This is a genomic window from Pseudomonas sp. LS44 (assembly GCF_024730785.1).
Taxonomy (GTDB): Bacteria; Pseudomonadota; Gammaproteobacteria; order Pseudomonadales; family Pseudomonadaceae; genus Aquipseudomonas.
The window spans coordinates 4,080,719-4,307,525 of record NZ_CP102830.1 but is presented as its reverse complement, the minus strand read 5'-3'; the positions used below and the strand labels follow the sequence as shown (position 1 = coordinate 4,307,525).

Annotated in this window: 208 protein-coding genes, 2 tRNA genes, 1 other RNA gene and 4 pseudogenes (2 of these 215 cut by a window edge); 128 read left to right on the top strand and 87 right to left on the bottom strand. The window is 64.1% G+C overall.

What is annotated here, in order from left to right; translation table 11 throughout:
• Positions 1–1,048, bottom strand: the 5' portion of a protein-coding gene (locus NVV93_RS19390) for an FAD-binding oxidoreductase (RefSeq protein ID WP_258252283.1). It extends 284 nt beyond the left edge of the window; the window shows 1,048 of its 1,332 coding nt (coding positions 1–1,048); it begins with the start codon at positions 1,046–1,048; the stop codon falls past the left edge of the window.
• Between the two features lie 169 nt (positions 1,049–1,217).
• Here NVV93_RS19390 and NVV93_RS19385 point away from each other — a divergent pair, with 169 nt between their 5' ends.
• Positions 1,218–1,571, top strand: coding sequence for a YkgJ family cysteine cluster protein (locus NVV93_RS19385; protein ID WP_258252282.1), 354 nt, complete (start codon positions 1,218–1,220; stop codon positions 1,569–1,571).
• A 136-nt stretch (positions 1,572–1,707) separates the two neighbouring features.
• Here NVV93_RS19385 and NVV93_RS19380 read toward each other — a convergent pair whose 3' ends face one another.
• The gene (locus tag NVV93_RS19380) at positions 1,708–2,196 is read right to left on the bottom strand and encodes an Lrp/AsnC ligand binding domain-containing protein (protein ID WP_258252281.1); all 489 of its coding nucleotides are present in this window, start codon (positions 2,194–2,196) and stop codon (positions 1,708–1,710) included.
• A gap of 156 nt (positions 2,197–2,352) precedes the next feature.
• Between NVV93_RS19380 and dadA the strand changes: the two genes are divergently transcribed.
• From dadA to NVV93_RS19345, 7 genes and pseudogenes are all read left to right on the top strand, one after another.
• Positions 2,353–3,651, top strand: a complete 1,299-nt coding sequence (gene dadA / locus NVV93_RS19375; RefSeq protein WP_258252280.1) for a D-amino acid dehydrogenase — start codon at positions 2,353–2,355, stop codon at positions 3,649–3,651.
• Positions 3,626–3,979 (top strand): RidA family protein, encoded by a 354-nt coding sequence (locus tag NVV93_RS19370; RefSeq protein ID WP_258252279.1) that lies wholly within the window; start codon positions 3,626–3,628, stop codon positions 3,977–3,979. Before dadA ends, NVV93_RS19370 begins: the two co-directional genes overlap by 26 nt.
• A gap of 103 nt (positions 3,980–4,082) precedes the next feature.
• The gene (alr, locus tag NVV93_RS19365; protein ID WP_258252278.1) at positions 4,083–5,171 is read left to right on the top strand and encodes an alanine racemase; all 1,089 of its coding nucleotides are present in this window, start codon (positions 4,083–4,085) and stop codon (positions 5,169–5,171) included.
• Between the two features lie 92 nt (positions 5,172–5,263).
• Positions 5,264–5,812 (top strand): cupin domain-containing protein, encoded by a 549-nt coding sequence (locus tag NVV93_RS19360; RefSeq protein ID WP_258252277.1) that lies wholly within the window; start codon positions 5,264–5,266, stop codon positions 5,810–5,812.
• 134 nt (positions 5,813–5,946) lie between these two features.
• On the top strand, positions 5,947–6,369 hold the full coding sequence (locus NVV93_RS19355) for a cytochrome c5 family protein (RefSeq protein ID WP_258252276.1): 423 nt from the start codon (positions 5,947–5,949) through the stop codon (positions 6,367–6,369).
• A gap of 163 nt (positions 6,370–6,532) precedes the next feature.
• A pseudogene (locus NVV93_RS19350) lies at positions 6,533–6,732 on the top strand (acetyl-CoA hydrolase); the annotation flags it as partial.
• 108 nt (positions 6,733–6,840) lie between these two features.
• Positions 6,841–6,996 (top strand): annotated as a pseudogene (locus NVV93_RS19345) (hypothetical protein); the annotation flags it as partial.
• Positions 6,997–7,160: 164 nt separating this feature from the next.
• On the opposite strand, the gene NVV93_RS19340 reads toward NVV93_RS19345, so the two are convergent.
• Both NVV93_RS19340 and rep read right to left on the bottom strand, forming a co-directional pair.
• Positions 7,161–7,733: a xanthine phosphoribosyltransferase gene (locus NVV93_RS19340; RefSeq protein WP_258252275.1), complete on the bottom strand. Its 573-nt coding sequence runs from the start codon at positions 7,731–7,733 to the stop codon at positions 7,161–7,163.
• 217 nt (positions 7,734–7,950) lie between these two features.
• Entirely contained in the window at positions 7,951–9,972 is a 2,022-nt protein-coding gene (rep, locus tag NVV93_RS19335) for a DNA helicase Rep (protein WP_258252274.1), read from the bottom strand.
• Positions 9,973–10,246: 274 nt separating this feature from the next.
• On the opposite strand from rep, the gene NVV93_RS19330 reads away from it, so the two are divergent.
• Positions 10,247–11,920 (top strand): bifunctional diguanylate cyclase/phosphodiesterase, encoded by a 1,674-nt coding sequence (locus NVV93_RS19330; RefSeq protein WP_258252273.1) that lies wholly within the window; start codon positions 10,247–10,249, stop codon positions 11,918–11,920.
• A gap of 163 nt (positions 11,921–12,083) precedes the next feature.
• Here the strand turns inward: NVV93_RS19330 and NVV93_RS19325 are convergent, their stop codons facing one another.
• Positions 12,084–13,490 (bottom strand): NorM family multidrug efflux MATE transporter, encoded by a 1,407-nt coding sequence (locus NVV93_RS19325; protein ID WP_375162941.1) that lies wholly within the window; start codon positions 13,488–13,490, stop codon positions 12,084–12,086.
• Positions 13,491–13,606: 116 nt separating this feature from the next.
• Here NVV93_RS19325 and NVV93_RS19320 point away from each other — a divergent pair, with 116 nt between their 5' ends.
• From NVV93_RS19320 to NVV93_RS19295, 6 genes are all read left to right on the top strand, one after another.
• Complete coding sequence (locus NVV93_RS19320; RefSeq protein WP_258254426.1) at positions 13,607–14,527, top strand: LysR substrate-binding domain-containing protein; 921 nt, start codon at positions 13,607–13,609, stop codon at positions 14,525–14,527.
• Between the two features lie 74 nt (positions 14,528–14,601).
• Positions 14,602–15,852, top strand: coding sequence for an RNA polymerase sigma factor (locus tag NVV93_RS19315; RefSeq protein WP_258252272.1), 1,251 nt, complete (start codon positions 14,602–14,604; stop codon positions 15,850–15,852).
• Positions 15,853–16,024: 172 nt separating this feature from the next.
• Positions 16,025–16,369, top strand: a complete 345-nt coding sequence (locus tag NVV93_RS19310) for a YciI family protein (RefSeq protein ID WP_258252271.1) — start codon at positions 16,025–16,027, stop codon at positions 16,367–16,369.
• Positions 16,370–16,513: 144 nt separating this feature from the next.
• Positions 16,514–17,305 (top strand): DUF899 domain-containing protein, encoded by a 792-nt coding sequence (locus tag NVV93_RS19305; protein WP_258252270.1) that lies wholly within the window; start codon positions 16,514–16,516, stop codon positions 17,303–17,305.
• Positions 17,306–17,333: 28 nt separating this feature from the next.
• Positions 17,334–17,780: a nuclear transport factor 2 family protein gene (locus NVV93_RS19300; protein ID WP_258252269.1), complete on the top strand. Its 447-nt coding sequence runs from the start codon at positions 17,334–17,336 to the stop codon at positions 17,778–17,780.
• Positions 17,781–17,813: 33 nt separating this feature from the next.
• Positions 17,814–18,347 (top strand): SRPBCC family protein, encoded by a 534-nt coding sequence (locus tag NVV93_RS19295; RefSeq protein ID WP_258252268.1) that lies wholly within the window; start codon positions 17,814–17,816, stop codon positions 18,345–18,347.
• A 115-nt stretch (positions 18,348–18,462) separates the two neighbouring features.
• Here NVV93_RS19295 and NVV93_RS19290 read toward each other — a convergent pair whose 3' ends face one another.
• Entirely contained in the window at positions 18,463–19,962 is a 1,500-nt protein-coding gene (locus tag NVV93_RS19290) for a YifB family Mg chelatase-like AAA ATPase (RefSeq protein ID WP_258252267.1), read from the bottom strand.
• Between the two features lie 131 nt (positions 19,963–20,093).
• Complete coding sequence (locus NVV93_RS19285; RefSeq protein WP_258252266.1) at positions 20,094–20,354, bottom strand: accessory factor UbiK family protein; 261 nt, start codon at positions 20,352–20,354, stop codon at positions 20,094–20,096.
• A 392-nt stretch (positions 20,355–20,746) separates the two neighbouring features.
• On the opposite strand from NVV93_RS19285, the gene glnK reads away from it, so the two are divergent.
• The 4 genes from glnK (at position 20,747) to sutA (ending at position 23,437) form a co-directional block, all read left to right on the top strand.
• Complete coding sequence (glnK, locus tag NVV93_RS19280) at positions 20,747–21,085, top strand: P-II family nitrogen regulator (protein ID WP_003457590.1); 339 nt, start codon at positions 20,747–20,749, stop codon at positions 21,083–21,085.
• Between the two features lie 36 nt (positions 21,086–21,121).
• A complete protein-coding gene (locus NVV93_RS19275) occupies positions 21,122–22,441 on the top strand; it encodes an ammonium transporter (RefSeq protein ID WP_258252265.1) in 1,320 nt (439 codons plus the stop codon).
• A 164-nt stretch (positions 22,442–22,605) separates the two neighbouring features.
• A complete protein-coding gene (locus tag NVV93_RS19270; protein ID WP_258252264.1) occupies positions 22,606–23,031 on the top strand; it encodes a secondary thiamine-phosphate synthase enzyme YjbQ in 426 nt (141 codons plus the stop codon).
• A gap of 76 nt (positions 23,032–23,107) precedes the next feature.
• On the top strand, positions 23,108–23,437 hold the full coding sequence (gene sutA / locus NVV93_RS19265) for a transcriptional regulator SutA (RefSeq protein ID WP_258252263.1): 330 nt from the start codon (positions 23,108–23,110) through the stop codon (positions 23,435–23,437).
• A 72-nt stretch (positions 23,438–23,509) separates the two neighbouring features.
• Here the strand turns inward: sutA and NVV93_RS19260 are convergent, their stop codons facing one another.
• The 6 genes from NVV93_RS19260 to NVV93_RS19235 form a co-directional block, all read right to left on the bottom strand.
• Positions 23,510–24,205 carry an HAD family hydrolase gene (locus NVV93_RS19260; protein WP_258252262.1) on the bottom strand — a complete coding sequence of 232 codons (696 nt, stop codon included), beginning with the start codon at positions 24,203–24,205 and terminating at the stop codon, positions 23,510–23,512.
• Complete coding sequence (gene xerC, locus NVV93_RS19255) at positions 24,202–25,098, bottom strand: tyrosine recombinase XerC (protein ID WP_258252261.1); 897 nt, start codon at positions 25,096–25,098, stop codon at positions 24,202–24,204. The genes NVV93_RS19260 and xerC overlap by 4 nt, the downstream gene beginning before the upstream one ends.
• Positions 25,099–25,178: 80 nt before the next feature.
• On the bottom strand, positions 25,179–25,880 hold the full coding sequence (locus NVV93_RS19250; protein WP_258252260.1) for a DUF484 family protein: 702 nt from the start codon (positions 25,878–25,880) through the stop codon (positions 25,179–25,181).
• Positions 25,877–26,707 (bottom strand): diaminopimelate epimerase, encoded by an 831-nt coding sequence (gene dapF, locus NVV93_RS19245; protein ID WP_258252259.1) that lies wholly within the window; start codon positions 26,705–26,707, stop codon positions 25,877–25,879. The genes NVV93_RS19250 and dapF overlap by 4 nt, the downstream gene beginning before the upstream one ends.
• Before the next feature lie 10 nt (positions 26,708–26,717).
• Positions 26,718–27,965: a diaminopimelate decarboxylase gene (gene lysA / locus NVV93_RS19240; protein ID WP_258252258.1), complete on the bottom strand. Its 1,248-nt coding sequence runs from the start codon at positions 27,963–27,965 to the stop codon at positions 26,718–26,720.
• 11 nt (positions 27,966–27,976) lie between these two features.
• Positions 27,977–28,117: a lipoprotein gene (locus NVV93_RS19235; RefSeq protein WP_258252257.1), complete on the bottom strand. Its 141-nt coding sequence runs from the start codon at positions 28,115–28,117 to the stop codon at positions 27,977–27,979.
• A gap of 223 nt (positions 28,118–28,340) precedes the next feature.
• Between NVV93_RS19235 and NVV93_RS19230 the strand changes: the two genes are divergently transcribed.
• The 4 genes from NVV93_RS19230 to rnk all read left to right on the top strand — a co-directional run bounded on the left by NVV93_RS19230 (position 28,341) and on the right by rnk (position 30,541).
• Entirely contained in the window at positions 28,341–29,390 is a 1,050-nt protein-coding gene (locus NVV93_RS19230) for an AraC family transcriptional regulator (protein ID WP_258252256.1), read from the top strand.
• Positions 29,391–29,427: 37 nt separating this feature from the next.
• Complete coding sequence (gene cyaY, locus NVV93_RS19225) at positions 29,428–29,760, top strand: iron donor protein CyaY (RefSeq protein ID WP_258252255.1); 333 nt, start codon at positions 29,428–29,430, stop codon at positions 29,758–29,760.
• Between the two features lie 10 nt (positions 29,761–29,770).
• Complete coding sequence (locus NVV93_RS19220) at positions 29,771–29,935, top strand: DUF1289 domain-containing protein (RefSeq protein WP_258254425.1); 165 nt, start codon at positions 29,771–29,773, stop codon at positions 29,933–29,935.
• 201 nt (positions 29,936–30,136) lie between these two features.
• Positions 30,137–30,541, top strand: a complete 405-nt coding sequence (gene rnk / locus NVV93_RS19215; RefSeq protein ID WP_258252254.1) for a nucleoside diphosphate kinase regulator — start codon at positions 30,137–30,139, stop codon at positions 30,539–30,541.
• A 32-nt stretch (positions 30,542–30,573) separates the two neighbouring features.
• On the opposite strand, the gene NVV93_RS19210 is transcribed toward rnk, so the two are convergent.
• The 6 genes from NVV93_RS19210 to argH all read right to left on the bottom strand — a co-directional run bounded on the left by NVV93_RS19210 (position 30,574) and on the right by argH (position 36,605).
• Complete coding sequence (locus NVV93_RS19210; RefSeq protein ID WP_258252253.1) at positions 30,574–33,423, bottom strand: class I adenylate cyclase; 2,850 nt, start codon at positions 33,421–33,423, stop codon at positions 30,574–30,576.
• A gap of 95 nt (positions 33,424–33,518) precedes the next feature.
• A complete protein-coding gene (locus tag NVV93_RS19205; protein ID WP_258252252.1) occupies positions 33,519–33,770 on the bottom strand; it encodes a TIGR02647 family protein in 252 nt (83 codons plus the stop codon).
• 196 nt (positions 33,771–33,966) lie between these two features.
• Entirely contained in the window at positions 33,967–34,242 is a 276-nt protein-coding gene (locus NVV93_RS19200) for a hypothetical protein (protein ID WP_258252251.1), read from the bottom strand.
• Between the two features lie 177 nt (positions 34,243–34,419).
• Positions 34,420–34,905 (bottom strand): GNAT family N-acetyltransferase, encoded by a 486-nt coding sequence (locus NVV93_RS19195; protein ID WP_258252250.1) that lies wholly within the window; start codon positions 34,903–34,905, stop codon positions 34,420–34,422.
• A gap of 22 nt (positions 34,906–34,927) precedes the next feature.
• Positions 34,928–35,182, bottom strand: coding sequence for a hypothetical protein (locus NVV93_RS19190; RefSeq protein WP_258252249.1), 255 nt, complete (start codon positions 35,180–35,182; stop codon positions 34,928–34,930).
• 31 nt (positions 35,183–35,213) lie between these two features.
• Positions 35,214–36,605, bottom strand: coding sequence for an argininosuccinate lyase (gene argH, locus NVV93_RS19185; RefSeq protein WP_258252248.1), 1,392 nt, complete (start codon positions 36,603–36,605; stop codon positions 35,214–35,216).
• 233 nt (positions 36,606–36,838) lie between these two features.
• On the opposite strand from argH, the gene NVV93_RS19180 reads away from it, so the two are divergent.
• The 8 genes from NVV93_RS19180 to rsd all read left to right on the top strand — a co-directional run bounded on the left by NVV93_RS19180 (position 36,839) and on the right by rsd (position 44,177).
• Positions 36,839–37,921, top strand: coding sequence for a sensor histidine kinase (locus tag NVV93_RS19180; RefSeq protein ID WP_258252247.1), 1,083 nt, complete (start codon positions 36,839–36,841; stop codon positions 37,919–37,921).
• Positions 37,918–38,664, top strand: coding sequence for a LytTR family DNA-binding domain-containing protein (locus tag NVV93_RS19175; RefSeq protein ID WP_258252246.1), 747 nt, complete (start codon positions 37,918–37,920; stop codon positions 38,662–38,664). Before NVV93_RS19180 ends, NVV93_RS19175 begins: the two co-directional genes overlap by 4 nt.
• Positions 38,665–38,740: 76 nt before the next feature.
• On the top strand, positions 38,741–39,682 hold the full coding sequence (hemC, locus tag NVV93_RS19170; protein ID WP_258254424.1) for a hydroxymethylbilane synthase: 942 nt from the start codon (positions 38,741–38,743) through the stop codon (positions 39,680–39,682).
• Positions 39,679–40,449: a uroporphyrinogen-III synthase gene (locus NVV93_RS19165; protein ID WP_258252245.1), complete on the top strand. Its 771-nt coding sequence runs from the start codon at positions 39,679–39,681 to the stop codon at positions 40,447–40,449. Before hemC ends, NVV93_RS19165 begins: the two co-directional genes overlap by 4 nt.
• Positions 40,450–40,465: 16 nt before the next feature.
• Positions 40,466–41,593, top strand: coding sequence for a uroporphyrinogen-III C-methyltransferase (locus NVV93_RS19160; RefSeq protein WP_375162898.1), 1,128 nt, complete (start codon positions 40,466–40,468; stop codon positions 41,591–41,593).
• Between the two features lie 5 nt (positions 41,594–41,598).
• Positions 41,599–42,846, top strand: a complete 1,248-nt coding sequence (locus NVV93_RS19155; protein WP_375162940.1) for a heme biosynthesis HemY N-terminal domain-containing protein — start codon at positions 41,599–41,601, stop codon at positions 42,844–42,846.
• A gap of 110 nt (positions 42,847–42,956) precedes the next feature.
• Positions 42,957–43,448, top strand: coding sequence for a disulfide bond formation protein B (locus tag NVV93_RS19150; protein WP_258252243.1), 492 nt, complete (start codon positions 42,957–42,959; stop codon positions 43,446–43,448).
• 255 nt (positions 43,449–43,703) lie between these two features.
• A complete protein-coding gene (gene rsd, locus NVV93_RS19145) occupies positions 43,704–44,177 on the top strand; it encodes a sigma D regulator (protein WP_258252242.1) in 474 nt (157 codons plus the stop codon).
• 10 nt (positions 44,178–44,187) lie between these two features.
• On the opposite strand, the gene NVV93_RS19140 is transcribed toward rsd, so the two are convergent.
• On the bottom strand, positions 44,188–44,826 hold the full coding sequence (locus NVV93_RS19140; RefSeq protein WP_258252241.1) for an FKBP-type peptidyl-prolyl cis-trans isomerase: 639 nt from the start codon (positions 44,824–44,826) through the stop codon (positions 44,188–44,190).
• A 125-nt stretch (positions 44,827–44,951) separates the two neighbouring features.
• Between NVV93_RS19140 and NVV93_RS19135 the strand changes: the two genes are divergently transcribed.
• On the top strand, positions 44,952–45,962 hold the full coding sequence (locus NVV93_RS19135) for an AlgP family protein (protein WP_258252240.1): 1,011 nt from the start codon (positions 44,952–44,954) through the stop codon (positions 45,960–45,962).
• 1 nt (position 45,963) lies between these two features.
• Here the strand turns inward: NVV93_RS19135 and NVV93_RS19130 are convergent, their stop codons facing one another.
• Positions 45,964–46,428: a TIGR02444 family protein gene (locus tag NVV93_RS19130; RefSeq protein ID WP_258252239.1), complete on the bottom strand. Its 465-nt coding sequence runs from the start codon at positions 46,426–46,428 to the stop codon at positions 45,964–45,966.
• A gap of 50 nt (positions 46,429–46,478) precedes the next feature.
• On the opposite strand from NVV93_RS19130, the gene NVV93_RS19125 reads away from it, so the two are divergent.
• From NVV93_RS19125 to NVV93_RS19100, 6 genes are all read left to right on the top strand, one after another.
• On the top strand, positions 46,479–48,389 hold the full coding sequence (locus tag NVV93_RS19125) for an ATP-binding cassette domain-containing protein (protein WP_258252238.1): 1,911 nt from the start codon (positions 46,479–46,481) through the stop codon (positions 48,387–48,389).
• Positions 48,390–48,409: 20 nt separating this feature from the next.
• On the top strand, positions 48,410–48,955 hold the full coding sequence (locus tag NVV93_RS19120) for a mechanosensitive ion channel family protein (RefSeq protein ID WP_258254422.1): 546 nt from the start codon (positions 48,410–48,412) through the stop codon (positions 48,953–48,955).
• A 19-nt stretch (positions 48,956–48,974) separates the two neighbouring features.
• On the top strand, positions 48,975–49,742 hold the full coding sequence (locus tag NVV93_RS19115; RefSeq protein ID WP_258252237.1) for a TerC family protein: 768 nt from the start codon (positions 48,975–48,977) through the stop codon (positions 49,740–49,742).
• Positions 49,743–49,820: 78 nt separating this feature from the next.
• Positions 49,821–50,447 (top strand): LysE family transporter, encoded by a 627-nt coding sequence (locus tag NVV93_RS19110; protein WP_258252236.1) that lies wholly within the window; start codon positions 49,821–49,823, stop codon positions 50,445–50,447.
• A 96-nt stretch (positions 50,448–50,543) separates the two neighbouring features.
• Positions 50,544–52,439 carry a cytochrome c/FTR1 family iron permease gene (locus tag NVV93_RS19105; RefSeq protein WP_258252235.1) on the top strand — a complete coding sequence of 632 codons (1,896 nt, stop codon included), beginning with the start codon at positions 50,544–50,546 and terminating at the stop codon, positions 52,437–52,439.
• A gap of 75 nt (positions 52,440–52,514) precedes the next feature.
• The gene (locus NVV93_RS19100; protein ID WP_258252234.1) at positions 52,515–52,967 is read left to right on the top strand and encodes a YaiI/YqxD family protein; all 453 of its coding nucleotides are present in this window, start codon (positions 52,515–52,517) and stop codon (positions 52,965–52,967) included.
• 84 nt (positions 52,968–53,051) lie between these two features.
• Here NVV93_RS19100 and NVV93_RS19095 read toward each other — a convergent pair whose 3' ends face one another.
• Both NVV93_RS19095 and elbB read right to left on the bottom strand, forming a co-directional pair.
• Positions 53,052–53,522, bottom strand: coding sequence for a thioesterase family protein (locus NVV93_RS19095; RefSeq protein WP_258252233.1), 471 nt, complete (start codon positions 53,520–53,522; stop codon positions 53,052–53,054).
• Between the two features lie 116 nt (positions 53,523–53,638).
• Complete coding sequence (gene elbB, locus NVV93_RS19090) at positions 53,639–54,301, bottom strand: isoprenoid biosynthesis glyoxalase ElbB (protein ID WP_258252232.1); 663 nt, start codon at positions 54,299–54,301, stop codon at positions 53,639–53,641.
• Between the two features lie 216 nt (positions 54,302–54,517).
• Between elbB and NVV93_RS19085 the strand changes: the two genes are divergently transcribed.
• Positions 54,518–55,756 (top strand): sterol desaturase family protein, encoded by a 1,239-nt coding sequence (locus NVV93_RS19085; RefSeq protein WP_258252231.1) that lies wholly within the window; start codon positions 54,518–54,520, stop codon positions 55,754–55,756.
• On the opposite strand, the gene NVV93_RS19080 is transcribed toward NVV93_RS19085, so the two are convergent.
• Positions 55,757–56,311 carry a DedA family protein gene (locus tag NVV93_RS19080; protein ID WP_258252230.1) on the bottom strand — a complete coding sequence of 185 codons (555 nt, stop codon included), beginning with the start codon at positions 56,309–56,311 and terminating at the stop codon, positions 55,757–55,759.
• A gap of 215 nt (positions 56,312–56,526) precedes the next feature.
• Between NVV93_RS19080 and hemB the strand changes: the two genes are divergently transcribed.
• Positions 56,527–57,540, top strand: a complete 1,014-nt coding sequence (gene hemB / locus NVV93_RS19075; protein WP_258252229.1) for a porphobilinogen synthase — start codon at positions 56,527–56,529, stop codon at positions 57,538–57,540.
• A 20-nt stretch (positions 57,541–57,560) separates the two neighbouring features.
• Positions 57,561–59,822: a polyphosphate kinase 1 gene (ppk1, locus tag NVV93_RS19070; RefSeq protein ID WP_258252228.1), complete on the top strand. Its 2,262-nt coding sequence runs from the start codon at positions 57,561–57,563 to the stop codon at positions 59,820–59,822.
• 52 nt (positions 59,823–59,874) lie between these two features.
• On the opposite strand, the gene ppx is transcribed toward ppk1, so the two are convergent.
• On the bottom strand, positions 59,875–61,377 hold the full coding sequence (ppx, locus tag NVV93_RS19065; protein ID WP_258254421.1) for an exopolyphosphatase: 1,503 nt from the start codon (positions 61,375–61,377) through the stop codon (positions 59,875–59,877).
• A gap of 354 nt (positions 61,378–61,731) precedes the next feature.
• Between ppx and trxA the strand changes: the two genes are divergently transcribed.
• The 5 genes from trxA to NVV93_RS19040 all read left to right on the top strand — a co-directional run bounded on the left by trxA (position 61,732) and on the right by NVV93_RS19040 (position 66,413).
• Positions 61,732–62,058, top strand: a complete 327-nt coding sequence (gene trxA, locus NVV93_RS19060; RefSeq protein ID WP_119895418.1) for a thioredoxin TrxA — start codon at positions 61,732–61,734, stop codon at positions 62,056–62,058.
• A 225-nt stretch (positions 62,059–62,283) separates the two neighbouring features.
• A complete protein-coding gene (gene rho, locus NVV93_RS19055) occupies positions 62,284–63,543 on the top strand; it encodes a transcription termination factor Rho (protein WP_258252227.1) in 1,260 nt (419 codons plus the stop codon).
• Between the two features lie 130 nt (positions 63,544–63,673).
• Positions 63,674–65,140 (top strand): 4-hydroxy-3-polyprenylbenzoate decarboxylase, encoded by a 1,467-nt coding sequence (gene ubiD / locus NVV93_RS19050; RefSeq protein WP_258252226.1) that lies wholly within the window; start codon positions 63,674–63,676, stop codon positions 65,138–65,140.
• Between the two features lie 76 nt (positions 65,141–65,216).
• Positions 65,217–66,185, top strand: a complete 969-nt coding sequence (locus NVV93_RS19045; RefSeq protein ID WP_258252225.1) for a CDP-6-deoxy-delta-3,4-glucoseen reductase — start codon at positions 65,217–65,219, stop codon at positions 66,183–66,185.
• Positions 66,186–66,191: 6 nt separating this feature from the next.
• The gene (locus NVV93_RS19040; RefSeq protein WP_258252224.1) at positions 66,192–66,413 is read left to right on the top strand and encodes a hypothetical protein; all 222 of its coding nucleotides are present in this window, start codon (positions 66,192–66,194) and stop codon (positions 66,411–66,413) included.
• 46 nt (positions 66,414–66,459) lie between these two features.
• Here NVV93_RS19040 and NVV93_RS19035 read toward each other — a convergent pair whose 3' ends face one another.
• Positions 66,460–67,443, bottom strand: a complete 984-nt coding sequence (locus NVV93_RS19035; protein WP_258252223.1) for an NADPH:quinone oxidoreductase family protein — start codon at positions 67,441–67,443, stop codon at positions 66,460–66,462.
• 156 nt (positions 67,444–67,599) lie between these two features.
• Here NVV93_RS19035 and NVV93_RS19030 point away from each other — a divergent pair, with 156 nt between their 5' ends.
• Entirely contained in the window at positions 67,600–68,010 is a 411-nt protein-coding gene (locus NVV93_RS19030; protein ID WP_258252222.1) for a flagellar basal body-associated protein FliL, read from the top strand.
• A 147-nt stretch (positions 68,011–68,157) separates the two neighbouring features.
• Here the strand turns inward: NVV93_RS19030 and NVV93_RS19025 are convergent, their stop codons facing one another.
• Together NVV93_RS19025 and NVV93_RS19020 are read right to left on the bottom strand one after the other, a co-directional pair.
• A complete protein-coding gene (locus NVV93_RS19025; RefSeq protein ID WP_258252221.1) occupies positions 68,158–70,014 on the bottom strand; it encodes a diguanylate cyclase in 1,857 nt (618 codons plus the stop codon).
• Positions 70,015–70,065: 51 nt separating this feature from the next.
• Positions 70,066–70,515 (bottom strand): EVE domain-containing protein, encoded by a 450-nt coding sequence (locus NVV93_RS19020; RefSeq protein ID WP_258252220.1) that lies wholly within the window; start codon positions 70,513–70,515, stop codon positions 70,066–70,068.
• 182 nt (positions 70,516–70,697) lie between these two features.
• Between NVV93_RS19020 and NVV93_RS19015 the strand changes: the two genes are divergently transcribed.
• Positions 70,698–70,829, top strand: a complete 132-nt coding sequence (locus tag NVV93_RS19015; RefSeq protein WP_258252219.1) for a hypothetical protein — start codon at positions 70,698–70,700, stop codon at positions 70,827–70,829.
• Positions 70,830–70,867: 38 nt separating this feature from the next.
• Here the strand turns inward: NVV93_RS19015 and NVV93_RS19010 are convergent, their stop codons facing one another.
• The 4 genes from NVV93_RS19010 to NVV93_RS18995 form a co-directional block, all read right to left on the bottom strand.
• Complete coding sequence (locus NVV93_RS19010) at positions 70,868–71,473, bottom strand: 5-formyltetrahydrofolate cyclo-ligase (RefSeq protein WP_258254420.1); 606 nt, start codon at positions 71,471–71,473, stop codon at positions 70,868–70,870.
• 58 nt (positions 71,474–71,531) lie between these two features.
• Positions 71,532–71,710, bottom strand: a non-coding RNA gene (gene ssrS / locus NVV93_RS19005) — 6S RNA.
• 33 nt (positions 71,711–71,743) lie between these two features.
• The gene (locus NVV93_RS19000; RefSeq protein ID WP_258252218.1) at positions 71,744–72,058 is read right to left on the bottom strand and encodes a cell division protein ZapA; all 315 of its coding nucleotides are present in this window, start codon (positions 72,056–72,058) and stop codon (positions 71,744–71,746) included.
• Positions 72,055–72,264, bottom strand: a complete 210-nt coding sequence (locus NVV93_RS18995; RefSeq protein ID WP_258252217.1) for a TIGR02449 family protein — start codon at positions 72,262–72,264, stop codon at positions 72,055–72,057. The genes NVV93_RS19000 and NVV93_RS18995 overlap by 4 nt, the downstream gene beginning before the upstream one ends.
• 157 nt (positions 72,265–72,421) lie before the next feature.
• Here NVV93_RS18995 and NVV93_RS18990 point away from each other — a divergent pair, with 157 nt between their 5' ends.
• The 10 genes and pseudogenes from NVV93_RS18990 (at position 72,422) to gcvP (ending at position 85,399) form a co-directional block, all read left to right on the top strand.
• Positions 72,422–72,976 (top strand): YecA family protein, encoded by a 555-nt coding sequence (locus NVV93_RS18990; protein ID WP_258254419.1) that lies wholly within the window; start codon positions 72,422–72,424, stop codon positions 72,974–72,976.
• Positions 72,977–72,993: 17 nt separating this feature from the next.
• Positions 72,994–74,328, top strand: a complete 1,335-nt coding sequence (gene pepP, locus NVV93_RS18985; RefSeq protein ID WP_258252216.1) for a Xaa-Pro aminopeptidase — start codon at positions 72,994–72,996, stop codon at positions 74,326–74,328.
• A gap of 97 nt (positions 74,329–74,425) precedes the next feature.
• The gene (gene ubiH, locus NVV93_RS18980; RefSeq protein ID WP_258252215.1) at positions 74,426–75,613 is read left to right on the top strand and encodes a 2-octaprenyl-6-methoxyphenyl hydroxylase; all 1,188 of its coding nucleotides are present in this window, start codon (positions 74,426–74,428) and stop codon (positions 75,611–75,613) included.
• A gap of 9 nt (positions 75,614–75,622) precedes the next feature.
• Positions 75,623–76,099 carry a DUF4442 domain-containing protein gene (locus tag NVV93_RS18975; protein ID WP_258252214.1) on the top strand — a complete coding sequence of 159 codons (477 nt, stop codon included), beginning with the start codon at positions 75,623–75,625 and terminating at the stop codon, positions 76,097–76,099.
• A gap of 7 nt (positions 76,100–76,106) precedes the next feature.
• A pseudogene (locus NVV93_RS18970) lies at positions 76,107–77,318 on the top strand (2-octaprenyl-3-methyl-6-methoxy-1,4-benzoquinol hydroxylase); the annotation flags it as partial.
• A 210-nt stretch (positions 77,319–77,528) separates the two neighbouring features.
• Positions 77,529–78,530: an extracellular solute-binding protein gene (locus NVV93_RS18965; RefSeq protein ID WP_258252213.1), complete on the top strand. Its 1,002-nt coding sequence runs from the start codon at positions 77,529–77,531 to the stop codon at positions 78,528–78,530.
• A gap of 256 nt (positions 78,531–78,786) precedes the next feature.
• Positions 78,787–80,406: an iron ABC transporter permease gene (locus tag NVV93_RS18960; RefSeq protein WP_258252212.1), complete on the top strand. Its 1,620-nt coding sequence runs from the start codon at positions 78,787–78,789 to the stop codon at positions 80,404–80,406.
• Positions 80,407–80,667: 261 nt separating this feature from the next.
• Complete coding sequence (gcvT, locus tag NVV93_RS18955; protein ID WP_258252211.1) at positions 80,668–81,747, top strand: glycine cleavage system aminomethyltransferase GcvT; 1,080 nt, start codon at positions 80,668–80,670, stop codon at positions 81,745–81,747.
• A 124-nt stretch (positions 81,748–81,871) separates the two neighbouring features.
• Positions 81,872–82,261 carry a glycine cleavage system protein GcvH gene (gene gcvH / locus NVV93_RS18950; RefSeq protein ID WP_258252210.1) on the top strand — a complete coding sequence of 130 codons (390 nt, stop codon included), beginning with the start codon at positions 81,872–81,874 and terminating at the stop codon, positions 82,259–82,261.
• Positions 82,262–82,525: 264 nt separating this feature from the next.
• Entirely contained in the window at positions 82,526–85,399 is a 2,874-nt protein-coding gene (gcvP, locus tag NVV93_RS18945; RefSeq protein WP_258252209.1) for an aminomethyl-transferring glycine dehydrogenase, read from the top strand.
• A 414-nt stretch (positions 85,400–85,813) separates the two neighbouring features.
• Here gcvP and NVV93_RS18940 read toward each other — a convergent pair whose 3' ends face one another.
• From NVV93_RS18940 to NVV93_RS18905, 8 genes are all read right to left on the bottom strand, one after another.
• Positions 85,814–86,851: a DUF2804 domain-containing protein gene (locus NVV93_RS18940; RefSeq protein ID WP_258252208.1), complete on the bottom strand. Its 1,038-nt coding sequence runs from the start codon at positions 86,849–86,851 to the stop codon at positions 85,814–85,816.
• 20 nt (positions 86,852–86,871) lie between these two features.
• Positions 86,872–87,084 carry a hypothetical protein gene (locus tag NVV93_RS18935; protein ID WP_258252207.1) on the bottom strand — a complete coding sequence of 71 codons (213 nt, stop codon included), beginning with the start codon at positions 87,082–87,084 and terminating at the stop codon, positions 86,872–86,874.
• 66 nt (positions 87,085–87,150) lie between these two features.
• Positions 87,151–87,456, bottom strand: a complete 306-nt coding sequence (locus NVV93_RS18930) for a DUF2388 domain-containing protein (RefSeq protein WP_258252206.1) — start codon at positions 87,454–87,456, stop codon at positions 87,151–87,153.
• 164 nt (positions 87,457–87,620) lie between these two features.
• Positions 87,621–88,067: an NfeD family protein gene (locus NVV93_RS18925; RefSeq protein WP_258252205.1), complete on the bottom strand. Its 447-nt coding sequence runs from the start codon at positions 88,065–88,067 to the stop codon at positions 87,621–87,623.
• Complete coding sequence (locus tag NVV93_RS18920; protein ID WP_258254418.1) at positions 88,064–88,993, bottom strand: SPFH domain-containing protein; 930 nt, start codon at positions 88,991–88,993, stop codon at positions 88,064–88,066. The genes NVV93_RS18925 and NVV93_RS18920 overlap by 4 nt, the downstream gene beginning before the upstream one ends.
• Before the next feature lie 95 nt (positions 88,994–89,088).
• The gene (locus tag NVV93_RS18915) at positions 89,089–90,690 is read right to left on the bottom strand and encodes a murein L,D-transpeptidase (RefSeq protein WP_258252204.1); all 1,602 of its coding nucleotides are present in this window, start codon (positions 90,688–90,690) and stop codon (positions 89,089–89,091) included.
• A gap of 355 nt (positions 90,691–91,045) precedes the next feature.
• Positions 91,046–92,830 (bottom strand): GspE/PulE family protein, encoded by a 1,785-nt coding sequence (locus NVV93_RS18910; protein WP_258252203.1) that lies wholly within the window; start codon positions 92,828–92,830, stop codon positions 91,046–91,048.
• A 166-nt stretch (positions 92,831–92,996) separates the two neighbouring features.
• Positions 92,997–94,361, bottom strand: coding sequence for an inorganic triphosphatase (locus NVV93_RS18905; protein ID WP_258252202.1), 1,365 nt, complete (start codon positions 94,359–94,361; stop codon positions 92,997–92,999).
• A 391-nt stretch (positions 94,362–94,752) separates the two neighbouring features.
• On the opposite strand from NVV93_RS18905, the gene argE reads away from it, so the two are divergent.
• Positions 94,753–95,904 carry an acetylornithine deacetylase gene (argE, locus tag NVV93_RS18900; protein WP_258252201.1) on the top strand — a complete coding sequence of 384 codons (1,152 nt, stop codon included), beginning with the start codon at positions 94,753–94,755 and terminating at the stop codon, positions 95,902–95,904.
• 152 nt (positions 95,905–96,056) lie between these two features.
• Entirely contained in the window at positions 96,057–97,355 is a 1,299-nt protein-coding gene (argA, locus tag NVV93_RS18895; RefSeq protein ID WP_258252200.1) for an amino-acid N-acetyltransferase, read from the top strand.
• A gap of 261 nt (positions 97,356–97,616) precedes the next feature.
• Here argA and rmf read toward each other — a convergent pair whose 3' ends face one another.
• The 4 genes from rmf to NVV93_RS18875 form a co-directional block, all read right to left on the bottom strand.
• Positions 97,617–97,835: a ribosome modulation factor gene (gene rmf / locus NVV93_RS18890; RefSeq protein WP_258252199.1), complete on the bottom strand. Its 219-nt coding sequence runs from the start codon at positions 97,833–97,835 to the stop codon at positions 97,617–97,619.
• 391 nt (positions 97,836–98,226) lie between these two features.
• Positions 98,227–99,810: a glutamate--cysteine ligase gene (gshA, locus tag NVV93_RS18885; RefSeq protein ID WP_258252198.1), complete on the bottom strand. Its 1,584-nt coding sequence runs from the start codon at positions 99,808–99,810 to the stop codon at positions 98,227–98,229.
• A gap of 320 nt (positions 99,811–100,130) precedes the next feature.
• A complete protein-coding gene (locus NVV93_RS18880; RefSeq protein WP_258252197.1) occupies positions 100,131–100,514 on the bottom strand; it encodes a PaaI family thioesterase in 384 nt (127 codons plus the stop codon).
• Positions 100,514–102,844 carry a Tex family protein gene (locus NVV93_RS18875; protein WP_258254417.1) on the bottom strand — a complete coding sequence of 777 codons (2,331 nt, stop codon included), beginning with the start codon at positions 102,842–102,844 and terminating at the stop codon, positions 100,514–100,516. The genes NVV93_RS18880 and NVV93_RS18875 overlap by 1 nt, the downstream gene beginning before the upstream one ends.
• Before the next feature lie 275 nt (positions 102,845–103,119).
• Here NVV93_RS18875 and ompR point away from each other — a divergent pair, with 275 nt between their 5' ends.
• On the top strand, positions 103,120–103,851 hold the full coding sequence (gene ompR / locus NVV93_RS18870) for a two-component system response regulator OmpR (RefSeq protein ID WP_258252196.1): 732 nt from the start codon (positions 103,120–103,122) through the stop codon (positions 103,849–103,851).
• Between the two features lie 126 nt (positions 103,852–103,977).
• Positions 103,978–105,291, top strand: coding sequence for an ATP-binding protein (locus NVV93_RS18865; RefSeq protein ID WP_258252195.1), 1,314 nt, complete (start codon positions 103,978–103,980; stop codon positions 105,289–105,291).
• 156 nt (positions 105,292–105,447) lie between these two features.
• Here NVV93_RS18865 and NVV93_RS18860 read toward each other — a convergent pair whose 3' ends face one another.
• Positions 105,448–106,440 carry an MBL fold metallo-hydrolase gene (locus NVV93_RS18860; RefSeq protein ID WP_258252194.1) on the bottom strand — a complete coding sequence of 331 codons (993 nt, stop codon included), beginning with the start codon at positions 106,438–106,440 and terminating at the stop codon, positions 105,448–105,450.
• A gap of 159 nt (positions 106,441–106,599) precedes the next feature.
• Between NVV93_RS18860 and NVV93_RS18855 the strand changes: the two genes are divergently transcribed.
• The 3 genes from NVV93_RS18855 to NVV93_RS18845 all read left to right on the top strand — a co-directional run bounded on the left by NVV93_RS18855 (position 106,600) and on the right by NVV93_RS18845 (position 111,395).
• Positions 106,600–110,385 (top strand): EAL domain-containing protein, encoded by a 3,786-nt coding sequence (locus NVV93_RS18855; protein WP_258252193.1) that lies wholly within the window; start codon positions 106,600–106,602, stop codon positions 110,383–110,385.
• A gap of 63 nt (positions 110,386–110,448) precedes the next feature.
• On the top strand, positions 110,449–110,613 hold the full coding sequence (locus NVV93_RS18850) for a hypothetical protein (protein WP_258252192.1): 165 nt from the start codon (positions 110,449–110,451) through the stop codon (positions 110,611–110,613).
• Positions 110,614–110,639: 26 nt separating this feature from the next.
• Positions 110,640–111,395, top strand: coding sequence for a SapC family protein (locus NVV93_RS18845; RefSeq protein ID WP_258252191.1), 756 nt, complete (start codon positions 110,640–110,642; stop codon positions 111,393–111,395).
• A gap of 183 nt (positions 111,396–111,578) precedes the next feature.
• On the opposite strand, the gene rimK is transcribed toward NVV93_RS18845, so the two are convergent.
• Together rimK and NVV93_RS18835 are read right to left on the bottom strand one after the other, a co-directional pair.
• Positions 111,579–112,484 carry a 30S ribosomal protein S6--L-glutamate ligase gene (rimK, locus tag NVV93_RS18840; protein ID WP_258252190.1) on the bottom strand — a complete coding sequence of 302 codons (906 nt, stop codon included), beginning with the start codon at positions 112,482–112,484 and terminating at the stop codon, positions 111,579–111,581.
• Positions 112,481–112,888: an ATP-dependent zinc protease gene (locus NVV93_RS18835; protein WP_258254416.1), complete on the bottom strand. Its 408-nt coding sequence runs from the start codon at positions 112,886–112,888 to the stop codon at positions 112,481–112,483. The genes rimK and NVV93_RS18835 overlap by 4 nt, the downstream gene beginning before the upstream one ends.
• A gap of 209 nt (positions 112,889–113,097) precedes the next feature.
• Between NVV93_RS18835 and NVV93_RS18830 the strand changes: the two genes are divergently transcribed.
• The 5 genes from NVV93_RS18830 (at position 113,098) to NVV93_RS18810 (ending at position 120,576) form a co-directional block, all read left to right on the top strand.
• Positions 113,098–113,496, top strand: coding sequence for an RNA-binding S4 domain-containing protein (locus NVV93_RS18830; RefSeq protein ID WP_258252189.1), 399 nt, complete (start codon positions 113,098–113,100; stop codon positions 113,494–113,496).
• A 342-nt stretch (positions 113,497–113,838) separates the two neighbouring features.
• Positions 113,839–114,726: an Hsp33 family molecular chaperone HslO gene (gene hslO, locus NVV93_RS18825; protein ID WP_258252188.1), complete on the top strand. Its 888-nt coding sequence runs from the start codon at positions 113,839–113,841 to the stop codon at positions 114,724–114,726.
• A 307-nt stretch (positions 114,727–115,033) separates the two neighbouring features.
• The gene (locus NVV93_RS18820; protein ID WP_258252187.1) at positions 115,034–116,575 is read left to right on the top strand and encodes a phosphoenolpyruvate carboxykinase; all 1,542 of its coding nucleotides are present in this window, start codon (positions 115,034–115,036) and stop codon (positions 116,573–116,575) included.
• Positions 116,576–116,894: 319 nt separating this feature from the next.
• On the top strand, positions 116,895–118,820 hold the full coding sequence (locus NVV93_RS18815) for an ATP-dependent DNA helicase RecQ (RefSeq protein ID WP_258252186.1): 1,926 nt from the start codon (positions 116,895–116,897) through the stop codon (positions 118,818–118,820).
• Between the two features lie 256 nt (positions 118,821–119,076).
• Positions 119,077–120,576, top strand: coding sequence for an NAD(P)/FAD-dependent oxidoreductase (locus NVV93_RS18810; RefSeq protein WP_258252185.1), 1,500 nt, complete (start codon positions 119,077–119,079; stop codon positions 120,574–120,576).
• A 96-nt stretch (positions 120,577–120,672) separates the two neighbouring features.
• On the opposite strand, the gene NVV93_RS18805 is transcribed toward NVV93_RS18810, so the two are convergent.
• Positions 120,673–121,572, bottom strand: a complete 900-nt coding sequence (locus tag NVV93_RS18805) for a LysR family transcriptional regulator (RefSeq protein ID WP_258252184.1) — start codon at positions 121,570–121,572, stop codon at positions 120,673–120,675.
• A gap of 145 nt (positions 121,573–121,717) precedes the next feature.
• On the opposite strand from NVV93_RS18805, the gene NVV93_RS18800 reads away from it, so the two are divergent.
• The 4 genes from NVV93_RS18800 (at position 121,718) to NVV93_RS18785 (ending at position 126,771) form a co-directional block, all read left to right on the top strand.
• A complete protein-coding gene (locus NVV93_RS18800) occupies positions 121,718–122,959 on the top strand; it encodes a 3-hydroxyacyl-CoA dehydrogenase (protein WP_258252183.1) in 1,242 nt (413 codons plus the stop codon).
• Positions 122,956–124,746: an acyl-CoA dehydrogenase C-terminal domain-containing protein gene (locus NVV93_RS18795; protein WP_258252182.1), complete on the top strand. Its 1,791-nt coding sequence runs from the start codon at positions 122,956–122,958 to the stop codon at positions 124,744–124,746. The genes NVV93_RS18800 and NVV93_RS18795 overlap by 4 nt, the downstream gene beginning before the upstream one ends.
• A 330-nt stretch (positions 124,747–125,076) precedes the next feature.
• Positions 125,077–126,240, top strand: coding sequence for an iron-containing alcohol dehydrogenase (locus tag NVV93_RS18790; RefSeq protein WP_258252181.1), 1,164 nt, complete (start codon positions 125,077–125,079; stop codon positions 126,238–126,240).
• A 96-nt stretch (positions 126,241–126,336) separates the two neighbouring features.
• Positions 126,337–126,771 (top strand): thioesterase family protein, encoded by a 435-nt coding sequence (locus NVV93_RS18785; RefSeq protein ID WP_258252180.1) that lies wholly within the window; start codon positions 126,337–126,339, stop codon positions 126,769–126,771.
• A gap of 59 nt (positions 126,772–126,830) precedes the next feature.
• On the opposite strand, the gene NVV93_RS18780 is transcribed toward NVV93_RS18785, so the two are convergent.
• A complete protein-coding gene (locus NVV93_RS18780; RefSeq protein ID WP_258252179.1) occupies positions 126,831–128,120 on the bottom strand; it encodes an MFS transporter in 1,290 nt (429 codons plus the stop codon).
• Positions 128,121–128,556: 436 nt separating this feature from the next.
• Between NVV93_RS18780 and NVV93_RS18775 the strand changes: the two genes are divergently transcribed.
• The gene (locus NVV93_RS18775) at positions 128,557–131,391 is read left to right on the top strand and encodes an AMP-binding protein (RefSeq protein ID WP_258252178.1); all 2,835 of its coding nucleotides are present in this window, start codon (positions 128,557–128,559) and stop codon (positions 131,389–131,391) included.
• Between the two features lie 14 nt (positions 131,392–131,405).
• Here NVV93_RS18775 and NVV93_RS18770 read toward each other — a convergent pair whose 3' ends face one another.
• The 4 genes from NVV93_RS18770 to NVV93_RS18755 form a co-directional block, all read right to left on the bottom strand.
• Entirely contained in the window at positions 131,406–131,603 is a 198-nt protein-coding gene (locus NVV93_RS18770) for a hypothetical protein (RefSeq protein ID WP_258252177.1), read from the bottom strand.
• A gap of 159 nt (positions 131,604–131,762) precedes the next feature.
• On the bottom strand, positions 131,763–132,170 hold the full coding sequence (locus NVV93_RS18765) for a YMGG-like glycine zipper-containing protein (RefSeq protein WP_258252176.1): 408 nt from the start codon (positions 132,168–132,170) through the stop codon (positions 131,763–131,765).
• Between the two features lie 145 nt (positions 132,171–132,315).
• Positions 132,316–132,810: a glycine zipper domain-containing protein gene (locus tag NVV93_RS18760; RefSeq protein WP_258252175.1), complete on the bottom strand. Its 495-nt coding sequence runs from the start codon at positions 132,808–132,810 to the stop codon at positions 132,316–132,318.
• 254 nt (positions 132,811–133,064) lie between these two features.
• A complete protein-coding gene (locus NVV93_RS18755; protein ID WP_258252174.1) occupies positions 133,065–133,568 on the bottom strand; it encodes a DUF1993 family protein in 504 nt (167 codons plus the stop codon).
• Positions 133,569–134,014: 446 nt separating this feature from the next.
• Here NVV93_RS18755 and lysM point away from each other — a divergent pair, with 446 nt between their 5' ends.
• On the top strand, positions 134,015–134,452 hold the full coding sequence (gene lysM, locus NVV93_RS18750) for a peptidoglycan-binding protein LysM (protein WP_258252173.1): 438 nt from the start codon (positions 134,015–134,017) through the stop codon (positions 134,450–134,452).
• A 159-nt stretch (positions 134,453–134,611) separates the two neighbouring features.
• Here the strand turns inward: lysM and yrfG are convergent, their stop codons facing one another.
• Positions 134,612–135,274 (bottom strand): GMP/IMP nucleotidase, encoded by a 663-nt coding sequence (yrfG, locus tag NVV93_RS18745; protein ID WP_258252172.1) that lies wholly within the window; start codon positions 135,272–135,274, stop codon positions 134,612–134,614.
• Positions 135,275–135,381: 107 nt separating this feature from the next.
• Here yrfG and nudE point away from each other — a divergent pair, with 107 nt between their 5' ends.
• Positions 135,382–135,948, top strand: coding sequence for an ADP compounds hydrolase NudE (gene nudE / locus NVV93_RS18740; protein WP_258252171.1), 567 nt, complete (start codon positions 135,382–135,384; stop codon positions 135,946–135,948).
• Positions 135,945–136,766, top strand: coding sequence for a 3'(2'),5'-bisphosphate nucleotidase CysQ (gene cysQ / locus NVV93_RS18735; protein WP_258252170.1), 822 nt, complete (start codon positions 135,945–135,947; stop codon positions 136,764–136,766). Before nudE ends, cysQ begins: the two co-directional genes overlap by 4 nt.
• A 98-nt stretch (positions 136,767–136,864) precedes the next feature.
• On the opposite strand, the gene NVV93_RS18730 is transcribed toward cysQ, so the two are convergent.
• From NVV93_RS18730 to NVV93_RS18665, 14 genes are all read right to left on the bottom strand, one after another.
• A complete protein-coding gene (locus NVV93_RS18730; protein ID WP_258252169.1) occupies positions 136,865–138,772 on the bottom strand; it encodes a beta-ketoacyl synthase in 1,908 nt (635 codons plus the stop codon).
• 267 nt (positions 138,773–139,039) lie between these two features.
• Positions 139,040–139,972: a carbamate kinase gene (gene arcC, locus NVV93_RS18725; protein WP_258252168.1), complete on the bottom strand. Its 933-nt coding sequence runs from the start codon at positions 139,970–139,972 to the stop codon at positions 139,040–139,042.
• Between the two features lie 74 nt (positions 139,973–140,046).
• The gene (locus NVV93_RS18720; RefSeq protein ID WP_258252167.1) at positions 140,047–141,057 is read right to left on the bottom strand and encodes an ornithine carbamoyltransferase; all 1,011 of its coding nucleotides are present in this window, start codon (positions 141,055–141,057) and stop codon (positions 140,047–140,049) included.
• 108 nt (positions 141,058–141,165) lie between these two features.
• Positions 141,166–142,422, bottom strand: a complete 1,257-nt coding sequence (gene arcA, locus NVV93_RS18715; RefSeq protein ID WP_258252166.1) for an arginine deiminase — start codon at positions 142,420–142,422, stop codon at positions 141,166–141,168.
• 19 nt (positions 142,423–142,441) lie between these two features.
• Entirely contained in the window at positions 142,442–143,869 is a 1,428-nt protein-coding gene (gene arcD, locus NVV93_RS18710; RefSeq protein ID WP_258252165.1) for an arginine-ornithine antiporter, read from the bottom strand.
• 629 nt (positions 143,870–144,498) lie between these two features.
• A tRNA-Thr gene (locus tag NVV93_RS18705) sits at positions 144,499–144,574 on the bottom strand.
• A gap of 267 nt (positions 144,575–144,841) precedes the next feature.
• Entirely contained in the window at positions 144,842–146,068 is a 1,227-nt protein-coding gene (locus NVV93_RS18700; protein WP_258252164.1) for an SAM-dependent methyltransferase, read from the bottom strand.
• Positions 146,069–146,104: 36 nt separating this feature from the next.
• Positions 146,105–146,794 carry an ABC transporter permease gene (locus tag NVV93_RS18695; RefSeq protein ID WP_258252163.1) on the bottom strand — a complete coding sequence of 230 codons (690 nt, stop codon included), beginning with the start codon at positions 146,792–146,794 and terminating at the stop codon, positions 146,105–146,107.
• Complete coding sequence (locus tag NVV93_RS18690) at positions 146,791–147,486, bottom strand: ABC transporter permease (protein WP_258252162.1); 696 nt, start codon at positions 147,484–147,486, stop codon at positions 146,791–146,793. Before NVV93_RS18690 ends, NVV93_RS18695 begins: the two co-directional genes overlap by 4 nt.
• Positions 147,487–147,541: 55 nt before the next feature.
• Complete coding sequence (locus tag NVV93_RS18685) at positions 147,542–148,294, bottom strand: ABC transporter substrate-binding protein (RefSeq protein WP_258252161.1); 753 nt, start codon at positions 148,292–148,294, stop codon at positions 147,542–147,544.
• 13 nt (positions 148,295–148,307) lie between these two features.
• The gene (locus tag NVV93_RS18680) at positions 148,308–149,081 is read right to left on the bottom strand and encodes an ABC transporter ATP-binding protein (protein WP_258252160.1); all 774 of its coding nucleotides are present in this window, start codon (positions 149,079–149,081) and stop codon (positions 148,308–148,310) included.
• A 227-nt stretch (positions 149,082–149,308) separates the two neighbouring features.
• Entirely contained in the window at positions 149,309–150,865 is a 1,557-nt protein-coding gene (ahpF, locus tag NVV93_RS18675) for an alkyl hydroperoxide reductase subunit F (RefSeq protein ID WP_258252159.1), read from the bottom strand.
• Positions 150,866–150,995: 130 nt separating this feature from the next.
• Positions 150,996–151,559, bottom strand: coding sequence for an alkyl hydroperoxide reductase subunit C (gene ahpC / locus NVV93_RS18670; RefSeq protein WP_258252158.1), 564 nt, complete (start codon positions 151,557–151,559; stop codon positions 150,996–150,998).
• Between the two features lie 379 nt (positions 151,560–151,938).
• Positions 151,939–154,116, bottom strand: a complete 2,178-nt coding sequence (locus tag NVV93_RS18665) for a malate synthase G (RefSeq protein WP_258252157.1) — start codon at positions 154,114–154,116, stop codon at positions 151,939–151,941.
• Positions 154,117–154,424: 308 nt separating this feature from the next.
• On the opposite strand from NVV93_RS18665, the gene NVV93_RS18660 reads away from it, so the two are divergent.
• Both NVV93_RS18660 and NVV93_RS18655 read left to right on the top strand, forming a co-directional pair.
• Complete coding sequence (locus NVV93_RS18660) at positions 154,425–154,877, top strand: GNAT family N-acetyltransferase (RefSeq protein ID WP_258252156.1); 453 nt, start codon at positions 154,425–154,427, stop codon at positions 154,875–154,877.
• A gap of 36 nt (positions 154,878–154,913) precedes the next feature.
• Positions 154,914–155,432: a glycine cleavage system protein R gene (locus NVV93_RS18655; protein ID WP_258252155.1), complete on the top strand. Its 519-nt coding sequence runs from the start codon at positions 154,914–154,916 to the stop codon at positions 155,430–155,432.
• Between the two features lie 57 nt (positions 155,433–155,489).
• Here NVV93_RS18655 and NVV93_RS18650 read toward each other — a convergent pair whose 3' ends face one another.
• Complete coding sequence (locus tag NVV93_RS18650; RefSeq protein ID WP_258252154.1) at positions 155,490–157,007, bottom strand: HDOD domain-containing protein; 1,518 nt, start codon at positions 157,005–157,007, stop codon at positions 155,490–155,492.
• Between the two features lie 118 nt (positions 157,008–157,125).
• Here NVV93_RS18650 and motA point away from each other — a divergent pair, with 118 nt between their 5' ends.
• Together motA and motB are read left to right on the top strand one after the other, a co-directional pair.
• On the top strand, positions 157,126–157,977 hold the full coding sequence (gene motA / locus NVV93_RS18645; RefSeq protein ID WP_258252153.1) for a flagellar motor stator protein MotA: 852 nt from the start codon (positions 157,126–157,128) through the stop codon (positions 157,975–157,977).
• Positions 157,978–157,987: 10 nt separating this feature from the next.
• Positions 157,988–159,022 (top strand): flagellar motor protein MotB, encoded by a 1,035-nt coding sequence (motB, locus tag NVV93_RS18640; RefSeq protein WP_258252152.1) that lies wholly within the window; start codon positions 157,988–157,990, stop codon positions 159,020–159,022.
• A gap of 60 nt (positions 159,023–159,082) precedes the next feature.
• Here the strand turns inward: motB and rsgA are convergent, their stop codons facing one another.
• Positions 159,083–160,114, bottom strand: coding sequence for a small ribosomal subunit biogenesis GTPase RsgA (gene rsgA, locus NVV93_RS18635; RefSeq protein WP_258252151.1), 1,032 nt, complete (start codon positions 160,112–160,114; stop codon positions 159,083–159,085).
• Positions 160,115–160,220: 106 nt separating this feature from the next.
• Here rsgA and orn point away from each other — a divergent pair, with 106 nt between their 5' ends.
• Positions 160,221–160,763, top strand: a complete 543-nt coding sequence (orn, locus tag NVV93_RS18630; protein ID WP_258252150.1) for an oligoribonuclease — start codon at positions 160,221–160,223, stop codon at positions 160,761–160,763.
• A gap of 127 nt (positions 160,764–160,890) precedes the next feature.
• Here orn and queG read toward each other — a convergent pair whose 3' ends face one another.
• Positions 160,891–161,961 carry a tRNA epoxyqueuosine(34) reductase QueG gene (queG, locus tag NVV93_RS18625; RefSeq protein WP_258252149.1) on the bottom strand — a complete coding sequence of 357 codons (1,071 nt, stop codon included), beginning with the start codon at positions 161,959–161,961 and terminating at the stop codon, positions 160,891–160,893.
• Positions 161,962–162,064: 103 nt separating this feature from the next.
• Between queG and NVV93_RS18620 the strand changes: the two genes are divergently transcribed.
• From NVV93_RS18620 to NVV93_RS18565, 12 genes are all read left to right on the top strand, one after another.
• On the top strand, positions 162,065–163,564 hold the full coding sequence (locus NVV93_RS18620; RefSeq protein ID WP_258252148.1) for an NAD(P)H-hydrate dehydratase: 1,500 nt from the start codon (positions 162,065–162,067) through the stop codon (positions 163,562–163,564).
• Positions 163,552–164,037 (top strand): tRNA (adenosine(37)-N6)-threonylcarbamoyltransferase complex ATPase subunit type 1 TsaE, encoded by a 486-nt coding sequence (gene tsaE, locus NVV93_RS18615; protein ID WP_258252147.1) that lies wholly within the window; start codon positions 163,552–163,554, stop codon positions 164,035–164,037. The genes NVV93_RS18620 and tsaE overlap by 13 nt, the downstream gene beginning before the upstream one ends.
• Positions 164,038–164,055: 18 nt before the next feature.
• Complete coding sequence (locus NVV93_RS18610; RefSeq protein ID WP_375162939.1) at positions 164,056–165,468, top strand: N-acetylmuramoyl-L-alanine amidase; 1,413 nt, start codon at positions 164,056–164,058, stop codon at positions 165,466–165,468.
• Positions 165,465–167,333 (top strand): DNA mismatch repair endonuclease MutL, encoded by a 1,869-nt coding sequence (gene mutL / locus NVV93_RS18605; RefSeq protein WP_258252145.1) that lies wholly within the window; start codon positions 165,465–165,467, stop codon positions 167,331–167,333. The genes NVV93_RS18610 and mutL overlap by 4 nt, the downstream gene beginning before the upstream one ends.
• Before the next feature lie 93 nt (positions 167,334–167,426).
• Positions 167,427–168,398, top strand: a complete 972-nt coding sequence (gene miaA / locus NVV93_RS18600; RefSeq protein ID WP_258252144.1) for a tRNA (adenosine(37)-N6)-dimethylallyltransferase MiaA — start codon at positions 167,427–167,429, stop codon at positions 168,396–168,398.
• 92 nt (positions 168,399–168,490) lie between these two features.
• Entirely contained in the window at positions 168,491–168,751 is a 261-nt protein-coding gene (hfq, locus tag NVV93_RS18595; protein ID WP_258252143.1) for an RNA chaperone Hfq, read from the top strand.
• A gap of 12 nt (positions 168,752–168,763) precedes the next feature.
• Positions 168,764–170,065: a ribosome rescue GTPase HflX gene (gene hflX, locus NVV93_RS18590; RefSeq protein WP_258252142.1), complete on the top strand. Its 1,302-nt coding sequence runs from the start codon at positions 168,764–168,766 to the stop codon at positions 170,063–170,065.
• Positions 170,066–170,161: 96 nt separating this feature from the next.
• The gene (gene hflK / locus NVV93_RS18585) at positions 170,162–171,328 is read left to right on the top strand and encodes an FtsH protease activity modulator HflK (protein ID WP_258252141.1); all 1,167 of its coding nucleotides are present in this window, start codon (positions 170,162–170,164) and stop codon (positions 171,326–171,328) included.
• The gene (hflC, locus tag NVV93_RS18580; protein ID WP_258252140.1) at positions 171,328–172,197 is read left to right on the top strand and encodes a protease modulator HflC; all 870 of its coding nucleotides are present in this window, start codon (positions 171,328–171,330) and stop codon (positions 172,195–172,197) included. Before hflK ends, hflC begins: the two co-directional genes overlap by 1 nt.
• 105 nt (positions 172,198–172,302) lie before the next feature.
• Positions 172,303–172,488 (top strand): DUF2065 domain-containing protein, encoded by a 186-nt coding sequence (locus NVV93_RS18575; RefSeq protein WP_258252139.1) that lies wholly within the window; start codon positions 172,303–172,305, stop codon positions 172,486–172,488.
• A 35-nt stretch (positions 172,489–172,523) separates the two neighbouring features.
• A complete protein-coding gene (locus NVV93_RS18570; RefSeq protein ID WP_258252138.1) occupies positions 172,524–173,711 on the top strand; it encodes an ATP phosphoribosyltransferase regulatory subunit in 1,188 nt (395 codons plus the stop codon).
• A gap of 53 nt (positions 173,712–173,764) precedes the next feature.
• Positions 173,765–175,057: an adenylosuccinate synthase gene (locus NVV93_RS18565; protein WP_258252137.1), complete on the top strand. Its 1,293-nt coding sequence runs from the start codon at positions 173,765–173,767 to the stop codon at positions 175,055–175,057.
• 127 nt (positions 175,058–175,184) lie between these two features.
• Here the strand turns inward: NVV93_RS18565 and NVV93_RS18560 are convergent.
• Positions 175,185–175,271: transfer RNA gene (locus tag NVV93_RS18560), tRNA-Leu, on the bottom strand.
• A gap of 208 nt (positions 175,272–175,479) precedes the next feature.
• On the opposite strand from NVV93_RS18560, the gene rnr reads away from it, so the two are divergent.
• From rnr to NVV93_RS18490, 14 genes are all read left to right on the top strand, one after another.
• Positions 175,480–178,038 carry a ribonuclease R gene (gene rnr, locus NVV93_RS18555; RefSeq protein WP_258252136.1) on the top strand — a complete coding sequence of 853 codons (2,559 nt, stop codon included), beginning with the start codon at positions 175,480–175,482 and terminating at the stop codon, positions 178,036–178,038.
• Positions 178,035–178,787, top strand: coding sequence for a 23S rRNA (guanosine(2251)-2'-O)-methyltransferase RlmB (gene rlmB, locus NVV93_RS18550; protein WP_258252135.1), 753 nt, complete (start codon positions 178,035–178,037; stop codon positions 178,785–178,787). Before rnr ends, rlmB begins: the two co-directional genes overlap by 4 nt.
• 189 nt (positions 178,788–178,976) lie before the next feature.
• Entirely contained in the window at positions 178,977–179,399 is a 423-nt protein-coding gene (gene rpsF / locus NVV93_RS18545; protein ID WP_258252134.1) for a 30S ribosomal protein S6, read from the top strand.
• 28 nt (positions 179,400–179,427) lie between these two features.
• Positions 179,428–179,658 carry a 30S ribosomal protein S18 gene (rpsR, locus tag NVV93_RS18540; protein ID WP_119891859.1) on the top strand — a complete coding sequence of 77 codons (231 nt, stop codon included), beginning with the start codon at positions 179,428–179,430 and terminating at the stop codon, positions 179,656–179,658.
• Positions 179,659–179,693: 35 nt separating this feature from the next.
• Positions 179,694–180,587: a hypothetical protein gene (locus NVV93_RS18535; RefSeq protein WP_258252133.1), complete on the top strand. Its 894-nt coding sequence runs from the start codon at positions 179,694–179,696 to the stop codon at positions 180,585–180,587.
• Positions 180,588–180,608: 21 nt separating this feature from the next.
• Entirely contained in the window at positions 180,609–181,055 is a 447-nt protein-coding gene (gene rplI / locus NVV93_RS18530) for a 50S ribosomal protein L9 (protein WP_258252132.1), read from the top strand.
• Positions 181,056–181,168: 113 nt separating this feature from the next.
• Positions 181,169–182,563, top strand: a complete 1,395-nt coding sequence (gene dnaB / locus NVV93_RS18525) for a replicative DNA helicase (RefSeq protein ID WP_258252131.1) — start codon at positions 181,169–181,171, stop codon at positions 182,561–182,563.
• A 137-nt stretch (positions 182,564–182,700) separates the two neighbouring features.
• On the top strand, positions 182,701–185,010 hold the full coding sequence (locus NVV93_RS18520; protein WP_258252130.1) for a YgiQ family radical SAM protein: 2,310 nt from the start codon (positions 182,701–182,703) through the stop codon (positions 185,008–185,010).
• Positions 185,011–185,295: 285 nt separating this feature from the next.
• Positions 185,296–186,546 carry a parallel beta-helix domain-containing protein gene (locus NVV93_RS18515; protein WP_258252129.1) on the top strand — a complete coding sequence of 417 codons (1,251 nt, stop codon included), beginning with the start codon at positions 185,296–185,298 and terminating at the stop codon, positions 186,544–186,546.
• A complete protein-coding gene (locus NVV93_RS18510) occupies positions 186,543–187,658 on the top strand; it encodes an SO2930 family diheme c-type cytochrome (protein ID WP_258252128.1) in 1,116 nt (371 codons plus the stop codon). Before NVV93_RS18515 ends, NVV93_RS18510 begins: the two co-directional genes overlap by 4 nt.
• Before the next feature lie 444 nt (positions 187,659–188,102).
• A complete protein-coding gene (locus NVV93_RS18505; RefSeq protein ID WP_258252127.1) occupies positions 188,103–191,405 on the top strand; it encodes a DUF2126 domain-containing protein in 3,303 nt (1,100 codons plus the stop codon).
• 231 nt (positions 191,406–191,636) lie between these two features.
• On the top strand, positions 191,637–194,135 hold the full coding sequence (locus tag NVV93_RS18500; RefSeq protein ID WP_258252126.1) for a circularly permuted type 2 ATP-grasp protein: 2,499 nt from the start codon (positions 191,637–191,639) through the stop codon (positions 194,133–194,135).
• Positions 194,135–195,058, top strand: a complete 924-nt coding sequence (locus NVV93_RS18495) for a transglutaminase family protein (protein WP_258252125.1) — start codon at positions 194,135–194,137, stop codon at positions 195,056–195,058. The genes NVV93_RS18500 and NVV93_RS18495 overlap by 1 nt, the downstream gene beginning before the upstream one ends.
• Before the next feature lie 95 nt (positions 195,059–195,153).
• Positions 195,154–196,002 carry a mechanosensitive ion channel family protein gene (locus tag NVV93_RS18490; protein ID WP_258252124.1) on the top strand — a complete coding sequence of 283 codons (849 nt, stop codon included), beginning with the start codon at positions 195,154–195,156 and terminating at the stop codon, positions 196,000–196,002.
• Between the two features lie 171 nt (positions 196,003–196,173).
• Here the strand turns inward: NVV93_RS18490 and NVV93_RS18485 are convergent, their stop codons facing one another.
• Together NVV93_RS18485 and NVV93_RS18480 are read right to left on the bottom strand one after the other, a co-directional pair.
• Entirely contained in the window at positions 196,174–196,416 is a 243-nt protein-coding gene (locus tag NVV93_RS18485; protein ID WP_258252123.1) for a DUF6868 family protein, read from the bottom strand.
• A gap of 68 nt (positions 196,417–196,484) precedes the next feature.
• Positions 196,485–197,072, bottom strand: coding sequence for a TIGR00730 family Rossman fold protein (locus NVV93_RS18480; RefSeq protein WP_258252122.1), 588 nt, complete (start codon positions 197,070–197,072; stop codon positions 196,485–196,487).
• Positions 197,073–197,287: 215 nt separating this feature from the next.
• Here NVV93_RS18480 and azu point away from each other — a divergent pair, with 215 nt between their 5' ends.
• From azu to NVV93_RS18445, 7 genes are all read left to right on the top strand, one after another.
• The gene (gene azu / locus NVV93_RS18475; protein ID WP_258252121.1) at positions 197,288–197,737 is read left to right on the top strand and encodes an azurin; all 450 of its coding nucleotides are present in this window, start codon (positions 197,288–197,290) and stop codon (positions 197,735–197,737) included.
• Between the two features lie 103 nt (positions 197,738–197,840).
• The gene (locus NVV93_RS18470) at positions 197,841–198,593 is read left to right on the top strand and encodes a class I SAM-dependent methyltransferase (RefSeq protein ID WP_258252120.1); all 753 of its coding nucleotides are present in this window, start codon (positions 197,841–197,843) and stop codon (positions 198,591–198,593) included.
• A gap of 447 nt (positions 198,594–199,040) precedes the next feature.
• The gene (locus NVV93_RS18465; RefSeq protein WP_258252119.1) at positions 199,041–200,162 is read left to right on the top strand and encodes a branched-chain amino acid ABC transporter substrate-binding protein; all 1,122 of its coding nucleotides are present in this window, start codon (positions 199,041–199,043) and stop codon (positions 200,160–200,162) included.
• Positions 200,163–200,578: 416 nt separating this feature from the next.
• Positions 200,579–201,493 (top strand): branched-chain amino acid ABC transporter permease LivH, encoded by a 915-nt coding sequence (locus tag NVV93_RS18460; RefSeq protein WP_258252118.1) that lies wholly within the window; start codon positions 200,579–200,581, stop codon positions 201,491–201,493.
• 10 nt (positions 201,494–201,503) lie between these two features.
• Positions 201,504–202,784, top strand: coding sequence for a high-affinity branched-chain amino acid ABC transporter permease LivM (livM, locus tag NVV93_RS18455; RefSeq protein WP_258252117.1), 1,281 nt, complete (start codon positions 201,504–201,506; stop codon positions 202,782–202,784).
• Positions 202,781–203,653: an ABC transporter ATP-binding protein gene (locus NVV93_RS18450; protein ID WP_258252116.1), complete on the top strand. Its 873-nt coding sequence runs from the start codon at positions 202,781–202,783 to the stop codon at positions 203,651–203,653. Before livM ends, NVV93_RS18450 begins: the two co-directional genes overlap by 4 nt.
• The gene (locus NVV93_RS18445) at positions 203,650–204,366 is read left to right on the top strand and encodes an ABC transporter ATP-binding protein (RefSeq protein ID WP_258252115.1); all 717 of its coding nucleotides are present in this window, start codon (positions 203,650–203,652) and stop codon (positions 204,364–204,366) included. The genes NVV93_RS18450 and NVV93_RS18445 overlap by 4 nt, the downstream gene beginning before the upstream one ends.
• 80 nt (positions 204,367–204,446) lie before the next feature.
• On the opposite strand, the gene NVV93_RS18440 is transcribed toward NVV93_RS18445, so the two are convergent.
• Entirely contained in the window at positions 204,447–205,574 is a 1,128-nt protein-coding gene (locus NVV93_RS18440) for a hypothetical protein (protein ID WP_258252114.1), read from the bottom strand.
• Positions 205,575–205,808: 234 nt separating this feature from the next.
• Between NVV93_RS18440 and NVV93_RS18435 the strand changes: the two are divergent.
• A pseudogene (locus NVV93_RS18435) lies at positions 205,809–206,166 on the top strand (ATP-binding cassette domain-containing protein); the annotation flags it as partial.
• A 710-nt stretch (positions 206,167–206,876) separates the two neighbouring features.
• Positions 206,877–207,641, top strand: coding sequence for an SDR family NAD(P)-dependent oxidoreductase (locus NVV93_RS18430; protein WP_258252113.1), 765 nt, complete (start codon positions 206,877–206,879; stop codon positions 207,639–207,641).
• Between the two features lie 120 nt (positions 207,642–207,761).
• On the opposite strand, the gene NVV93_RS18425 is transcribed toward NVV93_RS18430, so the two are convergent.
• The 6 genes from NVV93_RS18425 to NVV93_RS18400 all read right to left on the bottom strand — a co-directional run bounded on the left by NVV93_RS18425 (position 207,762) and on the right by NVV93_RS18400 (position 212,071).
• A complete protein-coding gene (locus tag NVV93_RS18425) occupies positions 207,762–208,676 on the bottom strand; it encodes a glycerophosphodiester phosphodiesterase (protein WP_258252112.1) in 915 nt (304 codons plus the stop codon).
• Between the two features lie 267 nt (positions 208,677–208,943).
• Positions 208,944–209,516 carry a HupE/UreJ family protein gene (locus NVV93_RS18420; RefSeq protein WP_258252111.1) on the bottom strand — a complete coding sequence of 191 codons (573 nt, stop codon included), beginning with the start codon at positions 209,514–209,516 and terminating at the stop codon, positions 208,944–208,946.
• A gap of 121 nt (positions 209,517–209,637) precedes the next feature.
• The gene (gene ureG, locus NVV93_RS18415; RefSeq protein WP_258252110.1) at positions 209,638–210,252 is read right to left on the bottom strand and encodes an urease accessory protein UreG; all 615 of its coding nucleotides are present in this window, start codon (positions 210,250–210,252) and stop codon (positions 209,638–209,640) included.
• 73 nt (positions 210,253–210,325) lie between these two features.
• Positions 210,326–211,021, bottom strand: coding sequence for an urease accessory protein UreF (locus NVV93_RS18410; protein WP_258252109.1), 696 nt, complete (start codon positions 211,019–211,021; stop codon positions 210,326–210,328).
• Complete coding sequence (gene ureE, locus NVV93_RS18405; RefSeq protein WP_258252108.1) at positions 211,018–211,518, bottom strand: urease accessory protein UreE; 501 nt, start codon at positions 211,516–211,518, stop codon at positions 211,018–211,020. The genes NVV93_RS18410 and ureE overlap by 4 nt, the downstream gene beginning before the upstream one ends.
• 265 nt (positions 211,519–211,783) lie before the next feature.
• The gene (locus NVV93_RS18400) at positions 211,784–212,071 is read right to left on the bottom strand and encodes a hypothetical protein (protein WP_258252107.1); all 288 of its coding nucleotides are present in this window, start codon (positions 212,069–212,071) and stop codon (positions 211,784–211,786) included.
• A gap of 213 nt (positions 212,072–212,284) precedes the next feature.
• Here NVV93_RS18400 and NVV93_RS18395 point away from each other — a divergent pair, with 213 nt between their 5' ends.
• Positions 212,285–214,354 carry an AsmA family protein gene (locus NVV93_RS18395; protein WP_258252106.1) on the top strand — a complete coding sequence of 690 codons (2,070 nt, stop codon included), beginning with the start codon at positions 212,285–212,287 and terminating at the stop codon, positions 214,352–214,354.
• A gap of 266 nt (positions 214,355–214,620) precedes the next feature.
• Here the strand turns inward: NVV93_RS18395 and osmE (NVV93_RS18390) are convergent, their stop codons facing one another.
• On the bottom strand, positions 214,621–214,968 hold the full coding sequence (osmE, locus tag NVV93_RS18390) for an osmotically-inducible lipoprotein OsmE (RefSeq protein WP_258252105.1): 348 nt from the start codon (positions 214,966–214,968) through the stop codon (positions 214,621–214,623).
• A gap of 229 nt (positions 214,969–215,197) precedes the next feature.
• Between osmE (NVV93_RS18390) and NVV93_RS18385 the strand changes: the two genes are divergently transcribed.
• Complete coding sequence (locus NVV93_RS18385) at positions 215,198–216,091, top strand: triacylglycerol lipase (RefSeq protein ID WP_258252104.1); 894 nt, start codon at positions 215,198–215,200, stop codon at positions 216,089–216,091.
• 249 nt (positions 216,092–216,340) lie between these two features.
• Positions 216,341–217,315 carry a cysteine synthase A gene (locus NVV93_RS18380; RefSeq protein ID WP_258252103.1) on the top strand — a complete coding sequence of 325 codons (975 nt, stop codon included), beginning with the start codon at positions 216,341–216,343 and terminating at the stop codon, positions 217,313–217,315.
• Here NVV93_RS18380 and NVV93_RS18375 read toward each other — a convergent pair.
• The 5 genes from NVV93_RS18375 to NVV93_RS18355 all read right to left on the bottom strand — a co-directional run bounded on the left by NVV93_RS18375 (position 217,312) and on the right by NVV93_RS18355 (position 221,128).
• Complete coding sequence (locus NVV93_RS18375) at positions 217,312–218,040, bottom strand: Mut7-C ubiquitin/RNAse domain-containing protein (RefSeq protein WP_258252102.1); 729 nt, start codon at positions 218,038–218,040, stop codon at positions 217,312–217,314. The two genes, NVV93_RS18380 and NVV93_RS18375, sit on opposite strands and share 4 nt — an antisense overlap.
• A 20-nt stretch (positions 218,041–218,060) precedes the next feature.
• Entirely contained in the window at positions 218,061–218,426 is a 366-nt protein-coding gene (gene osmE / locus NVV93_RS18370; RefSeq protein ID WP_258252101.1) for an osmotically-inducible lipoprotein OsmE, read from the bottom strand.
• Between the two features lie 66 nt (positions 218,427–218,492).
• The gene (locus NVV93_RS18365) at positions 218,493–219,467 is read right to left on the bottom strand and encodes a serine/threonine protein kinase (RefSeq protein ID WP_258252100.1); all 975 of its coding nucleotides are present in this window, start codon (positions 219,465–219,467) and stop codon (positions 218,493–218,495) included.
• Between the two features lie 86 nt (positions 219,468–219,553).
• Positions 219,554–220,318, bottom strand: a complete 765-nt coding sequence (locus NVV93_RS18360) for a TOBE domain-containing protein (protein ID WP_258252099.1) — start codon at positions 220,316–220,318, stop codon at positions 219,554–219,556.
• A 75-nt stretch (positions 220,319–220,393) separates the two neighbouring features.
• The gene (locus tag NVV93_RS18355) at positions 220,394–221,128 is read right to left on the bottom strand and encodes a ComF family protein (RefSeq protein ID WP_258252098.1); all 735 of its coding nucleotides are present in this window, start codon (positions 221,126–221,128) and stop codon (positions 220,394–220,396) included.
• Positions 221,129–221,213: 85 nt separating this feature from the next.
• Here NVV93_RS18355 and bioB point away from each other — a divergent pair, with 85 nt between their 5' ends.
• The 7 genes from bioB to NVV93_RS18320 form a co-directional block, all read left to right on the top strand.
• Positions 221,214–222,272, top strand: a complete 1,059-nt coding sequence (gene bioB, locus NVV93_RS18350) for a biotin synthase BioB (RefSeq protein WP_258252097.1) — start codon at positions 221,214–221,216, stop codon at positions 222,270–222,272.
• Positions 222,273–222,357: 85 nt separating this feature from the next.
• Positions 222,358–223,530: an 8-amino-7-oxononanoate synthase gene (bioF, locus tag NVV93_RS18345; protein ID WP_258252096.1), complete on the top strand. Its 1,173-nt coding sequence runs from the start codon at positions 222,358–222,360 to the stop codon at positions 223,528–223,530.
• Positions 223,523–224,254 (top strand): alpha/beta fold hydrolase, encoded by a 732-nt coding sequence (locus NVV93_RS18340; RefSeq protein WP_258252095.1) that lies wholly within the window; start codon positions 223,523–223,525, stop codon positions 224,252–224,254. The genes bioF and NVV93_RS18340 overlap by 8 nt, the downstream gene beginning before the upstream one ends.
• Complete coding sequence (gene bioC / locus NVV93_RS18335) at positions 224,247–225,059, top strand: malonyl-ACP O-methyltransferase BioC (protein ID WP_258252094.1); 813 nt, start codon at positions 224,247–224,249, stop codon at positions 225,057–225,059. Before NVV93_RS18340 ends, bioC begins: the two co-directional genes overlap by 8 nt.
• 167 nt (positions 225,060–225,226) lie before the next feature.
• Complete coding sequence (bioD, locus tag NVV93_RS18330) at positions 225,227–225,952, top strand: dethiobiotin synthase (RefSeq protein ID WP_258252093.1); 726 nt, start codon at positions 225,227–225,229, stop codon at positions 225,950–225,952.
• Positions 225,953–226,038: 86 nt separating this feature from the next.
• On the top strand, positions 226,039–226,281 hold the full coding sequence (locus NVV93_RS18325) for a hypothetical protein (protein ID WP_258252092.1): 243 nt from the start codon (positions 226,039–226,041) through the stop codon (positions 226,279–226,281).
• Between the two features lie 241 nt (positions 226,282–226,522).
• On the top strand, positions 226,523–226,807 hold the start of the coding sequence (locus NVV93_RS18320; RefSeq protein ID WP_258252091.1) for a phenylacyl-CoA dehydrogenase. 1,521 nt of this gene lie beyond the right edge of the window; 285 of the gene's 1,806 nt are visible here — the first part of the coding sequence; its start codon is at positions 226,523–226,525; its stop codon lies beyond the right edge, outside the window.

Here is a 226,807-nt window from a genome sequence, read left to right as displayed (position 1 = left end):
TCATCCCGCCCCATTGATAGTCGATCCGGATGTTGGCCAGCTGCGGGAACACCTCGAGCATTTTCGGTCGCATATAGGCGGCGATGTCCGCTGGATCGCGCCCGGAATAGTGGCAAGCGCCGCCGAACAGCAGACGCCGGTCGGCCGAAAGCCGGTAGTAGTCGAGGGCCACGCGCTGGTCGCAGAGCGCCATGTTCTGCGGGATCAGGGTGCGCGCCTGGGCCGCGCTGAGCGGTTCGGTGGCGATGATGTAGCTACCGGCCGGCAGCACCTTGCCGCCCAACTCCGGGTTCAGATCGTTGAGATAGGCATTGCAGGCGAGCACCAGATGCTTGGCGCGGACCAGGCCCTGGGCGCTGTGCACGCGCACTTCATTGCCGTAATCGATGCGCGTCACCGCCGATTGCTCGAATAACCGCACGCCCAGCGAGTGCGCGGCAGCCGCTTCGCCGAGGGCCAGATTGAGCGGGTGCAGGTGCCCGGAGCCCATGTCGATCAGGCCGCCGACGTAGCGGTCGGAGCCAACCACCTGATGCATGTCGCCGGCCTGCAGCACGCGCAGCTCGTGGCGGTAGCCGAGTTCGCGGAGTTCCTCGCGGTCCTCGAGAAAGCCTTCCAGGTCGCGCGGCTTGTTGGCCAGGTCGCAATAGCCCCAGGTCAGGTCGCAGTCGATGGCGAAGTGCTCGATGCGCCGGCGGACGATCTCCACCGCTTCCAGGCCGAGACGCTTGAGCTCCTGCACGCCGTCGCTGCCGATCACCCCGCTGAACTGCTCGAGCCCGTGACCGACGCCGCGGATCAACTGGCCGCCGTTGCGCCCACTGGCGCCCCAGGCGATTTTGCGAGCCTCCAACAGGACCACCGAAAAACCTCGCTCGGCCAGTTCGATGGCGGTGTTCAGTCCGGAATAACCGCCGCCGACGATGCACACATCGGCTACCTGCTCACCGGTCAGCGGTGGGTAAGCGAGTTGCCGGTTGGCGCTGGCGGCGTAATAGGACGGGGCGTGTTGGCTGCTGTGCACGGGCTGGTGAACGCGGGCGTTCATGTGCGGAATCCTGTGTATGGTGTTTGGAAAATTCAACGCAGGATAAGCGCGGCTTCTGCTTTGCGCCAAGTGGACAGGTGAAAAAATCGCGCTCCGCCTGGCGGTTCAGCGGCCGCTGCTGGCGCAGCGCGGGTAACATGCCGGCGATTTCTTCCAGGAATGCCGCCGCATGAGCTGCACCAGCCGCAAGATCGATCACCTGCGCCGGCAGATTCCGCGCTTCGACTGCGTGCCCGGCTGCCACGATTGCTGTGGCCCGGTGACTGCCTCGTCGGAGGAGCTGGCGCGCCTGCCGGTCAAGGGCGATGCCGAGCGTGAGGCGGCGCTGGCCGAGTGGAACTGCGTGCACCTCGGCCCGCAGGGCTGCCAGGTATACGACCAGCGCCCGCTGATCTGCCGGCTGTTCGGCACCACGCCGAGCCTGCCCTGCCCGAATGGCCGCGGCCCGGAAACGCCGACCGAGGCGCGGGTCGAGCGGCAGGTGCATCGGCTGATCGCCAGCACGCGGCAGGTGTTGGTCTAGGCAACGGGGCTGGCTGCCCATCTTTTGTAGGAGCGGATTTATCCGCGAACCGGGGCGAAACCTTCATTGCGTCCATCGCGAATAAATTCGCTCCTACGCGATGGTGGTGTCGGCCACGCCAGGGCAACGGCAGCGCTTACTCCGGCACCGGCAGGGTCAGCGATTCCTTCACTTCTTCCATGACGATGTAGCTCTTCGACTCGCGCACGTGCGGCAGCTTGAGGAGGATGTCGCCGAGCAGCTTGCGGTAGCTGGCCATCTCGTTGATGCGCGCTTTCACCAGGTAGTCGAAATCGCCGGACACCAGGTGGCATTCCAGTACATGCGGCAGCTTGAGCACGGCGCGGCGGAATTCCTCGAAGGTGTCGCCGGACTTGTAGTCCAGGCTGATCTCGACGAACACCAGCAGGCTGGCCTTGAGGTGCTGCGGATTGAGCCGCGCGTTGTAGCCCATGATGATGCCTTCGCGTTCCAGGCGGCGGACCCGCTCGGTGCACGGCGTGGTCGACAGGCCGACGCGCTCGCCCAGCTCGGTGAAGGACAGGCGGCCGTCATCCTGGAGGATGCGTAAAATATTCCGGTCGATCTTGTCCAGCTCGCGGCGGCTCTGATGCTGGGTTCTCATGGGGAATGCAACTCCGTAAATTGAATTATTGCCGGGAATTCTCTCCGAATATAGCCGCAACTATAGTGAAAAGCACTGCTCGTCGCTTTTTATACTGCACACATTCTGCGCTCAAGATAACAAACGTCAGCGTAAACTCGCGGCGAGGAGAAATAGATGCGTGTAATGGTGCTTGGCAGCGGCGTGATCGGGACCGCCAGTGCGTATTACCTGGCTCGGGCCGGTTTCGAAGTGGTCGTGGTCGATCGCCAGAACGCCCCGGCGATGGAGACCAGTTTCGGCAACGCCGGCCAGGTCTCGCCCGGCTATGCCTCGCCGTGGGCCGCGCCCGGCATTCCGCTGAAAGCCATGAAATGGCTGCTGCAAAAGCACGCCCCGCTGGCGATCAAGGCCACCGCTGATCTCGACCAATACCTGTGGATGGCGCAGATGCTGCGCAACTGCACGGCGGCGCGCTATGCGGTGAACAAGGAGCGCATGGTGCGCCTGTCCGAGTACAGCCGCGATTGTCTCGACGAGTTGCGCGCGGAGACCGGTATCGCCTACGAAGGCCGCAGCCTTGGCACCACCCAGCTGTTCCGTACCCAGGCGCAACTGGATGCCGCCGCCAAGGACATCACCGTGCTCGAGCGCTCCGGTGTGCCGTATGAGGTGCTCGATCGCGCCGGCATCGCCCGCGTCGAGCCGGCGCTGGCCAATGTCGCGCACAAACTCGCCGGCGCCCTGCGCCTGCCCAACGACCAGACCGGCGACTGCCAACTGTTCACCACGCAACTGGCCGAGATGGCCACCAAGCTGGGTGTGGAATTCCGTTTCGGGCAGAACATCGAACGTCTCGATTTCGCTGGCGACCGGATCAATGGCGTGTGGATCGACGGCCAGCTGGAAACGGCCGACCGTTACGTGCTGGCGCTCGGCAGCTTCACCCCGCAGCTGCTCAAGCCGCTGGGCATCAAGGCGCCGGTGTATCCACTGAAGGGCTATTCGCTGACCGTGCCGATCACCAACGCGGCGATGGCACCGACTTCGACGATCCTCGATGAGACCTACAAAGTCGCCATCACCCGCTTCGACAATCGCATTCGCGTCGGTGGCATGGCGGAGATCGCCGGCCACGACCTGAGCCTCAATCCGCGCCGGCGCGAGACCCTGGAAATGATCACCGGCGATCTGTATCCGCAAGGTGGCGATCTGGACCAGGCGAGTTTCTGGACCGGCCTGCGTCCGGCCACTCCAGATGGTACGCCGATCGTGGGGGCGACCCGCTTCAGCAATCTGTTCCTCAATACCGGCCACGGTACACTGGGCTGGACCATGGCCTGCGGCTCGGGACGTTTTCTCGCCGACCTGATGGCGCGTCGGCGTCCGCAGATCAGCGCCGAAGGCCTGGATATTTCCCGTTATGGCAGCAGCAAGGAGGGCAACGCCCATGGCAATCCAGCGCCTGCGCACTGAGTCACGCTACAGCGAAATCGTCATCCACCGGGGCACGGTGTATCTCGCCGGCCAGTTGGCGGACGACCTATCGGGCGACGTCCGCCAGCAGACCCGCGAGACCTTGGCCAGCATCGATAAACTGCTGGCCGAGGCCGGTAGCGACAAGTCGCGGATTCTCTCGGCGACTATCTACCTGAAGGACATCAGCGCCGACTACGCCGGCCTGAATGCCGAATGGGACGCCTGGCTGACCCCGGGCACGGCGCCCGCGCGCGCTTGCGTCGAAGCGAACATGTATGCCCCCGCGGTATTGGTGGAAATTTCCATCGTCGCTGCGCTCGACTGATCCTGCTTTGCCCGGCCGCTTGTGCCGGGTTTTTTATTCGTTTGGCGTCGTCCGCTGACGGCGCGATAGTGACCTACCCACCGACTGTCTAAGTGAACAAGCCATGCGTCCCGCCCGTGCCCTGATCGATCTCAATGCCCTGCGTGCCAACTACCGGCTGGCCCGCGAAGTGTCGGGTGCGCGCGCCTTGGCGGTGGTCAAGGCGGATGCCTACGGGCATGGCGCGGTGCGCTGCGCGCAGGCCCTGCACGACGAGGTCGACGGCTTTGCGGTGGCCTGCATCGAGGAAGCGATGGAGCTGCGCGCGGCGGCCATTGCGGCGCCAATCCTGCTTCTTGAAGGATTCTTCGAGACCGATGAGCTGGGCCTGATCGATCAGCTGGATCTGTGGTGCGTGGTGCATTCGCTGTGGCAGATCGAAGCCATCGAGCGCGCGGCGCTGCAGCGTCCGCTGACCGTCTGGTTGAAGATGGATTCGGGCATGCACCGGGTGGGCCTGCATCCGGCCGATTATCCGGCGGCCTACCGGCGCCTGCAGGCCACAGGTAAGGTCGGCAAGATCGTCCTGATGAGCCACTTCGCCCGTGCCGACGAGCTGGACAGTCCGCGCAGCAACGAGCAACTGGCCGCCTTCGAGCAGGCCCGGCAAGGCCTGAGCGCGGAAGTCAGCCTGCGTAATTCGCCGGCGATTCTCGGCTGGCCCGAGCTATTCCCTCAGCAGCAGTCCAGCGATTGGGTACGCCCGGGGATCATGCTCTACGGTGCCACGCCGTTCGAACAGCCGCAGGCCCTGGCGGCGCGGTTGCAGCCGGTGATGACCCTCGAGTCGAAGATCATCAGCGTGCGCGAATTGCCGGCTGGCGAGCCGGTCGGCTATGGCGCGCGTTTCATCAGCGAGCGGCCGACGCGGGTCGGCGTGGTCGCCATGGGCTATGCCGACGGTTACCCGCGGCATGCGCCGACTGGCACCCCGGTGTTGATCGATGGCCAGGCGAGCCGACTGATCGGCCGGGTGTCGATGGACATGCTTACCGTCGATCTCAGCGATTTGCCGCAGGCCGGCCTCGGCAGCCGCGTCGAGCTGTGGGGCAAGCACGTGCTGGCCAGTGACGTGGCGGCGCAGGCCGGGACGATTCCCTACCAGATCTTTTGCAATCTGCGCCGCGTGCCGCTGATTTACCCGCATGGCTAGGCGCGCAGGATTTGCGGGCGGGCTGTTGTAAATACTGAACGCTGTTGCCATGATACGGCCAACTTTCCGCATCTCCCCAGGGGGCACCAGCATTGGACGTCGGCGTTCGACTGCAATCCATTCGTAAACTCAAAGGCCTGTCCCAGCGCGAGTTGGCCAAGCGCGCGGGAGTCACCAACAGCACCATTTCGATGATCGAGAAGAACAGCGTCAGCCCCTCGATCAGCTCGCTAAAGAAGGTGCTATCCGGCATTCCCATGTCGTTGGTGGAATTCTTTTCCCTGGAAGTCGAGCAGGGCAACCTGCCCCAGGTGGTTTACAAAGCGGACGAACTGACCGCGCTGCCGAGTGGTTCGGTGACCATGAAACTGGTCGGTAAAGCCCATCCCAGCCGCGCCATCACCTTTCTCGACGAGACCTATCCACCGGGCGCCGATACCGGTGACGAGATGCTTGTCCACGAAGGCGAAGAGTCCGGGATGCTGGTTACCGGGCGCCTCGAGCTGACCGTCAGCGGCGAGATCTACATCCTCGAATGCGGTGACAGTTACTACTTCGAGAGCAGCAAGCCGCATCGCTTTCGCAATCCGTTCGATGCACCGGCGCGGCTGATCAGCGCCACCACGCCGGCGAATTTCTGATTCCTCGACCACCTGCGCAGGGCCATATCCCTGCGACAAGTTGGGTTGTTTCGACTTGGCGGGTGAACCGCTATACTGGCGCCCGCTCGCGAAACCGTGGCCGCGAGCGTACTAGCCACGATGAGGGTGTAAGCGTGAACCTAATTAAGAAAATGCTGGCGGCTCATGCTGCCGTCCTGGCTCTGTGGGCTGTGAGCGCTCAGGCCGCGACCAATGACGACATCGCTGCACGGATCAAGCCGGTCGGTGAAGTGTGCGTGCAAGGCCAAGAGTGCAAGGGTATCGAAACCGTCGCGGTCTCCGCCGGCGGTGGCGCGAAGACGCCAGACGACATCATCACCAAGCATTGTGGTGCCTGCCATACCGTTGGCGTGCTGGGTGCGCCGAAGATCGGTGACGGCGCGGCGTGGAAGGCCCGTGCCGACAAGGAAGGCGGCCTCGACGGCCTGTTGGCCAAGGCCATCAGCGGCGTCAACGCGATGCCGCCGAAAGGCACCTGCGCCGACTGTAGCGATGCTGACCTGAAGGCCACCATCCAGAAGATGTCCGGCTTGTAATCGCCGAACCGCGACGCGGTAACGCGTATCGCTGACAAAGCCGCCTCCGGGCGGCTTTGTCGTTTTCGGGCAAAGCTCTTACGGAGCAAAGCGCGGCGGGTTAGGGGCAACGGGAGATACTCCAGTGCCGTGTTGCTCACGTGAATCCGCTGTCGACCAGGTTCTGGAGCAGATTGACGGCCCGATCCGTCTCGGCTTGCCGCTCGGGCTGGGCAAGCCCAACCGCTTCGTCAACGCGCTGTACCAGCAGCGCATCAAGGGGTTGCCCGAGTGCTCTTGACCATCTTCACCGCGCTCAGTCTGGGCCGGTCACGGGCGGCCAGCGAGTTGGAACAGCGCTTCATGGGCCCATTCTTCGCCCGCGCGTCTAGATGAGCCGCGGCTACGCGAGTATTTGCGGCGGTGTACTGATCCATGGCGGTTTCTTTCTCGGCTCGCTCAGCGCCTGCGCGAGCTCGACGAAAACCAGCGCGCGCGCTGCTATGGCTCAAGCGCAAGCTGCGTCTGAGCGAGATTCTCGATCTGGGTAAGGCGGCGCTATTCGACCCGCCGGCGCCGGCCGATTACCCCACGCATTTGCGGCGCATGGGCCTGGAGGACCCTGAGGGGCTGCGCGAGCAGGTCTATTGGGCTGAAGGCCACCGCGCGCTTCGCTCCTGCAGTAGCCCGGATGTAATCCGGGTAGCTCGGCGCCTCTCGATTCCCGGATTGCATCCGGGCTACGGGATCTTGCTCACGGCGGTGAGCGGTGATTGTCGCGGCCATGGGCCGCGAACCAAGGGCGCTGCAATTCAGTCGAGAAAGGTCACGCGGCCGTCGGCCAGCGCCTGCACGCGGGCCAGCGACTCGACGCGATAGCCCTCGCTTTCCAGCAAGGTGCGGCCTTCCTGGAAGGACTTCTCGATGACGATGCCGATCCCGGCAATGCTCGCTCCGGCCTGGCTGATCAGGTCGATCAGCGCCTTGGCGGCATGCCCGTTGGCGAGGAAGTCGTCGATCACCAGCACATGATCCGCGGCGCTCAGGTGCTTGGCGGAGATGGCGATGGTGCTCTCGCTCTGCTTGGTGAAGGAGAACACCTTGGAGATGTACAGGTTGTCCTTCAGGGTCAGCGACTGGTACTTGCGGGCGAAGATCACCGGCACGCCCAGCTCCAGACCGGCCATCACCGCCGGGGCGATGCCCGAGGCCTCGATGGTGACGATCTTGGTGATGCCCTGATCGCGGAAGCGCTCGGCGAACGCATGGCCGACCTGCTGCATGAGGGCCGGATCGATCTGGTGATTGAGGAAGGCGTCGACCTTGAGCACTTGCTCGGAGATCACGATGCCTTCGGCGAGAATCTTCTGTTTCAGCGCTTCCACGCTCTTACCCTCGTTGTGTCTGTTGGGCCCGGACGCCGCCGGGATTAAGTCGGTTCGTGCACCGTAGCCCGGATTACATCCAGGCTACGGGATGTAATCCGTAGGATGGGTCGGGCCGCGCAGGTCGAGCGAAGCGATACCCATCGGCATGGGTTCGATGGGAATCGTCGCTACGCTCCTCAACCCATCCTACGGGAGCGTCATTCAGGATCTGCGTTCACTCCGCCGCCGGTCGTTTCAGCATGGCACGCATATTCGCCAGGGCATCATTGCCGCGCGCCGCCTTGACCTCCACCGGTGCGTCGTCCTGGCCGTGCCAGACTAGGTCTTCCGGCGGCAGTTCGTCGAGAAAACGGCTCGAGGAGCAGTCGATGATTTCGCCATATTGCTTGCGCTTGGCGGCGAAGGTCATGGTCAGGTTCTGGCGTGCGCGGGTGATGCCGACGTAGGCCAGGCGCCGCTCCTCCTCGATGGTGTCGGCCTCGATGCTGGAGCGGTGCGGGAGAATTTCCTCCTCGACGCCGATGATGAACACCGAAGGAAATTCCAGGCCCTTGGAGGCGTGCAGGGTCATCATCTGCACGCCCTCGGCGCCTTCTTGCTCTTCCTGCTGACGCTCGAGCATGTCGCGCAGGACCAGTTTGCCGATGGCTTCCTCGATGGTCATCTCGCCGTCTTCGTCGCGCTCCAGGGTGTTCTTCAGCGCCTCGATGAGGAACCACACGTTGCCCATGCGCGCCTCGGCGACCTTATCGCTGGAGGCGTTCTGGCGCAGCCAGTTCTCGTAGTCGATGTCCATCACCATGCTGCGCAGCACGGCAATCGGCTCGTTCTGCGCACATTGTTGGCGGATGGTGTCCATCCAGCGCTTGAAGCGTTGCAGACGCTCACCGTAGCGGTTGTCGAGGTGCGCACCGAGGCCGACTTCGTCGCAGGCGGCGTACATCGAGATCTTGCGCTCGGTGGCGTAGTTGCCGAGCTTTTCCAGGGTGGTCGAGCCGATTTCGCGGCGTGGCACGTTGATCACGCGCAGGAAGGCGTTGTCGTCGTCTGGATTGACCAGCAGGCGGAAGTAGGACATCAGGTCCTTCACTTCCTGGCGGGCGAAGAAGCTGGTGCCGCCACTCAACCGATAGGGAATCTGGTGGTGCTGCAGCTTCAGCTCCATCAGCTTGGCCTGGTAGTTGCCGCGGTAGAGGATGGCGAAGTCGCTGTACGGACGCTCGGTGCGCAGGTGTTCGGTGAGGATTTCCATCGCCACCCGTTCGCACTCGTTTTCTTCGTTCTTGCAGCGGATCACGCGGATCTCGTCGCCGTGGCCCATCTCGCTCCACAACTGCTTCTCGAAAGCGTGCGGGTTGTTGGCGATCAGTACGTTGGCGCATTTGAGGATGCGGCTGGTGGAACGGTAGTTCTGTTCGAGCATCACCACCTTCAGCGACGGGTAATCCTCTTTCAGCAGCATCAGGTTTTCCGGCCGCGCGCCGCGCCAGGCGTAGATCGACTGGTCATCGTCGCCGACCACGGTGAACTGGTTGCGCATGCCGACCAGCAACTTGACCAGCAAATACTGGCTGGCGTTGGTGTCCTGGTATTCGTCGACCAGCAGGTAGCGAATGCGGTTCTGCCACTTCTCGAGGATGTCCGGGTGGGCCTGGAACAGCTTGACCGGCAGCAGGATCAGGTCGTCGAAGTCCACCGCGTTGTACGCCTTGAGCGTGCGCTGGTAGTGCAGGTAGACGATGGCGGCGGTCTGTTCCTTGGGGTTGCGCGAGTTGGCCAGCGCCTCGTCGGGCATGATCAGCTCGTTCTTCCAGCCGCCGATGTAGTTCTTGATCTCGTCGGCGCCATCATCGCCGGAATATTCCTTCTGCATGATGTCGCTGAGCAGCGCCTTGATATCGCCCTCATCGAAAATCGAGAAACCCGGCTTGTAGCCGAGCGCCGCGTATTCCTTGCGGATGATGTTCATGCCCAGGTTGTGGAAGGTCGACACCGTCAGGCCGCGGCCCTCGGCGCCCTTGAGCAGGCTGCCGACGCGCTCCTTCATCTCGCGCGCCGCCTTGTTGGTAAAGGTCATGGCGACGATGTGGCGGGCCTGGATGCCGCAGTTCTGCACCAGGTGGGCGATCTTGCGCGTGATCACGCTGGTTTTGCCGGAGCCGGCGCCGGCGAGCACCAACAGAGGGCCGCCGACGTAGTTCACGGCTTCCTGCTGCCGGGGATTGAGACGGGACATCGCGTCGAGTCGAAGGAAAATGGGCGCGCATTCTAGCAGGCCGCAGCCGAGATGCCGTTACCGTCTGGAGCCTGATTGCGGTTTCGATGATGGCAAAGCGACAGGCTTGGCGAAATCGGGCAATCCCGTACGATCGTGCCGGCATTGGGCTTGCCGCTAATCCGGGTTTCCCGCAGGATGCGCAAAAACCTGCACAGGACGTGCGAGATAGACGCCTTTTAAGGGCGCGTCGTGGCAATGGATTGTACTTATTGTCATGGGGTGGGGAGGTTGCTTGTCCGCGTTCATCGAACCTGTGCGGATCGTCCTGCTGGCTGCAGAGCCGGATTGGGCGCTGTCGTTGCGCGAGCATCTCGCTGCGATGGGCAGTCACATCTCGTTGATCACCGCGCCGTCCTGGAACGCTGCCAGCAACCTCTTCGATGACCACGCCCATGCTCTGCTGCTGACCACTCCGGCGCTCCAACCGGCCCCCGGTCAATGTCCCTTGCCGATTGTCCAACTGCTCGACGCAGAGCCAGCCGAAGCGCCGCTCGGCGTCAGCGATTGGCTGGTGCGCGGCCAGTTCGGGGGCGAGGTGCTGCGCCGCTGTCTGCGCTATGTGCGCGCACAGGGCAATCTGCAGAGCACCCTGCAACGCCTCGCCGAGCAAGACCCGCTGACCGGCATCGCCAATCGTCAGGGTTTTCATACCTTGCTGGCGGCGCGCCTGGCCGAGTCCGATGGCCGCGGCCTGGTGCTTGGTCATCTCGATCTGGACAACTTCCGGCATGCCAACGACGCCCTCGGCCACCAGGCCGGCGACCGCCTGATTCTGCAGGTGGTGGCCCGTCTCAAGGCACAGTTGGCCGCCGGCGACCAGTTGGCGCGCCTCGGCGGCGACGAGTTCGCCTTGTTGCTGGATACCCGCCGGGATCGGGCGCGCGCCCGCCTGGTCGCCGAACGCATCACCGAAGCGCTGTCCGAACCCTACTGGATCGACGGCGAAAGCCTCTTGCTCGGCTGCAGCCTGGGGCTGGCGCACGCGCAGACCGGCGCCGGCGCCGACCCGCTGATGTGGCACGCGCATATCGCCATGCAGCAGGCCAAGAGCGAGCAGGGCTGCAGTTTTCATCTGTTCGACGAGCGCATCAACCGCAACGCGCGCAGCCTCGCCGACCTGGAAAGCGAATTGCGCCGGGCCCTGCGCCGCGACGAGCTGGAGCTGCATTATCAGCCGCGCCTGTGTTTGCGCAGCGGCACCATCGTCGGCCTCGAGGCGCTGGTGCGCTGGCGGCATCGCGAACGCGGCCTGCTGGCGCCCAACGAATTCGTGCCGCTAGCCGAGCAGAGCGGCTTGATCGTGCCGCTCGGCTACTGGGTGATGGCCCGCGCGCTGCGCGACATGCAATGGCTGCGCGGGCGCGGCCTGCCGCCGCTGCACATGGCGGTCAATCTGTCGTTCCGCCAGTTTCAGGACAGCCAGTTGCTGCCGACCCTACGGCGGCTGATCGAGGAGCGCGGCGTGGATGCGCGCTGGCTGGAGTTCGAGCTGACCGAAACCGCGGTGATGCGCCGCAGCGAGCATGTGCGGCAGACCATGGATGGCCTCGCCGAACTTGGCGTGCGCTTCTCGCTGGACGATTTCGGCACCGGCTATTCGTCCTTCGTGCACCTCAATAGCCTGCCGATCGGCCTGCTGAAGATCGACCGCAGCTTCGTCGGCGGCATGGGCGAGCGCGCGGAAAACCGCCAACTGGTGCGGGCGATGATCAACCTGGCGCACAACCTCAATCTCGAAGTGGTGGCCGAGGGCGTCGAAGATGCCGGGCAGCTGGCCTTGTTGCGTCAGTACGGCTGCGATCAGGTACAGGGCTATCTGGTCAGCAAGCCACTGCCGCTGGCCGATCTGGCCCGTTATCTGGTGTTTGGCAAAGCCCAGGCATTGCTGAGCGGCGTGCCTTCGTAACGCCTGGTCGATGCGCAAGAAAGCTCCGTAGGGCGGACTCAGAAGGGTAGCGAGCAGTCCGCCGTCCACTCTGCAGATCCCGCCGGCGTACTGCTATGCGAGTACGCCCTACCTCGTGTGCGGCCTGCCACGAGGTAGCAACGGCGCGGTTTTTCATTTGCAGCTAAGGCCAGTCCCGTAGGGCGGACTCAGGAGCGCCAGCGAACAGTCCGCCGCGCAGTAACTGCGCAGTTTTCCATTCGAAGCTCAAGGTCAGGCCGGCAGCCGCGCAGGCCAGGCCGCCGGCCAGCCCCCACCACACGCCGCTGGCGCCCCAGCCGAGCGGCATCGCCAGGGTCCAGGCGAGTGGCGCGCCGATGCCCCAGTAGCAGAGCAGGCCGACCAGAAAGGTCGTGCGCGCATCCTTGAGGCCGCGGATCGCGCCCATGGCGATGGTTTGCAGGCCGTCGAACAACTCGAACCAGGCGGCAATCGCCAACAGCTGGCCGGCCAGTTCGATCACCGCGAGGTGCTGGCTGTCGTGGCTATCCAAGAACAGGCCGACCACCGCCTGCGGCGCCAGCCAGAACAGCAGGGCAAAGCCGAGCATGCACAGCCCGCCGAGGCCGATCGCCAGGCGTCCGGTCTGCCGCGCGGCGTGGATGCGCCCGGCGCCGAAGTGCTGGCCGATGCGAAAGCTCGCCGCATAGGAAATCCCCACCGGCACCATGAACGCCACGTACACCGCCTGGATGGCGATCTGGTGGGCGGCCAGTTCGGTGCTGCCGAGCGCGCCCATGCATAGCGCGGCAATGAAGAACAAGCCGGACTCGACCACATAGGTGCCACCAATCGGCAGGCCCAGGCGCAGGTTCTCGCGCAGCGCGGCGACGTCCAGGCGCAGCAGCCCGGTGAGCAGCGGCCAGGGCCGGTAGAACGGCTGGCGGTGGATGTAGCCGGCCAGGAGCAGCGCCATCAGGCTGGAGACCACCGCGGTGACCAGGCCGATGCCAGTCAGGCCAATGCGCGGCAGACCGAACAGGCCGTGGATCAGCACGTAGTTGAGGAGGAAGTTCAGCGCCGCACCGCCCAGGCTGATCGCCAGCACCGGCCCCGGCCGGCCGAGCGCCCCGGTGAAGCCGCGCAAGGTCATGAACAGCAGGTAGCCGGGCAGGGCGAACACCAGGCTGTGCAGGAAGCTCATCGCCCCGGCGATGTTCGCCGGGTCCTGGCCGGCCAGGCGCAGCAACGGTTGCAGATTCCACAGCAGCACCCCGGCGAACAGCGCCAGACCGCTGGCCACCCACAGCCCGGCCTGGGTCATGGCGCGCACGCCGGCGGCATCGTTGGCGCCGTGGCGGATGGCGACCAGGTTGCCGACCGCGGCAACTACCCCGACGCAGAAGATCGACACGAAGCTGTAGCTGGCCGCACCGAGTGCACCAGCGGCCAGCGCGTCCGGGCCGAGCAGGCCCATCATCACCGTGTCGGTGAACACCATCAGCACGTGGGCGAGCTGCGCAGCCACCAGCGGGCCGGCCAGGCGCAGCAGCGCGACGAGTTCGCTACGCAGACTGTCAGAAATAATCAGGAATCATCGATCAGGCGGCGCCGAGAGTGTCTCGCGCCAGGCAATAGCCGCTATTCTGCGGAGCGTAGCCTTGGGCCACAAACCGATAAAAGCACTAGCAGGTATGAGTAAAAGTCATCATGAGTCGCTTGCCCCCGCTGTATGCGTTGCGCGCCTTCGAGGCGGCCGCGCGGCATTTGTCGTTCACCCGCGCTGCCGAGGAACTGGCCATCACCCAGAGTGCGGTGAGCCGGCATATCCGTACCCTCGAGGCCGATTTCGCCTGTCGGCTGTTCGAGCGCGCCGGCCGTGGGCTGCGCCTGACCGAGTCGGGACGCTTGCTGCTACCCGGTCTGCGCGATGGCTTCGCCGCCCTGGAACGGGCCTGCGCCAGCCTGCGCAGTGAGGAGGGCACGTTGCGCCTGAAAGCCCCCTCGACGCTCACCGTGCGTTGGCTACTGGCGCGCCTGTCGCGCTTTCGCCTGCGCAATCCGGACATCGAGGTGCAGCTCACCAGTGCCTGGATGGACGTCGATACCGTGGATTTCCAGCACGAACCCTACGATTGCGCGGTGCTGTTGAGTAGCGGCGAGTTTCCCGAGGAATGGGACAGCGCGCTGCTCTTCGAGGAGTGGCTGATTCCGGTCTGCGCGCCCGAGGCGGCGGCCGATGGCCCCTGGGATGTGGTGCGGCTGCAGGCCGCCGAGCAGTTGCACCCGACCCCCGATCGCCGCGACTGGCGCCAGTGGCTGGAGGCCATGCAGCTCAGCGAGCAGGTGCCGCTGAAAAGCGGACAAACTTTCGACATGCTCGAACTGGGCATCGTCGCCGCCGCGCGCGGTTACGGCGTGTCGATCGGTGATCTGCTGATGGTCGCCGAAGACGTCGCCGAAAAACGCCTCGGTCTGCCCTGGCTGACGGCGGTCGCCAGTGGCTGCCGCTATTACCTGGTATGGCCGAAGGCGCGCCGCGGCCAGGAACGCTTCCGCCGCCTGCGCGACTATCTGCAAGCCGAAGTGGCGGCGATGCAGTTGCCCGACGTGCAGCGCCTGGCGTGACCCGTTGGTCAGCTGCTTCGCCCTTTTGCCGACCTGGCGCTACCCTCGGGAGGCCCCTTCAGGACTGTCAGTCGATGCCCCAGCAACCGCCCGCCAATCACCTGGTCGCCACCGTGGAAGCCATTTACCGCGATGAGTCGCGGCGCGTGCTGGCCACCCTGATTCGGCTGCTCGGTGATTTCGACCTAGCGGAAGAGGCGCTGCACGAAGCCTTTCGCGCCGCCATGGAGCAATGGCCGCGCGATGGCGTTCCGGCCAATCCGCGCGCCTGGCTGGTTTCGGCGGGGCGCTTCAAGGCCATCGACGGCTTGCGCCGGCAGGCGCGTTTCCAGCCCTTGGACGATGTCGCCGAGCCGGCCGTTGCGGCAAATGAGACGGCGCTGGATGACGAGCATCTGGCCGATGACCGCTTGCGCCTGGTGTTTATCTGCTGCCACCCGGCATTGGCGCCGGATGCCCAGGTGGCGCTGACCCTGCGCGAAGTCTGCGACCTGACTACCGAGGAAATCGCTCGCGCCTTCCTCAGCCCGCCGAGCACCGTGGCGCAGCGCATCGTGCGCGCCAAGGCGAAGATCCGCGAGGCGCGGATTCCCTATGAAGTGCCGGGGCGCGGCGAACTGGCCGAGCGCCTCGAGACGGTGTTGCGGGTGGTCTATCTGGTCTTCAACGAGGGTTATTTCGCCAGCTCCGGGGACTCGCTGACCCGCAGTCAGCTGTCCGCCGAAGCGATTCGCCTTGGCCGGCTGCTCGTCGAGTTGCTCGCCGAACCCGAGGCTCAGGGTCTGCTGGCGCTGATGCTGCTGCACGAAGCGCGGCGCCCGGCGCGCTTGTCGGTAAACGGCGAGCCGGTGCTGCTGGAAGAGCAGGATCGTGGCTTGTGGGATCGCCAGTTGATCGCCGAGGGCGACGACCTGGTCCTCGCCGCGCTGCGCTCACGGCGTTTCGGGCCGTACAGCCTGCAGGCGGCCATCGCTGCGGTGCATGCCGAAGCGCCGAGCGTGGCGGCCACCGATTGGATGCAGATCGTCGGCCTCTACGACGCCTTGCTGAGCGTCTCGCCCTCTCCGGTGGTGGCGCTCAACCGCGCGGTGGCGGTGGCGATGCGCGATGGGCCGCAGGCCGGCCTGGCGCTGATCGATGCGCTGCTGGGCGGCGGCGAGTTGCACGACTATCACCTTGCGCATGCCGCACGCGCCGACCTGTGCCGGCGCCTGGGTCGCTCCGCCGAGGCGCGCGCCGCCTACCGGCGTGCTCTGGAACTCAGCCAGCAGGGCCCGGATCGGCAATTCCTCGAGCGCCGCCTGGCCGAACTGGACCACGGCTGAATCCAGTCTGGATCTGTGGGTGGCCTGGGCCGCGCAGGTCGAGCGCAGCGCGGGTCACTGGTGCATCCGCGCAACCAACTAAATTATTTTTCCAGCGCTTGTCGATTCGCCGTCGCAGCGCTCGACTACTGGATACCCAGGCGCGCCATTTCACCTCAAGGAGAGCTCCGCCATGAAATACCTGCTGCTGGTCTACGCCGACGAAACCACCCTGCACAGCGCGCCGGACAGCCCGCGCGATGCCGAATGCAACGACTACTGCGAATCGGTGCGCGTCAGCGGCCGGCTGGTCGCCGCCGAGGCACTGGAGCCGGTCAGCAGCGCCACCACTGTGCGCATCCGCGCCGGCAAGCAGCTGATCACCGACGGGCCGTTCGCCGAAACCAAGGAACAGCTCGCCGGGTTCTATCTGGTCGATGCCCGTGATCTCAACGAGGCGATCCAGCTGGCGGCGAAAATTCCCCCGGCGCGGGTCGGCAGCATCGAGGTGCGTCCGGTGCGCGAGCTGCAACTCTGAGTCGCCACCCCTGAGGAATTGTCCAGTCGGCCTGGCTTCCTGGCGCTCGTTACCGGTCTCGCGACCTGGGCGCCTGGGTTTTCAACACGTGTCACGCACGGCGTGCATCGCCCAGCAATCCACCCGCAACCGGAGGTACTCGTGATGGACCGTAGTGACTATCCGCCCGTGGCCAGCCGCGAAGCATGGCGCCAGGCGCGTCTGGCCCTGCTGACCAAGGAAAAAGCCTTTACCGCCGCACGCGACCGCCTGAACGCCGAGCGACGCAGTCTGCCGATGGTCGCGGTGCAGGAGGATTACCGTTTCCAGGGGCCGCAGGGCGAAGTCCGCCTGCTCGATCTGTTCGACGGCCGCCACCAGCTATTGATCTACCACTACATGTTCCACCGTGACCGGGGCGAAGGCTGCCCGGGCTGCTCGTACGTGGTCGACAACATGGGCAACCAGGCGCATCTGCATGCCCGCGGCACCACTCTGGTGATGGTCTCTCGCGCCCCGCTGGCTGAGCTGGAGGTCTTCAAGCGGCGCATGGGCTGGACGATTCCGTGGTACTCGTCGTTCGACAGCCGCTTCAACTACGACTTCCACGTGACCCTCGATGAGAGCGTGCTGCCGGTCGAATACAACTATCGTGATAAAGCCGAATTGCAGCGCCTCGGCCTGGACTACCACCTGGAAGGCGAACAGCCCGGCCTCAGCGTCTTCGTCCGCGATGGCGAGCAGGTGTTCCACAGCTATTCCACCTATGGGCGGGGTCTGGATCTGCTCGACGGCACCTCCAACTACCTCGACCTGACGCCCTTTGGCCGCCTGGAAGGGTGGGACGGCATGCCCGACTTGAATGGCGAGGGGAAATTCTGGGTCAAGCTGCACGACCAGTACGGCCAGGCACCTGTCGCCGCCCACGATTGCTGTGTGGCGCAGAGCACGTCCTGAATCATTCCAATCCAGCGGGAGAGCGAATATGAATAGCGCCAATCCACTTCACGGCGATCTTGCCCAGCTGCATGCGTTGCTCGATAGCTGGGCGCAGGGCTTCCAGGCCAAGGATGTCGACCAGGTGATGTCCACCTACAGCGAGGACATCGTCGCATTCGACGCCATCCAGCAGCTGCAATTCAAGGGCCGCGACGCGTACCGGGCGCACTGGCAGGCGTGCATGGCCATGTGCCCGGGCCTGCCCACCTATGCAGTCAGCGAGCAGAACATCAGCATCAGCGGCGAGCTGGCCATCGCCCATTATCTCGGGCATTGCGGCGGCACCGATGCCGAGGGCAATTGCCAAGGCGGTTGGTCGCGCGTTACCCAAGGATTTCGCAAGTTGAATGACCGCTGGCTGATTTTCCACGAGCACTTTTCCTTTCCCGTCGATATCGAAAGCGGTAAAGCGCTGTTTGACGCCACGCCCTGAGGCGCAGGAATCAGGACCCTGAGAGGACGCAACATGCTGACTGTGCTGATCGTTTTGTTGGTGCTGCTCGCTGGCCTCGCGGTAGTCGTGGCGCGTCGACCGGATACCTTTCATGTCGAGCGCAGTGCGCTGATCGAGGCGCCGCCGGTCGCGGTGTTCGCCCAGATCAACGATTTTCACGCCTGGCATCAGTGGTCGCCGTGGGCCCGCCGCGATCCGGCGATGCGCGTCGAGTATCTGGGACCGCCAACCGGGGAAGGGGCGAAATACCGTTGGGCTGGCAACAAGGAAGTCGGCGCAGGCAGTGCGACCATCGTACTCAGTCGTCCCGGTGAGCTGGTGCGTATGCAGTTGGAGTATCTCAAGCCGTTTCGCATGAGCAGCGTCGCCGAATTCCAGCTCCACCCCGCCGATGCCGGGACGCGCGTGGTGTGGACGTTGGACGGGCCGAGTAATTTCGTGTCCAAGGCCATGGGCCTGGTGTTCAACATGGACAAAATGGTCGGCGGCGATTTCGAGCTGGGTCTGCAGCAGCTGCGCGAGCGGGTCGCGACGACCCAGCATTGAGCACGCTGGTCTGTAGGAGCGAATTCATTCGCGATGAAGGAATGCCGATCGCGGATGAATCCGCTCCTACGCTGCGCATAACGTTTCAGGCGAGCGTCATACGCGTTCTTCGCGTTCAGGCCAGTGCGCTGCTCGGTCGGTATTGCAGCGCTTCGGCCAGGTGTGCTCGGGCGATGGCCTCGCGCTGGTCTAGATCGGCCAGGGTGCGGGCCACTTTGAGCAGCCGATGGGCCGCGCGCAGGGACAGATTAAGGCGCTCGCAGGCTTGCTCCAGCCAGCTCTGGTCCTCGACGCTGAGCAGGCAATGCCGGCGCAGGCCGGGCAAGTCGAGCAGCGCGTTGGCGCAGCCTTGGCGGCGCATCTGCAGTTGCCGCGCCGTTGCCACGCGGGCGGCCACGCTGGCGCTGTCCTGGCCGGGTTCGGGCGGCGCCTGCAGCGAGGTGGTCTCGCGGGCCACGGTCAGGTGCAGGTCGATGCGATCGAGCAGCGGCCCGGACAGCTTGCTGCGATAGCGCTGGATCTGTTCCGGGGTGCAACGGCAGCGTCCGCTGGGATCGTGCAGATAGCCACACGGACAGGGGTTCATCGCCGCGACCAATTGAAAGCGCGCCGGGAAGCGCACCTTGTCGCGCGCCCGGGCGATGACGATGTGGCCGGACTCCATGGGTTCGCGCAGGACCTCGAGCACCTTGCGATCGAATTCCGGCAATTCGTCGAGAAACAATACGCCTTGGTGCGCCAGGGTGATTTCCCCCGGCTGCGGCCGGCTGCCCCCGCCGACCAGGGCCGGGCCGGAGGCGCTGTGGTGCGGCTGACGAAACGGTCGCTGCGGCCAGGCTTCCAGCGGGGCATGGCTGGCCACCGAATGAATCGCCGCGACCTCCAGCGCTTCAGCTTCATCGAGGGGCGGCAGCAGCCCGGGCAGGCGACTGGCCAACAGGGTTTTGCCGGTGCCGGGCGGGCCGCTGAGCAGCAGGTTATGCCCGCCACTGGCGGCGACCAACAGGGCGCGCTTGGCCGAGTGCTGGCCCTGCACTTCGGCCAGGTCCGGATACGGCGGGGTGCGCCGCAGCAGGCCCTGGGCCTGATAGGGCATTAGCGGCTGGCTGCCATTGAGGTGTGCGGCGAGTTCCAACAGGTGGTCGACGGCCAGCACCTTGAGACCCGAGGCCAGGCTGGCTTCCTCGGCATTCGCCCGCGGCACGATCAGCGTGTGCCCCGCCGCGCGCGCGGCCAGCGCCGCCGGCAGCACGCCCTGGACTGCGCGTACCGCGCCGGACAGCGCCAGTTCGCCAAGACACTCGAGCTCGCCAAGCGCCTCGCCAGGCACCTGGCCGCTGGCGGCGAGAATCCCGAGGGCGATGGCCAAATCGAAACGTCCACCGTCTTTGGGCAGGTCGGCAGGAGCCAGGTTGAGGGTGATGCGGCGGGGCGGGAAATCGAAGCCGGAGTTGAGGATCGCGCTGCGCACGCGGTCCTTGCTTTCCTTCACGCTGGTTTCCGGCAGGCCGACCAGGGCCAGCGACGGCAAGCCGTTGGCCAAATGGGCTTCGACGCTGACGGCGGGCGCTTCGACGCCCACCAGGGCACGGCTGTGAACAATAGCCAGGGACATGATCACTCCTTGATCGGTCCCGCCGGCGGGCCGGCGGATAGGTAGCTACTGCGCGTCTACGCAGCATTGAATCGGTGTCGCTCAATACCTGTCGCGGTTACCCGAGCGCGGCTCCTGCGCCGAGCAAGCGATCAGCTGGCGGGCGGATTCTGCTTGGCTTCCAACTCGGCAACTTTCGCTTCCAAGGCTTCCAGGCGACTACGGGTGCGCGCCAGAACGGCCATTTGACTATCGAATTCGTCGCGGCTGACCAAATCCAGTTTGCTGAAGGCACTTTGCAGTAAGGCCTTGAACTGGCTTTCGATCTCGGTGTGGGGAAGTGGGCCTTCACTGCTGAACAGCCGGGCGGCTTGGCTAGCGAGGGCATCGAGAAAGGCTTTGGGTGGCAGCATGCGCGCGGCTCCGGTGGCGAGCGGCGCAGTGTAGCACGTGCCCTGATGCGGCTTTTTGCGCACGGTTAAGGAGCAACTAGAGGGGAGTGGTCGCACCATTGTTGTGCGGTAAACATAGCCGTATACCCGCGTCAAACCTATGAATCTGCGCTAAACAACTGAAAAGCTTCTTTTTTGTCGAGCTGGCAAGGTTTCTGCTTAGTCGCCTGTGACGCATGCACCGATGCAGATCGGGAAAGGTGAAACGGGGAGTTGTTTCGCCCATAACGATTGGTTGTTGTTGGAGTGGCCGAACTGGGCGCCCGACGCGTTACAAAGCCAGACACTGCGCTTAGACTTGAACCGGGTTCGTTTTTCCTGGGGCGAGTCCACCAAAAACGGGAGAAAGTTTCATGAAGCTAGTCACTGCCATCATCAAGCCGTTCAAGCTCGACGACGTGCGTGAGTCGTTGTCCGAGATCGGCGTGCAAGGCATCACTGTCACTGAAGTCAAAGGCTTCGGGCGTCAGAAGGGCCACACCGAGTTGTATCGCGGCGCCGAATACGTTGTTGATTTCCTGCCTAAGGTAAAGATCGATGTGGCGATTGCCGACGATCAACTCGATCGCGTGATCGAGGCCATCACCAAGGCGGCCAACACCGGCAAGATCGGTGACGGCAAGATCTTCGTGGTCAATCTGGAACAGGCCATTCGTATCCGTACCGGCGAAACCGGCACAGACGCAATCTAAAAAGCCGCCGAACCCAACGCCCCAGGAGAAAACAATATGACTCTGCGTAAATTCGCAGGGCTAGGAGCCCTGTTGTCCCTCGTTACCCCCGGCCTGGCCATGGCCGCCGACGAGGTTGTGCTAAATAGCGGTGATACCGCGTGGATGCTCACGGCCACCGCTCTTGTCCTGTTCATGACTATCCCCGGCCTGGCGCTGTTCTACGGCGGCATGGTGCGTTCCAAGAATATTCTGTCGGTAATGATGCAGTGCTTCGCCATCACCGGTCTGATCAGTGTCCTGTGGGTCATCTATGGCTACAGCATCGCGTTCGATACCACTGGCATGGAGCAGGGCGTCGTTAACTTCAACTCCTTCGTCGGCGGTTTCGGCAAGGCGTTCCTCGCCGGCCTGACTCCGGCCAGCCTGACCATGGCCTTCCCGGAAAGCGTGTTCATCGTCTTCCAGATGACCTTCGCCATCATCACCCCGGCGCTGATCGTCGGTGCCTTCGCCGAGCGCATGAAGTTCTCCGCCATGCTGATCTTCATGGCCGTGTGGTTCACCCTGGTCTATGCACCGATCGCGCACATGGTCTGGTCCGGCAACGGCGGCCTGATGTGGGACTGGGGCGTGCTGGACTTCGCCGGCGGCACCGTGGTGCACATCAACGCTGGTATCGCCGGTCTGGTGGCCTGCCTGGTGCTGGGCAAGCGTAAAGGCTACCCGACCACCCCGATGGCCCCGCACAACCTCGGTTTCACCCTGATCGGCGCCGCCATGCTGTGGATCGGCTGGTTCGGCTTCAATGCCGGCTCCGCGGTCGCTGCCAACGGCACCGCCGGCATGGCCATGCTGGTTACTCAGATCGCCACTGCTGCTGCCGCTTTGGGCTGGATGTTTGCCGAGTGGGTCACCCACGGTAAGCCGAGCGCCCTGGGCATCGCCTCCGGTGTGGTCGCCGGTCTGGTCGCCATCACCCCGGCGGCTGGTACTGTCGGCCCGATGGGCGCCCTGGTGATCGGTCTGGCTGCAGGCGTGATCTGCTACTTCTGCGCCACCAGCCTGAAGCGCAAGCTGGGCTACGACGACTCCCTGGATGCCTTCGGCGTCCACGGTATCGGTGGCATCATCGGCGCGCTGCTGACTGGCGTGTTCGCGGCACCGGCCCTGGGCGGCTTCGGCACCGTGACCGACATCGGCGCGCAAGTGTTCATCCAGTTCAAAGGCGTGGCCTTCACCGTGGTCTACACCGCCATCGTCACCTTCGTGATCCTCAAGGTGCTGGATCTGGTGATGGGGCTGCGGGTTAACGAAGAAGAAGAAACCGTCGGTCTCGACCTCGCTCAGCACAACGAGCGTGGCTACAACCTGTAAGGTTCGCGGCTCGTCCAAAGCGCCCGGCTCATGCCGGGCGTTTTGCATTTTATGGCAAGCGCTCAGGCAATGCCGAACTGAACTTGATCAAATCCAAAGCTCTGGTATGCGGCTCTTTGCTTTTTCCGGCGGCGCGCTAGAATGCGCGCGAAGTGGAGGACGGTATGTGGCAGCAGCGCTTGATCCACTTGCCGCCGCGCTCGCGCGGCTTTCATCTGATCACCGAAGAAATAACGGCGGCACTTTCGGAACTGCATGTCTGTCGAATCGGTCTGTTGCACCTGTGGTTGCGCCATACCTCGGCTTCGCTGACGGTCAACGAGAATGCTGATCCAGCGGTACGCCGTGATTTCGAGCGATTCTTCAATCGCCTGGCACCGCAACAGGCCAGCGATTACGAACATGATGACGAAGGTCCGGACGATTTGCCGGCGCACTTCAAAGCCAGCCTGTTGGGCTGCCAGTTGAGTCTGCCGATCAGCGGTGGGCGCCTGGCGCTAGGAACCTGGCAAGGAATCTATCTGGGCGAGCATCGCGATCACGCGAGCGGGCGCCAGATTCTTGCCACGCTACATGGCGAGGCAATTTGAATTTTTCCGGCGACGTTCTATAGCGTACGTAGCTGGTCTATAACTAACCTGCTTTTCGCAAGGGCTGAGGTTGAATATGAGCGATGAAGATCTGGAACAAGACGAACTGGACGGTGGCGCGGAAGACGACGGCGAGGAGCTGGCGGCTGCCGATGACGGTGATGCCGAGGCAGATGACGGTGATGATCGCGGTGAAGTAACGGCTAAACCAGGCAAGAAGGCCAAGGCTGCCGTAGAGATCGAAGAACTGCCCAGCATCGAGGCCAAGCAAAAGGAGCGCGACGCTCTGGAACGTGCCATGCAGGAGTTTCTTGCACGGGGCGGCAAGGTCCAGGAGGTCGAGCCCAATGTGGTCGCCGACCCACCCAAGAAGCCGGACAGCAAGTACGGTAGCCGGCCGATCTGAGCCACGAATGTTCGACAAAAAGCCCGCCTGAAAAGGCGGGCTTTTTCATTTGCGGACCATCCGCAGGGTCGTTCACTCCCAGCTGCGCAGCAGCGCCGGTAGTTCGCCGAGACTGGCAATTTCTGCGTCGGCCGGCTCGTCGCCATTCCACGCCTGGCCGGCGGGATTGAACCATACCGCACGCAGTCCGACGGAACGGGCGCCCTGGATATCGTCGCCGGAGTGGTCGCCAACATGCACCGCTTGCTCGGCCGCGACGCCCGCACGGCGCAGTGCTTCGCGAAACGGTTGGGGGGCGGGTTTGCCAATGCCGAGCTCTTCGGCGCTGAGGGCGAACTGAAAGTAGTCGGCCAGGCCCAGGCGGCGCACGTCGGCATTGCCGTTGGTGATCACACCGAGGTGATAACGGTTGGCGAGTAGCTCCAAAGTCGGCACGGTTTCCGGGAAGAAAGTGATGCGATGGCGCGCCTCGATCATCGCCTCAAAGGCGCCTTGGGCCAGTTGGCTCGCTTCGGCGTGGCTGTAATCGAGGCCTTCCAAGGCGTGCAACAAGGTACGTCGGCGCAGCTCGCTGAGGCGATGGCGCAGCGTCGGCTCGGCGGCCAGCAGTTGGCTGCGGATACCCCACAGATGTTCGACCGGCTCGGCAGCGAGGCGCGGCGCATGCACGGTCAGCCAGTCACGCATCGCCGCTTCTGCGCCGAGGATCACCGGGCGGTTATCCCACAGCGTGTCGTCGAGGTCGAAAGTGATCAGGCGAATGCTCATTCTGGCTCGCTGCGGCGCTTGGCCCGGGGATGGGCGCTGTCATAAACCTTGGACAGATGCTGGAAGTCCAGGTGCGTGTAAATCTGCGTGGTGGCGATGTCGGCATGGCCGAGCAGCTCCTGCACGGCCCGCAAGTCCTGCGAGGACTCGAGCATATGGCTGGCGAAGCTGTGACGCAGCATGTGCGGGTGCAGGTGCTGGCCCAGCTCGCGCACGCCGGCCTGGCGGACCCGTAGTTGCACGGCCCGGGGGCCGAGGCGGCGGCCCTTCTGGCTGACGAACACCGCGCCATCGAGCGGATTGCTCAGCGCGCGCAATGGCAGCCAGGTTTGCAGGGCGTCGAGTGCCTTGCTGCCGACGGGCAATACCCGCACTTTGTTGCCCTTGCCGCGCACTTCGACCAGGCCAGCCGCCAGGTCCAACTGCTCGATGTTCAGGCTGGTCAGCTCGGTCAGGCGCAGCCCGGAGGAATACAGCAATTCGAGCAGGGCCTGGTCGCGGCGGGCGATGAAATCGTCTTCGACGGCGCCGTCCAACAGTTGGCTGGCTCGGTCGACGTCCAGGGTGCGCGGCAAGCGCCGCTCGCCTTTTGGCGGGCTCAGGCCACTGGCCGGATCGTGGCTGCACAGGCCTTCGCGATTCAGGTATTTGTACAGCCCGCGCACCGCCGAGAGCAGGCGCGCCAGGCTGCGACTGGCCTGACCTTGCTGGTGCAATTTGGCGATCAGGCGGCGCAGGCTGCGCACATCCAGCGCGCTCCAGCTGCTCAGTTGTTCGCCTTCACAGAAGTCCCGGACCTTGTCCAGGTCGCGCCGATAGCCATCCAGGGTATGCGCCGACATCTGCCGCTCACTGCGCAGGTGTTCGAGATAGGCAGCCAGTTCAGCTTGCATAGAGTCCCGCATGGTTGCCGTGCAGTGCATAGGACCGATCGAGCGGAGCAATGCCCAGCCTAGTTGTCTGGCGTCGGGTATTAGCGCACCGAGCGCAGCGGTTGCGCATAGCGCGGTAATACGCGAGCCAGGACTTCGGCGATGTAGCCGAGGAACAGCGTGCCCAGCGAACTCTTGTAATGCTGGGGGTCGGCGCTACCGATCGCCAACACCCCATGCAGGCCCTGATGGGTGAGGGCGACGACTGCGGCCGAACCGACCTTTACCGCTTCTTCGCTACCGAACAGGAATTCCAGCTCCGGGCTACGCAACGCGCCGCAGGTGGTCTTACCGCCCGCCAGCAAGCCGCCGATGGTTTGGTGCGCCTCGGCGCTGCTGACCCAGCGGCCGACCGGCTGGGGCGTGTCGTTGAACAGGATCAGGCTGACATGGGCGACCTGAAAGTCGTGGCGCAGGCTGTCTTCCACGGCGCCGACCACTTCTTCCAGGCTGGTCGCATCCAGCAGTTCGAGCACCAGGCGACGGGTCTTGTCGAACAGCCGGTCGTTGTCGCGCGCCACATCCATCAGTTGCGACAGGCGATGGCGCATCTCGATGTTGCGTTCGCGCAGCAGCTTGACCTGACGTTCGACCAGGGACACCGCCTCGCCGGGCAGATGCGGAATGCGCAGCTCGGGGATCAACTCGTCGTGATCGACGAAGAATTCCGGGTGTTGCCGCAGATAGGCGGCGACGCTGGCGGAGTCGAGCGACTCGGGCGGATCCTGGCGCTGATCGGTCATAGACGAACCTGTCCTTCATACACGCGAACGGCGGGTCCGGTCATCATAACCGGCTGTCCCGGACCTGCCCACTCGATGGCCAGTTTGCCGCCGGGCAGTTCCAGCTGCACCGGCGAATCCATCCAGCCCTGGCGGATCGCCGCGACCGCCGCCGCGCAGGCGCCGGTGCCGCAGGCCTGGGTTTCCCCGGCGCCGCGCTCCCAGACGCGCAGCTTGGCCTGCTGGCGGCTGAGCACCTGCAGGAAGCCGACGTTGACCCGTTGCGGAAAGCGCGGATGGTGCTCCAGTTGCGGGCCTAATTGATGGACCGGCGCGCTGGCCACGTCATCGACGCGCAGCACCGCATGCGGGTTGCCCATCGACACGGCGGCCAGTTCGACGGTTTGCCCGTCGACGTCGACGCGGTAGCTGAGTGCTTCGGCTTCGGCCTGGAAGGGAATCTGCTGCGGCACCAGGCGCGGCGCGCCCATGTCGACGGTGATCTGCCCGTCGTTGCGCAGATTCAACTCGATGATACCGCCCTTGGTCTCGACGCGGATCAGCTTCTTCGCGGTCAGGCGTTTGTCCATCACGAAGCGGGCGAAGCAGCGCGCGCCGTTGCCGCACTGTTCCACTTCCGAGCCGTCGGCATTGAAGATGCGATAGCGGAAATCGACGTCCGGACTGCTCGGTGCCTCGACCAGCAGCAGCTGATCGAAGCCGACCCCGGTGTGGCGGTCGCCCCACTGTTTGGCGTGTTTACCCTGGATGTGCGCGTGCTGGCTGATCAGGTCGAGGACCATGAAGTCGTTGCCCAGGCCGTGCATTTTGGTGAAGCGCAATAACATGGCTTCGCCCTCAGAGCGGCAGCAGGCTTTCGCCGGCATAGAGTTCCGCGAGAGTTTCCCGGCGCCGCACCTCGAAGGCCTGCTCACCGTCCACCAGCACCTCGGCGGCGCGGCCGCGGGTGTTGTAGTTGGAGCTCATGACGAAGCCGTAGGCGCCGGCCGAGCACACGGCCAACAGGTCGCCTTCGGCCAAGGTCAGCTCGCGATTCTTGGCGAGAAAGTCGCCGGTCTCGCAGATCGGCCCGACCAGGTCATAGGTGCGCGCCGCGCCTTCACGCGGAGCGACCGGCACGACGTCCATCCAGGCTTGATACAGCGCCGGGCGAATCAGGTCGTTCATCGCCGCATCGACGATGGCGAAGTCCTTGTGCTCGGTGTGCTTGAGGTATTCGACGCGGGTCAGCAACGCGCCGGCATTGGCGACGATCGAGCGGCCCGGCTCGAACACCAGGGCCAGATCGCGGCCCTGGATGCGTTCGCGCACCGCGGCGATATAGTCGCCGGCCAGGGGCGGAGCCTCGTCCTTGTAACGCACGCCGAGGCCGCCACCGAGATCCAGATGGCGGATGCGGATGCCTTGTTCGGCGAGGGTGTCGATCAAGGCCAGCAGGCGATCCAGCGCGTCGAGGAACGGTGGCAGGCTGGTCAGCTGCGAACCGATGTGGCAGTCCACGCCGACTACCTGCAGATTCGCCAGCTCGGCGGCGCGGGCATACACGGCCGGCGCATCGGCGATGGCGATGCCGAACTTGTTTTCTTTGAGGCCGGTGGAGATATACGGATGGGTGCCGGCATCGACGTCCGGATTGACGCGCAGTGAGATCGCCGCGGCCTTGCCCATTTCGGCAGCAACTTGCTGCAGGCGTTCCAGCTCGTCGGTGGATTCGACGTTGAAGCAATGCACGCCGACTTCCAGCGCCCGGCGCATGTCGTCACGAGTTTTGCCAACGCCGGAGAAGACGATCTTGTCCGGCGCGCCGCCGGCGGCCAGTACGCGTTCCAGTTCGCCGCGCGAGACGATGTCGAAGCCACTGCCCAGACGCGCGAGGATATTCAGCACGCCGAGGTTGGAGTTGGCTTTGACCGCGAAGCACACCAGGTGCGGCATGCCGCTCAGGGCATCGGCATACGCGCGGTACTGCGCCTCGATATGGGCGCGCGAGTACACGTAGGTCGGCGTGCCGAAACGCTCGGCAATGCCGGACAACGCCACGCTCTCCGCGAACAGTTGACCGTCGCGGTAGTTGAAGGCCTCCATCAGATGCCTCCTTAAAGTTCGTAGACGTCTTTTTCGTGTTGTTTCGCGGCTTTTTCGTCGCCCGGATGGTACAGCGGGCCTTTCTGGCCGCAGCCAGCCAGCGCGCCGCAAAGGACGGCGAGGGCGAGGAAGGGAAGCAAGAGGCGCTTCATGGCGAAATCCTTGTAAAAGCGTGAATTGCGCCGGAGTATACCGACCCCCCGGGTTATTGCCTATGCGCCGCAGCGCCCGTCCAGCGGGGCCGGACCCGGCGTGGCGCGGCACTTGCGCGGGGCTCCGAGCGACCCCGGCAAGGCACCAAATAGGGGCTCAAACTCACCCGGCGGCACACGTACCCGCCGCGTTCTGCCAACTGCCAGCGTTCGAAGAGGATCAATGGACCATTCGCTCACCCTGGTCAGTTCGGTGTCCGTCGCCTACTTGCAGGGCTTACTCGACCATCTGCAGCGGCAAGGTATCGAGCCAGCGGCGCTGTTCGCTCGTGCGCAACTGAGCCCGGCACTGCTCGCCCAGCGCGAGCAGCGGATTGCCGCCAGCACCTATCTCAAACTGCTCGGCCTGGGCGTCGAGCTGAGTGGCGACGAGCAGCTCGGTCTGCATCTCGGCGAAGCGGTGCGACCGGGTTATTACGGGGTTCTCGGCTATCTACTGATGAGTTGCGCCACACTCGGCGATGCGCTGCATCGGCAGGCGCGCTACGCCGCGCTGGTGGGCAATCTGGGCTTGGTCGACCTGGCTGACGAGCCGCCGCGGGCCGGCTGCGAGCCACTGGTCGCGCATAGCTGGCAGCCATTGCTGGCCTTGCAGCAGCGGCAGACCAGCGAGGAAACCCTGGCCGGCTGGGTGACGTTCGGCCACTGGATCAGCGGTCTGGACGAGGCACCGACCGAGGTGCGTTTCCAGCATCCGGCGCCCGCCGATACCGCTGAGCATCAGCGGATTTTTCGCTGCCCGGTGCGGTTTGGCCAAGCCGACAACGCGCTGATCTTTCCCAAACGCCTGCTGGCTGCGCCGCTCGGCCAGGCCGACGCGTTGGTGCGTGCACCGCTTGATGCCTATGCCGAGCGTCAGCTGCGCGAACTGCGTCAAGGCCACACGGTGCTCGACCGCGCGCGACTGGTGCTGGCCGGGCAACTGACCGAACAGGGCGTCGATCTGGAACGCTTGGCCGAGCAGCTGCAACTGAGTCCGCGGACCTTGCAGCGGCGCCTGCGCGAGGCCGGATTATCCTTTAGTCACTTGGTCGACGAGACGCGCCAGCTGCTGGTGCTGCATTATCTACGCGACCCCGCGCTGGAACTGGTCGATATCGCCTGGCGTGTCGGCTTCAGCGAGCCCGGCTCGCTGGCCCGTGCGTTCCGCCGCTGGACAGGGCAAAGTCCGGCCGAATTTCGGCGCAGCCTGTCATCGCCCTCTGGCGAATGAGGCTCCGCCCCGTGCATTCCCTGTGAGGTAAGACCCGATGAGTTTGAGCGAAGCCCGTTTCCATGACCTGGTCGATGCCGCCCAGCAGGCCGTGGAAGATATTTACGATGACAGTGATCTGGACCTCGATCTGGAGAATTCCGCCGGGGTGCTGACCGTGCGCTTCCCGAATGGCAGCCAGGTGATCCTCAGCCGCCAAGCGCCGATCCGCCAGCTCTGGCTGGCGGCGCGCTCGGGTGGTTTCCACTTCGATTACGACGCCGAAAGCGAGCGCTGGGTGTGCGACAGCAGCGATGAATTGCTCGGCGAAATGCTCGCCCGCATCACCCTCGAACAAGCGGGCGAAGCGCTTGAGTTCGACGAGCTCTGATCTGCCGCCGGTGGCCTCGCCGTGCCGCCGGCAATGTTGTCTCGATTGGCAGGATATCTGCCTGGGCTGCGGTCGCTCGCTAGATGAAATCTGCGAATGGGGCGCGGCCAGCGAGAGGCGGCGCCGGCACATCTGCGCGCTGGCGCAGCGCCGGTTAGGTCCGACGCACGGTTAGGTCTTTGCCCCTGGGTCAGAACCGCCCGGCTTGTTTATTTGTCCGGCTGTGGTACGGTCAATCTTAATCCTCTCGTGCGAAATTCCCTGTCTCAGCAGGTCTGTGGAAACTCTGGTGCTTGGTTTTCCGGTGTTTCCTGCGGCCTTTGCGGACGGGTATTTTGCTTTGTTTCTGTCTGTCGCCAGGAGAATGGCCTTCATCATGAGCACACCGTCGATCACCATTACCCGTCTCGATCTGCAGCGCCTGGAGCGTCTGCTCGATGGTCTGGAAGAAACCGGCCCCGGCGCCTTGGCGCTGGAGCAGGAGCTGGCGCGTGCCCAGGTGGTCGGGATCGATGAGGTACCGGCGGGCGTGGTGACGATGAACTCGCGGGCGCATTGTCGCGATGACAACAGCGGCAAGGAATATCACCTGACCCTGGTGTATCCGCAGGATGCCGGTGCCGAAGGCACGGTGTCGATTCTGGCCCCGGTGGGCAGCGCGCTGCTGGGCCTGTCGGTCGGCCAGCACATCGACTGGCACGGCCCGTCCGGCAAGCCGATCAAGCTGACCCTGCTGGCGGTCGAGTATCAGCCCGAAGCAGCGGGCGAGTACCGTCGCTAAGTCTTTCGCGATGTACGTCTGAGGGCGAGGCGTCAGGCGTTCTGCAACGCCTGGTTCAGCGCCGCTTCCAGGCGGATCTTGTAGCGCAGGTAATGGATGCTCTGAATCGCGCCATCGCCGAATACCCGCGACAGGTCGATATCGGTCAGATAGCAGGGATAGCGCAAGTTGCCGCTGCGTTGGGCGAGGATGTGCCGGGCCACGGCGTGGTACAGATCGGCGCCATATTCCAGTTCAGAAAACTCTCGATGGTTGCAGTACAGGGTGACCTGCACGCGTTGCGCGGCGGCCGGCTCGACGATCGCCTGGACGTCGTAGAACGGATGGCTGATCGCCGCGTCCGGCTGCAGGCGCGGCTCCACGCGCTGAGCGCGTAGCGGTGGCGCCGGGAGGATCTGGTAATACAGCACCTCCAATGGCAACGGCGGCAGCGGATCATCGAGCGCCAGCGTGGCGTTGCGCCGGTACAGCAGCGATTGCAGGAAACGCTGCAGCGGCACCAGCAGGCTGGCCTCGTCATGAAACGGCACGCGTTGGCGCCATAGCGCGTTGTGCTCGTCGAGCACGCTCAGCTCGGCCTCGTCGCCGTGCACGCGATAGAACACCTGCAGGCAATCCGGCCGGCCCAGCGGCAACAGCAGCGCCAGGTCGTCGCCTTCCAAGGCATGGCGGTCAAGGTGCAGCGGGCTATAGCTGTCGCGCTCATTGCCGAGCTGCTCAAGCAGCGCCGGCAGGCTTTCCAGGGTCGCGTGCCGCACCCGGCCGGGGGTCAGGTCGAGCAGGTGGTAGCGCTGCTGCACTTGCAGGAGGAAGCGCTTATGCGGTGTGTGGGCGAAACTGCCGAGCACCTCGGCGAACAGTTCTTCGACCCGTTCGGCAATCGCCGTGGCGCGGTTACGGCAGAAGCAGCGGACTCGCAGACGCGGGCGCGGCGCATCCGGCGAGAGGCTGTTGAGGTAGTCGCGCAGGCAGTCGAGCAGCGCATACGGGCCGTCGTAGCGCTTGACCAGCAATTCGTTCCAACTGTTCAGGCTGACCTGGTCGAGGCTCAGCACCAGGTTCTCGCGTGCCCCGGAATAACCCAGCGAATCGGTGCGGCCGCTGGTCATGTGCACATTCATCTGACTGTGCTGCGGCAGCGGATCGAGGCCGACATTGATCAGCAGCAGCACCTCGCGCGGCGTGCTGGCCTGCAACAGGGCGCTTTCGTCGACGCTTGGCAGCGGCAGCGGAATGCTCTGGCGCAAGCTGGCGAGTAGGTTGCTCAGCTCGTACTCGCCCAGGTCGCTGGCGCCCGGATGCAGTGACAGCCGGGTGCTGCTGTCGATTACCCCGTTGCGGTGGCACCAGGCGAGTAGTTCGAGCAGTTCGCGCGTGCGCTTGAGCGGGGCGAAGTTCGGCCATTCCTGGACGGTGAGATTGCCGGGGTACAGCGCCCACTGGCTGTCGCCGGGATTGTCGGCCTGGCTGCAGTGGACCAGGGTCAGGCTGTCTTCGCCGAGGTCCGGGGCGATGCCCGGGTTGATGAATTCGATTTTCCCGGCTTTGCGTTCGAAGGCCGCGTACAGGCGCCGGCCGAGCACGCCGAGGTCGCGGCTGTTCAGCGAACTGGCGGCCTGCTGGCGGCGCGCGAATTGGGACAGGAAGCGGTAGCTGTAGATCAGCTCGTTGACCAGCAGCCGCCGCTCGACGCCGACCTGGCGGACTTTCCACTGGCTGCGGCTATCGAGCGTCGCCAATTGCCGCTGATCCCAGCGCCAATCGCCGGCCAGGCGTTCGAGCAGCAGGCGTTGCCAACTCTTGAGCCGGTTGCGCGGCGGGCTGCTGAGTTTTTTATTGACCTTCAGGTACAGACAGCGGCGGATCAGTTCGAGGCGTTCGGGCTCGCCGCGCTCGAGCAGGTACTCCTCCAGACGCCGATAGACCATCACGTAGGGATCGAGCTCGTCGAGGTCCAGGCGATTGGCGAACACCGCCTGCTTGAAGCGTAGCGCCAGGCATTCGACGCGCGGATGCTCACTGGCGTAGATCTCGGTGAGCAGCAATTTGAGCACCGACTTATAGGGCGACTCGATGCCTTTGAACAATTGCCACATGCCGGCGCCGATGAATTCGCCGGGCGGGATGTGCGCCAGATGGCCGAGGTCGAGCACCTCCTCGGCGCGCACGAAGCGCTTGGTCAATAGCGTGTGGCAGTACTCGGTGTAGCGCGCCTCCTCGTACACCGGCACCAGCCACCACAGCGGCGTGCGCCCGCCGAGCCAGATGGCGGTGCGGTAGAACTCGTCGAGGAGCAAATAGTGCTGGGTGGTGCCGCAGTCGTCGGAGCTCAGCTGTGCATCGCGGGCGCCGGCGGTGAAGCGTGCTGGATCGACCAGAAAGCAGTGCGTCTCGCTGCCCAGGCTGGCGGCCCAGGCTTCCAGCAGGTCGCATTTCTTGCGCAGTTCGGCGAGGGCCGGAGCGTCGAGGTCGGGGGCATGACAGACCCACAGATCCAAATCGCTGAGCTCGGCCTGCGCCAGAGTGCCCAGGCTGCCCATCAGGAACAGGCCATGAATCGGCAGCGGCGGCTTGCCGCGTCGCGGCTTGTAGGCGAACGAGCGGGTTAGACGCTGGACTTCGGCGAGGGTCTGCTCGTCCGGTTCATAGCCGGACAAGCCGGCCGGGGTGGTGGCCGAGACGTAACCGGGCAGCAGCGGATGATTGACGTGCAACAGCAGTGGCAACAGCTTGAGGACCAGTTGTTGGCGGGTCGACAGACCCTGCATGGCGCGGCTCAGGCGTCCGTCGTTGACACGGAGAAAGCGCGCGCGCAGCTGCGCCAGCATCTTGCGATCGATGCCGTCGTCGATATCCGGGCGGAGTTCCTCGCGCTGGGTCATGTACTGCTCGGGTGGCGGTTACAACAAGGCGCGGCCCCGCTACCGCCTGGCAGAGGCGGAGCGTGACCTTGTGCAGGTTATCGGCGCGGAAGGGTTTAGCTTGAGTGGGCAGGCTGGGGGGCGAGGATGGTCAGTAGCGCTTGCGCATGCTCGGCGGCTTCCAGCCCGAGGCTGGTCAGGTAACCGCCGTCCGCCTGGTTGACCAGGCCTTTGTCATGCAGACGCGCAATCGCGCCCTGTGCTCGGGGGTTGGCATTGTTATGGACTTTAAGGCCCTCCTGGTGGTTGGCCAGGTTGTACAGGGCGAGGATTTCCAGTTCGGCAATCAATTCGGGGGTGTAGGCCATAACGACTCCAGAGACTGCTTGTAGTTATGCGCTGCGACGCAAGCCGGCAGCGGGAGTAGGCGCGCGTGCGCCTTGCAGCAGTGTAGCGAGATGGGCCCCAGTCTGCCGCCTGATCCTGCTGCCGATGATCGACAATCTGTCGCCAGCGATCATCGGCGCGGCTGGTGCGCCCGCCGGGGCTGGTCTGCGTAGCCGCTCAGCTTGGCTCGGGCAGCTCCGGCAGGGCGCGTAGCGCCTGGTCATACCAGGCACTGTCGAAGGGACGATCGGCGGCGAGCATGGCGTTGATCTCATGGGCGAGCACCAGCGCCATCAGCTGCAGAATCTCCTCACGCTCATAGCCGACCAGGGTCAGCTTGTTGAGAGTCGCCTGCGCCGCCGGCGGCTCGCCGGACTCCAGCTGGTTCTCGATAGCCTGGATCAGGGTGGCTTCGGCGAAGGCTTCTTCGTCTTTTTCGTTCTGGTCGCTCATGGGCGCTCCTTAATCGTGGTTATGTCCCAGATTCGTAGGGTGGGTTAGCCGTAGGCGTAACCCACCGATCAGGCTGGACACTGATGTTCAAGTCGGCACCGCTGGTGGGTTACGCCGCTGCGCGGCTAACCCACCCTACAAAAGCGGTGCGCAACGCCTAACGGGTGCATAGCCTTCTTAATCGTGGCCGGCGGCGAAATCGCTGAGCGCTTCACCGGTCAGTCGGTAGGTGGTCCATTCATCCTGCGCACGGGCGCCGAAGGATTCGTAGAACTCGATGGCCGGGGTGTTCCAGTCCAGCACGGCCCACTCGAAACGACCGCAACCACGGGCCACGGCAATCCGCGCCAGGTGGCGCAGCAGAGCCTTGCCGGCGCCGACGCCACGCGCCTGCGGGTCGACATACAGGTCTTCCAGATACAGACCGTGTTTGCCCAGCCAGGTCGAATAGTTGAAGAAATACACGGCATAGCCGATCGGCTGGCCATCCTGCTCGCAGATCAGCGCATGGCTGGTCGACTCGGCGCCGAACAGGCTGGCCTGGATGCCGACGACGTCGGTCTTCACCTCGTGCTCGGCTTTCTCGTAAATCGCCAGGTCGGTGATCAGGCGCAGGATCAGCGCGGCATCGGCGACGGTAGCGGGGCGGATATGCAGGGCCATCAGCAAGGTCTCATGATTGGGCTCAGCTGAGGCTGAGGGTAAGGACGGTCAGCGGTACGGCGACCAGGCAGAAGAAGCCCAGCGCGCCGATCCAGCGACAACCTGGGCCGCTCGGGTCGGCTACCCGCAACGGTAGGCGCGGGTAGCGACCGAGGCTGAACAGGCGCAGCACCAGCCAGCCAGCGGCATAGAAGAAATGGCCGAAAAACACCTCGAACAGCATGTCGCCAAGGGCCTTCAGCGATAGCAACAGCCCGTTCAATAGCATTTCCAGCATGGGAAGTCCCTTTCCCGCAGTGTGGTAAGTCTCAGCGGCCAGCTAGCAGCGTCTTGCCCCGCGCCACGGCGGCGCGGACCTGATTCGGTGCGGTGCCGCCGATATGGTCGCGGGCATTCACCGAGCCTTCCAGGGTCAGCACGGCGAACACGTCGTCGTCGATCTGGTCGCTGAATTGGCGCAGCTCGGCGAGGCTCATCTCGGCCAGATCCTTGCCGCTGTCGACGCCGTATTTCACCGCGTGACCGACGATTTCGTGGCAGTCGCGGAACGGCAAACCTTTGCGCACCAGGTAGTCGGCCAGGTCGGTGGCGGTGGAGAAGCCGCGGCGCGCCGCTTCGCGCATGATCTCGCGCTTGGGCTTGATCGCCGGGACCATGTCGGCGAAGGCGCGCAGCGAGTCGCGCAGGGTGTCGGCGGCGTCGAACAGCGGCTCTTTGTCTTCCTGATTGTCCTTGTTGTAGGCCAGCGGTTGACCCTTCATCAGGGTCAGCAGGCCCATCAGTGCGCCGAACACCCGGCCGGACTTGCCACGTACCAGCTCCGGCACGTCGGGATTTTTCTTCTGCGGCATGATCGAGGAGCCGGTGCAGAAGCGGTCGGGCAGGTCGATGAACTGGAATTGCGCAGACGTCCACAGCACCAGCTCTTCGGAGAAGCGCGACAGGTGCATCATCGCCAGCGAAGCGGCGGCACAGAATTCGATGGCGAAGTCGCGATCCGATACACCGTCCAGCGAGTTGCCGCCGACCTGATCGAAACCGAGCAGTTGCGCGGTCAGCTCGCGCTGGATCGGGTAGGTGGTGCCGGCCAGCGCCGCCGAACCCAGCGGCAGGCGGTTCACCCGCTTGCGGCAGTCGACCAGGCGCTCGTAGTCGCGGCTGAGCATCTCGAACCAGGCCAGCAAGTGGTGGCCGAAGGTCACCGGCTGGGCGGTCTGCAGGTGAGTGAAACCGGGCATGATGGTGTCGGCTTCGGTTTCGGCGAGGCCGAGCAGGCCCTGCTGCAGGCGGGTGATTTCGGCGAGGATCAGGTCGATCTTATCGCGCAGCCACAGGCGGATGTCAGTGGCCACCTGGTCGTTGCGCGAACGGCCGGTGTGCAGCTTCTTGCCGGTGACGCCGATGCGGTCGGTCAGACGCGCCTCGATGTTCATGTGCACGTCTTCCAGATCGACGCGCCAATCGAACTGACCCGCTTCGATTTCCGTCTGGATCTGCTTGAGCCCAGCCTCGATGGCGTCACGCTCAGCCGCGGTCAGTACGCCGACCTGCGCGAGCATGCTCGCGTGGGCGATCGAGCCCATGATGTCGTGGCGGTACAGGCGCTTGTCGAAATCGACGGAGGCGGTGAAGCGGGCGACGAAGGCGTCGACGGGCTCGCTGAAGCGGCCGCCCCAGGACTGGTTGGTTTTTTCGCTCATGGGATTCGCTCGGCTAGTGCGCGGGAAACGGGCTGTCAAAAGTGTTAGCGATAATAACAGGCTCGATGGCAAAGGCGGCGCGCCACTCGGCCCAGCGGCGCCGGATTGGAATGTTACGCAATCGTTGCTTCGTTCATATTCTTCAGCAGTAATGGCTATTTAGGTGCTTCTATTGGCCGATTTCCGGGTCGGCAATCTTGCTGTCTCGCCACACCATGCGGAAAACTGCGCGAATGCGTACTGACTCAAATAATTTCCAGCGCCCCGGGGCGCCTCAGGATGATTTCTTCCTGCCCGAACTTTGCCTGCCCGAGGCACTGCTGGCCCTGGTCTTACTGGCCGAGCTGCTGGTGCTGGTGCTGGTGCTGGCTGAACCGATGCAGCCGACTTTCAACTGGGTGCGGCTGGCGCTGACCTCGCTGTTCGTGCAATGGAACGTGTTGCTCTCGGCCGCCGTGCTCTGCCGTTTGCGGCCGCTGCTGTCGCGTACCCGGGCCGCCTACGCCGGGATGCTGTGCTGCCTGATCGTGCTGCTGCTGGCGCTCGGCTGCACGGCGGTGGCCGATTTTTACGACCTCGGCGGACCGCTGCCGGGCAGCGGTGAGCTCAATCTGTATCTGCGCCACGGGATGATCAGCCTGATCATGTCGGCGCTGCTGCTACGCTACTTCTATCTGCAGAGCCAATGGCGGCGCCAGCAACAGGCCGAATTGCGCGCGCGGATTGAATCGTTGCAGGCGCGGATTCGCCCGCACTTTCTTTTTAACAGTTTGAACAGCATCGCCAGCCTGGTGGTCATCGACCCCCACAAGGCCGAGCAGGCGGTGCTGGATTTGTCCGATCTATTCCGTGCCAGTCTGGCCAAACCAGGCAGTCTGGTGCCGTGGAGCGAGGAATTGGCATTGAGCAAACGCTATCTGTCGATCGAGCAGTACCGCCTTGGCGAGCGGTTGCAAATGGAATGGCAAGTGGATGGGGTGCCGGACGATCTACCGATCCCCCAGCTGACTCTGCAACCGCTGCTGGAGAACGCCCTGATCTATGGCATCCAGCCGCGCATCGAGGGCGGTCTGGTGCGCGTCGAGGCGGACTATCGCGACGGGATCTTCAGCTTAACTGTCAGTAATCCCTACGACGAAGGCGCCAGTCGTTTGGCTTCGCGGGGGACCCAGCAAGGTCTGGTGAATATCGATGCGCGGCTTGCGGCACTTTTTGGTCCGCGCGCGAGTCTGAGCGTGGATCGCCGTGACGGGCGCCACTTCACCTGTCTACGCTATCCTTGTGCGAGACTCACGCAGGAAGCCAGAGCACTATGAATGTCCTGATTGCCGATGACGAACCCCTAGCCCGCGAGCGCCTCAGCCGCATGGTCGGCGAGCTTGAGGGTTATCGCGTCCTGGAGCCTGGCGCCAGCAATGGCGAAGAAGCGCTGACGCTGATCGATAGCCTCAAGCCAGATGTCGTACTTCTCGATATCCGCATGCCCGGCCTCGATGGCCTGCAGGTCGCAGCCAAGCTCTGCGAGCGGGAAACCCCTCCGGCGGTGATCTTCTGTACCGCCCATGACGAATTCGCCCTGGAAGCGTTCCAGGTCAGCGCGGTTGGCTATCTGGTCAAGCCGGTGCGTGCTGAGAATCTGGCCGAAGCGTTGAAGAAAGCCGAACGGCCCAATCGCGTGCAACTGGCCGCGCTGACCCGTCCGGCCGCCGAGTCCGGCCAGGGCCCGCGCAGCCACATTAGCGCTCGCACCCGCAAAGGCATCGAGCTGGTGCCGCTCGATCAGGTGCTGTTTTTCATCGCCGATCACAAGTACGTGACCCTGCGGCATGAGGGCGGCGAAGTGCTGTTGGATGAGCCACTGAAGGCACTGGAAGACGAATTCGGCGATCGTTTCGTGCGTATCCACCGCAACGCACTGGTTTCCCGCGATCGGATCGAGCGACTGCAGCGGACCCCGCTCGGGCACTTCCAGTTGTACCTCAAGGGTCTCAATGGCGACGCGCTGATCGTCAGTCGTCGGCATGTTGCCGGTGTGCGCAAGTTGATGCAGAACCTCTAGAACGTTCATCCGAACGACGCCGGCCGCTGGCCGGCTGGCCTGTTATCATTTCCGTTAGTTCTGTCCCCCGGAAATGATCATGTCCCGCGAAATCCGTATCGCCACCCGCAAAAGTGCCCTGGCCCTCTGGCAGGCCGAATTCGTCAAGGCGCGCCTCGAACAAGCGCATCCGGGGCTGCAGGTCAGCCTGGTGCCCATGGTCAGTCGCGGCGACAAGCTGCTCGACGCGCCCTTGGCGAAAATCGGCGGCAAGGGCCTGTTCGTCAAAGAGCTGGAAACCGCGCTGCTGGAGAACGAGGCGGACATCGCCGTGCATTCGATGAAGGATGTGCCGATGGACTTTCCAGCCGGGCTGGGTTTGTTCTGCATCTGCGAACGCGAAGATCCGCGCGATGCCTTCGTTTCCAATACCTATGCGAGTCTCGACGCGTTGCCCGCTGGCAGCGTGGTGGGGACCTCGAGCCTGCGCCGGCAGGCGCAACTTCTGGCGCGCCGGCCGGATCTGAAAATTCAATTCCTGCGCGGCAACGTCAATACCCGTCTGGCCAAGCTGGATGCCGGCGAGTACGACGCGATCATTCTCGCCGCCGCCGGTTTGATCCGCCTCGGCTTTGCCGCACGCATTCGCGACAGCATCAGCGTCGCCGATAGCCTGCCGGCTGGCGGGCAGGGCGCGGTAGGCATCGAATGCCGCAGCGTGGACGCGGAAATCCATGCCCTGTTGGCGCCCTTGCATCATCGCGGCACCGCTCTGCGAGTGACGGCCGAGCGGGCGCTGAACAAACATCTGAATGGTGGCTGCCAGGTGCCGATCGCCTGCTACGCCGAGCTGGATGGCGAGCAGCTCTGGCTGCGCGGCCTGGTCGGCCAGCCGGATGGCGGCCGTCTGCTGCGCGCCGAAGCGCACGCGCCGGCGAGCGAGGCCGAAGCGCTGGGGGTGCGCGTCGCCGAAGCGCTGCTGGCCCAGGGTGCCGCCGCTATTCTCGAGGGGGTCTACGGCGAGGTCGACCACCCGTGACGGCCTGGCGCCTGCTGCTGACGCGCCCTGCCGACGAGTGCGCGGCGCTGGCCGCCAGCCTGGCCGAGCAGGGCGTATTCAGCAGCAGCCTGCCGCTGCTCGACATCCAGCCGCTGGTGGAAAGCGCCGAGCAGCGCGCGCTGATTCTCGACCTCGACCGTTACTGCGCGGTGATTGTGGTCAGCAAGCCGGCTGCGCGTTTGGGTATCGAGCGGGTCGACCGCTACTGGCCGCAGCCACCCGCGCGGCAAGCCTGGTTCAGCGTCGGTGCGGCGACGGCGCAGATCCTCAGCGATTACGGGCTCGACGTCAGCTACCCGGCCGACGGCGACGACAGCGAAGCGCTGCTGGATTTGCCGCAATTGCACGCCGCACTGGCCAGGCCCGATCCGCGCGTGTTGATCTTGCGTGGTGAGGGTGGCCGAGAATTACTCGCGGAACGTTTGCGCGGCCAAGGCGTGGTGGTCGACTATCTGCCACTCTATCGACGTCTGCTGCCGGCCTACCCGGCTCACGCGCTGGCCCAGCGGATTGAGGCGGAACGCTTGAATGGCCTGGTGGTCAGCAGTGGGCAGGGCTTCGAGCACCTTCGCCAGCTGGCCGCAGATGCGTGGCCGCAGTTGGCGCGACTATCTTTATTCGTGCCCAGCCGGCGCGTCGCCGATCTGGCCCACGAGGCTGGAGCTCTGACTATTGTGGATTGCCGCGGTGCGAATGCCGTGGCCTTGCTGGCGGCGCTGCGGGAATGTCCCGCACCGGCCTTCTGATGCAAAGGATGGATACGTGAGCGATCAAACACTCTCCGCGCAAGATCAAACCTCCCCGCTGGAGCCCAGCCCGATCGCCGACTCAGTCGTGCCGCCGCGCCGCGGCAATGGCTTGGCGTTAGTCGCCTTGCTGCTCGCTGCCGCCGCCGCTGCCGCCGCTGGTTGGGGGCTCTGGCAGGCGCGACAGTTGCAGGTGCATGATCAGCAGCTGCTCGCGCAATTACAAGATACCGGCGCTCAGGCTCAGGCCCTGGCTCAGCGTGAGCAGGCGTTGGCGGCGCAGTTGGGACAGTTGCCATCGGCCGATGAGCTGGAAGAGCGACGCCGTTTGGTCGCCCAACTGCAGGGCGATCAACAGCAATTGAGCAAGCGCCTGGAAACCGTGCTGGGCGCCAGCCGGCAAGACTGGCGGCTGGCCGAGGCCGAGCATCTGCTGCGTCTGGCCAGTCTGCGTCTGTCTGCCTTGCAGGATGTCAACAGCGCCACGGTGCTGGTCCGGGGGGCTGACGACATTCTCCGCGACCAGGACGATCCAGCCGCCTTTGCCGCCCGCGAGCAGTTGGCGAAAACGCTACTCGCCCTGCGCAGTTTGGCGGCGCTGGACCGCACCGGCCTGTTCTTGCGGCTCGGCGCATTGCGCACCCAGGCGGCTCAGTTGAATGCCCTCGCGCCGGCGTTTGTCGGCCAGGGCGATGGGCAGTTCAGTCTGACCGCCGAGGGCGATGGCAGCAGCCGCTGGGCGCAGTGGTGGGAGGCGCTGTCGCATTACATCCGCATCGATTTCAATGCCGATCAGAACATCCGTCCGCTGCTCGCCGGGCAAAGCCTGACCCAGGTGCGGCTGGCGCTCACGCTCGCCTTGGAACAGGCGCAGTGGGCCGCCTTGAACGGCCAGACGGCGGTCTATCAGCAGGCCCTGAAGCAGGCGCGCGACGTGTTGGAGGGTAGCTTCAATGCCGATAATCCGGACAGCCAGGCCCTGCGCGTGCACATCGATGAGTTGATCGGCCAGCCGGTAGCGGTCGAGATGCCCGATCTCGCCCCGGCGTTGACCGCGGTGCAAGCCTACATCGTGCGCCGCCAGGCTGCCGAGCAGACCGCACCGACGCCAACGCCAGTGATGCAGGAGGGGGGCCAGCCATGACCCGCATGACTCGTGTGCGCATCGTGTTGATCGTGCTGCTGGTGATCGCCGCTGCCGTATTGATCGGCATGGCCGCCGCCGAGAATGCCGGTTATGTGCTGATTGCCTACAAGGGCTTTCGCTACGAATCGAGCCTGTGGGCGTTTCTCGCGCTGCTGGCATTCGTCTGGCTGGTGCTGTTTGGTCTGCGGTTGCTGTTCAATCTGATGTTTGTCTCCGGTGGGGTGGTCAATCCCTGGTCGCAACGTAACCGCCGCCGGCGCTCGCAGCAGGCTGCCGAGCAAGGCATGCTGGATCTGGTCGAAGGCCGCTGGGCGCGCGCCTTGCGCCATCTCAAGCGCGCTGCAGAAGGTCAAGCGCAGCCGCTGATTTACTACCTCGGCGCGGCCCGAGCGGCGCAGAAGCTCGATCAACCGGAAGAAAGCGACGCGATGCTCGAGCGCGCGCTTGAGCGTCAGCCGCAAGCTGAATTGGCCATCGCGCTGGCGCATGCGGAGCTGTTGCAGGGCCGCGGCCAGTTGGATACGGCGCTGGAAACCTTGTCGGTGATGCGTGAGCGTTACCCGAATCATCCGCAGGTATTGCGCCAATTGCAGCAAATCCAGCAACAGCGCGGCGATTGGTCGGCACTGCAGGCGCTGATGCCGGAGCTGCGCAAGCACAAGGTATTGGAAGACCGTGAGCTGACCGCACTCGAGCGGCAAGTCTGGAGCATCCGTCTGGCTGAGGCTGGCAACGCGGGCCTGAATGCCGGCGAAACGGCGCTGCAGCCGTTGACCCAGGCCTGGCAGCAATTGCCCAGCGCGCAGCGCCACGATGTACAGCTGGTTGCCACCTACGCGGAGCAATTACGGCAATTGGGTGCGCAGCCAGAGGCGGAAGAGTTGCTGCGCAAAACCCTCAAGCAGCAGTACGACGCGCAACTGGTGGCGCTCTACGGGTTGGTGCGTGGCAGCGATCCGATGCGCCAATTGCAGACCGCCGAAGGTTGGCTGCCAGCCCATTCCGAGGATGCCACGTTGCTTCTTGCCTTGGGTCGGCTGTCGCTGCAGAACCAGCTGTGGGGTAAGGCGCAGGAGTATTTCGAAAGCAGCCTGCGATTCGACCACAACCCGCAGACTTGCGCCGAATTGGCGCGCCTCCTGGCGCGTCTGGGCGAGCGCGAGCGCAGCAACCAGCTGCTCCAGGAAAGCCTAGCGTTGTTCGGTCAGCGCTTGCCGAACTTGCCGCTGCCCGAACCCGTTCGCGTCTAACCAGCGCTGCCTGCGCCGTTAGGCCGCGCCCTGGTGGTGCGGCCTTGGCTTGTAACGGCCAGGTGCTTTCCTCTACCGTAACCACCTTCGCAACCTCCCTTGGAGATGACATGTCGCTGGGTAGCCCACGCTCGCTGTTCTTTTTCGCCGCCCTCGGCTGTCTGGTCATGATGGGCGCCGCTTTGTACCTTGAGCATGTGGTCGGCCTGCAGCCTTGCCCGCTGTGTATCGTCCAGCGCATCTGCGTGATTCTGTTCGGCTTGATCTGCCTGATCGCCGCCGTGCATGCCCCGGCGCGTGGTGGTCAACGCGTCTATGCCTCGCTGGCGCTGCTCAGCGCCGCGGCCGGCGCCGCCACTGCCGGGCGCCAGGTTTGGCTACAAAGCGTACCGGCCGATCAACTGCCTGCCTGCCTGCCGAGCCTCGATTACATGATGGAGGCGCTGCCCTTCCAAGACATCGTGCGCTTGGTCCTACATGGCACTGCCGATTGTGCGGAAGTGAGCTGGACGCTGTTTGGCCTGAGCATTCCGGAATGGAGCCTACTGGGCTTTGCCGGCATGATTCTGTTCGCCCTCTACCAGCTGCTGCGGCGCGCCTAACAACCATGCAGGCGATCCGCTCCGCGCGATCACTCGCGTCGAGAGGGGTGCGTCATACGTGGGATGCGGGTCAAACGTACGTATGAATTTTTCCGTTTCGGCGCTTGCTGGCACTGTCCTGCGGGCATACTCTGGCCTTCCACGCCGGTGCGGATTTTTCATCTCCGATGGCGTTATCGTGACCCAGCACCGATTGACAATAAGCGTCTCGGAGCGGACGTAAACAGCACTATCGATAAGGAAAGTGAGGTCATCATGCTCGAGAGCTGTCAGAACGCCCAAGAACGTTGGGGTGGTGTGAACCTGCTGATCGATCGCTGGTTGCAGGAGCGCCATGACTTGGTAGCTGCCTTCGGAGTACTGCAGGATAATCCGCCACCGGCCGCCGCCAACCACGAAGCCGTGCAGCAGTTCTGCGAGATTCTCGTGGACTACGTGTCTGCCGGCCACTTCGAGGTTTATGAGCAATTGAATGGCGAGGCCAAGGCGTTTGGCGATCAGCGTGGTTTGGAACTGGCCAAGCAGATATACCCGCGCATCGAAGCCATCACCGAGGCGGCTCTGTCCTTCAACGATCGCTGCGACAACGGCGACTGCCGCGATACGGTCTCGCTCGGTACCGAATTGAAGCGTCTCGGCCAATTGCTCCACGAGCGTTTCGAACTCGAAGATTGCCTTATCGAAGTGCTGCACAATTCCCATCGGCAAAGCGCTTCTGCAGAGGCCTGAGGCGCTTCGCTCAGGGTTTGACGTCAAGCAGTTCCAGCTCAAAGATCAGCGGTGCGTACGGCGGAATCAGATCGCCGGCGCCGTCTGCGCCATAGGCCTGAGCCGCCGGAATCACTAATCGCCACTTCGCCCCGCTGGGCATTTCCTGCAATGCCGTACGCCAGCCGTTGATTACGCTGTCGAGGCGAAACCACTGCGGCGTTTGGTTCTCATCGAATACGCTGCCATCGGTCAAATATCCTGTGTATCGCACCTGCACCTGACCATGCGCGTCAGGCTTGCGGCCATTGCCGCTACGCAACTCCTGGCGCAGGATGCCACCGGCTAATTCATGGACCCCGGCTTTGGCTTTTTCCGTGGCGAGAAAGCGGTCCTCGGCGTCCCGCGCCTGTTGCAACGGCGCGCTGGCGACGTTCGCTTCATGCGCGGCGAGCAGTTGCTCGATACGTTCTCCGTCGAGCCGCAGCGCCTCGCCGCGGTAGGCCTGGCGCAGGCCTTCGAGCAGCGCTTCGAGCTGCAGGTCGGGGACTTCCTGATGCAGTCGTTCGCCCAGCCGTGCGCCCAGGCTGTAGGCCAAATCCTGTTGTTCTTGGTTGGCGTGGAGCAGGGGCGATAACAGCAGCAGGCAGAAAACCAGAGGGCGCGGCATAAGACATCTCAGCGATGGAGTGCCGCAATTATGCCAGCGCCGAATCATTCGCTGACATGGTGGTTGGCGACTAAGCGCGCTGTTGTCTAGTATGGGGCGCACTAACGTTCGCCAGGAGGCGTGCCATGTCGGTCAATAAGAAATCGGTTGCAACCCCACTTCACCTGCTGCAACAGCTTTCGAGCAGCCTGCTCGAGCATTTGGAAAGTGCTTGTTCCCAGGCGTTGGTCGATGCAGAAAAGCTGCTCGCCAAGCTGGAAAAACAGCGCGGTAAAGCTCAGGAAAAACTGCACAAGGCGCGCAGCAAAGTGCAGGACGCCGCCAAGGCCGGCAAAGCCAAGGCCCAAGGCAAAGCCAAAGAGGTCGCCGCAGAGCTCGAAGGTCTCCTGGATGAGTTGAAGAGCCGCCAAGCCGAAACACGCGCCTACATCGTGCAGCTCAAGCGTGATGCGCAAGAAAGCCTGAAGCTTGCCCAAGGGGTTGGCAAGGTCAAGGAAGCGGTGAGCAAGGCGCTGAGCAGCCGCCCGGACAGCGCCAAGCCTGCGGTTAAACCGGCAGCGCCAAAGTCGGCAGCCAAACCCGCAGTCAGCAAAGCGCCCGTCAAGACTGCGGCCAAGGTAGCCAGTAAACCTGCAGCGAAACCCGCAGCTAAACCAGCGGCCAGATCTGCTGCGAAGCCTGCGGTTAAACCGGCCGCCAAGCCTGCTGCCAAAGCAGCGCCCAAGCCGGTCGCGAAGAAGCCACTTACCGCTGCCGCGAAACCTGCTGTGGCCAAGCCGGCTGCCGCTAAGCCAGCGTCTAAAGCGGCGAGCAAACCGGCCGTCAAACCGCCCGTAAAAGCGGCCGCGAAACCGGCCAGCAAAGCTGTCGCCAAGCCAGCCGCCAAGCCTGCGGCAAAACCGGCCGGCAGTTCTGCGGCCAAGCCAGTGGCTAAAGCGGCGAGCAAACCGGCCGCCAAGCCGGTCACCAAGGTTGCCGCCAAGCCCGCGACCAGCAAGCCCGCGGCAAAACCTGTCGCGCAACCTGCCAGCAAGTCTGCGGCGGCGAGCAGTTCGGCAGCCAGTAAACCGGCTGCTCCGGTCACCCCTACCGTGCCGGCTGTTTCCGGAAACGGGGCGGCGAACAGCGCGTCCTGATCTAGGCTGGTCCAGCCGCGACGCACAGCATCTGCAGTGCGTCGCGGTTCTGCTCTGCGGCCGCTCCGGCCAGCTGCTCCAACCACTGCGCAGGGTCTGATTGCGCACCGCTTGCCCAGCCCAATGCGGCACTCTCCAGTTTCAGCAGTAGTTGTCGTTCGGCCGCCAACTCCAGCGCCTTGAGCTGTTCACGCAAGCCATGTAGACCTTGATCTTCAGTCGCCAATTCACGCCAGCCCTCGCGCAAATGCCGCACGGGCGTGATCACCCGGTTCTGCCACGGGGCGGCCAGCGTCCTCAACTGTTGCAGGCGCTCTGCCGTGCAGGCGACGCCGCGCTGGGCTAGCCAGGCTCCGGTCAGTAGCAAGCACACATCCGCGCCTGACGCCTGCAATTGCAAGCACGCCGTTTCCACTCCGGCGCGTTCGTAGAAATGAATAGCAAAACTCCACAGGTCAGAAGGCATAGCGCTCTCCGGGCGATGGGCCAGCGAAGCTGGTAGACTCCGCCGCCATTATGATCCGACTGCAAAATCTCACATTACAGCGTGGCCCGCAGCGTTTGCTGGAAGACGCCGAGCTGACTCTGCATGCCGGCCAGAAAGCCGGCCTGATTGGTGCCAATGGCGCCGGAAAATCCAGTTTGTTCGCCTTGCTGCGCGGCGAACTGGGGCCGGACGCTGGCGACTGCCAATTGCCCGCCGACTGGCGTATTGCCCACATGCGCCAAGAGGTCGACGATCTCGAGCGATTGGCGGTGGATTATGTACTCGACGGCGATCAACGCCTACGCCAGGTGCAGCGCGAGCTGCTGGTAGCCGAAGGCGCGCATGACGGCACGGCCATTGCCCGTCTGCATCACGAGCTGGATGCTGCCGACGGCTACAGCGCCGATGCGCGGGCGCGCAAATTACTGGCCGGCCTGGGTTTTTCCAACGAGCAGATGGGGCGCCGGGTCGGCGATTTCTCCGGCGGCTGGCGGATGCGTCTGAACCTTGCCCAAGCGTTGATGTGTCCTTCGGATTTGCTGCTGCTCGATGAGCCGACCAACCACCTCGATCTGGATGCCATTCTCTGGCTCGAGGACTGGCTGAAAAGCTATCCGGGCACCCTGCTGCTGATCTCCCACGACCGCGACTTCCTCGATGCGGTGGTCGATCACATCGGCCATCTTGAGCAGCGCAAGCTGACCCTCTACCGCGGCGGCTATTCGGCTTTCGAGCGCGCTCGTGCCGAGCGCCTGGCCCAGCAACAGCAGGCCTACGACAAGCAGCAGGCACAGCGCGCGCACATGGAAAAATTCATCGCGCGCTTCAAGGCCCAAGCCACCAAGGCGCGCCAGGCGCAGAGCCGAATCAAGGCGCTGGAGCGTCTCGAGGAGCTGGCGCCGGCACATGTCGATTCGCCGTTCGAGTTCGCCTTTCGCGAGGCGGACAAAATTTCCAGTCCGCTGCTCAGCCTCGCCGAGGGGCGTCTCGGCTACGCCGACAAAACCGTGCTCGACAAGGTCAAGCTGGGCCTCGTACCCGGCGCGCGGATCGGTCTGCTCGGGCCCAACGGCGCCGGCAAATCGACCCTGATCAAAACCCTCGCCGATGAACTGCAGCCGCTTGGCGGCCGTCTCGAGCGCGGCGAGAATCTGGTTATCGGCTACTTCGCCCAGCATCAGCTGGATGCCCTGGATGATCACGCCAGCCCGCTCCTGCATCTGCAGCGCATCGCTCCCGGTGAGCGCGAGCAGAGCCTGCGCGATTTCCTCGGCGGCTTCGACTTCCGCGGTCCGCGTTGCGACGAGCCAGTGGTGAATTTTTCCGGCGGTGAAAAGGCCCGTCTGGCCCTGGCGCTGATCGCCTGGGGCAAGCCCAACCTGTTGCTGCTCGACGAACCGACCAACCACCTCGACCTGGAGATGCGCCTGGCGTTGACTTTCGCCCTGCAGGATTTCGCCGGTGCGGTGCTGGTGGTTTCCCACGATCGGCATCTGCTGAAAAGCACCACCGACGAATTCCTCTTGGTTGCCGACGGCCAGGTGCAGCCGTTCGAGGGCGATCTGGAAGACTACGCGCGCTGGCTGGTCGATTTCCGCGCCCGCCAGCAGCCGGCCAGTACCGGCGCGGCGAGTCTGGACAAGACCGACAAGCGGGCCCAGCGCCAGGCTGCGGCGGCGCTGCGTCAGCAATTGGCGCCGCACAAGCGGGTGGCCGACAAACTCGAAAAAGATCTCGGCGACCTGCATGGCAAGCTCGCGGCCCTGGAAGTTCGCCTCGGCGATGCCGCGGTGTATGAGCTGGCGCGCAAGGATGAGTTGCGTGAGTTGCTCGCCGAGCAGGCGCGCTTGAAAGCCCGCGAGGCCGAGCTGGAAGAGGCCTGGATGGAAGCCCTGGAAACCCTCGAAGCGCTCCAACAACAGTTGGAGGCCGCCGAGTGACGAGTGAGCTGCAGCTGCTGATGCTGACCTGGAGCGAGCCGCTCCTGCGCACCGCTCAAGTGCTGTTGATCCTATTGTTGGCTTGGCTGGTGCAGCGGGTCGTGACCCGCGGTATCAGCCGGCTCGGCAGCCATTATCCGCAACTGCCGCAGGAGCTGCTGCTGCCGTTACGCGGCGGGTTGCGCTGGCTGATCATGGGCAGCGCGTTCATGTTGGTGCTCGAGCGCCTGGGCGTGTCTGCTGAAGTGCTGTGGACCGCTCTGACCGGCTTCGCCGCGGTCGCAGCGGTGGCGTTCTTCGCTATCTGGAGCGTGCTGTCCAACCTGTTTTGCGCGGTGCTGATCTTCGCCCTCGGGCCATTTCGCCTCGGTGATGTGGTCGAGGTGGTGGATAGCGGCGACAAGCCTGGGGTGAAAGGGCGGGTAGTCGGCATCAACCTGTTCTACACCACCCTCAGCGATGTCAGCGAAGGTGCGGCCGGCGCGCTGATCCAGATTCCCAACAGCCTGTTTTTCCAGCGTGCTGTCCGGCGCTGGCGCGGTCCTGATTTTCCCAACTCCCACTGAAACTAACGAGATCTAAACAATGGAATGGCTTGCCGACCCGCAAATCTGGGTCGCTTTTCTGACCCTAACCGCCCTGGAAATCGTCCTCGGCATCGACAACATCATCTTCATTTCGATTCTGGTCAGCCGCCTGCCGGTGGCCCAGCAACCGAAAGCGCGCTTCTTCGGCCTGGCCCTGGCGATGGGTACGCGGATCTTGTTGCTGCTGTCGATCACCTGGGTCATGCGTCTGACCAGCGATCTGTTCAGCGTCATGGGCGAGGGGATTTCCGGACGGGATCTGATCCTGTTCTTCGGCGGCCTGTTCCTGCTGTTCAAGAGCACCATGGAAATCTGGCATAGCCTCGAAGGCGCCGAAGAAGCCCAGCAGAGCGGCGGTCGTGCGGCAGGCTTCATGGGCATCATCGTGCAGATCGCGATCATCGACATCGTCTTCTCGCTGGACTCGGTGATCACCGCCGTCGGCCTGGTGCAGAACGTCCCGGTCATGGTCGCGGCGATTGTTATTTCGGTGGTGGTGATGATGATGTCGGCTGGCACCATCAGCGCGTTCATCGACAAGCATCCGTCGCTGAAAATGCTCGCCTTGTCGTTCCTCATCGTGGTCGGCACGGTGTTGATCGCCGAAGCCTTCGCGGTGCATGTGCCGAAGGGTTATGTGTACTTCGCCATGGCCTTCTCGCTGGCCGTCGAGGCGATCAATATCCGCCTGCGCGGCGCGATGGCCCGCAAACGCCAGGAAGCGGAAGTCGAGCCAGTCAAGCTGCGCAAGGGCTCGCCGGACTGACGACTGCCGCTGGGCAGTGTGGTGATGAGGGGGTAGGCTTTGCGGCCTACCCCCTTTTTGTTTCTGCCGAGGTGCTCCATGGCCCTGCATACATGGCTGGCTTTTTTCGTCGCCTGCTGGGTGATCAGCCTGTCGCCGGGCGCCGGCGCGATTGCCTCGATGTCCTGCGGCTTGCAGTACGGCTTCTGGCGCGGCTATTGGAACGCGCTCGGCCTGCAATTGGGGCTGGCGTTGCAGATCGCCATCGTCGCCGCCGGGGTCGGCGCGCTGCTCACCGCGTCGGCGATGGCTTTCAGCCTGATCAAATGGTTCGGCGTGGCCTACCTGGTATATCTCGCCGTGCAGCAATGGCGAGCGCTGCCCAGCGAACTGCGCTCCGACGCGCCGCGGCCGATCGGCCGGCCGCTGTCGTTGGTGCTGCGCGGTTTCCTGGTCAATATCAGCAACCCCAAGGCGATCGTCTTCATGCTCGCCGTGCTGCCGCAGTTCCTTGATCCCGGCGCGCCGTTGCTCGGTCAATATCTGCTGATGGGCGTGACCATGATCAGCGTCGATCTGATCGTCATGGCCGGTTACACCGGCTTGGCTGCGCGGCTGCTCACCGCGCTGCGTTCGCCGCGTCAGCAGCGCATGGTCAATCGCACCTTTGCCGGGATGTTTCTTGGCGCGGCGGCGCTGCTCGCGACAATCCGCCGGGCCGCTTGAGGCTGCGGCTGGCGCGACAGAATTGTTTCAATCTGTTGCATGAAAACGTTAGGAAGATAACAATTACCCGTCTTCCATTCTCATTTGCGTTTATTCATGCCCCTTCCTTCCCGCTTCATCGCCGGCTTGCTGCTGTCCTGGCTGGCGCTCTGCAGTGCCTCGCTGCGCGCCGAAACCCTCGACGGCGCCGTGCAGGCGCTGCATCTGCTCGATTACTTCAGTGCCGACTATTCGGCTAGCGCAGCGACCGCCCAAGTGCGCGATACGGAGCGCGATCGCCAACAGCTGCAATCGCTCAACCAAGTGCAAGAATTGCTCGGCGGCCTGCCCGCACGACCGCAACAGGCGGCGCTGGTACAAAGCGCCGCGGCGTTGCTGGCGGCGGCCCAGCAACCTGCAGAAGGGCTCAGCGTGGTGCGCCAGGCGCGGCATCTGGGCGCGCAACTCGCGGCGGCGTACGAGATCAGCCAGGCACCGTTGATCACCCCCGACCCGAGCCGGGGCGCGCCGTTGTATGCCCAGCATTGCGCGGTCTGCCATGGCGACGCGGGGGCCGGCGATGGTCCGGCAGGCGTGGGTCTGGAACCGCCGCCGGGCGACCTGCGCGATCCGGCGCGGTTCGATCAGCTGAGTCTCTACGCGTTGTTCAATACCCTCGGCCTGGGCATCGATGGCAGTGATATGCCGGCCTTCGCCGATCAGCTCGACGAGCGCCAGCGCTGGGACCTCGCTAGCTATATCGCCAGTTTCAGCGCCGCGCCGGCTAGTGCTGGCAGTCAGCGTTTCGATCTCGCCGAGCTGGCCCGCCAGACCCCGGCGGAAATCGCCGCCAGCCAGGGCGCCGAGGCGGTCGCCGCGTTCCGTGCCCAGCGCGCCCAGCCGCCAGTGGTCCAACGCGGGCCCAGGCAGCTGCTCGACTACACCGCCAGCACGCTCGACAAGAGCCTCGCGGCCTACCGCGCCGGCGACCACGAACAGGCCTATGACCTGTCGGTGGCGGCCTATCTGGAAGGCTTCGAGCTGGTCGAAAGTTCGCTCGACAACCTCGATGCCGCGCTGCGCATGGAGACCGAGAAGTCCCTGATGGCTTACCGGCAGGCGGTGCAGGACGCGCGTCCGGTCGACGAAGCGGCGCAACTGCTGGACGTCGCCCAGAGCAAGCTCAAGGCGTCCGCCGAAGCACTCGGCGGCGAAGGCCTGAGCCAGTCGCTGAGCTTCGTGTCCAGCTTGCTGATCCTGCTGCGCGAAGGGCTCGAGGCGATTCTGGTGCTGGCGGCGATCCTCGCCTTCCTGCGCAACACCGGCCAGCAGGCGGCGACCCGCAGCGTGCACATTGGCTGGGGCCTGGCGATGCTCGCCGGGCTCGCCACCTGGGCGGTGGCGGCGTACCTGATCGATGTCGGCGGTGCCCAGCGCGAGCTGATGGAAGGCTGCACGGCGCTGTTCGCCAGCGTCATGGTCCTGTGGCTCGGCGTGTGGATGCACGACCGCCGGCATGCCGCGGCCTGGCAGGACTACATCAAGAGCAGCCTGGTTGGCGGCGGCGGGCGCTTCGGCTTCGCCGCGCTGGCGTTCTTTTCGGTGTACCGCGAGCTGTTCGAAGTCATTCTGTTCTATGAAACGCTCTGGCTGCAGGCCGGTCCGGTTGGCCATGGCGCGGTGATCGCCGGCGCCGGGGTGGCTGTGGTGCTGTTGATCGGCCTGGCCTGGATCATCCTGCGCGGCTCGGCTCGCCTGCCGTTGGGCCTATTCTTCGGCATCAACGCAGCGCTGCTCTGTGCATTGTCGGTGGTCTTCGCCGGCCACGGGGTCAAGGCGCTGCAGGAAGCCGGGGTGTTTGGCACCCATCCGGTGGCCTTCTTCGACTTTGACTGGCTGGGCATCCACGCCGACGCCTACTCGCTGGCGGCTCAGGCGCTGGCCTTGCTGGCGGTGGTGGTGCTGTACGGGCGCAGCAAGCTCGCCGAGCGCAAGCGCGTGCCCGCCGTATAAACGCTTGCTTGGCTTGAGAACACGGGCGGCCGGTTGCAGACTGGCCGCCCGTTTTTGCTTCTGCGGAACTCAATCATGCGTGTGTGGATCGATGCCGATGCCTGTCCCAAGGCGGCCAAGGATCAGCTGGTCAAGTTCGCCCTCAAGCGTCGCTTCGAGGTGGTGCTGGTGGCCGGGCAGAGCCAGATCAAGCCGGCCTTCGCCTGCGTGCGGCTGATCGTCGTACCGAGCGGCCCGGATGCGGCGGACGATTATCTGGTCGAGCACGCCATGCCCGGCGAACTGGTGATCTGCAGCGATGTGCCATTGGCCGATCGCTTGATCAAGAAAGGCGTCGCGGCCCTCGACCCGCGGGGCCGCGAGTTCGATGAGCGGAACATGGGCGAGCGGCTGGCGGTGCGCAATCTGTTTACCGATCTGCGTGAGCAGGGCCAGGTCGGTGGCGGCCAGGCGGCCTATGGCGAACGCGAGAAGCAGGCGTTCGCCAACTCGCTGGATCGCATCCTCACCCGGCTGGCGAAGGGCTGAACGACAGGGAGACGGCGATATTCCCGGATTTCATCCGGGCTACCTGCTGGCTTCGCGGTTTTCCACCCTAGCCAGTCGCTCGTTTCAACCGCACAAATAGGTGCCGGTGCCCACCGCTACCAGCGTGCCATCGTCGCTGTGCAACTCCATGCGGACTACCGCGACCTTGTTGCCGGTGCGTAGCGGCAACGCGGTGGCGATGAAATGCTCGCCACGCCCAGGCCGCAGGTAGTCGATGCGCAGGTCGATGGTGCCCAGCTTGGACAGTTGCAGCAGGCGTTCCGGCCCGGGCAGGTGGCGGTGGTTGGCGAAGGCGCCGATCAGCGCCATGGCGCCGCCGCAGACATCCAGCAGTGATGAAATCACCCCGCCGTGGAGGATGCCGTGGACGAAATTACCGATCAGTTCGGGTTTCATCGGCAGGCGCATGACCACCTGCTCGTTGCTCAGCGATTCGATCTCGATGCCCAGCACTTGGTTGAACGGGATGCGCTTGAAGAATGTACTGACCGCCAGCTGTACGTCGGCGCTCAGTTCGAAATGCTCGTTGGCCATGGTCATCGTCGCTGCGAAAGATGAAGGGGCACTCTGCGTCAGTCGAGCCCCGTCGGCCAGAGGCGCGGCCGGAGGGGCCTGCGCTTTGGCGCGATCAGCCTGCTGGGTGCGGCCTGTTAGGCGGAAGTGGTCAATTCCAGCACGCGATCGACCAGCTTGTTGATGCCCGAAGCGGCTTCGCTGATCGACTGGGCGAGCATGTAGGCCGGGGTGGTGACCAGTTTGTGCTGGGCATCTTCGACGACTTCGCCGACCGTGCATTCCTCATGGCTGGCACCCATGGCTTCCAGCGCAGCGGCGGTGTCGGCGTCGCTGCCGATGGTGCAGATCACCCCTTCGCCGTAGATGCGCGCGGCCATCGACGGGGCGATGCAGATCAGGCCGACCGGTTTGCCGGCGGCGGCGAAGCCTTTGGCCAAGGCCAGGACTTCGGGCTGTACGGTGCAGTCGCTGCCGTTGATGGCGAAGTCGGAAAGATTCTTCGCCGCGCCGAAGCCGCCGGGCACGATCAGCGCATCGAAATCTTCGACCTTGGCGTCGCGCAGATCCTTGATGTTGCCGCGGGCAATCCGCGCCGACTCGACCAGCACGTTGCGGGTCTCGGGCATTTCCTCACCAGTCACATGGTTGATCACGTGCAATTGCGCGATGTTCGGCGCGAAGCACTGCACTTCGGCGCCGCGTTGGTCGAGACGCAGCAGGGTGATCACGCTTTCATGGATTTCCGCGCCGTCGTAAACGCCGCAGCCGGAGAGGATCACGGCAACTTTTTTATTCATGGGAGGCACTCCTGAGGGGGATATGACGCAAGTATTTCATGCCTCGCCGCGCGCGTGTGTGCTTGTCGCGACCCGGCGGGCGGGACGTTAGCGGCGCAGCGCTGTCGCCAAATGCAACTTGCCCTGGCGCTCCCTGCTCTGGAGTGGCGGGACGACAGGAGTAGCATCGCGGGTGATGATCCCGGACTGCTGCCGGGCCGAAGCCTGTGGTGAGCCATGAACTACGTCCTTTTCGCGGTACCGTTTTTTTTCCTGCTGATCGGCCTCGAGTTGCTCGCCGATCGCTGGCGTGGGGTCAGCACTTATCGCCTGGCCGACGCGGTCAACAGTCTCAGCGCCGGGGTGCTCTCGACCACCAGCGGCCTGTTGACCAAGGCCCTCGGCCTGCTCACCTATACCTTCGCCTGGCAGCATTGGGGGGTCTTCGGCCTGACGGCCGACAACCTCTGGGTCTGGCTGTTCGCGTTCGTCTTCTATGACTTTTGCTACTACTGGAACCATCGCCTCGGCCATGAGCGCAACGTGCTGTGGGCCGCGCATTCGGTGCATCACCAGAGCGAGGAGTACAACCTCTCCACCGCGCTGCGGCAGACCAGTACCGGGTTTATTTTTGGCTGGATCTTCTATCTGCCGATGGCCCTGGTCGGCGTGCCGCCGCTGGTGTTTCTGACCGTGGCGGCGCTCAACCTGCTCTATCAGTTCTGGGTGCATACCCGCCATGTGCCCAAGCTCGGCTGGTTCGAATGGCTGTTCATCACGCCGTCCAATCATCGCGTCCATCATGCGCAGAACCCTGTGTATATGGATCGCAACTACGGCGGCGTGTTCATTGTCTGGGATCGTCTGTTCGGTACCTTTCAGGAGGAGCTGGATGCCGAGCCGGTAGTCTTCGGAGTGACCACGCCACTGCGCAGCTGGAACCCGTTGTGGGCCAACCTGCAGTTCTATGCGGTGCTGTGGCACGACGCGGTACGCGCCGAGTCGCGTTGGGACAAGCTGCGCATCTGGTTCATGCGCACCGGCTGGCGTCCGGCGGACGTCGCCGCACGCTACCCGCAGGCCAAACCGGATCTGGCCAACTTCGTCAAATTCGAGGTGCCGCTGGGGCGCGCGGCGCAGCTCTATGCCACGCTGCAGTTCGCCCTCTACGTCGCCGGCGGCATCTATCTGCTGGGCTGGTCCGAGCCGTGGCCGCTGGCCGGCCAACTGCTCGGGTGGGGCTGGATGGCCTTCGGTCTGTATGCCCTCGGCACCTGGCTGGAGAGCCGTCCCTGGGCGCTGCCCCTGGAGTGGCTGCGCCTGCTGCTCAACCTGCCGCTGTTGTGGCTGGCGCAACTGGGCGGCTGGCTGCCGGAGGGGCCGGAGGCCTGGAGTCTGCTCGGCCTGTACAGCCTGCTCAGCGTGGCAGGGATCTATCTACCGCGGCTCGCCAAGCCCGCAGCGCAAGTGGCCTGATCAGATGCGTGGCGTGCGCAGGCGGCGCCACAGCCAGAGCGCGGCGCCGAGGGCGACCAGGCCGCCGAGCACCCACAGCTCGTACTTCTTGATGTTGCCGAGGATGCCTTCCAGCACGTTGCCGAAGTGGAAGGCGGCCAGGCCCAGGGCCACTGCCCAGATAATCGCGCCGATGCCATTGAGGATCAGGTAGCGCAGCGGCGGATAACCGGACAAGCCGATCGCCACCGGCATCACCGTACGCAGACCGTAGACGAAGCGAAAGCTCAGCACCCACAAGTCGGGATGGCGGCGCACATAGATCAGGGCTTTTTCGCCGAGGAGAGTCCAGCGCGGGCGGCGGGCGAGGATTTCCCGGCCCTTGTGACGGCCCAGGTAGTACCACAACTGGTCGCCGGCATAGCTGCCGAAGAACGCCGTGGCGATCACCGCGTTGATGTCCAGGTAGCCGCGAAACGCCAGAAAGCCGGCCAGCACCAGAATGGTCTCGCCCTCGAAGAAGGTGCCGAGAAACAGGGCGAAGTAGCCGAAGTCCTGCAGGAGATTTTGGAGCATCGTCAGCGCGGGCAGCGAAATGAACGCGCAGCCTAACCCGCGCCGGGCACAACGGCAAAGCATGCTGATATCGCGGGCGATCAATCAGCCGCTCGGCGCCGGCGACCTCGTTCCGTCGCCCGGATGGCTGCGGCCTCCGGTCGCACTTCAGCCGCGGGCGTCATAGTTTGGTCATAATGACGGCCTATAGTGTCAAACTCGCCCTGGAGTCTGCCGTGAGCTTTACCCCCGCCAATCGCCTGTTTCCCGCCACCCGCCTGCGCCGCAATCGTCGTGATGAGTTTTCCCGCCGTCTGGTGCGCGAGCACGTTTTGACCGTCGCCGACCTGATTTTGCCGGTGTTCGTGCTCGACGGCGAAAACCGCCGCGAGGCGGTGCCATCGATGCCGGGGGTTGAGCGCCTGTCGATTGACTTGCTGTTGCAGGCGGCCGAGCGTTGGGTCGAGCTGGGGATTCCGGCGCTGGCGCTGTTCCCAGTGACGCCGGTCGAGAAGAAGTCGCTGGACGGCAGCGAGGCCTGGAATCCAGAGGGCATCGCCCAGCGCGCGATTCGCGCCTTGCGTGAACGCTTCCCCGAGCTCGGGGTGATCGCCGACGTGGCCCTCGACCCGTTCACCACCCACGGCCAGGATGGCATCCTCGACGACAGCGGTTACGTGCAGAACGACATCACCGTCGACGCGCTGGTCAAACAGGCGCTCTCGCATGCCGATGCCGGCGCTCAGGTGGTCGCGCCATCGGACATGATGGACGGGCGCATCCAGGCGATCCGCGAAGCGCTGGAGCTGGCCGACCACACCAACGTGCGGATCATGGCCTACTCGGCCAAGTACGCTAGCGCCTACTACGGCCCGTTCCGCGATGCGGTCGGCTCGGCCGCCAACCTCGGCAAGGCCAACAAGGCTAGCTATCAGATGGACCCGGCCAACAGCGACGAAGCGCTACACGAGGTGGCCGCCGATCTGGCCGAAGGCGCCGACATGGTGATGGTCAAGCCGGGCATGCCATACCTCGACATCCTCTATCGGGTGAAACAGGAATTCCGCGTGCCGACCTTTGTCTATCAGGTCAGCGGTGAGTACGCCATGCACATGGCGGCGATCCAGAACGGCTGGCTCAGCGAGGCGGTGATTCTCGAATCGTTGACCGCTTTCAAACGCGCTGGCGCCGATGGCATCCTCACCTACTTCGCCGCGCGTGCGGCAGAACTGTTACAACAGGGGCAATAGATCGCCCCAGGAAGGATTCGATGAACACCGCTGGACTTACAGATAGTGCATTGCTCAAGGCTGAACCCCTGGACCCGGCGCTGACCGAGACACCGGTCGAAGCGCCGCTCGTCGAAGCTGGCGACGCCGTGGTCGAGGCGGCGCCACCCAGCGTCGTCGTGGAACACCTGCCGGCCGAGCCGATTGCCGCGCCGCTGGTCGTGCCCAGCCTGGATGACAGCAGCCTGTACATTCACCGCGAGCTGTCGCAGCTGAAATTCAATATCCGCGTGCTGGAGCAGGCGCTGGACGAGTCCTACCCGTTGCTCGAGCGGTTGAAGTTCCTGCTGATCTTCTCCAGCAACCTCGACGAATTCTTCGAGATTCGCGTCGCCGGGCTGAAAAAGCAGATCACCTTCGCCCGCGAACAGGCCGGCGCCGACGGCCTGCAGCCGCACCAGGCGCTGGCGCGGATCAGCGAGCTGGTGCACGAGCAGGTCGGCCGCCAGTACGCGATCCTCAACGACGTGCTGTTCCCGGCGCTGGCCAAGCACCAGATCAACTTCATCCGCCGGCGTTTCTGGACCGTCAAGCTCAAGGCCTGGGTGCGCCGCTACTTCCGCGACGAGATCGCGCCGATCATCACCCCGATCGGCCTCGACCCGACGCATCCCTTCCCCTTGTTAGTAAACAAGAGCCTGAACTTCATCGTCGAACTGGAGGGCATCGACGCCTTCGGCCGCGATTCCGGTTTGGCGATCATCCCGGCGCCGCGCCTGCTGCCGCGGATCATCAAGGTGCCGGAAGAGATCAGCGGCCCCGGCGACAACTACGTGTTCCTCTCCTCGATGATCCACGCCCACGCCGACGACCTGTTCCCCGGTATGAAGGTCAAGGGCTGCTACCAGTTCCGCCTGACCCGTAACGCCGACCTGTCGGTGGACACCGAGGATGTCGAGGACCTGGCCCGCGCGCTGCGCGGCGAACTGTTCTCGCGCCGCTATGGCGATGGCGTGCGCCTCGAGGTGGTCGATACCTGTCCGGCGCACCTGTCCGACTACCTGCTCAAGCAGTTCAACCTCAGCGACAGCGAGCTGTACCGGGTCAATGGTCCGGTTAACCTGACCCGCCTGTTCAGCATCACCGGCCTGGACAGCCATCCGGAGCTGCAGAACAAGCCGTTCACTCCGGTGATCCCCAAGCTGCTGCAGAACGCCGAGAACATCTTCAACGTGATCGGCAAGCAGGACGTGCTGCTGCTGCACCCGTTCGAGTCGTTTACTCCGGTGGTCGACCTGCTGCGCCAGGCCGCCAAGGATCCCAACGTGCTGGCGATCAAGCAGACCCTGTATCGCGCCGGGGCCAACTCGGAGATCGTCGACGCGCTGGTCGAGGCGGCGCGTAACGGCAAGGAGGTCACCGCGGTGATCGAACTGCGTGCGCGTTTCGACGAGGAATCCAACCTGCAGCTGGCCAGCCGTCTGCAGGCCGCCGGTGCGGTGGTGATCTACGGCGTGGTCGGCTTCAAGACCCACGCCAAGATGATCCTCATCCTGCGCCGCGAGAACGGCGAACTGCGCCGTTACGCGCACCTTGGCACCGGCAACTACCACGCCGGCAACGCCCGTCTGTACACCGACTACAGCCTGCTGACCGCCGACGTGGCGCTCGGCGAGGACGTCTCCAAACTGTTCAGCCAACTGATCGGCATGGGCAAGACGCTGCGCATGAAGAAGCTGCTGCACGCTCCGTTCACCTTGAAGAAGGGCATGCTCGATCTGATCGCCCGCGAGACCCAGCACGCCAGCGAGGGCAAGTCGGCGCACATCATGGCCAAGTTCAATTCGCTGACCGATCCGAAGATCATCCGCGCGCTGTACAAGGCCAGCCAGGCTGGGGTGAAGATCGATTTGGTGGTGCGCGGCATGTGCTGTCTGCGCCCGGGCGTGCCGGGGGTGTCACACAATATCCAGGTACGCTCGATCATCGGCCGCTTCCTCGAGCACACGCGGATCTACTACTTCCACAACAACGGCGACGAACAGCTGTACCTGTCCAGCGCCGACTGGATGGAGCGCAACCTCGATAAACGGGTCGAAACCTGCTTCCCGGTGGAAGGTCGCAAGTTGATTCTGCGGGTGAAAAAAGAGCTTGAGACTTATCTCAGCGACAATACCCACAGCTGGCAATTGCAGCCGGATGGTCGCTATCTGCGCAATAGCCCGACCGGTAACCAGAACGCCCGCAGCGCGCAGCAGATCCTGTTCGACAAGCTGACCACGCCGGTAGTCAGCGTGCGCTGAGGAGCACTTTGCGGATGGTTCGAGAAACGCCTGTCGCGGGGTCGCGCAGGCGTTAACGGACGTTGAGGGTGAAATCGATCCGTTTGAGCCACTCGGCTTCTTGCTCGAAATCCGCCTGGGTCAGCGGGTTGGCTTCCAGCCACCCAGCCGGAAACACCACATCGAGACTGCGGGCGCCGGCCTGCAGCTGCACCGTGGGCATTTCCTGGGTACCACGGATGTGATGGAAGAGAATCGCGAAGCGCAGCAGCACGCAGAGGCGAATCAGCTGCACGCCTTCATCGCCAAACTCGGCGAAGCGCTCCTGCGGAATGTTGCGCCTATGGCCGCGAACCAACAGGGCAAGCATCAACTGGTCCTGGCGTGAAAAGCCGGCCAGGTCGGAGTGTTCGATCAGATAGGCGCCGTGCTTGTGATAGTGGTAATGCGCGATGTCCTGGCCGAGTTCATGGACGCGCGCCGCCCAGCTGAGCAGTTCGTGGTGCCAGTCATCATCCAGTTGCCAGGCGTCGGCGACGCTTTCCAGGGCCTTCAAGGCCTTGGCTTCGACGCGGGCTGCCTGATCCACATCGACGCGATAGCGCTCCATCAGCGCACTGAGGGTGCGCTCGCGGACGTCCTCATGGTGATGGCGGCCGAGCAGGTCATACAGTACGCCTTCGCGCAGGGCGCCATCGGAGTGGGCCATGCTTTTCAGTTCGAGCGCGTCGAAGATTGCCTCGCAGATCGCCAGGCCGGCTGGAAAAATCGCCCGTCGATCCGGCTTGATCCCATCGAGGTCGAGTTTGTCCGCATCGCCCAGCTTCAACAGTTTGCGCTTCAGCCAGGCGATGCCCTCCGGATTGACCTCGCCATTGCCGTGGCCTGCGGCCTTGCTGGCCAGTCCCACGGCGCGCAGGGTGCCGGACGCGCCGACCGCTTCCTGCCAGCCGAGCCGGCGCAGACTCTGCTCGATGCCCATCAGCTCCAGACGCGCTGCGGTGTAGGCCTGGGCGTAGCGGGCCGGAGTGATCTTGCCGTCCTTGAAATAACGTTGGGTGAAACTCACGCAGCCCATCTGCAGGCTTTCCCGCAGCAGCGGCTCGAAGCGCTGGCCGATGATGAATTCGGTGCTGCCTCCGCCAATGTCGGCGATCAGGCGTTTGCCCGGCGTATCGGCAAGGGTGTGCGAGACCCCCAAGTGAATCAGACGCGCTTCTTCGCGGCCGGAAATCACTTCCACCGGATGGCCGAGCACGGCTTCGGCGCGGCGGATGAATTCGCTGCGATTCCGTGCTTCGCGCAGTGCGTTGGTGCCGACGATACGTACGGCACCTTGCGGCAGGCCGTTGGTCAGCTGGGCAAAGCGGCGCAAGCAATCGACCCCGCGCTGCATCGCTTCTTCGCTGAGCAGGCGCTGCTCATCAATTCCTGCTGCGAGCTGAACTTTCTCCCCGAGCCGCTCAAGAATGCGGATCTCGCCATGGTCAGCCTTGGCTAGAACGATATGGAAGCTGTTCGAGCCGAGGTCAATGGCGGCGATATGGGAGAAATTCTTCGCTGGGCTTTGCGGCATGATTCGGTTCTCGAGGCGTATCCGCGACATCGTGCCATGATAGGCCAACAACGCCAACGCGAAGCGCGGAACGGTGCACTCGAACGGCACGGTCAGTCGATTCATGCGGCGGCTCTGGGGTTGTCGGCAGGCGGGCTGGCGAGCACTATCGGCTCATCCTCGATTCTGCTTCCAGGCTGTGACAGCGATGTTGCGGCAGCGCTAGCGTGGCGTTTGTGCGGTTCCTTGCAAGCCTGCCACGATCAGCTTTCATGCACTGAGCCATAGCAAAGCTCAATCGGCTGCGGCTTTCGGCCACCGCCGAGCCGGGCTATGATGGCGGCCACTTTTTGCTTCCGACCACGGAGACTTTCCATGAGCGAATTCATCACCAACGTCAGCGACGCCAGCTTCGATCAAGATGTACTCCAGGCTGATGGCCCGGTGCTGGTCGACTACTGGGCGGAGTGGTGCGGCCCGTGCAAAATGATTGCCCCGGTGCTCGACGAAATCGCCCAGACCTATCAAGGCAAACTGAAGGTCTGCAAATTGAACATCGACGAAAACCAGGACACCCCGCCGAAATACGGCGTGCGTGGCATCCCGACCCTGATGCTGTTCAAGAACGGCAACGTCGAGGCCACCAAGGTCGGTGCACTGTCCAAGTCGCAGTTGGCGGCATTCCTCGACAGCAACATCTAAGTCGTGAAAAAAAGCCCTGCCTCGAGCAGGGTTTTTTATGTCGTGCTACTAGACGTTTCCGCCAGGGCGATGGTAAATTCGCCCACGCAGCGGTTTCTCCGCTGCCCTCCAGCCGCCGTCGACGCTCTCCTAATCCAATAAGTACGCGACCTGTCGCATTCTTTCGCGACGCGGCCTCTTAAGCCCAGAGCTTATTTTCCCCTTCCTTACGATTACGTCATTCCTATGAATCTGACCGAACTCAAGCAAAAGCCGATTACCGACCTGTTGGAAATGGCCGAACAAATGGGCATCGAGAACATGGCCCGTTCGCGCAAGCAGGACGTGATTTTCTCCCTGCTCAAAAAACACTCGAAAAGTGGCGAGGAAATCTCCGGTGATGGCGTGCTGGAGATCCTCCAGGACGGCTTCGGCTTCCTGCGCTCCGCGGACTCTTCCTATCTCGCTGGGCCGGACGACATTTACGTCTCGCCCAGCCAGATCCGCCGTTTCAACCTGCGTACCGGTGACACCATCGTCGGCAAGATCCGTCCGCCGAAAGAGGGCGAGCGTTACTTCGCCCTGCTCAAGGTCGACACGATCAACTACGACCGCCCGGAAAACGCCAAGAACAAGATTCTGTTCGAAAACCTTACCCCGCTGTTCCCCAACAAGCGTCTGAAGATGGAGGCCGGCAACGGTTCCACCGAAGACCTGACCGGCCGGGTCATCGACCTCTGCGCGCCGATCGGCAAGGGTCAGCGCGGGTTGATCGTGGCACCGCCGAAAGCCGGTAAAACGATCATGCTGCAGAACATCGCGGCCAACATCACCCGCAACAACCCCGAATGCCACCTGATCGTCCTGCTGATCGACGAGCGCCCGGAAGAAGTGACCGAAATGCAGCGCACCGTGCGCGGCGAAGTGGTCGCCTCGACCTTCGACGAACCGCCGACCCGCCACGTGCAGGTCGCCGAAATGGTGATCGAGAAGGCCAAGCGCCTGGTCGAACACAAGAAGGACGTGGTTATCCTGCTCGACTCGATCACCCGTCTGGCGCGTGCCTACAACACCGTGATCCCGAGCTCCGGCAAGGTCCTCACCGGTGGTGTCGACGCCCACGCCCTGGAGAAGCCGAAACGTTTCTTCGGCGCGGCGCGCAACATCGAAGAAGGCGGTTCGCTGACCATCATCGCCACCGCGCTGGTAGAAACTGGCTCGAAGATGGACGAGGTGATCTACGAAGAATTCAAGGGCACCGGCAACATGGAACTGCCCCTGGATCGCCGTATCGCCGAGAAGCGCGTGTTCCCGGCGATCAATATCAACCGCTCCGGCACTCGCCGCGAAGAGTTGCTGACCGCCGAAGACGAGTTGCAACGCATGTGGATCCTGCGCAAGCTGCTGCACCCGATGGACGAAATCGCCGCCATTGAGTTCATGCTCGATAAGCTCAAAGACACCAAGACCAACGACGAATTCTTCATGTCGATGAAGCGCAAATAAGTCGTGGCTAGGCCGCCGAAGCCGGGGAAACCCGGCTTTTGCACATCTGGCTTCTGGTCCGCCTTCTGAATACCCGGGTTCGGCGCTAAACTTTGCGCCCCGACCTGCGCGCCCCACACGAGGCTCAAGCATGCAGTATCGCGACTTGCGCGACTTTATCCGCGGCCTGGAACAGCGTGGCGAACTCAAGCGCATCCACACGCCGGTTTCGCCGGTGCTCGAGATGACCGAAATCTGTGACCGCACCTTGCGCAAGGGTGGCCCGGCGCTGCTGTTCGAGAATCCCACGGGCTTCGACATGCCGGTACTCGGCAACCTGTTCGGCACGCCCAAGCGCGTGGCCCTGGGCATGGGCGCGGCGGAGGTCTCCGAGCTGCGCGAAATTGGCAAGCTGCTGGCCTTCCTCAAGGAGCCGGAGCCGCCGAAGGGGTTGAAAGACGCCTGGGCGAAACTGCCGGTTTTTCGCAAAGTCCTGGCTATGGCGCCCAAGGTGCTCAAGGACGCGCCGTGCCAGGAAGTGATCGAGGAAGGCGAGGCTGTCGACCTGACCAAGCTGCCGGTGCAAACCTGCTGGCCCGGCGACGTGGCGCCGCTGATCACCTGGGGCCTGACCATCACCAAGGGCCCGAACAAGGAGCGGCAGAACCTCGGTATCTACCGTCAGCAGGTAATCGGCCGCAATAAAGTCATCATGCGCTGGCTCAGTCATCGCGGTGGCGCGCTGGATTTCCGTGACTGGTGTGAGAAATTTCCCGGCCAGCCTTATCCGGTAGCCGTGGCCCTAGGCGCCGACCCGGCGACGATTCTCGGCGCGGTCACCCCGGTGCCTGACAGCCTTTCCGAATACGCCTTCGCCGGCCTGTTGCGTGGTCACCGCACCGAGCTGGTCAAGGCGCGCGGCAGCGACCTGCAGGTGCCGGCCAGCGCGGAAATCGTCCTCGAAGGGGTGATCCATCCCGGCGAGATGGCCGACGAAGGCCCGTACGGCGATCACACCGGCTACTACAACGAAGTCGACCGTTTCCCGGTGTTCACCGTCGAGCGCATCACCCGCCGCCAGAAGCCGATCTACCACAGCACCTACACCGGGCGGCCGCCGGATGAGCCAGCGGTGCTTGGCGTGGCGCTCAACGAAGTGTTCGTGCCGATCCTGCAGAAGCAGTTCCCGGAGATCACCGACTTCTACCTGCCGCCGGAAGGCTGCTCCTATCGCCTGGCGGTGGTAACCATCAAGAAGCAGTACCCCGGCCACGCCAAGCGCGTGATGCTCGGCGTGTGGAGCTTCCTGCGCCAGTTCATGTACACCAAGTTCGTCATCGTCACCGATGACGACGTCAATGCGCGCGACTGGAACGACGTGATCTGGGCGATCACCACGCGCATGGACCCCAAGCGCGACACCGTGCTGATCGACAACACGCCGATCGACTACCTCGACTTCGCCTCGCCGATCTCCGGTCTCGGCTCGAAGATGGGCCTCGACGCCACCCACAAGTGGCCGGGCGAGACCAGCCGCGAATGGGGTCGGGCGATCGTCCAGGACGAGGCGGTCAAGCAACGAGTCGACGCGTTGTGGGCCGAGTTGGGGATCGATTGATGCGTAGGAGCGAATCTATTCGCGATCCACACCGCGCCCGTTTCGCGAATGAATTCGCTCCCACAGAGCGTGCATCGTGAAAGTTACTCTGCAACCCTCTGGCGCGGTGCTCGATGTGCACTCCGGCGAGCGCATCCTCGATGCCGCGCGGCGCCTCGGCTACGACTGTCCGCAGGCCTGTCGCAACGGCAACTGCCATATCTGCGCGGCGCTGCTGGTCGAAGGCCGGGTTTGCCAGGCCGGTGCCGAGATCGCCCAAGGCGAGCTGTTCACCTGCCTGGCCGAGCCGCTGCAAGACTGCGTGCTGCACTGGGACGGCGTGCTGGCGCCCGGCGAACTGCCGGTGCGCACCCTGAGCTGCCAGTTGATCGAGTGTATCGAGCTGGGTGGCGATGTCTGGCGCGTGCGCCTGCGCGCCCCGGCCGGCAAGCCGCCGCGCTATCACGCCGGGCAGTACCTGCTGCTCGAGCGCGACGACGGCGAGTGGTCGGCGTTCTCGCTGGCCTCGGCGCCGCATCAGGGCCGCGAGCTGGAGCTGCATGTCCTCAATCGCGAGGTCAGCACTCAGGCGATTCTCGCCCAGCTGCAGCGCACGCGCCTGGCGCGGGTGCAGCTGCCGTTCGGCGATACCCACCTGGCCGAACTGCCGGACGGCCCGCTGGTGCTGATCGCCGCCGGCACCGGCATGGCGCAGATGCACAGCCTGATCGAGCATTGCCGCTCGACCGGCTTCAAGCATCCGGTGCACCTGTACTGGGGCGTGCGCCAGCCGGACGACTTCTACGCGCTCGAGCACTGGGACGACTGGCGGCGTCTGGACAACCTGCACCTGCACCGCGTGGTCAGCGAGCTGTGCAGCTGGGGCGGGCGCTGCGGCATGCTGCACGAGGCAGTCTGCGAGGACTTTGCCGACCTTTCAGCGCTGCACGTGTACGCCAGCGGCTCGCCGGCGATGGTCTACGGCACCCTCGACGCGCTGGTCGCGGCGGGCATGGATGCGCACCAGATGCGCGCCGACGTGTTCGCCTACGCGCCGCGCGAGTGAAGGGCGATGAATGAGGGCTGGCTGCGGCTGTTTCAGACTCTGGTGAGTATTGTTTGCCTGATCGTGCTAATCGAGAGTCTCCGCACCGGGAGTACGATTGCGCTCGGTCGTGGGCATTTTCACTGGGTGAGCAAGGATGAAGTGCCTGTGCGCTTCTGGGTGGCCAACCTGATTTTGTTGGCATTGGCCATTCTGGGTTTCGTCAGTAAGCCAGGGCGCAAGATTTAGCGCTGACTATTTGAAGGAGCCCCGCATTGCGCGGGGCTTTTTCAAATCAACCCCGGACTTCCACCACCACCTTGCCGACTGCCCTGCGCTGGCCGAGATGATCGATCGCCTCGGCGGCGTTGGCCAGCGGGAAGACTTTCGACACCAGCGGCTTGAGCTTGCCTTCGGCGTGCCACTTGAACAGCTGCTGGAAGTTCGCCGCGTTGTCCTGCGGCTGGCGTGCGGCAAACGCGCCCCAGAACACGCCGACCAGCGAGGCGCCCTTGAGCAGCGGCAGGTTGGCCGGCAGCGCCGGGATGCCGCCGCCGCTGGCGAAGCCGACCACCAGGAAGCGACCGTTCCAGGCGATGCTGCGGAACGCCTGCTCGAGCAGTTCACCGCCGACCGGGTCATAGATCACGTCGACGCCGTGCTCGCCGGTGATCTCCTTGATCCGCTCGCGCAGATTCTCTTCGCTGTAGTTGATCAGCTCGTCGGCGCCGGCGGCCTTGGCCACCGCCAGCTTCTCCGCGCTGCTCGCTGCGGCGATGACCCGCGCGCCCATCGCCTTGCCGATCTCCACCGCGGCCAGACCGACGCCGCCGGAGGCGCCGAGTACCAGCAGGGTTTCGCCCGGCTGCAGGTTGGCGCGCTGTTTCAGGGCATGCAGCGAGGTGCCGTAGGTCATGCCGAACGCGGCGGCCGAGTTGAAGTCGAGGCTGGCCGGGATCGGCATCACCTTGTCCGCGCCGACCGCGACCTGCTCGGCGAACGCGCCCCAGCCGGTCAGCGCCATGACCCGGTCACCGGGTTTGACGTGGGTGACCTTCTCGCCGACCGCGGCGACCACGCCGGACGCCTCGCCACCCGGCGAGAACGGGAACGGTGGCTTGAACTGGTACTTGCCCTCGATGATCAGGGTGTCGGGAAAGTTGACCCCGGCGGCATGTACATCGAGGAGCACTTCGAATTTTTTCGGTACCGGGCTGGGGGTTTCTTCCAGCACCAGGGTTTCGGCGGGACCGAAGGCTTTGCACAGCACGGCTTTCATGGGGAGTTCCTCTGCTTATTCTGGGGCCTGAGTGTAGAGAGGGTGGCGGGGCGGTCAACGAGCATGGCCTGCTCTGATAGCGCTGCATAAGCGTCGGGCTTGGGTGCCGGCGGCGCGCTCGCTATGCTAGGCGCCTCATTCGTCGAGGATCGCCCTGTGAAAGCCTGGATCGCTCTGCTGTTGGTTATAGCTCTACCGTTCGCTGTGCAGGTTAATGCAAAGGAAGAAGACAAGGAGGGTGCGGCGCCGAAGGTCGCTTACGTCAATCTGGTGCCGGCCATCGTCGGCAATTTTGGCTCCGGCACGCATCTGAAATTCTTCAAGGCCGACATTGCCCTGCGGGTGACGGGCAGCGAGGCTGAGGACAAGGTCGAGCATCACGAACCGTTGATCCGCAATCAGTTGGTCATGCTGTTTTCCCAGCAGACTGAAGCCAGCCTGGGCGACCTCGAAGCCAAGGAAAAGCTCCGCCAGGAGGCACTCAAGCAAGTCCAGCAGGTGCTGAGCCAGGAAGAGGGCAAGCCGCTGGTGGACGATCTGCTGTTTAACAACCTGATCATCCAGTAACGCTTAGCAGGCCGTTGAAAAACGTAGCGAGCGAAGGCTAGGCAAGGCGAAATCAGGCGAAAAAGCGCAGTTTACGAGTGGTAAATGAGCATTTTGAGCCTGATTTCAACGCGGTATAGCCGAGCGCAGTAGTTTTTCAACGACCTGCTAGTCGTCTGGCGCATCCGTGGTGCGCCACACGCACGTGCGGTTGCGGCCCGCGTGCTTGGCTTGATAGAGCGCTTCGTCGCTGTGCTGGACCAGCTCTTCGGGGTCCTGATCGCTGGTCGGTTCCGAGGTGGCCAGACCGATGCTGATGCTCAAGCGGCCCAAGGGACTGCCCGGATGCGGCAGCTGCAATTCGGCGATCAGCTCGTGAACGCGCTGAGCAATGTGTTCGGCGCCCTGCTGATCGGTATCGATGAGGATCAGGGTGAACTCTTCCCCGCCATAGCGGCACGCCGCATCGCCTTCGCGCTGCATGCAGCTCTGCAACACGGCGCTGACTCGGCGCAGCGCGTCATCGCCGGCGAGATGGCCGAGCGCATCGTTGTAGGCTTTGAAGTGGTCGATATCCAGCATCAGCAAGGTCAGTGGCGCCCCGACCCGGCGCAGGCGGCGCCATTCGCTGTGCAGCTGGCGGTCGAAGAAGCGCCGGTTGTATAGCCCGGTCAGGCCGTCCTGCTGGGACAGGCGCTGCAGGCGGGCTTCGAGTTGCAGGCGTTCGCTGTTATCGCGCGAGACGCCGATCAGATAGGCATGGCCATTCACTTCCACCCACTGCGCGCTGATTTCCGCAGCTTGCATGCTGCCGTCGCTGCGGCGCATTTGGTGCTGGAATAGTGGGCCTTGTTGGTCATCCGGGGGGGTTGCCCGCGATTGCTCGAGCAGGGCATTGAAGCCGGGCAGCAGCTGTTCCGGATCATCTTTCAGCAGTTGCGCGAATTCCGCTGCGCTGTAACCCAGGCTGGCATAGGCGGCCTGGTTCATATGCAGGATGTCGCGGTTGTGCGGATTGATGATGAACAGGCCGTCGCGGCTGGAATCGGTGAGGTCGACCACCAATTGCAGGCGTTCGCGGCTGTCGCGGAGAGTCTGTTCGATGGTCTCGCGCTGGCGAATTTCCTCGTTCAGGCGCCGATTGCTCTGTTGCACGGCGGCCGTTCGCCGGGAGTTTTCCAGGGCCAGGGCCAGCGCAGCGACCAACAGCATGCTGATCGCCAGACTGGCGCCAAGCACCAACCTGGGGAGCGGCGAGCTGAGCTCATCGAGGAGCTTCTCGCTGGGGCTGAGCTGCAGGGCGAAGTGCTGATTGTTCAGCAGATGCAGTGGCTCTTGTTGCTGCTGCTGGGGCAGCCAGGTGCTCACCTCGCGGCTGTAGATCGGTCGGCCATTTTCCAGCAGGCGGACATTGAAGGCGTGGCTGTCGAGGCGATCGAGCAACTCGTCCATCAGTCCTTCGACACGGAACACGCCCTGCAGGAAACCGTCGAACTGCGCCGGCTGATTGGTGCGGTGCAGATACAGCGGGGTGTAGACGATCAGTCCACGCCCACCCTGGAGCAGCGCAAAGCTGTCGGAAAAGCGGGGCAGGCCAGTGGTCTTGGCTTCCATCGCCAGCGGGTAATTGGGATGCTCCGGGCCGAGCTGGAAGTTGGCCGCGGCCTCGTTGCCGGCCTGCGGCAATATCCACTGCATGCGCAGATCGGCGTCGAGCCACTGGATCGCCTGGTAGCCATGGAAATTCTGCAGCGAGAAGCGCACGTAGCGTTCCCACTCGTCACGTGGCAGGCGGCCGTGCTGGCTCCACAGCGCAGCGAGCAGACTCAGCTGTTGCAGTTGCCCGGCCAGGCTGTTGTCCAGTTGCTGGGCCAGGCTGCCAGCCTGATAGGCGACGCGCTCGCTAATTCGCTGGGCCTGGCTACGTTCCAGCTGTAGCCAGATCGATACGCTGGTGGCGCAGAGCAGAATCAGCAATACCGCTAGTGCGGCGCGAGCCGGCCAGACGGAACGAACGGACGACATTGACGCTCCCGACAACGACCTAAAAGTGTGATGGCAACTGGCCATGCAAGTTTATCGCAGCACTAGTATCGCCGCCCAGTGCTGTTCGCTGACTGGCATCACCGACAGGCGGCTGCCGCGTTGCACCAAGGGCAGCTCGCTTAACGCGCTATCCGCCTTTAAACGGGGCAGGGTGAGTACCGCGGCAAAGGCCTCGACAAACTCGACATCCACCGCGCTCCAAGGATTTTTATCGGTACTCGCCTTGCTGTCGAAATATGCACTGTCGGGGTCGAGCGCGGTGGGATCGGGGTAGGCGGCGTTGGCGATCCGGCCAATCCCGGCAATGCCCGGTTGCGCACAGCTGGAGTGATAAAAGAAAAACAAATCGCCTGGTTGCATGCTGCGCAAGAAGTTGCGCGCTTGATAATTGCGCACCCCATCCCAGCGCGCCTGACCGAGACGGTTAAGATCGTGAATGGACAGTTCGTCGGGTTCCGATTTCATGAGCCAATAGGGCATGAATATTGCTCCACGATGCCGGTCAGCAGTTGGCGGCAATTTGTCGACAGCCGGCTGGTGTCAGAAATTGCATGAAGTTTCACCTTACCGGAGAATGCCGCGCTAGCTGAAGCTGCCGTTCGGCCCAATAACAATAACCGTCGCCGGTCAGCACGAGATTGCCTTGAAGGGGGAGGCAATACATGAAACGTAAACCAGATTTGCTGTGGGTTTTAGTAATTCTATTCAGCCTGGGCATGGTTACCACGGGTTACACCCAGAGCTTATGGGACCGCCAGAACGAAGCGCCGATCGAGCTTAAGCAACAACCTTAAGCTGGACAGGCCAGCGCCGCATGGAAGCGGTGCACCATTTACTGCCGTCCGTACCACGCCTCATCCGTCACCGTCGCCTGCAAGGGCACATCCCAACTGGCCAGCGCCAGCTTCTCGACCTTCTGACATTCATGGGCCAGTCCCAGTAGCGTCGGCTTGTGCCAATTTTTGCGCATGCTGCGATAGGCCAGGCTGCGGTCGTAGAATCCGCCGCCCATGCCCAGACGACCACCCTGATCATCGAAACCGACCAACGGCAGCAGCAGCAGATCCAGAGTCCAGACCTTGCGTTGGCGCTGGGGCGCGAAGCGGGGCTCAAGTATGCCAAAACGATTGGCCCGCAGGCCTTCGTGTGGCAGTACGCGCTGAAACACCATACGCGTCGCCGGCCACGGATTGAGAGCCGGTAGGTAAGTGTGTTTGCCGCGTCGTTGGGCGGCGCGCAACAGGGGGCGTGGGTCGATCTCGCCATCATTGGGCAAGTACAGGGCGATATGCCGGGCGCGGCGAAACCGCGGGTGCTGAGCGAGTTGGCGATAGAGCTTACGGGCGGCGCAGCGCTGCTCATGGGCGCTGAGCGCACGCCGCGCCTGGCGCAGCAAGCGGCGCAACTGCGGGCGTGAGAGCGCGCAGGCGTCGATCATGGTCATGGGTGACGTTTACGGTTTGAACTCGCGCCGAACGGCGCAAGTTGTAGGAGAAAGACCCCCCGACGTGCCGCTGTCGGTTTAGCCCTTGAACCCGAAAGTTCAAGGTGGAGGTTGCAGGAGGCGTTAAGGCTTTCCGTCAGGCGGACATGCACACCTGCCCCGACTTGCAACCCCCGGGTTTGTGCGTATCGGCTCAGGGACATCCCCAACTGGCGCACACCCCAGGGAGTGGCGGGAAGTATACCCCAATCCGTCGCACGGCAATCAGTCTCGCCCGCCATCCTGATCGGTGGCCAGGGCGTGATCGACGCGGTCGAGCAGGGTGCGGACCTGCTCGCGGCTCGAGCTAGCCTGTTGGTCGAGGTTCTGCTGTTTGTGCAGCAGGTCGTGGGTGATATTCAGGGCAGCCATCACCGCGACCCGGTCGGCGCCAATCACTTTGCCGCTCATGCGGATCTCACGCATTTTGCCGTCCAAGTAGCGCGCGGCGCTTTCCAGATTGGCGCGATCGTCCGGAGGGCAGGCGATGCAATATTCTTTGTCCAGAATCTGGACGCTTACGGTATTCGACTGGGTCATGAGTCCTGCTCCAAGGCTTTCAGGCGCGAAATCATCGATTCGACCTTGAGTCGGGCCATTTCGTTCTTTTCAATCAGATGAGCGCGTTCTTCGCGCCAGGCCTGTTCACCGGCTCGCAAGAGCTGGTTGTCGACCTTGAGTTGCTCGATGCGGCGGATCAGGAGGTCCAACTTGGCGGTCAGCGCACGCAGATCGGCGTCTTCCATAGGCTCTCACAAGGGGCTGGGGATCAACGCCACTATATAGGAGCGCGGCGTGCATGGGGCAAACCCGGCGGGCCGTTCGATGGTCTTGGCGCGCTTGCGGGTGCTAGGATACAAGGCCTCCATTCTAGTCATTGCGCCCTGTTGCGCCTAGCTGACCATACCCATGCAAAATTCCCCTTATAGTGCTTTCGCCGCCCTGCTCGCCAGCAGCGGCAACCCCGTTTCCCCGGCCGAGCTGCACGGTCTGTTGCTCGGGCGCAGCTGCGCCGGCGCCGGCTTCGATATTGATGCCTGGCTGGCGGACGCCGCCGAGCTGTTTGGCAGCGACCCACAGGACAACGTGCGCCAGGCGCTGATCGGCCTGCAGGAAATGGTCAAGGGCGAGCTGACCGGCGAGGACATGACCATCATCCTGCTGCTGCCCGGCGACGATGCGCCGCTGCCGGAGCGGGCGACCGCGTTGGGCCAATGGTGCCAAGGCTTTCTCGGCGGTTTCGGATTGACCGCGCGGGACACCGCGTTGAGCAGTGAAGCCATGGAAGTGCTCCAGGATCTGGCTGCCATCGCCCAGGTGCAGAGCGCCCTGGAAGAGTCCGAAGACGGCGAAAGCGACTATATGGAAGTCATGGAATACCTCCGGGTCGCGCCGTTGCTGCTATATACCGAGTGTGCCAAGCCACTGGCCGCCGCGCCGAAACCTTCCCTGCACTGAGTGAAGTAGCCCTGCCCATGACCAGCATCCCCAAGGCGGAATACGCCCGTAGGCGCAAGGCGCTGATGGCCCAGATGGAACCCAACAGCATCGCCATCCTACCGGCTGCGCCGGTGTACATCCGCAATCGCGATGTCGAGCATGTGTACCGTCAGGACAGCGATTTCCAGTACCTCAGCGGCTTTCCCGAGCCGGACGCGGTGCTGGTGCTGATTCCCGGTCGTGCGCATGGCGAATATCTGCTGTTCTGCCGTGAACGCGATCCCGAGCGCGAGCTGTGGGACGGTCTGCGTGCCGGTCAGGACGGGGCGATCAAGACCTACGGTGCCGACGATGCCTTCCCGATCGGCGATATCGACGACATCCTGCCCGGCCTGATCGAAGGGCGTGAGCGGGTCTACTACGCGATTGGCACCAACCAGGAGTTCGATCAGCACTTGATGGAGTGGGTCAACGTGATCCGCTCCAAGGCGCGCCAGGGTGCGCAGCCGCCAAACGAATTCGTTGCCCTAGACCACCTGCTGCACGACATGCGCCTGTACAAGAGCGCGGCCGAAGTGAAAGTGATGCGCGAAGCGGCTGAAATTTCCGCGCGCGCGCACATTCGCGCCATGCAGGTGAGCCGTGCCGGGCTCAGCGAATATCACCTGGAAGCCGAGCTGGACTACGAGTTCCGCAAGGGTGGGGCGAAGATGCCGGCCTACGGGTCGATCGTCGCGACCGGGCGTAACGCCTGCATCCTGCATTACCGCGAGAACGATGCGCCGCTCAAGGATGGCGATCTGGTATTGATCGACGCCGGCTGCGAAATCGACTGCTACGCCAGCGACATCACCCGCACCTTCCCGGCCAACGGCACCTTCAGCCCCGAGCAGAAGGCCATCTACCAGCTGGTGCTCGATGCCAACATGGCCGCCTTCGAGCAGATCGCCCCGGGCAAACATTGGAACGAAGCCCACGAGGCCACGGTACGAGTGATCACTGCCGGGCTGATCGAGCTCGGCCTGCTGCAGGGCGAGCTGGAAGAGCTGATCGCCAGCGAAGCCTACAAACCGTTCTATATGCACCGCGCCGGCCACTGGCTGGGCATGGACGTGCACGATGTCGGCGACTACAAGGTCGGCGGCGAGTGGCGCGTGCTCGAGCCGGGCATGGCGATGACCGTCGAGCCGGGCATCTATATCGCTCCGGATAACCAGAATGTCGCCAAGAAATGGCGCGGGATCGGCGTGCGCATCGAAGACGATGTGGTAGTTACCAAGACCGGCTGCGAAGTGCTGACCAACGGCGTGCCCAAGACCGTCGCCGAGATCGAGGCGCTGATGGCCGCCGCCCGCACTCAGGCGGCCTGATGGCACGTTTCGACCTGGCAATCATCGGCGGCGGGGGCGGGGCCATTGGTGCTCGGCTCGGCGCCAGCCTGGCCCTGGGCTTGGGAGGCGCGAGGCAATGACCCGTTGCGAACTGGCCATCATTGGCGGCGGTCTGGTCGGCGCCAGCCTGGCGCTGGCCTTGCAGGGCGAGGCCAAGGCCCGCGGTTGGCGGATCGTGCTGATCGAGCCGTTCGCCCCCGGCGAAGGCTATCAACCGAGCTACGACGCGCGCTCCACCGCACTGTCGTTCGGTAGCCGGCAGATCTTCGAGCGCCTCGGCGTGTGGCCACAGATCGCCGAGCGGGCCGAAGCGATTCGCGAAATTCTCGTCTCCGACCGTGGCCGTTTCGGCGCCACGCGCCTGCGCGCCGCGGACGAAGGCGTACCGGCGCTGGGCTATGTGGCGGAAAACGCCTGGCTCGGTCACTGCCTGTGGCAGGCCATGGATCAGCAGGTGGTGCAATGGCGCTGCCCGGCGGAAGTGGTGCGCATGCAGCCGCTCGACGACGGCTATCGGCTGTTGCTCAACGATGACAGCAGCCTCGATTGCAGCCTGGCGGTGCTCGCCGATGGCGGGCGCTCCGGGTTGCGCGAACAGCTGGGCATCACCGTCAATCAGACCGCGTATCCGCAGAGCGCGCTGATCGCCAATATCACTCCGGCTCAGCCGCACAGCGGTCAGGCGTTCGAACGCTTCACCGCCGATGGTCCGCTGGCGCTGCTGCCCTTGGCGGACAATCGCTGCGCGCTGGTCTGGAGTCGCGCGCATGCCGACGCCAAGCGTCTGCATGCGCTGGATGAGCGCAGTTTTCTCGCGGAATTGCAGACGGCGTTTGGCTATCGCCTCGGCGCCTTGCGCCAGGTCGGCGCACGGCATCTCTATCCGCTGGCGCTGGTCGAGGCGCAGGAACAGATCCGCCGACACCTGGTGGTGCTCGGCAATGCCGCGCACAGCCTGCATCCGATCGCCGGGCAGGGTTTCAATCTGTCGTTGCGCGATACCTGGGCGCTGGCCGAAGCGCTGCTGGAAACTCAGGCGCCGCTCGGCGACTTCGCCACGCTGCAGCGCTACTGCCAGCGGCAGCGTCTCGATCAGCAACTCACCGTGGGTTTTTCCGATCGCGTGACCCGTCTGTTTTCCAATGCCACACCACTGATCGCGGCCGGCCGCAACCTCGGCCTGCTCGGCCTCGATCTGCTGCCGCCAGCCAAGCGCTGGTTTGCCCGGCAGGCCATGGGCCTGGGCACTCGTTTACACCGTTAAGGACACCGCATGGATTCGCGTCGAATCGCTCGCAAGGCCCGTCTGTTGCGCTGGGCGTTGAATTTCTACCCGCCCTATATCGGTGCTGGTGTGCGGGTGCGCAAGATCAGCGCGGACTTCCGCTCTATCCGAGTGCGCATGGGCCTGGGCCTGTTCAATCGCAACTACGTCGGTACTCAGTTCGGCGGATCGCTGTACAGCATGACCGACCCGTTCTTCATGCTCATGCTGATGGAGAATCTTGGCAGCGATTACATCGTCTGGGACAAGGCGGCGAGCATCGACTTTGTCAGCCCCGGCAAGGGCGCGGTGTATGCCGACTTCCGCATCGACGACGCACTGCTGAGCACGATTCGCACGCAGACCGCCGACGGCGACAAGTACTTGCCGAATCTGCACGTGGAAGTGCGCGACCGCGCCGGCACGCTGGTGGCGCGCGTGCACAAGACTCTTTATGTGCGGCTCAAGCCGCGGCTACGAGGCTGATATGGAACTGCAAGCGGATCTGCTCATCGTCGGTGCCGGGATGGTCGGCAGCGCGCTGGCGTTGGCTCTGGAAGGCAGCGGCCTGGATATTCTGTTGGTGGATGGCGGGCCGCTGACGGTCAAGCCGTTCGACTCGCAGGCCGCGTTCGAGCCGCGGGTCAGTGCCCTGTCCGGGGCCAGTCAGCGGATTCTCGAGAATCTCGGCGTGTGGCCAGGGATTTGTGCGCGGCGCGTCAGTCCGTACGGCGAAATGCAGGTGTGGGACGGTTCCGGCACCGGGCAGATTCACTTTTCGGCGGCCAGCGTGCACGCCGAGGTGCTTGGGCATATTGTCGAAAACCGCGTGGTCCAGGACGCCCTGCTCGAGCGTCTGCATGCCAGCGACATTGGCTTGCTGGCCGGTGTTCGTCTGGAACAGCTGCGCCACTCCGGCGACGACTGGCTAGTGACGCTCAGCGACGGCCGCGAGGTACGGGCGCCGCTGCTGATCGCCGCCGACGGCGCCAACTCGGCGGTGCGCCGCCTGGCCGGCTGCGCCACCCGCGAGTGGGATTATCTGCATCACGCCATCGTCACCAGCGTGCGCTGCAGCGAGCCGCATCGGCGTACCGCGCGCCAGCGCTTCACTGACGACGGCCCGCTGGCCTTCCTGCCGCTGGAGCGCGATGGCGATCAGCAGTGGTGCTCGATCGTCTGGTCGGTCACCCCGCTGGAAGCCGAGCGACTGATGGCGCTGGATGAGCAGGCATTCTGCGCCGCCTTGGGGCGCGCCTTCGAGCATCGCCTCGGGAGCATCGAAAGCGCCGATCCGCGCCTGTGCATTCCGCTGCGCCAACGGCATGCCAAGCGTTACATCGAGCCAGGGCTGGCCTTGATCGGTGATGCCGCGCACAGCATTCATCCGCTGGCCGGGCAGGGCGTCAACCTGGGCTTCCTGGATGCCGCGGTGCTCGCCGAAGTGCTGTTGCATGCGCAGGCGCGCGGTGAGCGGCTGGCCGAACCGCAGGTGTTGAGCCGCTACGAGCGTCGGCGCATGCCGCACAACCTGGCGATGATGGCGGCGATGGAAGGGTTCGAGCGGCTGTTTCAGGCCAATCCGCTGCCGCTGCGCTGGCTGCGTAACCGCGGCTTGAACTGGGTCGACAGCCTGCCGGAGGCCAAGGCGCTGTTCGTCCGTCAGGCGCTCGGGTTGAGTGGCGATCTGCCGGAACTGGCGCGCGCGTCGGTTGGCGCTGAGCGCAGCGAAGCCCAACGTGCGGGTCATCCGGCAGTAGCGATGCCTGATCCGTCGCCTGTTGGGCTTCGTCACTGCGCTCCTCAACCCAACCTACGCTTTCACTCCTGAAACACTCTGACATAAACGACGGGTCAATTCGCAACTGAGGTTTACTATCATTTGCGCCTTTTCTGCCGCCACTGGGGACGCATGATGCGCATCGCTCAACCGCTTTTCGCCGCGCTGGCGCTCAGCCTCGCCGCCACTTCCGCCCAGGCCGTCGACGCCGTGGTGGTGTATTCCTCGCGGATCGACGAGCTGATCAAGCCAGTCTTCGATACCTACACGGCGAAGACCGGCGTGCCGATCAAGTTCATCACCGACAAGGAAGCGCCGCTGATGCAGCGCATCAAGGCCGAGGGCGAAAATGCCACCGCCGACCTGCTGCTCACCGTGGATGCCGGCAACCTCTGGCAGGCCGAGCAGATGGGCATCCTGCAGCCGTTTACCTCGAAGACCATCGAGGCCAACATCCCACCACAGTACCGCTCCAGCAGCGATGCCTGGACTGGCCTGTCGCTGCGCGCGCGGACCATCGTCTACTCCACCGAGCGGGTTCAGCCGCAGGAGCTGTCGACCTACGAGGCGCTGGCCGGCAAAGAATGGGAAGGCCGTCTGTGCCTGCGCACCAGCAAGAAGGTCTACAACCAGTCGCTCACCGCCACGCTGATCGAAACCCATGGCGCGGCCAAGACCGAGGAAATCCTCCAGGGCTGGGTCAACAACCTGGCCACCGACGTGTTCGCCGACGACAACGCAGTGATCCAGGCGGTGGATGCCGGCCAGTGCGACGTCGGCATCGTCAACACCTACTACTACGGTCGCCTGCACCAGCAGAACCCCGAGCTGCGGGTGAAGATCTTCTGGCCCAATCAGGCCGACCGCGGCGTGCACGTCAACCTCTCGGGCATCGGCCTGACCAAGCATGCGCCGCATGCGGAAGCAGCCAAGCAGTTGGTCGAATGGATGACCACCGCCGAGGCGCAGAGCCTGTTCGCTGGGATCAACCAAGAGTTCCCGGCCAATCCGCAGGTCAAGCCGTCGGCGGAGGTCGCCGCCTGGGGCAGCTTCAAGGCCGACAGCATCCCGGTGGAAGTGGCCGGCAAGCGCCAGGCCGAAGCGATCAAGCTGATGGACCGCGCTGGCTGGAATTGAGGTGGGGCCGCCTAGATCGAGCGTAGCGATGCCCATCGAACCGGCTGCGATGAGGCGCAGGGCGTACTCGCGCAGCAGTACGCCAAGGCTGCAGAAATGTGCGGCGGACTGTTCGCTGCGCTCCTGAGTCCGCCCTACAGCGGAGCCTGGAAGACGGGATGCGGCGCGGCGCGTCTCAACCCATCCTACGAAGCGCTTATACTTCGACGCCCCAGCCAGCCCGGGGCGTTGTCATTCTGGATTGTCGAGGACTCGCGTGGCCCATCCCGCCCAGCGCCGCTGGTATCCCATCTCTTTCGCCGTCGCCGCCCTGGTGCTGTTGCCGCTGACGGTACTGCTGTTCAGCTGGGGCAGCATCGACCAGGAGATCTGGGCGCACCTGTGGCAAACCCAAATGCCGCGCCTGCTCGGCAACACCCTGAGCCTGGTGCTCGGCGTCGGCGTCGGCGTGACGCTGCTCGGCGTCAGCCTGGCCTGGCTCACCAGCCTCTGCGAATTTCCCGGCCGGCGCTGGCTAGATTGGGCATTGATGCTGCCATTCGCGATTCCCGCCTACGTGCTGGCGTTCGTGTTCATCGGCCTGCTGGATTTCTCCGGCCCGCTGCAAAGCCTGTGGCGCGACTGGTTCGGCAGCGGCTGGCGGTTCCCGCGGGTACGCTCCACCGGCGGGGTGATCATCGTGCTGGTGCTGGTCTTCTATCCCTACGTCTACCTGCTCGCGCGCAGCGCCTTCCTGGCCCAGGGCAAGGGCTTGATGGAAGCTGCACGGGTGCTCGGCCTGTCGCCCTGGCAGGCATTCTGGCGGGTCGCCTTGCCGATGGCGCGGCCGGCCATCGGTGCCGGCCTGGCGCTGGCGATCATGGAGACTCTGGCGGATTTCGGCGCGGTCGCGGTGTTCAACTTCGACACTTTCACCACCGCCATCTACAAGACTTGGTATGGCTTCTACAGCCTGTCCAGCGCCACTCAGCTGGCTAGCCTGCTGCTGCTCGCGGTGATGCTGGTGCTGTATGGCGAGCGCCGCGCGCGGGGCGTTAGCCGGCCGAGCAGCGAGCGTCCCCGCGGCCGCGCGTTGTATCACCTGCGCGGCTGGCGGGCGTGGGCGGCGAGCAGCTGGTGCGGGCTGGTTTTCGCCTGCGCGTTTGTCGTTCCCGTGCTGCAACTGCTGGTGTGGTTCTGGCGGCGCGGCCGTTTCGATCTCGACGAACGCTACTTCGCGCTGATCCTGCACACCCTCTACCTCGGCGCCCTGGCCGCCCTGCTGGTTGTCGCTGTGGCGCTGCTGCTGGCCTTCTCGCGACGCCTGGCGCCGACCCGGGCGGTGCGTTCGGCGGTCGCGCTGGCCAACCTCGGCTACGCGCTGCCCGGCTCGGTGTTGGCAGTGGCGATCATGCTGGCGTTCAGTTACCTCGATAAACAATTGGTCATTCCACTGTCGGCATGGCTCGGCGGCGCCGGCAAGCCGTTGCTGCTCGGTAGTTTGGCGGCGTTGCTGCTGGCCTATCTGGTGCGTTTCATGGCGGTCGCCTACGGGCCGCTGGAAAGCAGCCTGGCGCGCATCCGCCCGTCGTTGCCGGAAGCCTCGCGCAGCCTGGGCATTGGCGGGCCCCGCTTGTTCTTCGCGGTGTACCTGCCGCTGCTGATGCCCGGCGCGTTGTCCGCGGCGCTGCTGGTGTTCGTCGATGTGCTCAAGGAAATGCCTGCCACCCTGCTGATGCGTCCGTTCGGCTGGGACACCCTGGCCGTGCGCATCTTCGAGATGACCAGCGAAGGCGAGTGGGCGCGCGCCGCGCTGCCGGCGTTGACCCTGGTGTTGGTCGGCCTGCTGCCAGTGGTCGGTTTGATCCGGCGTTCGGCGCGCCGCGTCGGCCATTAGCTAAGTTCAATAGGGCTAGGCGGGACGCGTTTAATGGCTCGCGGTGCCGGAAAAAGCGCCGTCCCCCGGCCGCTACCGAACCTCGCTCCATCGATCTGCACTCGGGTGTCCAGCCACCGAGCTTGCGGCTACAATGCGCGCCATTCGATGCGGCCCGTCAGTTGACCGGGCTTGTTTCGCGCGCGCCAGTGCCTTGCTGTGCAAGCTCAGCCACGCGATTAAGTCCGCCCGCATCCTCGGCACGCCCGGAAGGAGAAACCCTTGGGACAGCGCACCCCCCTCTACGATCAGCATGTCGCCCTGGGCGCCAAAATGGTCGACTTCGGCGGCTGGGATATGCCGTTGCATTACGGCTCGCAAGTCGAGGAGCACCATCAGGTGCGGCGCGACTGCGGCGTCTTCGATGTCTCCCACATGACTGTGGTGGACGTCGCGGGCAGCCAGGCCAAAGCCTATTTGCAGCACCTTCTAGCCAATGACGTCGAGCGGCTGAAAACGCCGGGCAAGGCGTTGTACAGCGGCATGCTCAACGAGCGTGGCGGGGTCATCGACGACCTGATCGTGTACCTCACCGACTGGGGTTATCGCTTGGTGGTCAACGCTGCCACCCGCGACAAGGATCTGGCCTGGATGCAGGCGCAGGCCGCCGGGTTCGACGTGCAACTGACTGAGCGGGACGAACTGGCCATGCTCGCCATCCAGGGCCCGCAGGCCCGCGAGAAGACTGCCGAACTGGTGAGCAGCGAGCGCGCCGCGCTGATCCACGAGCTCAAGCCGTTCCAGGGCATCGCCGAAGGCGACTGGTTCATCGCCCGCACCGGTTACACCGGCGAAGACGGTCTGGAAATCGTCCTGCCGGCCGCCGAAGTGCCGACCTTCTTCAACGATCTGGTCGGTGCCGGCATCGCCCCGATCGGCCTCGGCGCCCGCGACACGCTGCGCTTGGAGGCCGGGATGAACCTGTACGGCCAGGACATGGACGAAGACACTTCGCCGCTGGCTAGCAACATGGCCTGGACCATCGCCTGGGAGCCGGCGGCGCGCAATTTCATCGGTCGTCAGGCGCTGGAAGCCCAGCGCAGCGGCGCGACGCAGAAGCTGGTCGGGCTGGTGCTGGAAGAGCGTGGTGTATTGCGCGCCCATCAAGTGGTGCGCATCGAAGGCATCGGCGAAGGTGAAATCACCAGCGGCAGCTTCTCGCCGACGCTCGGCAAATCCATCGCCCTGGCCCGTTTGCCGGCGGCCACCGGCGAGCGCGCCGAGGTGGAAATCCGTGGCAAGTGGTACCCGGTGCGCGTGGTGCAAGCGAGCTTCGTGCGCAACGGCAAAGCATTGATCTAATCGGCCGCGGCCCGCTTACCGCGACCGCCGGCGCGAAATGCCCGGCGCGACGCGGTGCCGGGGCCACGGCCTGCTAAATTTTCAGGCGGGTCATCCGCCTTCCTAAATCTCCGAGGACATCGACATGAGCACCACCCCCGCCGATTTGCGTTATGCCGCCAGCCACGAGTGGGCGCGCCTGGAAGCCGATGGCACTGTGACCGTAGGGATCTCCGATCATGCCCAGGAAGCTCTGGGCGATGTGGTGTTCGTCGAGCTGCCGGAAGTCGGCAAGCAACTGGCCGCCGGTCAGGAAGCCGGGGTCGTGGAGTCGGTCAAGGCCGCCTCGGACATCTACGCACCGGTTTCCGGGGAAGTGATCGCGATCAACGAAGCGCTCACCGATGCGCCGGAAAACGTCAACAGCGATCCGTACGGTAGCTGGTTCTTCAAGCTCAAGCCGAGCGCTGTCGCCGAGCTGGACAAGTTGCTCGATGCTGCGGCCTACAAGGCCGCTGCCGACGCCGACGCCTGATAACTAGCTATCCTTTGCAAAAGCCCTGTTCAGGCTGGGTGAAAACGTAGTGAGTGAAGGTTAGACAAGGCGCAACGACCAACGGGAGTAACAGCCGCAGGCTGGCCCGAAGGGTAAGCGCCAGCGAATAAATCAGGCGGAAAAGCGCAGTTTACAAAGTGTAAATGAGCATTTTGAGCCTGATTTCAACGCGGTATAACCGAGCGCAGTAGTTTTCACCCAGCCTGAATCGTCAGGGCTTTGTCTTTTTCTGAGAGCCCGACCATGTCCCAGACGCCCAGCCTGTCCCAACTGCAGTCCGACGCCTTCCTCAGTCGCCACCTCGGCCCCGATGCCGCCGAGCAACAGGCCATGCTCGAGGCCCTCGGCCTGGCCAGCCGTGACGAGCTGATCGAGCAGACCGTGCCGCCGGCGATTCGCTTCACCGGCCAGCTGGCGTTGCCCGAGGCGCTCGACGAACGTGCTGCATTGGCCAAGTTGCGTGGCTACGCCGAGCAGAACCAGGTGTGGACCAGTCTGATCGGCATGGGCTACCACGGCACGCTGACGCCGACGGTGATTCTGCGCAACGTGCTGGAAAACCCGGGTTGGTACACCGCGTATACGCCCTACCAGCCGGAAATCGCCCAGGGGCGCCTGGAGGCGCTGCTGAACTTCCAGCAGTTGACCATCGACCTTACTGGCCTCGATCTGGCCAGCGCCTCGCTACTCGACGAAGCCACCGCCGCGGCCGAAGCCATGGCCCTGGCCAAGCGCGTGGCGAAGAGCAAGAGCAATCTGTTCTTCGTCGACGAAAATTGCCATCCGCAGACCATCTCGGTGGTGCAGACCCGTGCCGAAGCGTTTGGCTTCGACGTGGTCATCGGCGCCGTCGAGACTCTCGGTGAACACCGGGTGTTCGGCGCGTTGCTGCAATACCCGGACACCCGTGGCGAGATCCGTGACCTCAAACCGTTGATCGAGCGACTGCACGCCCAGCAGGCGCTGGCCTGCGTCGGTGCCGATCTGCTCAGCCTGCTGCTGCTCACCCCGCCCGGCGAGCTGGGCGCCGACGTGGTGTTCGGCTCGGCGCAGCGTTTCGGCGTGCCCATGGGTTACGGCGGCCCGCATGCCGCCTATTTCGCCACCCGCGACGAATTCAAGCGGGCCATGCCGGGGCGCATTATCGGTGTGTCCAAGGACGCGCGCGGCAACGTCGCCCTGCGCATGGCGCTGCAGACCCGCGAGCAGCACATCCGCCGCGAGAAGGCCAACTCGAACATCTGCACCGCGCAGGTCCTGCTGGCCAACATCGCCAGTTTCTATGCGGTCTACCACGGCCCGCAGGGCCTCAAGCGCATCGCCCAGCGCGTCCAGCGGCTCACCGCGATCCTCGCCGCCGGCCTCGAGCAGAAAGGCATTGCCCGTCTCAACCAGCACTTCTTCGACACCCTGACCCTCGACGTCGGCGGTAGCCAGACGGCGATCATCGAGTCGGCCCTGGCCGCGCGCATCAACTTGCGCATCCTCGGTCGCGGCCACCTGGCGCTCAGCCTGGATGAAACCTGCACGGCGGAAACCGTCGAGCAGCTGTTCGCCATCTTCCTCGGCGCCGACCACGGTCTGTCGGTCGCCGAGCTGGATGCCGCTGCGGCGAGCGCCGGGATTCCCGCCGGCCTGCAGCGCCGCTCGGCGTACCTGAGCCATCCGGTGTTCAACACCCACCACAGCGAAACCGAGATGCTGCGTTACCTCAAGCAGCTGGAGAACAAGGATCTGGCCCTCAACCAGTCGATGATCCCGCTCGGTTCCTGCACCATGAAGCTCAATGCGACCAGTGAGATGATCCCGATCACCTGGCCGGAATTCGCCAACCTGCACCCGTTCGCGCCACGCGAGCAGGCCCAGGGTTACAAGTTGATGATCGACGAGCTGGAGGAATGGCTGCGCGCCATCACCGGTTTCGACGCCATCTGCATGCAGCCAAACTCCGGCGCCCAGGGCGAGTACGCCGGCCTGCTGGCGATCCGCAAATACCACGAGAGCCGCGGCGATGCGCATCGCAATATCTGCCTGATCCCGGCGTCGGCGCACGGCACCAACCCGGCCTCGGCGCAGATGGCGAGCATGCGCGTGGTGATTGTCGAGTGCGACGGTGAGGGCAACGTCGACCTTGACGACCTCAAGCGCAAGGCCAGTGAGGCCGGCGCGCAGCTGTCCTGCCTGATGGCCACCTACCCGTCGACTCACGGCGTGTACGAGGAAGGCATCCGCGAAATCTGCGAAGTGATCCACGCCCACGGCGGCCAGGTGTACATGGACGGCGCCAACCTCAACGCCCAGGTCGGCCTGGCCCGTCCGGCCGACATCGGCGCCGACGTGTCGCACATGAACCTGCACAAGACCTTCTGCATCCCGCATGGCGGCGGCGGCCCGGGCATGGGCCCGATCGGCGTGCGCGCGCACCTCGCGCCGTTCGTCGCCAACCACCCGGTGGTGCCGCTGGACGGGCCGAATCCGGAGAACGGCGCGGTCAGCGCCGCGCCGTGGGGCAGCGCGAGCATCCTGCCGATCAGCTGGATGTACATCGCCATGATGGGCCCGCAACTGGCCGACGCCACCGAAGTGGCGATCCTCAACGCCAACTACCTGGCCAGCCAGCTCGGCGGTGCCTTCCCGGTGCTGTTCAGCGGTCGTAACGGCCGGGTGGCGCATGAGTGCATCTTGGACTTGCGTCCGCTGAAGACGGAAACCGGGATCAGCGAGGAAGACGTCGCCAAGCGCCTGATGGACTACGGCTTCCACGCGCCGACCATGTCCTTCCCGGTGCCTGGCACGCTGATGATCGAGCCGACCGAGAGCGAGTCCAAACACGAGCTGGATCGCTTCATCGAGGCGATGCTGAGCATCCGCGCGGAGATTGCCAAGGTGCAGAACGGCGACTGGCCGGCCGAGGACAACCCGCTCAAGCGCGCCCCGCACAGCCTGGCCGACGTGATCGGCATCTGGGAGCGGCCGTACAGCATCGAGGAAGCGGTGACGCCGAGCGCGCATACCCGTGCGCACAAGTACTGGCCGACGGTGAACCGCGTCGACAACGTCTACGGCGACCGCAACCTGTTCTGCGCCTGCGTGCCGCTGGACGACTACCGCGAGTAAGCGCGGCGCTCCAAACGACAGGCCGCCCTCGGGCGTAATGTCGTTCATTTAGGCCGGGCAGGCCACGCGGGCAGAACCCTCTCCCGCTGGGGAGAGGGCAGGGTGAGGGGGCGCAGTCAATGCAGGCGAAAATGTTGCGTTGCTACGAGGCTTCCTCCCCTCACCCCGGCCCTCTCCCCAGCGGGAGAGGGAGAAGCGGTGCAGGCCGGGAGATTGCGGCAGATCCGTAGGGTCTGACGTAGATTTCTTTGTAGGAGCGGATTTATCCGCGATAGCCGGCGCCGCGGATCGCGAATGAACTCGCTCCTACCAAGGCGCTGAAACCAGCGGCATCGCCCGGAACACGGGTGTCCAGCCTGATCGGTGGGTTACGCCTACGGTTAACCCACCCTGTGGATCTGTTCTGTGCCTGCGCTACCAGCGGTTGAACACGTCTTCGGCGAAGCCAAGGAAGTCGTTGAGCTGCAGCGGCGTGCCGTCGTCGAGCACCACGCGGCCGGAAAAGTGGCCGAACACCTGGTGCTGCACGGTCTTCATCAGCAGCAGGTCGATCTTTGAATGGCGATTGAGCAGCGGCTGGAAGGCCAGGTCGAGGCGCCCGGCGTCGTCGCTGAGGTGCCAGGGCTTGAGGTAGTCGGCGGGATCGTAGGTGAAGTGCACCTCGCCCAGCTTGTGCAGGCGGTCGCCATGGATAAGCGCATTCTCGCTGGCCGGGCTGCGGTCGCTGAAGCCATAACCGAGGTTGAAACCGAACGGCACGCCGTCGAGGAAGCCGGACGCCGAGCTCCAGTACCAGCGGTTCTGGTAAGTCCACACGCCGCGTCCCCAGTCGAGCACCCCGGCGTCGCGGCGCGGGTCGAGCGTCAGGGTGCGGCCGCCGAAGTTGACGCTGCCGCTGGCTGGCAGACAGTTGAGCTTGCGGTTGTAGTAGAAGGCGTGGCGGTTCTCCGCCCAGGAAGTGGCGATGTTCATCGACTCCAGCGCGGCCGGCTGCTGCAGGACGATCTCTCCGCTCAGTCCGCGCGTGCCGTCTGCCGCACGCATGCCGGGCGCGGCGAAGCGCAGCCGGCGCTGGCCGTCTTCGACCTCGATGTCCACCTGCAGCGTGCGGCTGTGATGGCTCAGTCGGCCGTTCTGGCTGTCCGCCGTCAGGCCGAGGCGGCCCAGTGGCAGCGGCGTCAGGCTATCGACCTGCTGAAAGCTGCCGCGCTCGAAATCCAGATAACAGAGCGCGACCATGCCGACGTAGCCGAGGTCGGCGACGGTCAGGGCGATGCCGAAGCGCTGATCGGCGGACAGCACCGCGTAGTAGTCCCACTCCTTGATCCGCCAGCCGGCGGTGTGGATCGCCGCGCGCTGGTACTGCCAGAGCGGCTGGCGCGCCCAGCCAGGCTGGGCCAGTAGGCCTTCGGCGGTGAGGAGTGGGCCGGGACTGAGGATTTCTTGCTGCATGGGGAGATTGGCTCCACGGGTCATGGGCGGCAGCCGCGCGCGGGCAGACTGCCCAAGGCGCGGCTGATGGGTTCCTGGCTGCGCGCGCTGCGCAGGATGCTGGTGTGGCTTTCGTGCAGCAGGTAGAGGCGCTCGGCTTCGTCCTGGGCAGCTGGGCGCAGTTTGCTGGCCAACGGCGCCACGGCGTAGCTGACCCGCTGCAACGCACTCAGCGCCGCGCGTACTGCTCTCATCCCTGAGCTCCGATGGTTGATGTACGTTCGTACCAGTTAGTCTAACCGGAACGCGAGGTGAGCGGCTCAGGGTCGGGCGAGAATCGCCGTGGCCAGCTGCTCATCGCTGATCTGCAGGCCAGGATGCTCGGCGCGGGCCTGGCGTAGCGCGGCTTCCAGGTAGGGGCCGCGGATCTGCCCAGCGCTGGCGACGAAGACGCTGGCATCGTCGCGGGCGGCGAGCACCTGTTTGTCGTCCTTGAAGGTCAGATAGGTGGAAGCGGTGGTGGCCCCGGAAGACAGGACGTCTTTCCAGAAATCCGAATCGGCCATGGCAGGGCCGGTGGATAAGCCAATCAGGGCGAAACTGGCGCAAGTCAGATAGCGGCGCATGGGGTTGCTCCATGGGTGGGCCTGAACAGTGGAACGGACCAACGGCGCAGAGGTTCCGCAGACCCGACCAAATGCCATCACCGTGCCTTATCTTTGCTGGAAGCGGCTCCTGGCCGCGCCTGGAGGTCAGGCGCGGGTGCAGTTTGTCGGTAGCGTAGCCGTACTCAGACGGCCTCGACCTGCAGCAATACGCCTTGCTGGCCGATCACCCGCACCGGCGTGCCGGCAGGCAGATCCGGGCCGCTGACCAGCCACAGTGAGTCGCCGGCCTTGATCTTGCCGCGCCCGCCATCGATGGGCTCATGCAGCACGAACTGGCGACCGAGCAGCTCCTGGCCGCGCTGGTTCAACCCCGGCTGGTCGGATGGCTTGGCCGCGCTGCGCTGACGGCGCCACCAGAGCACCGCGCTGAGCACCGAGAACACCCCGAACAGGAGGAACTCCCAGGTCCACGGCATGCTGGGGAACACGAAGGTCAGCACCCCGACCGTGGCCGCGGCCACGCCCAACCAGAGCAGATAACCGCCGGCCCCAAACACTTCGAGAATCAGCAGCAGCGTGCCGAACGCCAGCCAGTCCCAGTAAGTGAGGTGTTGCAGGTAGCTGATCATGCTTTGCGGTCGCTGGCGCCACCGAAGGTGGCTTTGACGATCTCGCCGATCCCGCCGACCGCGCCGATCACCTGGCTGGCTTCCAGCGGCATGAGGATCACCTTGCTGTTGTTGGCGCCGGCCAGCTGGCCGAGCGCGTCGATGTACTTCTGCGCGACGAAGTAGTTGACCGCCTGCACGTTACCGGCGGCGATCGCCTCGGAGACCATGCGCGTCGCCTCGGCTTCGGCCTGGGCCGCCCGCTCACGCGCTTCGGCTTCGAGGAAGGCGGCCTGGCGCTGACCCTCGGCCTTGAGGATGTCGCCCTGCTTCTGCCCTTCGGCGGTGAGGATCGCGGCGGCGCGCAGGCCTTCGGCTTCGAGGATTTGCGCACGCTTGATGCGTTCGGCTTTCATCTGCCCGGACATCGCGGCCATCAGGTCGGCGGGCGGGCTGATGTCCTTGATCTCGATGCGGGTGATCTTGATGCCCCACGGTGCGGTGGCTTCGTCGACAGTTTTCAGTAGACGCTCGTTGATCGCGTCGCGCTGGCCGAGCATCGCGTCCAGCTCCATCGAGCCGAGCACGGTGCGGATGTTGGTCATCACCAGGTTGCGGATCGCGTGCTCGAGGTTGTTGACCTCGTAGGCCGCCTGCGCCGCGTTGATGATCTGGAAGAAGCAGATCGCGTCGATCTGCACCGTGGCGTTGTCGGCGGTGATCACTTCCTGCGGTGGGATGTCCAGCACGCTTTCCATGACGTTGAGCTTGCGGCCGATGCGGTCCATCACCGGCACGATGATGTTCAGGCCCGGGCGCAGGGTGTTGGTGTAGCGGCCGAAGCGCTCCACGGTCCATTCGAAACCTTGCGGCACGACCTTGAAGCCCATGAACACGACGGCAATCGCCAGTGCAACGAAGAGCAGCAGTACGCCACCAATTTCCATGACAAAAATCTCCATTTTTAGTCTGTGGCCGAACGGCCGACGCCCATCTAAGCACAGCCGCGCGGCCGGTGCAGCCTCCGCCAGGCCGCGAGTGGTTACGGCCGCGAGCGCAGCAGGCCGCGCAACAGTTTGGCGTCCTGGCCGTAGATATCCGGCGCATAGTGCGGCCGGCCATCGGCGCCGACTTCGACGGTCCAGTAGGCGATCAGCAGGGGCGCTTTCTGGCGCAGGCGATATTCCTGGGTGCGGCCGCTGGCCAGGCGTTCCTGCACGGTCAGCAACTCGTCCGGGCCGAGCAGGAAATCCAGCAGGTTGGTCACCGCTTCGACGCGCACGCAGCCGGAGCTGAAGAAGCGCGGCGATTTGTCGAACAGCAGCTGGCTGGGCGTGTCGTGCAGGTACACGGCAAACGGATTGGCGAAGCGTAGGGCCAGGCGACCGAGCGGATTGCTTTCGCCGGCGGCCTGGCTGAGGCGGATCTGGCCGGGGTTGTCCCAGTCGATCTGCGCCGGATCGAGGCGATTGCCATAGCGATCGGCGACGCTCATCTGATGACGCTCGAGGTAGCCGGGGTCGCGGCGAATTTCCGGCAGTTTGTCCTCGCGGAAGATGGTCGGCGGCACGATCCAACGCGGGTTGAGGGTCAGACGCTCGATGCGCGAGGCGAGCAGCGGGGTCTGGCGCGTCGGCCGGCCGACCTGGGTGCGCGTGCGCCAGAGCTCCTGGCCGTTGTCGATGACCCGCAGTTCGGCGGCGGCCACATTGATTTGCACCTGCGCGCCGGCCAGATCATCGGCCAGCCAGCGCAGGCGTTCCAGATTGACCTTGAGCTGATCGCGGCGGGTCAACGCATCGACATTCAGCTCGCCGAGGCTGGCCGGACCGAGCAGGCCGTCGGGCTTGAGGCTGTGCTCCTGCTGAAAAGCCTGCAGCGCGGCGACCACTTCGCGGTCATGGCGCAGGTCCAGGCGGGCGGCTGGTTCGCCGTGCAGATAGTCCTCGGCGGCCAGGCGCGCGCGCAGCGCGGGAACCCGCGGATCACTCTCGCCGGGGCGCAGCAGCGGGCCAGCGGGCAGCGGCGCCCAGCGGGCCAGCGGTTGCAGGCGCACCTGAGCGTACAGACTGCGCAGGGCCTGGTATTGCGGCAGGCTGGGGCGCGCGGCGGCGAAGGCCTGGGCCGGCTGATCGACATCGCGCAGGGCAATCGACAGCGCCGCCAGATACGGATCGGCGCGCGCGGCTTCCGGTGGGCGCCACAAGGGTTCGAAGCGGCGTTGCTCCAGGCGCCCGCTGCGCAGATGGCGAATGGCGCGCAAAAAGGTGTGGCTGGCGAGCAACTCGGCGCAGCCGGCCGTGGCGTCGAGGCTACTCGGCAGCGGGTAATCGGCAGGGTCGAGGCCGTCATCGACGAGCAGGTCGAGCTGCTCGCGCAGGGCGCCGAGCTGAGCCATATCGCGCCAGACCGGCTGATCGTCGCGTTGTTGGTAGAAGGCATCGAGTTGCGCCTGGGCCGCGGCGTTGAGGCTGGCCGGCAGCGGTGCGCAGGGTAGCGGAAACTCATCGAGCAGTTGGCGCAGCGGCGTTGGCACCAGCGGCGCCTGGGGCAGCGGCGGCAGGAGCACTGCGCCTGCGCTGGCGCCCAACAGGGTCAGGCTGAGCAGGACGCTAGTCAGGAAGGTTCGACGAATGGCGTACATCGGGAGGCCCATACACCGTGACCCAAAGGGCGCGTATGGACACTATAGGCAGGTCCGGACCGGCGGGAAGGCTGGGGAGCCAGGCGGTCGGTCGCTTGGCAAGCCTCGGCGAGAAGCAGGTAGGGTGGATGTCACTTTTTATATCCACCCTCGGGAATGGCAGAACCGTACGGGTGCCCGCGACGCGACACTGGTGGTGCGGGTTGCACCCGCCCTACCTGTTGCACAACCGTGTAGGAGCGAATTCATTCGCGATCAAGGCAATCCCCTATCGCGAATGAATTCGCTCCTACAGGGCCACGCCCTGGCGACAATGCGGTGTTCCAAGCAGCCCAGGATTACCCGCGCACAGGCGCTACTTCTGCTCGCTCTGCGGGGTGACGCGCAGGACTTCCTCGATGGTGCTCAGGCCGGCGGCGACCTTTTGCGCGCCGGACAGGCGCAGGCTGCGCATGCCGTCCTTGAACGCCGCGCGGCGCAGGGCGATGAGGTCGGTGTCGGCAGTGATCAGCGGCTTGATGTGGTCGTTCAGCAGCATGATTTCATACACCCCGGCGCGCCCGCGGTAGCCGGTGTCGCGGCATTCCAGGCAGCCCACGGCGCGCATCGCCTGAGTCGGCGGCGGGGCGCTCCAGGGTTTGGTCAGGCTCTGCCAGTCGGCCTCGTCGAGCTCGACCGGCGCCTTGCAGTGCGGGCACAGGGTGCGCACCAGACGCTGGGCCATGACGCCGAGCAGGGTGGCTTTCAACAGGTAGTAGGGCACGCCGAGTTCGAGCAGGCGGGTGATCGCGCTGGGGGCGTCGTTGGTGTGCAGGGTCGAGAGCACCAGGTGGCCGGTGAGCGCCGCCTGGATCGCCATCTCGGCGGTTTCCAGGTCGCGGATCTCGCCGATCATGATGATGTCCGGGTCCTGGCGCATCAGTGCGCGCACGCCGCTGGCGAAGGTCAGGTCGATGTTGGCCTGCACCTGCATCTGGTTGAACGCCGACTCGATCATCTCGATCGGGTCTTCGATGGTGCAGACGTTCACTTCGCTGGTCGCCAGCTGCTTGAGGGTGGTGTACAGCGTGGTGGTCTTGCCCGAGCCGGTCGGTCCGGTGACCAGAATGATGCCGTTGGGCTGGCCGGTCATGCTCTGCCAGCGCTTGAGGTCGTCGGCGGAGAAGCCGAGCTGGTCGAAGTTCTTCAGCAGCACTTCGGGGTCGAAGATCCGCATCACCATCTTCTCGCCGAAGGCGGTGGGCAGGGTCGACAGGCGCAGCTCGACCTCGCCGCCGTCCGGGGTCTTGGTCTTGATCCGGCCGTCCTGCGGCTTGCGCTTCTCGGCGACGTTCATCCGCCCGAGGCTTTTCAGGCGGCTGACGATGGCCATGGTCACTTGCGGTGGGAATTGATAGACGTTGTGCAGCACCCCGTCGATGCGAAAGCGCACGGTGCCCATGTCGCGGCGCGGCTCGATATGGATGTCGCTGGCGCGCTGCTGGTAGGCGTACTGGAACAGCCAGTCGACGATGTTGACGATGTGCGCGTCGTTGGCGTCCGGCTCCTGGTCCTGCGCGCCGAGGCTGAGCAGTTGCTCGAAGTTGCCGACCCCGCTGATCTTCTGATCGGCCGAGGTGGCGCCGCTGACCGATTTGGCCAGGCGGTAGAACTCCACGGTGAAGCGCTGGATATCCAGCGGGCTGGCGACCACGCGCTTGATCGGGCGTTTCAGCACGTGGGTCAGGTTGCCTTCCCAGCCGTGCACGAACGGCTGCGCGCTGGCGATGGTCACCGCTTCCTTGTCCACCGCCACGGCGAGGATTTTGTGCCGTTGGGCGAAGGCGTAAGACATTAGCGGGGTGATCGCCGCGACATCGATCTTCAATGGGTCGATGCGCAGGTAGGCTTGTCCGGACCAGTCGGCGAGCCAGCGGGTCAGGTTGTCGAGGTCGAGCTTTTTGCCTGGGCGGCGCAGGTCGTCGAGCTGCTGGCTGGCGAGAAACTCCAGCGGGTGCTGCTGGTTGTTCACCGCGCTACGGCGGATCGCCAGGCATTGCTCGGCGGTTTCCTGTTCGACGGCGCCCTGGGCGACCAACTCGCGCAGCAAGTCGGCAAGGTCGAGTACGCGGTCGGCAGTGGGCGAGGCGATGACGGACATGAGACTTCCTTATTCCTGCACAAGGCGTTACGGCTTCGTAGGGTGGATGTCGCTTTTTACATCCACCGGCTGTTGCTGGGCGACCATCCTCGCGGATGGCCCCGGTGGATCGCCACCCGGTGGAAAACGCTTCGCGGTTTTCCACCCTACGCTAGTCGTCGTGAGCTTATGCCACCAGCGCTTTCCAGGCCTTGAGCGACGCCACAGTATGGGCCTGGGCGGTGCGAGCATCTAGCAACTCGGCGGACAGCGGCTGGCTGGCGAGGTCGGCGAGTTTGTTCAGTTCGCCATACAGGCGGTCGACTTCGACGACCTCCAACACATTGCGCGCCAGGCGCAGCCACACCAGCAGACGCTCCAGGCGCGGCAGTTGCTCGCCGAGATCTTCCGGCTGACGCTGATAGCGCTTGAGTTGCAACGCGGCGCCTTCTTCGCCGAATAGGTGCGCCAGCCAATTGCTCAGTGGCGCCGCGCCTTGGCGGTTGCCACGATTGCTGCGCTGGGCGGTCCAGCGTTGCTGCAGCAACCATTGCGAGGCCTGCAGGGAGAACAGGCCCCAGCGCGTGCCGTTCAGCTCGTTGGCGAACTGTAGCGGCGCGGCGTGGCGCACCTGTTCATCCTCCTGGCCGGCGAGGATGCGCGGTCGCCAGTCTTCCAGCAGCGCGTCGAGACTCACGCGCAAGTCGTGGCTGGCGACCCGTGGCGCGGCTTGGCCGAGGCTGGCGAGCAGGGCGCGCAGGTCGACGAGCTGCCCGACCCAATCGACCAGCAGGCGCCAGTGACCATTGAAGCGGTACTGCTCGGCGAGCCGCTGGCTGCTGCCCAGCAGGTGCCAGGCGAGCGCGGCGAACGCCTCATCCAGCGGTTGTTCGGCGTGCAGCGCCGGTGCCGGCAGGTTCACGCTGTAGCTGTCGGCATCGAACAGCCGATAGCCACGCTCGGCCTTGCTGATGTCGCACGGCATCAACGGCAGATCGGCGGCCAGTTCGGCGGCCAGCTCCAGCAGCGCCTCGGGCTCGCCCTGGCGCAGCTCCAGTTCCAGCTCGCAGATTTCTTCTTCCTGACCGCCGGCGAGTACCTTGCCGAGATCCAGCGCCGCTTCGATGACGACCTTGGTCTTGCCGCGACCCCAGGCGATTTCGGCGAATTCACGCAGGAAATCGGTACTGAAGGCCGGCTGGATCAGGCTTTTGTCCAGCTCGGCGAGGCTCGCCGGCCAGCAGGTGTCGTCGAGTTTCGAGAGGTCCAGCTCGGGGCTGTCCAGATACCATTCCCACTCGTTGCGCTCGGACAGTCCGGCGACGCTCTGCCCGCGGCTTTTCAGGGTCTGGATATAGGTGTCGCCGTCACGTCGCACGCGCAGCGCGACTTTGGCGTGGGCCAGATCGCGCGCGGCGGTGTCGTAATACTGGTTGGTCAGCTCGCGCTGCTGCCAGCCCGCCTTGTTACGCTTTTTCAGCAGTGGATGCTCGCGCAGTGCGGCGAGGGTGGCGCGGCTGGCACGCAGTTTGATCTCGGTTTCTTTGTTCATGGGCGGGACAATTCGGACGCAGCGCGGAACGGCTGCCAAGACCGGAAAGTCTACAGGACAAGCCCGCCGCTTGCCGGGCCATGCTTTTGTGGTGGGTTAGCCGCAGGCGTAACCCACCCAAAGCTGGTTTCAGCGTCTTGGTAGAAGCGAATTCATTCGCGATCTGCGGCGCCGGCTATCGCGGATAAATCCGCTCCTACAAAAAATCTACGTCAGACCCGTAGGCCGTACTCGCGCAGCAGTACGCCTCCAATCGCTGGGCCATGCCGCGATGCCGGCGGCGCTCTGTTCGCTACGCTCCTGAGTCCACCCTACGGTTTACGAATCTACGTTCGCCGCTGCCGTCGGCCCGCTTTGTCTCTATGATGGGTCCATTCGCTGGAGACCGCCGATGCCCTTGCCGTCCTTGAAAGAACAATTCGCCGCGCTGATCGCCGCGCCCTCGGTGAGCTGCACCCAGCCTGCGCTGGACCAGTCCAACCGCGCGGTGATCGAGTTGCTGGCCGGCTGGTTGGGCGACCTCGGCCTGCGTTGCGAGTTGCAGGAAATCTCGCCCGGCAAGTTCAATCTGCTCGCCAGTTACGGCAGCGGCCCCGGCGGCCTGGTGCTGGCGGGGCACAGCGATACCGTGCCGTACGACGAGGCGTTGTGGCGCAGCGATCCGCTCAAGTTGACCGAAACCGACGGCCGCTGGGTCGGCCTCGGCGTCTGCGACATGAAGGGCTTTTTCCCGCTGATTATCGAGGCGCTGCTGCCCTTGCTCAATCAGCCGTTCAAGCAGCCGCTGCTGATTCTCGCCACCTGCGACGAAGAAAGCTCGATGGCTGGGGCGCGCGCCCTGGCCGCCGCTGGCCGGCCACTCGGGCGGGTCGCGGTGATCGGCGAGCCGACCGGATTACGGCCGATTCGCCTGCACAAAGGCGTGATGATGGAGCGCATCGACATTCTCGGACAGAGCGGTCACTCCTCCGATCCGAGCCTCGGCCACAGCGCCCTGGAAGCCATGCACGATGCCATCGGCGCCTTGCAGCAATTGCGTGGCCAGTGGCAGCAGGAATTCCACAACCCGCAGTTCAGCGTGCCGCAGCCGACCCTCAACCTCGGCTGCATCCACGGCGGCGACAATCCCAACCGCATCTGTGGCAAGTGCTCGCTGGAGTTCGACCTGCGTCCGCTGCCGGGCATGCAGCCGGAACAGCTGCGTGCGGCGATCCGCGCCAAATTGCAGCCGCTCGCCGAGCAGCATCAGGTGCGCATCGACTACGCACCGCTGTTCCCGGCGGTGCCGCCGTTCGAGCAGCCGGCCGCCAGTGAGTTGGTGCGGGTCGCCGAAGGGCTGACCGGGCACACCGCCGAGTCGGTGGCATTCGGCACCGAAGCGCCTTATCTTCAGCAGCTTGGCTGCGAGACCATTGTGCTCGGCCCGGGCGATATCGCCTGCGCCCACCAGCCGGACGAATACCTGGAACTGGCGCGCCTGCAACCGACCGTGACACTGTTGCGCCAGCTGATCCAGCATTACTGCCTGAGCCCCCACAATTGAGCGGAGAGCCACCTGTGCTGCGACGATGAATACGAATTGGCCCCTCTGCCGCGTGCGGTAGACGGGTAGGGAGCGCGCCCTGCCGGCTCCCTCGGCCCCTTGGCGACGACTCGCCCAGGGGAGCACTCGAGTTCCGCCCCACAGGTTTTTTCATGACCGAATCAGTCAATTGGCTTCGCCACGCTTCGCCCTACATCAACGCTCACCGGGAGCGGACCTTCGTGGTCATGCTGCCCGGCGAGGGCATTGCCCACCCGAATTTCGGCAACATCGTCCATGACCTGGTGCTGCTGCACAGCCTCGGTGTGCGCCTGGTGCTGGTCCACGGCTCGCGCCCGCAGATCGAGGCGCGCCTGGCCGCGCAAGGGCTGACGCCGCATTTCCATCGTGATCTGCGGGTTACCGACAGCGCCACCCTGGACTGTGTGATCGACGCGGTCGGGCATTTGCGCATCGCCATCGAAGCGCGCCTGTCGATGGACATGGCCGCCTCGCCGATGCAGGGCGCACGGTTGCGCGTGAGCAGCGGTAACTTCGTCACCGCGCGGCCGATCGGCGTGGTCGAGGGTATCGACTACCACCACACCGGCGAAGTGCGCCGGGTCGACCGCAAGGGCATCGGCCGGCTGCTCGACGAGCGCGCCATCGTGCTGCTCTCGCCGCTCGGTTATTCGCCCACCGGGGAAATCTTCAACCTCGCCTGCGAAGACGTGGCGACCCGCGCCGCCATCGAGCTGGGTGCCGAAAAGCTACTGCTGTTCGGCGCCGAACAAGGCGTGCTGGACGACAGTGGCAAGCTGCTCCGTGAACTGCGTCCGCAACAGGCCTCCGCGCATCTGCAGCGGCTCGGCAACAGCTATCAGGCGGAATTGCTCGACGCCGCGGCCGAGGCCTGTCGCGGTGGTGTGCCGCGCAGTCATATCGTCAGCTTTGTCGAGGATGGTGCGTTGCTCACCGAGCTGTTCACCCGCGACGGTGGCGGCACGCTGGTGACCCAGGAGCAGTTCGAGTCGCTGCGTGAAGCGAGCATCGAGGACGTCGGTGGGCTGATTGATCTGATCACCCCGCTGGAAGAGCAGGGCATCCTGGTGCGCCGCTCGCGGGAAGTGCTGGAGCGCGAAATCGAGCAGTTCAGCATTGTCGAGCGCGATGGGTTGATCATCGCCTGTGCGGCGCTGTATCCGATCGCCGATTCCGATTGCGGCGAGCTGGCCTGCCTGGCGGTGAGTCCAGAGTATCGGCACGGCAAGCGCGGCGACGAACTGCTCGAGCGCATTGAAGAACGCGCTCGGGCGCAAGGCTTGAAGAAACTCTTCGTGCTCACCACGCGCACCGCCCACTGGTTCCGCGAGCGCGGCTTCGTGCCCAGCAGCGTGGAACACCTGCCGACGGCCCGCGCCTCGCTGTACAACTATCAGCGCAATTCGAAGATTTTCGATAAGGCGCTGTAGGCAGCAGGAGACGTGCGGTTGGGATGTGAAAGGAGCCGGCGTATCGCGCGCCGGTTCCCGGATTGCATCCGGGCTACTGAGGATTCGGGTGGGTTGGCTGTAGGGCGGACTCAGGAGCGTAGCGAACAGTCCGCCGCACATTTCTGCCGCCTTGGCGTACTGCTGCGCGAGTACGCCCTACGACCTGGCGCAGTCGGTTCGATGGGCATCGCTGCTGCGCTCGACCCATCCCGATCAGGGAGAAACCCCCAAGGTGTGGCTTCAGGCGCTTTTCAGCAGGCGCTGGTATTGCTCTTCGCCGTCATCCCAACCGGCTTCCCAGGCGGCGGCGAGCACTTCGGCGCCGTAGGACTGTTGCTTGGGCGGATGGCCGGTGAGACCGGCCATGTAGCCTTGCTGATAAGCCTTGTTGAGGCTTTCCAGGCTCCACTTGCGATCGGTGGGCAGGTCGTTATCGGGGAGGGCCTCGGTAGGCTCCATGGCGCGGGCTCGCGTTGTTCACTCAGAACTTATCGTAGCGGGAGCATGCATTGCTGACTGTGCCGCTAATCCCGCCCCGGCCTGCGCGTGCTCTGTTTGTGACGGGGTCGACTTTTTTGCTGAGCTAGGGCCTGTTAACGCTACTGACGCGAGCCGCGTTGCAGCGAGAAATGGCCCCCGGTTAGGCGCAGGACGCAGGCAATGGTCATTCCCTTGGCAAGTCCTGGAACGACAGCGGGGGCCATTTCCCGCGCAACCCTGCGGGACGGGCCAGTTTTTGCGCGATGCTGCGTTTCTCGATGCTCATTTGGAATGCCAAACCTTGCATCTCGTGCCTTGCCTCGCGCAAAAACAGGCTCCGGCGCGGCCGTGTCAGTAGCGTTAACAGACCCTAAACCGCCAGACCGAGGATGCTGGCCTGATAACTGGCGACGAACGCATCGAAATCGCCAACCTGCTCCACCTCCAGTGCCGCTTGCTCGGCCAGCGACTGGCGCGCCAGTGCTTCGAATTCGGCTTGCTGGGCGGCATCCAGCGGTGTGCCGCGGAAGTATTCGGCGTGCGCGCGGCTCTGCCGCAAGGCGAAGGCGCTGAAGCTTTCACCGTTCCGCTGCAAGTTGGCGAGGACCTGGGCCGAGGGCGTCAGGTCCGGATCGGCGAGCTTGGCGTGTTGCGCGGCCAGTGACTCGACATGCGCGCTGCCGCCGTGACTACGATCGAGCAGCTCGGCGAACGGGCGAATCTGCTCGAGCAGTTCCATCCCCCAGTCCTGCAGGCTGACCGGCGCGCCGCGGCGTTGCAGGTGCAGGCCTGGACGACGGCCTTCCTTGACCACCTTGAGGAAGTTGTCGGTGCTCGCGTGGCATTCGCCGTTGGCCAGTAGCGGGCTGTCCTGCAAGGCGCAGAACAGCAGGAAGGCGTCGAGGAACCGCGCTTCCTCCAGGTCGATGCCCAGCGGCAGGAACGGGTTGATGTCCAGGCAGCGTACTTCGATGTACTGCACGCCGCGCGCCATCAGCGCCTCGATCGGCCGTTCGCCGGTGTAGGTCACGCGCTTGGGACGGATGCTCGAGTAGTACTCGTTTTCGATCTGGATCACGTTGGTGTTCAGTTGCAGCCATTCGCCGTCGCGCTTGGTGCCGATCCGCGCGTATTCCGGGTACGGCGTGGACACCGCCTTGCGCAGGCTGTCGGTATAGCTGGCCAGGTCGTTGTAGCACGGCGTCAGGCCGCTCTGGGCGCTGCTCTGGTAGCCCAGGTCGCTCATCCGCAGGCTGGTCGCGTAGGGCAGATACAGGGTGTCGGCGTCGAGCTGTTTGAGCTGGTGTGGGCGGCCGCGCATGAAGCCGGCATCCAGCGCCGGCGAGGCGCCGAACAGGTACATCAGCAGCCAGCTGTAGCGGCGGAAATTGCGGATCAGCGCGATGTAGCTTTCCGACTGGTAGTCGCGGACGCTGTCGCGGTTGCCTTCGCTGGCTTGCAGCAGTGGCCACAACGTTTCGGGCAGCGAGAAGTTGTAGTGGATGCCGGCGATGCATTGCATGGTCTTGCCATAACGCAGGGCCAGGCCCTTGCGGTACACGTACTTGAGGCGGCCGATGTGCGAGCTGCCGTAGCGGGCGATGGGAATGTCCTCCTCGCTGGGCAGCGGACAGGGCATCGAGGCGCTCCACACGTATTCGTCGCCGAGCTTGCTGTAGGCGAAGCGGTGCACGCGCTCGAGATCGGCGAGGGTATCCGCCGGGTCGGTTTCGGTTGGGGTGATGAACTCCAGCAGCGATTCCGAGTAATCGGTGGTGATCTGCGCATGGGTCAGCGCCGAGCCCAGCGCCGGCGAATGCGGGGTCAGCGCCAGTTGGCCATTGGCGTCGACGCGCAGGCATTCGCGCTCGATACCGTGCAGGCACTGGTTGAGCAGATCGAGATTGGGGCGCTCGCCCAGCAGGGTCAGACGGCGGTTGAGAAGCTCGCTCAAGATGGTATTCCTTCACACGGCAGTCGCCCCAATATGGGGGTGGATTTCGTGTTCTACAAGGTTGAGACGCTGGCGTGGTCGCCTGAGCGGGTGAGGCTGGTGAACCGCTCGGTTATCCGAGCACTGTAGATCGAGTTGAGCGTGGCGGCGCCTGAGTGCTGGCCATTGGCGTACTGCTTCGCGAGTACGCCCTGCCTGTTTGAGCATATGCCACGTGACTGCCTAGCCACCGCCACGCAGGATGCAGGGCGGGTCGGAGCGCCGGCCGCTCAGGAGCGTAGCGAACAGCCCGCCGTTGGCCGCCAGTACGCCGATCGAATTCAGATCCGCGAAAAAGTTGCCTGTGCCTTGGCGACCAGTTTTTCGCCCTGATAGGTATCCGCCTCGACCACCAGAGTGCGCTTGCCGGCATGCAGTACCCAGGCGCGGCAGACCAGTTCGCCGGCACTCACCGGGCGGATGTAGTTGATCTTGCTTTCCAGGGTGACGCTGACCGCTTCACCGCCGCTCAGGCTGTGGCAGGCCTGGCCCATGGCGGTGTCGATCAGTGAGAACAGCGCGCCACCATGCATTTTGCCGTGCACGTTGCCGAGGCCGTCGTGCATCTTCATGTGCACTTCGGCGCGGCCTTCTGCGGCGGAAACGATTTCCAGCCCGAGCAGGCGACTGAAGGCGCTGCCGGCGTTGGATTCTGGCGTATCCATCAGTTCTTCCTCATTTGCTTGGCGTTGGCGAACAACGAGGCCATGGCCGCGTTGGCGGGTGCCGGCTTGTCGGCCGGGGCATGCCGTTCGCTGCGCGGCGCGTTACCACGATTGCCACCACGCGGCCCTTCGACTTTCTCGCCGGGGGTGTCGCTCATGCGCATCGACAGGCCGATGCGCTGGCGGGCGATGTCGACTTCCATGACCTTGACCTTGACCACATCGCCGGCCTTGACCGCCTCGCGCGGGTCCTTGATGAACTTCTCCGACAGCGCCGAGATGTGCACCAGGCCGTCCTGGTGCACGCCGATGTCGACGAACGCGCCGAAGTTGGCGACGTTGGTCACCACACCTTCCAGCACCATGCCCGGCTTGAGGTCCTTGAGGGTCTCGACGCCATCCTGGAAGGCGGCGGTCTTGAACTCCGGACGCGGATCGCGGCTGGGTTTGTCGAGTTCGGTGAGGATGTCGGTGACGGTCGGCAGGCCGAAGCGCTCGTCGGTGAACTGCTTGGGATCGAGGCGCTTGAGGAAGCCCGAGTCGCCGAGCAGCGAGCGGATATCGCGGCTGGTATCGGCGGCGATGCGCTGCACCAGCGGATAGGTTTCCGGGTGCACTGCCGAGGCGTCCAGCGGGTTGTCGCCGTTCATCACGCGCAGGAAGCCGGCGGCCAGCTCGAAGGTCTTGTCGCCGAGGCGCGGGACTTTCTTCAGGGCGTCGCGGCTCTTGAACGCGCCGTGCTGATCGCGATGGGCGACGATGTTCTGCGCCAGCGTGCTGTTCAGGCCGGAGATGCGTGCCAGCAGCGCCGCCGAGGCAGTATTCACATCGACACCGACGGCGTTCACGCAGTCTTCGACCACCGCGTCCAGGCTGCGCGCCAGTTTCAGCTGGGAGACGTCATGCTGGTACTGGCCGACGCCGATGGCTTTCGGCTCGATCTTCACCAGTTCGGCCAGCGGGTCCTGCAGGCGGCGGGCGATGGAAACGGCGCCACGGATCGACACGTCGAGGTCGGGGAATTCCTTGGCGGCCAGCTCGGAGGCCGAATACACCGAGGCGCCGGCCTCGCTGACCATGATCTTGGTCATGTTCAGGCCCGGCAGTTTCTTGACCAGCTCGGCGGCCAGCTTGTCGGTTTCGCGGCTGGCGGTGCCGTTGCCGATGGCGATCAGGTCGACCGCATGCTTGGTGCACAGCTTGGCCAGAGTCGCGAGAGTGCCGTCCCAGTCGTTGCGCGGCGCGTGCGGGTAGACGGTGGCGGTGTCCAGTACTTTGCCGGTGGCGTCGACCACGGCGACCTTGCAGCCGGTGCGCAGGCCGGGGTCGAGGCCGAGGGTGGCGCGCGGGCCAGCCGGAGCGGCGAGCAGCAGGTCATGCAGGTTGCGGGCGAACACGCTGATCGCCTCGTCTTCGGCCTTCTCGCGCAATTCGCCGAACAGGTCGGTTTCCAGATGGCTGTAGAGCTTGACCTTCCAGGTCCAGCGCACCACTTCGCCGAGCCATTTGTCTGCGGCGCGAGCTTGGTCCTTGATGCCGAAGCGTTCGCCGATCATGCCTTCGCACGGATGCAGGGTGCCGGCGGTTTCCTCGCCGACCTTCAGCCCAGCGCTCAGCACGCCTTCGTTGCGGCCGCGGAAAATCGCCAGGGCGCGGTGCGACGGCACGTTCTTCAGCGGCTCGTCGTGCTCGAAGTAGTCGCTGAACTTTGCCCCTTCGGCTTCTTTACCCGCCACCAGGCGGGCGCTGAGGGTGGCGTAATCCTTGAGGAAGCCGCGCAGCTTGGCGAGCAGGCTGGCGTCTTCGGCGAAGCGCTCCATGAGAATGTACTTGGCGCCTTCGAGCACGGCCTTGATGTCGGCGAAGCCCTTTTCGGCATCGACGAAACGCGCCGCTTCGTTCTCGGGGCTCAGGTTCGGGTCGTTGAACAAACCATCGGCCAGTTCACCGAGGCCGGCTTCCAGGGCAATCTGGCCCTTGGTGCGGCGCTTCTGTTTATAGGGCAGGTACAGGTCTTCGAGGCGCGTCTTGGTGTCGGCGAGGTTGATTTCGCGGGTCAGTTCCGGGGTCAGCTTGCCCTGTTCCTCGATGCTGGTGAGGATCGCGGCGCGGCGCTCTTCCAGCTCGCGCAGGTAGCGCAGGCGCTCTTCGAGCAGGCGCAACTGGGTGTCGTCGAGGCTGCCGGTGACTTCTTTGCGGTAACGGGCGATGAAAGGTACGGTCGAACCCTCATCGAGCAGTGCCACGGCGGCGGCCACCTGTTGCGGCAGAACGCGGCCAGTGGGCAGCCCGGACAGTTCTTCGGCAATACGTTGGTTGATGCTGGCCATGACATTCGCTGACATATGACTACCTTGACACTGACAAAAGAAAGACAAGCCGCGCTTGCCACGATCAGGCTATTGATAACCATGATGCTCGGTTATCTGGGGTTACCCAGCCTGCAAAAGGGCCGGCATTATAACCAGCCCTTCCGCTGTCGCTCGCAAATGCGCCGGGCTGATGACCGGCGGCCGGGTATGGTGGGACAAATCTGCTAACGAATGCGCCGCCCGCGCCGTTTGGCGCCTGGGCCATAATGGCGAGTGATTTCCAAGGAGCCTGTATGAGCAGCATTGCCCCAGTTGAAGGCGAAAAAATTCTTATCGTGGATGACGATCCGGGCCTGCGTCGCCTGCTCGAGCGCTTCCTCGACGAACAGGGTTATCGGGTCCGCTCGGTGGAAAACGTCGAGCAGATGGACCGTCTGCTAGCTCGCGAGCTGTTCCAGTTGGTGGTCCTCGACCTGATGCTGCCGGGCGAGGATGGCCTGTCGGCATGCCGGCGGCTGCGCTCGACGAACAACCAGGTGCCGATCATCATGCTCACCGCCAAGGGCGACGAGAGCAGTCGTATCCAGGGCCTGGAACTCGGTGCCGACGATTACCTGGCCAAGCCCTTCAACCCGCGCGAGCTGTTGGCGCGGATCAAGGCCGTGCTGCGCCGCCAGGCCACCCCGGTACCCGGCGCGCCGGACAGCGAGGACGCGATGGTCAGCTTTGGCGACTATCAGCTGTACCTCGCCACCCGCGAGCTGAAGAAGGGCGAAGAAACGCACATGCTCACCACTGGCGAATTCGCCGTGCTCAAGGCCCTGGTCCAGCACGCCCGTGAGCCGCTGACCCGCGACAAGTTGATGAATCTCGCCCGCGGTCGCGAGTGGGATGCCCTGGAGCGCTCCATCGATGTGCAGATCTCACGCCTGCGCCGGCTGATCGAACCCGATCCGTCGAAGCCGCGCTATATCCAGACGGTCTGGGGCGTCGGTTATGTGTTCGTGCCCGATGGCAGCAAATAAGTCGTAGGGTGGGTTAGCCGAAGGCGTAACCCACCAAAGGTGTTCAAGTCTGGCGTCCCTCCGGGCCGTACGGTGGGTTACGCCGCTGCGCGGCTAACCCACCCTGCATTCACCTGTGATCGCGTTATGAAAACCCCAGTCTGGTTCCCGCAAAGCTTCTTCGCCCGCACCCTCTGGCTGGTGCTGATCGTCGTGCTGTTTTCCAAGGCGCTGACCCTGGTTTATCTGCTGATGAACGAAGACGTGTTGGTCGACCGCCAGTACAGCCACGGCGCGGCGCTGACCCTGCGCGCCTACTGGGCGACCCACGCCGAATCGCGCGAGGAAGTGGCCAAGGCCGCTGGCCTGCGCTGGCGCGCCGATAACGAGGCGCCGGCGGGCGAGTACCACTGGCCATACACCGACGTGTTCCAACGACAGATGCGCATGGAGCTGGGCCCGGACACCGAGGTGCGCCTGCGCGTCCACCAGCCGTCGGCGTTGTGGGTGCGCGCGCCGAGCCTTGGCGCAGGCTGGGTCGAGGTGCCGCTGTACCCGCACCCGCTGCGCGGGCAGAAAATCTGGAGCGTGCTCGGCTGGTTCCTGGCCATCGGCGTGCTGTCCACCGCAGCGGCGTGGATTTTCGTACGCCAACTCAGCGCGCCGCTCAAACGCCTGGTGTTCGCCGCCCGCGGCCTCGGCCAGGGCCGCAGCGTGCGCCTGCCGATCAGCGACACGCCGAGCGAGATGACCGAGGTCTACCGCGCCTTCAACCAGATGGCCGAAGACGTCGAACAGGCCGCCCGCGAGCGCGAACTGATGCTCGCCGGGGTCTCCCATGACTTGCGCACGCCGCTGACTCGCCTGCGCCTGTCGCTCGAGCTGCTCGACAATGATTCCGAACTGACCGACGACATGGTCCGCGACATCGAAGACATGGACTCGATTCTCGACCAGTTCCTCGCCTTTATTCGTGATGGCCGCGACGAGCGGGTCGAGGAGGCCGACCTGACCGATCTGGTCTGCGAGGTGGTGGCGCCGTTCAACCAGGGCGAATCCCGCGTGCGCCTGTGCGTGGAGCCGATGCCGGCCATGCCGCTGCGCCGCGTGTCGATCAAGCGGATGCTCAACAATCTGATCGAAAACGCCCTCAACCATGGTGGTTCATCGGTGGAGGTGGCTGCTTCGGTGGCCGCCGACAGCAGCGCGCCCTACGTGGTGCTCAGCGTCCTGGATCGCGGCGCGGGTCTCGATCCGGCCGAGCTGGAGAACATCTTCAATCCGTTTATCCGCGGTGATAAGGCGCGTGGCGGACGCGGTACCGGGTTGGGGCTGGCGATCGTCAAGCGCATCGCCGCCCAGCATGGCGGCAGCGTCGAGTTGCGCAACCGCGCCGGCGGCGGACTGGAAGCGCGGGTGTGCCTGCCGCTGGGCTTGCTGCTGCCGCGCGACGCTGCCTAGCAGGCCGCTGAAAAACTACCTGCGTTGCCGATACGGCGTTAAAAACGGCCTCGCGTGCGAGCCCAGTCAAAATGCTCATTTACAACACGTAAACTGCGCTTTTTCGGCCGTTTTTGCCTTGTCTCGGCTGCCTCGCCTACATTTTTCAACAGCCTGCTAGCGTGGCGGCGCGGGGAGCGGCACTTCGGCGAACGGTACGGGCATCACTGCTCGGCCGTCGGCCGGCAGGTGGCTGCGGGTAGCGGCGACGATGCCCTGTTCGTCGAGCAAGCGCAGTGCCTGCGGTTGCTGCGGATCACTGCCGAAGAAGTCCTCCCAGTGGCCGAGCACCGCCAGGCGCGGTCGCAGCAAACGCAGCAGCGCGTTCGGATAGCCAGGCACCTGATTCCACGAGCCGACGCAGAGGATTGCCACGTCGACCCGTTTGGCGTCCGGCAGCAGCGGTGGGAAGCCCAGCGGCGGGGTACTGGCGGCGTCCTGGTAGTGCAAGCGGTAGACCGGCCGGCCCTGTGTGTCGAGCAGGTCCACCAGGAAGGCCAGCGTCTGGCCTTCCTTCCAGCCCCAGATACTGGCGGGCAGTGCCTTGAGGTCGTGCGTGTAGCTGCCGCCGAGGAACTTGAGGCCGGCGATGTGCGGCGCGTGCTCGCTCTCGATGGCCATGACGCGGAAGCGCTTGTGGGGCGAATCGAACCATCGGCCGGGCGTCAGGCCCCGGGCCATGTCGGTCTCGGCGTCGACGATGCGTGAGCGTGGGATCACCGCAGCGAGGATGTGGCCCATGGTCTTCGAGCCGTAGACCTTCGCTTGCGGCGCGTGCTTGAGCAGCACGCGTGGCACGTCGAGCAGGTGATCGTAGTGGGCATGGCCGACCAGCAGCATGCCGGCGTCGGCTGCCGGCGGCATCAGCGCATCGATCCGTGCGTCGTCGGCGACCACCCGTAGCGGCGGCAGGCCGAGCGTCGCCGGGTTGCTGAACGATGGCGCGAACAGCAGGGCTTCGCCGCGCCAGCGCAGCAGGTAGCCGCCGACGCCGAGGTATTGCAGCTTCGGCGCTGCGACCGCGGTCTCGCGCCACAGCGGCAGGCCGCCGGGGTCGCGAGCGCAGCCGGCGAGCAAGAGCAGGCTCAGGACGATGTGCAGGCGCAGCATGGCGGCGCTCCTGGAGAGTGGTCGTCGACCCTACGGCAAGCCTGCCGGACAGTCGCCAAACCTAAGACGGGTGGCTCCGCGTCAGTCCGTCGCGAGCGCTCAAGGATGTTCGCGCGGATCATGTCCTATGCTGATCCGGCAGAATGACAAGAGGTCAGCATGCTCGCCGTTCACGACCGACGACCCAAATGGACTTGGTGGCTGCCCCTGCCGTTGCTCCATCTCGCTTCCTGGCTCTCCTATCTCACCCAGCAGATCGATGGGATCGCCCTCTGGTATCTGCCGTTCGCCCTCGGCTTGGTGTTCGTGCTCTGGTGGGGGCCGCGGGTGCTTCCGGCGGTCTATCTGAACGCCCTGGTGTGCGTGCCGCTGTGGAATCTGCCGTGGGCCTGGGCGCCGCTTTACGCACTGCCGGAAACCTTGGCTATCGGTGTCGCCTGGCTGTTGCTGCGGCGCGACGACTTCGATGTCGCCTTGCCGAATATCAACCAACTGCTGCGCTTCATCCTGCTCGGCGGGCTGGTCCCGGTGACCCTGCTGGCGCTGGGCTTGCAAGCCACCCTGCTGCTCAGTGGCCATCTGCAGGTCGACAACTGGGCGCCGGTCAGTCTCAGCCAGTGGCTGCTCGATAGTCTGATTATTCTGGTGGTGGCGCCGCCACTGCTTACCTACGGCACCCTGTGGTTGCGCCAGCCCGGCTGGGTGGCGACCCCGCCGGGCGGCAGCCGGCTACCGCTGGCCGAGCCGTTGCGCTGCCTGCCGCCCTGGCCGCTGCTGCTGGTACTGTTGGTGGGCCTGCCGGGGCTGCTCAACGTGCTGCCGCTGCCGTTCGCGCTGCCGCTGATGGGCCTGGTGCTGCTCGGCCTGGCTTTGCGCTGGGGCTTGCCGGGCGCGTTCTGTGGAGCCGCGTTGAGCGGCTTGGCCCTGTCCACCTTGACCCTGGTGCCGTCGGCAATGCATGAGCTGATCGGCCTCGCCCCGCAAATCAGTGCGCTGCATGTCAGCGTGCTGCTGTTGCTGTTCGCCGCCCTGCTGGTCGGCCGCAGCCTCAGCGATCTGCGCATGGCCTTAGGTCGCGGCGTCGATGTCCAGCAGCAACTGGCGCTGGCCAATGTGGCGCTGGAGGCCAGCCCAACCGGCGTGAGCATCGCCGATGCGCGGCAGGCGGATCTGCCGTTGATCTACTGCAACGCGGCGTTCGAGCGCATCAGCGGTTACACCCGCGAGGAAATTCTCGGCCAGAACTGCCGCTTCCTGCAGGGCCGGGACCGCAATCAGAGCGAGCTGCAGCGTCTGCGCAGCGCCTTGCAGCAGGGCGAGTCGTGTCAGGTGGTGCTGCGCAACTATCGCAAGAACGGCAGCCTGTTCTGGAACGAGATCATCCTCGCGCCGATGCGTGACGGACAGGGCATCAGTCATTTCGTCGCCCTGCAGCATGATGTCAGCGCGCGGGAAACCCAGGGCGTGGAACTGGCCAAGCGCCGCGAGGAGCTGCTGCGCCAGACCCATCTGCTGGCGCAGACCGAAGCGATCGCCGACATCGGCGGCTGGGTTCTGAATCTGCGCGATTCCAGCATGTTCTGGAGCGAGGGCTGCTTCCGTATTTTTGAGCTCGACCCCTCCGGGGTGACGCCGAGCCTGGAGCAGACCTTGCGCTATTTCGACGACGAAAACCGCCGGCAATTCGAGCAGGCGTTGGCGCGCACCCTGGAGCACGATGCGCCGTTCGACCTCGAACTGCGCCTGCTCAGCGCCCGTGGCAACAGTCGCTACGTGCGCATCAAGGGTCTAGCCGAGCGTGATGGTGACCAGGCGATTCGCCTCTACGGCGCGTTGCAGGATCTCAGCATGCGCAAGCGCGCCGAGGAGCAATTGCGCGAGCGTGACGAATGGTTGCGGCTGTTCTTCGAGGCGCCGCTGATCGGCATGGCGATGATCGACCCGCAGCGCCTGTGGCTGGAGGTCAACACCAAGCTCTGCCAGGTGTTGGGTCGTAGCCGCGACGAATTGTGCGGTTCGACCTGGTCGGCGATCACTCACGCTGACGACCTGGCGCTTGAAGAGCCGCTGTTCGAAGCGGTGAAAGCCGGCACGCGCGAAGATTACGAAGTGGAAAAACGCTTTCTGCGTGCCGACGCCAGCGTGGTCTACACCCGCCTGAGTCTGCGCGCGGTGCGCGATGCGCAGGGCTGCCTGGAAGCCTGTCTGGTGTTGGTCGAGGACATCACCGCGCGGCGCGATGCCGAAGCGCGCTATCGCACCCTGGTCGAGCACGCCCCGGAAGCGATCCTGATGTTCGACACCCAGCGCGGCATCGTCGAGGCCAACGAGAACGCCGTGCGCCTGCTCGGCCTGCCGCGCGGGCAGCTGATCGGTCGCATGCCGACCAGCTTCAGCCCGCTGTTGCAGCCCGACGGGCGCCCCTCGCTGGAAGTCGCGCGCGCCTATGCGCGCGCCGCCCTGGAGGGCGAGACGCCGGTGTTCGAGTGGCTGATGCGCGACGCCGCCGGCCGCCAGCGTCCCTGCGAGGTGCGTCTGGTACGTCTGCCCGGCGGCGAGCGGCCGCTGGTGCGCCTCAGCGTCACCGACATTTCCGAGCGCCAGCGCTACCAGCGCGAAATCGAGCGCCTGGCCTTCAGCGATGAGCTCACCGGCTTGCCCAACCGCCGCCTGCTGCTTGATCGTCTGCAACAGGCCATGGCTCGCGAGCATCGCGAAAGCAGTTTTGGCGCGCTGCTGTTCATCGACCTCGACCACTTCAAGACCGTCAACGACAGCCTCGGCCATCCGGTCGGCGATGCGCTGCTACGCGAGGTGACCGCGCGCCTGGCCGGCTGTCTGCGCGCCGAGGACACCCTGGCGCGGCTCGGTGGCGACGAGTTCGTGGTGCTTCTCGAGGCCCTCGGCGACAGCCCGGCGGCCGCCGGCGAGCATGCCGCGGAAGTCGGCGAGAAGCTGCTCGCCAGCCTGCTCGGCAGCTACCAGATCGACCAGCACGAACTGTCGGTCAGCGCCAGCATCGGCATCGCCCTGCACCCGCTCGGCACCCAGGGCGCCGCTGACGTGCTCAAGCAGGCCGACACCGCGATGTACCGCGCCAAGCACGGCGGACGCAACGCGCTGCACTTCTTCGCCCCGGAGATGCAGGCAGTGATCGACCAGCGCCTACTGCTGCAGAGCGAATTGCGCCAGGCTATGGCGCGCGGCCAGCTGCACCTGGTGTTCCAGCCGCAACTGGCGCTGGCCAGCGGCGAAGTGGCCGGCGCCGAAGTACTGCTGCGCTGGCGGCACCCGGAACGCGGCGAGATTCCGCCCAGCCAGTTCATTCCGCTGGCCGAGGACACCGGGCTGATCCAGGAACTCGGCGCCTGGGTGCTGGAGAATGCCTGCACGGTACTGGCGCGCTGGCACGCGCAGTGGCCGCAGCTGGTCCTGGCGGTCAACCTCAGCCCGCGCGAGCTGCGCCAGACGGGGCTGGTGGCGCGCGTCAGCGACTGCCTGCAGCGCCATCGCCTGCCGGCCAGCGTGCTGGAACTGGAGATCACCGAAGGCGTGCTGCTTGAGGACGTCGACCAGTGCATCGCCGCGATGCACGCGCTCAAGGCCCTCGGCGTGCGCTTCGCCATCGACGATTTCGGTACCGGCTATTCCTCGCTGACTTACCTCAAGCGCCTGCCGCTGGACCGCCTGAAGATCGACCGCAGCTTCATCAGCGACCTGGAGAATGAAGGCAGCGGCCGCATGTTGGTGGAGACCATCCTGGTGATCGCCCGCAACCTCGGTCTCGAGTGCATCGCCGAAGGCGTGGAGAACCACGCCCAGGCCGAACACCTGCGCCTGCATGACTGCGCCCTGGGGCAGGGCTACTACTTCGGCGAGCCGATGGATGAGGCGACGTTCGCCGGTTGGCTGGGTGCCTACCAGCGCACCTCGACGCACGTCTGAGGCAGGCGTGCGGATGGCAACGAACACTGGCAACCCTTCATCTTTTTCGATTACGGTCGGGCCATGGAGTTGGGCACCGCCGACGTCGATCTGCAAAGCGTTGGCGTCGGCCTCAACTTCGACTGGGGCCGGCATGTGAGCCTCAGCCTGATTGCCGCGAACACACTTAAAGATGTGGTGCCGGACCAGGACAGCGGCCAGGTTCTGGCGCAATTGATCATTCGTTAAAAAAACAAAACTCCGGGGAGACGGGAATGACCACGATGTTGTTGTACAAGGAAATCAAGGCGCTCAATCGTGACGAGCACAAGAACCTCAAGCTCAAAGCCGCCGAGAACTGCGCTTTCGCCGCGCAGACGCATCTGGTGCCGCTGGCCGGGCTGGAGTTCTTCCAGGCCGCGCGGCATTACCCAATCGTGTTCATCGGCCAGGGCGAACAGCTGATGCCGATCGCCTTGCTCGGTCTGAAGGAAGGCCACAACGCCTACCTCGACGCTGCTCAGCAATGGCAAGCGAATACCTACGTGCCGGCGTTCGTGCGGCGCTATCCGTTCGTGCTCGCCCAGGATGCCAGCCAGAATTTCACCGTCTGCTTCGACGCCGCCTACAGCGGCTGGAACGAGGAAGCCGGTCGCCAACTGTTCACCGACGAAGGCGAGAACAGCGCCTACCTCAACGAGATGATCCAGTTCCTGCAGAATTTCACCCACGAGATGGAGCGTACCCGTCTGCTGGTGTCGACTCTCAACGAGCTGGGACTGCTCACCCCGCGCAACCTGCAACTGACCCATGCGAATGGCGAAAGCTTCGTGCTGCGTGATTTCCAGGCGATCGACGAGGCCAAGTTCGCCGCACTGTCCGACGAGCAGGTGCTGAGCCTGCACAAGAGCGGCTTCCTCGGCTGGATCTATGCGCACCTGATGTCGCTGGGCAACGCCAACCAGCTGTTCGAGCGCTTCATCAACAATAAGCCGGCGGATGCGCAAGTGGCGGACGAAACCCGCCACTGAGCACGCCGCCAATAAAAAGCCCCGCACCTGCGGGGCTTTTTATTGGCTATGACCAGTGAAGTGTTGCACCTCGTTTTTGTAGGGCGGGTTAGCCGCGTAGCGGCGTAACCCGCCAGGCGGCAGCACCCCGAACACCCGCATCCAGCCTGGGCGGTGGGTTACACCCACCCTACGAATCAAGGTTTAGCCCTTGCCCTTGGTGCGGGTCAGGCCGTGCTCGGCGTTCTTCTCCAGGTATTCGATGATGATGCTGGCGACGTCCTTGCCGGTGGTCACCTCGATGCCTTCCAGGCCTGGTGAGGAATTCACCTCCATCACCAGCGGGCCGTGATTGGAACGCAGGATATCCACCCCCGCCACCGACAGGCCCATCACCCGCGCGGCGCGGAGCGCGGTCATGCGTTCTTCCGGGGTGATCTTGATCAGGCTGGCGGTGCCGCCGCGGTGCAGGTTGGAGCGGAACTCGCCGGGTTTGGCCTGGCGCTTCATCGAGGCGATCACCTTGTCGCCGACCACGAAGCAGCGGATATCGGCACCGCCGGCTTCCTTGATGTACTCCTGGACCATGATGTCCTGCTTGAGACCCATGAACGCCTCGATCACCGATTCGGCGGCTTTCTCGGTCTCGCACAACACCACGCCGATGCCCTGGGTGCCCTCCAGCACCTTGATCACCAGCGGCGCGCCGTTGACCATCTGGATCAGGTCGGGCACATCGTCTGGCGAGTGGGCGAAGCCGGTCACCGGCAGGCCAATGCCCTTGCGCGATAGCAGCTGCAGCGAGCGCAGCTTGTCGCGCGAGCGGCTGATCGCCACCGACTCGTTGAGCGGGAATACGCCCTGCATCTCGAACTGGCGCAGCACCGCGCAGCCATAGAAGGTCACCGAGGCGCCGATCCGTGGGATCACCGCGTCGAAGCCCTCCAGCGGGCGGCCGCGGTAATGGATCTGCGGCTTGTGGCTGGCGATGTTCATGTAGGCGCGCAGGGTGTCGATCACCACCATCTCGTGACCGCGTTGCTCGCCGGCTTCGACCAGACGGCGGGTGGAGTACAGACGCGGGTTGCGCGACAGCACAGCAATCTTCATGCAGCACCTGTGATGGGGGAAGAGGGGAGAAGCGGTTTGTCTTGGACGTAGGTCAACGCCGGGTTGACCACCAGTTGGCCATGCACCAGCGCCTTGGAACCGAGCAGTACGCGATAACGCATGGTCTTGCGACAGGCCAGGGTGAACTCCACTTGCCAGCTACGATCGCCCAGGGTCAACAAAGTGCGAATCACATAGCGGCTCTGCGCCTGGCCGTTGGAGCTGCGGATGTTTTTCTGCGTGACCAGCGGCGCCTCGCAGCGATGCCGGCGCTGCACCAGCGTGCCGAGGTGGGCGGTGAAGCGCACCCATTCTCCGCCATCGCGCTGAAAGGTCTGGATTTCGCTGGCATGCAGGGTCGAGGTGCTGGCGCCGGTGTCGATCTTGGCGCGCAGACCGACCATGCCGAGGTCCGGCAGGTTGATCCATTCACGCAAACCGATTACCGAAAGGTGGTCGAAGGTCTTCAAAATAAGTGTACCGAGCCAGCCACCGTGAAAGAGATGTCGGCATTCTAGTCGGGCTGCATGACAACTGCATCCGCGCGCGCCAGCGGTTTACCGCGGTGGCATTTCATTGTGCGATTGAGCTCTGGCCGAGGGTGGAATCTGCGATGAGCGACAAACACGACGACAAGGTGCGCCTGGACAAATGGCTGTGGGCGGCGCGTTTCTACAAGACCCGAGGCCTCGCCAAAGCGGCCATTGAGGGTGGCAAGGTGCACTGCCGGGGCGAACGCTGCAAGCCGAGCAAGGAGCCGAAAGTGGGTGACGAGCTGTTGATCCGTACTGGTTTCGACGAACGCACGGTGATCGTCCAGGCGCTCTCGGTGGTTCGCCGCGGTGCGCCCGAGGCCCAAATGCTGTACAGCGAGACCGCCGACAGCATCGCCCGTCGCGAGCAGGCCGCCGCGCAGCGCAAGGCTGGCGCCTTGGGCGTGAGTACCGAGGGTCGGCCGAGCAAGAAGCAGCGCCGCGATCTGTCGACCTTTCGTGATCGGCAGGATCAGTGAGCGAGAACATGAACTGATGGGGCTCTAGCAGATAGCCACCGAAGGCGCTGCTGTGCCTCCCCCCTCTTACATGTATCGCCGCCGTGCTCCCCTCTCCCATTTATGGGAGAGGGGCTGGGGGAGAGGGCAGTCAGGCGGACACATGTGGGCTTGAGCGCACACCCCTCTCCCTAACCCTCTCCCCAGAGGGGCGAGGGGATAAAAAGCCACAGCCCACCGCGCATCAAGACTTCGCACCAGCACCGGAAAAGCCCCACCACATGTCGCTGGACAAGAGGCCCTTGGTCGCTCCCGGCTTTGCGCCTAAAATCGCCGGCCCTGGCTTCTCGCGGCGACTCCGGCATGTCTGACTTTTCCCAACGCTTTCTTTTCGATGATTCCGACGTGCGCGGCGAGCTGGTTGCGCTCGACGCCAGCTATCGCCATGTGCTGGCCAAGCATGAGTACCCCGAGCCGGTCGCCCAGTTGCTCGGCGAAATGCTCGCTGCTGCGGCGCTGCTGGTCGGCACCCTGAAGTTCGATGGCCTGCTGGTCCTGCAGGCGCGCTCGGCCGGCGCCGTGCCGCTGCTGATGGTCGAATGCTCCAGCGCCCGCGAGCTGCGCGGCATCGCGCGTTTCCATGCCGAGCAAGTCAGCGCCGGCAGCGGTCTGGCCGAGCTGATGCCCGAAGGCAGCCTGACCATCACCGTCGAGCCACGCCGTGGCCAGCGCTACCAAGGCATCGTGGCGCTCGATGGGCATAACCTTGCCGAATGTCTGTCGCAGTATTTCGCCTCCTCCGAACAGTTGCCCACGCGCTTCTGGTTGCACGCCGATGGCAGCCGCGCGCGCGGGCTGTTGCTCCAGCAATTGCCTGCCGATCGCCTGAAAGAGGCTGAAGAGCGCGCCGCCAGCTGGCAGCACGTGACCACCCTGGCCGACACCCTGAGCGCCGAGGAACTGCTCGGTCTGGACAACCAGACGGTGCTGCACCGCCTCTATCACCAGGACGCGGTGCGTCTTTTCGATCCACTCGCTTTGGAGTTTCGCTGCAGCTGCTCGCGCGACCGTTCGGCGCGGGCGCTGATCAGCCTGGGCCAGGCTGATGTCGAGCAATTGCTGGCCGAGAAGGGCGGCGAAGTGGTGATCGACTGTCAGTTCTGCAATCAGCGCTATGCCTTCGATGCGACCGATATCGCCCAGCTGTTCGCCGGCGGCGGCGTCCAGCCGGCCTCCGATACCCGTCACTGATCGGGCCGGGCGGCCGCCAGGCGCGTCAGTCGTGGCCGGTGCTGCTCCGCACCCCGCCGTGCGGCAGGCGCGCGGAACCATTCTCGATGCGGCGGTCCAAACCGGGCGGGGTGGCACGCCAGAACGGCCCGGTTGCGCGCGGTAGCGCCACGTTTTGCAGGGGTTTTCAGTGCCGCCGACGCCACGACCAGATGCCTCGCACAGGCGTAGCATCCTCTGGCATAATCCGCGCACTTTTTTTCTGTAGTAGTGCTTTAGGTTTACTACATTTTTCGCAAGCCCGGCCCTGGAGCCGATGGGGAATCACATGACGCAAGCCAATACCGCCGTGTACACCGACATCAGCGCGGCCCAATTGATCGAAGAAGCCATCCGTCGCGGCGAAGGCGAGCTCGCCAGCAATGGCTCTCTGGTGGTCCGCACCGGCCACCGCACCGGGCGTTCGCCGGTCGACCGTTTCATCGTCGACGAGCCGAGCACCAGCGCCGCCATCGCCTGGGGTCCGATCAACCGCAAGTTCCCGGCCGACAAGTTCGATGCCCTGTGGGACCGCGTCGAGGCGTTCAACAACGCCCAGGACCATTTCGTCTCCCACGTTCATGTAGGTTCGGCCGCCGATCACTACCTGGCCGTGAAGATGACTACCCAGACCGCCTGGCAGAACCTGTTCGGCCGTTGCTTGTTCATCAATCCGGAGCAGTACAACCCGGCCGCTCGCGTCGAGTGGCAAGTACTCAACGTCGCCAACTTCGAGTGCGTACCGGAGCGTGACGGCACCAACTCCGACGGCTGCGTGATCCTCAACTTCGCGCAGAAGAAAGTCCTGATTGCCGGCATGCGTTACGCCGGGGAAATGAAGAAAGCCATGTTCAGCGTGCAGAACTTCCTGCTGCCGACCGCCGACGTACTGCCGATGCACTGCGCCGCCAACATCGGTGAAGAAGGTGACGTGACCCTGTTCTTCGGCCTGTCCGGCACCGGCAAGACCACCCTGTCCGCCGACCCGAGCCGCTACCTGATCGGCGACGACGAACACGGCTGGGGCGAAGGCGTGGTGTTCAACATCGAGGGCGGTTGCTATGCCAAGTGCATCGACCTGTCCGAGAAGAACGAGCCGGTGATCTGGAAAGCCATCCAGTTCGGCGCGGTGCTGGAAAACGTGGTGCTCGACGAGAACCGCGTGCCGGATTACGCCGACGACAGCCTGACCCAGAACTCCCGCGCCGCCTACCCGCTGGAGCTGGTCGAGAAGCGCAGCGAGCAGAACCTCGGCGGCGAGCCGAACGCGGTGATCTTCCTGACCTGCGACCTGACTGGCGTGCTGCCGCCGGTGTCGATCCTCAACGAAGAGCAAGCGGCTTATCACTTCCTCTCCGGTTACACCGCGCTGGTCGGCTCCACCGAAATGGGCTCGGGCGGCGGCATCAAGTCGACCTTCTCCACCTGCTTCGGCGCGCCGTTCTTCCCGCGTCCGGCCGGCGAGTACGCCGAACTGCTGATCAAGCGCATCCGCGGCTTCGGCTCCAAGGTCTACCTGGTCAATACCGGCTGGACCGGCGGCGGCTACGGTGTCGGCAAGCGCTTCAACATCCCCACCACGCGTGGCGTGATCGCGGCGATCCAGAGCGGTGCGCTGATCGGCGCCGAGACCGAGCAACTGCCGATCATCAACCTCAGCGTGCCGAAGGAAGTGCAGGGCGTCGAAACCAACCTGCTCAACCCGCGCAACACCTGGGCTGACCAGAACGCCTACGACGAAGCCGCCAAAGGCCTGGCCAAGCAGTTCGTCGACAACTTCCAGAAGTTCGACGTCAGCGACGCCATCAAGAACGCCGGCCCGCAGCTCTAAGCTGCACCGCGCGTGATGTGACAAAGCCGCCTCCGGGCGGCTTTGTCGTTTCTGCCGCTGCTGATGGTTCCCACGCTCCGCGCGGGAACCCCGCCGAGGACGCTCCGCGTCGCGGGCTGCATGCCCACCCAGAGCGTGGGCACGATCAGACTCGCAGTGCGTGGCCTGTGTGGCGTGCGCGGGGCATGTGTAGGAGCGAGTTCATTCGCGATAATCCCCGTCGGATCACCACGGATCGCGAATGAAATCGCTCCTACCCAAAGCATGTTCAGCGCGTTACGGTCAGCGACCGCTACAGCCGGCAACGGAGTGACAGCCTATGTACCCCACCCTCGAACGCGTGTTCGGCTACCGCAGTTTCCGCCCCGGCCAGGAGGCGGCGATCGGCGCCGTGCTGGCTGGGCGCTCGGCGGCGGCGATCTTTCCCACCGGCTCGGGCAAGTCGCTGTGTTATCAGCTGCCGGCCCTGCATCTGCCGCATCTGACCTTGGTGGTCTCGCCGCTGTTGGCGCTGATGCAGGACCAACTGGCCTTTCTCGCCCGCCACGGTATCGCCGCGGCCAGCGTCGATTCGGCGCAGAGCCGCGAGCAGACCGCCGAGACCATGCGCAGGGCCAAGGCCGGTGAGCTGAAGATCCTGATGATCTCGGTCGAACGCCTGAAGAACGAGCGCTTCCGTCATTTCATCGGCCAGGTACCGATTTCCCTGCTGGTGATCGACGAGGCGCACTGCATCTCCGAGTGGGGCCACAATTTCCGCCCCGACTACCTCAAGCTGCCCGATTATCAGCGTCAATTCGGCATTCCCCAGGTGTTGCTGCTGACCGCCACGGCGACGCCGAAGGTGATCGCCGATATGCGCAGCAAGTTCGCCATCAACGAGGCGGACGTGATCACCACCGGCTTCTATCGGCCCAACCTCAACCTGCTGGTCGAACCGGTCAGCGGCGCGGATAAACGCCGTCGCCTGGTCGACTGGCTGAACGCCAAACCCGGTCAGCCAAGCATCGTCTACGTCACCCAGCAGAAGACCGCCGAGCAGATCGCCGAGCATCTCAGCCAGCGCGGCATTCCCGCCAGCGCCTACCACGCAGGCATGGCTCACGAGCAGCGCGAGGCCATTCAGCGCCAGTTCATGAGCGGGCAGCTGAACTGCATCGTCGCCACCATCGCCTTCGGCATGGGCATCGACAAGAGCGACATCCGCAACGTGGTGCATTTCGATTTGCCGAAATCCATCGAGAACTACAGCCAGGAGATCGGCCGTGCCGGGCGCGACGGCCAGCCGTCCGACTGCCTGGTGCTGGCTAACCGCGACAGCCTTAACGTGCTGGAAAACTTCGTCTACGGCGATACGCCGGAGCTCGGCGGCATCCGCTGCGTGCTCGATGAACTGTTGGCAGCCGGGCAGGACGGCCAGTGGGAGCTGTTGCTCAATGCCTTGAGCGAGCAGAGCAATATCCGCCAACTGCCGCTGAAGACCCTGCTGGTGCAGTTGGAGCTGCGCGGCATCATCGCTCCGCGCTATGCCTATTTCGCCGAATACCGCTTCAAGTACCTGCTTGAACCCGACGCGCTACTTGAGCGGTTCAGTGGCGAACGGCGCCAATTCGTTGCCGCCATCGTCGCCAGCTCGCAACGCGCGCGGACCTGGTGCACGGTGGATTTCGACGCGCTCTATCAACAGCATCAGGCCGAGCGCGGCCGGGTGGTCAAGGCGCTGGACTGGTTCCAGGAGCAGGGCTGGATCGAGCTGGAAAGCAAGCAGATGACCGAGGTCTACGCGCTGCTCGATCCTGATTTCGACCCGCAGGCCTTGAGCGCCGATCTGCACCGCTACTTCCAGCAGCATGAAGCCAGCGAGATCGTCCGCATCCACGCGATGCTGGCGCTGTTCGCCAGCGAGCAGTGCCTGAGCCAGCGGCTCGCCGCGTATTTCGGTGATGGACAGGCGCCGCAGCGTTGCGGCCATTGTTCGGTGTGTCATGGCCAGATCGCCCGGTTGCCGGAGCCGCCGCCGCTGCCGACCGTGGACCAGCAAAAGCTGCACGGCCTGTGCGCCAGCTTCAGCCAGCGCTATGAAGAGTTGAAAGAGGCTGAGCCGAGCGTCGAATGCCTGACCCGTTTCCTCTGCGGCATCAGCGTGCCGCTGTTCACCAAGCTCAAGGCACGCAGCATTCCCGGTTTCGCCGCGCTGGAAAACTATCCCTATGCCGCGGTCAGGCAGCTGCTCGAAACCCGCTAGGTTGGCGTTGAGCGCCGGCCCCGTCCTCCAGGCGCCGGCCGCTCAGGAGCGTAGCGAACAGTCCGCCGCTCATTTCTGCCGCCTTGGCGTACTGCTGCGCGAGTACGCCCTACGAGCTGCCCGTTGGGTTTCGTCGCAGACTCCTCAACCCAACCTACGGTCGGGGACAAGCTCGCATCGGGCGGCGAATCTGGCAGACATCGCGCTGGCGGTCTTGAATCCATGGACTGCGCCAGGCCCATTTCGAGGAGTCGCCATGCCTGCTGAACACTTTGACGTACTGATCGTTGGCGCCGGTCTGTCCGGTGTCGGTGCCGCCTACCATCTGCAGCAGCAGTGCCCGGGCAAGACCTTTGCGATTCTCGAGGGGCGCGAGGCGCTGGGCGGGACCTGGGATCTGTTCCGCTATCCGGGCATCCGTTCCGACTCGGACATGTACACCCTCGGCTACAACTTCAAGCCGTGGAGCGATCCGCAGGCGATTGCCGATGGTCCGTCGATCCGCAACTACATCGAGGAAACCGCGCGGGAGAACGGCATCGACCGCAAGATCCGTTACCAGCACAAAGTACTCAAGGCCGACTGGTGCAGTAGCAGCGCCACCTGGACCCTGGACGTGCAGCGCGGCGACGAGCCCGAGCCGATTCGCCTGAGCTGTCAGTACCTGTTCATGTGCACCGGCTACTACCGCTACGAAGGCGGCTATACCCCAGAGTTTGCCGGGCGCGAACAGTTCAAGGGCGAGGTCATCCATCCGCAGTTGTGGCCGGAAAATCTCGATTACGCCGGCAAGAAAGTCGTGGTGATCGGCAGTGGCGCCACCGCGGTGACCTTGGTGCCGTCGATGACCGACAAGGCCGCGCACGTCACCATGCTGCAGCGCTCGCCGTCCTACGTGATCAACCTGCCGAAGAAGGACGTGATTTCCAACATCCTGCGGCGTTTCCTGCCGGAGAACTGGGTCTACCGCCAGGCGCGGGCGCGCAACGTGGCCTTGCAGATGGTGTTCTTCTACCTGTCGAAAGCCTTCCCCGGGCTGGTGCGTAAAGCGGTGCTCGGCATCGCCCAGCGCCAGCTTGGCAAAGACTTCGACATGCGCCACTTCAGCCCGAGCTACAAACCATGGGACCAGCGGGTCTGCGCGGTGCCGGACGGCGACCTGTTCAAGGTCTTGCGCCAGGGCAAGGCCTCGGTGGTCACCGACCACATCGATACCTTTACCGAAACCGGTATCCGCCTGAAATCCGGGCAAACCCTCGACGCCGATATCATCGTCACCGCCACCGGCCTTGAATTGGTGCTGTTCGGCGGCATGCAGGTGACGCTCGACGGCCAGCCGTTCGACCCCGCGCAAAGCATGGGTTATCGCGGCATCATGCTGCGCGACCTGCCCAACGCCGCCGCGGTGCTGGGTTACACCAACGCCAGCTGGACGCTCAAGGCCGACCTCTCCAGCGAATACTTCTGCCGGGTGATCAACCACATGGACGCCATCGGCATGCGCCAGTGCACGCCGCGCGACGTTGGCTGCCAGGTCAAGCGAGAACCCTTCCTCAACCTGGATTCCGGCTACATCCACCGCGCCGCGGACAAGATGCCCAGCCAGGGCGACCGCGCGCCGTGGAAGCTCTACCAGAACTACGCCCTCGACCTCGCCCTGCTGCGTTTCGGCAAGGTCGAGGACGGCTATCTGGTGTTCTCCTCGCCCACAGTCGCGGCCAAGCGCGAGGTGCCTGTGGAGGCGGCGTTAGGCTGACGGGCTTTTGTAGGTTGGCGTTGAGCGCAGCGATACCCAACGGACGGATCGATGGGTATCGCTGTGCTCAACCCATCCTACGGTCTCAGTGCTTGCTTACGCTTGGCCGATCGCGCCGATCCGTTCGATCAACCACTGCAAGGCCGCATCCCGTTGGCGCTGGCCGAGGCTGACGATCTCCAGCTGGAAGGTGCCGACATCGAATGGCAGCGGATGCAACGCCAGCGGCAGCAGGGTGGCGAAGTGTTCGGCCAGGTGGATGGGCAGCACCACGGTGAGGTCGGTGCTGGCGGCGATGTGCGCGGCCTGCAGGTAGTTCGGCGTGGTGTAGTGGATGGCGCGCTTCAGACCCTGCCCGGCTAGCCACTGATCGACCATGCCGCGGGTTTGTCCGCCATGCACCCACAGGTGACGCAGGCGCAGGAAGGTTTGCAGATCGGGCGCGCCAGTCAACAGCGGGTGGTCGCGGCGGCTGACCAGACACAGCGTGCCGTTCAGCCATTGCCGCCGGCTGAAGCGGCTGGGCAGGCTGGCGACGCGCCCCAGGACCAGGTCGAGCTCGCCTTTGTCCAGCGCGTCGATCGGTAATTGCGAGCCGAGCTGGACGAGGGCGATGCTGATGCCTGGTGCTTCCTCGGCCAGTTGCGCCAGCAGCCGCGGCATGCACAGCAGCTCGACGTAGTCGGTCATCGCGACGCTGAAGCGCTGGCGGCTGCGCGCCGGATCGAACTGCTCGGCGCCGCTGAGGCTCTGCTCGATCTGCGCCAGCGCGGCGCGGATCGGCGCTTCCAGTGAAAGGGCTCGTGGCGTCGGCTGCATGCTGCGCCCGGCGCGTACCAAGAGGGGATCGTCGAGCAATTCGCGCAGGCGATTGAGCGCATTGCTCACCGCCGGCTGGCTGAGCGCCAAGCGTTCGGCGGCGCGGGAAACGTTGCGTTCGCGCAGCAAGGTATCCAGCACGCGCAGCAGGTTGAGATCGAAGGTCGAGATATTCATCTGCTAAATACGACTTATCACAAGACTAAATTTCAAAAATAGTAGTGCCTACTCTAAGGTTGCTGACGATTTTTTGCGCACTTCGTTTTGGCCGCAGGGCTGTCGCGTCGGCGTTTTCGCACGGGTTCTTACAAGAGGAATAACCATGAGCCAGTCCGCCTTCTCCATTCAGCAAGCCGCGGTGATCGGCGCCGGCACCATGGGCCGTGGCATCGTCATGAGCCTGGCCAACGCCGGCGTGCCGGTGCTGTGGCTGGACAACAATCCGCAAATGCTCGAGCAGGCCATGGGCGTGCTGGCCGAGACCAATGCGCACAACCTGCGCCTCGAGCGGATCGACGCGGCCGAGTGCGCCGCGCGTCTGGCCCGGGTTACCCCAGTCGGCGATTACGCGGCGCTGGCGGATGCCGATCTGGTGATCGAGGCGGTGTACGAGAACCTCGAACTCAAGCAGCAGATCTTCCGCACCCTGGACGCGCGCGTGCGGCCGGAGGCGATCCTCGCCAGCAACACCTCGTATCTGGATATCGACGCCATCGCCGGGGTCACCAATCGTCCGCAACAAGTGCTTGGCCTGCATTTCTTTAGCCCGGCGCACATCATGAAGTTGCTGGAAATCGTCCGCGGCGAACAAACCGCGCCGGCCGTGCTGGAGGCCGCCCGCGAGCTGGCCCAGCGCATCGGCAAGGTCAGCGTGGTGGCCGGCAACTGCCACGGCTTCATCGGCAACCGGATGCTCGAAACCTACGTGCGTGAAGCGCGCAAGATCCTGCTCGAAGGCGCTTTTCCCGCGCAGGTCGATAGCGCGCTACAGGGCTTCGGTTTCGCCATGGGGCCGTTCCGCATGTACGACGTGGTCGGCATCGATCTCGGCTGGCGCTCGCGTCAGCTGTCCGGCGAAGGCCAGGATGATCCGCTGGTGCAGGTCGACAACGCGCTCTGCGAAGTCGGTCGCTTCGGCCAGAAGGCGCGCCTGGGTTATTACCAATACGCCGAAGGCAGCCGCCAGGCCGAGCACGACCCGCAGGTCGATGCGCTGGTGCTGCGGGTTTCCGAGGGGCTGGGCTTCCGTCGCCGGGACATCGGCAACGAGGAAATCCTCGAGCGCTGCCTGCTGGCGCTGGTCAACGAGGGGGCGAAGATTCTCGAGGAGAACATCGCCGCCAACAGCCAAGACATTGATCTGGTTTACCGCAACGGCTACGGCTTCCCTGCCAGCCAAGGCGGGCCGATGGCCTGGGCCGACGGGCAAGGTCTGGGCGAAATTCTCGCGCGCTTGCAGCGCCTGCAAGAGCTGTTCGGTGCGCATTGGCAGCCGGCAGCATTGATCAAACAACTGGCCAGCAGCGGCAAGCGTTTCGCTGACATGCAGGAGGGTCGCGTATGACTTATCAGGCCCCGCTGCGCGACATGCGCTTCGTCCTGCATGAGCTGTTCGACGTCAGCGGCCACTGTGAACTGCTCGGCAGCGGCCTCGACCGCGAGCTGATCGACGGCGTGCTGGATGAAGCCGCGCGCTACACCGGTGAGGTAGTCGCCCCGCTGAACCGCAATGCCGATGAACAGGGCTGCGTACTCCAGGACGGTCAGGTGACCACCCCGCAAGGCTTCCGCGACGCCTACCGGCAGTACGTCGACAACGGCTGGGCGAGCATGACCGGGCCGGTCGAGTTCGGTGGCCAGGGCTTCCCACAACTGGTCGCCGCCAGCTTCCACGAGATGCTGATGGCCGCCTCACTGTCGTTCCGCGTGTATTCCGGGCTCACCGAAGGCGCCGTGCTGGCGCTGCACAAGCATGGCAGCGAAGAGCTCAAGGCCGCCTACCTGAGCAAGATGGTCAGTGGCGAATGGACCGGCACCATGTGCCTGACCGAGCCGCAGGCCGGCACCGACCTCGCGCTGCTGCGCACCAAGGCCGAGCCGCAGGCCGACGGCAGCTACAAGGTCAGCGGCAACAAGATCTTCATTAGCGGCGGCGAGCAGGACTTCACCGACAACATCATCCATCTGGTGCTCGCCCGTCTGCCCGATGCGCCGGCCGGGGTGAAGGGCATCAGCCTGCTGCTGGTGCCGAAGTTCATCGCCAACCCCGATGGCACGCCGGGCACCAAGAACGCGCTGAGCTGCGGGGCGATCGAGCACAAGATGGGCATCAAGGGTGCCTCGACCTGCGTGATGAACTTCGACGGCGCTACCGGCTGGCTGATCGGCGGGGCCAACCAGGGCCTGGCCTGCATGTTCACCATGATGAACGACGCGCGCTTCCAGGTCGGCCTGCAGGGCCTCGGCATCGCCGAAGCGGCGTTCCAGGGCGGTCTGCGTTATGCCCGCGAGCGCCTGCAGTCGCGCGGTCTGACTGGTGCGATGCAGCCGGACAAACCGGCCGACCCGATCATCGTCCACCCGGACGTGCGCCGCATGCTGCTGACCCAGAAGACCTTGACCGAAGGCAGCCGCATGCTCGCCGCCTATTGCGCGCGGCAGCTCGATCTCGAACACGGTGCCCCGGACGCCGCGGCATGCAAGGCCGCCGGCAAGCGCGCGGCATTGTTGATCCCGATCGTCAAAGCCTTCTTCACCGACATGGGCCAGGAGGTCGCCAGCCTCGGCGTGCAGCTGTACGGCGGCCACGGTTTCATCCGCGAGTGGGGCATGGAGCAGCTGATGCGCGACAGCCGCATCACCCAGCTGTACGAGGGCACCAACGGTATCCAGGCACTCGATCTGATCCGCCGCAAGCTGCTCGGCGATGGCGGGGCGGAACTCAAGGCGTTGCAGATCGAACTGAGCGTGCTATGCCACGAGCAACTCGCTCGCCCGGCGCTGGCCGAGTTGGCCAAGACCGTGCAGGCGCGGATCAGTGAATGGCGCGATTTGAGCGCTGAAGTGCTTGCCACCTGCCAGCGTGACCCGCAGGAAATCGGCGCGACCTCGGTGGACTTCCTGGCCTACTCGGCGTACGTGTTGCTCGCCGGTCTGTGGCTGCAGGCCGCCGCCCGCGCCCAGGACGCACTGGAGACCGGCAGCGACGAGGCCGCGTTCTACCAGGCCAAACTGCATAGCGCGGAGTTTTTCGTGCGTCGCGTGCTGCCGCGTGCCAGCGGCCACCGCGAGGCCCTGCTCGGTGGTGCGGCGTGTTTGATGGCGCTGGGCGAAGAGAGCTTTGCGTTTTAAGACCGGAGCGGTCTTGGTCGGTTGGGTTGGGCCGCGCAGGCTGAGCGCAGCGATACCCAACGAGCAGGCTGATGGGTATCGCTATGCTCAACCCATCCTACGGTCTGGGTGAGGGGCGCTTTCCATTTTGAGGGCGACCTTCTCCCCCGGCCCCTCTCCCTTTCTTCATACAAGAAAGGGAGAGGGGTGACACGCGGCTGACCCGCCGTGCACGGACTACTCCCTCCCCATTTGTGGGTGGGGGCGCCTAGAGAGAGGGATGGGCTACGGTTGGGCCCGCTCCGCAAAACTGGTGCACTCACCGACCAAAAAACAACCAGAGGAACCGCCATGCAGCCGTTCAGCTTCGCCACCACCGCGCAGATCCTTTGCGAAGCCGGCGCCGCCGCGCGCCTGGCCAGCCTGTGCCGCGAGCGCGAGGCGCGCTCGGTGCTGATTGTCACCGACCCTGGGATCAGCCGTTTCGGCCTGCTCGACGGCGTGCTGCCCGGCTTTGCTGCCGAGGGTGTGAGCGTCGCGGTGTACGACCAGGTGCTCGCCGACCCGCCGGAAGCCATCGTCCTCGCCGCTGTCGAACAGGCCAAGGCCATGCAGGCCGAACTGATCGTCGGCTTCGGCGGCGGTAGTTCGATGGACGTGGCCAAGCTGGTCGCGCTGCTGGCTCATCCCGATTGCCGGCAGTCGCTCGCCGACATCTATGGGGTAGGCAACGCAAAGGGCCGACGCCTGCCGCTGATCCAGGTGCCGACCACGGCCGGCACCGGCTCGGAGGTCACCCAGATCGCCATCATCACCACCGGCGAGACGACCAAGATGGGCGTGGTCTCGCCGCTGTTGTTGCCGGACCTGGCGCTGTTGGATGCCGAGCTGACCCTTGGCCTGCCGCCGGCGGTGACCGCCGCCACCGGCATCGACGCCATGGTGCACGCCATCGAGGCGTACACCAGCAAGCTGAAGAAAAATCCGCTGTCCGACCTGCTGTCCCGCGAGGCACTGCGCTTGCTCGCGGCCAACTTGCATGAGGCGGTGCACAACGGGCAGAACCGCGCAGCACGCCAGGCCATGTTGCTCGGCGCCTTGCTGGCCGGTCAGGCGTTCGCCAACGCGCCGGTCGCCGCGGTGCATGCGCTGGCCTATCCGCTGGGCGGGCACTTTCATATTCCTCACGGCCTTTCCAACGCGCTGGTGTTGCCGCACGTGCTGCGCTTCAACGCGCCGGCCGCCGCGCCGCTGTACGCCGAACTGGCGCCGCTGTTGTTGGGCGACAAACTCAAGCCGGGTAGCGTCGAGCACTTGGTCGAACAGTTCGTCGGCGAGCTGGCGGCCCTCAATGAGCGCTGCGGTTTGCCTAGCCGTCTGCGCGACGCCGGCGTGCCGGAGGCGATGCTCGGGCAACTGGCCAGCGACGCGATGTTGCAGCAGCGCCTGCTGGTGAATAATCCGCGCGACGTCAGCGAGGCGGATGCGCTGGCGATTTATCGAGCTGCTTACTGAGCCCCGCCATACCCGTAGGAGCGAATTCATTCGCGATAGGGCTGTCTCCCATCGCGAATGAATTCGCTCCTACAAGAACCCTATCGAGAGAAACCGATGAGCCAACCCCAACACTTGCGCAGCGACTACCGCCACTTCCAGCCGATCACCACGCGCTGGCACGACAACGACGTCTACGGCCACGTCAATAATGTCGTCTATTACGGCTTCTTCGACAGCGCGGTGAATACCTATCTAATCGAGCAGGGCGGGCTGGATATCCACAACGGTGAAGTGGTTGGTTTCGTGGTTAGCTCGTCGTGCGATTACTTTGCCTCGATCGCTTTTCCCGAGCGCATTGAAGTGGGCCTGCGGGTCGGCAAGCTGGGCAACAGCTCGGTGCAGTACGAGTTGGCGATCTTCAAGCACGGCGAGGAGGAGGCCTGCGCCGCCGGGCGTTTCGTGCATGTGTTCGTCGACCGCGAGAGCAACCGCCCGGTGGCGATTCCGCCGTCGTTGCGCGAGGCGTTGAGCGCGTTGTTGCCGGGCTGATGGCTGCAGCAGGCAAGCCTGCGGCTTGCTTGTTGGGTATCGCTGCGCTCAACGCCAACCTAGGCCTCGGCCAGGGCGGCGCGACGGCCGCGCTCGAGGTCGACGCCGGCGAGGATCAGCAGCCCGGCGACGAAGTAACTGCCGGTGATCAGCATCGCCAGGCGGTGGTCGCCGCCGCTTAGCCAGCTGGTCAGGCCGTAAGTCATCGGGCCGAGAATCGCTGACAGTTTCACCGCCTGGCCCCAGAGGCCGAAGAACTCCGCCAGCCGCGTCGCCGGCGCCAGGCTACCGACGATGGCGCGTCCGGCCGACTGGCTGGCGCCCATGCACAGGCCGGCGATATTCGCCGCCAGCCAGAACAATGCCGGCCCCTGCGCCGCCCAGACCAAGCCGACCATCCCCAGCCAGCCGCATAGAGTTAGCGCCAGGGTGAGGCGATGGCCGAGGCGATCCTGCAGCCAGCCGAACAGCACGGCGCCGAGCGAGGCGGTGATGTTGACCACGAAGATCAGCACCAAGGTGTCCTGGGTGCTGAAGCCCATGACCTGATTGGCGTAGATGGCTGCCAGGGTGACCACCGCGGAGATCCCGGCCTGGTAACAGACGGTACAGGCGAGAAAGCGCCGCAGGTCGCGATAACGCCCGGCTTCGCGCAGGGTCTGGGCGAAGCGTCGCCAGACCGCTTGGGCCAGCGGCACGGCGCCGGCTTGCAGTTGCGGCTGGCTGCGTTCGCGCAGGAACAGGAAGGTCGGCACGCTGGCCACGGCAAACAGCACCGCGGTGATCAGCATGCACACCGGCACGAACTGCGCCGCGTCGTGGCCCTGGCCCTGCGCCCAGCCGACATAGGCCAGGCAGGCGCCGAGGCTGACCAGACCGCCGACATAGCCAAAGCCCCAGCCCCAGCCGGAGACCCGGCCGAGGGCATCTTCACGGGCGATTTCCGGGAGGAAGGCGGCGATCAGGTTCTCGCCGCTGCCGAAGCAGAAATTCGACAACACCACGAACAGCACGGCGATCCCCAGTGCGCCGGGGCCGGCCCAGGCCAGTGCGGCGGTGCAGACGACGCAGCCGAGGGTGCTAAACAGCAGCAGGCGCTTCTTGCAGGCGAAGGCGTCGGCGTAGGCGCCAACCAGCGGCGCGCTGAGGATGATCAGCGCATTGGCGAGGGCGATGGTGCTGGTCCAGGCCAGCGTGGCCCAGGGTTTTCCCTCGGCGACCACGGCGACGAAATAGGCGTTGAACACCGCGGTGATCACCACCGTGGTGTAGCCGGAGTTGGCGAAATCGAACATCGCCCAGGACCAGGCCTCGCGGCGCGTCACTCCAGGGGCAAGGCTGGCTGGCATGGGGGCTCTCCGGGCGGGCGCTGTTCTGCTCAGCTTAGAATCTGTGCAGGGTCTTGCCCATGAGCATTTTCTGCCGGCGTGATGGTGGATAAGCAAAGCGTTATCCACCCTACCCAGTCGGCCAGTCTGCGTAGGGTGGAAAACTGCGAAGCATTTTCCACCGAGGGCCAGCACCGTAGCCCGGATGCAATCCGGGACAAATGCAGTTCCGTAGGATGGGTCGGGCCGCGTGGGTTGAGAAGCGCAGCGCCGATACCCATCGCTGGATCTTCGATGGGTATCGCTTCGCTCAACCCATCCTACGGTTCTCCGGTGATATCCCCGGATTACATCCGGGCTACGGCCAAATCACGCGCCTCCACGCCGGTCTTCCCGGTCGCCGGCATTGGCGCATAATGGCCAGGACCCCCGAGGGTCTTGCCATGAGGGACTGCCGATGCCTCGCTTGCCTCAGCAATCCAGTCCAGACTGCGGTGCCGATGCAGCGGAAAAGCTGCTCGGTATCGTCCGGCAAACCGTGGTCGAGTTGCGCCCGTATGCGGCCGAGGGCTTGCAGGTCAGCCTGCACAGCGCCCTCGACCGTGACCTGGGGTTGGACAGCCTGGCGCGGGTCGAGCTGTGGTCGCGCCTCGAGCAGGCGTTCGACGTGCGCTTTGCCGAAGAGCTGTTCGCCAGCGCGGAGACCCCGGCCGATCTCCTCCTCGCGGTGCAGGCGCATGGCCGCGCGTCGCCGTCGCTCGCACCGACCGCCAGCCCTGGCGCGGAAGCCGCGGCCGCGGCGCCGAGCGCGCCGGATGCCGCGGCGACCCTGATCGAAGTGCTGGAATGGCACCTGCACCACCAGCCGCAGCGCATCCATGTGCGCCTGCTCAATGACAGCGACGGCAGCGACGACCTCAGCTACGCCGCCTTGTACCAGGGTGCCTTGGGCGTGGCCACCGGCCTGCAGCGCCGCGGTCTGCGCGGCGGCCAGACGGTGGCGCTGATGCTGCCGACCGGGCGCGACTTTCTCTGCGGTTTCATCGGCGTGCTGCTGGCCGGTGGCGTCCCCGTGCCCATCTACCCGCCGCTGCGCCTGTCGCAGATCGAGGAGCATCTGCGCCGCCAGGCTGGCATCCTCAACAACGCCGAGACGGTGGCGTTGCTCACCGTGACCGAGGCGAAGTTACTCGCCCGTCTGCTCCAACCGCAGGTGCCGAGCCTGCGCGAGATCGCCACGGTGGCCGAGCTGGCGGACGAGCGCGGCGAATTCGTGACGCCGCCACGCCAGGCGCAAGACCTTGCCTTCCTGCAATACACCTCGGGCAGCACCGGGCAGCCCAAGGGGGTGATGGTCAGCCACGCCAATCTGCTCGCCAACCTGCGGGCCATGGGCGCGGGGGTGCGGATCAGCCCGCGTGACGTGTTCGTCAGCTGGTTGCCGATGTATCACGACATGGGCCTGATCGGGGCCTGGCTGGGCAGCCTGTACTACGCCTACAGCTTGGTACTGATGTCGCCGCTGGCCTTCCTGGCGCGGCCGTCGCGCTGGCTGTGGGCCCTCGACCGCTATGGCGGCACGCTGTCGGCGGCGCCCAATTTCGCCTACGAGCTATGCATGAGCCGCCTCAACGACGATGACCTCGAAGGCCTGGACCTGAGCCGCTGGCGCCTGGCCCTCAACGGCGCCGAGCCGGTCAGTCCGGATACCCTGCAGCGCTTCGCCGAGCGCTTCGGCCGCTATGGCCTGGCGCCCTCGGCGCTGACGCCGGTGTACGGGCTGGCCGAGGCCACACTCGGCGTGGCCTTCCCGCCCCTGGAGCGCGGCCCGCTGATCGACAGGGTGCAGCGCGCGCCTTTCCAGACCCGTGGCCAGGCGCGGCCCGCCGCGGCGGGGGCGAGCGATAGCCTGCGCTTCGTCGCCAGCGGTCGGGCGCTGCCGGGCCATCAGCTGCGCATCGTCGATGACGGCGGCTTCGAGCTGCCCGAGCGCATCGAGGGCCATCTGCAATTCAAGGGGCCGTCCACCAGTCGCGGCTACTTCCGCAACCCGGAAGAGACCCGACGGGTGCTGCACGGCGAGTGGATGGACTCGCTCGACTTGGGTTACCTGGCCGGCGGCGAGCTGTACCTGACTGGCCGCGCCAAGGACCTGATCATCCGCGCCGGGCGCAACATCTATCCCTACGATGTCGAGGCAGCGGTCGGCAACCTGACGGGCCTGCGCAAGGGCTGCGTCGCGGTGTTCGGCAGTCGCGCGCCGGCCAGCGGTACCGAGCGCCTGGTGGTGCTGGCGGAAACCCACGCCAGCGAGGCCGCCGCGCGCCAGCGCCTGCAGCAGGAGATCAACCGCATCGTCGTCGACCTCACCGGCGTGCCGCCGGACGATATCGTCCTAGCGCCGCCGCACAGCGTGCTGAAGACTTCCAGCGGAAAGATCCGCCGCGCCGCCAGCCGCGAGCTGTACGAACACGGCGAACTGGGCGGGCGCCGCCGCGCGGTGTGGCGGCAGCTGCTGCGCCTGGGGGGGCTGTCCGCGCGGGCCCTGGCGGGCCGTTGCTGGCGCGCCAGCCGCGGCCTGCTGTATGCCGGCTATATCTGGTTGCTGTTCTGGCTGGTGGCGCCGCTGACCTGGCTGGGCGTCGCGCTGCTACCGCGACAGCCTTGGTGCCGGTCCTTCGCCGGCGCCGCGGCGCGCCTGTTTCTGCGCCTGTGCGGCGTGCCGTTGCGGGTCGAGGGCCTGGAGCAGCTGCCGAGCTCCGGCCTGAGCGTGCTGGTCGCCAACCATGCCAGCTACCTCGACGGCGTCATCCTCTGCGCCGCCCTGCCGCCGCGGTTCGCCTTCGTCGCCAAGCGCGAGCTGGCCGAGCAATGGATCGCCGGCCTGTTCCTGCGCAAGCTCGGCGCCCGTTTCGTCGAGCGCTTCGATGTGCAACGCAGCGTCAAGGATGCCGAAGCCCTGGCCGGCACCCTCGCCCAGGGGCAATCCCTGCTGTTCTTCCCGGAGGGCGCCCTCAGCCGCGAGCCGGGCCTGAAGGGCTTCCACATGGGCGCCTTCGTGGTCGCTGCGCGGGCCGGCGTGCCGCTGCTGTCGGTGGCCATCCGCGGTGCGCGCACGGTGCTGCGCGACGGCCAGTGGTTCCCGCGCCACGGTGCGCTCGCCGTCAGCGTCTGCGCGCCGCTGCGGGCGGCGGGACCTGGCTGGCTGGAGTCGATCGCGCTGCGCGATGCGGCGCGGGCGCGCTTGTTGGAGCGCCTGGAGGAGATGGAGGGGGGGCCGCGCGTGGATTAGCGCGAAGCCTTGGGTTAGGCGTCTGGCGCCGCTGGGGCCGGGACTGCGGCCTTGGCCGGCGCGATGGCGTGGTGATCAACGTGGCGGTGCTTAGCGACTTGCGCCTGCGCGCGGCCGCTGTCGTTGCGCGCATTCAGGTAGGAGTTGTCTTCGGCGAGCACGCCTTGGGAAACCAGCAGGGTCATGGCCAGAGTGGCGAAGGGAGTACGCATGAGGGGAACCTCGATCGATTAAATGCTGGAGGCATTTTCGGCCTGGCGGCGCGGCGAAGTATCGATCTGGATCAATGAACGCGGTCTTTGTCGGCCCGAGGCAGGCCACCGTGTGAGCACGGCCCGCGCTGGACGGGCCGGGGTCGAGCAGCGTGGGGGTCAGTCGTGCTTATGCTTTTTGTGTTTCTTGCCTTGGCCATGGCCGCCGTCGTCATCGCCCAGGTCGTTGCCGAGTGCGCCGCCGGCGGCACCGCCGAGACCGGCGCCAATGGCCGAGCCGGTGCTGCCGCCGAGCTTGCCGCCGATGATCGAGCCACCCGCGGCACCGAGCCCGCCGCCGATCGCCGCTTCGGTTTTATTGCCGCTCTTGCTGCTGATCGCGCCCCCGGCGGCACCGCCGACGCCGGCGCCGATGGCCGCGCCGGTGCTGCCCCCGACCTGCTGGCCGAGCACATTACCCAGCGCGCCGCCGATCCCGCTGCCAACCGCGGCTTTGGTGTTGTCGTCGGCGCTGGCGCCTTGGGCGACCAGCAGGGCCAGGGCGATTGCGGAAAGAACTGAGCGCATGCTGCGAACCTCGAGGGGAAGAAACAGGAACATCCATTGTCACGGATGGAGCGCCGCCTGGTATTGGGTTGGATCATGCCAGCGGCGAAAAATTTACCCGTTGGTCAGTTGCCGGCGTGGTTGCCGGTAACAGCTCGGGCGGCGATCAGTCGTCGTCGTGATCGTGGCGATTGCGATGTTTCCAGCGCTTCTTGTGATGGCCGCGGTGGTAGCCATTGTCGTGGCGATCGCCGTCGCGGTAGTTGCGGCCGCCGCGGTAGTCATCATCGTCGTCGTCACGGCTGGCGTCGCCGTAGTGGTTGCCCAGCGCGCCGCCGCCGCCGCCGCCGAGGGCCGCACCGATCAGGCCGCCGGTGGTTCCGCCGATCTTGTTGCCGATGACGTTGCCGCCGGCCGCGCCCAGACCACCGCCGATCGCCGCTTCGGTTTTGTTACCACGCTGGGCGCCGACCGCGCCGCCGGCCGCACCGCCGACCCCGGCGCCGATGGCGGCACCGGTGCTGCCGCCGACCGATTGGCCGACGACCGAACCCAGCACCCCACCCAATGCACCGCCGACGCCTGCGCGTGTGTCGCCATCGGCGAGGACGGCGCCGCTGAACAGGCCGAGAGAGACCAGAAGGATCGAGGAGTACTTCATGAACAGGAGCACCTATGTGGGATGACGGAGGCGATCCTGCGGGGCGAGACGGGCGGCTTACAAGCATTTGCCGACGAGTAGCACGACCTTTTCGCGTTCTGTAACTTGTTGTTTTTGCCGGGGAACTTCGTCGATTCCGGCGGGTCTGAAGCTGCTTTCCATCGGCCGGTTTAGCGGCCTTTTGGACGTGTTTTACTGGCCTTTTAATGGCGCCCCGCTGGCGTCGATGCCATCAGGCGGCGCGCGCGCCATGCTCAGGCGCCGAGGTAATCCCGCTTGCCGATATCCACGCCGTTATGGCGGAGGATGGCGTAGGCGGTGCTGATATGGAAATAGAAGTTCGGCAGGGCGAACTGGGTGAGGAAGTCCAGGCCCTGGAACTCCACTTCACGGTCGCGCAGCTTGAGACTGATGCGCCGTGCTTCGCTGCCGTCGAACTGTGCTGGGCTGAGGCTGCTCAGGAAAGTCTGGGTCTTGGCGATTCGTTCCTGCAACTCGGCGAAGCTGCTTTCGGTGTCGGGATGGCTGGGGACTTCGACGCCGGCCAGGCGCGCACCGGCGCCTTTGGCGGCATCGCAGGCGATCTGCACCTGGCGGCTGAAGGGGAACATATCGGGGGCCAGGCGGGCGTTGACGAACACCGCCGGATCGATCTTGCGCGCTTCGGCATGGGCGGCGGCTTTGGCGATGATCGCGCTGAGGTTGCCGAGCATGCGTTCGAATACCGGGATGGACAGCTGGTGCATGGAAATCGACATGACTGACTCCGCAGTGACGGGGGAAGAAGCTGAGGCCTTAACCGCTTGCGCGGCCGGCCCGCTCAGAGCCTGTTTACGATCTACTGTGCGTCGGCCATGCGGCGTTAAAAATGGCCTCGGAAAGCAGCTTGTTGCTAACGCGCTTCAGCGCGACCCGGAGGGCGAGTGCAACGAGTCATGCTCATTTACAGCGCGTAAACTCCGCTCCCTCGCCATTTTTGCCTTGTCTGGCTCTAGCTCGCGAGATCGTAAACAGGCTCTCAGCTTAATCCAGCTCCGGCAGGTTGGCGCGGCCCGGCGGCGAAGCGCTCTGCGCGGCCGTTGTCGCCCGCGGGGGCTTGCGTTGGTCGGTTTGTCGGTGCTCATGCAGGGGGCTGGCTAGACTCTTTCCGGCGTGCGAGCGGGCTACCCGGTCGCGACCAAACCAATCGACAGGAGAGTTGACGATGAGCATTTTCGCCTTTGTGAAAGAAGCCGGTGCCAAGCTGTGGGAATCGCTGGTAGGTCAGGAAGCGCAGGCAGCCGAATCGCTGAAAGAGCATGTGGCCAAGGTCGGCCTAGGCAATCCGAATATCCAGGTCGAGGTGGTGGGCGAGAAGGTCGTCGCCGGCGGCGAGGTGGCCAGCCAGGAAGAGAAGGAGAAGATCCTGCTGGCGCTGGGCAATGTCGCCGGGGTCAGCGAGGTCGAGGACCGCATCACGGTGGCGGCACCGGCGCCGGCGGCGCGCTTCGTCACGGTGAAGAAGGGCGACACCCTGAGCGCCATCGCCAAGGTCGAATATGGCAACGCCAACCTGTACAACAAGATCTTCGAGGCCAACAAGCCGATGCTCGGTCACCCGGACAAGATCTATCCGGGGCAGGTGCTGCGCATTCCGGAATAGGCGCTGGCCGCAAGCCTAGCGCCGTCCATTTTGCCCTCTCCCTCTTGTCATAAGTGAAAGGGGGAGAGGAGCTATCTGTCTGCGCGTTCTCGAGTAGCTTTCTGTAGGAGCGAATGCATTCGCGATGGGTGTTGCCCATGATCGCGAATGAATTCGCTCCTACAGCCCCGCCAGCAAGTCGCGATAGTCGCCTAGCGCGGCAAATTCCTCGGTGTCTTTCGGGCCCTTGCGGCTGTCCGGCTCGCGTACGGCGAGCAGGTGGGCGATGCCGAAGCGCCCGGCGCTGCGCAGAATTGGCAGGCTGTCGTCGATGAACAGACTGCGCGGCGGGTCGAAACCAAAATCGTCTTGCAGGGCGAGCCAGAATTGCTGGTCTTCCTTGGGGACGCCGTAATCGTGGGAGCTGATCAGGCGGTCGAAATACGCCGCCAGCTCGATGCGCTCGAGTTTCAGCGACAGCGAGTCGCGGTGCGCGTTGGTAATCAGTGCCACGCGCTTGCCGCTGCGCCGCAGTGCGGCAAGAAAGATGTCGGCATCCCTACGCAGGCTGATCAATTCGGCCACTTCACGCTTGAGTTCGCGGATCGACAGCTTCAGCTCGCGGCTCCAGAAGTCCGTGCAATACCAATTCAAGGTACCGGCATGGTCACGAAACAGCGGCAGCAGTTCGGCGTCGGCCTCGGCACGGCTGATACCGTGGTGCTCGGCGTAGCGTTGCGGCAGGTGTTCGAGCCAGAAATGGTTGTCGAAATGCAGGTCGAGCAGGGTGCCGTCCATGTCGAGCAGGACGGTGTCGATCTCGGCCCAGGGCAGTGTCGGCATGATGGCGGATTCAGCGAGCAGCGGTGGTAGATGGCGCAATCGGCGCGGCGGACAATCGGCAAAGCCGGGGTATGATAACCCGCCTGCTCATGCCACGGAGTCGTCCCATGCGTCAGAAACCCACTGTCCTCGGCCGCGAGGTTGTCGCCAAAAGCCGCCTGTTCACTGTCGAGGAGCTGCAGCTGCGTTTCGCCAACGGCGTCGAGCGCACCTATGAGCGACTGGCCAACCGGGGCACGGGCTATGGCGCGGTGATGATCGTGGCGCTGGCCGACGCCGAGCACGCGCTGTTGGTCGAGGAATACTGCGCGGGGACTGACGACTATCAGCTGTCACTGCCCAAAGGGCTGGTCGAGCCGGGCGAGGATGTATTGGACGCGGCCAATCGCGAGCTCAAGGAAGAGGCCGGCTTTGGTGCCCGGCAGCTCGAGTACCTGGCCGAACTGAGCTTGTCGCCCGGCTACATGAGCCAGCGCATCCAGGTGGTGCTGGCCCGCGATCTGTATGAAGAGCGTCTGCCCGGCGATGAGCCCGAGTCCATGCGTGTCGACAAGGTCAATCTGCGCGAGCTGGCCAACCTGATCCAACATCCGCAGTTCAGCGAAGGCCGCGCATTGGCGGCGCTGTATCTGGCGCGCGACCTGCTCATCCAGCGTGGCGAGATCACCCTATGAGCCATCCGTTGCTGCCCGTGGTAATCGAACTGGTGCGTGCCGCCGGTGTCGCCACCCTGCCGTATTGGCGCGCCGATGTGGCCGTGGTCGAAAAGGCCGACGCCTCGCCCGTGACCGCTGCCGATTTGGCCGCTCACCAGGTGCTGGCCGACGGCTTGTGCGCACTTGATGCGCAGATTCCGGTGTTGTCCGAAGAGGACAGCGAAATCCCCCTGAGCGAGCGCGCCAACTGGACACGCTGGTGGCTGGTCGACCCGCTGGACGGCACCAAGGAATTCATCGCCGGCAGCGAGGAGTTCACCGTCAACGTGGCGTTGATCGAAGCGGGGCGGGTGGTGTTCGGCGTGGTTGGCCAGCCCACCACCGGTCGCTGTTATTACGGCGGTGCCAAGCTGGGCGCCTGGTGCGCCGACGCGCAGGGCCAGGAGCAGGCGATCAGGGTGCGCGCCGAGCCCGTCAGCGGTTTTACCGTGGTGGCCAGCCGGCGGCATTCCAGTCCGGCGCAAGAAAGCTTGCTGGCTGGTTTGAGTCGTCATTTCGGTGCGATCGAGCTGGCCAATATCGGCAGTTCGCTGAAGTTCTGCCTGCTCGCCGAGGGCGATGCCGACTGTTATCCGCGTCTGGCGCCCACCTCGCAATGGGATACGGCGGCTGCCCAGGGCGTGCTGGAAGGCGCCGGTGGCGAAGTGTTGGATATCGACGGTGCGCCGCTGACGTATGCGGCGCGCGAGTCCTATCTCAATCCCTCGTTCCTGGCCTTGCCGGCTAAGGCGAGCTGGCGCGGCGAGCTGCTGCGTCTGGCCCGCGAGCGCGCTTAAGTGCGTGGATGACTAACTGGTAGGAGCGGCCCAGAGCCACAAAGTGGCATGGCCCGCGCTACGGGATTGGCGTAGGCGCGGGAACTCGCCAGCGAGCCTCAGTCGAGCATGTCGCTGAAGCGTTCATCCTTGTGGAAGACCAACGGCCGACTGAAGCCCGGCACCTTGATCTGCTCGGTACCGAGCTCGATGGCCTGATCGTCGATCATGTCGTTGCCGAAGTTGTAGATGACGTCGAATTGGCCCTTGAGCGCCTGTTCATCGTACGCCTGGGCAGCAGCGCGGGTCGCTTCGCGCTTGACGCTGTAGGCGGCGAACGCCTCTTCGCCATGACGCTTGCGCAGCATCTTCTCGACCACCCGCGGCGCCAGCAGCACGCCGCTGGCGTTGTTGCCGCCAAACCCCTTGGAGTTGATGAAGCACACGTCCAACGGCGTCTCCTGGCGGCTCTGGTCTTCGGTGGAGATGTGCAAGTGGCGGCGGAACACATCATCGGCCACCCGGTCGATGGTCTTGATCCCCGGCAGGATGCCGTGCTTGAAAGAGCCTAGCGCTGACATCAGTTGATCGGCGCTAGCGGCCGCCAGCGAGTGGCCGACGTATGACTTGACCGCCACCACAGGCCATTCCTCGATGCCGAAAGTTTCGGCGACGCGGTCCACCAGCTCCGATTCAGTGACCCGGTTGGCCGGGGTGCTGGAGCCGTGCGCATGCACGAAGCTGTGTCGGCGCACGCCTTCCAGGCCCACCAGTTGCACGGCGCTGGCGACCGCCTTGGCCAGGGTCAGGTAATTGCCTGGCCCCGGAGCGGAGATGGATTTCTTGAAGCCGTCGGCGTTGATGAACACATCGGTGGCTGCGCCATGGATGTCGGCGCCCAGCTCCAGGGCCAGGGCGTCGTCCATCAGCACCACGTACTGGGTGGATTCGGCGAGGGTGAAACCGCAGTTTTCGCCAAACGGTCGACTGGCACGGCGGAAGTCCACCTCGCCGCCGCCCTGCACATTGCGCAGGCCGTCTTCGGTGGCCAGGGCACTCATCGCGCCGTAGCCTTCGATGATTTCCGCGGTGATTGGCGCTTCGCTGTTCCCGACCAGCACCACGCGCGCGCGCCCGCTGTTAATCACATCAATGGCTTTTTGCAGGTTGTAGAGGAAGGTCGCGCACGCGCCGGTGACGCTGCCGGTGGTGCCGACGCTACCCAGTACATAGGCGTTGATGAAGTCCGCCGGCATGGTGTTCAGCCCCAGCGGGCATTGTTTGGCGGTGACCCGGTGGCCCTTGAGGCGCGACTGCATCATGCCGCCGAAACCGTTTTCATCGAGCTGGCTCATGGAGCTGCCGGCAAACACGGCTACTTCGTCCGGAGCGACGTGTTCGAGGATGGTCGTCCAGGCGATGCCGGTGGAGCGCAAGGCGTCGGTCGCCCCGATGATCGCCAATTGCAGGCCGCGCGGGTGGAAGCGCGAGGCATACAGCTCATCCGGCTCGAAGCCAGTCGGCAGTTGGCCGGCGGATTTGACCGGCAGAGCACGGAAGCTATCGACCTTGATATCGCAACCACCCAGCAGGGTGACGCGTACCGCATTGTCTTCTAGCGGCTCTACCGACCAATTGGCCGGCAGCGGCTCGGGCAATTGCTTGCGCTGGGTAACGAAGGTCAGCGGATTGTCATCGCCGCTGCTGAGGCTGAGGTTTTTCTGCCAATGCACGGCGTCGACGTCGAGGTAGCGCTTTTCAATGCGCCGTACCAACGTGGAGTCGAGAATCTGCGCCGCGAAGCGCGTTTCGATGTCGGCGAGCGACAGTGGCTCGTCGGTGCTGGAGTGGAAGCTGCCATTGACCACTTTCACCAGCTTCATCATCACGGCCAGACCAGCCAGGGTTTCCTGACGGGTCAGAGCGTCCAGGGACTCGATCACGGTGCGACGAAACCCATGGTGAAAGGAGCTACGCCCCGCGGCGTTGTAACCGCCAAAACCAACAATGACTGGCAAACGTGACATTACTCGGCAACTCCTTCAAATAGGCCCTTGCATGCGCTACGGCGAGCTCGGAATGGCAGCTACGGCCTCACAGTCCACGGACAGGAAGTCCGGAGGCGGTGCACGTAATTAGAATTTGGATGCTTACGCTGACGAGGATTGTGACTATTAAGTCACTATTGACGCGAGTGGTCATACGTATTGTCGGGGCTGGTCGCTAGGCAGGCGACTGGCGGTATGGCGGGGTAGCGGCGGCAACCGGTTGCTCCGGTCGCCGCGCTGGGTGGATCAGTAGTAACTCAGGCCCGGCTTGGCGGTACTGACACGGGTGCCGGCCTTGCCTTGGACGATGGCCTCGATGTCGGCGAGCGAGCCGATTACCGCGACCTTGCCGGTGGCCTGGGCGAATTCGCTGGCGGCCTGGACTTTCGGGCCCATGGAGCCGGCGGCGAAGCCGAGGCGCTCAAGTTCGTCCGGGTGAGCTTGGGCGATGGCTTTCTGCGTCGGCTTGCCCCAGTCGACGAAAGCCGCGTTGACGTCGGTGGCGATCACCAGCAGGTCAGCGTTTAGTTCCTGGGCCAGCAGCGAGGAGCAGAGATCCTTGTCGATCACCGCCTCGACGCCGCTGAGCTTCTTGCCGCTCTCGTCGTACATGGTCGGGATACCGCCACCGCCGGCGCAGATGACCACGGTGCCTTTGTCCAGCAACCATTTCACCGGGCGAATCTCGAAGATCCGTTTCGGCCGCGGGCTGGCGACGACACGGCGGAATTTGTCGCCATCCGGGGCGATGCTCCAGCCTTTTTCCTTGGCCAGGGCTTCAGCTTCTTCCTTCGAGTAGACCGGGCCGATCGGCTTGGTCGGATTCTTGAAGGCCGGATCCTTACCGTCCACTTCGACCTGGGTGAGGATGGTGGCGAAGGGAACCTCGAACGGCAGAAGGTTGCCCATTTCCTGTTCGATCATGTAGCCGATCATGCCTTCGGTTTCTGCACCGAGCACGTCCAGCGGGTAAGGGGCGACCTTGTCGTAGGCCGCGCCCTGCAAGGCCAGTAGGCCGACTTGGGGGCCGTTGCCGTGGGCGATAACCAATTCGTTGCCAGGATGCACCTTGGCAATTTGCTCCGCCGCGATCTTCACGTTGATGCGTTGATTGTCAGCAGTCATGGGCTCGCCACGACGCAACAGGGCGTTACCGCCCAATGCGACGACGATACGCATATTCAATTCCTCCAGAAAGTGGGGCGCTTCCCGCACCGGCGACTGGGTCGCAACGCGGGAAGCGCATCCGGCGATTACATGTCGGCGAGGGTCGAAACCAGGATCGCCTTGATGGTGTGCATGCGGTTTTCCGCTTGCTCGAAGGCGATACAGGCGGGCGACTCGAACACGTCGTCGGTCACTTCGATGCCGTCTTTCAACTTCGGATACTTCGCGGCGATCTCTTTGCCGACTTTGGTTTCGCTGTTGTGGAAGGCCGGCAGGCAGTGCATGAACTTGACCCGTGGGTTGCCGGCGGCCTTCATCAGCTTGGCGTTGACTTGGAACGGCAGCAGCAACTTGATGCGTTCGCCCCAGGCGTCCACTGGCTCGCCCATAGATACCCAGACATCGGTGTGGATGAAATCGACACCTTTGACCGCGACCTTCGGGTCGTCAGTGAGGGTGATGCGTGCGCCGCTTTCCTTGGCGAACTCCTGGCATTGTTTGACGAAATCATCTTCCGGCCATAGCTCTTTCGGGCCACCGATGCGTACGTCCATGCCGAGCTTGGCGCCAATCAGCAGCAGCGAGTTGCCCATGTTGTTGCGGGCATCGCCAACGTAGGCGTAGCTGATGTCATGCAGTGGTTTATCGCTGTTTTCGCGCATGGTCAGCACGTCGGCGATCATTTGGGTCGGGTGATATTCGTCGGTCAGGCCGTTGAACACCGGGACACCGGCGAACTTGGCCAGCTCTTCGACGATTTCCTGCTTGAAGCCACGGTACTCGATGGCGTCGTACATACGGCCGAGTACGCGAGCGGTGTCCTTCATGCTCTCTTTGTGGCCGATCTGCGAAGAGTTGGGGTCAATGTAGGTGACGTTGGCGCCTTGGTCGTAGGCGGCGACTTCGAAGGCGCAGCGGGTACGGGTCGAGGTCTTTTCGAAGATCAGCGCAATGTTGTTGCCTTTCAGGCGCTGCTGCTCGGTGCCGGTGTACTTGGCGCGCTTCAGGTCGCGCGAGAGGTCCAGCAGGTAACGCAACTCGCGGGGGCTGTGGTGCATCAGGCTGAGCAGGTTACGGTTGTGAATGTTGAAAGCCATGGTACTTCTCCTTGAAAACAGCTGAAATCTGGCTCCGTCAGAACTGCTGATGGCTGGCGGGGCGGGCGGGGCGGGCGGCCCGGGTGGGCCGCCTGAGGGGTGGTGAGATTAGTAGTCGATCGGGTCGCGGATGATCGGGCAGGTCATGCAGTGGCCACCGCCACGGCCGCGGCCGAGTTCGCTGGCGCTGATGGTGACCACCTCAACGCCGGCCTTGCGCAGCAGGGTATTGGTGTAGGTGTTGCGGTCGTAACCGACTACCACGCCGGGCTCCAGGGCGACCACGTTGTTGCCGTCGTCCCACTGCTCGCGTTCCGCTTCGAAGCTGTCACCGCCGGTTTCAACCACGCGCAGTTTCTTCAGATTGAGGGACGCGGCGACGACGTCGAGGAACGACTTTTCCTCGCGACGCACATCGATGCCGCCTGGCTTGCTCTCATCGGGACGCAGGGTGAACGGGACGATCTGGTAGGCAACTTCAGGGAAGAGGGTCACCAGGTCGCGGTCGCAGAAGCTGAACACGGTGTCCAGGTGCATCGCGGCGCGGGACTTGCCGAGACCGGCGACGATCACACGCTCGGCGGCGCCCTTTTTGAACAGTGCCTGCGCAACTTGGCCGATGGCCTGGTGAGAGGTGCGTTCGCCCATGCCGATCAGCACGGTGCCGTTGCCGATTGGCATCACGTCACCACCTTCGAGGGTAGCGGCGCCGTGGTCGACGTCAGGATCGCCGTACCAGACCTGGAAGTCGGCATTGGTGAAGTCTGGGTGGAACTTGTAGATGGCGGTTGCCAGCAGGGTTTCCTGGCGGCGGGCTGGCCAATACATCGGGTTGAGGGTCACGCCGCCGTAGATCCAGCAGGTGGTGTCACGGGTGAACTGGGTGTTCGGCAGCGGCGGGAAGATGAAGCTGGAATCGCCAAGGTAGGCGTTGAACATCTTCGAAACGTCGGATTCTTTGTGTGCGGCCAGGTCGCGGCCGGCCACGCCGCCGATGAGGAATTCGGCAATGCGGCGCGGCTCCAGGCCTTCGATGAAGGAGCGCACTTCGTTTTGCAGGCCGAGGCCGACGCTGTTGGGGGTGAGCTTGCGGTCAAGGATCCATTTCAGGGCCGCCTTGTTCTGCACGGTCTCTTCCAGCAGGTTGTGCATCTCGCATACATCGACACCGCGTTCGCGCATCTTGGTAATGAAGTCGAAGTGGTCGCGCTTGGCCTGGCTGACCCAGATCACGTCGTCGAACAGCAGTTCGTCGCAGTTATTCGGGGTTAGACGCAGGTGGGCCAGGCCGGGCGAGCAGACCATTACTTTGCGCAATTTACCGGCTTCGGAATGGACGCCGAATTTGATTTTTTCAGTTGCCATGTCAGTTCTCCTTACGAAGTTACAGAGTCAAGAAGCCGTCGTAGAGACCATAGGCGGCTATGAGAGCGCCGATCACGACGACGGCGAAAATCAGTTTCTCGACATTGGTAAAGATGGGTTGGCCGAGTTCCCGCTTGGCCTTGGCGAACAGGATGATCCCTGGGGCATATAGCAGCGCGGACAACAGCAGGTATTTGAGGCCGCCGGCGTAAATCAGCCAGACGGCATAGATCAGGGCGATGCCGCCGATGATCAGGTCCTTGGTACGGTCGCGGGCGTCGGTCTCGTAGCTCTCGCCGCGCAGCGGCAGGAGTACCGCATAGGCCGCCGACCACAGGTACGGCACCAGGATCATTGAGGTGGCGAGATAGATCAGCGACAGGTAAGTGCTGTTGCTGAACAGGGTGATGACTAGGAACACCTGAACGCAGGCGTTGGTCAGCCACAGCGCGTTGGCCGGCACATGGTTGGCGTTTTCCTTGCGCAGGAACTCCGGCATGGTGTGGTCTTTCGCTGCGGCGAACATGATTTCTGCGCACAGCAGTACCCAGGACAGCAGGGCGCCGAGCAGGGAAATAACCAGGCCGACGCTGATCAGCACTGCACCCCAGTGACCGACCACGTGCTCGAGCACGGCGGCCATCGACGGATTCTGCAGCTTGGCCAGTTCCGGCTGAGCCATGATGCCGAGAGACAGCACGTTAACCAGCACCAGCAGGAGCAGCACGGTGATGAAACCGATGATGGTGGCCTTGCCGACGTCGCTACGCTTTTCCGCACGGGAGGAGAAGATGCTCGCGCCCTCGATGCCGATGAACACCCAGACGGTGACCAGCATCATGTTGCGCACCTGGTTCATCACGCTGCCGAGATCGGGGTTGCTCGCGCCCCAGATGTCGGTGGTGAAGATATCCAGTTTGAAGGCGAAGAAGCAGATGAGGATGAACAGGATCAACGGCACCACTTTGGCAACGGTGGTGACCAAGTTGATGAAGGCGGCTTCCTTGATTCCTCGTAGAACCAGGAAATGCACGGCCCAGAGCAGGATTGACGCACCGATGATGGCGGCGACCGTATTGCCTTCGCCGAAAATCGGGAAGAAGTAACCGAGGGTACTGAACAGCAGTACGAAGTAGCCGACGTTACCGAGCCAGGCGCTGATCCAGTAACCCCAGGCTGATGAGAAGCCCATGTAGTCGCCGAAACCAGCTTTGGCGTAGGCATATACCCCGCCGTCGAGATCTGGCTTGCGGTTGGCCAGGGTTTGGAACACGAAGGCCAGGGTCAGCATGCCGACCGCGGTAATGGCCCAACCGATTAAAACGGCGCCTGCGTCGGCGCTTGCAGCCATATTCTGTGGCAGAGAAAAGATCCCGCCGCCGACCATCGAACCCACTACGAGAGCTACTAGCGCTCCGAGTTTTAGTTTTTGAGCGGACTGTGACATTGCAAACCTCCAATCCAGGGAAGAGTTGACGTCAGTTAAGCGCGGATTCGAAAGGGGCGAGCTGACATAGGTCAAGACACCTCCACGTCCGTGTTCTTCTGAAGCGTCTCCGAACAGTTAGCCACACTAAGCGTTGCAGTTTGATGGCGAGTAGGAGTGCGGATTTAAAACAGGGGAACATCCGCGCTGTGTAACAAGCTAGCTAACTTTACCGACTCTGCAAGGAACCGAGCAATGTCGCCGGGCTGTCTGGGTGGGATGTTTGGGCTAATTCCCCGTGGTTTTTTGCAGGCGCCGAAGACGTTAGGTGGGGCATGGCAGGAGCCTCAACTTAACGGGGTGCCGGTGTCCGGTTTGATAGGGACAAGCCCAGTTTGAGGGCTGGCGAGGCTGAGTGATGAGAGGTTCTCAAGATAGGCTCAGGCCTAAATCCCCAACTTTTTAAACACCAAGTCGGAGTTTGCCGATGGAGGCAGTTGAGAGCGTATGTCTAGGGTGCGCCGCGAGGGAGGCCAAGATTTTTTCTAACCGGCTTGGCAGCTATTGGTAAATCCCTACCCCAAACCTACCCCAGTTCAAATTTAGGCAACAAAAAAGGCCTGCGATTTCTCGTAGGCCTTTATTTTGTATGGTGCCGGCACCAGGAATCGAACCCGGGACCTACTGATTACAAGTCAGTTGCTCTACCAGCTGAGCTATACCGGCTTTTTCGGGCCGCCATTATATCCATTGGCCGGGCCGAGTAAAGACGTGAAAAGGGCGATTTAGGCGCTTTTATCGAAGATTGGCCTGAAAGCTTATGCACAATTTTGAAGCACTTAGTACGGCGATGCATTTTTCTGAGGCGATGCTGAATTTTTTTTATAAATATCTGTTTTTTATAGGTTTATTTTCTGGATAAAAAAGCGTCAATCACCTTTTCGCCTTGTGCGGCGTGGATTTCAGCGATTTGCTCAGAAACAACCCACAAACTTATCCACAGAATGTGTGCGCAACTTGCTCGCGCTCGGCGAGCAGCAAAAGGTTGCGCGGGCTTAGCCCGGCTGGGCAAAAGCTGCCCAAGCTGACCCGGTAGCCAAGTTCCTGTAGAAACAACGCGCGATCGAGTAGCAGCCAGATTTCCAGGGGGCGGCGGAACAAACCGCGGAGCAGTTCGAGATTGCGTACCGCCGCTAGACGTTGCCAGCCGGCAGCCTCCAGCGCGGCCCAGTCGCGCGTGCCCGGAATCGGCAAGGCCTTCAATGCGGCGAGGTCCTCGCAGTAGCTGCGGAAGTCTTTCTGCAACCAGGCACTGGGTAGCGAGGGCGTAGGAAGATAGGCATCGCCGCCGCGCAGTTCGCGTTGCAGCAGATCGAAGGCCAGTCGGCGGGCCATCGAGGTGTCGCGCTGGCGGCGCACGCGGGCGCCGGCGGTCACCGTTTCGCTCAAGGGCAGGCCCAGATCCTCGCGCGAAAGTTCAAGCGCCGAGGCTTGCGCGGTGGCCGATAACGGCTGATAGGTGGGCGCCGCAATGCGGTTGTAGCAGCACGGTGCAATTGCCATTTGCGCGCAGCCGGCGGCACTGGCCAGCTGGATCAGGCGCACATGCAGGTCGCCGCAGGCGTGCAAGGCAACCGGGGTTTGGTGGGGGTGCACATGCGCGCCGGCATCGGCGGCGAGCACATCCTGGTTGATATGCCGAGCCGCGAGCTGGCGGCGCTGGCTGAGCGCGCGGCCGGACTCGACCAGTTCCGGGTCATGCTCCAGGCAGGTCAGGTCTCCGCCCTGCCAGGCGAGTAGGTGGCCGAGGTGGCCTTTGCCTGAACACCAGTCGAGCCAGTGGCGTGGCGCCTGATCGAAATTCAGGTGCTGGGCGAAGACTTCGATCTGCTGCCATTTGCGTCCCGGCACATCATGGCTGAAGCGTGCTGGAGGCATCTGGCGGGGTTGCGCCGGTAATTCGCCGACTGCCGCAAGCTCCATGGCACGCGCGGCCAGCTGCGGGAAGGGTGCCGGCGCGGCGAGGAGCTCCGGATGGTTGTCCGCGGCTTCGGCGGCCTCCAGCGATCGCCCGCGCAACCAGCGCGCCAGCTTGGCATGTTCGGCTTCCCACGGCAGTTGCAGATGGTTGAACGGGCGTGGCCGCCAAAGCCCTTGATGACTGAGAAGAAAGGCGTCGAGCGCCTGAAAGCGCTCGAGCAGGGAGGGGCCGGTAAGCATTTTGAAAGCCTGATGAAGGTCCGTTGGCGCGGCGGATTAGCGGCCTTGCGTGACGTCGACGCGTAGCCAACGCTCCAGCAATTTGAAGGCGCGGACCAGGATAAAGGCGATCAGCAGGTAGAACACTCCGGCAGTGAAGAATCCCTCCACCGACAGATAGGTGCGGGCATTCATGGTGCGCGCCATGCCGGTCAATTCCAGCAGGGTGACGGTGCTGGCCAGGGCGCTGGCCTTGAGCATCAGGATCACTTCATTGCTGTAGGCCGGCAGACCGATGCGCGAGGCGCGCGGCAGGACGATGTAGAGCATCGCCTGCGCGCGCGACATGCCCAACGCGCGGGCCGCCTCGATTTCGCCTGGTGGTACGGCCTGAATGGCGCCACGCAGGATCTCGGCGATATAGGCGGCGGTGTGCAAGGTCATGGTCAGCACCGCGCACCAGTACGGATCGCGTAGGTATGGCCAGAGCGGCCCCTGACGAACCGCATCGAACTGCGCCGCGCCGTAGTAGACCAGGAACAGTTGCACCAGTAGCGGCGTGCCGCGGAAGAAGAAGATGTAACCATACGGCAGGGCGCGCACATACCAGTGTCGCGAGGCGCGGGCGATGCCCATTGGCAGGGCGAGAATCAGCCCGGCGAGTACGGCGATGGCGACCAGTTCGAGGGTCAGACCGGCGGCGTCGACAAAGCGCGGCAGCCATTTGAGGATCACTTCCCAGTTCATGCGCCGCTCCTGGCAAAGCCGCGCGCGGCGCGTTTCTCGAGGAAGTACAGGCCGATCATGGCCAGCACAGTCAGGCCTAGGTAAATGAAGGCTGCGACCAGGAAGAAGGTGAACGGTTGTTTGCTTACCGTCACGGCGATTTGCGCAGTACGCATGATTTCGCCGAGGCCGACCACCGAGATCAGCGCGGTGTCCTTCATCAGAATCATGAACAGGTTGCCGAGCCCGGGCAGGGCGATGCGCCACATCTGCGGCAGAACAAGCCGCCAAAGAATTCGCCCTTTGGACAGGCCCAACGCCTGACCGGCTTCGCGGTGGCCGCGCGGCACTGCGAGGATCGCGCCACGAAATACTTCCGTGGCGTAGGCGCCGAAGCACAGGCCCAGCGCGATGCTGCCGGCGGCGAAGGGGCTGAGTTCCAGCTCAGGCCGGCCAATCCACGCGCCCAGGGCATGCATGGCATTGACCGTGCCGAAATAGATCAGCAGTACCCAGAGCAACTCGGGTACGCCGCGGACCAGCGTCGAATAGGTTTCGCCCAGCCATTGCAGGGGCCGCAGCGGAGAAGTTCTGGCCAGGGCGCCGAGCAAGCCGAGCACCAAGCCGAGGGCCAGCGCCGATAACGCCAGCTTGATGGTCATCAGAGTGCCGGCGGCCAGCGCCGGACCGAATCCGTAGAGATCGAAATTCATCTGGGGCAACTATTGGAGGCTGGCGCCGCCGGGCGACGGCGCCAGTCGGGACGCATCAGTAGATGCTGAACGGGAAGTACTTGTCGTTGATCTTCTTGTAGGTGCCGTCGGCGACAATTTCCTTCAGCGCGGCGTTCAGCTTGGTCCGCAGCGGGTCGTCCTTGCGCACGGCCAGGCCGATCTTGTCGTTGTCGAATACCGGATCACCCTTGAACTCGAAGCTCTTGCCGGCATCGCTCTTCAGCCATTCCCAGTTGACGAAGGTGTCGGCCAGGATGCCATCGAGGCGGCCTGACGCCAGGTCCAGATAGGCGTTGTCCTGAGTGTCGTAGAGCTTGATGTCGACCACGTCGTTGAGGTTGTCTTCCAGCCAGTTGCCGGCGATGGTCGCGCGCTGGGCGCCGATCACTTTGCCTTTCAGGCCGGTTTTGTCGGTTTTCAGCTCAGTGGTTTTGCTGGCGATGAATTGCAGCTTGTTGGTGTAGTAGGGGTCGGTGAAGTCGACCGCTTGCTTGCGCTCTTCGGTGATCGACATCGAGGCGGCGATGAAGTCGAATTTCTTCGCGTTCAATGCCGGAATGATGCCGTCCCAGTCGGAGGTGACCACTTCGCATTCGACTTTCATTTTGGCGCACAACGCCTGGGCAATCTCGACGTCGAAACCGACTACTTGACCGCTGGCATCGATCAGGTTGAAGGGCGGGTAAGCGCCTTCGGTACCGATCTTCAGTTTATCCGCGGCAAAGGCGCCGGAACCGAAAGCCAGGGTGGCGGCAGCGGCCAGCAGCATTTTCTTATATGTCATCATGCGTGTTGCTCCGTTAGTGATTGCTGGACATGAACTGTTTGCAGCGTGCCGAGTTCGGGTGGTCGAAGACCTGCGCGGGTGAGCCTTGTTCTTCCACCAACCCTTGATGCAGGAAAACCACTTCGCTGGACACTTGCCGAGCAAAACCCATCTCGTGGGTAACCAGCAGCATAGTGCGACCTTCTTCGGCGAGCGCGCGGATAACCGCTAGCACTTCTTGGACCATTTCCGGATCGAGCGCCGAGGTAGGCTCATCGAACAGAATCACCTTCGGTTGCATGGCCAGGGTGCGGGCGATCGCTGCGCGCTGTTGTTGGCCGCCGGAAAGCTGGTTCGGGTAAACGTGGCGCTTGTCGGCGATGCCGACCTTGGCCAGCAGCGCTTCGGCCACTTCAATGGCTTCGGCACGGCTCTGGCCGAGCACCCGGCGCGGCGCCTCGATGATGTTGTCGAGCACCGTCATGTGCGGCCAGAGGTTGAAGTTCTGGAAGACGAAACCGATTTCGCTGCGCAGGCGGTTGATCTGTTTGTTGTCGGCGGCGACCAATTCGCCATGCCGGCTGGTCTTCAGCTTGAGTTCTTCGCCGGCGACGATGATCTGTCCCTGATGCGGGTTTTCCAGCAGGTTGATGCAGCGCAGAAAGGTCGACTTGCCGGAGCCGGAAGAGCCGAGAATCGAGATCACATCGCCATCGCGCGCGGTCAGGGAGATGCCCTTGAGAACCTCGAGGTCGCCGTAACGTTTGTGCAGGTTGCGGATTTCCAGGGCGGGCGTAGCCTCGGCCATACAGGTTCCTCTTGGGGTTACAGAGCACTCCGGCGTTAACGGGCCTTCCTGGCGTGGCACCAAGCTAGCATAGCGCCCAAAGTGCAGCCAAGCGCATGGCCCCGGTGCGATAGGGCCGAGCAGGGGCTTGTCGCATCGCTGAAGTCGGGTGTCGCGAGAACGCAAATACCCTTGCACTAAAAAGCCGCCGCCTGCAGAGCAGGACGGCGGCTGTGTTTAGCGCTCGATCAGGTGGTGCGGATCAGGTGATCGAAGGCACTCAGCGAGGCTTTGGCCCCTTCGCCGACCGCGATAACGATCTGTTTGTACGGCACGGTGGTCACGTCGCCGGCGGCGAATACGCCCGGCACCGAGGTTTCGCCCCGCGAATCGGCGATGATCTCGCCGCGTGGCGACAACTCGATGCTGCCCTTCAGCCAGTCGCTGTTAGGCAGCAGGCCGATCTGCACGAAGATGCCTTCCAGCTCGACGGTGCGCAGTTCCTCACTGACGCGGTCCTTGTAGACCAGGCCGGTGACTTTCTGCCCGTCGCCCTTGACCTCGGTGGTCAGCGCGCTCTTGATCACGGTGACGTTGGCCAGGCTGTTGAGTTTCTTCTGCAGCACGGCGTCGGCGCGCAGCTTGTCATCGAACTCGATCAGGGTGACATGGGCGACGATGCCGGCCAGGTCGATGGCCGCTTCCACGCCGGAGTTACCGCCGCCGATCACCGCTACGCGCTTGCCCTTGAACAGCGGGCCGTCGCAGTGCGGGCAGAAGCACACGCCCTTGGCTTTGTATTCCTTCTCGCCGGGCACGTTCATTTCGCGCCAGCGTGCGCCGGTGGCGAGGATCACGGTCTTGGCCTTGAGGCTCGCACCGCTCTCGAACTTGACCTCGTGCAGACCGCCGACGGCGCTGGCCGGGATCAGCGCGCTGGCACGCTGCAGGTCCATGATGTCGACGTCGTACTGCTTGACGTGCTCTTCCAGGGCGCGCGCCAGTTTCGGTCCTTCGGTCTCCTGCACGGAAACGAAGTTCTCGATCGCCATGGTGTCGAGCACCTGGCCACCGAAACGCTCGGCGGCCACGCCGGTGCGGATGCCTTTACGTGCGGCATAGATCGCCGCGGCGGCGCCGGCCGGGCCACCGCCGACCACCAGCACGTCGAAGGCGTCCTTGGCGTTCATCTTCTCGGCGTCGCGGTTGGCGGCGCCGGTGTCGATCTTGGCGAGGATTTCCTTCACCTCCATACGCCCCGAAGCGAACACTTCACCGTTCAGGTAGATGCTCGGCACGGCCATGACCTGGCGGCGCTCGACTTCTTCCTGGAACAGTGCGCCGTCGATCGACACGTTACGGATGTTCGGGTTGAGCACGGCCATCAGGTTCAGCGCCTGGACCACGTCCGGGCAGTTCTGGCAGGACAGCGAGAAGTAGGTTTCAAATTCGAAACGGCCTTCGATGCTCTTGATTTGCTCGATGGTCTCCGCGTCCAGCTTAGACGGGTGGCCGCCAACTTGCAGCAGGGCCAGGACCAGCGAGGTGAATTCGTGGCCCATGGGGATGCCGGCGAAGGTCAGGCCGATATCCGCACCCGGGCGGTTGAGCGAGAACGACGGACGACGGGCGTCGCTGCCATCGGTCTTCAGGGTGATCTTGTCGGTCAGGCCGACGATGTCTTTGAGCAGGCCGAGCAGTTCCTGAGACTTCGCGCTGTCATCGAGGGACGCAACGATCTCGAACGGCAGGGTGACCTTCTCGAGGTAAGCCTTCAACTGGGATTTCAGATTGGCGTCCAACATGACTGCAATTTCCTCTGCGAAAGTACGAATTTCAGAAACAGAAACGCCCGGACGGATCGCGCCCGGGCGTTCGGGCACCAGAAGGGCTGAGATTCAGCCCTTGTAGCGCAGCAACCTTGTGGGTTGCGGCTTAGATTTTACCGACCAGATCGAGGGACGGAGCCAGGGTGGCTTCGCCTTCTTTCCACTTGGCCGGGCAAACCTGACCCGGGTTGGCGGCGGTGTACTGGGCAGCTTTCAGCTTGCGCAGGGTTTCCGCTACGTCACGGGCGATTTCGTTGGAGTGGATTTCCACGGTCTTGATCACGCCTTCCGGGTTGATCACGAAGGTGCCACGCAGGGCCAGGCCTTCTTCCGGGATGTGCACGCCGAACGCGTTGGTCAGTTGGTGAGTCGGGTCACCGATCAGCGGGAACTGAGCCTTGCCAACGGCCGGGGAGGTTTCGTGCCAGACCTTGTGCGAGAAGTGGGTATCGGTGGTGACGATGTACACCTCGGTACCGGCCTTCTGGAATTCGGCGTAGTTGTTGGCGGCGTCTTCGATCTCGGTTGGGCAGTTGAAGGTGAAGGCGGCCGGCATGAAGATCAGCACGGACCACTTGCCCTTCAGGGACTGCTCGGTAACCTGGATGAACTCGCCGTTGTGGAACGCGTTAGCGGTGAACGGCTGAACCTGAGTGTTAATCAGAGACATGGGATGAACTCCTTAGTGGGGTTTGGAAATTTGATGGGGCCATCCTAATTCAATCCGGCTATATCGCTAAATTGATTGAAGGCATTGAATTGATTACATCTCTCTATGCCATCCGAGAGACGAGGTAGTTCCCTAAGTGGGGGTGGCAGGCAGCTAAATCAACCGATGGCGGCATGTGAGCACCCTACGCCTGCCCATGTGACGATTCGTTGAGATAGGTCATGGGAGGTGCGAAGTCGCCCTGCGAGCCGTAGCCCGGATGCAATCCGGGGAAGCCGGCGGCTGTGCTTCCCGGGTTTCATCCGAGCTACTTGTTCCTGTCGGACCGGAAACGAAAAAGCCGCCCCGAGGGGCGGCTCTTTCAGTGCATCGCGAGGGCTTACAGGCCGTTCTTGGCCTTGAACTCGCGGCGGCGGCGGTGCAGCACCGGCTCGGTGTAGCCGTTGGGCTGCTTGGTGCCTTCGATCACCAGCTCCAGCGCGGCCTGGAAGGCCACGTTGTCGGCGAAGTTCGGTGCCAGCGGACGGTACAGCGAATCGCTGGCGTTCTGCCGGTCGACCACCACGGCCATGCGCTCGAGGCTCTCGACGATCTGCGCTTCGGTGACGATGCCCTGGCGCAGCCAGTTGGCCAGCAGCTGGCTGGAGATGCGCAGGGTCGCGCGGTCTTCCATCAGGCCGACGTCATTGATGTCCGGCACCTTGGAGCAACCGACGCCCTGGTCGATCCAGCGCACCACATAACCGAGGATGCCTTGCGAGTTGTTGTCCAACTCGTTCTTGATTTCCTCGGCCGACCAGTTGGTGTCCTGAGCCAGCGGGATGGTCAGGATGTCGTCCACCGACGCGGCAGTACGCTTGGCCAGTTCGGCCTGACGGGCGAACACGTCGACCTTGTGGTAGTGCATGGCGTGCAGGGTGGCGGCGGTCGGCGACGGGACCCAGGCGGTGTTGGCGCCAGCCAGCGGGTGAGCGATTTTCTGCTCGACCATGCCAGCCATCAGGTCGGGCATCGCCCACATGCCTTTGCCGATCTGTGCCTTGCCTTGCAGGCCGGTGGCCAGGCCGATGTCGACGTTGCTGTTTTCGTAGGCGCCGATCCACTTCTCGGCCTTCATGGCGGCCTTGCGCACCATCGCGCCGGCTTCCATGGAGGTGTGGATTTCGTCACCGGTACGGTCGAGGAAGCCGGTGTTGATGAACACCACGCGCTCTTTCGCGGCCTGGATGCACGCCTTGAGGTTGACGGTGGTGCGACGCTCTTCGTCCATGATGCCGACTTTCAGGGTGTTGCGCGGCAGGCCGAGGACGTCCTCGACGCGGCCGAAGGTTTCCACCGCGAAGGCCACTTCTTCCGGACCGTGCATCTTCGGCTTGACGATGTACACGCTGCCGGTGCGGGTGTTCTTGCGGCTGGTGTTGCCGTTCAGGTTGTGCACCGCGATCAGGCTGGTGAACAGGGCGTCCTGAATGCCTTCCGGCACTTCGTTGCCTTGCGCGTCGAGGATCGCCGGGTTGGTCATCAGGTGACCGACGTTGCGCACGAACAGCAGTGAACGACCGTGCAGGGTTAGTTCGGAACCGTCGGCCTGGGTGTACACGCGGTCCGGGTTCATGGTGCGGGTGAAGGTGTTGGCACCTTTGACCACGCTTTCGGCTAGGTCGCCCTTCATCAGGCCCAGCCAGTTGCGGTAGACCACGGTCTTGTCGTCGGCATCGACGGCGGCCACGGAGTCTTCGCAGTCCATGATGGTGGTCAGTGCGGATTCCATCAGCACGTCTTTGACGCCGGCGGCATCGGTCTGGCCGATCGGGCTGGTCGGGTCGATCTGGATTTCGAAGTGCAGGCCGTTGTTCTTCAGCAGCACGGCAGCCGGTTGCGCGGCGTTGCCCTGGAAGGCGATGAACTGCGCCGGGTTCTTCAGGCCGACGCGGTTGCCGTTCTTCAGGCTGACGACCAGCTTGCCGTTGTCGATCGCATAAGCGCTGGCGTCGACGTGCGAGGCACCTTCCAGCGGCGCGGCTTCGTCGAGGAAGGCGCGGGCGTAGGCGATGACCTTGTCACCGCGCACCTGGTTGTAGCCCGGACCCTTGTCCGCGCCACCTTCGGTGCTGATTACGTCGGTGCCATACAGTGCGTCGTACAGCGAACCCCAACGGGCGTTGGCGGCGTTCAGGGCGAAGCGCGCGTTCATCACCGGCACTACCAGCTGCGGGCCGGCCATGCGGGCGATTTCTTCATCGACGTTCTGCGTGGTGGCCTGGAAGTCAGCCGCTTCCGGCAGCAGGTAGCCGATTTCCTGCAGGAACGCCTTGTAGGCCACGGCGTCGTGGGCCTGGCCGGCACGTGCCTGGTGCCAGGCGTCGATTTGCGCCTGCAGGGCATCGCGCTTGGCGAGCAGGGCTTTGTTCTTCGGTGCGAGGTCGTTGATGACCGCTTCCACACCGCCCCAGAACTTGTCGGCAGCGATGCCGGTACCGGGGATGGCTTCGTTGTTTACGAAGTCGAACAGGACTTTGGCGACCTGCAGGCCACCGACTTGAACGCGTTCAGTCATCACTTGCCTCACTCTGCTCAATAACCACTTCAACCGCTTCGGACCGGGCTTTTGCCGTTCTTGTAGTCCGAGGCGCGGCATACTACATGAAGAAATAGGGAAAATCAGTGGGCACGCGTCGCACTGCGACTGGAGGGTGCCTTCTGGTCATCTTGAGGGCATGTATGTTCTCAAAAAACTGAATAATTGTATCGAATAAGTGTTCCGATAGTACACGTTAATGGTTCAAATCCGTTGGGTCGGATCTAGCTCATGACGCGCTGGGTCGGCGGCCTATACTGCAGCGACTACGTTCTGGGGTTTGTTTCATGTCGGTGAGTCGTGCCTGCGCTACCGATCTCGATGAGCTCGCCGAACTGTTCGCCGGCTACCTGGACTTTTATGAAATGGCCAAGCCGCGCGCGGCGGTACGCAGCTTTCTCGAAGCGCGTCTGGCTCTGCAGGATTCAGTGCTGTGGCTGGCGCGCGATGATGGTGGACAGACTGTTGGCTTCGTTCAGTTGTATCCGTTCTTTTCGTCCCTGGCACTGCAGCCGGCCTGGTTGCTCAGCGATTTGTACGTGGCGCCAAGGGCCCGTCGCCATGGCGTCGGGGAAACCTTGATGAATGTCGCCCGCGCCCATGCCGAGGTGTCCGGAGCCTGTGGTTTGATGTTGGAAACGACGAAAACCAATCAAGTCGGACAGGCACTCTATGAGCGCCTAGGCTATGTGAGGGATGAGCTGTTCTATACCTATTGGCTGAGCCTGACCGCGCCTTGAACGGCGCCATCCGACCGGCATGCACAGGAGCTACGCGTGAATCATCTAGTCCTTACGGTCATCGCCCAGGATCAACCCGGCCTGGTGGAACGCATTGCCCAATGCATTGCCGAACATGGCGGGAACTGGCTGGAAAGCCGTATGTCACGGATGGCTGGCCAGTTTGCCGGGATCCTCTTGGTCGGCGCTCCGGCCGAAGCCTACGACGAGCTGGTCGATGCGCTGCAGGCGCTGAATAGCCAGGGGATTCGCGTGCTGTTGGCGGAAAGCGGTATTGAGCCGTCGTGCACCTGGAAGCCGATCCATCTCGATCTGGTCGGTAATGACCGGCCGGGTATCGTGCGTGATATCACCCGCCTGCTCAGCGAGCATGGCATCAATATTGAACGCCTGAGCACCGAGGTGCTGCCGGCGCCGATGAGCAGCGAACCGCTGTTTCATGCCGAGGCGATTCTCGCGGTGCCGCTGACCTTGTCCCTGGACCTGTTGCAGACCCGCCTGGAAACCCTCGCCGACGACCTGATGGTCGAGCTCAGCCTGCGCCCCGAGGGCTGATCGACCTGCTGATCGGTCACGCAGTTTTTGTAGGACCGAACCGACCGCCGTCGCTAATTAGCGGCGGGCGAAGTTACCGATGGCGCGTTCGATGCATTGCACGGTCTTGGCGAACGCCTGCAAATGGCTGTCGCTGAACGGCTGACCTTGGCGGTCGGCAATCACCAGCATCACCACGCGGTCGCCGTTGGCCACCGAGCGCAGCAGCACATGTTCGCTAGGAAACAGCGCTTTCAGGCTGCCGGGCAACAGCGCCGAATATTGCGCGAGATTGGCGGGGCCGAGGCGTAGTAACGCGGCCTTGGCGAGTAGGCGGCGCAAGACCTGACTCTGATTTGGATCCAATTGCAGATCATCGGCTTGCCCCCCAAGGCCGGCGCATTGCTGGGCGCGCAGTTGGCTGTGGCGGCGGTCGGCGAGCATCAGCACGAGTCGTGGCATGCCGCTTTCACGCAGCGCATCACGCGCGCAGGCCGTTAGTTGCGCGACATTAACGAACGGGCTGGGCTCGCGCAGCAGTTCGCTACAGTGTTGTCGCCATACCGCAAAACTGTCCGGTCTGACTGGCGCAACAGGGGCGGGCGTGGAGTGCAGGTGGCTGGCCGACCAGGGCCAGAGCAGCGCCTGCGCGGGGTGCCAGAGTTCCGTTGCGCCAATTTGTTGGGCGCTGAGCACCGCCTGCTGGTGAACTAGTTGCTGTACATCGCTCAGAGTCATTTGCAGGTACAAGCCGCTCAGGCGTTGCCAGCGCAAGCTGTGCGTGCCGCCCCAGCCGGCATGCGCGGAAAGCGCCAGACAGTTGGCCAAAAGTGTGCTGTTGGAAGGTTGAGTCAGCCAGCGGCGTAACGGAATATCGGCGTCCAGATGCTGCTGTTGCTGCAATGGATGATCGAGGTCGCGGGCGATGTGCAGTGCTCTGACCAGCAAGCGTTGGTCGTTGAGCAGCAGCCGATAGCTGTTCACGATCCAATCCGGCAGGCGCCAGTGTTCGGCGAGTTGCAGGGCCAACTGCAGCAGCGGCAGACCAAGCAGTTCGCGTTCGACCTGCTGTGCCGGTTCGCCGTTGCGCAGTACGCGCTGTTCCCACGTCTCGAACAACTGCGGTTGGTCCGCCACCAACGGCCACAGCGGGGCGAGAAACAACAGACTGGTGCAATGCACCTCCTGCCACAGCCGCGCCAGGCGCGCGCTGAACATGCCGTTGGCGAGCTGCGAAGCGTGCTGGCTGATCTGCCAGAGTTGCCGCAATGGCTTGGGAATATCCGCTTCGGCCAGCGCCGGCAATTGCTGGAGCAATTCTTCGCAGCGGCGCAGACCAAGGCGGTTGACCGCGACTTCCAGGCTTTCCGCCGGCTGACTGAGGCTGCTGGTGTGCCGGTTGGCTTCACGCATCAGCAGCAGGGCGGCGGCCGGACTGCGTTGTAGCAGTCCGGCAATCTCCCCGAGCGACAGGCGACTGTTGCGCAAAACACTGCGCAAGTGCTGATGCTCATCAGCAGGCACCGGCAAGCGAACCCGCTGCAAATGTTGGAGCCAAGCGTCGAAGCTGCGGGGAAGAGGCGTGGGAGTCGGCATGCGCGGCGTACTGAAGTGGATTTTCGTTCTGACGGCCTATAGTCTGGCGCAAATCTTCCGATAAATAGAGGGGCAGTTGTTTTCAGCCCCCTACCAGCGATTTCAAGTAGTCCTTCCTATGGCAAAAATTATCGGCATCATCGTCGTATTCGCTAGTGTGCTCGGCGGATACGTCCTTTCTCACGGCAAAATCGCTGCGCTGATCCAGCCCTTCGAGATCATGATCATCGGTGGTGCCGCACTCGGTGCGTTTCTCCAGGCCAACCCTGGCAGCATGACCATGCGCGTGCTGAAGAAGTCGTTGAAGATGTTTAGCTCGCGCTTCACCCACGTTTTCTACCTGGAAGTGTTGCGCCTGCTCTACGAGGTCCTCAACAAGAGTCGCCGCGAAGGCATGATGGCCATCGAGGCGGATATCGAAGAACCGGCCGCCAGCCCGATTTTCAGCAAATACCCGGCAGTCCTGCAGGATGCGCGGATGACGGCCTACGTCTGCGACTACTTGCGCATCATGTCCTCCGGCAACATGGCCCCGCACGAGCTGGAGGGTCTGTTCGACATGGAATTGGCCAGTCTCAAGGAAGAGCTGGATCATCCTTCGCACGCGGTGACCCGCATCGCCGACGGTCTGCCGGGCTTCGGTATCGTCGCCGCGGTGCTCGGTATCGTGGTGACCATGGCGATGCTCGGCGAAGCGGAGCAGGCGGCTCTCGGTCAGCACGTCGGCGCCGCGCTGGTGGGGACTTTCTTGGGGATTCTTGCGGCATACGGGTTCTTCGGGCCGCTGGCCACTTCACTGGAGCACGATGCCAAGGAAGAGCTGAACGTCTACGAGGCGATCAAGGCCTGTCTGGTCGCCTCGGCCTCGGGCATGCCGCCGACCCTGGCCGTGGAATTCGGCCGCAAGGTACTGTTTCCGGCCCACCGTCCGAGCTTCTCTGAGCTCGAACAGGCCATGCGCGGCAACTGACGGCTGAACGATGGATAACAATCAACCGATCATCGTCAAGCGCATCAAGCGCTATGCCGCCGGCCATCATGGCGGCGCCTGGAAGATCGCCTTCGCCGACTTCGCCGTGGCAATGATGGCGTTCTTCCTGGTCTTGTGGCTGATGTCGTCGGCTACCCCGGAGCAGAAAAAAGCCATTTCCGGCTACTTCCAGGACCCGGTGGGCTTTACCGAAAGCGCCAGTCCGTACGTTATCGATCTGGGCGGCACCCCTACACCGGCGCCGGAAAAGACCCTGAATCCGGAACTGCAGACCATTCCAGACGATCAGGACAAGAGCAAGACCGACCCGACCCAGGCCGAGGAAATTGCCGACCGCCTCGAGCGGGAGCGTCTCGAGCTGCTGCTCCAAGAATTGCAGAACAAGGTCAACGAGAACCCGCAGCTGCAGCGTTTCAAGGACCAGATCCTCTTCGAGATCACCCAGGACGGTCTGCGCATCCAGATCATGGACGCCGAGAACCGGCCGATGTTCGACCTCGGCAGCGCGCGCCTGCAACCGTACTTTGAAGACATCCTGCTGGCCATGGCCGACACCATCAAAGCGGTGCCGAATAAGATCAGCGTCAGTGGTCACACCGATGCCAAGCCGTTCGCCGGCGACGCAGGGTTCGGCAACTGGGAGCTGTCGGCCAGTCGGGCGAATGCGGCGCGGCGGGCGTTGGTGGCCGGCGGCTATCCGGATGAGCAGGTCGCGCGGGTGGTCGGCTACGCCTCCTCGGCGCTGTTCGATCGCCAGGATCCGTTCAACCCGGTGAACCGGCGGATCGACATCATTGTGCTGACCAAGAAAGCCCAGCGCGCCATCGAAGGCGAGCAGGACGACGCGGTCGAGCCGAACCCAGCCGTCCCGCCGGTGGAGCCGGGGCAGCCGGGCGCAGGGCTCGATCAGCCAGTGGCTCCGCCGCCAACGCAAGTGCAGCCGGCCAGCGCTGGCGAGGTGCGCGAGAAGTTGAACATCTTCGAAGACGGCACCCTGAAAATGGATCAGGCGCGCGAGCGATAAGTGCGTGGCCAGATACGAAAAGACCGCGGCCAGCCGCGGTCTTTTCGTATCTGCAGCAGGCTAGTACTCGTTTACCGGCAGGCTGGCGAGGATGTGCCGGTAACTGGCCATCCGTTGTGGCTGAATGCGCCCTTCGGCCACCGCCTGCAACAGCGCACAGCCCGGCTCGCGGTCATGCTTGCAGTCGCGGAACCGGCAATGGCCGAGCACATCGCGGAACTCGATGAAGCCGTCCTCGATGTCGTCGCGACTGACGTGCACCAGGCCGAACTCGCGAATCCCCGGCGAGTCGATCAAATCGCCGCCGCCAGGGAAGTGGAACAAGCGCGCCGTGGTGGTGGTGTGCGTGCCTTTGCCGGTGACTTCCGAGAGCGGGCCGACGCGGGTATCGACTTCCGGCAGCAGGCTGTTGACCAGCGACGACTTGCCCACCCCTGACTGGCCAACGAACACGCTGACGTGGCCATCCAGCACGCGCTGCAGCTCCTCCATGCCGCCGCCTTCATGGGCGGAAACCTCCAGCAGTGGGTAATCGAGCTGGCGATAGGTGCCAAGGAGCGCGTCCAGCGCGGCGCTGTTCTGCTCGTCGATCAGGTCGGCTTTGTTGAGCAGCAGCAGCGGGCGAATGCCGGCGTGCTCGGCGGCCACCAGGTAACGGTCGATCAAGTTGGCATGCGGCTCGGGCAGCGGGGCGAAAACGATGACGATCAGGTCGACGTTGGAGGCGACCGGCTTCAACTGGCCGCGGCTGTCCGGCCGGCACAGCTCGCTACGACGTGGCTGCTGGGCGACGATCACGCCGTTGCCCTGATTGCCGGCGCGCCAGACCACCCGGTCGCCCGTCACCAGCGCCGGCAGGTTGGCGCGCAGATGGCAGCGGAATACCTGGCCGGCCAGCTCACCCTCGATGGCTTCCACCTCCACCTGGACGCCGAAGTGGGCGATCACCAGGCCGAATTGCTCGGGCCCCAGGTCGCCGCCTTCCAGTTCGTCCAGCGCATGCGACTCGCGCTTGGCGGCGCGGGCGGCGCGTTCGCCTTGAATCTTTTCGATCCGCCAGTTTTGGCGGCGATTGAGCTGGCGTTTGGCCATGAAGGTTCCGAATGAGGAAGGAGGGAAAGCGGCGGCGAGTTTAGCATGCGCGGCCAGGCGGCCCGCGGCTGGGCTAAACTGCGCGTCTTAGCCGAGGAGTTCATGCATGCAAAATTCGCAAAATCTGATCTGGATCGATCTGGAAATGACCGGCCTGGACCCGGAGCGGGACGTGATCATCGAGATGGCCACCATCGTCACCGACAGCGACCTGAATATCCTCGCCGAGGGCCCGGTGATCGCCGTGCATCAGAGCGATGCGCTGCTCGCCGGCATGGACGAGTGGAACACCCGCACCCACGGCGAAAGTGGCCTGACCCAGCGGGTGCGCGAGAGTCGCATCAGCCCGGCTGAAGCTGAAGCGCAGACCATCGCCTTTCTCGAGCAGTGGGTGCCGAAGGGCAAGTCGCCGATCTGCGGCAACAGCATCGGCCAGGATCGGCGCTTTCTGTACCGCTACATGCCGGCGCTGGAGGAGTATTTCCATTACCGCTATCTGGACGTGTCGACCCTGAAGATCCTCGCCGGCCTGTGGGCGCCGCAGGTTCGCGACAGTTTCCAGAAACAGGGTACGCACCAGGCGCTGGACGATATCCGCGAGTCGATCGCCGAGCTGCGCCACTATCGCGAGCATTTCCTCAAGGTCTGAGCCCCGCGTGCGGGGACGACGGCGGGTGAAGCGCTCGCCGTAGGGCGGACTCAGGAGCGTCAGCGAACAGTCCGCCACCCCTGCACAGCCATCAAGCTCGCCGGCGTACTGCTGCGCGAGTAACGCCCTACGCCGAAGCGACTCCATGGCGCGCCAGCGCCCACTGCACATGCTCGCGGACCAAGGGCGACGGATCGTCGCGGCGCGCCTGCAATGCTTCGAGCACCGGGATGCTCGACGGCGCGTTGCCCAGGCCGACCGCCAGATTGCGCAACCAGCGCTCGTAGCCGGCGCGGCGCAGCGGCGAGCCTTCGGTACGGCTGAGAAACTCGTCTTCCGACCAGCGGAACAGTTCGGCCAGCTCGGCGTTGTCGAGGTTGTGGCGCGGCTGGAAATCGCCCTCGCCGCTGGGTCGGGCGAAGCGATTCCATGGGCAGACGATCTGGCAGTCATCGCAACCGAATACCCGATTGCCAATCAGCGGGCGCAGCTCGAGGGGAATCGAGCCTTTGTATTCGATGGTCAGATAGGAAATGCAGCGCCGCGCGTCGAGCACATAGGGGCCGACGAAGGCGGCGGTCGGACAGATATCCAGGCACGCCGTGCAGCGTCCGCAGTGTTCGCTGGCATGCGCCGCGTCGACCGGCAGCGGCAGGTCGACGAACAGCTCGCCGAGGAAGAAATAACTGCCGGCCTTACGGTTCAACACCAGGGTGTTCTTGCCGATCCAGCCCAGCCCGGCCTGCTCGGCAATGGCTTTTTCCAGCACCGGTGCGCTGTCGACGAAGGCGCGGTAGCCGAACGGGCCGATCTGCGCCTGGATGCGCTCGGCCAGTTGTTGCAGGCGTTTACGGATCAGTTTGTGGTAGTCGCGGCCCAGCGCGTAGCGCGACACGTAGGCCTTGTCCGGCTGGCCGAGCAGCTGCGCCATGCGCGTGTCGCCGGGCAGGTAATCCATGCGCAGCGAGACCACTCGCAGGGTGCCGGGCACCAGCTCTTCGGGGTGCGAGCGCTTGCTGCCGTGGGCGGCCATGTAATCCATGTCGCCCTGGTAGCCGGCGGCCAGCCAGCGCTGCAGATGGGCTTCGTGTTCGGTGAGGTCGAGACCGGCGATGCCCACCTGCTGAAAGCCCAGCTCGCGGCCCCAGTCTTTGATCGACTGGGCGAGGGCGGGGAGATCGAGAGCAATGCTGGACATGCGCGGAAACCAGGGCGGGGGTGGGTATAATTCTGCCAGAACCCGCCGCCCTGCGCCGGCCAGCGCGCCCGCCGGCGGTGTGATGCCTTTTTTGGAGCCCGTGATGTCCCCCGATTCCGTCGATCTGCCTCAGGCCTTGTACAGCGCCGCCCAGGCGCGAGAGCTGGATGCGCGCCTGATCGCCGGCGGCACGCCGGGCTTCGAGCTGATGCAACGCGCCGCCCACGCCGCCTGGCGGGCGTTGCGCCAGCGCTGGCCGGAGGCCGGCGCCTTGAGCGTGCTGGCCGGGCACGGCAACAACGCCGGCGACGGCTATCTGATCGCCGCGCTGGCCCAGCGCGTCGGCTGGCAGACCCAGGTGCTGACGGTCGGTGACCCCGCCCGACTGGGCGGCGACGCGGCGCAGGCGTATGCCGAAGCGCACCACGCCGGCGTGGCGATCCAGGCGTGGAGTGCGAATGCGCCGCTGCACGGTGTGCTGGTCGATGCACTGCTCGGTAGTGGTCTCACTGGTGCGGTGCGTGCGCCTTATAGCGAGGCCATCGAGCAGATCAATGCCAGCGGCCTGCCGGTGCTCGCGGTGGATATCCCTTCCGGGTTGTGCGCCGATACGGGCAGCGAACTGGGCGTGGCGGTACGCGCGGATCTGACGGTGACGTTCATTGGCTTGAAGTTCGGCCTGTTCACCGGGGTTGGTCCGGCGGTGGTCGGTGCGCTGCGTTTCGACGACTTGCAGGCCGATCCACAGATTCTCGCCGGGCAGCCCGCCTGTGCCCAGCGGCTCAGCGCCGCGAGTCTGACGCGTCTACCCCCACGCCCACGCACCGCGCATAAAGGTCAGTACGGGCATGTGCTGGTGATCGGTGGCGATCAGGGTTTCGGCGGCGCCGCCCTGCTCAGTGCGCAGAGCGCGTTGCGCTGCGGCGCTGGCCTGGTCTCGCTGGCGACTCGAGCCGAACACGTCTCCGCCGCCCTGGCCCGCCAACCGGAATTGATGTGCGTCGGCGTGGCCTCCACTTATCAATTGCCACAATTGGTCGCGCGTGCCGATGTGCTGGTGGTCGGCCCCGGTCTCGGCCAGGGTGCGTGGGGCCGCAGTCTTCTCTCGGTCGCTGCGGCGAGCGACAAGCCGCAGGTCTGGGACGCCGATGCGCTCAACCTGCTCGCCGCCGGTCAGGTGAGCACGCCGGCGACGCTGCTGATCACCCCGCATCCGGGTGAGGCGGCGCGCCTGCTCGGTTGTTCTACCGCCGAGGTTCAAGCCGATCGCGGCGCGGCAGCGCTGGCACTGGCGCGCAAGTACGTGGCGGTGGTGGTGCTCAAGGGGGCCGGTAGTCTGATTGCCGCGCCGGACGGTCGCCTCGCGCTGTGCGATCACGGTCATCCGGCCATGGCCAGCGCCGGACTCGGTGATGTCCTCGCGGGCCTGCTCGGCGCCTTGCTCGGTCAGGGGATGGCGGCCTTCGAGGCCGCCGAACTGGGCGTCTGGCTGCACGCGCGCGCCGGTGAAGCGCTTGGCGGGCAAGGCCGTGGTCTGGCCGCCGGAGACTTGCTCGCGCCTATCCGTCAATTGTTGGAGGAACACTCGCCGTGCCTGAACTGATACTTACCGCTGCTGACGAGGCCGCGATGCTCGAACTCGGCGCCCGCATCGCCGAGGCGACCGGTGGTCGGGGCGTGATCTTTCTGCAGGGCGACTTGGGGGCCGGGAAAACCACCTTGTCGCGCGGCATCATTCGCGGGCTGGGCCATGTCGGCGCGGTGAAAAGCCCGACCTTCACCCTGGTCGAACCCTATGAAGTCGGCGACCAGCGCGCCTTTCACTTCGATCTGTACCGTTTGGCCGACCCCGAGGAGCTGGAGTTTTTAGGCGTGCGCGACTATTTCGCCGGCGATGCGCTGTGCCTGGTCGAGTGGCCGCAGCGCGGTGCAGGCGTTTTGCCAAAGGCCGACCTGACCATTACCATTAGCCCCCATGGAGGCGGCCGTTCTCTGCACTTGACCGCACAAAGTCCGCAAGGCGAAGCCTGGTGCGTCGCGTTGGCCGCGGCAGAGCAGAATCGGCAACATCAATAAGAAACGGTGGGGATGTATATGCGCATGCGCGCGCGAGCGATTGGGGTGGGTCTGTTGCTGGTGGCCTTGGCTGCGCAAGCGCTTGCCGCTTCGCAGGTAAAAAGCGTGCGTCTCTGGCGCGCCCCGGACAACACCCGCCTGGTGTTCGACCTGTCCGGGCCGGTGCAGCACAGTCTCTTCACCCTCGTCGCGCCGAATCGCATCGTCATCGACGTGAATGCGCAACTGGCCACCAAGCTCGAGCAACTGTCGTTCGCCAACACGCCGATCACCAGCGTGCGCTCGGCGCAGCGCACGCCCAACGATTTGCGCGTGGTCATCGACCTGTCGGCGCCGGTCTCGCCGAAAAGTTTCAGCCTGGCGCCCAACCAGCAATATGGCGATCGGCTGGTCATCGACCTGTTCGATCAGGGCGCCGACACCACGCCGAGTCTGCCGCCGAGCAATGTCGCGGAAAACCCCGCGGTACCGGTTACCCCGACGCAGCCGGCGCCCAAGCTGGTGCCGGTGCCGAATGGCAAGCGCGACATCGTCATCGCCATCGATGCCGGGCATGGAGGTGAAGACCCAGGCGCGCAGGGGCCGCGCGGCCAGCATGAAAAGGGCGTGACCCTGGCGATCGCCAAGGAGTTGCAGCAGCAGATCAACCGGGAGAAGGGTTTCCGTGCCGAATTGACCCGCACCGGCGACTATTTCATTCCGCTGCGCAGGCGCACCGAGATCGCCCGCAAGAAGGGCGCCGACCTGTTCGTCTCGATCCACGCCGACGCCGCTCCGAGTCGCAGCGCCTTCGGTGCATCGGTGTTCGCCCTGTCCGATCGCGGCGCCACCTCGGAAAGCGCGCGCTGGCTGGCCGACAACGAAAACCGCTCGGACCTGATCGGCGGTGACGGCGGCGTCAGCCTGGATAACAAGGACCGCATGCTCGCCGGCGTGCTGCTCGATCTGTCGATGACCGCGTCGATGTCGGCGAGTCTCAACGTCGGCCAGAAAGTCCTGAGCAACGTCGGACGCATCACCCCGCTGCACAAGCGCCGCGTCGAGCAAGCCGGGTTCATGGTGCTGAAATCGCCGGATATCCCCTCGATCCTGGTGGAAACCGGGTTCATCTCCAACCATGCCGAATCGCAGAAACTGACCAGCAGCGGCCATCAGCAGGCACTGGCGCGGGCGATTTCCACGGGTGTCAAACAGTTCTTCCAACAAAGCCCGCCGCCCGGTACGTACATCGCCTGGCTGCGTGATCAGGGAAAAATCCCCGCAGGACCGCGTGAACATCTAGTCAGCTCGGGCGAAAGCCTGGCGCTGATCGCGCAGCGCTATGAGGTCAGCCTCACCGCGCTGCGCAACACCAACAAGCTGGCCAGCGACAGCGTCAAAGTCGGCCAGCTGCTGCAGATTCCGGCGACTACCCTGGCCGCCCAGCCATGAGTGAGATGGCGCGCATCCAGCTGCTGAGTCCGCGGCTGGCCAACCAGATCGCCGCGGGCGAAGTCGTCGAACGTCCGGCTTCGGTGGCCAAGGAGCTGCTGGAAAACAGTTTGGACTCCGGTGCACGACGCATTGAGGTGGATGTCGAGCTGGGTGGTACCAAGTTGCTGCGCGTACGCGACGATGGCTGCGGGATCTCCAGCGACGATCTGCCGCTCGCGTTGGCCCGTCATGCGACCAGCAAGATCCGGGAACTGGAAGACCTCGAGCGCGTGCTGAGCATGGGCTTTCGCGGCGAGGCATTGGCGTCGATCTCTTCGGTGGCGCGTCTGACCCTGACCTCACGCACCGCCGATGCCGAGCAGGCCTGGCAAGTGGAAACCGAAGGCCGCGATATGCAGCCGCGCGTGCAGCCGGCCGCGCATCCGGTCGGCACCTCGGTGGAAGTCCGCGATCTGTTCTTCAACACCCCGGCGCGGCGCAAATTTCTGCGTGCCGAGAAGACCGAGTTTGATCATCTGCAGGAAGTCATCAAACGCCTGGCGCTGGCCCGTTTCGATGTCGCCTTCCAGCTGCGCCACAACGGCAAGAGCGTGCTCAACCTGCATGAGGCGGGCGATGAGGCCAGTCGCGCGCGGCGCGTGGCGGCAGTCTGCGGGGCGGTGTTTCTCGAGCAGGCGCTGCCCATCGAGATCGAGCGCAGCGGCTTGCGTCTGTGGGGTTGGGTCGGTCTGCCGACCTTCTCGCGCAGTCAGGCCGACTTGCAGTACTTCTATGTCAACGGCCGCATGGTGCGCGATAAGTTGGTCGCCCACGCGGTGCGCCAGGCCTATCGTGATGTGCTGTTCAACGGCCGGCATCCGACGTTCGTGCTGTTTCTCGAGATCGATCCGGCGGTGGTCGATGTCAACGTCCATCCGACCAAGCATGAAGTGCGCTTTCGTGATGGGCGGATGGTCCACGATTTCCTCTATGGCACCTTGCATCGCGCCCTTGGCGAGGTGCGTCCGGAGGACCAGTTGGCCGCACCAGCTGCGGTGCTGAGCATTGTCCGACCGAGCGGGCCAGCGGCTGGCGAGTTCGGTCCGCAGGGCGAAATCGGTCTGGCTGCCAACGTGCTTGAGCGCTCCAGCGCCGAGCCATCCTGGCGTCCGCCAGTGGGTGGCTATCAGTCGCGAAGTGGGAGTGCGCTACCGGCCGCCGAAGCGCAAGGCGCTTATCGTGAATACTTCGCGCCGCTCAACGTCGCGGCGGCTGCATTGCCAGAGCAGCAAGGCGACATTCCACCGCTCGGCTACGCCCTGGCGCAGCTGAAAGGCGTGTACATCCTCGCCGAAAATCTGCAGGGCCTGGTGCTGGTCGACATGCACGCCGCTCATGAGCGCATTACTTATGAGCGACTCAAAGTTGCGATGGCCAGCGAAGGCCTGAGCGGCCAGCCGTTGCTGGTGCCGGAATCGCTGGCCGTCAGCCAGCGCGAAGCCGATTGCGCCGAAGAACACACCGAATGGTTTCGCCGACTCGGCTTTGAGCTGCAACGCCTGGGTCCGGAAAGCCTGGCGATCCGCCAGATTCCCGCGTTGCTCAAGCAGGCCGAGGCCAATCGTCTGGTGCAGGATGTGCTGGCGGACCTGATGGAATATGGCACCAGTGACCGCATCCAGGCGCATCTCAACGAGCTGCTGGCCACCATGGCCTGCCACGGTGCGGTGCGCGCCAACCGGCGCCTGACCCTGCCGGAAATGAACGGCCTGCTGCGCGACATGGAGAACACCGAGCGCAGCGGCCAGTGCAACCATGGCCGACCGACCTGGACGCAACTGGGCATGGATGACCTGGACAAGCTCTTCCTGCGCGGTCGCTAACTGCGGCTTGCAAACTGGCGCTGCTCGGCAATGCTGCATAGCACCAGCCCGAGCGCCGCTCGCCTGATCTGACTACCTTCGAAGAGTCTGTTTATGTCCCGTCGCCTACCGCCGGCGATCTTCCTGATGGGCCCTACCGCCGCCGGTAAAACCGATCTCGCCCTGGAGCTGGCTCGCGCGCTGCCTTGCGAGCTGATCAGTGTCGATTCGGCGCTGATCTATCGCGGCATGGATATCGGCACGGCCAAGCCCAGTGCGGCGGTACTTGCTGAGTTTCCCCATCGACTGATCGATATCCGCGATCCGGCGCAAAGCTATTCGGCGGCCGAGTTCCGCGCTGATGCTTTGGCGGCAATGGCGGACATCACCGCCCGCGGGCGCATTCCGCTGTTGGTCGGCGGCACCATGCTTTATTACAAGGCATTGCTGGAGGGTTTGGCGGATATGCCGGCGGCTGACCCGCAAGTACGCGCTGCACTGGAGGCGCGGGCGGCAGCCGAAGGCTGGCAAGTCTTGCACCAAGAGCTGGCTGCAGTTGATCCGCAGTCGGCGGCGCGCATTCATCCCAACGATCCGCAGCGTCTGACTCGGGCGCTGGAGGTGTTCCGGGTGAGTGGGCTGACGATGAGCGAGCACCGTCAGCGACAAGCGGCACACGACCTTGGTACAGGGGGCGGCATGGGACAATTACCCTATACTGTCGCGCAAATTGCCATAGCGCCGGCCCAGCGCCAGGTGCTGCATGGACGTATCGCAGAAAGATTTCACCACATGGTGGAACAGGGCTTTATCGAAGAGGTCGAACTCCTGCGCAAGCGCGGCGACCTGTACGCCGGCCTACCCTCTATACGTGCGGTGGGCTATCGCCAGGTCTGGGAGTACCTCGAAGGCAGCCTCAGCAAGGCCGAAATGATCGAGCGCGGCATAATCGCCACCCGGCAATTAGCCAAGCGACAGTTCACCTGGTTGCGCAGTTGGACTGACTTATACTGGCTCGACAGCTTGGCTCACGACAATCTGCCCCGGGCCTTGAAATACCTGAGCTCGGTCTCCATATTGGACTGAGGCCTCACTAATTGCCGTCTATCCTTGGGGGTAAGGCGGAATAAGCCATTCATCACTGATTACTAAAATTGACCCTCAAAGGAGTGCGGCATATGTCAAAAGGGCATTCGCTACAAGACCCTTACCTTAATACCCTGCGTAAGGAACGCGTACCGGTTTCGATCTATCTGGTCAACGGCATCAAGCTGCAAGGACAGATTGAGTCTTTCGACCAGTTCGTCATTTTGCTGAAAAACACTGTCAGCCAAATGGTTTACAAGCATGCAATCTCCACCGTGGTGCCAAGCCGCCCGGTGCGACTGCCTAGCGCGACTGAAGGTGAGCAAGCGTTCGTCGAGCCGGGTAACGCCTAATAGGAGTTTGCCTTGTTCTTTGAGCGTCACGAAGGGGGAGAGCGGGCCATTCTGGTGCACCTGGAAGGCCAGGACCCCGAGGCGCGCGAAGATCCCCAAGAGTTTCAGGAGCTGGCGCTGTCGGCGGGTGCGGATACGGTGGCGTTGGTCAACGTGGCACGTCATCGACCTAGCGCCAAGTTTTTGATCGGTACCGGCAAGGTCGATGAGTTGCGCGATCTGGTCAAAGCCGAAGAAGCCGATCTGGTGATCTTCAATCACATCCTCACGCCAAGCCAGGAGCGCAATCTCGAGCGCGTCTTTGAATGCCGCGTGCTCGATCGCACTGGATTGATTCTGGATATCTTCGCCCAGCGCGCGCGTACTCACGAAGGCAAGCTGCAAGTCGAGCTCGCCCAGTTGGAGCACATGAGTACTCGGCTGGTGCGCGGCTGGACCCACCTTGAGCGCCAGAAAGGCGGGATTGGCCTACGTGGTCCGGGTGAAACGCAGCTGGAAACCGACCGCCGTTTGTTGCGGGTGCGCATCCGGCAGATCAAGCAGCGTCTGGACAAGGTGCGCAGCCAGCGTGAGCAGGCGCGACGCGGGCGTCGGCGTGCCGATATTCCGTCCGTTTCCCTGGTTGGCTATACCAACGCGGGCAAGTCCACGCTCTTCAATGCGCTGACGTCGTCAGAGGTGTATGCCGCTGATCAACTGTTCGCCACCCTCGACCCGACTTTACGGCGTTTGCAGCTGGATGATCTGGGGCCGGTGGTGCTGGCCGATACGGTGGGCTTCATTCGCCATCTGCCGCACAAATTGGTCGAGGCATTTCGAGCCACCCTAGAAGAGTCCAGCAATGCCGATTTGCTGCTGCATGTGATTGATGCTCACGAACCGGAGCGTGAACAGCAAATCGAGCAAGTTATTGCGGTGCTGACTGAGATCGGCGCTAATGAATTGCCGATGCTCGAGGTGTACAACAAGTTGGATCTGTTAGGGGGCGTTGAACCGCAGATTCAGCGTGACGCCGATGGCAAGCCGCAGCGAGTTTGGTTATCGGCGCGCGATGGTAACGGTCTGGATTTGTTGCGCCAGGCGGTAGCGGAGTTGCTGGGCGACGATCTGTTCGTCGGTACCCTATGCTTGCCACAAAGTATGGGTAGGCTGCGGGCACAATTTTTTGCCCTGGGCGTAGTGCAGAGCGAGGGGCATGACGAAAAAGGTGGCAGTCTGCTGGCCGTGCGCTTGCCGCGTATCGAATTGAATCGATTGGTTACTCGCGAGGGTTGGCAGCCATCCGAGTTCCTTGAGCAACACACTTTGCAATAAAGCCTGCCCCCGTGGCTTTGCTGCGGATGACGGGCATTCGGTAGCATGGGCGGGCGTGCCGTAGGTGCGTCTTTGCTTTTTCAGATGGAGAGCGCTATGGCTTGGAATGAGCCGGGTGGCAATTCGAATAATCAGGATCCTTGGGGTGGCCGCCGTGGCGGCGACCGCAAGGGGCCGCCAGATTTGGATGAGGCCTTCCGCAAGCTGCAAGAGAGCCTGAACGGGCTATTTGGCGGTGGTAAAAAACGTGGCAGTGAGCAGCGCTCCGGTGGGGGTGGCGGCTTGGGCATCCTGGTCATCGGCTTGGGTTTGCTGGCCGCAATTTGGCTGTACAGCGCGATCTATGTCGTCAACGAGCAGGAGCAGGCTGTGGTGCTGCGCTTCGGCAAGTACTACAAGACCGCGGGTCCGGGCCTGAACTTCTATTTCCCGCCGATCGACAAGAAGTATCAGGAAAATGTCACCCGCGAGCGGGCGTACAGCAAGCAAGGACAGATGCTCACCGAGGATGAAAACATCATCGAAGTGCCGCTGACCGTGCAGTACAAGATCAGTAACCTGCAGGACTTCGTCCTCAATGTTGATCAGCCTGAGTTGAGTCTGCAGCAGGCGACGGATAGTGCGGTACGCCATGTGGTTGGCTCCACGGCAATGGATCAGGTTTTGACCCAGGGTCGTGAATTGATGGCTAGCGAGGTAAAGGATCGTCTGCAGAGCTTTATGGATACCTATCGCACTGGTATTACCGTCACCCAGGTCAACCTGCAGAGTGCGGCGGCGCCGCGCGAGGTTCAGGAAGCCTTTGATGATGTAATTCGGGCGCGGGAAGACGAGCAGCGTGAGAAAAACCAAGCGGAAAGCTATGCCAATGGCGTGGTTCCTGAAGCGCGCGGCCAAGCCCAGCGTCTGCTGGAAGATGCCAGCGGTTATCGCGATGAGGTCATTTCCCGGGCTACCGGTGAAGCTGATCGTTTCAGCAAGCTGTTAACCGAGTACCGCAAGGCGCCGGAAGTGACTCGCGAGCGGCTGTATCTGGACACCATGCAGGAAATGATGACCAGCACCAGCAAGGTGTTGGTGACCGGCGATAAAGGGCAAAACAACCTGCTGTATCTCCCGCTGGACAAGATGATCGACAGCCGTGGTGCTGCCGGTGGCGCCGCGCCGGGCGTGGCTGCTGGAACTTCTGGCGCGAGTGATCTAGGCACGCGGATTAGTGCCGAGATGCAGCAGCGTGATCTGCGTTCGAGGGAGACTCGCTGATGGGCAATAAATCTTTGATCGCCCTGATCGTCGGCGTGGTGATCGCACTCGTCGCGTGGAATAGCTTCTACATCGTGTCGCAAACCGAGCGCGCTGTGCTGCTGCGCTTTGGCCGCATCGTCGAGCCTGACGTCAAGCCGGGTCTGCATGTGAAAGTGCCTTACGTGAATCAGGTGCGCAAATTCGACGCACGCCTGATGACGCTAGACGCCTCCACTTCGCGCTTTCTGACCTTGGAGAAAAAGGCGTTGATGGTAGATGCGTTCGCCAAGTGGCGAGTGCTGGACGCCGAGCGTTTCTACACTGCGACTTCCGGTCTCAAGCAGATCGCCGATGAGCGCCTGTCCCGGCGTCTGGAGGCGTCGCTGCGTGACCAGTTTGGTAAGCGCACCCTGCACGAGTCGGTTTCCGGCGAGCGCGATGCGTTGATGGGACAGGTCACCGCTTCGCTGAATAAGGCGGCGCAGCGCGAATTGGGCATTGAGGTGGTGGATGTTCGAGTGAAAGCCATCGATCTGCCTAAAGAGGTCAACCGTAGCGTGTTCGATCGCATGGGCTCCGAGCGTGAGCGTGAAGCGCGTGAGCACCGCGCCAAAGGCAAGGAGCTGGCTGAAGGGATTCGCGCGGACGCCGATCGGCAGAAGCGTGTGATTCTTGCCGAAGCCTATCGCGAGGCGGAAGAAACCCGCGGTGACGGCGACGCCAAGGCGGCGGGTATCTATGCCAAGGCGTATGGCGCTGATGGAGAGTTCTACACTTTCTATCGCAGCCTGCGCGCGTACCGCGAGAGTTTCGCGGACAAGCGCGACGTGCTGGTGTTGGACCCCGGCAGCGATTTCTTCCGTTACTTGGAAAAATCCAAACCGTAATTCGTAGCCCGGCGGCCGCTAGCCGTCCGCCGGGTGACCGAAGAGGGAAACGTGTTATCATAGGCCAGCCGGGAAAAACCCGGCTTTTTTGCGTCTGTGGGAATCATGTGGCAGGAACTCGGCATCGCGGTTTGTCTGGTGTTGGTGCTGGAAGGCATCCTGCCCTTTCTCTATCCACGACGCTGGCGCGAGACGATCGCCCAGGTGTTGCAGCTGTCTGATCGTCATCTGCGCCTCATCGGGTTGGCCAGCATGCTGCTGGGAACCGCCCTCCTATATCTGCTTCACTGAAGGCTTGCCGCCCGGCTCAAGAGGGGAATGGCGAAATGGCAACGGTAGACCGCTGGCTGCTGCCAGATGGCATCGAGGAAGTACTGCCACCAGAAGCTGCGCGCATCGAAGTCGCGCGTCGTCGAGTGCTGGATCTGTTTCAGCGCTGGGGCTATGAGTTCGTCGTCACGCCACATATCGAATATCTGGAATCTCTGCTCACGGGCGCAGGCCAGGATCTGGATCTGCGCACCTTCAAGGTTACCGACCCGCAGTCGGGCCGCTTGATGGGCTTTCGTGCCGACATCACCCCGCAGGTGGCGCGTATCGACGCCCACACCTTGCGCCGTGAAGGGCCAAGTCGGCTCTGCTATGCCGGCAGCGTTCTGCACGCCAAGCCACGTGCATTGACCACCTCACGCAGTCCGATTCAGCTGGGTGCCGAGTTGTATGGCGATGCTAGCGCGACCAGCGACGTGGAGGTCATCAGTCTGCTGCTTGAGACGCTCGAGCTGGCGAGCGTTCCGGAAGTGCACATCGATCTTGGTCACGTCGGCATTTATCGCGGTCTGGCGCGTGCGGCCGGATTGTCCGGTGAGACTGAGCAGCAGCTATTCGATGCCTTGCAGCGCAAGGCGGTCGATGAGGTGGCGGCACTTACCAAGCCTTTGCCGGCCGCGCTGGGCGGCATGCTGCGCGCCCTTGCTGAGCTCTGCGGTGATCGGCAGGTGCTGGATATGGCGCGAGCCCGTTTGGCTGAGGCTCCCGCTGAAGTGCATGCGGCACTGAACGATCTGATTGCCATCGCCGACACGCTGGCGCAGCGCTATCCCGAATTGCCGTTGTATTTCGATCTCGGCGAGTTGCGTGGTTATCACTACCACACCGGCGTGGTGTTCGCGGCGTTTGTGCCAAGTGTTGGCCAGTCGATTGCTCAGGGCGGACGCTATGATGATATCGGTGCTGATTTCGGCCGAGCGCGTCCGGCGACCGGTTTCTCCACTGACTTGAAGACTTTGGTAACTCTTGGCCAGATGACCCTCGACCAGCCATTGGCGGGGGTGTGGGCGCCGAATGGCCAGGATCTGGCTTTGTGGTCGGTGGTGCAGCAACTGCGGCGCGAAAACTTACGCGTAGTGCAGGCGTTGCCCGGACAGGATTTAAGTGCTGCGCGCGAGGCTGGCTGTGATCGCCAGCTATCTCTGATCGGTGGATGCTGGCAGGTCGTGCCGCTGAATTTTTAAGTATTCCCGCCGGCCGCGGCCGGCATCAAGCTTCCGCGAAGAGGACATGTGTTATGGGTAAGAATGTCGTGGTCCTGGGCACCCAATGGGGTGATGAGGGCAAAGGCAAGATCGTCGACCTGCTGACTGAGCAAGCGGCGGCGGTGGTGCGTTATCAGGGTGGTCATAATGCCGGTCATACTCTGGTGATCGACGGCGAAAAAACCGTTCTACACCTGATCCCCTCGGGGATTCTGCGCAGCAACGTGCAGTGCCTGATCGGCAATGGCGTAGTGGTCGCCCCTGATGCACTGATGCGCGAGATCACCAAGCTGGAAGAGAAGGGTGTGCCAGTGCGCGAACGCCTGCGTATCAGCCCGTCTTGCCCGTTGATCCTGTCCTATCACGTGGCCTTGGACCAGGCGCGCGAGAAGGCGCGTGGCGACGCCAAGATCGGCACGACTGGTCGTGGCATTGGTCCTGCCTACGAGGACAAAGTGGCGCGTCGTGGCCTGCGTATTGGCGATTTGTTCCATCGCGAGCGTTTTGCCGCCAAGCTTGGCGAGCTGCTCGATTATCACAACTTCGTGTTGGTCAATTATTATAAAGAGCCGGCGATCGATTTCCAGTCGACGCTGGACGAGTGCATGGTCTACGCCGAGCAGCTGCGACCGATGATGGTCGATGTCGCAGCCGAGCTGCACGAACTGCGTCGCGCCGGTAAGGACATCATGTTCGAGGGCGCTCAAGGTGCGTTGCTGGATATCGATCACGGTACTTACCCGTTCGTGACCAGCTCAAACACCACTGCCGGCGGTACGGCGACCGGTTCCGGCTTTGGTCCGCTGTACCTCGACTATGTGCTTGGGATCACCAAGGCGTACACCACGCGGGTCGGCTCCGGTCCTTTCCCGACTGAACTGTTCGATGAGACTGGCGCGTTTCTCGCCAAGCGCGGCCACGAGTTCGGTTCGACCACCGGGCGCGCGCGCCGTTGTGGCTGGTTCGATGCCGTAATCCTGCGTCGGGCTATCGAAATCAACAGCATTTCCGGCCTGTGCCTGACCAAGCTCGACGTGCTTGATGGCTTGGAGACCATTCGCATTTGCGTGGGTTACAAGGATGCGCAGGGTGCAGTGATCGACGCGCCGACCGATGCCGACAGTTACATTGGCCTGCAGCCGGTGTATGAAGATGTACCAGGCTGGAGCGAGTCGACCTTGGGTGCTCGGACTCTGGAAGAGCTGCCGGCGAATGCGCGTGCTTACATCAAGCGGGTAGAAGAATTGGTTGGTGCACCGATCGATATCGTCTCTACCGGACCGGATCGCAACGAAACCATCGTGCTGCGCCATCCGTTTGCTTGAGTGATGCCGTAAAAAACAAAGGGTCGCCATGTGCGACCCTTTGATGTTTCTGGGTGGTGCGTTTGCTTGGTGCGCCGCAAAAATTGCAGGCAATAAAAAACCGAGCACTTGGCTCGGTTTTTTGAATTGGTGCCCAGGAGAAGACTCGAACTTCCACGGCCGTAAGGCCACCAGCACCTGAAGCTGGCGTGTCTACCAATTTCACCACCTGGGCATTGAGTTCGCTGATTGCTCAGCTACTTTCAACTACAACAACGTTTGCTGTCGTTGTGGGGGCGCACTATACGGAGGCTCCAATTAGCTGTAAACCCCTGTTGTGAAAAATTTTTTATTCGCACAGCCAGGCTGACCAACAGACCAATTTCGCGCTTCAATAGGCCATGGCAATCATATAAAGCATGAAAAAAGGTGAAGTCTCTCTAATGGCCGATTGGCAATCCCTCGATCCCGAGGCCGCTCGTGAAGCGGAAAAATACGAAAATCCCATCCCCAGCCGCGAGCTGATCCTGCATCACCTCGACGAGCGCGGCGCGCCAGCCAGTCGCGAGCAGTTGGTGGAAGAATTTGGTTTGATCACCGAAGAGCAACTGGAAGCTCTTCGCCGCCGTTTGCGCGCAATGGAGCGCGACGGTCAGTTGATCTATACCCGTCGTGGCACCTACGCGCCGGTGGACAAGCTGGATCTGATCCTCGGTCGTGTCAGCGGCCATCGCGATGGGTTTGGTTTTCTGGTTCCGGATGACCGGAGCGACGACTTGTTCCTCAGTCCCGCCCAGATGCGCCTGGTTTTCGATGGTGACCGCGCATTGGCGCGAGTGTCCGGGCTGGACCGCCGCGGTCGCCGCGAAGGCGCCATTGTCGAAGTGATCTCGCGGGCACACGAAACAGTCGTGGGCCGCTATTTCGAGGAAAGCGGCATCGGTTTCGTCATGCCCGACAATCCGAAAATTCAGCAGGAAGTGTTGATCACCGCTGGCCGTAATCTGAATGCCAGGCAAGGTCAGTTCGTCGAGGTGAAGATCACCCATTGGCCGACCCCGCGTTTCCAGCCGCAGGGCGATGTGGTCGAAGTGATCGGCAATTACATGGCGCCAGGCATGGAGATCGATGTTGCCCTGCGCACATACGATATTCCGCACACCTGGCCTGATGCTGTCGTCAAAGAGGCTGCCAAGCTCAAGCCGGAAGTCGAAGAAAAGGACAAGGAAAAGCGCGTCGATCTGCGCCATTTGCCTTTCGTCACCATCGATGGCGAGGATGCGCGCGATTTTGACGATGCGGTTTTCTGTGAAAAAAATGGCAGTAACTGGCGGCTGTTTTCCGGTGGCTGGAAGCTCTACGTGGCCATCGCCGACGTGTCGCACTACGTCAAGATCGGTTCGGCGCTGGACGAAGAAGCCAAGAGCCGCGGCAACTCGGTGTATTTCCCCGAGCGCGTAGTGCCAATGCTGCCGGAAGAGCTGTCGAACGGTCTGTGCTCGTTGAATCCGCACGTTGATCGATTGGCCATGGTCTGCGAGATGTCGATCTCCAAGACCGGCAAGATGCTCGACTATCAATTCTACGAAGCGGTGATCCACTCCCACGCGCGGCTGACCTACAACAAGGTCAGCACCCTGCTCGAGCAACCGAAAAGCGCGCCGGCCAAAGCGTTGCGGGCGGACTACGGCGATGTGTTGCCGCATCTCAAGCAGCTGTATGCGCTCTACCAAGTGCTCCTGGCTGCTCGTCACGAGCGCGGCGCGATCGACTTCGAAACGCAGGAGACGCGCATCATTTTCGGCTCCGGGCGCAAGATTGCAGAAATCCTGCCGACCCAGCGCAACGATGCGCACAAGCTGATTGAGGAGTGCATGCTGGCCGCGAACGTGGCAACTGCCGAGTTTCTCAAGAAGCATGAAGTTCCTGCGCTGTATCGGGTGCACGACGGGCCGCCGCCGGAGCGCCTGGAGAAGCTCAAGGCATTTCTGACCGAGTTGGGGTTGTCGCTGCACCGCGGCAAGGCCAAGGGGTCGCCATCACCGAAAGACTATCAGGGGCTGCTGGAAGCGATCCGCGAGCGCCCGGACTTCCATCTGATCCAGACCGTGATGCTGCGCTCGCTGAGTCAGGCGGTGTACAGCGCCGACAATCAGGGGCATTTCGGCCTGAATTACGAGGCGTATACCCACTTCACCTCGCCGATCCGCCGTTATCCCGATTTGCTCGTGCATCGGGCGATTCGCAGCGTGATCCGCTCCAAGGTTGATACTCCGCATGTGCAGCGGGCGGGGGCGGTAAGCATTCCCAAAGCGCGCATCTATCCGTACGACGAGCCTGCATTGGAGCAGTTGGGCGAACAGTGCTCGATGACCGAGCGGCGCGCCGATGAGGCCACACGTGATGTGGTCAATTGGCTGAAATGCGAGTTCATGAAAGATCGGGTCGGCGAAACCTTTGCCGGGGTAATCACGGCGGTAACCGGTTTCGGGATCTTCGTCGAACTGACCGATATCTATGTCGAAGGCCTCGTGCATGTCACCGCGCTGCCGGGTGATTACTACCACTTCGATCCAGTGCATCACCGCCTGGCGGGTGAGCGCAGTGGGCGCAGTTTCCGTCTCGGCGATAGCGTTGAAGTGCGGGTCATGCGCGTCGATCTGGACGAGCGCAAGATCGATTTCGAGCTGGCTCCTGGCGAAACGGGCAAGCTCGGTCCGCGTAATCGCGAAGCGGGCGATACGACGAGTCGAGAGCGCGCCGGGCGAACCGAGAAACGCAGTGCGGGCAAGCGTGAAAGTGCTGCCGGCAATACCGATGTGACGCGCAGTCGTGAAGTGAAACAGGCCCTGTTGGCCGAAGCCAAAGCGGCCGGGCGCAGCAAGAGCAAGTCCGCTGCCGGCGCGGCTCCGAGCGGCCAGGCGAAGGGCGATAAGCCCAGCAAGCATCGCAAAGGACCGGCCAAGCCCGCTCGAAGCGGTAGGGCCAAGGCTAAATCATGAGTCAATTGGAAAAGATCTACGGCGTGCACGCAGTGGAAGCCTTGCTGCGTCACCATCCGAAACGCGTCAAACAGGTGTGGCTGGCGGAAGGGCGCAGTGATCCGCGCGTGCAGACTCTTCTCGAGTTGGCGGCGCAGGCTCGTGTGGCGGTCGGTCAGGCTGAGCGGCGGGAGATGGATGTCTGGGTCGAGGGCGTGCACCAGGGCGTAGTGGCGGAGGTCAGCCCCAGCCAGGTCTGGGGCGAGGCGATGCTCGAGGAGCTACTCGATCGCAGTGAAGGGGCGCCGTTGCTGCTGGTGCTGGACGGCGTGACCGATCCGCATAACCTCGGCGCTTGCCTACGCACGGCCGATGCCGCCGGCGCGCTGGCGGTGATCGTGCCGAAGGACAAATCGGCGACGCTCAATGCCACTGTGCGCAAGGTCGCGTGTGGCGCTGCCGAGGTAATTCCGCTGGTGGCGGTGACCAATCTCGCGCGCAGTCTGGAGAAGTTGCGCCAGCGCGGACTCTGGGTGGTTGGTACCGCGGGCGAGGCCGAGCAGGACATCTACGCGCAGGACCTGACCGGTCCAACCGTGTTGATCATGGGCGCAGAGGGTAAAGGCATGCGTCGGCTGACGCGCGATCTTTGCGACTATCTGGTCAAGCTGCCGATGTCGGGCAGTGTCAGCAGCTTGAACGTCTCGGTAGCCACTGGTGTGTGCTTGTTCGAAGCGGTACGGCAGCGTCAGGCCAAGACCTCTGCATAGCGCGTCCGCCCTGGGCGCGTTGTTCAAATAATCACCAATTTCCTTGCGTGGCTAATGGGGCTTCTCTAGAATGGCGCCCCTTGCCGCTAGGCGGGTGTGTTTGCGCCCGTTGCTTGGCAAGGCAAACAGTGTCATTCACTCCTTGCCTGACCGCCCTTGGCGGCAGGCTACAACCCGTAAGGAGCATTTATGCGTCATTACGAAATCATCTTTCTGGTTCACCCGGACCAGAGCGAGCAAGTCGGCGGCATGGTTGAGCGTTACACCAAGCTGATCGAAGAAGACGGCGGCAAGATTCACCGCCTGGAAGATTGGGGCCGTCGTCAACTGGCCTATGCAATCAACAATGTTCACAAGGCTCACTACGTGATGCTGAACGTTGAGTGCACCGGCAAAGCCCTGGCTGAGTTGGAAGACAACTTCCGTTACAACGATGCCGTGCTCCGTAACCTGGTCATCCGTCGCGACGAAGCCGTAACTGGCCAGTCCGAGATGCTTAAGGCTGAGGAAAACCGTAGCGAGCGCCGCGAGCGTCGTGATCGTCCTGAAAGCGCTGACTCCGTCGATGGCGATGACAGTGACAACAGCGACAGCGATAACGCTGACGAGTAATCCACGGATCTATTGAGGAGCCACTCTCATGGCACGTTTTTTCCGTCGTCGTAAATTCTGCCGTTTCACCGCTGAAGACGTGAAGGAGATCGATTACAAAGATCTCAACACTCTGAAGGCCTACATCTCGGAAACCGGCAAAATCGTTCCTAGCCGTATCACCGGTACCAAGGCTCGTTATCAGCGTCAGCTGGGCACCGCGATCAAGCGCGCCCGTTTCCTGGCCCTGCTGCCCTACACCGACAGCCACGGCCGCTGAGACCGGATGTCGACTAGCAGTAAGGATTAAATCGCATGCGTGCCTTGGCTGAGTTCATCATGCGCGGCCGCATGCAAGCCACTCTCGTAGTGGTGGGTTCTGCGGCATTGCCGCTGCTGTTCTGGTTAAGTGCTGCCGCTGGATGCCTAGTGCTACTGCGGCGCGGTCTCAACGATGCGTTGAGCATCCTGGTTTGGGCTTTGCTGCCGGCTGTTGGCTGGTGGTACTTCGGTGATCCGCGCGTCTTGATGATGCTGTTCGGTTCGCTCGGGTTGGCGCTGCTCCTGCGCGCCGGCCATTCCTGGGCCAGGGTTTTGCTCGCTAGTGTGGTTGTTGGCCTGGTGTATGGCTTGGTATTGGGTTCGGTGTTTCGCGAACTCATCGATGCGGTGGTGACGGAGTTGCAGAAACTCATGCCGCAGGCGCTCGGTGAGCTCCACCAACAGTTGTCGGTGGATGAGCGGGCCCGTCTAGATGCCTTGTTAGCGCCTGTACTGACTGGATTGCTGGCAGCTCTGCTGCAAGTTGTCAGCCTGCTCTGCCTGATGCTTGGGCGGTTCTGGCAGGCGACGTTGTACAACCCGGGTGGTTTCGGTCGTGAGTTTCGCGCCGTGAAGCTGCCGCCGGCTCTAGCGATGTTGTTGCTGGCCGGCATGCTGCTCGGTCCCAATCTGGGGATGCAGGCAGCCATGCTGACGCCGCTGTGCAGCGTACCGCTGGGGTTCGCCGGACTGGCCCTGATGCATGGGTTGGTGGCGGACGGGCGACTGGGCCGTTTCTGGCTGGTCGGGCTGTATGTGACCCTGCTGCTGTTTATGCAGCTGATTTATCCGTTACTGGTGGTGTTAGCCATTGTCGACAGTCTGATTGATTTTCGCGGACGCCAGGCGCGCAAGAACGGCGCCGGTCCTGCGAACGGTGAAGGTTAAAAGTTTAAGAGGTAAGACCAAATGGAAATTATCCTGCTGGAAAAAATCGCCAACCTGGGCAACCTGGGCGACAAGGTGAACGTCAAGTCCGGTTACGGCCGCAACTACCTGCTGCCGCAAGGCAAAGCTACCGCTGCTACCGCTGCGAACATCGCAACGTTTGAAGCGCGCCGTGCCGAGCTGGAAAAAGCCGCTGCCGACAAGAAAGCATCTGCTGAGACGCGCGCTGCGCAACTGGCTGAGCTGGAAGTCACCATCACCGCTACCGCGGGCGATGAAGGCAAGCTGTTCGGTTCGATCGGTACTCACGACATCGCTGATGCGCTGACCGCCTCTGGCGTCGAAGTATCGAAAAGCGAAGTTCGTCTGCCGAACGGCACCATCCGTAACGTGGGCGAATTCGACATCGCTGTGCACCTGCACACCGACGTTGAAGCGACCGTTCGCGTTGTCGTGGTAGCCGCTTAAGCAACATCGATCGCCTAGCACCTTCGGGTCTGGGCGGTTAACATCGGGCACGGCTCCGCCTCGGCGGGTCGTGCCCTTTGTCTTTCTGAAATCCTGTTTTTTTGTCGAGCCTCATGAACGATATCAGCCTGCCTGAACAATACGATCTGCAAACTACGGCTCTCAAAGTGCCGCCGCATTCGATCGAGGCCGAACAGGCGGTTCTGGGTGGCCTGATGCTCGACAACAATGCCTGGGAGCGCGTACTCGATCAGGTTTCCGATGGCGATTTCTATCGCCACGACCATCGGCTGATTTTCCGTGCCATCTTCAAACTGGCCGAACGCAATCACCCCTTCGACGTGGTGACCCTGTCCGAGCAACTGGACAAGGAGGGTCAGCTGAGCCAGGTCGGCGGTCTCGCCTACCTTGGTGAGCTGGCCAAGAACACCCCGTCGGTTGCCAACATCAAAGCCTATGCGCAGATCATTCGCGAGCGCGCGACCCTGCGTCAGCTGATCGGCATCAGCTCGGAAATTGCCGACAGCGCCTACGCGCCGCAGGGCCGGACCGGCTCGGAAATCCTCGACGAAGCCGAGCGGATGATCTTCCAGATCGCCGAAGCGCGGCCGAAAACCGGCGGCCCGGTGGGCATCAACGACATCCTGGTCAAGGCCATTGACCGCATCGACAGCCTGTTCAACAACGGCGATGCGATCACCGGCCTGTCTACCGGGTTTGACGATCTGGATGCGCAAACCAGCGGCCTGCAACCGGCCGACCTGGTGATCGTCGCCGGTCGTCCGTCGATGGGTAAGACCACCTTCGCGATGAACCTGGTAGAAAACGCCCTGATGCGCAGCGACAAGGCAATTCTGGTGTTTTCCCTGGAGATGCCCTCCGAATCCATCGTGATTCGTATGCTCGCCTCGCTGGGTCGCATCGATCAGACCAAAGTGCGCGCTGGGCGGCTGGACGACGATGACTGGCCACGCCTGACCTCGGCGGTCAACCTGCTCAACGACCGCAAGTTGTTCATTGACGACACCGCCGGCATCAGTCCGTCGGAGATGCGTGCACGTAGCCGCCGTCTGGCTCGCGAGCACGGTGAGATCGGCCTGATCATGGTCGACTACCTGCAGCTGATGCAGATCCCCGGCTCCAGCAGCGACAGCCGGGTTAACGAGATTTCCGAGATTTCCCGCTCGCTTAAGGCGCTGGCCAAAGAGTTCAATTGCCCGGTTATCGCCCTGTCGCAGCTCAACCGCTCGCTTGAGCAGCGGCCGAACAAGCGCCCGATCAACTCCGACTTGCGGGAATCCGGAGCCATCGAGCAGGACGCCGACATCATCATGTTCGTGTACCGCGACGAGGTGTATCACCCCGAGACCGAGCTCAAGGGCGTGGCCGAAATCATCATCGGCAAGCAGCGTAACGGGCCGATCGGTACCACCCGCCTGGCCTTCCTCGGCAAGTACTCGCGCTTCGAGAACCTGGCGCCGGGTAGCTATCAGTTCGACGACGAATAACCCGCCGAACCCGCCCATCCATGCCGTTGCGCGGCATCGTAGCAACCCAAACGACCAAGTCCGGCAGTCGGATTTGGTTAAAATTTGTGCTATATTCCGCGCCCGCTTTTTAGCCCAGCCATCTATCGGTCCTCGCCATGCAAGCCGCCAAGCCGTTGTTCGACTATCCCAAATACTGGGCCGAATGTTTCGGGCCGGCGCCTTTCCTGCCGATGAGCCGGGAAGAGATGGATCAGCTCGGTTGGGATTCCTGCGACATCATCATCGTCACCGGCGATGCCTATGTGGATCACCCCTCGTTCGGTATGGCAATCATCGGTCGTCTGCTCGAAGCTCAGGGCTTTCGCGTCGGCATCATCGCCCAGCCGAACTGGCAGTCGAAAAACGACTTCATGAAGCTCGGCGAGCCAAACCTGTTCTTCGGCGTCGCCGCCGGCAACATGGACTCGATGATCAATCGTTACACCGCCGACAAGAAAGTCCGCTCGGACGACGCCTACACCCCCGGTGGCATGGCCGGCAAACGTCCGGATCGCGCGAGCCTGGTGTACAGCCAGCGCTGCAAGGAGGCCTACAAGCACGTGCCGATCGTACTCGGCGGCATCGAGGCATCGCTGCGCCGCATCGCGCATTACGACTACTGGCAAGACCGCGTACGCAACTCGATCCTGATCGATGCCAGCGCCGACATCCTGCTGTATGGCAATGCCGAGCGGGCGATTGTCGAAGTCGCCCAGCGCCTGTCCTACGGCCACAAGATCGAAGACATCACCGACGTGCGCGGCACCGCGTTCATTCGCCGTGATACGCCGCAAGGCTGGTACGAAGTCGACTCCACCCGTATCGACCGTCCGGGCAAGATCGACAAGATCATCAACCCGTATGTGAATACCCAGGACACCCAGGCTTGCGCCATCGAGCAGGAAAAAGGGCCGGTCGAAGACCCGAGCGAAGCCAAGGTGGTGCAGATCCTGGCCAGCCCACGGATGACCCGCGACAAAACCGTGATCCGTCTGCCGTCCATGGAAAAGGTGCGTAACGACGCCGTTCTGTACGCTCATGCCAACCGCGTGCTGCACCTGGAAACCAACCCGGGCAACGCCCGCGCGCTGGTACAGAAACACGGTGAAGTGGACGTGTGGTTCAACCCGCCACCCATCCCGATGACCACCGACGAGATGGACTACGTATTCGGCATGCCGTATCAGCGCATTCCGCACCCGGCCTATGGCAAGGACAAGATCCCCGCCTACGACATGATTCGTTTCTCGGTGAACATCATGCGTGGTTGCTTCGGCGGCTGCACCTTCTGCTCGATCACCGAGCACGAAGGCCGGATCATCCAGAACCGCTCGGAAGAGTCGATCATTCGCGAAATCGAAGAGATCCGCGACAAGGTGCCGGGCTTCACCGGAGTGATCTCCGACCTCGGTGGGCCGACCGCGAACATGTACCGCATCGCCTGCAAAAGTCCGGAAATCGAATCCGCCTGCCGCAAGCCATCGTGCGTGTTCCCCGGCATCTGCCCGAACCTGAATACCGACCACTCGTCGTTGATCCAGCTGTATCGCAGCGCCCGGGCGCTGCCAGGGGTGAAGAAGATTCTGATCGCTTCCGGCCTGCGTTACGACCTCGCGGTCGAGTCGCCGGAATACGTCAAAGAGCTGGTCACCCACCACGTTGGTGGTTACCTGAAGATCGCCCCGGAACACACCGAGGAAGGTCCGCTCAATCAGATGATGAAGCCGGGCATTGGCAGCTATGACAAGTTCAAGCGGATGTTCGAGAAGTACTCGAAAGAGGCGGGCAAAGAGCAGTATCTGATCCCCTACTTCATCGCCGCGCATCCGGGCACTAGCGACGAGGACATGATGAACCTCGCCCTGTGGCTGAAGGGCAACGGCTTCCGCGCCGACCAGGTACAGGCGTTCTATCCGTCGCCGATGGCCACTGCGACTGCCATGTACCACTCGGGCAAGAACCCGCTGCGCAAGGTGACCTACAAGAGCGATGGCGTGCAGATCGTCAAGAGCGAGGCGCAGCGTCGCCTGCACAAGGCTTTCCTGCGCTACCACGATCCGAAAGGCTGGCCGATGTTGCGCGAGGCGCTGACCCGCATGGGCCGTGCCGACCTGATCGGTCCGGGCAAGCACCAGTTGATCCCGCTGCACCAGCCGTCGACCGACAGCTACCAGAGCGCGCGGCGGAAGAACTCGACACCGGCCGGTAGCCATAAAGTGGCCAAGGACACCAGCACCAAGATCCTTACCCAGCATACCGGGCTGCCGCCGCGCGCCAGTGATGGTGGCAACCCGTGGGACAAGCGTGAGCAAGCCAAGGCCGCTGCGTTCGCCAAGAACAAGGAAGACGCCAAGGCGCGTGCCGAAGCGGGTAAGAGCCAAGGCAAGGGTAAGAAGGGCGGCAAGAAGCCGGTAGTGCCACGCTGATCGGTCATCCTGTGACGCACGATAAAAACGCCAGCCTGAGCTGGCGTTTTTTGTAGGTTGGCGTTGAGCGCAGCGATACCCAACGATCGGCGAGGCGGGCAGCAAGTGATTGGCCGGCAGACGGCGGTGCCGCAGTCGGTAGCCCGGATGTAAACCGGGACTGGGGCTGCCTGTTTCCCCGGATTTCATCCGGGCTACGTTGATCCGCATCCCGCGCAGGGCTTGGCTTTGAGGTATTTTGGAACTATAGTGCCAAAATCATAACGATAAAGCTGGAGCCCCGTCATGCGTACTGCCGCCCTGACCCTGATTGCCCTGTCCGTATTGCTCGCTGCCTGCGGTGAAGACCAGCAGGCGCCGCCGCCTGCCACCACGCATGTCGACTTCCAGAAAGAGCTGCAGACCAAGCTGATCAAGGCCAAGGCTGGTGAGGTAATCGAGATTCCGGCCGGCACCTACCAGCTGGATCGCAGTCTGAGCCTCAAGGCCAACGGCGTGACCATCAAGGGCGCCGGGATGGACAAGACCATCCTCAACTTCAAGGGCCAGAAGAGCGGCGCCGAAGGCCTGCTGGTGTCCGCCTCGGACTTCACCATCGAGGGCCTGGCCTTGGAAGACACCAAGGGCGATGCGCTGAAAGTGGTCGGCGGCAAGAACATCGTGATTCGCAACGTGCGCACCGAGTGGACCAACGGCCCGGCCACCGAGAATGGCGCCTACGGCATCTACCCGGTGCAGACCGAGAACACCCTGATCGAGGGCGCGGTGGCGATCGGCGCGTCGGACGCCGGCATCTATGTCGGCCAGTCGCGCAACGTGGTGGTGCGCAACAGCCGCGCCGAGCGCAACGTCGCCGGCATCGAGATCGAGAACACCATCGGCGCCGACGTCTACGGCAACGTCGCCACCGGCAACACCGGCGGCATCCTGGTGTTCAACATGCCCAACCTGCAGCAGCCGGGGCATGGCACGCGGGTCTACAAGAACCAGATACAGGGCAACAATCACGACAACTTCGGCCACAAGGGCACCCCGGTGGCCAGCGTGCCAGCCGGCTCCGGCGTGGTGATCAACTCCAACGACCAGGTGGAAATCTTCGACAACGACATCGGCGAGCACAAAACCGCCAACCTGATCGTCAGCAGTTACTTCAGTACCGGCTACACCAACCTCTCCACCCAGGAGAACTTCGACCCCTATCCGGAAAGCATCTACATCTACGCCAACCGCTTCGGTCCGGGTGGCGACAGCCCGGACAATCTCGAGCTGAAGGCCCTGAAGCTGGCCAAATACGGCCTGTCCGGACGTCTGCCGGACATTCTCTGGGACGGCTACGTCAATCCGCAGAAGCTGGTCGACGGCAAGATGCCGGCGGATCTGGCGATCTGCATCGACAACGGCGAAGCAGGGGTGCTCAACGTCGACGCGGCGAATGGCTACAAGAACATCAGCACCGATATCAGCAGCCATCGCTGCAACCTGCCGAAACTGCCCGCCGTGCAACTGGCCTCGGCCGAGGAAGGGCAGGGCGCATGAGTCGACTGCTGGGACTCGGGTTGGCGCTGCTGCTCGCCGGATGTGGCAAGCAGGCGGCGCCGTTGTACCTGCCGGAGGGTGAGCAGTATCCGGAGAAGCTCAGCGACTGGCACGTGCTGGAGCAGAGTGGCGGCCACCTGAAGCCGGCCGCCGCAGTGCTGCCGTATGACCTCAACACCGCGCTGTTCACCGACTACGCGCACAAGCTGCGCACCCTGTGGATACCCGACGGCCAGGCGGCGGCCTACGGCGAGGAGCATTTCGACTTCCCAGTCGGCACGGTGCTGAGCAAGACCTTCTACTACCCCAAGAATGACCAGGGCCGGACGCTGCAAAGCGCCACTGACGACCGTGATCCGCAGCAGGGCCTCGAACTCAAGCACGTGCAGTTGATCGAGACGCGCATCCTGCTGAAACAGAAAGACGGCTGGGTCGCCTTGCCCTATGTGTGGGACGCCGAGCAGCGTGAGGCGACTCTGGAGTGGGCTGGTGCCAGCCAGGATTTGACCCTGCGCGACGCTCACGGCGCGACTTTGGCGGTGGATTATCAGGTGCCGGATGCCAACCAGTGCGCCGGTTGCCACGAAGAGCGGCATGGTCAGGGCATCAACCCGCTGGGGCCCAAGGCGCGCCATCTGAACAAGGATTTCGCCTATGCCGATGGCGTCGCCAACCAGCTGCAGCGCTGGCAGCAGCGCGGCTTTCTGGTCGGCCTGCCGGCCGGGCTGGCTGGGGTACCGCAGAATGCCCAGTGGGACCATCCGCGTGCCGGGGAGACCCTCGAGCAGCAGGCGCGCAGCTATCTGGACGCCAATTGCGCGCACTGCCATAACCCCAAGGGGCCGGCGCGCACCTCGGGCTTGATGCTCGATCCGGGCACCCCGACCAGCATCGCCAGTGGTCTGTGCAAACAGCCAGTGGCGGCGGGCAAGGGTTCGGGTGATCGGCTGGTGGATATTCATCCCGGTCAACCGGACGCCTCGGTGCTGATCTACCGGGTGGAAAGCACCGACCCCAGCGTGATGATGCCGGAGCTCGGCCGCTCGGTCGCGCACCGCGAGGGCGTGGAGCTGCTGGTGCGCTGGATCAGCAGCTTGGACGGCGGCTGCTAAGAAGGGCGGGGCAACCCGCCGCGGGTTTCACCCGCCCTATGTACCTGCTGAGCAGCATGTTGTAGGAGCGAATTCATTCGCGACCACCGACAGCCTGATCGCGAATGAATTCGCTCCTACAGGGTGGGCAGCCCAAGCGATCAGTGCTCCTCACCAGCTATTGCAAGCAGTGAAGTAGGCTCCTTTTCCAAAATTTTGCGTGAAACGAAGTAGGGCGGGTGCAACCCGCCGCGGATCTCACCCGCTACAGCCGGGCAACCTAGCGTTGCGCCTGCCCATACCCTGTCCTTGCGAACCATTTTCGTGCAGCGCCGGCCCACTTGAGCGGCGCTAGCCCCGTTCCAGTGCCCGCCTGCTGCGACGTAAGCCCGGAGCGGCTGCACCAGGTGCTGGCATAAGTCTTGCGCGGCTATGGTTCTCGCTCTGGCTCGCAGGAGGCTTGCTGTGTCCATTCATGTTGCGCTGCACCATGTCAGTCACTACCGCTATGACCGGGCAGTGACCCTCGGGCCGCAGGTCGTGCGCCTACGGCCGGCCCCGCACAGCCGTACGCGGATTCTCTCCTACACGCTGAACGTGTCGCCCGCCGAGCATTTCATCAACTGGCAGCAGGACCCGCAGGGCAACTACCTGGCGCGCCTGGTGTTCCCCGAGAAAACCCGCGAACTGAAGATTGAGGTCGATCTGGTCGCCGAGATGGCGGTGTTCAACCCGTTTGATTTCTTCCTCGAACCCTACGCCGAAAAAATTCCCTTCAGCTACACCGCCAGCGAACGCTTCGAGTTGGCCCCATATCTGGTCAAGCGTCCGGCCAAACCGGTGTTCGCCGAATACCTGGAAAAAATCGATCTGACGCCGACCCCCAGCGTGGATTTTTTGGTCGCCATCAACCAGCGCTTGGCGGCCGATATCGGTTACCTGATCCGTCTCGAACCCGGCGTGCAGACGCCCGAGGAAACCCTGGTCAAAGCCTCGGGATCATGCCGCGATTCGGCCTGGTTGCTGGTCCAGCTGTTTCGCCATCTGGGATTGGCCGCGCGCTTCGTCTCCGGCTATCTGATCCAGCTCAGCGCCGACGTGAAAGCCCTCGACGGCCCATCCGGCACCGACGTGGACTTCACCGACCTGCACGCCTGGTGCGAGGTGTACTTGCCCGGCGCTGGCTGGATCGGCCTCGACCCCACCAGCGGGCTGTTCGCCGGCGAAGGCCATATTCCGCTGGCCTGCAGTCCGGAACCGTCGTCGGCGGCACCGATCAGCGGCGCGGTGGAGCAGAGCGAGTGCGCGTTCGTCCACGAGATGCGCGTCGAGCGGATCTGGGAGGCGCCGCGCGTCACCAAGCCGTATAGCGAGGAGCAGTGGCAGGCCATCGTCGACCTCGGCGAGCGCATCGACGCCGAACTGGAGAAGGGCGACGTGCGCCTGACCATGGGCGGCGAACCGACCTTCGTGTCCATCGATCACCCCGATGATCCGGAGTGGCACACCGACGCGCTGGGGCCGAACAAGCGCCAACTGGCCGGTGAACTGTTCCATCGCCTGCGCGCGCACTATGCGCTGCACGCCCTGATGCATTTTGGCCAAGGCAAGTGGTATCCCGGCGAGCAATTGCCGCGCTGGTCGCTGAACTGTTTCTGGCGCCAGGACGGCGAACCGATCTGGCACGATCCGGCGCTGTATGCCGACGAAAGCCGCTACTATGGCGCCGACGCGCGCCTCGCTGGACGCTTTCTCAGCACCCTGGCCGGGCACCTGGGCCTCGACGGCGAGCCGGTCTTTCCCGCCTACGAGGACTGGTTGTATTACCTGTGGCGCGAGCGCCGCCTGCCGGCCAATGTCAGCCCGGACGATCCGCGACTCGCCGATCCGCTGGAGCGCGAGCGGTTGCGCAAGGTGTTCTGCCGCGGCCTCGGCGAAGTGGTCGGGCACATCCTGCCGCTCAAGCGCAGCGACGATGGCCGGCACTGGCAGAGCGGCCAGTGGTTCTTGCGCGACGAGCACTGCCGGCTGATTCCTGGCGATTCGCCGCTTGGCTATCGCCTGCCGCTGGACTCGCAGCCGTGGGTCAGCGCTGCCGACTATCCCTACGTGCAGGCGCCGGATCCGAACCAGAACTTCCCCAGTTTGCCGGCGCGCCAGCAGCTCGAGCGCCATCTGCGCACCCCGCTATTTCCCTCGCGGGCGCGCGACGCGGTGGCGCCGCCGGCCGCGCCCAAACCCTTCGAGTCGGCGGCCAACGTCGTGCGCACCGCGCTGTGCGCCGAACCGCGCGATGGCCGCCTGTATCTGTTCATGCCGCCGCTGGCCGAGCTGGAGGATTATTTGGCGCTGGTCGCCGCCATCGAGGCGACCGCCGCCGAACTGCGCTGCCCGGTGCTCCTGGAAGGCTACGAGCCGCCGAGCGATCCGCGCCTGCGCAACTTCCGGGTAACCCCGGACCCCGGCGTCATCGAGGTCAATATCCAGCCTTCGACCACTTGGGGCGAGTTGGTCGAGCGCACCGAGTTCCTCTATGCGGCGGCGCGGCTGACCCGCCTGGCCAATGAAAAATTCATGCTCGACGGCCGCCACACCGGTACCGGCGGCGGCAACCATTTTGTCCTCGGCGGCGCCACGCCGGGCGACTCGCCGTTCCTGCGGCGGCCCGATCTGCTGCGCAGCCTGATCAGCTACTGGCACAACCACCCGTCGCTGTCCTACCTGTTTTCCGGGTTGTTCATCGGCCCGACCTCGCAGGCGCCACGCGTCGACGAGGCGCGTAACGATGCGTTGTACGAGCTGGAAGTCGCCTTCGCACAAATGCCCGAGCCGGGCCGCGAATGCCCGCCCTGGCTGGTCGACCGCCTGCTACGCAACCTGCTGGTGGACATCACCGGCAACACCCACCGCGCCGAGTTCTGCATCGACAAACTGTACTCGCCGGATTCCGCCAGCGGGCGCCTCGGCCTACTCGAACTGCGCGCCTTCGAAATGCCGCCGCATGCGCAGATGAGCCTGGCTCAGCAGTTATTGCTGCGCGCGCTGGTGGCGCGCTTCTGGAAGCAGCCCTATGCGCCGGCCAAGCTGGTGCGCTGGGGCACCGAACTGCATGACCGCTTCCTCCTGCCGCATTTCGTCGAGCAGGATTTTGCCGATGTGCTGGAAGAATTGCAGGCCGCCGGTTATTCGCTGCGCGGCGACTGGTTCGCGCCGCATTTCGAGTTCCGCTTTCCGAAAATCGGCGACTACCAGGTCAAGGGCATCGCCCTCGAATTGCGTCAGGCGCTGGAGCCTTGGCATGTGCTCGGCGAGGAAGGCAGCGCCGGCGGCACCGTGCGCTATGTCGACGCTTCGCTGGAGCGCCTCGAAGTGCGCCTCAACGGCCTGGCGCCGGATCGCTATCAACTGACCTGCAATGGCCGGCCGGTGCCGCTGCAGCCGACCGGCAAGGTCGGCGAGTTCGTCGCCGGTGTACGTTATCGCGCTTGGCAGCCGGCCAATTGTTTGCAGCCGACGATTGGCGTGCATGCGCCGCTGACCTTCGACCTGCTCGATACCTGGATGCAGCGCTCGCTGGGCGGCTGTCAGTACCACGTCGCCCATCCGGGTGGGCGCAACTACGAAACCCTGCCGGTGAATGCCTACGAGGCGGAGAGCCGGCGGCTGGCGCGCTTCTTCCGAATCGGCCATAGCCCGGGACCGCTGGCGCAGGTGGCGGCGATCGGCAATGCTGAGTTGCCGATGACCCTGGATTTGCGTCGCGGGTAGCGTGCGGTGCTGCCGGAGGCGCAGCTCAATCCGCGTAAAGCACGAAATCAGAGCCACACACGGACTGCTCCCTCTCCCACTGGTGGGAGAGGGCTGGGGAGAGGGCAGTGGCTGCCGCCTTACCCTCTCCCCCGGCCCCTCTCGACTAGGCGTCCCCCCGTAAACGGGAGAGGGGAGGAAAAAACTGCCAATAACCAGAGATACCGCTGCCATCCGACTGCCGAGTAACCGATGTCCGACCTGCTAGCCAATTACCCGCTGCACCGCGCCGCCTACCACGAGTTGCTGTCCCGCGACGGTCAGGTGCGACCGCATTGGCAACGCCTGTATGAGCAGCTGAAACGCAGCAGCGCCGCGCAGTTGCGCCAGCGCCAGGCGTTGTTGGCGCGGCAGATCCAGGAAAACGGCGTGACCTACAACGTCTATGCCGACCCTAAGGGCAGCGACCGGCCGTGGCAGCTGGATTTGCTGCCCAATGTGCTGTCCGCCGAGGAATGGCAGCCGATCGCCGCCGGCGTGGCGCAGCGTGCGCAGCTGCTCAACCGCGTGCTGGCCGACATCTACGGCGAACAACGCCTGCTCGGCGCCGGCCTGCTGCCCAGCGAGCTGATCTACGGCCACACCAATTTCCTCTGGCCCTGCCAAGGCGTGGCACCGCCCGGCGGCGTGTTCCTGCACAGCTACGCGGTGGATCTGGTGCGTGGCGTCGATGGCCGTTGGCAGGTGCTCGCCGATCGCACCCAGGCGCCGTCCGGTGCCGGCTACGCGCTGGAGAACCGGCAGATAGTCTCGCGGGCCTTTCCCGAGCTGTACCGCGACCTGCGCGTGCAGTACCTGGCCGGCTACTTCCGCACCCTGCAGGAAACCCTGATCCGCCAGGCGCCGAGCGACGGCGAGACACCGCTGGTGGTGCTGCTGACCCCGGGGCGCTTCAACGAAACCTATTTCGAACACTTGTACCTGGCCCGCCAGCTCGGCTTTCCGCTGGTCGAAGGCCACGACCTGACGGTGCGCGACGACACCCTGTACCTCAAGACCCTCGGTGGTCTGCAGCGCGTGCATGCGGTGCTGCGCCGCCTCGACGACGACTTCTGCGATCCCTTGGAGCTGCGCACCGACTCGGCCCTCGGCGTGGCTGGCTTGCTCGCCGTGGTGCGCCGCGGCCGCGTGCTGGTGGCCAATGCGCTGGGCAGCGGGGTACTCGAATCGCCCGGTCTGCTCGGCTTTCTGCCGCGCATCAACGAGCATTTGTTCGGCGAGCCACTGCTGCTGCCGTCGCTGGATACCAGCTGGTGCGGCGCGCCGGGTGCGCTGGCCGCGACCCTCGAGGACTTGCCGCACCGGGTGATCAAGCCGGCGTTTCTGTCGCAGAGTTTCGAGCCGCAGTTCGGTCCTGCGCAGGATGCCGCGGGCTTGGCGGCGCTCGCCAAACGCCTGCAGGAGCGTCCGCAAGCCTACGTGTCGCAAGCCCTGGCGCAGCTCTCGCAAGCGCCGATCTGGCAGCCCAGCGCGCAGGGTGGCGAATTGCACGCGCGCGCCATCGGTATGCGCGTGTTCGCCGTGGCCACCGCCGACGGCGGTTACTGGGTGATGCCCGGCGGGCTGACGCGGGTGGCAGCCGAGGCCGAGGCCACTGTAGTGTCGATGCAGCGTGGCGGGGCGAGCAAGGACACCTGGGTGCTCGCCGAGCGCGCGGTGCATGGCGAGCCGCTGCGCCCGCGCAACCTCGGCGTGGCCGACCTGATTCGCCAGGACCCGTATCTGCCCTCGCGGGTGGTGGAAAACCTGTTCTGGTTCGGCCGCTATTGCGAGCGCTGCGACGATGGCGCGCGGCTGTTGCGCGTGGTGCTGTCGCGCTACGTGGATGCCGATGGCGACGAACGTGCGCTGCGCTCGGCCTTGCAGCTCGGCGACCGCCTCGGCTTGCTGCCCGAAAACGACGCGCCGCTGGATGGACGGCTGCTCGCCGCGCTGCTCAGTGACGATTGGCCGTTCAGCCTGCGCGCCAACCTGCGCCGGCTGCACTGGGCGGCGGCGCAAGTGCGCGGGCGCTTGTCGCGGGAGAATTGGCATGCGGTGCTGGAGTTGCAGCGCGACGCCCAGCAGCTCGACCCGGCGCGCACCGATCTCGGCGAAGCGCTGGATTTTCTCGGCCGCCTGTTGATGTCGCTGGCGGCGCTGTCCGGCTTCGCGTTGGACGACATGACCCGCGATGAGGGCTGGCGCTTTCTGATGATTGGTCGGCGTATCGAGCGCGTGCGGTTCTTTGCTGACAGCCTCGCCGGCTTCCTGCGCGGCGGCTCTGCCTGGCATGCCGGCAGCCTGGAATGGCTGCTGGAACTGGGCAACAGCACCATCACCTATCGCTCGCGCTACTTGGCCGCGCCGCAGCTGATTCCGGTGCTCGATCTGTTGCTGCTGCACGACCAGAATCCGCACGCGTTGTGCTTTCAGTTGCAGGCGTTGGAGCGCTCGCTAGGGCGTCTGCACAAAGATTCCGGCGCGCCGCCGGAGCTGCAGCTCAGCGGCCTGATCGGCCGCCTGCTGGACTTCGATCTCGGTGCGTTGGAAAACCCACTATTCGGCGCCGCGAGCATCGACGAAGTGCTCGCCGGCCTGGCCGGTTTGCTCGAGGAAGTCGCCGCGACGGTCGGCCAGCTGTCCGACCGCCTGGGCCTGCGCTACTTTGCCCATGTCGACGATATCAGCCAGCAAACGGTGTCCGCCTGATGCGCCCGCCCGCGCCTGCGACCGCCGTGCGTTACGAGGTGTTTCATGACACCCACTACCGCTATGCCGCGCCGGTGTCGCTGGCCCATCAACTCGCCCATCTGTGGCCCCGCGACTGCGTCTGGCAGCGACGCCTGGCACAGAGTCTGGAGATCACCCCAAGCCCGACGCAGCGCAGCGATGGCCTGGACGTGTTCGGCAACCCGCTGACCCGCCTTGCGTTCGAGCGCCCGCACGACGAGTTGCGGGTCAGCGCGCGTCTGCATGTCGAAGTGCTCGCCCATGCGCCCAGCGTGCTCGCCAACTCGCCGGCCTGGGACGCGGTGGCGGCCAGTCTGCGCTTCAGCGGCGAGCCATTCAGCGCCGAGCGGCTGGAGCTGTGCCGCTATCGCGTCGAGTCGCCGTACGTGCGCATCAAGCGTCAGTTCAGTACGTTTTCGACCGGCTGCTTTGCGCCCGGCCGACCCCTGCTGGAGGCGGTGGCGGCGCTGATGGCGAAGATCTACGGCGAATTCGCCTTCGATGCCGAGGCGACCCACGTCGCCACGCCGCTCACCGAAGTGCTCGAGCGGCGGCGCGGCGTCTGCCAGGATTTCGCCCACCTGATGCTCGCCTGTCTGCGCTCGCACGGCCTCGCCGCGCGTTACGTGAGTGGCTATCTGCTGACCCAGCCGCCGCCCGGCCAGCCGCGACTGACCGGCGCCGACGCCTCGCACGCCTGGGTGTCGGTGTATTGCCCGCGGCATGGCTGGGTGGACTTCGATCCGACCAACAATGTGCTGCCCGATCTGGAACACATCACCTTGGCCTGGGGCCGCGACTTTTCCGATGTGTCGCCGCTACGCGGGGTGATTCTCGGCGGCGGCAGCCATGATCCGGATGTCCGCGTGACGGTCCTGCCACTGGTCGAAATCGCGCTCTAGACCGATAGTTTCAGGCGCGTGTGCGCGCCGCGCTGGCGGGCTGGGTGGGCCGTGCTAGCGTGTTGAGGTCGATCCCTCATTAAGCGAGCCACATCATGGATGAAACAACCATCGTTAACGTCGGTACCGAGAAGTTCAACGCCCTGCTGGCGATGGCGCAGCAGTACGGCGCCGCGTTCGTCGTGAAAGTCCTCACCGCCGTGGCCTTCTGGGTCATCGGCCGCTGGCTGATCGGTTTCGCGGTCGGCATGGTGCAGAAATCCCTCGGCCGTCAGAAGGTCGACCCCACCGTGCTGCGCTATGTCGGCTCGGTGATCACCGTGACCCTGAACATCATTCTGGTGATCGGCATCCTCGGTTACCTCGGCGTGCAGACCACCACCTTCGCCGCGTTGATCGCCGCGGTCGGTCTGGCCATCGGTATGGCCTGGTCGGGGCTGCTGGCCAACCTGGCGGCCGGTGCGTTCATCATCGTGCTGCGGCCGTTCAAGGTCGGCGATTTCATCTGCGCTGGCGGCGTCACCGGTACGGTCACTGAAATCGGCCTGTTCGTCACCGCGATCAACACGCCGGACAACGTGCTGACCCTGGTGGGCAACAACAAGATATTCTCCGACAACATCCAGAACTTCACCCACAACCCATTCCGCCGCGTCGATCTGCACACCCAGCTGTCCGGGGCGGCGGACTATAAGGCGGCGATCGTCCTGCTCAAGGAGCGGATTGCCGCGGTGCCTAACGTGCTGGCCGAGCCGTCGGTGGACGTGGAAATCCTCGAGTTCAACCTGGTTGGTCCGGTGTTGGCGGTGCGCCCGTATTGCCACAACGATCACTATTGGCAGGTGTATTTCGACACCAACCGGATCCTCAAGGACGCCCTCGCCGAAGCCGGCTTCCCGGCGCCAATGCCGGCTTCGACGGTGATCATGCAGTCTCCCGCCTAACACTCTGTAAGCGCTGATCGCCGCGCTCCCTCTCCCCCGGCCCCTCTCCCATACATGGGCGAGGGGTGACGTTTTGCTCAGGCTCGGTGTTTGAACACACACCGCTCAGTACCCTCTCCCATTTATGGGAGAGGGCGGCGCTCCCCGAATGCAAGCTGACAATCGAGCGCCTCAGCGGGCCAGGCACAACGCCAGCAGCGGGGTCAGATTGAACAGCAGTACGCCGATCTTGTAGATCGCCATGCCGCCGTAGTGCAGGGCGTCGAAGCTTTCCGTCGAGAGCCGGAACCAGCGGCCATGCAGGCGGTACAGCCAGTCGTGGGCGCCGCGAAACACGGCGAACCAGGTCAGCAATACCGCGTAGTTGATGCCCAGGCTCCACAACAGAAAGTGCTGGATCAGCTCAACGTTCATCTTCGGCCCTCGCGACGGTGGTCCTGGCAGTGTAGGAGGTGGCGCTGGGCCAGCCTCGGTCCAGATGGTCAGCCCGGTTGGCGGTCGACCCATTTCGGCGCCACGGTCGGCTGCCAGTTTTCCAGTTGCTCGATCAGTGCCGCCGGCGATTCGTCGATCTGCAGCATCTCGCGGTGCGGCAGTCGGACGAAGCGCTCCTCGACCAGGTGATCAAGGAAACCCGTGAGCTTGGCGTAGAAGCCGTCGACCTCGAGCAGGCCGAGCGGTTTGGCGTGGTAGCCGAGTTGGCCCCAGGTCCAGACTTCGAACAACTCCTCAAGGGTACCGAGGCCCCCGGGCAGAGCGATGAAGGCGTCGGATAGCTCGGCCATGCGCGCTTTGCGGGCGTGCATGCCGCTGACCACTTCCAGGCGGGTCAGGCCCGGATGGCCGATTTCGGCGTCTTTGAGGCTCTGCGGGATGATTCCGATCACCTCACCACCGGCGGCCAGCGCGGCGTCGGCGACGATGCCCATCAAGCCGACCGCACCACCGCCGTAGACCAGGCGAATGCCACGCTCGGCCAGATGGCGCCCAAGTGCCTCGGCGGCTTCACGATAAAGGGGTTTGGCGCCGGTGCTGGCGCCGCAGAACACGCAAATCGTACGCAGGGACATCGTCTTCTCCGCAGGTGAATAAGCGCTACAGGGTACCTGCGGATGAAAGGTCAGGGCGACCTTCTACTTTGGTCGTGCGGCCTTTTGCCTCGCCTGACGGGGAACTCGCCTGTGTTAATAACGTCTTCCTAGAACTGCCGAGCTAGAGGTGCGGCGGTTCCCACCGGCCTTCGGGCCGTCAGGGCAATGTTGCCCATCCTGCCAAGGAGTTCGTCATGTTCCGCAAGCTTGCTGTTGCATCCGTCCTGGCTCTGGCCAGCGTCCAGGTGTTCGCCGCCGATTGTGCGGTGACGGTGAATTCCACCGATCAGATGACCTTCGATACCCAAGACATCAAGATCAGTAAGAGCTGCAAGAGTTTCACGGTCAATCTCACCCACGACGGCAAGTTGGCGAAGAACGTCATGGGCCATAACTGGGTGCTGACCAAGGCCGCCGACATGCAGCCGGTCGCCACCGACGGCATGGGCGCCGGGCTCGATAAGGACTACCTGAAGCCGGACGACGCGCGAGTGATCGCCCACACCAAAATCATCGGCGGCGGCGAGAAAGATTCGGTGAGCTTCGATCTCAGCAAGCTCAGCGCGGGCGAGCAATACATGTTCTTCTGCTCGTTCCCCGGGCATGTGGCGATGATGAAAGGCACCGTCACCCTGGTGGACTGACGCCGGCCTTTGTAGGGTGGATGTCGCTTTGTACATCCACCGGCTTGTCGGTGGATGATCAGGCGCTGGAGCGCCATTCACCCTACAAAAGCGGGCCGTTGCCATGTCCGATAATCGCCAACTGTTCTCGCGCCAAGCCGATGCCTATCGGGCCTTCCGCCCGACCTATGACCCCGAGTTGTTCGCCTGGCTCGCCGCGCAGGCACCAGGGCGTGGCTTGGCGTGGGACTGCGCGTGCGGCTCCGGCCAGGCGACTGTCGATCTGGCTGGGTATTTCCAGCAGGTGGTGGCCAGCGATATTAGCCAAGCACAACTCGATCAGGCGCCCGCTCTGGGCAACGTCGAGTACCGTTGCGAGTCCGCCGAAGGCAGTTCGCTGGCGCCGGCTAGCGTCGATCTGACCCTGGTCGCCCAGGCGCTGCACTGGTTCGATGTCGAGGCCTTTTATGCCGAAGTGCGCAGCGTCTCGCGGCCCGGTGCGCTGCTGGCGGTGCTGTCGTACAACCTGCTGCAGATCGATGCGCCGCTCGATGCGTTGGTCAATCATCTCTATCACGACATCCTCGGCGACTACTGGGCGGGCGGGCGTAGGCATGTGGAGAACGGCTATGCGGATTTACCCTTCCCGTTTCGCCGGGTTACGGTGCCGGCGTTCGACTTGCAGGCGCGTTGGACTCTGGCGCATCTGATCGGCTACCTGCAGAGCTGGTCGGCGCTCGCCGCCTACCGCGCGGCCGAGGGCGTCGACCCGCTCGAGCGCCTGCACGCGCAGCTCGCTAGCGCTTGGGGCGATGCCGAGCAGGTGCGCACAGTACGTTGGCCGTTGATGATTAATCTGGGCGTAGTCGAAGGGTAATCCCTGCCAGTAGCCCGGATGCAATCCGGGAAAAACGGCCAGAAATGGCGTTTGCGCAGAACCCTTCCCGGATTGCATCCGGGCTACGTTGCTGGGTTGCGCGCGTATTTCCAAGCCATCCATTTCCCGCCTTAGCCGAAAGTCGCAGTCCGCCTGGGATGCCCTGCGCAGATACCTTCCCAGTGCGCCCGTCCCGCGGCTGCGCACCAGTCGCGTGCAAAGCGCGGGGCGCTGGCTATTGTTACTACACGTTCGCGCCTGTCCCGCTCGTGGCGGCGGTTGCGGTTCGAGCGGCGATCCCTACGACAAGACAGCAAGGAGGCCATCGACATTCTGGTGAGTTATCCCGAATAAAAACTGCATGGCACGTCCCTTGCTCGTGTCCATCGCTGAAAAGCTGATCAAACAACAACTTGCAGCAAACCCCACCTCAGGAGCACAACTTCCATGTCGCAGACGATTTTCAGAAAGGGTTTTCTGGCGCTCGCCGTCACCGCCGCATTCGGCGTTTCTTCACTGGCGCAGGCGGATGTGGTGATCGGTGTGGCCGGTCCGCACACCGGTGCCAACGCCACCTTTGGCGAGCAGTACTGGCGCGGCGCGACCCAGGCTGCCGAGGACATCAACGCCGCCGGTGGGGTCAACGGCGAGAAGATCAAACTGGTCAAGGCCGACGACGCCTGCGAGCCGAAGCAAGCCGTGGCGGTGGCCAACCGGCTGATCGATCAGGACAAAGCGGTCGGCGTGGTCGGGCACTTCTGCTCGTCTTCGACAATTCCCGCGTCGGAGGTGTACGACGAGGCCGGGATCATCGCCATCACCCCCGGCTCGACCAACCCGGCGGTTACCGAGCGCGGCTTGAACGGCATGCTCCGCATGTGCGGACGTGACGATCAGCAGGGCATCGTCGCCGGCGACTACATCACCAACACACTTAAGGCCAAGAAGGTCGCGGTGATCCACGACAAGGACACCTACGGCCAAGGCCTGGCTGATGCGACCAAGGCGCAGCTGGCCAAGAATGGCGTCGAGGCGGTGCTGTATGAAGGCCTGACCCGTGGCGAGAAAGACTTCAACGCGCTGGTCACCAAGATCCGCGCCGCCGGTACCGAAGTGGTGTATTTCGGTGGCTGCCACCCTGAGGCGGGTCCGCTGGTGCGGCAAATGCGCGAACAGGGGGTGACCGCGACCTTTATTTCCGGCGACTGCGTAGTGACCGACGAATTCGTCACCACTGCCGGTGGCCCGCAATACACCAAGGGCGTGCTGATGACGTTCGGCGCCGACCCGCGGCTGATTGCCGACGGCAAGGCGGTGATCGATAAATTCCGCGCCGGTGGCTTCGAGCCGGAGGGCTACACCCTGTATGCCTACGCCTCCGTGCAAACTCTCGCCGCCGCCTTCAACGGCGCGAAAAGTACCGATGGCGCCAAGGCCAGCGAATGGCTGAAGGCCCACCCGGTCAGCACCGTGATGGGCAAGAAGGAGTTCGATGCCAAGGGCGACCTGAAAGTCTCCGACTATGTGATGTATGAGTGGGACGACAAGGGTAAATACCACCAGCAGTAAGAACCTGCTTGCGATCTCGCGAGATCGTAAACAGGGTCTATTGATCCGGCCTTTTGATGTTTTGATTTTCGTAGGGTGGGTTAGGCCGCAGGCCGTAACCCACCGGCCGGCCGCAGGATGCCTGCCGAGATCCATGGCGGGTTACGCCGCTACGCGGCTAACCCGCCCTACGACTGCGGAGTGCCGGCTGAAAGTTCAAACTTCAGCGGGCCTGATCAATAAGAGCGACACGCTGACTGGCCGGCCAGACGTTCCACGCGTCTGGTCGGTCGGTGTATGTCGGGGCACTGCTGAAGTCCGTTTCACCTCGCCGGGCAGTCCGCTGCCGGTGTCGTTCAGTTCAGTAGTACCCGTCTGATTTCAACTCGCGGTCCGGTCATCCCCATGGCCGGTTGCCCAAAAGACGAGACTGAGTCATGGACGGTATTTTCCTCCAGCAATTGATCAACGGCCTGACTCTCGGTTCGGTGTACGGCCTGATCGCCATCGGCTACACCATGGTTTACGGCATCATCGGCATGATCAACTTCGCCCACGGCGAGGTGTACATGATCTCCGCCTACCTGGCCGCGATCGGTCTGGCGGTGCTGGCCTTCTTCGGAGTCGCCTCGTTTCCGCTGCTGATTCTCGGCACGCTGGTTTTCACCATCTTCATTACCGGCATGTACGGCTGGGTGATCGAACGCATCGCCTACCGGCCGCTGCGCAACTCCACCCGCCTGGCGCCACTGATCAGCGCCATCGGCATGTCGCTGATCCTGCAGAACTACGTGCAACTCAGCCAGGGCGCCCGCCAGCAGGGCGTGCCGACGCTGCTCGATGGGGCGCTGAAGTTCCATATTGGTGAAGGCTGGGTGCAGCTCACCTACACCAAGCTGTTCATCCTCATCGCCGCGTTCATCGGCATGGCCGTGCTCACCTACGTGATCCACTACACCAAGCTGGGGCGCATGTGCCGGGCCACCCAACAGGACCGCAAGATGGCCTCGATTCTCGGCATCAACACCGACCGGGTGATTTCCTACGTATTCGTCATGGGTGCCTCGATGGCGGCGCTGGCCGGCGTGCTGATCACCATGAACTACGGCACCTTCGACTTCACCGCCGGCTTCGTCATCGGCATCAAGGCCTTCACCGCGGCAGTGCTCGGCGGAATCGGTTCGCTGCCGGGGGCGATGCTCGGCGGGATCATTCTGGGCATCGCCGAGGCGCAGTTCTCGGGCATGGTCAACACCGACTACAAGGACGTATTCAGCTTCTCGTTGCTGGTGCTGATCCTGGTATTCCGACCCCAGGGCCTACTCGGCCGCCCGCTGATTGCCAAGGTGTAAGGGGCTGAGCATGACTGCCAAAACGACTTCCCTCGACCTCAAGCGCAGCCTGATCGATGCCGTCCTCGCCGGCCTGATCGCGCTGATCGTGTTCGGCCCGATCATCGGCGTGGTCCTCGACGGCTACAGCTTCAACCTGCAACCGCAGCGCCTGGCCTGGATCGTCGGCGCGGTGATGGCCGGGCGCTTCCTGTTCAGCCTGTTCCTGCACAGCGGCGTGGGGCGCAAGCTGCTTGCCGGCTTCGAAACCAGCGGCTCCGGCGTGCATGTGCGGGCGCCGGGCTACCAGAGCCAGTTGCGCTGGATCATCCCGCTGATTCTGCTGCTGGCGCTGATCTTCCCGTTCTTCGCCAACAAATACCTGCTCACCGTGGTGATTCTCGGGCTGATCTACGTGCTGCTCGGCCTCGGCCTGAACATCGTGGTCGGCCTCGCCGGCCTGCTCGATCTGGGCTACGTGGCGTTCTACGCGATCGGCGCCTACGGCCTGGCGCTCGGTTATCACTACCTCGGCTTGGGCTTCTGGAGCGTGCTGCCGCTGTCGGCACTCCTGGCGGCGCTGGCTGGAGCGATATTGGGCTTCCCGGTGTTGCGCATGCATGGCGATTACCTGGCCATCGTCACCCTCGGCTTCGGCGAGATCATCCGCCTGATTCTGAACAACTGGCTGAGCTTCACCGGCGGCCCGAACGGCATGTCGGTGCCGTCGCCGAGCTTCTTCGGCCTGGAATTCACCCGCCGCGCCAAAGACGGCGGCGTGCCGTTCCACGAGTTTTTCGGCCTCAGCTACAACCCCAATATCAAGTTCCTGTTTATCTACATCGTGCTGTTTCTGGTGGTACTGGTGGTCCTCTACCTCAAGCACCGGCTGACCAAGATGCCGGTCGGCCGCGCCTGGGAAGCCCTGCGCGAAGATGAAGTAGCGTGTCGCTCGCTGGGCCTCAATCACGTGCTGGTCAAGCTCTCGGCGTTTACCCTCGGCGCCTCCACTGCCGGCCTGGCCGGGGTGTTTTTCGCCACCTACCAGGGCTTCGTCAACCCGTCGTCGTTCACCTTCTTCGAGTCGGCGCTGATCCTCGCCATCGTCGTGCTCGGCGGCATGGGCTCGACGGTTGGCGTGGTGATCGCCGCGTTCGTCCTCACCGTGGCGCCGGAGCTGCTGCGCACCTTCGCCGACTACCGGGTGCTGCTATTCGGTGTGCTGATGGTGGCGATGATGATTTGGCGGCCGCGCGGCCTGATCCGCATCAGCCGCAGCGGCTTCGCGCCGCGCAAGGGGGTGGCGCCATGAGCGACATGATCCTGCGCGTCGAACACCTGATGATGCATTTCGGCGGCATCAAGGCGCTCAACGACGTCAATCTGGAAGTCGAGCGCGGCTCGATCACCGCGCTGATCGGCCCCAACGGCGCCGGCAAAACCACGGTGTTCAACTGCCTGACCGGCTTCTACAAGGCCAGCGGCGGGAGCATCCTGCTGGACGCCCAGGGCAAGTCCACCGATGTGATCAAGGTGCTCGGCCAGCCGTTTCGCGCCAGTGATTTCGTCAATCCGGCGCGGTTCGTCAGCCGCCTGCGCTACAAGATGTTCGGCGGTACCCACCTGGTCAATCGAGCCGGTCTGGCGCGCACTTTCCAGAACATCCGCCTGTTCCGCGAAATGTCCGTGGTGGAGAACCTGCTGGTCGCCCAGCACATGTTCGTCAACCGCAGCCTGTTCGCCGGCGTGCTCAACACGCCGGGCTATCGGCGAGCGGAAAATGATGCGCTCGATCACGCCTTCTACTGGCTGGAAGTGGTCGATCTGGCGGAGTCCGCCAATCGCCTGGCCGGCGAGCTGTCCTACGGTCAGCAGCGGCGTTTGGAGATCGCCCGGGCGATGTGCACGCGGCCGGAGCTGATCTGCCTGGACGAGCCGGCTGCCGGCCTCAACCCGATGGAGACCCAGGCGCTGTCGCGGATCGTCCGCTACCTGCGCGACCACCACGGCATCACCGTGCTACTGATCGAGCACGACATGGGCATGGTGATGAATATCTCCGACCACATCATCGTCCTCGACCACGGCGATGTGATCGCCCGTGGCGCGCCCGAGGCAATTCGCCATGACGAAAAAGTCATCGCTGCCTACCTGGGTGCCGACGAAGAGGAGCTGGTATGACGGCGGCGTTGCTGGAGTTCCGTGAAGTCGATGTGTACTACGGGCCGATCCAGGCGCTGAAAAAGGTCTCCCTGCACATCGACGAAGGCGAGACGGTGGCGCTGATCGGCGCCAACGGCGCGGGCAAGTCGACGTTGTTGATGTCGATCTTCGGTCAGCCGCGCGCCGAGGAGGGGCAGATTCTCCTGCGCGGCACGGATATCACCCACAAGTCTTCGCACTTCGTCGCCTCCAGCGGTGTGGCGCAATCGCCGGAAGGGCGGCGAGTGTTCCCCGACATGAGCGTCGAGGAAAACCTGCTGATGGGCACCATTCCGATCGGCATGCAGCATGTGCAGGAAGACATGCAGCGCATGTTCGAGCTGTTTCCGGTGCTCAAGGAACGGCGCAACCAGCGGGCCATGACCATGTCTGGCGGCGAGCAACAGATGCTCGCCATCGCCCGCGCGCTGATGAGCCGCCCGCAACTGCTGCTGCTTGACGAACCGTCGTTGGGCCTGGCGCCGCTGGTGGTGCGGCAAATCTTCCAGACCCTGCGCGAGCTGGCGCAAAGCGGCATGACCATCTTCCTGGTCGAGCAGAACGCCAACCATGCGCTGAAACTCTCCGACCGCGGCTACGTGATGGTCAACGGCGAAATCCGCCTGAGCGGCACCGGCCAGGAACTGCTCGGCAACCAGGATGTGCGCAACGCGTATCTGGGCGGGCACTGACGCTGCGGTCATGCGCGAAGGCGCGCGAGGGGGAGGCCGGGCCGGCGGCAAGCGCCGGCCCAGGGTGGTGCGGTTGCCGGTCAGAACAGGAAGGTCGGAATCACCGGGACGAAGATGAGGCGGAAGTTCCAGCGGCTGCCCAACTGGTCTTCCGGGTGGATCGCCGAGTACTGGACTTCCGCGCCCAGGCGCACGGGCAGCTGGCCGAACTTGTACAGCCGGGAGATGCCTAGGCCGACCGGGAAGGTGACCTTGTTGTCGCTGGTGGCCTTCCAGTTGACGGTGACGTTCGGCGTCATGCCGACCCGCCACTGGGCGTCGCCGGGGATCGAGTGGACGATGAAGTACTGGATGTTGGTCAGGCTGACATCGTCGCGGTCGTCATCGCCGGCCACCGACCACCAGTGCTGCGGGAATACCCCGAAGGTCCAGTCCGTGCCCAGGTAGGCGGCCACGGCGCTCGGGCCGACGGAATACTTGCCTTGGCCGAGCACATCGTATTCGGCGGTGGGGAACAGCGCGGTGCCGCCCACGCCCCACACCACCTTGGCGCCGTTGGCGAGCTTGATTGGTGCCTTGGGCGAGGCGATGCCGACATAGCCCAGGTCACCCATGCCATGCGTGCGGTCGTAGGGGTTTTCCAGCAGACCCGGCAGTTCCGGGGAGTGGATGATGGTGTCCGGCCCCATGCCGGCGAGGTCGCCAAAATCCTTGTTCACCGGCGCATCGGTGTAGGAGATGGGAATCCGGTGGATCAGGTTCCAGTCCTCGCCCAGCTCGGTCGGGAAGGTCGGTATGAAGCTGTATTTGCCCATGTAGTGGGTGCCGTTGCTGTTCGGCCCCTTCAGTGCGGTGTAGTCGAACTGGTTTTGGAGGATCACCAGGTTGCCGACCGGGTTGTCCATCAGCTTGCCGATCTGCGCCTGGGATGGCTGGCAGCCGGCCTTGACCAGCTCGTGCAGGTCGATGTCGAAGTCGTTCTGCATGCGTGCGCACTTGTCGGATGCAGCGGGGTTCGCTGCCGCGTTGCCGTTCGCATCGTTCTGCGCCAGTTGCAGCTCGTGGCGGTAGCCGTTCTGGACGGTGTTGCCAAAGGGCAGATCCGCTTCAACTGGTCGCGTCGCTTGCTGCGGGCTTTGGGCGGCGCCGGCCAGGCTGGCGCAAGTCAGCATGCTCACGCCAAGGGTGAGCCCTAGGTAACGCTTCATCATCCATTCTCCATCTGCCTTTGCCCGCGCGGCCTTGGGCGGCGGGGCGGTTATCCGTTACGGGTGTGGCGTCCGATGCCTCGGCGAGGCTGAAACGCGGTACAACAGCTAGTGAGCCATTCCCCCTGACTCAGTGGCAGCTCTACTGCCGCCATTGTCGTGGGGAGTGTAGAGCGTTGTGGCGCAGTGGGTAGTCGAGGTGGCGACTTTCCCCTGAACCCCGGGGACGACGGGAATATGCAGCACATGTTCGAGCTGTTCCCGGTGCCAGCCCGCGGCGCAATCAGCGGGCCATGAGCATGTCCGGCGGTGAACAGCAGATGCTCGCCATCGCCCGCGCGCTGATGAGCCGCCCGCAGTTGCTGCTGCTCGACGAACCCTCATTGGGCCTGGCGGGCAGATCTTCCAGACCCTACGCGAGCTGGCTCAAAGCGGCATGACCATCTTCCTGGTTGAGCAGAACGCCAACCATGCCCTGAAGCTCTCCAACCGTGGCTACGCGATGGTCAATGGCGAAATCCGCCTGAGCGGCATCGGTCAGGAACTGCTCGGCAACCAGGATGTGCGCAACGCGTATCTGGGCGGGCATTAGCGGTTCAAACCCGTTTTGTAGGAGCGAATTCATTCGCGATAGCCATCGCGCCGATCGCGAATGAATTCGCTCCTACGGGCCGTGCTTTCCGTAACTCTGGCGTACCCAGCCGGTAGCCCGGATGCAATCCGGGGAAAGAGCCGACGGTACTGCCGCTTGCCTCCAACTCCAGAGCTGAGCGCTCTCAGCAGAGATACCCCCAAATACTGTGGAGCGATCTGTGGATAACATGGGTGCATAGCGCTGCGAGAGAGGCCAGGTGCGGCCTGGAGAGGCCTGTACGTTTTTTCGCCAGGAGAATTTTTCTAGCTAAAACAGCTAGTTGTACTGCTTTGGCGAGGGCCTGAAAGTTGTCCACCACAGCTGTGGGCAGTCCTGTGGGTAACCCTGGGAGGAATGCCGGAACGCGCCGTAGGACTAGGCTTTACGCGTATTGATCGGTATTTAACCAGCGCTCATGGCTGACCTAAAAGCCACCACTACGCCAGCTTTTTTTGCAGTTTTTCAATCACTTGGAAACTCGTCCCAGGCACTTATCCCAGAAAGCTGTGCAGCGATCTGTGGATAACCTGGGCAAACACCGGGTCACCCCAAGCCAGCCGTGGCCTCGGCCAGGATGGTCGTTTTTTGCTCAGCTGCCGCGCTCCTTTCTGGCGGCGCGAATGGCGTAACCTAGGCGCATCCCTCTGCGCACCTCAGGAGTGCTTGCCATGACTGCCACCGTTTTTATCACCGGCGCCACTTCAGGGTTCGGCGAAGCCTGCGCCCGGCGTTTCGCCCAGGCCGGTTGGTCGCTGATCCTCACCGGTCGCCGCGAGACCCGCCTGCAAGCTTTGACCGACGAATTGTCGGCGCTGACTGACGTGCATTCGCTGGTCCTCGATGTGCGCGACCGGCACGGCATGGAAGCGGCGATTGCCGGCTTGCCGGCCAAGTACGACAAGCTCACCGCGCTGATCAACAACGCCGGTCTGGCGCTGGGCGCTGCGCCCGCGCCGCAATGCGAGCTGAACGACTGGGACATCATGGTCGACACCAACATCAAGGGCCTGCTGTACAGCACGCGGCTGTTGCTGCCGCGGCTGATCGCCCATGGACGTGGCGCGGGGATCGTCAATCTCGGCTCGATCGCCGGCAACTGGCCGTATCCGGGCAGCCATGTGTACGGCGCGACCAAGGCCTTCGTGAAACAGTTTTCGCTGAACCTGCGCAACGACCTGGTCGGCACTGGCGTGCGCGTCACCGATCTGGAGCCGGGGTTGTGCGAGAGCGAATTCTCGCTGGTGCGCTTCGCCGGCGATCAGGCCAAGTACGACGCCACTTATGCCGGCGCCGAGGCGATCCAGCCGGAGGACATCGCTGAAACCATCCACTGGATTCTCACCCAGCCGGCGCACATCAACATCAACAGCCTCGAGCTGATGCCGGTGAGCCAGACCTGGGCCGGTTTTGCTATTGATCGCTCCCGGAGCTGAGCCCCTGCCCTTGGTCTGCTGCGCGGTGGCCATGTGGGGTTGCAACGCTGTGCAAAGCCGCTGGCGGTGCCCGCTACAGTCGCCCCGAGCGAACGCAGCGGCTCATCTGGATCGGGCTAGTTACTGGTCGCTCACGGAGCTGATGCTTGTCGAACGACCGAGGAGCTGCAAGGCCCGGTCGGGATAATCAGTGATCAGTCCTTGTGCGCCCATCTCCAGCAAGTGGCTCATCATCGGCTGCTCGTTGATGGTCCACAGCTGCACGTTCAGGCCGCGTTCGCGGGCGGTGCGCAGCAGGCCAGGGCTGGCCACGGTGATGCCGTCACTGGCCGGAGGGATTTGCAGCGCCTGGTAGGACGGCGATAGCAAGCGCCCCAGGCCCAGCCACTCGAGCGCGACCAGCAGGCGTACCGAGGTCGGTCCGGCGGAGGTGGCGACGCCCGGACAGACTTCGCGAAAGTGCTGCAAGGTGCGGTCGTAGAAGCTGCCGACGATGACTTTGTCGCGCTGCCGATAGTGATCGAGCAGGGCGCACAGCGACTCTTCCATGCCGACATTCGGCACCTTGATCTCGATTACCTTGGCTCGCTCGGGAAAGCGCTGCAGCACTTCGGCGAAGGTCGGGATGCGCACGCCTTGGCCGCGATAGGGGAAGCTTTCGCCGCCATCGGCGCTCCAGCGGTAACCGGCGTCCAGCGCCTGCAGTTCGGCGAGATCGAGGTCGGCGACCAGGCCGCTGCCCTCGGTGGTGCGATTGACCTTCTTGTCGTGAATCACCACCAGTTCGCCGTCGCGGCTGAGGCGCAGATCCATCTCCAGCATGTCGACGCCCAGCGCGCTGGCGCGCTCGAAGGCGAACAGGCTGTTCTCCGGCCACAAGCCGCGCCCGCCGCGATGGGCAATCACCAGTGGTTTCTCGCCGAAACCGCTGAGCACCACCGGTGGCGTGATCGGCCGGCTGGTCAGGGCCAGGCCGGCTACTACGACGGCGAGGAGCAGCAGCGGGATAAGCAGAAAACGGGCGAAACGCAGCATGACGGGGCTCCAGCAAGCAGGGACGAGCGTGCGAATCAAACCCGACGACTATGACAAATGGTGCGCGCTTAGGGGAGCGAATTGTCGCCAGGGCGTGACGGTGCAGGAGCGAATTGATTCGCGAACCTGGCATCGCGAACAAATGCATCCGCCCTACGGTGCTCCGTAGGTTGGTGCTGAGCGCAGCGATGCCCAACGATTGCCGCTCCCACAGTTGGACATCGCTGCGCTCAGCGCCAACCTACAGTCCAGCGCCAACCCACAGGCTCAGCCGGCCAGCAGCCAGGCCCCGGTCCCGGCCGAGGCCAGCCCGGCGAGGCGCACCAGCGGTGCAGCGGCTTGCGGCAGCAGCCGCACCACGGCGTAACCGGCGCCATGCAGGGCAGCGGTGGCGGCGATGAAACCGGCGGCGTAACCCCACGGGCTGGTCAGTGCCGGCAGTTCCAGGCCGTGGGCGACGCCATGCGCGCTGGCGAACAGCGCAGTAACCATCAGCGCCAGCACCAGCGGCGGGCGCACGGCCAGCGCCACGAGCAGGCCGAGGGCGAGCACCGAAGCGGCGATGCCGGTTTCCATGAACGGCAGCTGCAGGCCTTCGAAGCCGAGCAGGCCGCCCAGCAGCATGCTCGCGACAAAGGCGCTCGGCAGCGCCCAGCGTGCGGCGCCCTGTTGCTGTGCTGCCCACAGGCCGACCGCGAGCATCGCCAGCAGATGGTCGAGGCCGAAGACCGGGTGGGCCAGGCCAGCCGCCAGGCCGCTGTCGCCGTGGCCGGGGTGGGCGAAGGCCAGCGCCGGGGAGAGAAACAGGGCGAGGCTGAACAGGGTTTTGCGTAGGTTCATGGGTGTCTCCTGACAGATTTTGGGGCGGGCGGGACCCTCTCCCCCGGTCCCTCTCCTGCTCTTCATAAAGAAAGGCGGGAGAGGGGAGGTTATGCACAGGCTTGCCGAGAGGATTCGCCCCTCATGCGGCGTTGAGCATGCCGTGGCGTTCGATGAAGGCGATGATCTGGTCGAGACCCTGGCCGACTTTCTGGTTGCTGAACACGAACGGCTTGTCGCCGCGCATCTTCTTCGCATCGCGGTCCATGACCTCCAGCGAGGCACCGACCAGCGGCGCCAGGTCGATCTTGTTGATCACCAGCAGGTCGGACTTGCAGATGCCCGGGCCGCCCTTGCGCGGCAGCTTGTCGCCGGCCGACACGTCGATCACATAGATGGTCAGGTCGGAGAGTTCCGGGCTGAAGGTGGCGGACAGGTTGTCGCCGCCGGATTCGACGATGATCAGCTCGAGGCCGGGGAAGCGCCGATTGAGCTGGTCGACCGCTTCGAGGTTGATCGAGGCGTCCTCGCGGATCGCCGTGTGCGGGCAGCCACCGGTTTCCACGCCGATGATCCGCTCCGGCGCCAGCGCTTCGTTGCGCACCAGGAACTGCGCATCTTCCTGGGTGTAGATATCGTTGGTCACCACTGCCAGGTTGTAGCGCTCGCGCAGCGCCAGGCACAGCGCCAGGGTCAGCGCGGTCTTGCCGGAACCGACCGGGCCGCCAATGCCGACGCGCAGGGGTTGGCTGTTCATATCGCGGGTTACTCCATGTTCAAGGCGGACAGTCGCCGCTTGTTGGCTAATCGGGTTTCTGGGTTTTTGCGCTTTACGAGCGAAACAGCCGGCTGTACTGACGCTCGTGCGCCATGCTCGTCAGCGCCAGGCCGAAGGCGGCGCTGCCCCAGTGTTCGGGATGCGTATCGGTGGCCAGACGCTGCGCTGTGGCGAGCGTCGGCAACAGCTCGGAGGTCAGGCGCTGCGCGGCTTGCTGGCCGAGCGGCAGGGTTTTCATCAGCACCGCCAACTGGTTCTCCAGCCAGCCCCATAACCAGGCCGCCAGAGCCTCCTGCGGCGCGATGGTCCAGGCGCGTGCCGCCAGTGCCCAGCCCAGGGCCAGGCTCGGCGTGGGTTGGCGGGCGAACAGGGCGCGGCATTCGTCGTCCAGCTCGGGCAGACCTTCCAGCAATTGCTGCAACGAGTAGCCCATCTGCCGGCTTTCCTGCTGCAACTCGCGGGTTTCCCGGCTGCTGCGCTGCTCGGCGGCGAGTTGTTCGAGCCGCTCCCACTCGCTGGCGGCGGCGGCCTGACACAGCGCCAGCAGCAGCGGCGCTTCGAAGCGCGCCAGGTTGAGCAGCAGCTGGTCGGCGATCCAGCGCGCGGCGCTCGGTGAATCGCTCACCAGGCCCTGTTCCACGGCCATTTCCAGGCCTTGCGAATAGCTGAACCCGCCAATCGGCAACTGCGGACTGGCCAGGCGCAACAACTGCCAGGCACCCGCGAATGGCGCCAGATTGGCGTTCATTTGCGCACGCCGAATTGATGTAGACGCGGCGCATAGCTGAACTCGGCTTCGCCGGCGTGGGAGTGGTGATGGCCGCCACCGTAGGCGCCATGCTCCGGTTGGAACGGCGCCTGAATGGCCTCTACCTGCGCACCGAGCTGCTCGAGCATGGCCTTGAGCACGTAGTCGTCGAGCAGGCGCAGCCAGCCGTCGCCAAGCTGCAGGGCGACGTGGCGATTACCCAGGTGATAGGCGGCGCGGGTCAGCTCGAAGGCGCTGCGGCAGGTGACGTGCAGCAGTTGCTCGGCCAGCGCGCAGACGCGCACCACGCGGCCATCCTCGGCGCGCAGGCATTCGCCGTCATACAGCGGTGTCTGGCCGCGTTCGAGGAACAAGCCGATGTCTTCGCCCGTGGCGCTGAAGCAGCGCAGGCGGCTTTTGCTGCGTGCCTCGAAGCTGAGGTGCAGTTCGGCGTCCCAGGCAGTTTGCGCGGCGATGCGCTGGTGAATCACCAGCATGGGTTTTTCCCGGCCATCAGTTGGCTCCAGACAGTGTTATGTCCGGACTAGAGCAAGGCGCTTGCCAAGGCTTGGCAACACGCGGTTTGCCGGCGATCTACGCCTGGCATGCCAGCGGATGGGGCGCAGAGCGGGAACTTCGTGGTGCGCGAGTTAAATTGGTGCGCTTTAGTGGTGCATTTAGGCCAGAAAAAAGCCCAATGCACAGGGTTCTGCATCGGGCTTGGCGGGGCGAATAAGGCGGCAGTGCTGCGCCGCGGACGGTTCAGGCACTCTGCGCAACTTCGAGAGGTTGCCCAGCGCGGCGCAGGTTCGGCTCGACTTTGCCGCCGGTACGTTGGAAACCATCGCCGGCGACTTCGAGGCGCTGCAGATCGTCGCGCAAGTCCGATGCGGCTTTACCGCCGGTACGTTCGAAGCCATCACCGGCGACCATCACTTCGGCGCTGGGCTGGCGCATTTCGGGTGGTTGCGGATGGTCATCGGCGGGCAGGGCTAAGGCGTTGGAAGTCAGGCCGGCGAGGATCAGAGTGGCAAAAATAGGGCTTTTCATAGGAAGGCTCCGGGCGGTTGAAGGGCTACGGGGCCTATAGTATTCGGACGAATTTGATATAAAAGTTCATCTGGATAATGGTAACTATCGATGAAGTTGATTGTTCCACCGCAGGCTCTATCTCGCGGGGAATCATTGTCCGTATTTGCCGTCGGTTAAGGTGACGTACCCAGCGGCCTACCCATTTTCGGCCGCCGAGAAGGAGAAGTGCGGATGAGTGTCCGTCGCGTGCTCGGCCGCAGTGTTGCCGTGCTGGTTTTACTGCTGGTGATCCTGGCGATCGTGATCGCCACCCTCGACTGGAATCGGCTCAAGCCGACCATCAATGAAAAGGCCTCGATCGCCCTCGATCGGCCCTTCGCCATCAATGGCAACCTGACTGTGGTCTGGCGCCGCGAGCCGCAGAGTGGCGGCTGGAACGCGCTGCTGCCCTGGCCGCATGTGATCGCCGAGGATCTGACCCTGGGCAATCCGAGCTGGGCCAAGAGCAAGCAGTTCGTCACCCTCAAACGGGTCGAGGCACGCCTGGCACTGCTACCGCTGCTGTGGAGGCAGTTGAGTATCCCAAGCATTCAGCTCAGCGAGGCAGCGGCCAATTTCGAGCGCTTGGCCGATGGCCGCAATACCTGGACCTTCGACCTTGGCGCTCGGGAGCCGGAGGATCAGGAGCCCAGCCCGTGGACCCTGGATATTGGCGTGATCGGCTTCGACCAGGGCTTGATTCATCTCGACGACCGCAAGCTGGAAAGCCAGCTCGATCTGCGTGTCGAGCCGCTCGGCGAGCCGATCCCGTTCAAGCAGCTAGTCGGCGCCAAGGTCGCCGCGCGGGCGGATACCGCCGGCATCGCGCCGCAAGCTTATGCCTTCGCCTGGCAACTCAAGGGCCATTACCAGCGTCAGGCGCTGAGTGGCGCTGGCAAGGTCGGCGGCCTGCTGGCCCTGCATGACGCCAGTCAGCCGTTTCCGGTGCAGGCCGACGTGCGCATCGGCACCACGCGTATCGTGCTCGCCGGCATCCTGCGTGATCCGCAGAACCTCGGTAGCCTCGATCTGCGCCTGCAACTCAGCGGCCGCAGCTTGGCTCAGTTGTATCCGCTGACGGGCGTGACGCTGCCGGAGACCCCGGCATATGCCACCGATGGCCATCTGCTCGCGCAGCTGCACGAGCCCGGTGGCGCGCTGTTTCGTTATGAGAAATTCAACGGGACGATCGGCGCCAGTGATATCCATGGCGATCTGACCTTCGTCGCCCGCCAGCCGCGGCCCAAGCTATCTGGGACGCTGACCTCTAATCAGCTGCTGTTCGCCGACCTCGCCCCGCTGATCGGCGCCGATTCGAATGCCGACAAGCAGCAGCGCGGCGTCGCCAATCGCCAGCCGGCCGACAAGGTGCTGCCGGTCGAGGCATTTCGCACCGAGCGTTGGCGGGCGATGGATGCTGACGTCAGTTTCACCGGCAAGCGCATCGTGCACAGCGCCAAGCTGCCGATCGACAATCTGTCCACCCATCTGCTGCTCAACGACGGCCAGCTGAGTCTCGAACCGTTGCGCTTCTCGATGGCCGGTGGCCGGCTGGAGGCGCGCATCCAGCTCAACGGCGGGGTGACGCCGTTGCAGGGCCGCGCGCAGGTGCAGGCCCGTGAGTTCAAGCTGAAGCAGCTGTTTCCGGGCTTCGAACCGATGCGCACCAGTCTCGGTGCGCTGAATGGCGATGTGGACCTCCGCGGGCGCGGCAATTCGGTGGCGGCACTGCTCGGCAGCGCCAACGGCGACCTCAAACTGCTGATCAACGATGGTGCGGTGAGCCGCGATCTGATGGAAATCGCCGGGCTCAACGTCGGCAACTATCTGCTGGGAAAAATGTTCGGCGACAAGCCGGTGCGGATCAATTGCGCGGTGGCCGATGTGGGCATCAAGGACGGGTTGCTGAGTCCATGGTTGATGGTGTTCGACACCGAGAACGCGGTCATCCACGTCGACGGCTCGGCGAACCTCAAGACCGAGCAACTGGACCTGCGCGTGCGTCCGGAATCGAAAGGCGTGCGGATCATCTCGCTGCGCTCGCCGCTGTATGTGCGCGGCACCTTCAAGTCGCCGGAAGCCGGGGTGCAAACCTTGCCGTTGTTGGCGCGTGGTGCCGGGCTGGTGGTGTTGGGGGCGATGGTGGCGCCGGCGGCCGGCTTGCTGGCGCTGGTTGCCCCGAGCGGCAGCGATCAGCCGAACCAATGCGCGCCACTGTTGCAGCGCTTGCAGAAGGTGGAGAAGGCGCAGCCGTCGCGCTGAACCGGCTGTGCCTGCTCGGCGGGCTCAGGTCAGGTCGGCACTGCTGGTGGGTTACGCCGCTACGCGGCTAACCCACCCTACAAAAGCGCCGCGCAACGCGAACCGATGGTCATGGAAAAGCCCGGCAAGTGCCGTAATGCCGTTCATTTAGGCCTTTGCGTTGATTCCCGTGGCACAGACAGGCCACGCGGACAGAACCCTCTCCCCAACGAGGAGAGGGCGATCCGTAGGGTGGGTTAGCCATAGGCGTAACCCACCGATCAGGCTCAGTAGAGCTTGTCCTCTTCGCGTTGATTGATTTCATGTTGCTCGCAGGTCATGAACCCCTTGCTGTCGACCTTGCCAGCCGAGTCGAAGGTGACGTAGTAGGCCTGCTGGTGACCTTCCTTGTTGAGGATGTAGTTGTTGCAGGAGCCCGGATGCACGGTGCGCGGCACTTCGCTGGAGGGCGTGCCGGCAATGCTCAGCACTTGGTGTTTGCTCATGCCGTCCTCGACCTGCTTGACCAGCGGCGCGTCGCGATAGGTCACGTAGTCCACCGGGTTCTCCGGTTTGCCGGCGCAGCCAGCCATGGTGGCCAGTACGGTAATCACTGCAAGAGTGTGCTTATACATGCTGTCTTTCCTTGTCATGAGGGCGAGGATTACCCCGCGTTGAAACCCTGGAGGAGCTGTCCGTCACGGTGCTCCGCACGGTTGAACAAGCCTAGTTGAGGACACTGGCAGGCGGCGGGAGTTCGCTTCGCGTGTGCCGCCCGACGCGCAACGGATGCCGTGCGCCGCTGCTACATTCACGGTGCCAGCGCGCGCCCGCTCAGCGTCCGCGGCTCTGCGAGGATGTCCTATGTCGTCATCGTTAGCGAACCCGCGGTATCCCCTGGTGTTGGTCCCTGGCCTGCTCGGTTTCATCCGCTTGCCGGATTATCCCTACTGGTACGGCATCGAGTCGGCCTTGCGCCGACGCGGCGCCAGCGTGCATCCGGTGGCCGTCTCCGCGCTGCATACCAGCGAGGTGTGCGGCGAGCAGCTGCTGCGCGAAGTGGAGCGCATCCGCAGCCAGACCGGTGCCGCAAAGGTCAATCTGCTCGGCCACAGCCAGGGCGCGTTGACCGCCCGCTACGTGGCCGCGCTGCGTCCCGACTGGGTGGCCTCGGTGACCTCGGTGGCCGGCCCCAATCATGGCTCGGAGCTGGCCGATTACCTGTACCGCCAGGCGCCGCCCGGCAGCTGGCGCGAGCGTCTGATCGGCCTGCTGATGCACGGCATCGCCCGCCTGCTGGCCTGGCTGGAGCGCGGCTACCGCGGGCCGCCCCTGCCGCTGGACAGCCGCGCCGCGCACCAGTCGCTGACCACCGCCGGGGTGGCGGCCTTCAACCAAGAGTTTCCGCAGGGCCTGCCCGCGCGGTGGGGCGGCGAGGGGCCCGCCGAGGTGCAGGGCGTGCGCTACTACTCCTGGTCCGGCACCCTGCAGCCGGGGTTGAGCGACCGCGGCGGCAACCGCTTCGACCTGTCCAACCGCTTCTGCCGCCTGTTCGCCCGCAGCTTCGTGCGCGAGGCCGGGCAGTGCGACGGCATGGTCGGACGCTACAGCTCGCACCTCGGAAGGGTGATCCGCGATGACTACCCGTTCGACCACCTCGACATCGTCAATCAGAGCCACGGCCTGGTCGGCTTGGGTGCCGACCCGGTCGCGGTGTTCCTCGAGCATGCGGCGCGGCTGCAGGCGGACGGCTGTTAGGTGCTGTACGGAAAGTCGCCGAGCGAAGGCAGTGCGACGATTCGGATGGGTTAGCCATAGGCGTAACCCACCGCCCCTGCAGGACGCCGGTGTCCATGGTGGCATGGATGGTGGGTTACGCCGTTACGCGGCTAACCCACAAAAGCTGGGCGCAACACTTAACTGGTACTCAGCGCTCCGAATGGAGCGCGGGGCTAGACTGAAACGGTGAGTCCAGCCTTTCCCGCCCCGCACGGGGGGAGGTGCGCAATGCCTATTCAGGACGGCTTCATCGGCAGCATCGGCAACACCCCGCTGATCCGCCTCGGCAAGCTGAGCGCCGAGACCGGCTGCGAAATCCTCGGCAAGGCGGAGTTCCTCAACCCCGGCGGTTCGGTCAAGGACCGCGCGGCGCTGTACATCGTCCGCGACGCCGAGCGCCGTGGCAGCCTGCAGGCCGGTGGCACCATAGTCGAGGGCACCGCCGGCAACACCGGCATCGGCCTCGCGCACATCAGCGCGGCGCGCGGCTACCGCTGCATCATCGTGATTCCCGACAACCAGTCGCCGGAGAAGCTCGAGCTGTTGCGCGTGCTCGGCGCCGAGGTGCGCTCAGTGCCGGCCAAGCCCTACCGCGACCCGGATAATTACCAGAAGATCGCCGGCCGCCTGGCCGCCGAACTGCCGGGCGCGATCTGGGCCAACCAGTTCGACAACCTCGCCAACCGCCAGGCGCACTACGAGACCACCGGCCCGGAGCTCTGGCGCGACACCGGCGGCCGGCTCGATGCCTTCGTCTGCGCCACCGGCACCGGCGGCACCTTGGCCGGCGTCGCCCGCTATCTCAAGGCGCAGAACCCGGCGCTGCGCATCGTCCTCGCCGACCCCATGGGCAGTGCGCTCTACCACTGGGTGCAGTGTGGCGAGCTGGCGGCCGAGGGCAGTTCGATCACCGAGGGCATCGGCACCACGCGGATCACCGCCAACCTCGAGGGCACGCCGATCGACGCCGCCGTGCAGGTCGACGACCAGTGCTGTGTGGACATGGTCTACCACCTGCTGCGCGAAGAGGGCCTGTGCCTCGGCAGCTCCTCGGGGATCAACGTCGCCGCCGCCGTGCAGGTCGCGCGCGAGCTGGGCCCCGGGCATACCGTGGTGACCCTGCTGTGCGACCGCGGCGGTCTGTATTTCCAGCGTCTGTTCAATCCCGCCTGGTTGCGCGAGAAGGGCCTGCGGGCCGGCTAACGGTCGTCCAGCAGCGGCCCCAGCAGGGCGACCATACTGCGCCAGTGGCTGCCTTCCCAGAACAGCCGGTGGCAGGCGTCGCAGGTGTAGAAGCGCGAGTAGCAGGCGCAGAGCCGGCTCGGCAGGCGTTCGGCGGCTTCCTCCTTGTCGATGCTGTGCAGTGGCAGGTTGCAATGCAGGCACAGGCTGAACGGCCGCGCGCTGCGTGCCAGGTCCAGGCGCTCGAACAGCTCGCGCAGCTGCTGCGCCGGCTTCAGCGCATGCACGTAGCAGCCGTGGCTGATGATCCGCCGCTTGAGCAGCTCGCGGTCGCGGGTCAGGACGATGCGCCCCTGCTGCTCGGCGATGGCGGCGATCTGCTCGTCGGCGAAGTGGTTGTCGTAGAGGGTGTCGAAGCCGCTCATGCGCAGCAGGTGGGCGAGGCCGCCGAGTTGCGCGTCGGCGACGAAGCGCAGGCCGCGCACCCGCAGCAGCGGGCTGATGTCCAGGGCCTCGAACTTGGGGTAGACGGCGACGCGGTCGCCGTCGTACAGCAGGCGCTCGAAGCCCACCGACTCACCGTCGACCAGCACCAACTCGACCTCGGTGTGCGGCACGCCGAGCGCCTCGATCATGTGCTTGACCGTCGCCGCCCGCGCGCAGATGCAGGTGAACGCCTGGCGCCGGCGTTCGGCCGGGAGGAAGTCGTTGAGTTCCTCGTAGAAGCGGAACGTGGCGCGGGTCATGCGGGTCGCCTGGCGCGGCGCTAGTAACCGCCGCCGCCACCCATGCCGCCGTAGCCGCCGCTGGCGCGGGCGCGCTCCTCGCTCTCGCGCTCGCTGCAGCTCTGGAAGCCGGTGTGGTCGACCCGCCCGGTCTCATCGAAACTGACGTGGTAGGCCTGCTGGCGCCCGGCCTTGCTGAGCAGGTAGTCGTTGCAGCTGCCCGGATCGGCGCCGCGCTCCTGGGTCGCGGTCGGCACCCCGGCGATATTCTGTACCTCTTGCTGGCTCATGCCCTTGTGGACCTGGGCGACCAGCGGCTGGTCGGCGAAGGTCTGGTAGGTTTCACTGGCGGCGCAGCCGGCCGTAGCGGCGAGAATGCCGACGGCCGCGAGCATTAGTCTGGTCATGATGAGCTCCTCCGGCGGAGCGGGTGAGACTAACAAGGTTAGCTCGCCTGTCCGCTAATGGCGCCCTTAAAACAGCCGCAGCGGCTCTTCGTCGAGAGCCGCCATCTGCTCACGTAGAACCAGAATCTGCTCACCCCAGTAGCGCTCGCTGCCGAACCAGGGAAAGCTCATGGGGAAGGCCGGGTCGTCCCAGCGGCGCGCCAACCAGGCGCTGTAATGCATCAGGCGCAAGGCGCGCAGCCCCTCGATCAGCGGTAGCTGGCGTGACTCGAAATCGTGGAATTCCTGATAGCCATCAATCAGCTCGGCGACCTGCGACAAGCGCTCGTGGCGGTCGCCGGCGAGCATCATCCACAAGTCCTGTACCGCTGGGCCCATGCGGCAGTCGTCGAGGTCGACGATATGGAAGGTGTCGTCTCGGCACAGCAGGTTGCCGGGATGGCAGTCGCCATGCAGGCGGATGCTGGTGAAGGTGCTGCGCGCGTACAGCGCTTCGACTTTGCCGAGCAGATCGCGCGCCACCGACTCGTAGGCTGGCAACAGGCTGCGTGGGATGAAGCCGCCATCCAGCAGAGTGGCCAGCGAGTCGTGGCCGAAGTTCTGCACCGCCAGCGCTTCGCGGTGCTGGAACGGCCGGCTGGCACCGACCGCGTGCGCACGGCCGAGCAATTGGCCGAGGCGATACAACTGGTCGAGATTGCCGGGCTCCGGCGCCCGCCCGCCACGCCGGGGGAAGAGCGCGAAACGAAAGCCGGCGTGTTCGAACAGGCTCTCGCCGTCGCGCAGTAGCGGCGCCACCACCGGCACGTCGCACTCGGCCAGCTCGAAGCTGAACTGATGTTCCTCGCGGATCGCCGCATCGCTCCAGCGCTGCGGCCGATAGAACTTGGCGATCAGCGGCTGGCTTTCGTCGATGCCCACCTGGTAGACGCGGTTTTCGTAACTGTTCAGGGCCAGCACGCGGGCGTCGCTGACGAAGCCCAGGCTCTCGACGGCATCGAGCACCAGGTCAGGCGTCAGGGCGGCAAATGGATGAGGCATCGGGCGATTCCGCAGCGTGGGGCGCCCCAGTGTACGCGCATCGCACGCCGCTCGCGTCCAGGCTTGCGCAGCCGTCGCGCGCGGTTCTAGAGCTGGGTGCCGAGCAATACCTGGCCCGAGGCAAACAGGGCGCGCACCGGATCGCCGAGCTGCAAACCGAAGCCGGCCAGCCGTCCGGCCTCGATCAAGGCGTACAGGGTCTGCCCGCTGGGCAGGCCGATGCGCACCTCGCTGGGCCCCTCGGGATCGGCGGTGATCTCGTCGATCCGCCCCTGCAGCTGGTTGAGTTCGGCCGGCGCTGTGGCGCTCAGCGGTTGCAGCGTGACCCAGCCGGCCTTGATCAGCGCGACCACGGTGGACTCGGCCTGCAACTCAAGGCGCTCGGTGCTGTGATGGGTGATCTGCGCGGTGAGGCGCAGACCGCCAGGCAGTTCTATGTCGATCAGGTCGTTGCGGCCTTGCGCGCGAATCGCGCTGACCCGGCCGCTGAGTTGGTTGCGCGCGCTGGTCTTGAGCATCAGTCGCCCGAGTACTTGCAGGTCGGCATCACTCTCGGCGGCCTGCAGCACCTGCGCCCGCAAGGCTTCCAGGCGCTGATAGAGGGCCAGCAGGCGTTCGCCTTCCGCCGACAGGCGCGCGCCACCACCGCCACGGCCACCCACGGTGCGCTCGACCAGCGGCTGTTCCGCCAGGTTGTTGAGTTCGTCGATGGCGTCCCAGGCCGCCTTGTAACTCAGCCCGGCGGCCTTGGCCGCGCGGGTGATCGAGCCTTGCACGGCGATCTGTTCGAGCAGCGCCATGCGTTGCGGACGGCGGCTGATGTGCTGGGCGAGGGTGGTGAGGACGGACATGGCAGCAATGTCGATAACCGAGGAAGTAGCCGTCGAGGGTTGCCGGAATCGCCCCAGGCGTCAATCGCCCCGCCTTCAATCGCCGGGTTTGGCCGTGCGCGCCAGACAATACACATCGACCCGCGCCGCGCCGGCCTTGCGCAGTAAGCGCGCCAGGCTCTGCGTGGTGGCGCCGGTGGTCAGTACATCGTCGACCAGCGCCACATGCCGGCCGCGCAGCTCGACCTGATGGCTCAGGGCGAACGCCTTGCGCAGGTTGCGCTGCCGGGTGGCGGCATCCAGATCCTGCTGGGGCGGGGTTTCCAGCGTACGTCGGAGTAGCTGTTCGTCGACGGGCAGCTGTAGCTGCGCGCCCAGCCAGCGGGCCAGTAACGTCGCCTGGTTGAAGCCGCGCTGACGCAGGCGTCGCTTGGCCAGCGGCACCGGCAACAGGCAGTCCGGGCGTGGCAGGCCTTCACCGTAAGCGTGCAACAGGTGGCGGGCCAGGCCATCGGCGAGCAAGCGGCCGAGCGGCCATTTGCCCTGGTGCTTGAAGCGTGTGACCAGAGCATCGAGCGGGAAGTCATAGCGCCAGGGCGTTTCCACTCGGGTGAAGGCAGGCGGCCGTTGCAGGCATTCGCCGCAGGCCATTCCGTCGACCAACAGGGGCAGGGCGCAGATGCTGCATTGGTCATGCAACCACGGCAGTTCGTCTTCGCAGGGGCCGCATAAGTCCCGCTCGACCCCTGACGGTTCGTCGCATAATGCGCAGAATTGATTGTTTTTTGTCCAGATGTAAACCAGGTGTCCGCGTTCTGGTTGACAGCGCATTTGGCTTCCCTAAATATCCGCACATCCGTGTCGTGCCGGTCGACTCTAGCAGTCGGGTGCGAGCCAACAAAAAGAGAATGACCGAATGAATGCATCCGTTTCCCTGGCCACCCGCCACGACTGGACCCTCGCCGACGTCAAAGCCCTGTTCGAGCAGCCGTTCAACGATCTGCTGTTCCAGGCGCAGACCATGCACCGTGCGCATTTCGACGCCAATCGCGTACAGGTCTCGACCCTGTTGTCGATCAAGACCGGCGCCTGCCCGGAAGACTGCAAGTACTGCCCGCAGTCCGGCCACTACAACACCGGGCTGGAAAAAGAGAAGTTGATGGAAGTGCAGAAGGTCCTGCAGGCGGCTGCCGAGGCCAAGGCCATCGGTTCGACCCGTTTCTGCATGGGCGCGGCGTGGAAGCATCCGTCCGCCAAGGACATGCCCTACGTGCTGGAGATGGTCAAAGGCGTCAAGAAGCTCGGCCTGGAAACCTGCATGACCCTCGGTCGACTCGATCAGGATCAGACCGCGGCGCTGGCCGATGCCGGCCTCGACTACTACAACCACAATCTCGATACCTCGCCGGAGTTCTACGGCAACATCATCACCACCCGCACCTACTCCGAGCGCCTGCAGACCCTGGCATATGTGCGTGAGTCGGGGATGAAGATCTGCTCCGGCGGCATCCTCGGCATGGGCGAGTCGGTCGACGACCGCGCCGGCCTGCTGATCCAGCTGGCCAACCTGCCGGACCACCCGGAGTCGGTACCGATCAACATGCTGGTCAAGGTCAAGGGCACGCCGCTAGAGAAGGAGCAGGACGTCGATCCGTTCGACTTCATCCGCACCCTGGCCGTGGCGCGGATCATGATGCCGAAATCCCACGTGCGCCTATCCGCCGGCCGCGAGCAGATGAATGAGCAGATGCAGGCCCTGGCCTTCTTCGCCGGCGCCAACTCGATTTTCTACGGCGAGAAACTGCTGACCACCGCCAACCCGCAGGCCGACAAGGATATGCAACTGTTCGCCCGCCTCGGCATCAAGCCGGAAGAGCGCGAAGAGCACGCCGACGAAGTGCACCAGGCGGCCATCGAGCAGGCGCTGGTCGAACAGCGCGACTCCAAGCTGTTCTACGACGCCACTTCGGCCTGATCTGCTTTTTGTTGTAGGAGCCAGCTTGCTGGCGATCTGACGATCCGTGGATCGCCAGCAAGCTGGCTCCTACAAGGTATTGCCCATGCCTTTTGATCTCACCTCCCGCCTCGCCGAACGTCGCGCGGCGCACCTCTATCGCCAGCGCCCGCTGCTGGACAGCCCGCAAGCTCCAGAAGTGATGGTCGACGGCAAGCCGTTGCTGGCCTTCTGCTCCAATGATTACCTCGGCATGGCCAATCATCCCGAGGTGATTCGGGCGATGCGCGAGGGCGTCGACAAGTGGGGCGTCGGCGGCGGTTCCGCGCATCTGGTGATCGGCCACAGCTCGCCGCATCACCAGCTGGAAGAAGCGCTCGCCGAGTTCACCGGGCGGCCGCGCGCACTGCTGTTTTCCACCGGCTATATGGCCAACCTCGCGGCTGTCACCGCACTGGTCGGCCAGGGCGACACGGTGCTGGAAGACCGCCTCAACCACGCCTCGCTGCTCGATGCCGGCCTGCTCTCCGGCGCGCGGTTCTCGCGCTACCTGCACAACGACGCGGCCAGCCTCGCCAGCCGTCTGGAGAAAGCCACCGGCAATACCCTGGTGGTGACCGATGGGGTGTTCAGTATGGACGGCGACCTCGCCGACCTGCCGGCACTCTGTGCGGCGGCCAAGCAGAAGAACGCCTGGGTGATGGTCGACGACGCCCACGGCTTCGGTCCGGTGGGCGCTAACGGCGGCGGCATCGTCGAGCACTTCGGCTTGGGAATGGATGATGTACAGGTGCTGGTCGGCACCCTGGGTAAAGCCTTTGGCACCGCCGGCGCTTTCGTCGCCGGCAGCGAAGAGCTGATCGAGACGCTGATCCAGTTCGCCCGCCCGTACATCTACACGACCAGTCAGCCGCCGGCAGTGGCCTGCGCCACGTTGAAGAGCCTGGAATTGCTGCGCCGCGAAAGCTGGCGGCGCGAGCATCTGAATAAGCTGATCGCGCGCTTCCGCCAGGGCGCCAGCGAGATCGGCCTGACCCTGATGGACAGCCCGACGCCTATTCAGCCGATCCTGGTCGGCGACAGCGCCCGCGCCCTGCAGCTCACTGCGCTGCTCAAGGCGCGCGGCCTGCTGGTCGGCGCGATCCGGCCACCGACCGTGCCGGCCGGCAGCGCGCGCCTGCGGGTGACGCTGTCCGCGGCGCACAGCGAAGCGCAGCTGGAACGTCTCTTGGAAGGCCTGGCCGAATGCTGGCCGCTGCTGGAGCACGGCGATGCGTGATCGGCTGGTTCTGCTTCCCGGCTGGGGCCTGGGTACTGCGCCGCTGGTGCCGCTGATGGTCGCCTTGAGTGGCCTGGACGAGCATCTGCGGGTGCAGATCGAGGCGCTGCCGAACCTCGCCTCGGTCGATCCGCAGGATTGGCTCGACGAGCTGGACGCGCGCCTGCCGCAAGACGTCTGGCTCGGTGGCTGGTCATTCGGCGGCATGCTCGCCGCTGAGTTGGCGGCACGCCGTGGCGAGCATTGCTGCGGTTTGCTGACCCTGGCCAGCAACGCCTGTTTCGTCGCCCGCGACGGCTGGCCCAGCGCTATGCCGGGCGCGACCTTCACGGCGTTCCGCGCTGGCTGCGCCGACGACGCGCCGGCGACGTTGAAGCGCTTTGCCCTGCTCTGCGCGCAGGGTGCGGAAGATTCGCGCGGGATTGCCCGCCGCCTTGCCGCCGCCACGCCGGCGGCGCAAGCAACCTCGTTAGTGGCCGGGCTCGATGTGTTGGCGGCGCTGGATACGCGCGCCGCTTTGCAGCGTTTCGACGGGCCGCAGCTGCACCTGTTCGCCGGCGCCGATGCGCTGGTGCCGGGGGAGGCGGCCGGTGCGTTGCTGGAGGTGCTGCCGGATACCGAAATCGGCCTGCTCGAGCAGACCAGTCACGCCTTCGTCATCGAGCGCGCCCATGAAGTGGCGGCGGCGATCCACGCTTTTCTGACCGAGGCCGGCGATGACTGAGCATCTGCCGTCACCACAGGCCGGCGGCCTGCCGGACAAACATCAGGTCGCCGCCTCGTTCTCGCGCGCGGCGGCCAGCTACGACGGCGTCGCCGAATTGCAGCGGCTGATCGGCAGCCAACTCCTGGCACGTGTGTCGGCCGATCTACAACCGTCGCGCTGGTTGGACCTGGGCTGCGGCACCGGGCATTTCAGTCGCCTCCTCGCCAAGCGTTTTCCGCCGGCCGAAGGGATTGCCCTGGATATCGCCGAAGGCATGCTGCAACACGCGCTGCCGCTGGGCGGCGCCACCCGCTTTATCGCCGGCGATGCCGAGCGTCTGCCGCTGCGGGCAACAAGTTGCGGACTGATCTTTTCCAGTCTGGCGGTGCAGTGGTGCGCCGATTTCGCCGCCGTGCTCAGCGAGGCGCGGAGGGTCTTGCAGCCGGGCGGGATGTTCGCCTTCGCCAGCCTGTGCGTCGGCACCTTGCAGGAGCTGCGCGACAGCTGGCAGGCGGTAGATGGCATGGTCCACGTCAACCGCTTCCGCCACTTCGAGGATTACCAGGCGCTGTGCGACGCCAGTGGCTTGCAACTGGTGAGCCTCGAACGGCACGCCGAAGTGCTGCATTTTCCCGATGTGCGCAGCCTGACCCATGAACTCAAGGCGCTTGGCGCGCACAACCTCAATCCCGGGCGCCCCGGTGGCCTGACCGGGCGTGCGCGAATTCTGGCGCTGATCGAGGCTTACGAACGGTTCCGTCAGCCGCAGGGCCTGCCGGCCACCTATCAAGTGGTCTACGGCGTGCTGCGCCGGGAGGAATGAAATGAGTGCCGCCTTCTTCATCGCCGGTACCGATACCCTGATCCTGGCTAAAGAGCCGGCAAGACCATGCGGTCGGTTGTATTGCACCCGAGGGCAAAGCCTGTGAGTCGTGCCTACTTCATCGCCGGTACCGATACCCTGATCCTGGCTAAAGAGCCGGCAAGACCATGCGGTTGGCTGTATTGCATCCGAGGGCAAAGCCTGTGAGTCGTGCCTATTTCGTCGCCGGCACCGATACTGAAATCGGCAAGACCACCATTGCCGCCGGCCTGCTGCACGCCGCGCGGTGCGCCGGGTTGAGCACCGCCGCGGCCAAGCCGGTGGCGTCGGGCTGCGAAATGACCGCCGCCGGTTTGCGCAACAGCGATGCCTTGGCGTTGCTCGGCGAATGCAACCTGGCGTTGGCGTACGAAGAGGTCAATCCGCTGGCCTTCGCCCCGGCTATCGCGCCACATCTGGCTGCTCGCGAGGCCGGCGTGACGCTGAGCGTCGAGGCATTGCGCGGTCCGGTCCAGGCGATCTTGGCGAAGGGCGCCGATTTCACTCTGGTCGAGGGCGCCGGCGGGTGGCGCGTGCCATTGGCCGGGCAGGCCACGCTGTCCGATTTGCCGATCAGCCTCGGTTTGCCGGTGATCCTGGTGGTCGGCGTGCGCCTGGGGTGCATCAACCACGCGCTGCTCAGCGCCGAGGCGATCCTGCGCGACGGTTTGCAGCTGGCCGGCTGGGTCGCCAACGTGGTCGATGCCGAGACTTCGCGGCTGGACGACAACCTCGCCAGTCTCGCCGAACGCCTGCCCGCGCCGTGTCTGGGCCGGGTGCCGCGTCTGGCGCAGGCGACTCCGGCGGCAGTCGCCGCGTATCTCGATCTGCGTCCGCTGGGCGTGACCGCGTAATCCATTCGCCGCCTCGACGCTTTCCCGCTACGCTTTCCCCAGTGGCCTGCTTCACCATAGGCCAAGAATTTTTCGGGAACGATGCCATGCAGATCAGCGCCTTCACTGCCGGTTTGAATACCTTCCAGTCCGCCGTCCAGCGGACCGAGCGCGCCGCCGCGGATATCGCCCAAGCGGCTTTGCCGCACTCATCTTCGACTCGCGATTCCGCCGATCTGGCGACCTCCATGGTGCAACTCGATATCGGCACGCTGCAGGCGCAAGCGGGCGCCAAGCTGCTGCAAACCGCCGACGATGTGCTGGGCACGTTGCTCGATACCCACGCCTGATCGTTCGACCGCTCTCGCACTTTCACTCGCCCGCTGACCGTTCAGCCAATGTCGTACGAAGGCATGGACTGCGCGCGCGTCGGTTGCAGGACGATGCTTGACAAGGAATCGACGCAAACGTATGTTTCAAACACCTGTTTTACTGCTGGGCCGCGTTCTGTTGCCTGGTAGTTGGGAGCCACAACCCAAGCGACCCTCCAGGTCTTTACATCCAGGAACACACCGTTAGAGGTTTATCGATATGCCTGATTACAAGGCCCCCTTGCGTGATATCCGCTTCGTTCGTGACGAACTGCTCGGCTACGAAGCTCACTATCAGAGCGTGCCCGGTTGCGAGGACGCTACCCCGGACATGGTCAACGCCATCCTGGATGAAGGTGCCAAGTTCTGTGAGCAGGTGATTGCGCCGCTGAACCGCGTGGGCGATCTGGAAGGTTGCACCTGGAGCGCCGAAGGCGTGAAAACCCCGACCGGCTTCAAGGCTGCTTATCAGCAGTTCGTCGAAGGCGGCTGGCCGAGCCTGGCC

Bases quoted from the DNA above. Each gene is read 5' to 3' on its own strand.
- NVV93_RS19385 (WP_258252282.1), top strand. From the start codon at position 1,218: ATGAGCTGCACCAGCCGCAAGATCGATCACCTGCGCCGGCAGATTCCG.
- NVV93_RS19380 (WP_258252281.1), bottom strand. From the start codon at position 2,196: ATGAGAACCCAGCATCAGAGCCGCCGCGAGCTGGACAAGATCGACCGG.
- dadA (WP_258252280.1), top strand. From the start codon at position 2,353: ATGCGTGTAATGGTGCTTGGCAGCGGCGTGATCGGGACCGCCAGTGCG.
- NVV93_RS19370 (WP_258252279.1), top strand. From the start codon at position 3,626: ATGGCAATCCAGCGCCTGCGCACTGAGTCACGCTACAGCGAAATCGTC.
- alr (WP_258252278.1), top strand. From the start codon at position 4,083: ATGCGTCCCGCCCGTGCCCTGATCGATCTCAATGCCCTGCGTGCCAAC.
- rep (WP_258252274.1), bottom strand. From the start codon at position 9,972: ATGTCCCGTCTCAATCCCCGGCAGCAGGAAGCCGTGAACTACGTCGGC.
- NVV93_RS19315 (WP_258252272.1), top strand. From the start codon at position 14,602: ATGCCCCAGCAACCGCCCGCCAATCACCTGGTCGCCACCGTGGAAGCC.
- NVV93_RS19310 (WP_258252271.1), top strand. From the start codon at position 16,025: ATGAAATACCTGCTGCTGGTCTACGCCGACGAAACCACCCTGCACAGC.
- NVV93_RS19305 (WP_258252270.1), top strand. From the start codon at position 16,514: ATGGACCGTAGTGACTATCCGCCCGTGGCCAGCCGCGAAGCATGGCGC.
- NVV93_RS19300 (WP_258252269.1), top strand. From the start codon at position 17,334: ATGAATAGCGCCAATCCACTTCACGGCGATCTTGCCCAGCTGCATGCG.
- NVV93_RS19295 (WP_258252268.1), top strand. From the start codon at position 17,814: ATGCTGACTGTGCTGATCGTTTTGTTGGTGCTGCTCGCTGGCCTCGCG.
- NVV93_RS19290 (WP_258252267.1), bottom strand. From the start codon at position 19,962: ATGTCCCTGGCTATTGTTCACAGCCGTGCCCTGGTGGGCGTCGAAGCG.
- NVV93_RS19285 (WP_258252266.1), bottom strand. From the start codon at position 20,354: ATGCTGCCACCCAAAGCCTTTCTCGATGCCCTCGCTAGCCAAGCCGCC.
- glnK (WP_003457590.1), top strand. From the start codon at position 20,747: ATGAAGCTAGTCACTGCCATCATCAAGCCGTTCAAGCTCGACGACGTG.
- NVV93_RS19275 (WP_258252265.1), top strand. From the start codon at position 21,122: ATGACTCTGCGTAAATTCGCAGGGCTAGGAGCCCTGTTGTCCCTCGTT.
- NVV93_RS19270 (WP_258252264.1), top strand. From the start codon at position 22,606: ATGTGGCAGCAGCGCTTGATCCACTTGCCGCCGCGCTCGCGCGGCTTT.
- sutA (WP_258252263.1), top strand. From the start codon at position 23,108: ATGAGCGATGAAGATCTGGAACAAGACGAACTGGACGGTGGCGCGGAA.
- NVV93_RS19260 (WP_258252262.1), bottom strand. From the start codon at position 24,205: ATGAGCATTCGCCTGATCACTTTCGACCTCGACGACACGCTGTGGGAT.
- xerC (WP_258252261.1), bottom strand. From the start codon at position 25,098: ATGCAAGCTGAACTGGCTGCCTATCTCGAACACCTGCGCAGTGAGCGG.
- NVV93_RS19250 (WP_258252260.1), bottom strand. From the start codon at position 25,880: ATGACCGATCAGCGCCAGGATCCGCCCGAGTCGCTCGACTCCGCCAGC.
- dapF (WP_258252259.1), bottom strand. From the start codon at position 26,707: ATGTTATTGCGCTTCACCAAAATGCACGGCCTGGGCAACGACTTCATG.
- lysA (WP_258252258.1), bottom strand. From the start codon at position 27,965: ATGGAGGCCTTCAACTACCGCGACGGTCAACTGTTCGCGGAGAGCGTG.
- NVV93_RS19235 (WP_258252257.1), bottom strand. From the start codon at position 28,117: ATGAAGCGCCTCTTGCTTCCCTTCCTCGCCCTCGCCGTCCTTTGCGGC.
- NVV93_RS19230 (WP_258252256.1), top strand. From the start codon at position 28,341: ATGGACCATTCGCTCACCCTGGTCAGTTCGGTGTCCGTCGCCTACTTG.
- cyaY (WP_258252255.1), top strand. From the start codon at position 29,428: ATGAGTTTGAGCGAAGCCCGTTTCCATGACCTGGTCGATGCCGCCCAG.
- rnk (WP_258252254.1), top strand. From the start codon at position 30,137: ATGAGCACACCGTCGATCACCATTACCCGTCTCGATCTGCAGCGCCTG.
- NVV93_RS19210 (WP_258252253.1), bottom strand. From the start codon at position 33,423: ATGACCCAGCGCGAGGAACTCCGCCCGGATATCGACGACGGCATCGAT.
- NVV93_RS19205 (WP_258252252.1), bottom strand. From the start codon at position 33,770: ATGGCCTACACCCCCGAATTGATTGCCGAACTGGAAATCCTCGCCCTG.
- NVV93_RS19200 (WP_258252251.1), bottom strand. From the start codon at position 34,242: ATGAGCGACCAGAACGAAAAAGACGAAGAAGCCTTCGCCGAAGCCACC.
- NVV93_RS19195 (WP_258252250.1), bottom strand. From the start codon at position 34,905: ATGGCCCTGCATATCCGCCCCGCTACCGTCGCCGATGCCGCGCTGATC.
- NVV93_RS19190 (WP_258252249.1), bottom strand. From the start codon at position 35,182: ATGCTGGAAATGCTATTGAACGGGCTGTTGCTATCGCTGAAGGCCCTT.
- argH (WP_258252248.1), bottom strand. From the start codon at position 36,605: ATGAGCGAAAAAACCAACCAGTCCTGGGGCGGCCGCTTCAGCGAGCCC.
- NVV93_RS19180 (WP_258252247.1), top strand. From the start codon at position 36,839: ATGCGTACTGACTCAAATAATTTCCAGCGCCCCGGGGCGCCTCAGGAT.
- NVV93_RS19175 (WP_258252246.1), top strand. From the start codon at position 37,918: ATGAATGTCCTGATTGCCGATGACGAACCCCTAGCCCGCGAGCGCCTC.
- NVV93_RS19155 (WP_375162940.1), top strand. From the start codon at position 41,599: ATGACTCGTGTGCGCATCGTGTTGATCGTGCTGCTGGTGATCGCCGCT.
- NVV93_RS19150 (WP_258252243.1), top strand. From the start codon at position 42,957: ATGTCGCTGGGTAGCCCACGCTCGCTGTTCTTTTTCGCCGCCCTCGGC.
- rsd (WP_258252242.1), top strand. From the start codon at position 43,704: ATGCTCGAGAGCTGTCAGAACGCCCAAGAACGTTGGGGTGGTGTGAAC.
- NVV93_RS19140 (WP_258252241.1), bottom strand. From the start codon at position 44,826: ATGCCGCGCCCTCTGGTTTTCTGCCTGCTGCTGTTATCGCCCCTGCTC.
- NVV93_RS19135 (WP_258252240.1), top strand. From the start codon at position 44,952: ATGTCGGTCAATAAGAAATCGGTTGCAACCCCACTTCACCTGCTGCAA.
- NVV93_RS19130 (WP_258252239.1), bottom strand. From the start codon at position 46,428: ATGCCTTCTGACCTGTGGAGTTTTGCTATTCATTTCTACGAACGCGCC.
- NVV93_RS19125 (WP_258252238.1), top strand. From the start codon at position 46,479: ATGATCCGACTGCAAAATCTCACATTACAGCGTGGCCCGCAGCGTTTG.
- NVV93_RS19120 (WP_258254422.1), top strand. From the start codon at position 48,410: ATGCTGACCTGGAGCGAGCCGCTCCTGCGCACCGCTCAAGTGCTGTTG.
- NVV93_RS19115 (WP_258252237.1), top strand. From the start codon at position 48,975: ATGGAATGGCTTGCCGACCCGCAAATCTGGGTCGCTTTTCTGACCCTA.
- NVV93_RS19110 (WP_258252236.1), top strand. From the start codon at position 49,821: ATGGCCCTGCATACATGGCTGGCTTTTTTCGTCGCCTGCTGGGTGATC.
- NVV93_RS19105 (WP_258252235.1), top strand. From the start codon at position 50,544: ATGCCCCTTCCTTCCCGCTTCATCGCCGGCTTGCTGCTGTCCTGGCTG.
- NVV93_RS19100 (WP_258252234.1), top strand. From the start codon at position 52,515: ATGCGTGTGTGGATCGATGCCGATGCCTGTCCCAAGGCGGCCAAGGAT.
- NVV93_RS19095 (WP_258252233.1), bottom strand. From the start codon at position 53,522: ATGGCCAACGAGCATTTCGAACTGAGCGCCGACGTACAGCTGGCGGTC.
- elbB (WP_258252232.1), bottom strand. From the start codon at position 54,301: ATGAATAAAAAAGTTGCCGTGATCCTCTCCGGCTGCGGCGTTTACGAC.
- NVV93_RS19085 (WP_258252231.1), top strand. From the start codon at position 54,518: ATGAACTACGTCCTTTTCGCGGTACCGTTTTTTTTCCTGCTGATCGGC.
- NVV93_RS19080 (WP_258252230.1), bottom strand. From the start codon at position 56,311: ATGCTCCAAAATCTCCTGCAGGACTTCGGCTACTTCGCCCTGTTTCTC.
- ppk1 (WP_258252228.1), top strand. From the start codon at position 57,561: ATGAACACCGCTGGACTTACAGATAGTGCATTGCTCAAGGCTGAACCC.
- ppx (WP_258254421.1), bottom strand. From the start codon at position 61,377: ATGCCGCAAAGCCCAGCGAAGAATTTCTCCCATATCGCCGCCATTGAC.
- trxA (WP_119895418.1), top strand. From the start codon at position 61,732: ATGAGCGAATTCATCACCAACGTCAGCGACGCCAGCTTCGATCAAGAT.
- rho (WP_258252227.1), top strand. From the start codon at position 62,284: ATGAATCTGACCGAACTCAAGCAAAAGCCGATTACCGACCTGTTGGAA.
- ubiD (WP_258252226.1), top strand. From the start codon at position 63,674: ATGCAGTATCGCGACTTGCGCGACTTTATCCGCGGCCTGGAACAGCGT.
- NVV93_RS19040 (WP_258252224.1), top strand. From the start codon at position 66,192: ATGAATGAGGGCTGGCTGCGGCTGTTTCAGACTCTGGTGAGTATTGTT.
- NVV93_RS19035 (WP_258252223.1), bottom strand. From the start codon at position 67,443: ATGAAAGCCGTGCTGTGCAAAGCCTTCGGTCCCGCCGAAACCCTGGTG.
- NVV93_RS19025 (WP_258252221.1), bottom strand. From the start codon at position 70,014: ATGTCGTCCGTTCGTTCCGTCTGGCCGGCTCGCGCCGCACTAGCGGTA.
- NVV93_RS19020 (WP_258252220.1), bottom strand. From the start codon at position 70,515: ATGCCCTATTGGCTCATGAAATCGGAACCCGACGAACTGTCCATTCAC.
- NVV93_RS19015 (WP_258252219.1), top strand. From the start codon at position 70,698: ATGAAACGTAAACCAGATTTGCTGTGGGTTTTAGTAATTCTATTCAGC.
- NVV93_RS19010 (WP_258254420.1), bottom strand. From the start codon at position 71,473: ATGATCGACGCCTGCGCGCTCTCACGCCCGCAGTTGCGCCGCTTGCTG.
- NVV93_RS19000 (WP_258252218.1), bottom strand. From the start codon at position 72,058: ATGACCCAGTCGAATACCGTAAGCGTCCAGATTCTGGACAAAGAATAT.
- NVV93_RS18995 (WP_258252217.1), bottom strand. From the start codon at position 72,264: ATGGAAGACGCCGATCTGCGTGCGCTGACCGCCAAGTTGGACCTCCTG.
- pepP (WP_258252216.1), top strand. From the start codon at position 72,994: ATGACCAGCATCCCCAAGGCGGAATACGCCCGTAGGCGCAAGGCGCTG.
- ubiH (WP_258252215.1), top strand. From the start codon at position 74,426: ATGACCCGTTGCGAACTGGCCATCATTGGCGGCGGTCTGGTCGGCGCC.
- NVV93_RS18975 (WP_258252214.1), top strand. From the start codon at position 75,623: ATGGATTCGCGTCGAATCGCTCGCAAGGCCCGTCTGTTGCGCTGGGCG.
- NVV93_RS18965 (WP_258252213.1), top strand. From the start codon at position 77,529: ATGCGCATCGCTCAACCGCTTTTCGCCGCGCTGGCGCTCAGCCTCGCC.
- gcvH (WP_258252210.1), top strand. From the start codon at position 81,872: ATGAGCACCACCCCCGCCGATTTGCGTTATGCCGCCAGCCACGAGTGG.
- gcvP (WP_258252209.1), top strand. From the start codon at position 82,526: ATGTCCCAGACGCCCAGCCTGTCCCAACTGCAGTCCGACGCCTTCCTC.
- NVV93_RS18940 (WP_258252208.1), bottom strand. From the start codon at position 86,851: ATGCAGCAAGAAATCCTCAGTCCCGGCCCACTCCTCACCGCCGAAGGC.
- NVV93_RS18935 (WP_258252207.1), bottom strand. From the start codon at position 87,084: ATGAGAGCAGTACGCGCGGCGCTGAGTGCGTTGCAGCGGGTCAGCTAC.
- NVV93_RS18930 (WP_258252206.1), bottom strand. From the start codon at position 87,456: ATGCGCCGCTATCTGACTTGCGCCAGTTTCGCCCTGATTGGCTTATCC.
- NVV93_RS18925 (WP_258252205.1), bottom strand. From the start codon at position 88,067: ATGATCAGCTACCTGCAACACCTCACTTACTGGGACTGGCTGGCGTTC.
- NVV93_RS18920 (WP_258254418.1), bottom strand. From the start codon at position 88,993: ATGGAAATTGGTGGCGTACTGCTGCTCTTCGTTGCACTGGCGATTGCC.
- NVV93_RS18915 (WP_258252204.1), bottom strand. From the start codon at position 90,690: ATGTACGCCATTCGTCGAACCTTCCTGACTAGCGTCCTGCTCAGCCTG.
- NVV93_RS18910 (WP_258252203.1), bottom strand. From the start codon at position 92,830: ATGTCCGTCATCGCCTCGCCCACTGCCGACCGCGTACTCGACCTTGCC.
- NVV93_RS18905 (WP_258252202.1), bottom strand. From the start codon at position 94,361: ATGAACAAAGAAACCGAGATCAAACTGCGTGCCAGCCGCGCCACCCTC.
- argE (WP_258252201.1), top strand. From the start codon at position 94,753: ATGCCCTTGCCGTCCTTGAAAGAACAATTCGCCGCGCTGATCGCCGCG.
- argA (WP_258252200.1), top strand. From the start codon at position 96,057: ATGACCGAATCAGTCAATTGGCTTCGCCACGCTTCGCCCTACATCAAC.
- rmf (WP_258252199.1), bottom strand. From the start codon at position 97,835: ATGGAGCCTACCGAGGCCCTCCCCGATAACGACCTGCCCACCGATCGC.
- NVV93_RS18880 (WP_258252197.1), bottom strand. From the start codon at position 100,514: ATGGATACGCCAGAATCCAACGCCGGCAGCGCCTTCAGTCGCCTGCTC.
- NVV93_RS18875 (WP_258254417.1), bottom strand. From the start codon at position 102,844: ATGGCCAGCATCAACCAACGTATTGCCGAAGAACTGTCCGGGCTGCCC.
- ompR (WP_258252196.1), top strand. From the start codon at position 103,120: ATGAGCAGCATTGCCCCAGTTGAAGGCGAAAAAATTCTTATCGTGGAT.
- NVV93_RS18865 (WP_258252195.1), top strand. From the start codon at position 103,978: ATGAAAACCCCAGTCTGGTTCCCGCAAAGCTTCTTCGCCCGCACCCTC.
- NVV93_RS18860 (WP_258252194.1), bottom strand. From the start codon at position 106,440: ATGCTGCGCCTGCACATCGTCCTGAGCCTGCTCTTGCTCGCCGGCTGC.
- NVV93_RS18855 (WP_258252193.1), top strand. From the start codon at position 106,600: ATGCTCGCCGTTCACGACCGACGACCCAAATGGACTTGGTGGCTGCCC.
- NVV93_RS18850 (WP_258252192.1), top strand. From the start codon at position 110,449: ATGGAGTTGGGCACCGCCGACGTCGATCTGCAAAGCGTTGGCGTCGGC.
- NVV93_RS18845 (WP_258252191.1), top strand. From the start codon at position 110,640: ATGACCACGATGTTGTTGTACAAGGAAATCAAGGCGCTCAATCGTGAC.
- rimK (WP_258252190.1), bottom strand. From the start codon at position 112,484: ATGAAGATTGCTGTGCTGTCGCGCAACCCGCGTCTGTACTCCACCCGC.
- NVV93_RS18835 (WP_258254416.1), bottom strand. From the start codon at position 112,888: ATGGTCGGTCTGCGCGCCAAGATCGACACCGGCGCCAGCACCTCGACC.
- NVV93_RS18830 (WP_258252189.1), top strand. From the start codon at position 113,098: ATGAGCGACAAACACGACGACAAGGTGCGCCTGGACAAATGGCTGTGG.
- hslO (WP_258252188.1), top strand. From the start codon at position 113,839: ATGTCTGACTTTTCCCAACGCTTTCTTTTCGATGATTCCGACGTGCGC.
- NVV93_RS18820 (WP_258252187.1), top strand. From the start codon at position 115,034: ATGACGCAAGCCAATACCGCCGTGTACACCGACATCAGCGCGGCCCAA.
- NVV93_RS18815 (WP_258252186.1), top strand. From the start codon at position 116,895: ATGTACCCCACCCTCGAACGCGTGTTCGGCTACCGCAGTTTCCGCCCC.
- NVV93_RS18810 (WP_258252185.1), top strand. From the start codon at position 119,077: ATGCCTGCTGAACACTTTGACGTACTGATCGTTGGCGCCGGTCTGTCC.
- NVV93_RS18805 (WP_258252184.1), bottom strand. From the start codon at position 121,572: ATGAATATCTCGACCTTCGATCTCAACCTGCTGCGCGTGCTGGATACC.
- NVV93_RS18800 (WP_258252183.1), top strand. From the start codon at position 121,718: ATGAGCCAGTCCGCCTTCTCCATTCAGCAAGCCGCGGTGATCGGCGCC.
- NVV93_RS18795 (WP_258252182.1), top strand. From the start codon at position 122,956: ATGACTTATCAGGCCCCGCTGCGCGACATGCGCTTCGTCCTGCATGAG.
- NVV93_RS18790 (WP_258252181.1), top strand. From the start codon at position 125,077: ATGCAGCCGTTCAGCTTCGCCACCACCGCGCAGATCCTTTGCGAAGCC.
- NVV93_RS18785 (WP_258252180.1), top strand. From the start codon at position 126,337: ATGAGCCAACCCCAACACTTGCGCAGCGACTACCGCCACTTCCAGCCG.
- NVV93_RS18780 (WP_258252179.1), bottom strand. From the start codon at position 128,120: ATGCCAGCCAGCCTTGCCCCTGGAGTGACGCGCCGCGAGGCCTGGTCC.
- NVV93_RS18775 (WP_258252178.1), top strand. From the start codon at position 128,557: ATGCCTCGCTTGCCTCAGCAATCCAGTCCAGACTGCGGTGCCGATGCA.
- NVV93_RS18770 (WP_258252177.1), bottom strand. From the start codon at position 131,603: ATGCGTACTCCCTTCGCCACTCTGGCCATGACCCTGCTGGTTTCCCAA.
- NVV93_RS18765 (WP_258252176.1), bottom strand. From the start codon at position 132,170: ATGCGCTCAGTTCTTTCCGCAATCGCCCTGGCCCTGCTGGTCGCCCAA.
- NVV93_RS18760 (WP_258252175.1), bottom strand. From the start codon at position 132,810: ATGAAGTACTCCTCGATCCTTCTGGTCTCTCTCGGCCTGTTCAGCGGC.
- NVV93_RS18755 (WP_258252174.1), bottom strand. From the start codon at position 133,568: ATGTCGATTTCCATGCACCAGCTGTCCATCCCGGTATTCGAACGCATG.
- lysM (WP_258252173.1), top strand. From the start codon at position 134,015: ATGAGCATTTTCGCCTTTGTGAAAGAAGCCGGTGCCAAGCTGTGGGAA.
- yrfG (WP_258252172.1), bottom strand. From the start codon at position 135,274: ATGCCGACACTGCCCTGGGCCGAGATCGACACCGTCCTGCTCGACATG.
- nudE (WP_258252171.1), top strand. From the start codon at position 135,382: ATGCGTCAGAAACCCACTGTCCTCGGCCGCGAGGTTGTCGCCAAAAGC.
- cysQ (WP_258252170.1), top strand. From the start codon at position 135,945: ATGAGCCATCCGTTGCTGCCCGTGGTAATCGAACTGGTGCGTGCCGCC.
- NVV93_RS18730 (WP_258252169.1), bottom strand. From the start codon at position 138,772: ATGTCACGTTTGCCAGTCATTGTTGGTTTTGGCGGTTACAACGCCGCG.
- arcC (WP_258252168.1), bottom strand. From the start codon at position 139,972: ATGCGTATCGTCGTCGCATTGGGCGGTAACGCCCTGTTGCGTCGTGGC.
- NVV93_RS18720 (WP_258252167.1), bottom strand. From the start codon at position 141,057: ATGGCTTTCAACATTCACAACCGTAACCTGCTCAGCCTGATGCACCAC.
- arcA (WP_258252166.1), bottom strand. From the start codon at position 142,422: ATGGCAACTGAAAAAATCAAATTCGGCGTCCATTCCGAAGCCGGTAAA.
- arcD (WP_258252165.1), bottom strand. From the start codon at position 143,869: ATGTCACAGTCCGCTCAAAAACTAAAACTCGGAGCGCTAGTAGCTCTC.
- NVV93_RS18700 (WP_258252164.1), bottom strand. From the start codon at position 146,068: ATGCTTACCGGCCCCTCCCTGCTCGAGCGCTTTCAGGCGCTCGACGCC.
- NVV93_RS18695 (WP_258252163.1), bottom strand. From the start codon at position 146,794: ATGAACTGGGAAGTGATCCTCAAATGGCTGCCGCGCTTTGTCGACGCC.
- NVV93_RS18690 (WP_258252162.1), bottom strand. From the start codon at position 147,486: ATGAATTTCGATCTCTACGGATTCGGTCCGGCGCTGGCCGCCGGCACT.
- NVV93_RS18685 (WP_258252161.1), bottom strand. From the start codon at position 148,294: ATGATGACATATAAGAAAATGCTGCTGGCCGCTGCCGCCACCCTGGCT.
- NVV93_RS18680 (WP_258252160.1), bottom strand. From the start codon at position 149,081: ATGGCCGAGGCTACGCCCGCCCTGGAAATCCGCAACCTGCACAAACGT.
- ahpF (WP_258252159.1), bottom strand. From the start codon at position 150,865: ATGTTGGACGCCAATCTGAAATCCCAGTTGAAGGCTTACCTCGAGAAG.
- ahpC (WP_258252158.1), bottom strand. From the start codon at position 151,559: ATGTCTCTGATTAACACTCAGGTTCAGCCGTTCACCGCTAACGCGTTC.
- NVV93_RS18665 (WP_258252157.1), bottom strand. From the start codon at position 154,116: ATGACTGAACGCGTTCAAGTCGGTGGCCTGCAGGTCGCCAAAGTCCTG.
- NVV93_RS18660 (WP_258252156.1), top strand. From the start codon at position 154,425: ATGTCGGTGAGTCGTGCCTGCGCTACCGATCTCGATGAGCTCGCCGAA.
- NVV93_RS18650 (WP_258252154.1), bottom strand. From the start codon at position 157,007: ATGCCGACTCCCACGCCTCTTCCCCGCAGCTTCGACGCTTGGCTCCAA.
- motA (WP_258252153.1), top strand. From the start codon at position 157,126: ATGGCAAAAATTATCGGCATCATCGTCGTATTCGCTAGTGTGCTCGGC.
- motB (WP_258252152.1), top strand. From the start codon at position 157,988: ATGGATAACAATCAACCGATCATCGTCAAGCGCATCAAGCGCTATGCC.
- rsgA (WP_258252151.1), bottom strand. From the start codon at position 160,114: ATGGCCAAACGCCAGCTCAATCGCCGCCAAAACTGGCGGATCGAAAAG.
- orn (WP_258252150.1), top strand. From the start codon at position 160,221: ATGCAAAATTCGCAAAATCTGATCTGGATCGATCTGGAAATGACCGGC.
- queG (WP_258252149.1), bottom strand. From the start codon at position 161,961: ATGTCCAGCATTGCTCTCGATCTCCCCGCCCTCGCCCAGTCGATCAAA.
- NVV93_RS18620 (WP_258252148.1), top strand. From the start codon at position 162,065: ATGTCCCCCGATTCCGTCGATCTGCCTCAGGCCTTGTACAGCGCCGCC.
- NVV93_RS18610 (WP_375162939.1), top strand. From the start codon at position 164,056: ATGCGCATGCGCGCGCGAGCGATTGGGGTGGGTCTGTTGCTGGTGGCC.
- mutL (WP_258252145.1), top strand. From the start codon at position 165,465: ATGAGTGAGATGGCGCGCATCCAGCTGCTGAGTCCGCGGCTGGCCAAC.
- miaA (WP_258252144.1), top strand. From the start codon at position 167,427: ATGTCCCGTCGCCTACCGCCGGCGATCTTCCTGATGGGCCCTACCGCC.
- hfq (WP_258252143.1), top strand. From the start codon at position 168,491: ATGTCAAAAGGGCATTCGCTACAAGACCCTTACCTTAATACCCTGCGT.
- hflK (WP_258252141.1), top strand. From the start codon at position 170,162: ATGGCTTGGAATGAGCCGGGTGGCAATTCGAATAATCAGGATCCTTGG.
- hflC (WP_258252140.1), top strand. From the start codon at position 171,328: ATGGGCAATAAATCTTTGATCGCCCTGATCGTCGGCGTGGTGATCGCA.
- NVV93_RS18575 (WP_258252139.1), top strand. From the start codon at position 172,303: ATGTGGCAGGAACTCGGCATCGCGGTTTGTCTGGTGTTGGTGCTGGAA.
- NVV93_RS18570 (WP_258252138.1), top strand. From the start codon at position 172,524: ATGGCAACGGTAGACCGCTGGCTGCTGCCAGATGGCATCGAGGAAGTA.
- NVV93_RS18565 (WP_258252137.1), top strand. From the start codon at position 173,765: ATGGGTAAGAATGTCGTGGTCCTGGGCACCCAATGGGGTGATGAGGGC.
- rnr (WP_258252136.1), top strand. From the start codon at position 175,480: ATGGCCGATTGGCAATCCCTCGATCCCGAGGCCGCTCGTGAAGCGGAA.
- rlmB (WP_258252135.1), top strand. From the start codon at position 178,035: ATGAGTCAATTGGAAAAGATCTACGGCGTGCACGCAGTGGAAGCCTTG.
- rpsF (WP_258252134.1), top strand. From the start codon at position 178,977: ATGCGTCATTACGAAATCATCTTTCTGGTTCACCCGGACCAGAGCGAG.
- rpsR (WP_119891859.1), top strand. From the start codon at position 179,428: ATGGCACGTTTTTTCCGTCGTCGTAAATTCTGCCGTTTCACCGCTGAA.
- NVV93_RS18535 (WP_258252133.1), top strand. From the start codon at position 179,694: ATGCGTGCCTTGGCTGAGTTCATCATGCGCGGCCGCATGCAAGCCACT.
- rplI (WP_258252132.1), top strand. From the start codon at position 180,609: ATGGAAATTATCCTGCTGGAAAAAATCGCCAACCTGGGCAACCTGGGC.
- dnaB (WP_258252131.1), top strand. From the start codon at position 181,169: ATGAACGATATCAGCCTGCCTGAACAATACGATCTGCAAACTACGGCT.
- NVV93_RS18520 (WP_258252130.1), top strand. From the start codon at position 182,701: ATGCAAGCCGCCAAGCCGTTGTTCGACTATCCCAAATACTGGGCCGAA.
- NVV93_RS18515 (WP_258252129.1), top strand. From the start codon at position 185,296: ATGCGTACTGCCGCCCTGACCCTGATTGCCCTGTCCGTATTGCTCGCT.
- NVV93_RS18510 (WP_258252128.1), top strand. From the start codon at position 186,543: ATGAGTCGACTGCTGGGACTCGGGTTGGCGCTGCTGCTCGCCGGATGT.
- NVV93_RS18500 (WP_258252126.1), top strand. From the start codon at position 191,637: ATGTCCGACCTGCTAGCCAATTACCCGCTGCACCGCGCCGCCTACCAC.
- NVV93_RS18495 (WP_258252125.1), top strand. From the start codon at position 194,135: ATGCGCCCGCCCGCGCCTGCGACCGCCGTGCGTTACGAGGTGTTTCAT.
- NVV93_RS18490 (WP_258252124.1), top strand. From the start codon at position 195,154: ATGGATGAAACAACCATCGTTAACGTCGGTACCGAGAAGTTCAACGCC.
- NVV93_RS18485 (WP_258252123.1), bottom strand. From the start codon at position 196,416: ATGAACGTTGAGCTGATCCAGCACTTTCTGTTGTGGAGCCTGGGCATC.
- NVV93_RS18480 (WP_258252122.1), bottom strand. From the start codon at position 197,072: ATGTCCCTGCGTACGATTTGCGTGTTCTGCGGCGCCAGCACCGGCGCC.
- azu (WP_258252121.1), top strand. From the start codon at position 197,288: ATGTTCCGCAAGCTTGCTGTTGCATCCGTCCTGGCTCTGGCCAGCGTC.
- NVV93_RS18470 (WP_258252120.1), top strand. From the start codon at position 197,841: ATGTCCGATAATCGCCAACTGTTCTCGCGCCAAGCCGATGCCTATCGG.
- NVV93_RS18465 (WP_258252119.1), top strand. From the start codon at position 199,041: ATGTCGCAGACGATTTTCAGAAAGGGTTTTCTGGCGCTCGCCGTCACC.
- NVV93_RS18460 (WP_258252118.1), top strand. From the start codon at position 200,579: ATGGACGGTATTTTCCTCCAGCAATTGATCAACGGCCTGACTCTCGGT.
- livM (WP_258252117.1), top strand. From the start codon at position 201,504: ATGACTGCCAAAACGACTTCCCTCGACCTCAAGCGCAGCCTGATCGAT.
- NVV93_RS18450 (WP_258252116.1), top strand. From the start codon at position 202,781: ATGAGCGACATGATCCTGCGCGTCGAACACCTGATGATGCATTTCGGC.
- NVV93_RS18445 (WP_258252115.1), top strand. From the start codon at position 203,650: ATGACGGCGGCGTTGCTGGAGTTCCGTGAAGTCGATGTGTACTACGGG.
- NVV93_RS18440 (WP_258252114.1), bottom strand. From the start codon at position 205,574: ATGAAGCGTTACCTAGGGCTCACCCTTGGCGTGAGCATGCTGACTTGC.
- NVV93_RS18430 (WP_258252113.1), top strand. From the start codon at position 206,877: ATGACTGCCACCGTTTTTATCACCGGCGCCACTTCAGGGTTCGGCGAA.
- NVV93_RS18425 (WP_258252112.1), bottom strand. From the start codon at position 208,676: ATGCTGCGTTTCGCCCGTTTTCTGCTTATCCCGCTGCTGCTCCTCGCC.
- NVV93_RS18420 (WP_258252111.1), bottom strand. From the start codon at position 209,516: ATGAACCTACGCAAAACCCTGTTCAGCCTCGCCCTGTTTCTCTCCCCG.
- ureG (WP_258252110.1), bottom strand. From the start codon at position 210,252: ATGAACAGCCAACCCCTGCGCGTCGGCATTGGCGGCCCGGTCGGTTCC.
- NVV93_RS18410 (WP_258252109.1), bottom strand. From the start codon at position 211,021: ATGAACGCCAATCTGGCGCCATTCGCGGGTGCCTGGCAGTTGTTGCGC.
- ureE (WP_258252108.1), bottom strand. From the start codon at position 211,518: ATGCTGGTGATTCACCAGCGCATCGCCGCGCAAACTGCCTGGGACGCC.
- NVV93_RS18400 (WP_258252107.1), bottom strand. From the start codon at position 212,071: ATGAAAAGCCCTATTTTTGCCACTCTGATCCTCGCCGGCCTGACTTCC.
- NVV93_RS18395 (WP_258252106.1), top strand. From the start codon at position 212,285: ATGAGTGTCCGTCGCGTGCTCGGCCGCAGTGTTGCCGTGCTGGTTTTA.
- osmE (WP_258252105.1), bottom strand. From the start codon at position 214,968: ATGTATAAGCACACTCTTGCAGTGATTACCGTACTGGCCACCATGGCT.
- NVV93_RS18385 (WP_258252104.1), top strand. From the start codon at position 215,198: ATGTCGTCATCGTTAGCGAACCCGCGGTATCCCCTGGTGTTGGTCCCT.
- NVV93_RS18380 (WP_258252103.1), top strand. From the start codon at position 216,341: ATGCCTATTCAGGACGGCTTCATCGGCAGCATCGGCAACACCCCGCTG.
- NVV93_RS18375 (WP_258252102.1), bottom strand. From the start codon at position 218,040: ATGACCCGCGCCACGTTCCGCTTCTACGAGGAACTCAACGACTTCCTC.
- osmE (WP_258252101.1), bottom strand. From the start codon at position 218,426: ATGACCAGACTAATGCTCGCGGCCGTCGGCATTCTCGCCGCTACGGCC.
- NVV93_RS18365 (WP_258252100.1), bottom strand. From the start codon at position 219,467: ATGCCTCATCCATTTGCCGCCCTGACGCCTGACCTGGTGCTCGATGCC.
- NVV93_RS18360 (WP_258252099.1), bottom strand. From the start codon at position 220,318: ATGTCCGTCCTCACCACCCTCGCCCAGCACATCAGCCGCCGTCCGCAA.
- NVV93_RS18355 (WP_258252098.1), bottom strand. From the start codon at position 221,128: ATGCGCTGTCAACCAGAACGCGGACACCTGGTTTACATCTGGACAAAA.
- bioB (WP_258252097.1), top strand. From the start codon at position 221,214: ATGAATGCATCCGTTTCCCTGGCCACCCGCCACGACTGGACCCTCGCC.
- bioF (WP_258252096.1), top strand. From the start codon at position 222,358: ATGCCTTTTGATCTCACCTCCCGCCTCGCCGAACGTCGCGCGGCGCAC.
- NVV93_RS18340 (WP_258252095.1), top strand. From the start codon at position 223,523: ATGCGTGATCGGCTGGTTCTGCTTCCCGGCTGGGGCCTGGGTACTGCG.
- bioC (WP_258252094.1), top strand. From the start codon at position 224,247: ATGACTGAGCATCTGCCGTCACCACAGGCCGGCGGCCTGCCGGACAAA.
- bioD (WP_258252093.1), top strand. From the start codon at position 225,227: ATGCGGTTGGCTGTATTGCATCCGAGGGCAAAGCCTGTGAGTCGTGCC.
- NVV93_RS18325 (WP_258252092.1), top strand. From the start codon at position 226,039: ATGCAGATCAGCGCCTTCACTGCCGGTTTGAATACCTTCCAGTCCGCC.